At 64.5% G+C, this 230,686-nt stretch carries 183 protein-coding genes, 1 tRNA gene, 1 pseudogene and 1 riboswitch (2 of these 186 cut by a window edge); of the genes and pseudogenes, 105 read left to right on the top strand and 80 right to left on the bottom strand.

Annotation, left to right across the window (positions count from 1 at the left end):
* Together VT84_RS16075 and VT84_RS16070 are read left to right on the top strand one after the other, a co-directional pair.
* Window positions 1–1,645, top strand: partial view of a DUF1592 domain-containing protein gene (locus VT84_RS16075; protein WP_082840250.1) — the 3' portion only. It extends 758 nt beyond the left edge of the window; 1,645 of the gene's 2,403 nt are visible here — the last part of the coding sequence; the start codon falls outside the window, past its left edge; it ends in the stop codon at window positions 1,643–1,645.
* A 170-nt stretch (window positions 1,646–1,815) separates the two neighbouring features.
* Complete coding sequence (locus VT84_RS16070) at window positions 1,816–3,162, top strand: DUF1552 domain-containing protein (RefSeq protein ID WP_082840249.1); 1,347 nt, start codon at window positions 1,816–1,818, stop codon at window positions 3,160–3,162.
* 927 nt (window positions 3,163–4,089) lie between these two features.
* Here the strand turns inward: VT84_RS16070 and VT84_RS16065 are convergent.
* Complete coding sequence (locus VT84_RS16065; protein WP_157469537.1) at window positions 4,090–4,503, bottom strand: hypothetical protein; 414 nt, start codon at window positions 4,501–4,503, stop codon at window positions 4,090–4,092.
* A 190-nt stretch (window positions 4,504–4,693) separates the two neighbouring features.
* Here VT84_RS16065 and VT84_RS16060 point away from each other — a divergent pair, with 190 nt between their 5' ends.
* Complete coding sequence (locus VT84_RS16060; protein ID WP_082840248.1) at window positions 4,694–5,164, top strand: DinB family protein; 471 nt, start codon at window positions 4,694–4,696, stop codon at window positions 5,162–5,164.
* A 49-nt stretch (window positions 5,165–5,213) separates the two neighbouring features.
* On the opposite strand, the gene VT84_RS16055 is transcribed toward VT84_RS16060, so the two are convergent.
* From VT84_RS16055 to VT84_RS16035, 6 genes are all read right to left on the bottom strand, one after another.
* The gene (locus VT84_RS16055) at window positions 5,214–5,522 is read right to left on the bottom strand and encodes a hypothetical protein (RefSeq protein WP_052555277.1); all 309 of its coding nucleotides are present in this window, start codon (window positions 5,520–5,522) and stop codon (window positions 5,214–5,216) included.
* A gap of 104 nt (window positions 5,523–5,626) precedes the next feature.
* Entirely contained in the window at window positions 5,627–8,314 is a 2,688-nt protein-coding gene (locus VT84_RS16050) for a DUF1549 and DUF1553 domain-containing protein (protein WP_239465864.1), read from the bottom strand.
* A 279-nt stretch (window positions 8,315–8,593) separates the two neighbouring features.
* Entirely contained in the window at window positions 8,594–8,755 is a 162-nt protein-coding gene (locus VT84_RS38570) for an IS3 family transposase (RefSeq protein ID WP_157469536.1), read from the bottom strand.
* Entirely contained in the window at window positions 8,742–9,242 is a 501-nt protein-coding gene (locus tag VT84_RS40125; protein WP_052555275.1) for a hypothetical protein, read from the bottom strand. The genes VT84_RS38570 and VT84_RS40125 overlap by 14 nt, the downstream gene beginning before the upstream one ends.
* 47 nt (window positions 9,243–9,289) lie before the next feature.
* Window positions 9,290–9,805 (bottom strand): transposase, encoded by a 516-nt coding sequence (locus VT84_RS16040; RefSeq protein ID WP_082840246.1) that lies wholly within the window; start codon window positions 9,803–9,805, stop codon window positions 9,290–9,292.
* Window positions 9,806–9,942: 137 nt separating this feature from the next.
* Entirely contained in the window at window positions 9,943–10,524 is a 582-nt protein-coding gene (locus VT84_RS16035) for a GNAT family N-acetyltransferase (protein ID WP_204249766.1), read from the bottom strand.
* A gap of 367 nt (window positions 10,525–10,891) precedes the next feature.
* Here VT84_RS16035 and VT84_RS16030 point away from each other — a divergent pair, with 367 nt between their 5' ends.
* On the top strand, window positions 10,892–12,856 hold the full coding sequence (locus VT84_RS16030) for an FG-GAP-like repeat-containing protein (RefSeq protein WP_082840245.1): 1,965 nt from the start codon (window positions 10,892–10,894) through the stop codon (window positions 12,854–12,856).
* A 102-nt stretch (window positions 12,857–12,958) separates the two neighbouring features.
* Here VT84_RS16030 and VT84_RS16025 read toward each other — a convergent pair whose 3' ends face one another.
* Window positions 12,959–13,366: a DUF1398 domain-containing protein gene (locus tag VT84_RS16025; protein WP_052562168.1), complete on the bottom strand. Its 408-nt coding sequence runs from the start codon at window positions 13,364–13,366 to the stop codon at window positions 12,959–12,961.
* A 22-nt stretch (window positions 13,367–13,388) separates the two neighbouring features.
* Entirely contained in the window at window positions 13,389–13,844 is a 456-nt protein-coding gene (locus VT84_RS16020) for a MarR family winged helix-turn-helix transcriptional regulator (RefSeq protein ID WP_082840244.1), read from the bottom strand.
* Window positions 13,845–14,601: 757 nt separating this feature from the next.
* On the opposite strand from VT84_RS16020, the gene VT84_RS16015 reads away from it, so the two are divergent.
* The 7 genes from VT84_RS16015 to VT84_RS15985 all read left to right on the top strand — a co-directional run bounded on the left by VT84_RS16015 (window position 14,602) and on the right by VT84_RS15985 (window position 19,503).
* Window positions 14,602–14,808, top strand: a complete 207-nt coding sequence (locus tag VT84_RS16015) for a hypothetical protein (RefSeq protein ID WP_239465862.1) — start codon at window positions 14,602–14,604, stop codon at window positions 14,806–14,808.
* A gap of 3 nt (window positions 14,809–14,811) precedes the next feature.
* Window positions 14,812–15,453, top strand: coding sequence for a hypothetical protein (locus tag VT84_RS40865; protein WP_052562163.1), 642 nt, complete (start codon window positions 14,812–14,814; stop codon window positions 15,451–15,453).
* A gap of 72 nt (window positions 15,454–15,525) precedes the next feature.
* Entirely contained in the window at window positions 15,526–16,104 is a 579-nt protein-coding gene (locus tag VT84_RS40860; protein ID WP_052562161.1) for a hypothetical protein, read from the top strand.
* 503 nt (window positions 16,105–16,607) lie between these two features.
* Complete coding sequence (locus VT84_RS16000) at window positions 16,608–17,084, top strand: hypothetical protein (protein WP_082840243.1); 477 nt, start codon at window positions 16,608–16,610, stop codon at window positions 17,082–17,084.
* Window positions 17,085–17,086: 2 nt separating this feature from the next.
* Window positions 17,087–18,058, top strand: coding sequence for an RluA family pseudouridine synthase (locus VT84_RS15995; protein WP_082840242.1), 972 nt, complete (start codon window positions 17,087–17,089; stop codon window positions 18,056–18,058).
* A gap of 28 nt (window positions 18,059–18,086) precedes the next feature.
* A complete protein-coding gene (locus tag VT84_RS15990; protein ID WP_082840241.1) occupies window positions 18,087–18,602 on the top strand; it encodes a TIGR02996 domain-containing protein in 516 nt (171 codons plus the stop codon).
* Window positions 18,603–18,789: 187 nt separating this feature from the next.
* On the top strand, window positions 18,790–19,503 hold the full coding sequence (locus tag VT84_RS15985; RefSeq protein ID WP_082840240.1) for a hypothetical protein: 714 nt from the start codon (window positions 18,790–18,792) through the stop codon (window positions 19,501–19,503).
* Window positions 19,504–19,664: 161 nt separating this feature from the next.
* Here VT84_RS15985 and VT84_RS15980 read toward each other — a convergent pair whose 3' ends face one another.
* The 4 genes from VT84_RS15980 to VT84_RS15965 form a co-directional block, all read right to left on the bottom strand.
* Entirely contained in the window at window positions 19,665–20,342 is a 678-nt protein-coding gene (locus VT84_RS15980) for a DUF2306 domain-containing protein (RefSeq protein ID WP_410000382.1), read from the bottom strand.
* 124 nt (window positions 20,343–20,466) lie between these two features.
* Entirely contained in the window at window positions 20,467–21,285 is an 819-nt protein-coding gene (locus VT84_RS15975) for a DUF1559 domain-containing protein (RefSeq protein ID WP_082840238.1), read from the bottom strand.
* A 111-nt stretch (window positions 21,286–21,396) separates the two neighbouring features.
* Window positions 21,397–23,730 carry a beta strand repeat-containing protein gene (locus VT84_RS15970; protein WP_082840237.1) on the bottom strand — a complete coding sequence of 778 codons (2,334 nt, stop codon included), beginning with the start codon at window positions 23,728–23,730 and terminating at the stop codon, window positions 21,397–21,399.
* A gap of 139 nt (window positions 23,731–23,869) precedes the next feature.
* Entirely contained in the window at window positions 23,870–24,934 is a 1,065-nt protein-coding gene (locus VT84_RS15965; protein WP_082840236.1) for a TIGR03032 family protein, read from the bottom strand.
* Between the two features lie 844 nt (window positions 24,935–25,778).
* On the opposite strand from VT84_RS15965, the gene VT84_RS15960 reads away from it, so the two are divergent.
* The 6 genes from VT84_RS15960 (at window position 25,779) to VT84_RS15935 (ending at window position 29,755) form a co-directional block, all read left to right on the top strand.
* Window positions 25,779–26,243 (top strand): hypothetical protein, encoded by a 465-nt coding sequence (locus VT84_RS15960; protein ID WP_052562145.1) that lies wholly within the window; start codon window positions 25,779–25,781, stop codon window positions 26,241–26,243.
* A gap of 235 nt (window positions 26,244–26,478) precedes the next feature.
* Window positions 26,479–26,745: a hypothetical protein gene (locus VT84_RS15955; RefSeq protein WP_157469535.1), complete on the top strand. Its 267-nt coding sequence runs from the start codon at window positions 26,479–26,481 to the stop codon at window positions 26,743–26,745.
* A 166-nt stretch (window positions 26,746–26,911) separates the two neighbouring features.
* Entirely contained in the window at window positions 26,912–27,097 is a 186-nt protein-coding gene (locus VT84_RS15950; protein ID WP_082840234.1) for a hypothetical protein, read from the top strand.
* A gap of 134 nt (window positions 27,098–27,231) precedes the next feature.
* The gene (locus tag VT84_RS15945) at window positions 27,232–28,062 is read left to right on the top strand and encodes a DUF692 family multinuclear iron-containing protein (protein ID WP_082840233.1); all 831 of its coding nucleotides are present in this window, start codon (window positions 27,232–27,234) and stop codon (window positions 28,060–28,062) included.
* The gene (locus tag VT84_RS15940) at window positions 28,059–28,811 is read left to right on the top strand and encodes a hypothetical protein (protein WP_082840232.1); all 753 of its coding nucleotides are present in this window, start codon (window positions 28,059–28,061) and stop codon (window positions 28,809–28,811) included. Before VT84_RS15945 ends, VT84_RS15940 begins: the two co-directional genes overlap by 4 nt.
* Window positions 28,812–28,864: 53 nt before the next feature.
* A complete protein-coding gene (locus VT84_RS15935; RefSeq protein ID WP_082840231.1) occupies window positions 28,865–29,755 on the top strand; it encodes an ABC transporter six-transmembrane domain-containing protein in 891 nt (296 codons plus the stop codon).
* Window positions 29,756–29,775: 20 nt separating this feature from the next.
* Here VT84_RS15935 and VT84_RS15930 read toward each other — a convergent pair whose 3' ends face one another.
* Window positions 29,776–30,807, bottom strand: a complete 1,032-nt coding sequence (locus tag VT84_RS15930; protein ID WP_157469534.1) for a hypothetical protein — start codon at window positions 30,805–30,807, stop codon at window positions 29,776–29,778.
* A gap of 235 nt (window positions 30,808–31,042) precedes the next feature.
* Between VT84_RS15930 and VT84_RS15925 the strand changes: the two genes are divergently transcribed.
* Window positions 31,043–31,516 (top strand): hypothetical protein, encoded by a 474-nt coding sequence (locus VT84_RS15925; RefSeq protein ID WP_082840230.1) that lies wholly within the window; start codon window positions 31,043–31,045, stop codon window positions 31,514–31,516.
* Window positions 31,517–31,580: 64 nt separating this feature from the next.
* Here the strand turns inward: VT84_RS15925 and VT84_RS15920 are convergent, their stop codons facing one another.
* Window positions 31,581–32,063, bottom strand: coding sequence for an SRPBCC family protein (locus VT84_RS15920; protein ID WP_052562128.1), 483 nt, complete (start codon window positions 32,061–32,063; stop codon window positions 31,581–31,583).
* Complete coding sequence (locus tag VT84_RS15915) at window positions 32,060–32,398, bottom strand: ArsR/SmtB family transcription factor (protein WP_052562124.1); 339 nt, start codon at window positions 32,396–32,398, stop codon at window positions 32,060–32,062. The genes VT84_RS15920 and VT84_RS15915 overlap by 4 nt, the downstream gene beginning before the upstream one ends.
* A 144-nt stretch (window positions 32,399–32,542) precedes the next feature.
* Here VT84_RS15915 and VT84_RS15910 point away from each other — a divergent pair, with 144 nt between their 5' ends.
* A complete protein-coding gene (locus VT84_RS15910) occupies window positions 32,543–34,645 on the top strand; it encodes a sigma-70 family RNA polymerase sigma factor (RefSeq protein WP_082840229.1) in 2,103 nt (700 codons plus the stop codon).
* Between the two features lie 21 nt (window positions 34,646–34,666).
* Here VT84_RS15910 and mug read toward each other — a convergent pair whose 3' ends face one another.
* Window positions 34,667–35,215, bottom strand: a complete 549-nt coding sequence (mug, locus tag VT84_RS15905; RefSeq protein WP_052562121.1) for a G/U mismatch-specific DNA glycosylase — start codon at window positions 35,213–35,215, stop codon at window positions 34,667–34,669.
* A 143-nt stretch (window positions 35,216–35,358) separates the two neighbouring features.
* The gene (locus VT84_RS15900) at window positions 35,359–35,874 is read right to left on the bottom strand and encodes a DUF5658 family protein (RefSeq protein ID WP_082840228.1); all 516 of its coding nucleotides are present in this window, start codon (window positions 35,872–35,874) and stop codon (window positions 35,359–35,361) included.
* Between the two features lie 306 nt (window positions 35,875–36,180).
* Between VT84_RS15900 and VT84_RS15895 the strand changes: the two genes are divergently transcribed.
* The 3 genes from VT84_RS15895 to VT84_RS15885 all read left to right on the top strand — a co-directional run bounded on the left by VT84_RS15895 (window position 36,181) and on the right by VT84_RS15885 (window position 43,191).
* A complete protein-coding gene (locus tag VT84_RS15895; protein ID WP_082840227.1) occupies window positions 36,181–39,009 on the top strand; it encodes a M16 family metallopeptidase in 2,829 nt (942 codons plus the stop codon).
* A 540-nt stretch (window positions 39,010–39,549) separates the two neighbouring features.
* Window positions 39,550–41,121 (top strand): hypothetical protein, encoded by a 1,572-nt coding sequence (locus VT84_RS15890; RefSeq protein ID WP_082840226.1) that lies wholly within the window; start codon window positions 39,550–39,552, stop codon window positions 41,119–41,121.
* 189 nt (window positions 41,122–41,310) lie between these two features.
* On the top strand, window positions 41,311–43,191 hold the full coding sequence (locus VT84_RS15885; RefSeq protein WP_082840225.1) for a cytochrome c family protein: 1,881 nt from the start codon (window positions 41,311–41,313) through the stop codon (window positions 43,189–43,191).
* A 466-nt stretch (window positions 43,192–43,657) separates the two neighbouring features.
* On the opposite strand, the gene aspS is transcribed toward VT84_RS15885, so the two are convergent.
* Window positions 43,658–45,574 (bottom strand): aspartate--tRNA ligase, encoded by a 1,917-nt coding sequence (gene aspS, locus VT84_RS15880; protein WP_082840224.1) that lies wholly within the window; start codon window positions 45,572–45,574, stop codon window positions 43,658–43,660.
* Window positions 45,575–45,729: 155 nt separating this feature from the next.
* Between aspS and VT84_RS15875 the strand changes: the two genes are divergently transcribed.
* The 3 genes from VT84_RS15875 (at window position 45,730) to VT84_RS15865 (ending at window position 49,288) form a co-directional block, all read left to right on the top strand.
* Complete coding sequence (locus VT84_RS15875; protein WP_239465858.1) at window positions 45,730–47,763, top strand: endonuclease MutS2; 2,034 nt, start codon at window positions 45,730–45,732, stop codon at window positions 47,761–47,763.
* A 262-nt stretch (window positions 47,764–48,025) separates the two neighbouring features.
* A complete protein-coding gene (locus VT84_RS15870) occupies window positions 48,026–48,304 on the top strand; it encodes an efflux RND transporter permease subunit (protein WP_052562108.1) in 279 nt (92 codons plus the stop codon).
* Window positions 48,305–48,757: 453 nt separating this feature from the next.
* A complete protein-coding gene (locus VT84_RS15865) occupies window positions 48,758–49,288 on the top strand; it encodes a hypothetical protein (protein WP_157469532.1) in 531 nt (176 codons plus the stop codon).
* Between the two features lie 18 nt (window positions 49,289–49,306).
* Here VT84_RS15865 and VT84_RS15860 read toward each other — a convergent pair whose 3' ends face one another.
* Complete coding sequence (locus tag VT84_RS15860; RefSeq protein WP_082840222.1) at window positions 49,307–50,851, bottom strand: deoxyribodipyrimidine photolyase; 1,545 nt, start codon at window positions 50,849–50,851, stop codon at window positions 49,307–49,309.
* Between the two features lie 478 nt (window positions 50,852–51,329).
* Here VT84_RS15860 and VT84_RS15855 point away from each other — a divergent pair, with 478 nt between their 5' ends.
* The 3 genes from VT84_RS15855 to VT84_RS15845 all read left to right on the top strand — a co-directional run bounded on the left by VT84_RS15855 (window position 51,330) and on the right by VT84_RS15845 (window position 55,916).
* Window positions 51,330–52,454, top strand: a complete 1,125-nt coding sequence (locus tag VT84_RS15855) for an ABC transporter ATP-binding protein (RefSeq protein ID WP_082840221.1) — start codon at window positions 51,330–51,332, stop codon at window positions 52,452–52,454.
* A 3-nt stretch (window positions 52,455–52,457) separates the two neighbouring features.
* A complete protein-coding gene (locus VT84_RS15850) occupies window positions 52,458–54,077 on the top strand; it encodes an ABC transporter permease (protein WP_082840220.1) in 1,620 nt (539 codons plus the stop codon).
* Between the two features lie 579 nt (window positions 54,078–54,656).
* The gene (locus VT84_RS15845) at window positions 54,657–55,916 is read left to right on the top strand and encodes a glucuronate isomerase (protein ID WP_052562097.1); all 1,260 of its coding nucleotides are present in this window, start codon (window positions 54,657–54,659) and stop codon (window positions 55,914–55,916) included.
* Window positions 55,917–56,026: 110 nt separating this feature from the next.
* Here the strand turns inward: VT84_RS15845 and VT84_RS15840 are convergent, their stop codons facing one another.
* Window positions 56,027–57,007, bottom strand: a complete 981-nt coding sequence (locus VT84_RS15840) for a peptidylprolyl isomerase (protein ID WP_082840219.1) — start codon at window positions 57,005–57,007, stop codon at window positions 56,027–56,029.
* Window positions 57,008–57,119: 112 nt separating this feature from the next.
* Here VT84_RS15840 and VT84_RS15835 point away from each other — a divergent pair, with 112 nt between their 5' ends.
* The 3 genes from VT84_RS15835 (at window position 57,120) to VT84_RS15825 (ending at window position 58,993) form a co-directional block, all read left to right on the top strand.
* Window positions 57,120–57,836 carry a 7-carboxy-7-deazaguanine synthase QueE gene (locus VT84_RS15835; protein WP_239465857.1) on the top strand — a complete coding sequence of 239 codons (717 nt, stop codon included), beginning with the start codon at window positions 57,120–57,122 and terminating at the stop codon, window positions 57,834–57,836.
* 95 nt (window positions 57,837–57,931) lie between these two features.
* Window positions 57,932–58,432, top strand: coding sequence for a hypothetical protein (locus VT84_RS15830; protein WP_052562095.1), 501 nt, complete (start codon window positions 57,932–57,934; stop codon window positions 58,430–58,432).
* A gap of 30 nt (window positions 58,433–58,462) precedes the next feature.
* A complete protein-coding gene (locus VT84_RS15825; RefSeq protein WP_052562094.1) occupies window positions 58,463–58,993 on the top strand; it encodes a hypothetical protein in 531 nt (176 codons plus the stop codon).
* Window positions 58,994–59,057: 64 nt separating this feature from the next.
* Here VT84_RS15825 and VT84_RS15820 read toward each other — a convergent pair whose 3' ends face one another.
* Window positions 59,058–61,481 carry a sigma-70 family RNA polymerase sigma factor gene (locus VT84_RS15820; protein ID WP_082840217.1) on the bottom strand — a complete coding sequence of 808 codons (2,424 nt, stop codon included), beginning with the start codon at window positions 61,479–61,481 and terminating at the stop codon, window positions 59,058–59,060.
* 198 nt (window positions 61,482–61,679) lie between these two features.
* On the opposite strand from VT84_RS15820, the pseudogene VT84_RS15815 reads away from it, so the two are divergent.
* Window positions 61,680–61,901, top strand: a pseudogene (locus VT84_RS15815) (DUF1559 domain-containing protein); the annotation flags it as partial.
* Window positions 61,902–62,293: 392 nt separating this feature from the next.
* On the opposite strand, the gene VT84_RS42275 reads toward VT84_RS15815, so the two are convergent.
* Entirely contained in the window at window positions 62,294–62,509 is a 216-nt protein-coding gene (locus VT84_RS42275; protein ID WP_082840216.1) for a hypothetical protein, read from the bottom strand.
* The gene (locus VT84_RS42270; RefSeq protein ID WP_082840215.1) at window positions 62,496–62,732 is read right to left on the bottom strand and encodes a hypothetical protein; all 237 of its coding nucleotides are present in this window, start codon (window positions 62,730–62,732) and stop codon (window positions 62,496–62,498) included. The genes VT84_RS42275 and VT84_RS42270 overlap by 14 nt, the downstream gene beginning before the upstream one ends.
* A gap of 266 nt (window positions 62,733–62,998) precedes the next feature.
* Here VT84_RS42270 and VT84_RS15800 point away from each other — a divergent pair, with 266 nt between their 5' ends.
* The 3 genes from VT84_RS15800 (at window position 62,999) to VT84_RS15790 (ending at window position 66,258) form a co-directional block, all read left to right on the top strand.
* Complete coding sequence (locus tag VT84_RS15800; protein WP_162271722.1) at window positions 62,999–64,315, top strand: RNA polymerase sigma factor; 1,317 nt, start codon at window positions 62,999–63,001, stop codon at window positions 64,313–64,315.
* A 130-nt stretch (window positions 64,316–64,445) separates the two neighbouring features.
* Window positions 64,446–65,234, top strand: a complete 789-nt coding sequence (locus VT84_RS15795) for a pseudouridine synthase (RefSeq protein WP_052562086.1) — start codon at window positions 64,446–64,448, stop codon at window positions 65,232–65,234.
* 202 nt (window positions 65,235–65,436) lie between these two features.
* Entirely contained in the window at window positions 65,437–66,258 is an 822-nt protein-coding gene (locus tag VT84_RS15790) for a dihydroorotate dehydrogenase electron transfer subunit (protein WP_082840213.1), read from the top strand.
* Window positions 66,259–66,397: 139 nt separating this feature from the next.
* Here VT84_RS15790 and VT84_RS15785 read toward each other — a convergent pair whose 3' ends face one another.
* Complete coding sequence (locus VT84_RS15785; RefSeq protein WP_082840212.1) at window positions 66,398–67,204, bottom strand: hypothetical protein; 807 nt, start codon at window positions 67,202–67,204, stop codon at window positions 66,398–66,400.
* A 260-nt stretch (window positions 67,205–67,464) separates the two neighbouring features.
* On the opposite strand from VT84_RS15785, the gene VT84_RS15780 reads away from it, so the two are divergent.
* Together VT84_RS15780 and VT84_RS15775 are read left to right on the top strand one after the other, a co-directional pair.
* A complete protein-coding gene (locus tag VT84_RS15780) occupies window positions 67,465–68,427 on the top strand; it encodes an ExeA family protein (protein ID WP_162271721.1) in 963 nt (320 codons plus the stop codon).
* A 93-nt stretch (window positions 68,428–68,520) separates the two neighbouring features.
* Window positions 68,521–69,501: a CpsD/CapB family tyrosine-protein kinase gene (locus VT84_RS15775; protein ID WP_157469529.1), complete on the top strand. Its 981-nt coding sequence runs from the start codon at window positions 68,521–68,523 to the stop codon at window positions 69,499–69,501.
* A 50-nt stretch (window positions 69,502–69,551) separates the two neighbouring features.
* Here VT84_RS15775 and VT84_RS15770 read toward each other — a convergent pair whose 3' ends face one another.
* Window positions 69,552–72,083: a sigma-70 family RNA polymerase sigma factor gene (locus VT84_RS15770; protein ID WP_082840209.1), complete on the bottom strand. Its 2,532-nt coding sequence runs from the start codon at window positions 72,081–72,083 to the stop codon at window positions 69,552–69,554.
* 172 nt (window positions 72,084–72,255) lie between these two features.
* On the opposite strand from VT84_RS15770, the gene VT84_RS15765 reads away from it, so the two are divergent.
* Window positions 72,256–73,458, top strand: coding sequence for a TlpA family protein disulfide reductase (locus VT84_RS15765; protein ID WP_082840208.1), 1,203 nt, complete (start codon window positions 72,256–72,258; stop codon window positions 73,456–73,458).
* Window positions 73,459–73,588: 130 nt separating this feature from the next.
* Here the strand turns inward: VT84_RS15765 and VT84_RS15760 are convergent, their stop codons facing one another.
* The gene (locus VT84_RS15760) at window positions 73,589–75,103 is read right to left on the bottom strand and encodes a sigma-54-dependent transcriptional regulator (protein WP_052562071.1); all 1,515 of its coding nucleotides are present in this window, start codon (window positions 75,101–75,103) and stop codon (window positions 73,589–73,591) included.
* Window positions 75,104–75,187: 84 nt separating this feature from the next.
* Window positions 75,188–76,801, bottom strand: a complete 1,614-nt coding sequence (locus tag VT84_RS15755) for a sensor histidine kinase (protein WP_082840207.1) — start codon at window positions 76,799–76,801, stop codon at window positions 75,188–75,190.
* Between the two features lie 440 nt (window positions 76,802–77,241).
* Between VT84_RS15755 and kdsA the strand changes: the two genes are divergently transcribed.
* The gene (gene kdsA, locus VT84_RS15750; protein WP_052562068.1) at window positions 77,242–78,114 is read left to right on the top strand and encodes a 3-deoxy-8-phosphooctulonate synthase; all 873 of its coding nucleotides are present in this window, start codon (window positions 77,242–77,244) and stop codon (window positions 78,112–78,114) included.
* A gap of 106 nt (window positions 78,115–78,220) precedes the next feature.
* Window positions 78,221–80,107, top strand: a complete 1,887-nt coding sequence (locus tag VT84_RS15745; protein ID WP_082840205.1) for a hypothetical protein — start codon at window positions 78,221–78,223, stop codon at window positions 80,105–80,107.
* 20 nt (window positions 80,108–80,127) lie between these two features.
* On the opposite strand, the gene VT84_RS15740 is transcribed toward VT84_RS15745, so the two are convergent.
* The gene (locus tag VT84_RS15740; RefSeq protein ID WP_052562064.1) at window positions 80,128–81,099 is read right to left on the bottom strand and encodes an ATP-grasp domain-containing protein; all 972 of its coding nucleotides are present in this window, start codon (window positions 81,097–81,099) and stop codon (window positions 80,128–80,130) included.
* 303 nt (window positions 81,100–81,402) lie between these two features.
* Between VT84_RS15740 and VT84_RS15735 the strand changes: the two genes are divergently transcribed.
* Entirely contained in the window at window positions 81,403–82,665 is a 1,263-nt protein-coding gene (locus VT84_RS15735) for an ISNCY family transposase (protein ID WP_082840204.1), read from the top strand.
* Between the two features lie 165 nt (window positions 82,666–82,830).
* The gene (locus VT84_RS40850) at window positions 82,831–83,580 is read left to right on the top strand and encodes a hypothetical protein (RefSeq protein WP_239465856.1); all 750 of its coding nucleotides are present in this window, start codon (window positions 82,831–82,833) and stop codon (window positions 83,578–83,580) included.
* 4 nt (window positions 83,581–83,584) lie between these two features.
* Here the strand turns inward: VT84_RS40850 and VT84_RS15725 are convergent, their stop codons facing one another.
* Window positions 83,585–85,084 (bottom strand): ATP-binding cassette domain-containing protein, encoded by a 1,500-nt coding sequence (locus tag VT84_RS15725; protein WP_239465855.1) that lies wholly within the window; start codon window positions 85,082–85,084, stop codon window positions 83,585–83,587.
* Between the two features lie 179 nt (window positions 85,085–85,263).
* Here VT84_RS15725 and VT84_RS15720 point away from each other — a divergent pair, with 179 nt between their 5' ends.
* From VT84_RS15720 to VT84_RS15695, 5 genes are all read left to right on the top strand, one after another.
* On the top strand, window positions 85,264–87,306 hold the full coding sequence (locus tag VT84_RS15720; RefSeq protein WP_082840203.1) for an FG-GAP-like repeat-containing protein: 2,043 nt from the start codon (window positions 85,264–85,266) through the stop codon (window positions 87,304–87,306).
* A gap of 76 nt (window positions 87,307–87,382) precedes the next feature.
* Entirely contained in the window at window positions 87,383–88,075 is a 693-nt protein-coding gene (locus VT84_RS15715; RefSeq protein ID WP_052562056.1) for a choice-of-anchor E domain-containing protein, read from the top strand.
* Window positions 88,076–88,229: 154 nt separating this feature from the next.
* Window positions 88,230–88,481: a DUF2934 domain-containing protein gene (locus VT84_RS15710; protein ID WP_082840202.1), complete on the top strand. Its 252-nt coding sequence runs from the start codon at window positions 88,230–88,232 to the stop codon at window positions 88,479–88,481.
* A gap of 128 nt (window positions 88,482–88,609) precedes the next feature.
* Window positions 88,610–91,843 carry a HEAT repeat domain-containing protein gene (locus VT84_RS15705; protein WP_082840201.1) on the top strand — a complete coding sequence of 1,078 codons (3,234 nt, stop codon included), beginning with the start codon at window positions 88,610–88,612 and terminating at the stop codon, window positions 91,841–91,843.
* Between the two features lie 593 nt (window positions 91,844–92,436).
* Window positions 92,437–93,282, top strand: coding sequence for a transposase family protein (locus VT84_RS15695; RefSeq protein WP_239465854.1), 846 nt, complete (start codon window positions 92,437–92,439; stop codon window positions 93,280–93,282).
* A 258-nt stretch (window positions 93,283–93,540) separates the two neighbouring features.
* Here the strand turns inward: VT84_RS15695 and arfB are convergent, their stop codons facing one another.
* A complete protein-coding gene (gene arfB / locus VT84_RS15690) occupies window positions 93,541–93,966 on the bottom strand; it encodes an alternative ribosome rescue aminoacyl-tRNA hydrolase ArfB (RefSeq protein WP_082840200.1) in 426 nt (141 codons plus the stop codon).
* A 253-nt stretch (window positions 93,967–94,219) separates the two neighbouring features.
* Here arfB and VT84_RS15685 point away from each other — a divergent pair, with 253 nt between their 5' ends.
* Window positions 94,220–95,446, top strand: coding sequence for a patatin-like phospholipase family protein (locus VT84_RS15685; RefSeq protein WP_162271720.1), 1,227 nt, complete (start codon window positions 94,220–94,222; stop codon window positions 95,444–95,446).
* A 286-nt stretch (window positions 95,447–95,732) separates the two neighbouring features.
* On the top strand, window positions 95,733–96,848 hold the full coding sequence (locus tag VT84_RS15680; protein ID WP_082840198.1) for an ISAs1 family transposase: 1,116 nt from the start codon (window positions 95,733–95,735) through the stop codon (window positions 96,846–96,848).
* Here VT84_RS15680 and VT84_RS40845 read toward each other — a convergent pair.
* Window positions 96,835–97,485: a hypothetical protein gene (locus VT84_RS40845; protein ID WP_239465853.1), complete on the bottom strand. Its 651-nt coding sequence runs from the start codon at window positions 97,483–97,485 to the stop codon at window positions 96,835–96,837. The two genes, VT84_RS15680 and VT84_RS40845, sit on opposite strands and share 14 nt — an antisense overlap.
* 205 nt (window positions 97,486–97,690) lie before the next feature.
* Here VT84_RS40845 and VT84_RS40840 point away from each other — a divergent pair, with 205 nt between their 5' ends.
* Window positions 97,691–98,860, top strand: coding sequence for a transposase (locus VT84_RS40840; protein WP_239465852.1), 1,170 nt, complete (start codon window positions 97,691–97,693; stop codon window positions 98,858–98,860).
* Between the two features lie 2 nt (window positions 98,861–98,862).
* On the opposite strand, the gene VT84_RS15660 is transcribed toward VT84_RS40840, so the two are convergent.
* The gene (locus VT84_RS15660; RefSeq protein ID WP_082840197.1) at window positions 98,863–99,174 is read right to left on the bottom strand and encodes a hypothetical protein; all 312 of its coding nucleotides are present in this window, start codon (window positions 99,172–99,174) and stop codon (window positions 98,863–98,865) included.
* A gap of 146 nt (window positions 99,175–99,320) precedes the next feature.
* On the opposite strand from VT84_RS15660, the gene VT84_RS15655 reads away from it, so the two are divergent.
* From VT84_RS15655 to VT84_RS15635, 5 genes are all read left to right on the top strand, one after another.
* On the top strand, window positions 99,321–99,851 hold the full coding sequence (locus VT84_RS15655; RefSeq protein ID WP_157469528.1) for a hypothetical protein: 531 nt from the start codon (window positions 99,321–99,323) through the stop codon (window positions 99,849–99,851).
* A 98-nt stretch (window positions 99,852–99,949) separates the two neighbouring features.
* Window positions 99,950–100,807, top strand: coding sequence for a DUF6159 family protein (locus VT84_RS15650; RefSeq protein WP_082840196.1), 858 nt, complete (start codon window positions 99,950–99,952; stop codon window positions 100,805–100,807).
* Window positions 100,808–101,156: 349 nt separating this feature from the next.
* Window positions 101,157–103,067 (top strand): sigma-70 family RNA polymerase sigma factor, encoded by a 1,911-nt coding sequence (locus VT84_RS15645; protein ID WP_052557541.1) that lies wholly within the window; start codon window positions 101,157–101,159, stop codon window positions 103,065–103,067.
* 95 nt (window positions 103,068–103,162) lie between these two features.
* Entirely contained in the window at window positions 103,163–104,185 is a 1,023-nt protein-coding gene (locus VT84_RS15640) for a DUF1559 domain-containing protein (protein ID WP_157469527.1), read from the top strand.
* Window positions 104,182–104,664 (top strand): hypothetical protein, encoded by a 483-nt coding sequence (locus VT84_RS15635; protein WP_052557537.1) that lies wholly within the window; start codon window positions 104,182–104,184, stop codon window positions 104,662–104,664. The genes VT84_RS15640 and VT84_RS15635 overlap by 4 nt, the downstream gene beginning before the upstream one ends.
* Before the next feature lie 202 nt (window positions 104,665–104,866).
* Here VT84_RS15635 and VT84_RS15630 read toward each other — a convergent pair whose 3' ends face one another.
* A complete protein-coding gene (locus VT84_RS15630; protein ID WP_082840195.1) occupies window positions 104,867–106,642 on the bottom strand; it encodes a hypothetical protein in 1,776 nt (591 codons plus the stop codon).
* Window positions 106,643–107,090: 448 nt separating this feature from the next.
* Between VT84_RS15630 and VT84_RS15625 the strand changes: the two genes are divergently transcribed.
* The 3 genes from VT84_RS15625 to treZ all read left to right on the top strand — a co-directional run bounded on the left by VT84_RS15625 (window position 107,091) and on the right by treZ (window position 113,744).
* Entirely contained in the window at window positions 107,091–108,536 is a 1,446-nt protein-coding gene (locus tag VT84_RS15625; RefSeq protein ID WP_082840194.1) for a HEAT repeat domain-containing protein, read from the top strand.
* A gap of 399 nt (window positions 108,537–108,935) precedes the next feature.
* Entirely contained in the window at window positions 108,936–111,854 is a 2,919-nt protein-coding gene (gene treY, locus VT84_RS15620; RefSeq protein WP_082840193.1) for a malto-oligosyltrehalose synthase, read from the top strand.
* 12 nt (window positions 111,855–111,866) lie between these two features.
* Window positions 111,867–113,744 (top strand): malto-oligosyltrehalose trehalohydrolase, encoded by a 1,878-nt coding sequence (gene treZ, locus VT84_RS15615; RefSeq protein WP_082840192.1) that lies wholly within the window; start codon window positions 111,867–111,869, stop codon window positions 113,742–113,744.
* Window positions 113,745–113,751: 7 nt separating this feature from the next.
* On the opposite strand, the gene upp is transcribed toward treZ, so the two are convergent.
* From upp to VT84_RS15595, 4 genes are all read right to left on the bottom strand, one after another.
* Window positions 113,752–114,381, bottom strand: a complete 630-nt coding sequence (gene upp, locus VT84_RS15610; RefSeq protein ID WP_082840191.1) for a uracil phosphoribosyltransferase — start codon at window positions 114,379–114,381, stop codon at window positions 113,752–113,754.
* Window positions 114,382–114,390: 9 nt separating this feature from the next.
* Window positions 114,391–114,792, bottom strand: a complete 402-nt coding sequence (locus tag VT84_RS15605) for a cytidine deaminase (RefSeq protein WP_052557525.1) — start codon at window positions 114,790–114,792, stop codon at window positions 114,391–114,393.
* Entirely contained in the window at window positions 114,789–116,102 is a 1,314-nt protein-coding gene (locus VT84_RS15600; RefSeq protein ID WP_052557523.1) for a thymidine phosphorylase, read from the bottom strand. Before VT84_RS15600 ends, VT84_RS15605 begins: the two co-directional genes overlap by 4 nt.
* Before the next feature lie 151 nt (window positions 116,103–116,253).
* On the bottom strand, window positions 116,254–117,519 hold the full coding sequence (locus VT84_RS15595) for a hypothetical protein (protein ID WP_082840190.1): 1,266 nt from the start codon (window positions 117,517–117,519) through the stop codon (window positions 116,254–116,256).
* A 374-nt stretch (window positions 117,520–117,893) separates the two neighbouring features.
* Here VT84_RS15595 and VT84_RS15590 point away from each other — a divergent pair, with 374 nt between their 5' ends.
* The 3 genes from VT84_RS15590 (at window position 117,894) to VT84_RS15580 (ending at window position 122,969) form a co-directional block, all read left to right on the top strand.
* Window positions 117,894–118,445, top strand: coding sequence for a hypothetical protein (locus VT84_RS15590; RefSeq protein WP_052557520.1), 552 nt, complete (start codon window positions 117,894–117,896; stop codon window positions 118,443–118,445).
* A 166-nt stretch (window positions 118,446–118,611) separates the two neighbouring features.
* A complete protein-coding gene (locus tag VT84_RS15585) occupies window positions 118,612–121,797 on the top strand; it encodes a hypothetical protein (RefSeq protein WP_082840189.1) in 3,186 nt (1,061 codons plus the stop codon).
* Window positions 121,798–122,030: 233 nt separating this feature from the next.
* Window positions 122,031–122,969, top strand: coding sequence for an SMP-30/gluconolactonase/LRE family protein (locus VT84_RS15580; RefSeq protein ID WP_052557517.1), 939 nt, complete (start codon window positions 122,031–122,033; stop codon window positions 122,967–122,969).
* 143 nt (window positions 122,970–123,112) lie between these two features.
* Here the strand turns inward: VT84_RS15580 and VT84_RS15575 are convergent, their stop codons facing one another.
* From VT84_RS15575 to VT84_RS15565, 3 genes are all read right to left on the bottom strand, one after another.
* The gene (locus VT84_RS15575) at window positions 123,113–126,475 is read right to left on the bottom strand and encodes a S41 family peptidase (RefSeq protein ID WP_082840188.1); all 3,363 of its coding nucleotides are present in this window, start codon (window positions 126,473–126,475) and stop codon (window positions 123,113–123,115) included.
* A 223-nt stretch (window positions 126,476–126,698) separates the two neighbouring features.
* Entirely contained in the window at window positions 126,699–128,087 is a 1,389-nt protein-coding gene (locus VT84_RS15570) for a trypsin-like peptidase domain-containing protein (RefSeq protein ID WP_052557513.1), read from the bottom strand.
* Between the two features lie 69 nt (window positions 128,088–128,156).
* Entirely contained in the window at window positions 128,157–128,645 is a 489-nt protein-coding gene (locus tag VT84_RS15565) for a metallophosphoesterase family protein (RefSeq protein ID WP_052557510.1), read from the bottom strand.
* A 124-nt stretch (window positions 128,646–128,769) separates the two neighbouring features.
* On the opposite strand from VT84_RS15565, the gene VT84_RS15560 reads away from it, so the two are divergent.
* Entirely contained in the window at window positions 128,770–129,810 is a 1,041-nt protein-coding gene (locus tag VT84_RS15560) for a thiamine-phosphate kinase (protein WP_082843308.1), read from the top strand.
* Between the two features lie 105 nt (window positions 129,811–129,915).
* Here the strand turns inward: VT84_RS15560 and VT84_RS15555 are convergent, their stop codons facing one another.
* Window positions 129,916–130,938 carry a hypothetical protein gene (locus VT84_RS15555; protein ID WP_052557508.1) on the bottom strand — a complete coding sequence of 341 codons (1,023 nt, stop codon included), beginning with the start codon at window positions 130,936–130,938 and terminating at the stop codon, window positions 129,916–129,918.
* A gap of 346 nt (window positions 130,939–131,284) precedes the next feature.
* On the opposite strand from VT84_RS15555, the gene VT84_RS15550 reads away from it, so the two are divergent.
* On the top strand, window positions 131,285–131,590 hold the full coding sequence (locus VT84_RS15550; protein ID WP_052557507.1) for a hypothetical protein: 306 nt from the start codon (window positions 131,285–131,287) through the stop codon (window positions 131,588–131,590).
* A gap of 240 nt (window positions 131,591–131,830) precedes the next feature.
* Here VT84_RS15550 and VT84_RS15545 read toward each other — a convergent pair whose 3' ends face one another.
* Window positions 131,831–133,531 carry a sigma-70 family RNA polymerase sigma factor gene (locus tag VT84_RS15545; RefSeq protein WP_052557506.1) on the bottom strand — a complete coding sequence of 567 codons (1,701 nt, stop codon included), beginning with the start codon at window positions 133,529–133,531 and terminating at the stop codon, window positions 131,831–131,833.
* 737 nt (window positions 133,532–134,268) lie between these two features.
* Here VT84_RS15545 and VT84_RS15540 point away from each other — a divergent pair.
* The 4 genes from VT84_RS15540 (at window position 134,269) to VT84_RS15525 (ending at window position 138,749) form a co-directional block, all read left to right on the top strand.
* Window positions 134,269–135,618: a hypothetical protein gene (locus VT84_RS15540; RefSeq protein WP_157469525.1), complete on the top strand. Its 1,350-nt coding sequence runs from the start codon at window positions 134,269–134,271 to the stop codon at window positions 135,616–135,618.
* 606 nt (window positions 135,619–136,224) lie between these two features.
* A complete protein-coding gene (glgA, locus tag VT84_RS15535) occupies window positions 136,225–137,730 on the top strand; it encodes a glycogen synthase GlgA (RefSeq protein ID WP_052557503.1) in 1,506 nt (501 codons plus the stop codon).
* Between the two features lie 24 nt (window positions 137,731–137,754).
* Window positions 137,755–138,135: a hypothetical protein gene (locus VT84_RS15530; RefSeq protein ID WP_157469524.1), complete on the top strand. Its 381-nt coding sequence runs from the start codon at window positions 137,755–137,757 to the stop codon at window positions 138,133–138,135.
* A gap of 305 nt (window positions 138,136–138,440) precedes the next feature.
* Window positions 138,441–138,749, top strand: a complete 309-nt coding sequence (locus VT84_RS15525) for an RNA recognition motif domain-containing protein (RefSeq protein ID WP_052557500.1) — start codon at window positions 138,441–138,443, stop codon at window positions 138,747–138,749.
* Between the two features lie 73 nt (window positions 138,750–138,822).
* On the opposite strand, the gene VT84_RS15520 is transcribed toward VT84_RS15525, so the two are convergent.
* Window positions 138,823–138,895 (bottom strand) — tRNA-Ile (locus VT84_RS15520).
* 361 nt (window positions 138,896–139,256) lie between these two features.
* On the opposite strand from VT84_RS15520, the gene VT84_RS15515 reads away from it, so the two are divergent.
* Entirely contained in the window at window positions 139,257–141,209 is a 1,953-nt protein-coding gene (locus tag VT84_RS15515; RefSeq protein WP_082840186.1) for a PQQ-dependent sugar dehydrogenase, read from the top strand.
* A gap of 121 nt (window positions 141,210–141,330) precedes the next feature.
* Complete coding sequence (locus VT84_RS15510; protein ID WP_082840185.1) at window positions 141,331–142,101, top strand: SDR family oxidoreductase; 771 nt, start codon at window positions 141,331–141,333, stop codon at window positions 142,099–142,101.
* Between the two features lie 35 nt (window positions 142,102–142,136).
* On the opposite strand, the gene VT84_RS15505 is transcribed toward VT84_RS15510, so the two are convergent.
* The gene (locus tag VT84_RS15505; protein ID WP_082840184.1) at window positions 142,137–143,300 is read right to left on the bottom strand and encodes a hypothetical protein; all 1,164 of its coding nucleotides are present in this window, start codon (window positions 143,298–143,300) and stop codon (window positions 142,137–142,139) included.
* Between the two features lie 301 nt (window positions 143,301–143,601).
* Here VT84_RS15505 and VT84_RS15500 point away from each other — a divergent pair, with 301 nt between their 5' ends.
* From VT84_RS15500 to VT84_RS40120, 7 genes are all read left to right on the top strand, one after another.
* Window positions 143,602–144,009, top strand: a complete 408-nt coding sequence (locus VT84_RS15500) for a zinc ribbon domain-containing protein (RefSeq protein WP_082840183.1) — start codon at window positions 143,602–143,604, stop codon at window positions 144,007–144,009.
* Between the two features lie 41 nt (window positions 144,010–144,050).
* Window positions 144,051–144,665: a hypothetical protein gene (locus VT84_RS40835; RefSeq protein WP_239465851.1), complete on the top strand. Its 615-nt coding sequence runs from the start codon at window positions 144,051–144,053 to the stop codon at window positions 144,663–144,665.
* A 64-nt stretch (window positions 144,666–144,729) separates the two neighbouring features.
* A complete protein-coding gene (locus tag VT84_RS15490) occupies window positions 144,730–145,050 on the top strand; it encodes a hypothetical protein (RefSeq protein WP_157469523.1) in 321 nt (106 codons plus the stop codon).
* A gap of 225 nt (window positions 145,051–145,275) precedes the next feature.
* Window positions 145,276–146,310 (top strand): WD40 repeat domain-containing protein, encoded by a 1,035-nt coding sequence (locus tag VT84_RS15485; RefSeq protein WP_162271719.1) that lies wholly within the window; start codon window positions 145,276–145,278, stop codon window positions 146,308–146,310.
* Window positions 146,311–146,543: 233 nt separating this feature from the next.
* Window positions 146,544–147,455 (top strand): sulfate adenylyltransferase subunit CysD, encoded by a 912-nt coding sequence (gene cysD / locus VT84_RS15480; RefSeq protein WP_082843306.1) that lies wholly within the window; start codon window positions 146,544–146,546, stop codon window positions 147,453–147,455.
* A gap of 270 nt (window positions 147,456–147,725) precedes the next feature.
* Window positions 147,726–149,660, top strand: a complete 1,935-nt coding sequence (cysN, locus tag VT84_RS15475; RefSeq protein WP_052557477.1) for a sulfate adenylyltransferase subunit CysN — start codon at window positions 147,726–147,728, stop codon at window positions 149,658–149,660.
* A gap of 654 nt (window positions 149,661–150,314) precedes the next feature.
* Window positions 150,315–150,980: a hypothetical protein gene (locus VT84_RS40120; RefSeq protein WP_204249763.1), complete on the top strand. Its 666-nt coding sequence runs from the start codon at window positions 150,315–150,317 to the stop codon at window positions 150,978–150,980.
* Between the two features lie 25 nt (window positions 150,981–151,005).
* On the opposite strand, the gene VT84_RS15465 is transcribed toward VT84_RS40120, so the two are convergent.
* From VT84_RS15465 to VT84_RS15435, 7 genes are all read right to left on the bottom strand, one after another.
* Complete coding sequence (locus VT84_RS15465) at window positions 151,006–152,184, bottom strand: pyridoxal-phosphate-dependent aminotransferase family protein (protein ID WP_052557545.1); 1,179 nt, start codon at window positions 152,182–152,184, stop codon at window positions 151,006–151,008.
* Between the two features lie 114 nt (window positions 152,185–152,298).
* On the bottom strand, window positions 152,299–152,865 hold the full coding sequence (locus VT84_RS15460; protein ID WP_052557549.1) for a hydrolase: 567 nt from the start codon (window positions 152,863–152,865) through the stop codon (window positions 152,299–152,301).
* A 3-nt stretch (window positions 152,866–152,868) separates the two neighbouring features.
* On the bottom strand, window positions 152,869–153,819 hold the full coding sequence (locus VT84_RS15455; protein WP_082840180.1) for a DUF4129 domain-containing transglutaminase family protein: 951 nt from the start codon (window positions 153,817–153,819) through the stop codon (window positions 152,869–152,871).
* Window positions 153,752–155,164: a DUF3488 domain-containing protein gene (locus VT84_RS15450; RefSeq protein ID WP_082840179.1), complete on the bottom strand. Its 1,413-nt coding sequence runs from the start codon at window positions 155,162–155,164 to the stop codon at window positions 153,752–153,754. Before VT84_RS15450 ends, VT84_RS15455 begins: the two co-directional genes overlap by 68 nt.
* Window positions 155,165–155,204: 40 nt before the next feature.
* Entirely contained in the window at window positions 155,205–156,341 is a 1,137-nt protein-coding gene (locus VT84_RS15445) for a DUF58 domain-containing protein (RefSeq protein WP_082840178.1), read from the bottom strand.
* Window positions 156,338–157,306: an AAA family ATPase gene (locus tag VT84_RS15440; protein ID WP_052557554.1), complete on the bottom strand. Its 969-nt coding sequence runs from the start codon at window positions 157,304–157,306 to the stop codon at window positions 156,338–156,340. Before VT84_RS15440 ends, VT84_RS15445 begins: the two co-directional genes overlap by 4 nt.
* Before the next feature lie 203 nt (window positions 157,307–157,509).
* The gene (locus tag VT84_RS15435; protein ID WP_052557556.1) at window positions 157,510–159,063 is read right to left on the bottom strand and encodes a 30S ribosomal protein S1; all 1,554 of its coding nucleotides are present in this window, start codon (window positions 159,061–159,063) and stop codon (window positions 157,510–157,512) included.
* Between the two features lie 103 nt (window positions 159,064–159,166).
* Here VT84_RS15435 and VT84_RS15430 point away from each other — a divergent pair, with 103 nt between their 5' ends.
* The 5 genes from VT84_RS15430 (at window position 159,167) to VT84_RS15410 (ending at window position 166,153) form a co-directional block, all read left to right on the top strand.
* Window positions 159,167–160,189 (top strand): YbhN family protein, encoded by a 1,023-nt coding sequence (locus tag VT84_RS15430; RefSeq protein ID WP_082840176.1) that lies wholly within the window; start codon window positions 159,167–159,169, stop codon window positions 160,187–160,189.
* A gap of 186 nt (window positions 160,190–160,375) precedes the next feature.
* Complete coding sequence (locus VT84_RS15425; RefSeq protein WP_239465849.1) at window positions 160,376–161,329, top strand: glycosyltransferase family 2 protein; 954 nt, start codon at window positions 160,376–160,378, stop codon at window positions 161,327–161,329.
* A complete protein-coding gene (locus VT84_RS15420) occupies window positions 161,329–162,834 on the top strand; it encodes a hypothetical protein (RefSeq protein WP_052557559.1) in 1,506 nt (501 codons plus the stop codon). The genes VT84_RS15425 and VT84_RS15420 overlap by 1 nt, the downstream gene beginning before the upstream one ends.
* Window positions 162,835–162,988: 154 nt before the next feature.
* A complete protein-coding gene (locus VT84_RS15415; RefSeq protein WP_082840175.1) occupies window positions 162,989–164,107 on the top strand; it encodes a CPBP family intramembrane glutamic endopeptidase in 1,119 nt (372 codons plus the stop codon).
* A 108-nt stretch (window positions 164,108–164,215) separates the two neighbouring features.
* The gene (locus tag VT84_RS15410) at window positions 164,216–166,153 is read left to right on the top strand and encodes a sigma 54-interacting transcriptional regulator (protein WP_082840174.1); all 1,938 of its coding nucleotides are present in this window, start codon (window positions 164,216–164,218) and stop codon (window positions 166,151–166,153) included.
* A 261-nt stretch (window positions 166,154–166,414) separates the two neighbouring features.
* Here the strand turns inward: VT84_RS15410 and VT84_RS15405 are convergent, their stop codons facing one another.
* The 6 genes from VT84_RS15405 to VT84_RS38560 form a co-directional block, all read right to left on the bottom strand.
* The gene (locus VT84_RS15405; RefSeq protein WP_082840173.1) at window positions 166,415–167,086 is read right to left on the bottom strand and encodes a hypothetical protein; all 672 of its coding nucleotides are present in this window, start codon (window positions 167,084–167,086) and stop codon (window positions 166,415–166,417) included.
* A gap of 86 nt (window positions 167,087–167,172) precedes the next feature.
* A complete protein-coding gene (locus tag VT84_RS15400) occupies window positions 167,173–169,425 on the bottom strand; it encodes a choice-of-anchor Q domain-containing protein (protein WP_157469521.1) in 2,253 nt (750 codons plus the stop codon).
* 454 nt (window positions 169,426–169,879) lie between these two features.
* Window positions 169,880–171,070: a hypothetical protein gene (locus tag VT84_RS15395; protein ID WP_082840171.1), complete on the bottom strand. Its 1,191-nt coding sequence runs from the start codon at window positions 171,068–171,070 to the stop codon at window positions 169,880–169,882.
* Window positions 171,071–171,481: 411 nt separating this feature from the next.
* Window positions 171,482–172,843: a phosphomethylpyrimidine synthase ThiC gene (gene thiC / locus VT84_RS15390; RefSeq protein WP_082840170.1), complete on the bottom strand. Its 1,362-nt coding sequence runs from the start codon at window positions 172,841–172,843 to the stop codon at window positions 171,482–171,484.
* A 39-nt stretch (window positions 172,844–172,882) separates the two neighbouring features.
* Window positions 172,883–172,981: riboswitch (TPP riboswitch) on the bottom strand.
* Window positions 172,982–173,087: 106 nt separating this feature from the next.
* Window positions 173,088–174,101: a hypothetical protein gene (locus VT84_RS15385; protein WP_052557570.1), complete on the bottom strand. Its 1,014-nt coding sequence runs from the start codon at window positions 174,099–174,101 to the stop codon at window positions 173,088–173,090.
* A 192-nt stretch (window positions 174,102–174,293) separates the two neighbouring features.
* Window positions 174,294–174,443 carry a hypothetical protein gene (locus VT84_RS38560; protein ID WP_157469519.1) on the bottom strand — a complete coding sequence of 50 codons (150 nt, stop codon included), beginning with the start codon at window positions 174,441–174,443 and terminating at the stop codon, window positions 174,294–174,296.
* A 108-nt stretch (window positions 174,444–174,551) separates the two neighbouring features.
* Here VT84_RS38560 and VT84_RS15380 point away from each other — a divergent pair, with 108 nt between their 5' ends.
* The 9 genes from VT84_RS15380 (at window position 174,552) to VT84_RS15345 (ending at window position 185,128) form a co-directional block, all read left to right on the top strand.
* Window positions 174,552–176,045: a hypothetical protein gene (locus VT84_RS15380; RefSeq protein ID WP_052557572.1), complete on the top strand. Its 1,494-nt coding sequence runs from the start codon at window positions 174,552–174,554 to the stop codon at window positions 176,043–176,045.
* 170 nt (window positions 176,046–176,215) lie between these two features.
* Window positions 176,216–177,508 (top strand): ABC transporter permease, encoded by a 1,293-nt coding sequence (locus VT84_RS15375; protein ID WP_052557574.1) that lies wholly within the window; start codon window positions 176,216–176,218, stop codon window positions 177,506–177,508.
* Between the two features lie 165 nt (window positions 177,509–177,673).
* Window positions 177,674–179,899 carry an ABC transporter ATP-binding protein gene (locus tag VT84_RS15370; RefSeq protein WP_052557576.1) on the top strand — a complete coding sequence of 742 codons (2,226 nt, stop codon included), beginning with the start codon at window positions 177,674–177,676 and terminating at the stop codon, window positions 179,897–179,899.
* Window positions 179,900–180,148: 249 nt separating this feature from the next.
* The gene (locus tag VT84_RS15365) at window positions 180,149–180,952 is read left to right on the top strand and encodes a 3'(2'),5'-bisphosphate nucleotidase CysQ (RefSeq protein WP_052558871.1); all 804 of its coding nucleotides are present in this window, start codon (window positions 180,149–180,151) and stop codon (window positions 180,950–180,952) included.
* Between the two features lie 149 nt (window positions 180,953–181,101).
* A complete protein-coding gene (locus VT84_RS15360; protein WP_082840169.1) occupies window positions 181,102–181,860 on the top strand; it encodes an SIR2 family NAD-dependent protein deacylase in 759 nt (252 codons plus the stop codon).
* A gap of 7 nt (window positions 181,861–181,867) precedes the next feature.
* A complete protein-coding gene (locus VT84_RS15355; protein ID WP_082840168.1) occupies window positions 181,868–182,743 on the top strand; it encodes a bifunctional 5,10-methylenetetrahydrofolate dehydrogenase/5,10-methenyltetrahydrofolate cyclohydrolase in 876 nt (291 codons plus the stop codon).
* Between the two features lie 53 nt (window positions 182,744–182,796).
* Window positions 182,797–184,089 (top strand): AI-2E family transporter, encoded by a 1,293-nt coding sequence (locus VT84_RS15350; RefSeq protein WP_082840167.1) that lies wholly within the window; start codon window positions 182,797–182,799, stop codon window positions 184,087–184,089.
* The gene (locus tag VT84_RS38555) at window positions 184,043–184,243 is read left to right on the top strand and encodes a hypothetical protein (protein WP_157469518.1); all 201 of its coding nucleotides are present in this window, start codon (window positions 184,043–184,045) and stop codon (window positions 184,241–184,243) included. The genes VT84_RS15350 and VT84_RS38555 overlap by 47 nt, the downstream gene beginning before the upstream one ends.
* Window positions 184,244–184,294: 51 nt before the next feature.
* Complete coding sequence (locus VT84_RS15345; protein WP_157469517.1) at window positions 184,295–185,128, top strand: hypothetical protein; 834 nt, start codon at window positions 184,295–184,297, stop codon at window positions 185,126–185,128.
* An 11-nt stretch (window positions 185,129–185,139) separates the two neighbouring features.
* Here VT84_RS15345 and VT84_RS15340 read toward each other — a convergent pair whose 3' ends face one another.
* The 3 genes from VT84_RS15340 to VT84_RS15330 all read right to left on the bottom strand — a co-directional run bounded on the left by VT84_RS15340 (window position 185,140) and on the right by VT84_RS15330 (window position 188,332).
* On the bottom strand, window positions 185,140–186,669 hold the full coding sequence (locus tag VT84_RS15340) for an OFA family MFS transporter (protein WP_082843304.1): 1,530 nt from the start codon (window positions 186,667–186,669) through the stop codon (window positions 185,140–185,142).
* A 301-nt stretch (window positions 186,670–186,970) separates the two neighbouring features.
* A complete protein-coding gene (locus VT84_RS40830) occupies window positions 186,971–187,621 on the bottom strand; it encodes a hypothetical protein (RefSeq protein WP_239465847.1) in 651 nt (216 codons plus the stop codon).
* Between the two features lie 87 nt (window positions 187,622–187,708).
* Entirely contained in the window at window positions 187,709–188,332 is a 624-nt protein-coding gene (locus VT84_RS15330; RefSeq protein WP_082840165.1) for a DedA family protein, read from the bottom strand.
* 453 nt (window positions 188,333–188,785) lie between these two features.
* On the opposite strand from VT84_RS15330, the gene VT84_RS15325 reads away from it, so the two are divergent.
* Complete coding sequence (locus tag VT84_RS15325; protein WP_082840164.1) at window positions 188,786–192,151, top strand: sigma-70 family RNA polymerase sigma factor; 3,366 nt, start codon at window positions 188,786–188,788, stop codon at window positions 192,149–192,151.
* Window positions 192,152–192,293: 142 nt separating this feature from the next.
* Here VT84_RS15325 and hemC read toward each other — a convergent pair whose 3' ends face one another.
* The 4 genes from hemC to VT84_RS15305 all read right to left on the bottom strand — a co-directional run bounded on the left by hemC (window position 192,294) and on the right by VT84_RS15305 (window position 195,502).
* Window positions 192,294–193,205, bottom strand: a complete 912-nt coding sequence (gene hemC / locus VT84_RS15320; protein WP_082840163.1) for a hydroxymethylbilane synthase — start codon at window positions 193,203–193,205, stop codon at window positions 192,294–192,296.
* On the bottom strand, window positions 193,202–193,681 hold the full coding sequence (locus VT84_RS15315) for an HIT family protein (protein WP_082840162.1): 480 nt from the start codon (window positions 193,679–193,681) through the stop codon (window positions 193,202–193,204). The genes hemC and VT84_RS15315 overlap by 4 nt, the downstream gene beginning before the upstream one ends.
* An 87-nt stretch (window positions 193,682–193,768) precedes the next feature.
* The gene (locus VT84_RS38550; RefSeq protein WP_157469516.1) at window positions 193,769–194,854 is read right to left on the bottom strand and encodes a hypothetical protein; all 1,086 of its coding nucleotides are present in this window, start codon (window positions 194,852–194,854) and stop codon (window positions 193,769–193,771) included.
* Between the two features lie 69 nt (window positions 194,855–194,923).
* A complete protein-coding gene (locus VT84_RS15305; RefSeq protein ID WP_082840161.1) occupies window positions 194,924–195,502 on the bottom strand; it encodes a hypothetical protein in 579 nt (192 codons plus the stop codon).
* Between the two features lie 205 nt (window positions 195,503–195,707).
* Here VT84_RS15305 and hslV point away from each other — a divergent pair, with 205 nt between their 5' ends.
* Together hslV and hslU are read left to right on the top strand one after the other, a co-directional pair.
* Window positions 195,708–196,244: an ATP-dependent protease subunit HslV gene (hslV, locus tag VT84_RS15300; RefSeq protein WP_082840160.1), complete on the top strand. Its 537-nt coding sequence runs from the start codon at window positions 195,708–195,710 to the stop codon at window positions 196,242–196,244.
* A 148-nt stretch (window positions 196,245–196,392) separates the two neighbouring features.
* Entirely contained in the window at window positions 196,393–197,739 is a 1,347-nt protein-coding gene (gene hslU, locus VT84_RS15295) for an ATP-dependent protease ATPase subunit HslU (RefSeq protein ID WP_082840159.1), read from the top strand.
* Between the two features lie 106 nt (window positions 197,740–197,845).
* On the opposite strand, the gene VT84_RS15290 is transcribed toward hslU, so the two are convergent.
* From VT84_RS15290 to VT84_RS15280, 3 genes are all read right to left on the bottom strand, one after another.
* Window positions 197,846–198,397: a hypothetical protein gene (locus tag VT84_RS15290; RefSeq protein WP_082840158.1), complete on the bottom strand. Its 552-nt coding sequence runs from the start codon at window positions 198,395–198,397 to the stop codon at window positions 197,846–197,848.
* A 79-nt stretch (window positions 198,398–198,476) separates the two neighbouring features.
* Window positions 198,477–198,938 (bottom strand): hypothetical protein, encoded by a 462-nt coding sequence (locus tag VT84_RS15285; RefSeq protein ID WP_082840157.1) that lies wholly within the window; start codon window positions 198,936–198,938, stop codon window positions 198,477–198,479.
* A 3-nt stretch (window positions 198,939–198,941) separates the two neighbouring features.
* Complete coding sequence (locus tag VT84_RS15280) at window positions 198,942–202,145, bottom strand: PVC-type heme-binding CxxCH protein (RefSeq protein WP_162271718.1); 3,204 nt, start codon at window positions 202,143–202,145, stop codon at window positions 198,942–198,944.
* Between the two features lie 302 nt (window positions 202,146–202,447).
* On the opposite strand from VT84_RS15280, the gene VT84_RS15275 reads away from it, so the two are divergent.
* The 8 genes from VT84_RS15275 to VT84_RS42265 all read left to right on the top strand — a co-directional run bounded on the left by VT84_RS15275 (window position 202,448) and on the right by VT84_RS42265 (window position 209,470).
* The gene (locus tag VT84_RS15275) at window positions 202,448–203,872 is read left to right on the top strand and encodes a serine/threonine protein kinase (protein WP_082840155.1); all 1,425 of its coding nucleotides are present in this window, start codon (window positions 202,448–202,450) and stop codon (window positions 203,870–203,872) included.
* Between the two features lie 216 nt (window positions 203,873–204,088).
* Window positions 204,089–204,526, top strand: a complete 438-nt coding sequence (locus tag VT84_RS15270; RefSeq protein ID WP_052557614.1) for a DUF2784 family protein — start codon at window positions 204,089–204,091, stop codon at window positions 204,524–204,526.
* 310 nt (window positions 204,527–204,836) lie between these two features.
* Window positions 204,837–205,757 (top strand): transposase family protein, encoded by a 921-nt coding sequence (locus VT84_RS15265; protein ID WP_082839812.1) that lies wholly within the window; start codon window positions 204,837–204,839, stop codon window positions 205,755–205,757.
* 43 nt (window positions 205,758–205,800) lie between these two features.
* Entirely contained in the window at window positions 205,801–206,160 is a 360-nt protein-coding gene (locus tag VT84_RS15260; RefSeq protein WP_082840154.1) for a hypothetical protein, read from the top strand.
* Window positions 206,161–206,453: 293 nt separating this feature from the next.
* Window positions 206,454–206,762 carry a DUF1501 domain-containing protein gene (locus VT84_RS15255; RefSeq protein WP_052557618.1) on the top strand — a complete coding sequence of 103 codons (309 nt, stop codon included), beginning with the start codon at window positions 206,454–206,456 and terminating at the stop codon, window positions 206,760–206,762.
* A gap of 323 nt (window positions 206,763–207,085) precedes the next feature.
* A complete protein-coding gene (locus tag VT84_RS15250) occupies window positions 207,086–207,616 on the top strand; it encodes a hypothetical protein (RefSeq protein WP_052557619.1) in 531 nt (176 codons plus the stop codon).
* Window positions 207,617–207,924: 308 nt separating this feature from the next.
* A complete protein-coding gene (locus tag VT84_RS15240) occupies window positions 207,925–209,043 on the top strand; it encodes an ISAs1 family transposase (RefSeq protein WP_082840152.1) in 1,119 nt (372 codons plus the stop codon).
* Entirely contained in the window at window positions 208,949–209,470 is a 522-nt protein-coding gene (locus VT84_RS42265) for a GNAT family N-acetyltransferase (RefSeq protein WP_082840151.1), read from the top strand. Before VT84_RS15240 ends, VT84_RS42265 begins: the two co-directional genes overlap by 95 nt.
* A gap of 37 nt (window positions 209,471–209,507) precedes the next feature.
* Here VT84_RS42265 and VT84_RS38545 read toward each other — a convergent pair whose 3' ends face one another.
* The 3 genes from VT84_RS38545 to VT84_RS15225 all read right to left on the bottom strand — a co-directional run bounded on the left by VT84_RS38545 (window position 209,508) and on the right by VT84_RS15225 (window position 214,058).
* On the bottom strand, window positions 209,508–209,666 hold the full coding sequence (locus VT84_RS38545; protein ID WP_157469515.1) for a hypothetical protein: 159 nt from the start codon (window positions 209,664–209,666) through the stop codon (window positions 209,508–209,510).
* Between the two features lie 52 nt (window positions 209,667–209,718).
* Window positions 209,719–211,800 (bottom strand): serine protease, encoded by a 2,082-nt coding sequence (locus VT84_RS15230; RefSeq protein WP_052557623.1) that lies wholly within the window; start codon window positions 211,798–211,800, stop codon window positions 209,719–209,721.
* Window positions 211,801–211,973: 173 nt separating this feature from the next.
* Entirely contained in the window at window positions 211,974–214,058 is a 2,085-nt protein-coding gene (locus tag VT84_RS15225; RefSeq protein ID WP_082840150.1) for a HEAT repeat domain-containing protein, read from the bottom strand.
* 70 nt (window positions 214,059–214,128) lie between these two features.
* Between VT84_RS15225 and VT84_RS15220 the strand changes: the two genes are divergently transcribed.
* Together VT84_RS15220 and VT84_RS15215 are read left to right on the top strand one after the other, a co-directional pair.
* Window positions 214,129–215,676 carry a reverse transcriptase domain-containing protein gene (locus VT84_RS15220; RefSeq protein ID WP_162271716.1) on the top strand — a complete coding sequence of 516 codons (1,548 nt, stop codon included), beginning with the start codon at window positions 214,129–214,131 and terminating at the stop codon, window positions 215,674–215,676.
* Window positions 215,673–216,650: a formylglycine-generating enzyme family protein gene (locus VT84_RS15215; RefSeq protein WP_082840148.1), complete on the top strand. Its 978-nt coding sequence runs from the start codon at window positions 215,673–215,675 to the stop codon at window positions 216,648–216,650. Before VT84_RS15220 ends, VT84_RS15215 begins: the two co-directional genes overlap by 4 nt.
* A 124-nt stretch (window positions 216,651–216,774) precedes the next feature.
* Here VT84_RS15215 and VT84_RS15210 read toward each other — a convergent pair whose 3' ends face one another.
* The 3 genes from VT84_RS15210 to VT84_RS15200 form a co-directional block, all read right to left on the bottom strand.
* Entirely contained in the window at window positions 216,775–218,103 is a 1,329-nt protein-coding gene (locus VT84_RS15210) for a PQQ-binding-like beta-propeller repeat protein (RefSeq protein ID WP_082840147.1), read from the bottom strand.
* A gap of 52 nt (window positions 218,104–218,155) precedes the next feature.
* The gene (locus VT84_RS15205; protein ID WP_082840146.1) at window positions 218,156–218,680 is read right to left on the bottom strand and encodes an AAA family ATPase; all 525 of its coding nucleotides are present in this window, start codon (window positions 218,678–218,680) and stop codon (window positions 218,156–218,158) included.
* Window positions 218,681–218,831: 151 nt separating this feature from the next.
* The gene (locus VT84_RS15200) at window positions 218,832–219,383 is read right to left on the bottom strand and encodes a thioredoxin family protein (RefSeq protein WP_162271715.1); all 552 of its coding nucleotides are present in this window, start codon (window positions 219,381–219,383) and stop codon (window positions 218,832–218,834) included.
* Between the two features lie 148 nt (window positions 219,384–219,531).
* Here VT84_RS15200 and VT84_RS15195 point away from each other — a divergent pair, with 148 nt between their 5' ends.
* The gene (locus VT84_RS15195; protein WP_082840144.1) at window positions 219,532–221,865 is read left to right on the top strand and encodes an FdhF/YdeP family oxidoreductase; all 2,334 of its coding nucleotides are present in this window, start codon (window positions 219,532–219,534) and stop codon (window positions 221,863–221,865) included.
* Window positions 221,866–221,920: 55 nt separating this feature from the next.
* Window positions 221,921–222,745: a formate dehydrogenase accessory sulfurtransferase FdhD gene (gene fdhD, locus VT84_RS15190; RefSeq protein ID WP_082843301.1), complete on the top strand. Its 825-nt coding sequence runs from the start codon at window positions 221,921–221,923 to the stop codon at window positions 222,743–222,745.
* 411 nt (window positions 222,746–223,156) lie between these two features.
* Here fdhD and VT84_RS15185 read toward each other — a convergent pair whose 3' ends face one another.
* From VT84_RS15185 to nuoL, 6 genes are all read right to left on the bottom strand, one after another.
* Window positions 223,157–223,498 carry a hypothetical protein gene (locus VT84_RS15185; protein ID WP_052557637.1) on the bottom strand — a complete coding sequence of 114 codons (342 nt, stop codon included), beginning with the start codon at window positions 223,496–223,498 and terminating at the stop codon, window positions 223,157–223,159.
* Between the two features lie 118 nt (window positions 223,499–223,616).
* A complete protein-coding gene (locus tag VT84_RS15180) occupies window positions 223,617–224,720 on the bottom strand; it encodes a DUF2252 family protein (protein WP_157469513.1) in 1,104 nt (367 codons plus the stop codon).
* 27 nt (window positions 224,721–224,747) lie between these two features.
* A complete protein-coding gene (locus VT84_RS15175; protein ID WP_082840143.1) occupies window positions 224,748–226,073 on the bottom strand; it encodes a DUF1501 domain-containing protein in 1,326 nt (441 codons plus the stop codon).
* 236 nt (window positions 226,074–226,309) lie between these two features.
* A complete protein-coding gene (locus VT84_RS15170) occupies window positions 226,310–227,893 on the bottom strand; it encodes an NADH-quinone oxidoreductase subunit N (RefSeq protein WP_082840142.1) in 1,584 nt (527 codons plus the stop codon).
* Between the two features lie 118 nt (window positions 227,894–228,011).
* The gene (locus tag VT84_RS15165; RefSeq protein WP_082840141.1) at window positions 228,012–229,919 is read right to left on the bottom strand and encodes a NuoM family protein; all 1,908 of its coding nucleotides are present in this window, start codon (window positions 229,917–229,919) and stop codon (window positions 228,012–228,014) included.
* A gap of 109 nt (window positions 229,920–230,028) precedes the next feature.
* Window positions 230,029–230,686, bottom strand: the 3' portion of a protein-coding gene (gene nuoL, locus VT84_RS15160; RefSeq protein ID WP_082840140.1) for an NADH-quinone oxidoreductase subunit L. It continues 1,304 nt past the right edge of the window; only the last 658 of its 1,962 coding nucleotides appear in the window; its start codon lies beyond the right edge, outside the window; it ends in the stop codon at window positions 230,029–230,031.

The following is a 230,686-nucleotide window of genomic DNA, read 5'->3' as shown; positions in this document are numbered from 1 at the left end:
TAACAAGATCGTGTTCACCTCGGAAGGGTCCGGGTTCCTGGAAAAATTTAACTTCCCGGCCGAGGGCGAGTACGTCGTCCGCTTCAAAGCGTGGGGCACGAAGATCGGCGACGCTTACCCACAAGCCACCGTTCGTGTGGACGGCAAGGACATCAAAACGCTCACCGTGGACGCGGAGCAGGGCAAATCCCAGGTGTACGAAGTTCGCGCCAAACTCCCGGCCGGTGAGAAGCGCGTCGCGGTCGCGTTCACCAACGCTTTCGAGGACAAGGCGAACAAGAAGTTCCGCGAGATGGGGCTGGAGCGCATCGAGATCGAAGGACCGTTCAACCCGGTTCCGCCGCCGGAGCCGGCCTCGGTGAAGCTGCTCCTCGTCGCCCGCCCCGTGTCTAGCACGGGCGCCCGCGCCGCGGCCGAGAAGGTGGTTGCCAACTTCGCTCGTCGCGCCTACCGTCGGCCCGTCGCGCCGAACGAAATTGTGCGGCTCATGCAACTCTTCGACGTCGCCACCAAGCAGGGCGAAGCGTTCGATAAGGCGCTCCGGCTCCCGATGAAAGCGGTGCTCGTGTCGCCGCACTTCCTCTACCGGATCGAGGACGATCCGAAGAACCCCAACGACGTCCGCACTATCAACGACTTCGAGTTCGCGACGCGGCTCTCCTACTTCCTGTGGTCGAGTATGCCGGACGAGGAACTGTTCGCGCTCGCAGCGAAGGGCGAGCTGCGCAAACCCGGTACCCTTGAAGCGCAAGTGAAGCGCATGCTCAAAGACCCGAAGGTGCGGGCGCTGTCCGAGAACTTCGCGGGGCAGTGGCTCCAGTTGCGCAACCTCAAGACACTCAGTCCCGATAAGGGATACTACCCGAACTGGGACGAAGCGCTCCGCAATGCGATGATTCAGGAGGCGGAGACGTTCTTCGAGTTCGTGGTCCAGAACGACCGCCCGATCCTCGACTTCCTCGACGCCGATTACACCTTCGTCAACGACAAACTGGCGAAGCACTACGGACTTACCGATGTGAAGGGGAGCGAGTTCCGCAAAGTGAAGTTGCCCGATACCCGGCGCGGCGGCATCATCACGATGGCCAGCACGCTCACCGTAACCTCAAATCCGACCCGAACCAGTCCGGTGAAGCGCGGGAAGTGGATTCTCGAGAACGTACTCAACACCCCGCCTCCCCCTCCTGCGCCCGATGTGCCCGAACTACCCCCGACCGGCCAACTTAAGGGAACGCTCCGGCAGCAGATGGAGCAACACCGGGCCGACCCGAAGTGTGCCGTGTGTCACAACAAGCTCGACCCGCTCGGCTTCGGGCTAGAGAACTTCGACGGGATCGGGGGGTGGCGCACGCAGGACAACAAGCAGAACATTGATTCCACGGGTGAACTTCCCGGCGGGGTGAAGTTCAACGGACCCGCGGGCCTGCGAAAAGTGCTGCTCGGTAAGGCCGACCAGTTCCGCAACTGTTTCGCGGAAAAATTGCTTACCTTTGGTCTGGGCCGGGGATTAGAGTATTACGATAAGTGCGCGATCGACGACATCGTGAAGGCTTCAAAAACCGAGGGCGATAAGTTCTCGGCCCTGGTATTGGCGGTCGTGAAGTCCGACCCGTTCCAGAAGCGCAAGGGTAAACGAACCGAGTAACTTGTGCGCTCGCGTTCTTGGTGAACTCCGCGCGCAAGTGCGGAGTGACTGCCGATCAGCTAGTTAACGTTCCCGCGACCCGCCTGAATGATCCCGCCGTTTGCATGCTACCTGCCCGTGTGCCGCCCCGTCCGTGAGGTCGAGGGCCAACAATCCGGAGCACGCTGCCAATGAAGAAGTCGATTTCCCGCCGGACCGCGCTGAAGGGACTCGGCACTGCCATTGCCTTGCCCTTTCTTGAATCGTTCGCGGTCGCGGCGCCTGCTGCCCCTGCCGTGGCAGGGGCGCCCAAGCGCCTCGCCTTCGTTTATGTCCCGAACGGCGTGAACATGGCCGCGTGGACGCCGGCGGCGGAAGGAAAGCTCAAAGAGCTGACGGGTATCCTCGAACCGCTGAACTCGTTCAGAGATCACATCAACGTGATCTCCGGTCTCACGTTGGACAAGGCCCGTGCCAACGGTGACGGTCCCGGGGACCACGCCCGCGCCATGTCCGCGTTCCTCACGGGTCGGCAAGCGCGCAAAACGCACGGGGCCGACATCCGGGCGGGCATTTCGGCCGACCAGCACGTCGCCACCGTGATCGGCGATAAAACTCGGTTCCCCTCGCTAGAACTCGGTATCGAACGCGGGCAACAGGCCGGTAACTGCGACAGCGGGTACTCGTGTGCGTACTCCTCCAACTTGTCGTGGCGCGGGGAATCGACGCCAAACGCCAAGGAGTGCGACCCGAAAGCCGTCTTCGAGCGACTTTTCGGCGGCGTTGATCCGAAGGAACTCGCCGAAGCGCGGGCCAAGCGCGAACTGTACAACAAGAGCGTCCTCGACTTCGTAATGGAAGACGCGAAGGGTCTGAACGCGACGCTCGGCTCGGGCGACCGGAAGAAACTCGACGAGTACCTGTCGAGCGTGCGCGAGGTCGAGCAGCGGATTCAGAAGGCGCGCGAAGTGAGTCGGGCGCCGGTACCGAAGCCGAACATGGCCGCCCCGACCGGTGTCCCGAAAGACCTGCAAGAGCACATGCGGTTGATGGCCGACCTAATGGTGCTCTCGTTCCAAACGGACCTCACGCGCGTGGCCACCTTGCCCTTCGCCAACGAGGGGAGCAACAAGCCGTACAAGATGATCGACGTCCCCGAGGGGCACCACGACCTCTCGCACCACGGCAGCGACGCGACCAAGCTCGCGAAGATCAAGAAGATTAACACGTTCCACATGGAGCAGTTCGCCTACATGCTCGGCAAGATGAAGGCCGTGAAGGAGGCGAACGGGAGCTGCCTGCTCGACAACGTGATGATCGTGTACGGCAGCGGCAACGGCGACGGGGACCGGCACAACCACGACGACCTGCCGATCCTGCTCGCGGGTCGAGGTGGTAGTACGATCGAGTCGGGGCGCCACATCGTGTTCCCGAAGCGCGCGAACACGCCGATCACGAACCTGTACCTCGCGCTCTTCGAGCGGATGGGCGCTCCGGCCAGTTCCTTCGGCGATAGCACCGGTGTACTGAAGCTTTGAGACAGCGAATGAGAGCAAAACGACGAACGGCCGGTGCCGCATCCCCAGATGCGATCAAGTTAGCGTGTAGTGGTTGAACGAGTTAGGTTTGGAACGCGCGCGGTTTGCGTTTCGAGGCACGTTGCTTCGGGACGCGCGCCAGTTCGTTCCAGGCGCACCACCCGCTCGCCGCGCGTCCCTATTCCCACACCACGCGCGTCAATTTCCACAGGCTCGCGCCGCCCATCAAGACCGCCCGGTGCATCACCACGCCCCAGTAACTTGGTCCACAATTCCACCTGTACGCGCAACGCCCGGTGACGCGGATCGACGCGCCAACCGCCCAATGATTTCGCGCTTGAAGAACAACTCGATCTGCCACCGACAGCGGTACCGTTTACGTTCGAGGTGTTCGGAACACGGGGCGGGACATTCGTGGCCCACACCTGCCAGTCGCACGGTGCCAGTTGTAGCGCCGCCGCGTGATCCAAAAGGTTCCCGACGCGAAGGCGCGCCGGTGCTCCGAACGAATGAAACTGAGGTCGACCAGATACCGGCTGCCGTCGGGCAGGGCTTGGGGTTCAACAGTCAAGTGGCGATCGGCTGTGCCAGGCGTGCGCGGTCAGGGCGCGGTCAGGGCGCGGATCTCGCCGGTTCCGGCGCAGGAAGGTATCGAGTGCGGCGGCTCCCTCCGAGCCGTCGACCCACCACAACCGGGGAACTCGGTCGCCCGCGTCACGGGCAAAGCAATCGAGGTGGTGTCCTCGGCGATCACGGCCGCGAACCGATCGAGGAACCCTTGGGGCTGTCGGCGCGTGCCGAGCGGCTTGGCGCGCGTTCTGCGCGCCCATCACCCACGCGCTGAATCGTCAGGATGCGTCCGCGGTTCCAACTTCCCCGGGACGTTTCAAGGTACTCGACGGGACCGACTACTGGCAGCAAAGTGCGTTATTTGGCGCCGTTCGCGAACTCGGTCCGCTCCTCTTTCCGCGCGGTCGGCGCTGGGGGCGGAGTTCCCACTCCGATCTGCACCGTTGGGGTACTCACCGCCGTGATCGGTACGCCCCGCGCTTCCCAGGTGACCTCGCGCGAGAAGGGATTGGGGTTCTTGATGCGGAAGTGATCGGGTTTCTGTTCGAGCACGGAGCAGTCGTCAAAGGTGCTCTGCGTGGTGAGGTTCGGGGGCGACACGAACGGTACCGGGTAGTAGACCTCCAACACATCGCCCGGCGGAACGACCGCTTTCCCGCGCTGGTGCGTCGTGCCCTCGGCCGGCGCGTGAGTGGTGGACGTGATTTGACACCCCGCCCCTGCGAGCAGGGTAAAGCCCCCGAGCCACAGACTGTACAACGCTCCTCGCATGGCTCACCCGTGAGCTTGGATCCGGCGCGGTTCTTTAGTCAATTCGGTGGGTCGGGAATAGCGACGCCCGGGTGAAAATGCAAGTTCGCAATGACCTGCGCAAACTCGCTGGGTTGTGCAGTGGTTTGAACCGGGTATCATCACGTGACAAACGCACTGAAGCGAGCCGAAGCACCGAACGGGGACCACAATGGATCGTGCCCTCATTGATGCGTATGAATCCGCGCCCGCGAAGCTCCGCGCCGCGGCCGCCGGCTTGACCCGCGAGGAACTGACCGCGCGCCCCGGACCGGGCGCGTGGTCGATTTTGGAAGTGGTCAGTCACATCGCGGACAGCGACGCGATCAGCATCGACCGGATGAAGCGGATCGTCACCGAGGACAACCCGCCCCTGCTCTACGCCAACGAGACGGCCTACGTCGCGCGCCTCTTCACGCACGATCAGGACCTGGAAGACGCGCTCACGCTGCTCGAAGTGGGGCGCCGGCAGTGGGCGCGGGTGCTCCGGCGCCTGCCCGACGACGCATTCACGCGGACGGGCACGCACAACCGGCGCGGGACCGTTACCCTCGGCATGCTCGTGGGGGACTACATCGCCCACATCGACGAGCACCTCACGTTCATCCACGGCAAGCGGGCCAACCTCGGCAAGCCCGTGTAACGAACCGACCAACAGCGGGTCGCTCCGACCGGAGCGAAGGGGCTCACCCTCAGCGCCGCACCCCGTCGCGGTAGACCCGACAGGGCGCGGGTTCGGGGAGGTTCTGCCGATAGTGGTACTCGGCCCGTTTCAGGAGCGTTTCGTCGGTCTGGTTCGGACCGTGCCGGATCTCGTTTCGCACCGCGGGCAGCGCGTCCGCGAGCGCGCACCGCACGCGCGCTGCGAGTCGGCGCGTGAGTTGTTCTTCGCGTGCGTCCGCGAACTCGATCGCGCTTCCGCGCGCTACCGCGAGCCGAACCGTTACTAGCACCGCGACCGCACCCAGCATGACAGCCACGGCGACCCATTCGTCTGGCATTTTGGTACCCTCCGCCGCTTGTGGGGGAAACAGCGCCTTGGTCCCCGGTCCCTATTCTCACCTTCTTTTCGCGCCTTCGTGGCCATTTTCGTCGGCCACGCACATCAATCCGCGAAGAGGAATTCGTTGGTGTTGAAAAGCACGCGGCAGAAATTCGCGAGCCCGTGCTTGTCCGCGTAGGCGGTGAAGAGCTTCCCCTCCTCGGCCGACGGCGGGCGCCCCCACACGAGCCGACACGCGAACTCGACCTGCTTCGCGCGGTCCGCGGAGTGCATTGCCAGTCGCCCGGCCATCGCCCGCGCGTGAACGAGTACGAACTCGTTGTTCAGCAGCGCGAGGGCTTGCGGCGCGGTGACGGACTCGCTCCGTTTCGGCGTGAGTGCGGACGCATCGGCACCGTCCAAACACTCGACGAGCGGGTCGGGGAGTGTGCGGAACACGAACCGGTACACGCTGCGCCGGTGCCCCTCTTTCTTCTCCCAAGCGAACTTGTTGTAATCCACCACCGGCGTCACGTGGATGCCGGGCTTCATGTCGAACTGCTGGTCCGACGGCCCGCCGGCCGTGCGATCGAGCCGGTCGCTGACGGCGAGCACCGCGTCGCGGACCTGCTCCGCGTCCAGTCGCGTGCGGTTCTGCCGCCAGAGGAGCTTGTTGTCCTCGTCCGCCTTCAGCCCCTCGGCACGCGACAGCGACACCTGTTTGTAAGTCGCACTCGTGACGATGAGCCGGTGCAGGTGCTTGAGTGAACCGCCCCCGACCTTACTGTCGGGGTTCGCCAGTTCGGACGCGAGGAAGTCGAGCAGTTCAGGGTGTGTGGGCTTCTGCCCCATTCGCCCGAAGTCGTTCGGCGTTCCGGCCAGCCCCGCACCGAAGTGCCACTGCCACACGCGGTTCGCCATCACGCGCCACGTGAGCGGGTTATTCGTGTCGGTCAGCCACATCGCGAGTGCGGCGCGGCGGGCGCCTTCGGTGTGATTGGGGCGCAAATCGAATTCGCCCGGCAACTTCGCCAGAAGTGACAGTGCGGCCGGTTCGACTTCCTCGCCCGGTTTGCGAATGTCGCCGCGTTTGAGCATTCGCACTGCGCGCGGAGCGGGTGTGGGCCGGTGGCTGCCGTCGGCCGTGAAGTTCGGTGCTGCGGCATAGACCACCGCGGGCGCGGGCAGAGCGGCGAGTTCCGCGCCTGTTTGTTCCTTGAGGACGTGCAGCGCGAGTTCCCGCGCCTGAACGTCCGTGCGTTTGGCCGGTGCGGTCGCGAGTATGGTTTGGAGCGTGGCCGGCAGTGCGGTCGCTTTCACGGGCGGAGGGGCGTCGGTAATCGAGAGCCGGAACCGACCGATCAGGTGCCCGCCGCCGTGCAACTGTTCGAGCGCGAACGTCAGTTCGGTTTCACCCCCAGCAGCAACGGGTTCGGCCAACTCGAATACGGCCTCGTGCGGTTTGCCGACTTGCGGGTAAATGCCCCACGCGGTGCCCGGATTACCGTCGATGGCGTGCGCTGCGGTCCAGCCGGATTGGTCGAAGTCCGCGGTCGCGTTGCGAACCTTCAGCGCCCTCGGCTTCCCCCCGTCGGACGCGGTAACCTTGAACTCACTGAGGTGCAAGTTGCCGTTGTCGCACCGACCCGGGCCGTGCATGGGCAGCGTCTCGTCCGTGAGTAATTCCAGCCGCACGGCCGTGACGCGCCGGGCTTTCACGCGCGTGGTGAGTGTGTACGTATCGCGCTCCGGGCGCGTGCCCTCGGCGCGAATCGAATCGTCACCGCGCATCACGAGCTTCGATCCCGCGTCTGAGGTGATCGCGGTGAAAGCGGGGACGGTCCACACCACCCCTGCCCCGGCGTGCTTTAGCTCCCACTCCGCTACAGTCTTTTTCACATGGGCGGACGTAAGGTCCAGTTCGGGAGCGTTTTTCGCAATGGCCGCGAGCCGGTCCCGGAGTTCGGTTCGCTTCTTGGCCGTCGCTGGGTTCGGCTCGAACGCGACGTCCCCGCGCCCCACGCCCGCGAACACGGCCTGGAGCCGGTAGTACTCTTCCTGCGTGATCGGATCGAACTTGTGGTCGTGGCACCGGGCGCACTGCACCGTTAGCCCCGAGAATGTGTTGAATACCGTGGTAACGATGTCGTCGCGGTCGAGGTACCGGCCGGCCTCGCGGTCGATGCTGTCCTCGCGGATGTCGCGCAGAGAGCTTTCGTCCCACGGCCCGGCGGCGAGGAACCCGAGCGCCGGGATCAGCTTTGATTCGTTGGGGAACAAGACATCCGCCGCGACCTGTTCCTTCACGAATCGCGCGTAGGGCGTGTCCGCGTTGAGCGCCTGAATGAGGTAGTCGCGGTAGCGCCAGGCGTTCGGGCGCACGCGGTCCTGGTCGTGGCCGTGGGTTTCGGCGAAGTGAACCGCGTCCATCCACAGCCGCGCGAAGCGCTCGCCATAAGCGGGTGACGCGAGCAGCCGGTCGACGAGCTTTTCGTAGGCGCTCGCGTCCCGATCGTTGACGAACGCTTCGACCTCCTCGGGTGTGGGCGGGAGTCCGGTCAGCCCGAACGTGACGCGCCGGATCAGCGTGCGCCGGTCCGCTTCGGGCGCCAGTGAGAGTCCCTTATCTTTGAGCTTTGTGCGAATGAACTGGTCGACGGGGTTCGCGGGCGCAGTTTTGGTGGCGGATACGTCCGGAACAGTGGGGCGGCTCAGTGGTCGGAACGCCCACCACACGTTTCCTGGCTCCGCGCCGAACGCGACGGCGGAAAGGGCAAGCAACACGGCAAGGGAAAGGAGCCGGGTCCGCATCGCGATGCTCCGGGAAAATATCCGCTCCCCTTTTCGGAGAAGGGGTCCAAGAACGGAATGAGTGACCTTGTCGCGCACGTTATCCGAATTTCGTGCCCCACTATAATACCACTCCGTTACTCTTTGAGTGTGTGCTGGGTTCGGCAGTAGGTGCAGTCGGGCTTGGCCAAGGGCATCGGGCTCGTCCTGAATCTTGTGTCAGGGAGACAGGGTGGTTATTACTGGACTTCCCCACGAAAAGTAGACAGTGTTTAGCGGCGGGTTGTTTTATACGTTCGTTCATACTCCTCTGGGGCGACATACCCCCAGAGATGAGTGCCGTCGGACGCGGTTGTAGAACGCCTCGATGTACTCGAAGCTGCTCGCCTTCGCCTGCTCGCGGGTGGCGTGGTCCTCGTGGTGCAACAGCTCCTTCTTGAACGAGCCATCAGTTCCCTCCACTCTGTGACCGCGTTGTCGGGCGGTCGAAGCCCTTCCGTCTCGCGGGTGTGGGCCGCACCGAGGTCGGTGTTCGTCGCCCGTGGTGCTTGATCTCGAACGCCCGGAGCCGGCGAAGTCGAGCGACCTCCGCCGCGTTCGCCCACACCACCCACCGACCGTTCTCGCCCCGCAACTGCCGCGCGTGCAACCAGCCCGACCACCGCCACCGATGCACGATGATGGGCTTCACGCCCAGACGCTTCGCCAGTTCCGGAAGCCAGCACTCGTCGGTCCCCGGCAAGTCACTCGCGTCGCGCGCGCCCGGCGGGACGCCGGTCTGACCGAACTTCGCCAGCAACTGGTGCACGCGAGCGCCGGTGAACGCGGTCCCGCGAGCCACATGATACGTCGCAATGGTCAGGATGTCGGTCAGCTTGTGGAGCTTGTTCTCGGTGTCACGGCGCGGGTCCGGTACGTCGGCGAACACCACGGCGGGCGGCAAGGGCATCGGGAATCCTCCGGATGCCCTCGGTGTAGTCGTAAGCCCTCACCCCGTCACGGGTTCATAGTGCGCGCACCCTGCAGGCCCCGTCCCGATCCTGCTGATCGGCGGTCGTCACCCACAAGGCCCAGATGAGCCCGAGCGAGTCCACCAGAATGAACCGCTTGCGCCCCTTGACCTTTTTTCCCATCGTACCCGCGGTCGCCCGGGGTCCGTGTGGTCTTCACCGTCGGGTTGTCGATGCGCTCCGTCTGGGGTTCCGGCGGGTGCCCGGCCCCGACCCGCACGTCCGCCCGGAGCCGCGCGTGCATGTGCTCCCGGAGACCGGACTTGCGCCACGCGGTGAGGTGGTGGAACACGGTCTTGAAGTGCGGGAAATCGTGCGGCAGCAGTTCCCACGAGAGCCCACCACGCAGGTGGTAGAAGATAGCGCTCACCAACTCCCGACGGTCCACCGCCCGGCGACCGCCCTTCTTCGTGCCCGACTTGGGTTTGGGAATCAGCGGTTCGAGCCGCTCCCACCGCGCATCTGTCAGGTCGGTTGGGTATGGCTTCCGTGTCGTGCCCACACCGGTAACCTACAAGGCGGCTACCGATCCAGACCGTTTTCAGATGCCCTGATAGCGTGCGTTTTGAAACCTGCGGATTGGGGTGAAGCCTTCGGAGCGTGCAGTGGATCATGGCGGTTTGGATTGTCGGAACTCCGTCATCCGCCCCCCTCGCTCAATACGAGTTGCATCAACACGTCGGACTGATCGTCGCTCCCGAGGCGGAACGTTTCGGCCCCCACCGGCACGAACCCCCACCGCGTGTAGAACGCTTTGGCGCGGTGGTTGTGCTCCCACACGCCCAACCACAGGGTCTCGTGGCCCGCGCCCTTAGCCCACTCGATGCCGGCCCGCATCAGCGCCGCCCCGACGCCCGAACCAATGGTGTCGGTGGAAACGTACAACTTAGCCAGCCGTACCGGGGCCGGCCCCGTGATACACGCGGGCGGAGCAGCCGGGGCGATTCGAGCGAAGCCGATCACCTTCAGGGATGCCTCGGCCACGAGGTAGACGGCCCCCGGCTCCCGGATCTCCGCGCTGATCCGCTCGGCGCTGAACGCCTCGTTCATGTAGGCGTCCATATCTTCCGGACGGTTGTAGGCAGCAAACGTGTCGTGAAACGTCCGCCGGCCCAACTCCGCCAACGCGCCCGCGTCACCCGCGTCGGCGATCCGAATGGCTACCATGATCTTCTCTACCCCGGTGTTGCCCTTGGCTCGGGTCGTGTGCGCCTGAACCATTCGCTCTTGCAACTGTAGCGAAATACCGTCTCCGACAAGGTGCCTAACGCGGTAGCACCCGCCGAAGAACTCTTCGGCACGGGGTACTCACGTACCGCGCGATGTCTACCGCCGGGCCACGAATTCGGCGCCGCGAGCGCGGTCTAATGTTTTGCTCCCGTGCGGAAACTTGGCCCTCTCGCGTGTAACGGGGCGGTCCCACTTCTCGGGCGGCCCGTTTCTGGCCCGCGGGCCGTTTGATTTCCGGCCCGGTGCGGTTTATGAAGATGACTCGTACCCCCGGCCCGCACCGTATCGACAAGAAAAACGAATTCAGATTTAACTGCCAATTACCAGATTACACACGAGCCGACTGGAGCTGCTGGTTATGTTCAAGCGCTGGATCAAGTCCCTGATCGTACCCCCGGCCCGCTCCCGCGCGCCGCACGCCGCCCGGCGCTACCGGCTCCGGAGCGAGGCCCTCGAGGACCGGACCGTTCCGGCCGGGAACTTCGCCACCGGCGCCGCGTTCGGCGAGGCCCCGATCGTGCGCGTGTTCGACGGCAACACGCGCCAGCAGGTCGCGGCCATCCAGGTGTTCGACACGGGGTTCAGGGGCGGGGTGAACGTGGCGATGGGGGACGTGACCGGGGACGGCGTGGCCGACGTCGTGGCCGGGTCCGCGCTCGGGTTCTCGCACGTCAAGGTGTTCGATGGCGTGACGTTCCAGCAGGTGAGCAGCTTCATGGTGTTCGACCGGTTCGCCGGCGGGATCAACGTCGCGGCCGGCGACATCGACGGGGACGGCAAGGCCGACCTCGCCGTCGCCGTGGCGAACGGGGGCGGGACGCACGTCAAGGCGTTCAGCGGGGCGGACGGCTCGGAACTGGCCAGCTTCTTCGCCTACGGCCAGGGGTTCGTCGGCGGCGTCAACGTGACGCTCGGGGACGTGGACGGGGACGGCAAGGCCGACATCGTGACCGGGGCCGGGCCGGGTTCCGGCGGGCACGTGAAGGTGTTCGACGGCGCGACCGGGAGCGAGTTCCGCAGCTTCCTCGTGTTCGCCGGGTTCTCCGGGTCCATCGACCTGTCCGTGGGGGACACCAACGGGGACGGTAAGGCCGAGGTTCTGGTCGGGGCCGGGCCGGGCGCCGGGCCGCACGTGAAGGCCTACGACGGCGCGACCGGCGCCCTGGACGCCAGCTTCTTCGCGTTCGCTGAAGCGTTCCTCGGCGGCGTCTCGGTCGGAGTCGACGCCGACGGCCACATCGTGGTGGCCGGCACCGGGCGCTCGCACGTGAAAACGTTCGACGGCGTCACCGGGGCCGAACTGAGCAGCGCGCTGATCCAGGGGTCGGCCAGCGGCCGGATCGGGACCGCGCCGGAACCCACAGCCCTGACGATCACCTCGAGCGCCACGGCCAGCGCCGCGGAGAACCAGACCGCGGTCCTCACGGTCACCACCTCCCGCACCGCGACGTACCGCATCGCCGGCGGCGCCGACGCGGCCCTGTTCGCCATCGACCCGACCACCGGAGTACTCACCTTCGTCACGGCCCCGGACTTCGAGGAGCCGGCCGACGCGGGCACCAACAACGTCTACGACGTGACCGTGGAAGCGACCAACGGCACGGCCACCACGACCCAGGCCATCGCCGTCACCGTCACCGACGTCAACGAGAGCACCGCCCTGGCCATCACCTCGGGCGCGGCCGTCAGCGTCACGGAGAACCAGACCGCGGTCCGCACGGTCACCACCTCGGGCGGGTCCGGGGCACCCGTAACGTACAGCATCGTGGCGGTCGGCAGCGGGGGCGGCGCGGACGCCACCCTGTTCGCCATCAACCCGACCACCGGCGTACTCACCTTCGTCGCGGCCCCGAACTTCGAGATCCCGACCGACGGCGGCACGAACAACGTTTACAACGTGACCGTACAGGCGACCGACGGCACCTTCACCACCTCCCAGGACATCGCCGTCACCGTCACCGACATCAACGACGCACCGAGCGGCGCGGACGGTTCCGTGGACGTGAACGACATAATGCCGTACACTTTTGCGGCGTCGGATTTCGGATTCTCCGATACCGACGGCGGCACGCTGCTGGCGGTGAAGATCACAACCCTACCCGCACTGGGCTCGCTGCAACTCAACGGTGTGGCGGTCACCACGGGGCAGGTTATCAGCGCCGGGGACATTGGCACCTTGACGTTCACGGCACCGATGGGGGCATACGGTATCGGGTACACCACCTTCACCTTCCAGGTGCAGGACAACGGCGGCACGACGAACGGGGGCATCGATCTGGACCCGACCCCCAAGACGATCACCGTCAACGTTTACGCGGTGTAATTGGATCTTGTGAATCGAACCGCGCGCCCGCTGCTGTCGACTACGGCCGACAGCGGCGGGCGCGGCGCCGTTCTCGAAGTACACATCCGCCCCCGATCCGTGTCAGGTCTTCGCGGGTAGAAACGGCTCGACGTGCAGGTCGCCGGTCCGACCGACGTACTGCACCCGGCTGCCGGTGATCTGGGTAAAATACCCAACGCATCCGGCCGCCATGATCCGGCGGAGGAACTCGGGGAAGATGATCTCCCCGCGCTGACTCGCGCGCACCGCCCCCTCCACCGCCGCGACATCGAACGACTCGGCGATGGGATCACGCAGCACACCGGTGGCGAGCACGTGTGACTCCCCGCACGACAGGTAGTAGGTCGTTTCGTCGCGCGTGAGGTCGACGTGGTACCGCTCGACGCCGGCCGCGTGCAGCCTGCGCACCACTTCCGGGAACGGGATCGTACCCGCGATCGACCGTTCCTTGCAGTCCTTTATCACCGCGAGCCGCTCCTGACTGGTCATGGCTCCGCCTTTCGGGTTCGGGTTACGAGACCGGCACGTCCTTCAGCTCGTGCCGCCGCACGACGTCCTCCATTAGCTCCACCAGCACCGCCCGCTGCTCGGCGTCGAGGTGCCCGAAAAACTCGGCGTCGTTCGCGTCCGCCAGGGCCGCGAGAACCGGTACGAGTTTCCGCCCGGCCGCGGTGAGCGCGACCGTCTGGAACCGCTTGTCGCCCCGTGCGGCGGTGCGCGAGACCAGCTTCTTGGTTAGCAACCGGTCGACGAGCTTGGAAACGGCCCCGCGGGTCGTCCCCAGCGCTTCGGCGACGGCGCTCGGGGCAACGGCCCCGGAAGCGAGCAGTTGGCGCAGCACCACCCACTCGGCGACCGTCACACCGTGGGCTTCAACCTTCTGGCTGAAGGCGTGGGAGACGTGATTGGAGACGAAGCGCAACCAGAACCCGACGTGGGCATCGAGCGGGCTGGGTTCGGTCGGCATGGATCGACCTCGGACAATTAGTTTCCTAGGAAACAATGTCGCCCATTCGGTCTGCCCACAAGAGCGATCCGGCGGGATTCTCGCCCAAAGCGAAGTGAGTACGGTCCGATCCGCGTTATCCGCGGCTCTTCTTTCTTCTTCTAGCTGTAACCACAGCTACAAATCCTGAAGTACGTTCGTGGTCGAGATCTCGCTCCGCGCGCCCACTCTGGAATCGACGAAGCTGGTCGCGGCATAAATCTCTCGAACCACACTCAGCGAGAATCGTCCGATGACCGAAACGCAGTGGCTCGCAACAACCGACCTGTACTTACTGGCGCAGTTCCTTCGCACAGGCCATCGCGTGAACCGGATCAAATCCGGACGACGGCGAATGCGGTTATTCGGATGTGCCTGTTGCCGGCTCGTTTGGCCCTTGTTCGCACCCGACCCCAAGTGCGCGGAGTTGATATCTGAAGCAGAACGGTTTGCGGACGCAAGCAGTTCCCGGCAATCGCTCGCGCGTCTCGAAGCAGCCCTACCCTCCACGGGAGGCCCCGAACTCGGGTTCCGCTTTTTCGAGTTCCACGCCGCCCGGATGGTCGCTAACTCGAACGTTTTTGTGGCAGCGGTTGCGGCCGCTCAGACGCTCGCCCAAGGGATTCGGTACAGAGCGAATCGGTCTGGCGCACCAACACTTCTCAGCGCTTCAATACCCATCGACGGGCAACAAATCGCAATTCTGCGCGACATCTTCGGGAACCCGTTCGACCCCGTCATGTTCTCCCCAAACTGGCACACCGATACCGCTGTCACACTTGCATCCCAGATGTACGAGTCGCGTGACTTTAGTGCGATGCCGATCCTAGCCGATGCACTTCAGGACGCTGGGTGCAACGACGACCGAATTTTGGACCACTGTCGCGGACCGGGGCCGCACGTTCGGGGGTGCTGGGTTGTTGACCTGTTGCTCGGCAAGGAGTGATTCATGACCGAGGCGGACTGGAACAAATCGAACGACGTCGAGAAGTTGGTGGCGTTCCTGCGACGCCGGTTCGGGCCGAGGAAACTCCGTTTGTTCGGCTGCGCGTGCTGCCGGTCGGTCTGGGACTATTTCGACGACGAAACCGTCCGACGGGGAGTCGAGTGCGCCGAGCGGTGTGCGGACGGCGACGTCCCCGCGGACGAGCGCGAAGCGGTCACGGCCGCTGTCAAAGTCGTCGCTGAAGCGACACCCCAGAAGCTACCCCTCTATCGAGCCGTTGCCGAACTATTAGAGTGGAAAGCCAATCACACAACGGCGCTGAACGTGGCCCGCGAGGTTGGGATCGCCGCGCACCGAGCAACCGGTAACCTGGAAACCCGGCGCGACCAACCGGGGTTCCTCCGCGACCTCTTCGGGCCGCTTCCATTTCGCCCCGTCCCATTCGACTCAGCATGGGGAACCTCGACCGTGACTGCGCTGGCCCGCGGTATTTATGCGGAGCGCGCGTTCGACCGGATGCCCATTCTGGCCGATGCCCTTCAGGACGCCGGCTGCGACAGCGACGACATCCTGAACCACTGCCGCGCGCCGGCCACACATGTGCATGGGTGCTGGGTCGTCGATTTGGTGCTCAGCAAGGAATAGTGGTGAACGGACGGTTCCAGGGGGCAACCAATGACCGAAGCAGAATGGCTTACGTGCCGAGAAACACATCCAATGCTCGCACACGTCGAAGCACATGTCGAACAGCGCAAACCAGGCCTTCTGGTTCTCGCTTGTTTCAATCTTATTTGGGACGAGTTGCCCGATGTCTGTCGAGATTGGGTTATTGCGTTCGGCAACGAGATCGAAGGCCGCGTGGCAGATCAGATAGATGATAAGTGGTTGGATGTCTTGGACTATTTTCGTGACCAGAACACCCCGGATGGCGAACGGCGGTATGCACTTCTCAATCTCTCAACCGGATGTGAGATGGGATGTTGGTCGGATGATTACTACCCCGATCGGGGTGATACTGTTTGGGCACAGGCTGAGGCAGAACACGCAGACGTGCTTCGCGACATTTTCGGGAATCCGTTCCGCCCCGTCACACTTTCCCCTTCGTCGATCACCTCAATCGCCGTTGCGCTTGCAGCCCAAATGTACGAGTCGCGCGACTTCAGCGCGATGCCCATTCTGGCGGACGCTTTGCAGGACGCCGGGTGCGACAACGACGACATCCTGAATCACTGTCGCGGTCCCGGGCCGCACGTGCGCGGGTGCTGGGTCGTGGACCTTGTCCTCGGCAAGCAGTAGCGAAGGGAATCGCTGCTCAGATCTGCATAGATGATGATCTTATTTTCACAAATAAACTTTGTTCCACAAATCAACTTGGCGTAAAATACCAAGCATAGGGAAATGTCCTGTTGGATGCTGTGTTCGTGTACGACCCCTCTGCGACCGGGATGGCGTGGCGAAAATGTTAGCCGGCGCGAACGAGATATGTCATTTTTCGCGAGGGAAAGTGCGATTCTGGCGGCCCGTTTCCCGAGATGTTAGCAATTGTTAGCCGCGCAAAGAGGCGTCGGCGCGGAAGCTGGAGTTGGGAAGTGGGGCCGCGTTGTGTTCGGTTCGCGAACGTCGTTGACCAAATTGGAAGTCGCTTCTCACCGGGGAGGTATAGTAACTCTTGGTTCGGTCGCGTGAGCAGAGAACGCGGGAGTCGCGGTGGAAACGTCGGTGCTTCACCAAACCCGGTTCCCGTTCGCGAGTTGAACCAGAAAACGAGCTGCAACCGCCGCAATCGCTGGAGACGCACGATGGCTGATCCCGCTCCCGATGAACCCGAATCACGGAAGGTGTTCGTTGCCCCGAACTCGCAGGTGGCGGAAGCAGTAATCCGGGTGCTCGCGTCCAAGGACATCGCGGCCGAGATCGAGTTGCCACCCCCGGCCCCGGTTTCTGCGCTCACCGGGATGAGCGACGAGGCGCCGATCGAAGAGTTCCCGGTCGTGGTGACCGATCCCTCCAAGATCAAGGACGCACTGGAGTTACTCGGCGCGGCACAGTCGGTGGCCGCGTTCAAGGCCATCCAGGACAAACGCGCGAGTCGCACCGGAACGGTCACCGCGGTGTGCGAGGATTGCGGCAAGTCGTCCGACTGGCCCGCGCAGAAAATGGGAACGACCGAAAACTGCCCGCACTGCGGCGGATTCATGGACATCCCCGACCCGGACGAGGACTGGTCCGATATGGATGTCGGCACCCCCGAAGAAGACGAGGAGCCCGAGGAATAGCGATGTCGTTCGCACTCCCCCCATTCACCGTTGCCCCGCAAGAAGCCGGGTTCACGCTCGCGAAAGTGCTGCGATCGCGGCTCGGCGGGCCGTCGTGGACCGACGTGCGCAAACTCATCGCCGCGCGCCGCGTGAAGGTCGGCGACGCGATCTGCTCGGACGAGGCGCGCCGCGTGAAGGAAGACGAGGTCGTGGTGCTCTTGGAGCACCCCAAGCCGCTCCCGCGCGCCGCACACCCGGAGCGACTCGTCGTCCGGCACCTCGACGAACACGTGGTCGTGGTCGAGAAGCCCGCGGGCGTGAACACCGTCCGGCACCCCGCGGAACTGGAGTGGTCCGAACAGCGCCGCGAACTCGACCCCACGCTCCAGGATCTCGCGCAGTGGGCCATCGCCCACCAACTCAACCGCGCGCCGCGCGACTTGAACGGGCTGCGGATCGTCCACCGACTCGACAAGGAAACGAGCGGGCTGGTAGTGTTCGCGCGCTCGGTACTCGCCGAGCGCGAACTCGGACTCCAGTTCCGCAAGCACACCGTCGTCCGGCGCTACCTCACCGTGGTGCCCGGCATTCTGAGCGCGCAAACGATCCGCTCGCGCTTGGTCGAAGACCGCGGCGACGGCCGGCGCGGGAGCACGAAACTTACCGGCGTGGGCAAAGAAGCCGTCACACACATCGCGCTGGAAGAACGGCTCCCGGGCTACACACTGCTCTCGTGCCGGCTCGAAACGGGCCGCACGCACCAGATCCGCATCCACCTCTCGGAAGCCGGGCACCCGGTGTGCGGCGACAAGGTGTACGTGAAGAGGGCCAACGGCGAGGTGTTCGACGACAAGAGCGAAGCCCCGCGCCTCGCGCTCCATGCCACGGAACTGGGCTTCGAGCACCCCGCCACCAACGCACACCTGCACTGGTCGATGCCGCTCCCCGGCGACCTGCAAAAGTTCGTTGAGAAGTTGAGGGGCAAATCGTAATTACGTCGGTCGTACTGTGGGGCACGAAATGGCCAAAAGAAAGGCAAAAGCGCGTGCCGCAACCCCGATGTCCCCGGATGAAGCCGGACTCATCGCGTTCGTTCAGGCGAACCCCGACGATACGACCGCCCGCGCCGCCCTTGCGGACTGGCTCGACGAACATGACCGACGACTGGACGCCGCCAAACAACGCGACGCCGCGGGTATCTCCGAAGTCTACTACAAACTGCGCCGGAAGTCGGACGGGCTGTTCTCGGAGGGGCGCGAGCAGAGTCGCGGGACGGGGATCGATATCGTCTACCGCTGGTCCACGAAGGGAAAGAGCTGGCGGCGCCTCGAAGACCTGCGTGCGCACCTCGCGGCCCTCCGTCCGTGGAACCGGGCCTACGGCGGAAGAGGCAAAGCGGGCACGCCCTGGACCGACTTGGAGGTGGTCGTAGTTGAAGTGCGGGCGGTGGCGCTGGCTCATCTCTCGATCACGTTCGGGAAGCCCGGACAGGATCGCGGGGCCAAGTCGATCGTCATCGGGGAACCTAAGGGCTGAGCCGCGCTCGTTTTGATTGTTTTCTGTAGCCGGCCTCTGCGAGGCCGGTAGGCCCTAAGTTTGTGGCTCTTCGGCTTCACACAACGAATTTCAATCCTTGGAGCTCGAATCCGGGCAACGAGTTGCGCAGAATGGAGTTCGCGTTCCGTGACACCTTGCAGTTGGGGGTCGGATTGCGAGGTGTGTCATGGAACGCGAACTCTGGAAGGCAGTTTACCCGGGGTTACAGAAGGTCGCGCGTCGATTCGAGCAGCGGTACGTACAGATCCACTCGTGGCGCGTGGCCGCGGTGCTGCTCTGGGGTGCCCTCCACGACCGCCCCGTGTGTTGGGCGTGTGACGCGCGCAACTGGACCACCACGCGCCTCAAACCGGACCGGCTCCCGTCCCCGGCCACAGTGAGCCGGCGCGCCCAGAAGACCTCGTTCGCCCTGTTCTTCAGCGCCTTGGCGAACGAACTCAAGGGCACCGGACCGCCGGCCTGGGAACTGATTGTGGACGGCAAGCCATTGCCCGTGGGCAAGTGCTTCAAGGATCCGGATGCCAAACCGAGCCCATGCGGGCTCGGGTACAAGTTGCGCGCCCTATGGGGCACCAAATCCATGCCCGACGTGTGGGAAGTAACAGCGGCCCGGGAGAACGAGAGCGCGGTGGCGGTGCGGTTGCTAACCCCGGTCCGAGGCACCGGGTTCCTATATGTGGACGGGAGCTACGAGGACAACCGGGTGTACGACGCGGCCGGGGCGAGCGGGTACCTGCTGTTGGCGAACCCGGGCACCCAGGCCACCGGTGGGACACGGGTACCAGAGCCCGTACCGGTTGCGCGCCCTGCGCCCGTTCGCCGACGGGTTCGGATGGAAGCTATACCGGCACCGCACGCACATCGAGCGCGCGTTCGGTAACATGGGCGCGTTCGGGGGCGGGGTTGGCGCCGCTACCCAACTGGGTCCGGCGCCTCGGGCGCGTGACCCGTTGGGTGTGCTGCGAGCGCATCATCAACGCCGCGCGCATCATCCGCAAACAACACAACCTGTGACGATTGAAATTCGTTGACAGAGGCCGGCTACAAAAAACAATCGGACCGAGGCCGAATCACCTCGGAACCGGCGCGCGTCCGGCGCGGTACGCGCTCCACGAGTTCGTAGACTGTCAGCGGGACGAGCCAACTGCACCACACCGCGACGATGTACGCCCCTTCGGGACTCGGCACGCCGATCATTCCCGCGGTCCCCGAGGTCAGGCGCAGAACCACGGCCGAACAAATCAGCACGAAACAGCGCATCATCCACTGCCGGTGCCGGTCGAAGTGGCGCCGGCGCGCGTGAACGACACCGAGGACCGCGCAAGTCGCGGTCGCCCCGGCTAGCGCGGCGAAACTCAGACCCGCGCGCCAGCCCCCGAATGCGTGCCGGGACAATATCACGCTGCTCGGCAGCACGAGCGCCAGCAACACGACGACCTGGACCCGGCCCAGCACGCGGTGCAACCGGTCGCGGCGCCGGCGCGGGGGCGCGACCACCAAGAACAGGCCGTTGAGTAGCACGATCGGGCTGGACAGGATGTGGACGTAGAACGCGGGCCGGTAGCTCCCGACGAACGTGGACTCGCGCCCCTGGAGGAACAGCGAGTCGAAATCGGGCGGGAAGTAATCGGGGTAGTTCGACAGGATCGTGACCAGCACCCGCAGGACCAGCACGGCCGCGAGCCAGCGGAGAACGGTCGTGAGAAGGCGGTATCGCACAACGTGCATTGTTGAACTGGCGCGTGCCGCTTTTGATTTGGTGGCACAGGCCTCTGGCCTGTGGAGACACTTACACAGGCCAGAGGCCTGTGCCACGCACAAGCTTTCAACACCGTTATGGTGCTCAATCCAGGTCGAACGGTTCCCCGCCGGCGATGGTGATCGCGGCGGCCAGATTGTGCGGCGCCACTTTGCCGCTGACGAATCGCACGCTCCCGTCGGCCATCGCCACGTTCGCGCCGCCGCCGTGTTCCCCGAACGGTCGGCCGTCACCGACCGGCGGGGCGTCGGCCGGGTCGAACCCGCGCACGGTCGATGGCCCGCCGCGCGCCCACGGTCCGAGACCGGCGCGCGTTTCTATCAGGGCGATCGTGTTACTCGTCCCGTCTTTAATCATCGTGAACGAGGTCCGGCGGTCGTACCCCATGAAACCGTTACCGGCGGTGCCGGCCGGTTGCTCGGCGGCCCCGAGGCCGATGCCGGACAGCGCGACGTAATTGGTCAGAGTGGGGTTTGTCGAAGATTCTTGCGACCCCGCGCACAGGAACGTTTTGACGGGCGCCTGTATTGCCGTGAGGTTCGCCGCGTAGCCCTTTTCGACATCGAGCTTCTTAAACAGATCGTCCTGTTCGAGGTGCGGCAGTAGCGCGGCCGCCCAACTGAGCCGCTCATCGGGGGACTTGCCCGGTCCAAAGCACCCCGTGGGGAGAAGTGAGTCCGTGGCGGTCGGGCGCTCGGCCGACTGGGACGTCGTCGAATGGTTGTCAGCGTAGCTGTGCGCGCCCAGCATCAGTTGTTTCAGATTATTCGAGCACTTCATGCGCGCGGCCGCTCCGTGGACTCGCCGGGTCGCGGGGAGCGCGAGAGCAAACAGTATCGCGATGATGGCAAAGATGACCAGAACTTCGATCAGGCTGAATCCGTTGCGATTGGACCGGGACACGGCAGATCCTCGGCGCGGGAGGTGGCTCCGTGCGCCCTCAATTTACTCGAATCGCCGGCTCGGGCCGGCGAACGTGCGGGGCACTGTGTGTAGAACGTCTCCCGACCCCCGTCATCCCACGAAAATGCCTCCGGTCGTTGTGATTCCGATGGCGAAGAACGAGTCGACCGGTTCGAGCGTGAACAGGTCGTACCGGCGCACCGTCGGGGCGGTCCCCGCGCCCGCGCCGACCACCAGCGTCGACGCTCCAGCGCTCACTTTGACTCCGCCCGCGAACCCCGGAGCGAATGCCAGGAAGCTCGCCTGCTCGCTTCCGGCTTGGGTGAACACTTTGACGTGTGAGCCGATCCCGGCACCGACCACGATCCGGCCCTGATCGGCCCCCACGCTCACCCCACTGCGGAACCCGGGATCGAACGCCAGGAAACTCGATTCGAGCGCGAGCGAGGTGGCGTTAAACACCTTCACGTTGGAGAAGCCGCCCGTGCCGGCTCCGACGACGATTTTGCCCGTGTCGCCGGCAACGGTGACACCGCCCCGGAACCCGATGTCGAATGCGAGGAAGCTCGCGATTCGAGCCAGGTCTGAGAACCGGAACGCGGTGACGTGGGGATTACCCCCGGCCCCGGCGCCGACAAGGATCTCGGCGCGCTCGTCCCCGTCCAGGTCTGCTGCGCCCACGTTGACCCCGCCGTGGAAGTTGGGATCGAACGCGAAGAAGCTGGCGATCTCGGCCCCGGTCGCGCCGTCGAACACCTTGATGTGCGGTCCGGCCCCAGGCCCCGCGCCGGTCACAATATCTGGAGTGCCGTCGTTGTTCACATCGCCGACCGCAACCCGTGCCCCGCCCGCGAACCCGGCGTAGGGCGCCAGGGTGAATCGCAGAGAGCCGTCCGCGTTGTACACGTTCACCCGGGCCGCGGCGCCGGCCCCCGAACCCACTGCGAACAGGCGCCGGGTCGTTGACAGTGTGGTCGTCGGGGTCGTCGTGAGTGTGGCTGTTTGGTCGGCCGGGGTCGGGTCCGAGATGCTGGCGGGCGAGGTAGCCGTGGCCGTGAGCGTGAGCGCCGAAGACCCGAGGACGACCTGGATGCTGTACGTGACGGTCGTCCCGGGCGGGAGCGTGAGGGTATCACTCGCCGCCCCGGTGCCGGTGCCCGTGTTACCGGTGGCGCCGGTGCCGGCGGTACTGGTGAACGTGAAACCGCTCGCGCCCGCGGGGACAGGGACCGTGAACCCGGTGCCGGTCGCAATTTGAGGGCCGGCGTTGGTTACCGTGACCGTGTAGGTGACGGTGGCCCCGGGCGCGGCCGACGCCGGGCCGGTGACGGTGACCCGGAGGTCCGCCGTGAACACGGTCGTGTTCTGGAGCACCGTGAGGCTGCTACTGCCCGAGTTGGTGGTAACGATGTCGAGGCGCCCGTCGCCGTTCAGGTCCGCTGTCGTAACGGCGTAGGGATTGTTTCCCGTTGTGACCGGCGCGTCGGCGGTGAACGAACCGGACCCGTTGTTGAGCAAAATGCTCAGCGTGCCGGCGGAAAAGTTGTCGACGATGAGATCCGTGTCTCCGTCGCCGTCCAGGTCCGCCGACGTGATCCCGCGCGGGCCGGTGCCGGTCGCCACGGTGGACGCGGTGAAGGAACCGGTCCCGTTGTTCAACAAAATGCTGACGTTGTTGTTGCTGTTATTGGTAACCGCGAGGTCGGTGTCCCCGTCGCCGTCCAGGTCCGCCGCCGTGACCGCGACCGGGTGCGTACCTACCGCGAGCGGGGAGCCGGTGGCGTTCGTAAAGGCCGCGGACCCGTTGTTGAGCAGGACGCTCACGGTGTTGGTGGCGTAGTTGGCGACGGCGAGATCGATGTCCCCGTCGCCGTCCAGGTCCGCCGCTGTGATCCCGCGCGGGACGGTGCCGACCGGAACCGCGGCGGCCGGGGTGAAGGAACCGGTCCCGTTGTTCAGCAAGATGCTGACGTTATTGCCACTGTAGTTAGTGACGGCGAGGTCGGTGTCGCCGTCGCCGTCCAGGTCCGCCGCCGTGATCTCACGCGGGCCGTTGGTAACCGGAACCGGGGTGCCGGCAACAAAGGTACCCGACCCGTTGTTGAGCAGGATGCTGACGTTGTCGCTGATGTAATTGGTGGTTGCGAGGTCGGTGTCTCCGTCGCCGTCCAGGTCCGCGGCCTTGAGCGAGACCGGGCTGTTACCGACCGCGAACGGCGAACCGGTCGAGTTGGTGAACGAGCCGGACCCGTTGTTAAGCAGCACACTCGCGGTGTTGCTGCCGAAGTTGGCCGAGGCCAGGTCAAGATCGCCGTCGCCGTCCACGTCCGCGGCCACGACCCCGCCCGGGCTCACCCCGACCGTGATCGGGGAGCCGGGGAACGGGGTGAAGGTTGCGGGGACGTCGCGCGTTTCGAGGCGCTCGATTCGGAGGCGAGTTGACATCGGTACGCACCCTACCAAAGAGGCGACACGAACGGATTGATGAGTATCCTAGCCGAGAAGATGGTGCGGGTGGGCGAAATGCGGAAAATGGGACGATCGTGGCACCGTTACAATCGGAACGTCTGTTCCTTTAACGAACCTAAAGCGCGCCGGGCTCCCCGATGGTGAGGAGGCGCTCGATCTCGTCGCTTTTAAGCCCCAGCGCCCAGGGGCGCGCGACCCCGGGCAGCGCGACCACGTCGTACAGTTCGGTCACAGGTCCGTCGAGCCGCACCCAGTGCGCGGTAACGCCGGTGCGCAGGTCGATCACGTTCAGCCCGCACCGCGGTTCGGCCCCGCGCGCGGCCAGCGCGCCGTCGAGCGCGAGCCCGCCGAAGCTGTTGTCCCGGCGCGGCTTCGACAGCCCCACAACGGCGAAATCGCCCACGAACGTGAGCCCGCGCAGGTACCCCGGGCAGAACGCGACCGGCTCGAACCGCCCGGCCGCGAGGTCCGCGCGCCCCAGGAACCCGGTGCCCGAGTTGTGGAGCCACAGCGCCCCGTTGTGGACGCGCGGGGAGTGCGGCATCGACAGCCCGGACAGCACCACCTCGTTGGACCGCACGTCCACCACCACGCCCCCGTCCGCGCGCCGGTCGCGCCAGCCGTCGGCCACGTCGGAGGTGGCCACCGCGGTGACGTACCGGGCGCGCCCCGCGTCCAGCGCCAGCCCGTTCAGGTGGCACCGGTCCTCGGGTACCAGCGCGCTGATGAACGGGGGCTTCCACAGCGGGCGGAAGCTGGCGCGCTCGTCGACGGTGGCGAGGCAATTGAACTTGGTGTTCACGAACACGAGCCGGCCCGAGTCCTCGGGCGCGAGATCGTGAACGTCGAGGTCGCCGGTCGTGTGGGCCGTGCGCGGGACGAACAGTCGGTCGCGCCCGTCGTGGAACTGACCCGGCGCGAGGGCGTTGGCGAAGCGCCAGATCTGGTATCGCGTGGCGAGCCAGAGGGTCTGCCCGTCGCCCCACAGTCCCATGCTGTTGCGGAACGTGCGCTCGCACACGGCCGGGCGCCCGTCGGGTCCGGCCCCGAGCAGCAGCAACTTGTGCGACTGGTAGGTGGTGAACGCGAGCCCGACCCGTTCGCGGAGCAACCAGCCCACGAAGTCCGGGGAGCAGGTGATTTGCAGCCAGGGTTCGCCGGGCACCTTCTCGTCCGCCATCAGTTCCCCTCCGCGTTCGGGCACGGTTGGGGGTACTGTACCCGCGCGTCCGCGTGCAGCCACCGGAACTAACGCCCGAAGCGCCTCGAACCGACCCGGATTGTCGGTAAATTGCTCCCACCAGTCACGGATCGATCGCGGTGTGGTCACCGTGGTCATAGGCGCAAAGATGCGCTGTGACCAACGGTGACCACCCGCCTGCGATCGCACTACCGCACGTTTCGGTTCGGAATTATACCCGCGTCCCGTGGCGGTTCGGATAAATTATTTGAAATTTTTGTTCACTTGTATTCAATTGATTTGATTAGTGACGTGGTTGTGTGGCTTCGCAGCGAGGGAGCGCACAGCGATGTGGGCACTGTTCGGTGCTCTGAACTTCTGAAAGGTCGGGTCGCACGGTACACGGAGTCAAAATGTTAGTGATTGTCATTCGGGGGCAGGATCGCCCCGGCGGTGCAGAGGATTTCACCGCAGAGGGCGCGGAGAGCGCAGAGAAAAACAGGATCGGCTCTGGCCTTGTGCGGTGCAGTTCGCGTTCTTCTTTGTGCTCTCCGCGCCCTCTGCGGTGAGATCCTCCGCGACTGCCGAAATGCATTCGTACCGAATTTATGAGTGCGCATTTGATTTTGACCCGGCCATCGCTTATTTTGCTCGAATCGCCTGTTACGGTCGCTTCGTACTCGCGCCTCTCCACGGTTTCTGTCGAAACTTTGTCATTTCACACAGCGCCCGGTTCGGTCAGATGCCCCTCTGACTTCGCGGGGCGGCGCGAACGGGAGACCCGTTCGTTCGTGTGGGTGCGCGGTGTACGAGTGGGCGACCGATCCTGAGAGCCGGGGGTGCCATGAGTTGGGCGCCGAGGGACGGGGGCGAACAGGATTCGGACTCGAGCGCGGGGCCGGTGGGTAACACCGGCACCCCCGCGGACGGGTCGGGCGGTCGGGCACGCGCCGTGAGCGTAGCGGGGACGTGGTACTCGTTCCCCGCGACCGGCACCGCGGTCGACTGGGTGCGCGTCGGGTCGGCGCCGGGCGCGTTCACGTTCCGCCCGGACCGCGTGTACGGGTTCCACGCGCACGCGGCCGTAACGGACGCGGACCTGGAAGAGGTCCGTGCCCTGGCCGGCGCCACGACGCTCGTGATTCTGGTGCTCGGGGATTGCGGTGCGGTTACAGACGCCGGTTTGCTGTGCCTGAAGGGGCTGACTTCTTTGCACGCACTCGATTTGACCAACTGTCGGCACATCACGGACGCCGGGATCGCCGCGCTCGCCGCCGCGCTGCCCGGGTGCGAAATCACCACCGAATAGCGGCGCGGGCTTCCGGCACAAAAACCGGAAAGAACCGCGCGCCCGCGCTCACGAAATGACGCGCTGGCCGTTAATAGGGTGATACGTACTGTCGAGAACACGAGCGACCGCCTCTGTAACGGGTGTGCCCGATGAAACCGTGAGCGGTAGGATGGGTAGTATAAATTGTGAATTCGCACCCGACGGTTCGGGGCGAGCGCCGTCCGCAAGGGAGGTGCGATGACGAGGGCGCGACGTGGATAAGTACCCCTCAATGGCGGAACGCAGGATCGACCTGGTTCAGTTGTTCACCCGCCGGGACGCGCTCACGATCCCGGAAATCGAGGTCGAACTGAACACCCACCGGTTCGCGGTCGTTGCCGCGCTGTCCCACGGCTGGTTCGAGCGCCGCAGCACCGGGCGCAATGCCCGTTACGGGCTGTCCGCGCGCGGGCGCGAGAAGGCCGCAGAACTCACTTCCGAACGCCCCCTCGACGAAGATGCCCCGGGGCCGAGTGCCTGAGCCACCGGCCCGGGGCCGTTCCCCCCGCGCCGGAATTTGTTGTCACATCGATCGAGAATAACCGCTCCTGAAGGTGTCGCCACCTCTGACGGGTTGCGACAACGGGCGAGACGCACGCAGGGTGGGCCTCGCACGACCTAACTGAACCTCTTCAGGAGATCTCTCAATGAACGCTATTACCATCGAAGTTCCGGCCCAGATCGTCGTGAAGGAGTTGACGGGCCTGCGGGCCGGGGCCGCTGCCCAAACCGCCAACAACAACTCTTGCCGCCGCGGGTGTAGCCGCGGGTGCAACCGGGGCTGCCGTCGCAACTGCCGCCGCGGGTGCCACCGCAACTGCCGCCGCTCCTAAGTAACGCCCGGCCCGCTCGTCGCCCTCGTGCGGCGGGCGGGCCTTTTGTGCAACACGTCACCCGATCGCGTTCCGATCGAAATCAACCCGCGAGCGGCGCCAACCGCTCCGGCAACAATACAGGGAGTTCCGTTATGGTCCCGGCGACGGGGTACGGTCTGCGCGAGCCGGTTCGCGGCATTTACGACGAACCGGCGCTGACCGGGATCGAGATCACCTTCGAGCAGGCTGATGATCCATTGAGCCTTCAACGGTACATCGGGGACGAGCGCGAGTTCGACTACGTCAGCGTTCACGCGCTGAAGCTGTCCGTCGCCAGCGCCGACCCGCCGCGCCGCGACTACATGGACGCGCTACTGGCGATCGCACGGGAGAACGGGGCCGTCTCGGTGAGCGACCACCTGGGCTTCACTCGGGCCGGCGAGCGCGGGGCGGAAATGGGGCACTTTGCCCCGCCGCCCTACACGCACGCCGCGCTGGACGCCACGTGCCGTAACATCGACACCGTCATGCGGCACTTCGGCTACCTGAACTTCTTCCTGGAGAACATCGCCTACACCTTCCGGTTCAAAGCCGAGATGGAGGAGCGCGAGTTCCTGATCCGCACCCTCCAGCGGACCGGGTGCGGCTGGCTCCTAGACGTGACGAACGTTTACGCCAACAGCGTCAACCACAAGTACGACCCCTACGAGTTCATCCGCGAAGTCATGCCGTTCGCCCCTCGGGTCGAAATGCACCTGGCCGGCGGCCTGTTCAACGCGCGCCTCTCCACCTACGTGGACAGCCACTCCGAACCGATCCCCCAAGAAGTCTGGGATCTGTACCGCTACAGCCTCGAACAGGGGCGCGGAAAAGTCGAAGCCGTTTTCATCGAACGCGACGCAAACTTCCCCGACGAGACCGGTTGGCGGAGCGAGGTGCGCACCGCGCGCGAAATTGCTCTGGAAGTGGAGGCCCGGACGTGAACGCCGCACCCGAACAAACCGCACTCGATGCGTACCGCGCCGAGCTGCTGCTCCTGACCGAAGCGATGTCGGTTACCACCGAAGAGGCCCCCCAAGCGGACGTAGACTCACAGTTGCAGCTCGACGTGTTCGCCCGGGAGAACTTCGACAAGCGCATCGACAAGGTAAAAGCCCAGATCGAATTCATTCAGGAAGCGTTCGACGATCTACCCGAACTGCTCCGGGTGTTCTCGCTCGAACACCCGATGGCGCTCTACGACCGGCAGAACAGCGACGGCGCGGCGTTCCTCGACTGGCTCACCGACCGGCACCAGCTTACTGGGGCGCAAAAAGACTCCGTGACAGTTGCCCGGAGCCGCATCCGGATCGAGGAGATCGCCGCCGTCGAACGGGCGGAGCACGTCCGCTTCCAGGAACTCCTCGGCGCCGCGGAGGAACTCCTGCCGGAACTGGAAACGAACATCGATCTTCAACTGCATCTGAATCCGATTCGGGTGCGCGCCCGGCTGTTGACAGACACGTTTCTGGAAGGCGAGAAGCCGCCCGTGGATGTGGTGTTTTTCGCTCGCGACGAAGACGTTCGCACTGCCGTGCTCGGTGCCACCGGCCTGGAGTTGCTCGAAGAACTGGCCCGGTTCGCGCCGTGTACGTTCGGCGTCTGGGTGCTCCTCAGCGACATCGCGGAACGCGAAGAACTGATCCGGTTCGCGCAGCAGTTGGTCGAATTGGGACTGTTGGCGCTGGAGTAGTGCGAGCTCAAATTCAAACCGAGAACGTTGGGTCCATTCTCAGGAAGTTTGTCATGTGCGCCCCGACCGTCGAGTTCGCTGCTGCTCCTCCCTGGACGCTCCGCCGGGTGCTCGCGCGGTACTGGCGGCGCGTGCTGTTGACATACGGCCTGTTCAACCTGGAAAACCTGCTGCGTTTGGCCCAACCGCTCGTGTTGGCCTGGGCGATCAACGACCTCCTGGACGGCGCCCAAATGGGGCTCTGGGTGTTCCTGGCCCAACACATCACGTATACCGCCGTCGGCATGTGCCGGCGCGCCTACGACACCCGCGTGTTCACGAGCATCTACGCGGACCTGGCCACGAGTGTGGTCGCCGGTCAGCGCGCAGCCGGAGTTGAGACGTCGCGTGTCGCGGCGCGGTCGGGACTGTCCCGTGCTTTCGTCGACTTCTTCGAGCACGATGTGCCGATGGTCGTCCGCGCCGCCTATTCGATCGTGGGGGCACTCGTTCTGCTGGCGCTGTTCGACCCGATCGTCGCGCTATTCTGTTTGGGGCTCGCGGGTCCGGTGTGGCTGGTGAATCGGGCCTACGGCCGGAAAATGCTCGCGCTCAATCGCGGACTACACGACGAACTGGAGCGCGAGATCGATGTGATCGAGGGGCGCCGAACGGACGAGATCGGCGGGCACTACACCGCGGTCGGGCGCTGGCGCGTGCGGCTCTCGGACGGGGAGGCGGTGAATTTCGGGATCGCGGAACTGTTCATCCTGGGGCTGATGGCCGCGACCCTCGTGCGCACGTGTGCCCTGGGCCTATCGACCGGCGACACGCTGGCGGTCTTCCAGTACCTCCTGATGTTCCTGACGGGCGTGGACAGCGTGCCGCTCCTCGTGCAACAACTGGCGCGCCTGCGCGACGTCGGCGGGCGCCTGGGCACGGTGGGCGACGACGCTCGCTCGTGAACCGCGCGAGCCCCCTTCCCCTACTCGATTTTGCGAAAGGTCGCGGTGGGCGCGACCGCGCCGACGACGATATCGGGCCGAGACCCGGGCGGGGTCGTATACTCGACGGCCGCTGCCCCACTTATAGTCGCGACCTTCAGCCACCCGTTGCGCGACAGCGCGACCGACACTTTCGTGCCCTCGCCGGTGATCTCGCTTTTGAAATCAACCAGGCGCGCGGCCACCGTGACCATCGCGCCGCTATCAATTTTCGCGCCCTCTTTTGCACCGCCCGAGACGAACGTGAAGTTCACCTCGCCCCCGGGCGCGCGGATGTCGACGACCGCGCCGCTTTCGATTCGGCCGGTCACCTGAACGGTTCCGTTGGGCGCACTCAGCTTGAGAGTGGCGCCCCCTTCGATCTTCCCGGCGATGGTAATTCCGGTGGCTTCCAGGCCCGAGGCGTCGAGAACGATTCCTCCGTTCAGTGCGGGGGCGCGGAACGTTTTCACCTTCCCGCGGACCACAATGTGATCGCCGCTCTTCATCGCGAATGGGACGGCGAACGTGTCCGACGGATTGGGGCCCAAATCGATGGTAAAGACGCGCCCGGTCTGGGCGACGACGGAACCCGATTTGGGTTCCGGGTTGGCCATTTTGGGGGGCGGCTCGCGCGGTGCCGGGGCGACGGGTGGTGCCGGGGCCGGAGCGGGGCGCTCCTCGGTCCGCGTTGTGACCTCGGGTTCGGTACGACTCGGCTCGGCCTTTGGTCCCGCGAGTGCTTGAAGCGCGAGCAGCGCTCCGGCCCCGAGGAGCGCGCCGGAACAGAACAGCGCTGCGCCGGGAAGGAACCGTTTGGGTCGTGGGAGCGACTCCGGTGGGCGAAGTGGGAGCGGCGCGCTCGGTGGTACGGGCGCGAGATCGATGGGGGCGACCGGTTCGGGCGCGCCGACTTCTTCGGCGCGGTTCTGTGTGGGCGCGCCCGAGTGTGTTTCGCAGATCGGGCACGGCTTCGTTGCGAGTTCGGACTCGTTCCGCGGTAACCCGCACCCCGGGCACGCAACCACTCCCATCACGTCCCCCAATCGCACGATTCCAACAGAAACGGGCGCCGTAGCGCCCACCGTCGACTATACGGCGCCGCGCGCGCCGTTTGTCGCGCACTCCGATCGAATGTGCAGCAAATTATAAACAGCGAATCGTGTTATTTAATCAAATGTAAACAATTATCGTTTTGCTACTCGGGAGGGGTATTGTTCATCGAACGGCGGGTGTGGTCCCGCCGGATACCTCCGAGGAGGGCTTGCGATGACCCGGTTCTTGGTAGCAATGGCGGCGGTCGTAATCGGGGCGGGGACGGCGCTCGCGGGCGGCCCGCCGCCCGTGTACGTGGTGGTCGATAAAGTGACGGTGGAGGCGAACAAGGTCACGATCCACGGCAGCTTCATCCGGCTGAAAGAGGGCAAGGGGTCGGACTACGAGGCGCCGGTCGAGGGCGTTGTGTGTCTGGGGCTCGACGAGCGCAAAGCTGCGGAGTGCCGGACCGAGTGGGGCCAGTGGGCGAAGGCGGCCGGGACCGGGCGCGCGATCTCGGTCGGGATGTGCGGTGACGCAGGCACCATGCTGACGGTGAAGATCCACAAGCCCGTTGCCCAGATCAAGGGCGCGGACGCCGAATACACTACCGGCCACATCGGGATGGTGACCGCGAAACAGGAGTGGGCCGATCAACCCCCAGTCAAGACGCTGTTGGCGTTCGTGAAAACGAAAAAGACGGGGTGAGATTTCGACAGGAACAACAGATAACAGGCGAGCGGCCGGTGCTAACACCAGCCGCTCGGCCATTTCACATTGTCTTTGCCAGCGCCACGAGCTGGTCGAGCGCTGCCCCCCAACCGTGGTGGAAGCCCATTTCTTCGTGTTTCACGCGGCCCTCTTCGGTCGCGTGGATCGCGGTCGCGGTGTACTTCGTTCCGACCATCCCGTGCGGTTCGATCGTCACGATCGCCGTGAGGAAGAACGGTACGTCGGCGCCGAGCTTGCGTGCCGACGGTCGGTAGCCCGGTTCCAGGGCGTCGGTCCACACCAACTTCCGGTTCGTCGCGACTTCCAGGAAGCACCCGGTGTTCGGGAACTTCTGCCCCTCGGGGGACTCCATGACCGTGAAGAACCGCCCGCCGGGGCGCAGGTCGATCTCGCACTCGACGGTCTTCCACGGGGCCGGGGTGAACCACTTCTTCACGTAGTCCGGTGTGGTCCACGCGCGCCAGACGAGTTCCGGCTTCACGTCGATGGTTCGTTCGAGCACGAGGTCCAGTTTCGGGTTCATTCCGGCTGCTCCTTCAGTTCGTTCAGGAAAGTGTCCAACTGGTCCAGGCGGCGCTCCCAGAGCGTGCGCTGCGTCGCCATCCAGTCTTCGGCGACCTTGAGCGGTTTCGTGGAGAGTTCGTAAGTGCGGACGCGGCCCTTCTTGGACGATCGGACCAGCCCGCACTTTTGCAGCACCCCGAGGTGCTGGAGGAACGATGGCAGCGCCATCTCGAACTTCGCGGCCAGTTCCTTAGTCGCGACGGGACCAACCCGCAAGCGCTCCACGACCGCCCTTCGGGTCGGATCGGCCAGGGCCTGAAACACCAGGGTGAGTTGGGCCGATTGCTTAGGCATCGACCTAAGTATACGCCGAGAAATGGTTAGGTCAATGGCTAAGTTTTTGTGGTGGCTCGCCGCGGGGAAACCTCCGGTTATTATTTCTTTCGATTTCGCGCGACGCGCCCGGCGCGGGCGGAGACAATACGGGCGGAGGGGCGGATGAATCCGGCGCGATCGGCTGAGATTTTGAGGCAATTGGAGCGCACCGACGCGCCCGACGCGGACCTGCTCGCGCGGTTCGTGGCGGGCCGGGATACGGGTGCGTTCGAGGAATTGGTCCACCGGCACGGGGCGCTGGTTTTGGGCGTGTGCCGGCGCGTCACCGGGCACCCGCAGGACGCCGAAGATGCGTTCCAGGCCACGTTCCTGGTGCTCGCGCGCCGGGCCGCGACGGTGCGCAAACGGGACCGGCTCTGGAGCTGGTTGTACGGAACCGCGTTCCGCGTCGCGTGGCGCGCCCGGCGCGCGGCCCGCAGGAGACGGGTGCGGGAGGTCACGGTGTCGCAGTTACCCGAGCCGCACGCGCCCGAACCCGCCCCGACGCGACCCGAGCTGGCGCTCGTTTTGGACGAAGAACTCGCCGCGCTCCCGACGCACTACCGCGAGGCGATTGTGCTTTGCGACCTGCGAGGGACGTCGCGTCAGGAAGCGGCCGTGCTTCTGGGCGTGCCCGAAGGGACGCTGTCGAGCCGGCTCGCGAACGGTCGGAAGAAGCTCGCCGCGCGCCTCACGCGGCGCGGAGTTTCGCTCGCGGTTGTCGCGCTCCCGGGGGCGCTCACGGACGCCCAAGCCGGGATCACGGTATCAACAGAACTCGTCACACAAACGTGCGGACTGGTGGCGGATTTTGCGGCCAACGGAGCCGTGCCCGGTCCACTCGTCCGTCTGACCGGAAGGGGAACTCTCGTGCGAAAAACGCTCGTGTTCGGTGGGCTGATGGTCGCAGTCGTCGCGGGCGCGGTGTTCGCCGCTGTTCCACCTGATAACGCGCCACTGAGCGACCCGCCGAAGCCGCCGGTTGTGGTGCAGAAACCCGATGCCGCGCCTCAACCGCTAGCGGACCCGAAACCCGGTGACCAGCCGACGTTCGCGAGCGAACCGAAGCTCCAGCGCGTGATTGATTTGGTTGGTGCTGGTTTCCAGTCACCAGTGTGGAACGCGACCGGCACACACCTCGCGGTCGTGGGGGAGCGAGCGCCCACGCCAATCGAACGCGATCGCGATACGAGTGGAAAGCTAAAAACACAACGTACCATTCGCGTGTTTAATTTCTCGAATCGAGCGGATTATTATCAAAATTTAGATTTGAATGACCGGGAAGAGCTTGCTGCTTTAACTGCCGATGGAGGCATTATGACCGCTCTAAACGAGAGCGGACTCATTAGTGGACAGCATGAGTTGAGATTCTGGGAAAAGGAGAAAGATACTGCCAACATTAAACGCACGAAGACGGTTGAACTCGCACCTATCGATTTCCGGGTATATGGATATGCGTTTGCTCCTGACTGGAAAACGTACCGTACACACACTTTGCATCTCGACGGTAATCGCCCAGTGAACTTCGAGGTGGTGGAAATTGACGCGATGACCAAGAAACCGGAAAAATCATTGCTTAAGGTCGATTTTGGCTCTGCTTATTATGTTCGCCTCTCGGCAAATGGGAAGCGTTTTGCTGTCGTGGACCAGGAGGCAACTAAGGCCACGATTTTCGACACGGATCGTGGAGCGAAAGTGTCCGAATACACATTCCGGGGAGGAAGACGCAAAGAGCTGCCCAGAGTCTTTCTCTCGAATTACGATGGTTTTGATGCACCTATAACGTCCCTAACGCTGGCCTTTTCGTCTGATGGAAAGAAGCTTGTTGTAGCCCGGGCGATCGGGGAGACGGTCGTTCTGGATGCAGATACTGGGGACGTTTTACCGCTTCTTGAGGGTGCCAAAGAGACGCACCTGTCACCGGAGTCTTATGCCTTCAGCAGCGATAACCGGTTATTCGTGGCAACCGGAACGAACTACAAACTCGTAGCCAGAAAAGAGCCCGGTGGCATGGCACGGGAGCAGACCGGTTGGGAACGGGGCGGGGCATTTTTGACCGTGTGGGACACGCGGACCGGCAAAGTGTTGAAGACGTGGAAGGGGGGTAACGGTGCGCGCGTGGCGTTTAACCCGGTGCGCCCGGTGCTGGCAATCTTGGAATACAACGGTGAGAGTAAATCGCGACTCGGGTTCTGGGACTTCGCGGCCGAAGTCGAGAAGAAGTGACGCGGCGGTAGGCGGTAGGTGTTACGCCGTGTCGCGGAGCTGTCGGAAGACCTTCACCAGATCTTTGCCCTGGTAGTGAGCGTTCAATCCACTCGGGTTCGGGAGCACCCAGACGCGCGTTTCGCCGATCGCGTCGGGTTGCAGACCGACAACGGCCTTGGGTTTCGCGAACGCGGTGCGGTACGCACCGATCCCTAGCACCGCGAGGTAGCGCGGGGCGAACTCCCGGACCTTCGCGGCCAGGATCGCGCCGCCCGCAATGATTTCCTTGTTTGTCAATTCGTCCGCACCGACGGTGGCACGCGCGACCACGTTCGTGATGCCGTACCCGAGCGGGAGCAGCTCGAGTTCTTCACTGGGATCGAGTAAGCGCGGCGTGAACCCGGCCGCATGCAGAGTGGGCCAGAAACGGTTGCCGGGGCGCCCGAAGTGGTGCCCGATCGCGGCCGTGTAGAGGCCGGGGTTGATGCCGCAGAACAGCACGCTCAGCCCCGGTGCGATGACGTCCGGTACGGTCTTGTTTTGTGCGGCCCGCAGTTGGGCGGGCGTGGGTCGAGGTGCTGGGGGCACGTCCGGTCCAGTTGGGTGACGGCCGGGTTGCTCGGGCGCGGGCGTCCGGATGAGACCGTTGTACTCCTCGCTCGCGCTCTCGGCGTCCCGGTCGTGCAGACGCACTCGCTAACTCGCGGGCCAGAATCTGTTCTGGCGTGCCGTCATCGAACAGCCGGCAGCCTTGCTTCACGCTGGCGGTGACTCGTTTGGACGGTTGTGATCGTCGGGCGAGATTTCTTCTCGGGCGGCAACTCGTCCGCGAACCAGCAGCGGTCCGGGATCGGTGATTCTTCGACCGCGGCCGTTTCGCTCGGGGCGGGCGATGGCCATTCCGCTTCGCGGAGCGTGCGCGCTTCGCGATTCAGCGTGCAAAGCATCTGGTGGCTGTATGTCGTGACTGAGAGCAGTGTCACGCAACCGAGTGTCACCACCCCGGCCGCGACCGACGGCCGCCGGCGAAGCAGCAGGGTCACCGACAGTCCGAACGCCAGGACTCCGAAACCTTTATAAACGGCGAGGCCATTCCAGCCATATTGTTCCAAGCACGCGGCCGCGAGCGGGTTGGATTCGATTGCGTGGGGGTGAGTGCGCAGGAGCGTGAAAGTAAACACCCAATCGGCCGCGCTGAGCAGCACAAACGCACCTAAACCGAGCAGCACAAAGATCTTCCAGTACATGGCGACTCCGTCCCGGTTTGCGGCACGCAAGCGTGCGCAATGGTGCTAAGCAATTGGTGTGCCTGAGAGTTGCCGGTTCGACGCCGTTTTAGAGGGGATAAACGGTTAGCGAGTGTTTTTGAAGCGGCAAGGGCAAGCTGAACGAATTTAGCGGTAATTTCATCTTAAAGCAAGCGCATTAGGTCGAATTCTTCACATCCGTGAATTTAAGCGGTTGTAGGGGCCTGAATCGTTACGTACTCGCTGAGGTGTTCCAGAACCGCTACACTGGCGGGGAACCCGTTACCCGGTCATGAAGGACTAATCATGTCGCGGTTCGCGCTCGGTTTGTTTCCACTCGCAGCACTCGCGTTACTTGTTCCACTAACACCCACACGTGGTGAAAATTTAAACGCGGCAACCGCCCCGGGCGGGACCGCAGATCCCAAGCCCGACTCGAACAACGACGCCGAACTGGTGAAGACCGCGCAGGGGATGTTCAAAGACCTCAAGACGACCACGCTCGATAACGGGCTCCGCGTGTACCTCCTCCCGGTGAAGGGGGCACCGGTCGTGACCACGATGGTCGCGTACCGCGTCGGTGCGGCGGACGAGGAAAAGGACCAGACCGGGCTGTCGCACTATCTGGAACACCTCATGTTCAAGGGCACGGCGAAGCTGATGCCCGGCGACGTCGACCGCGCCACCCAGCGCAACGGCGGGCGCAACAACGCCTACACGTCCGAAGACATGACCGTGTACCACTTCGACTTCGCCGCGGACCGCTGGGAGGCCGCGCTGGAGATCGAGGCCGACCGGATGCGGAACATCCGCATCGACGAGAAGCACGAGTTCGAGCAAGAGAAGGGGGCCGTGATCTCCGAACTGGCGGGGAACGAGGACAGCCCGTGGGATCTGGAATACAAGGCGATGCTACCGCTGCTGTGGCCGAAGGAGTCGCCGTACTCGCACCCGGTCATCGGGCTGACCGAGCACGTGCGCGGGGCCACCGCCGAAATCATCAAGCGGCACTACGACAAATGGTACCACCCGAACAACGCCTCGATCATCGTGGTCGGCGGGTTCGACGCGGACGCGGCACTCGCGAAGATCAAGACGCTGTTCGGCCCGATCCCGAAGGGCGAACTCCCGCCGCGCAAGAAGCCCACGTTCTACCCCGAGCGCAAAGAAGCGTCCCGGAAGGAGTTCGAGTCCAAGTTCGACGTCCCGCGCATGATGGTCGGGTTCAACACGGTCGCGGTCGGCACGCCCGAAGACCCGGTGCTCGACGTGGTTCAGGACGTTCTCGCGGGCGGTAAAACCTCCCGACTGTATCGCAAACTGGTGGAGGACGAGCGGATCGCGTCGGAAGTGAGCGCGGGCAATTACGCGGGGCGCTACCCCGGCTGGTTCTCGGTGAACGTTGAGCTGCTCCAGGGGAAGGACCGTAAAAACGCCGAAGAGCTGGCTTTCGCGGAACTGGAGAAACTCGCGACGGAGCCGATTTCTGATGCCGAACTCGCCCGCGCCCGCCGGAAAATCTTGGCGTCATTCCTGTTCTCGCGCGAGAGCGTCCACAGCCTCTGCGACGCGATCGCTCGCACCAGCACCTACCCGGGTGGCGAGGACGTGAGCAAGTTCTTCCAGAACTACCTCGACCGCGTGCTGAAGGTGTCGAAGGACGATATCCAGCGCGTCGCCAAACAATACTTCGTTCGCAAACAGTCGGCGATCGTGTGGAGCGTGCCGAAAGAAGCAAAGAAGGTCGGAGCGCGGAGCACGGAGCGCGGAACGGCAGAAGCGAAAACCCAGTCCGGTTCTCACTCCGCATTCCGCGCTCCGCATTCCGCGTTTAAAGCGGATGCCCCCGGTGCAGGCACCTTCTCGCTGACGGCCGCGAAGCGCGTCGTGCTGCCGAACGGTCTCACGGTGATCCTGCTCGAAGACCACCGGCTGCCGATCGTGGTCGCGTCGCTCGAAGTGGCCGATGTGCGGTTACGCGAGCCGCTCGACAAGCTGGGCGTCGCGACGCTGACGGGCAACCTGCTCGAAGAAGGTAGCGCGAAACACAAGGGTAAGGAGATTTCGGCCCTGATCGAAGACACGGGCGGGAGCCTCTCGCTCTCGTCGAGTGGCGGGTCGTTCCGCGTGCTGACGCCCGATACGGACCTCGGGCTGGGGCTCCTGTTCGAGTGCGTCCAGACGCCGAGCTTCCCCGAAGACGCGCTCGAACGGATGCGCGAACAGCAGTTGTCCGCGATCGCGGACGCGGAGACGCAACCGCGGACGAAGGCGGGCCGACTCTTCTACTCCACCGTTTACGGCGCGCACCCCAGCGGGCGCCCGGCGCTGGGCAAGAAGGAGATCGTCGAGAAACTCACCGCGGCCGATTGCAAAGCGTTCCACAAGATGGCGTTCGCGCCGAACTTCGCCACGATCGCAGTGGTCGGCGACTTCAAGGCCGACGAGATGACCAAGAAGATCGAGGCGCTCACGAAGGACTGGAAGAAGTCCGATCTCGGTGCGCCCGCGGTCGCCGAACCGCCGAAGCCGACGGGCGGGGAGCAGATCGTCAGCGACCCGAACGCGGCGCAGGTTCACGTGTACGTCGGGCGCCTCGGGATCACGCGCACCGATCCCGACTACTACAAACTGCTCGTGATGGACAACGTGCTCGGCACCGGTCCCGGGTTCACCGATCGGCTCTCGTCCAACCTGCGAGATCGGCTGGGCCTGGCCTACACCGTGAACGCGACCATTACGTCGTCCGCGGGGAAACAGCCCGGAACATTCATCGGGTTCGTGGGGACGTTCCCGGACAAGTTCCTGGACGTGAAGTTCGGGTTCTTCAAGGAAGTGAACAAGCTCCGCGACGAGGAGCCGAGTAAGCAGGAAGTGGACGACGCGAAGAAGTACCTCCTGGGGAGCCTGCCGTTCCGATTCACCACGCTCTCCGGCGTGGCCGGCGAACTGCTCGCGGCCGAGCGGTACGGGTTGGGGTTCGACTTCCTGGAGAAGTATCGCAAGGAAGTCGAGGCCGTCACGCCGGCCGATGTGCAAGCGATGGCGAAGAAGCACCTCGATCCGAAGACGTTCCAACTCATCGCGGTCGGCGCGATCAGCAAGGACGGCAAGGCGCTGGAAAAGAAGAAGTGACGTTTCGGGCGAACGGCCGGTGCGTTCGGGCAAGCGCCCGTTTGGGCGAACGGCCGGTGTAAGCCGGCCGGTGAGGGGAGGGCATCGAACTCGTTGTTGTCGGTGCGCTCCCAATCGCGTTGTTGTTCTCAACGGCCGGCTCACACCGGCCGTTCGCCCAAACGGGCGCTCGACCTGGATTATTTATCTGTTATTGCGTATACTATATCTGGGGCATCCTCGGTGTCTGATTCCCGGCGCGGGCGATTTTGAGAACGGGAATCGACCGGGTCGCGGGAAAATGTGCGCGGTGTTAGCACGCACGACCCAGATATGGAAGAAACGACGTGTCAACACGCTGAAAGTATCAGGGGTTGGTGCTTTTTGACCCGGATCAGCCGAGCGCCGGCCGGAAATGTTAGCAAAAGTTAGCCCCGAGTTCGGAACGGGTACGGGTACGGCGCTTCTTGAATGACGCCCGCTCCTCAACACAACAAACCTTTGCCCGTCGCGGGACGTAGAAACCTCTGACGCCTTTGATGTGTCACCGGAGCCGTGGGTATGAGCCAGGATGTGAACAGAAGTGCGACGAACGGGGCGGGCGGGGGGCTTAAGTCCACGCTCCGGGTTGCCGTCCCGATCGTGGCGCTGATGCTGGTGATCTTCGGCGTCACACTTTTTTCACAGTACACTCAAAAACCGCAGGAGAAAGAAGACGATGCCGGGTCCGGCCCGGCGAGCGTCTCGAACACTCCCCCGCTCGTGTTCTTCACCCGAACCCGGATGTGGGATCCGCCGAATATCACGTGGCCGGGGTACGCGAACCTCCCGCTGCTCGCGCCGTCTTACGACCCGTCCAAGGAAAACAAGTTCGAGTTCAGCCCGCAGGACCGGGTGTTCGCGGGGTTCTTCGAGCCGAATAAGGAGAAAGTGCGCGGGGCCGCGTTCTGGTTCGAGAACCGCAACGCGAAGCCGGTCACGATGCAGCTCAAGGGCATCAATTGCTCGGCGTGTAGCGGGGGGCGCCTGGCCGCGATTCCCCCGGACGTGACGCGGGCCTACTTGCAGCGGACCGCTCTCGCGGCGCTGCCGATCGGCACGTTCAACGCCTTCGGGGTCGGCCTCGTGGACCCGGCCGCGGACTTCAGCAAACTCGAATGGACGAAGTACAAGTTCAGCGAGCACCCCGACGCGACTTACAAGGTGCCCGCGGCCCCTGCGACCCCCGATAAGTGGACGCCGCAGTGGGGCATTCTGGAACTCCAGTTCGCGGTCGGTGAGAACCCGAAAATCCCGCTACAAGCCAATTTCGCGACCGTCGTCGACGGCACCCAACAGGTGGGCGCCCACGAGTTTTCCATCTACTTCGCCCCGGCCGAGGCCTTCGCAGTGTCGCGCTCGGCGATCGAAGTTGGCGAAGTGAATCAACTTACTGGCGACCGCGAGTACCAGTTCCTCGTTTACTCCGCGACCCGCGGACCGGGGTCGGAGTTCGACGACCTGACGCCACCCTTGTGCGACATCCAGGCCCCGACCGGGATCGCGCCGGGCAAGTTCGTGGAAGTCACCAAGATCGAGCGGCTCCCCGATTCGGACCTCCAGTCGGTCGCGGCCGAGGTCGCGCGGGGCGGGAAATTCAGTCGGGTACAGTCCGCGTACCGGGTTACGGTCGCGGTGCGGCCGAAGATCGGCGACAGCCAGCTCGATATCGGGCTGATGGAGCGCACGATCCACGTCACGGCCGGGGGCGCGAAACCGCAATCGATTAGGGTCACGGCGACCGTTCGCGGGGCCGTGTGGCTGGCGACTGGAAATACCGAAGTCACGGTGCCCACATTCAATAGCCGGGCCGGGACCGTTCACACCGAAACTCTGGTGACGGAAACGGCCGGCATGGAACTCGTGTTGATCGAAGACCAGTGTACGCCGCGGTTTATTAAGTACGCACTAACCAAGAAAGAAGACCGGGGCGGACGCGGGTACTACGAGCTTAAACTCGATGTCCCGCCCGGGCGCCAGACCGGAGCGATCAGAGACGACATCAAAAACACCGATGCGGTTGTGGTGATCGAAGTGAAGGGACCGAAGCCGCAGCGCATGCGCGTTCCGATCAAGGGCCGTGGCCAAAACTAAAGTGCGATGGTGCCGGTTGTGTCGGATACGCGCCCGGCGCACCCGGCGCCTTCTTGCCCAGCCCGCGCAACCCGGTTCGGTCGGTGCGCTACACGCGGTGCAGTTCTCCCCACCGCTCGATCCGCCGGCCGGTCGCTGCCGAATGTTCGGAGGGAATGACTCCACCGCCGCTCAGGAGGACGATCCGCGATGACCGATCCGACCCCGTTACCCGTCCGCGCGTCCTCGGTGCGTTGGTCCACGTTCTTCTGCGTTTCCGCCGCGTTCCTGGCCGGGTGCGTGGTGTCGGCCCCGACGACACACGCCGAACGTTCGGCACCCGCTGAAGTGGTCACTCCCGACGCGGCGGATTCGCTGCCGTCGGTGACGTTCCTGCCGAATCTGCCCGCGGACCAACACGTTGCGGCGAAGGTCGCGCCCCCGGGCACGGTGCCGCAGCAGCAGTTGTTCGTCGGGTGGCCGAAGGATCAGAAGCCGGACGCGGTCATCGTCTTCACTGGGCAAACGTTCGGGTTACTTCAACCGTGCGGGTGCAGCCGGCCGCAAACCGGTGGACTGGAGCGCCGGGCGGTCTTCATCCAATCACTGAAAGAGAAGGGGTGGCCGGTTGCGGGCATCGATCTCGGCGACCTGTACCCGGAAAAGCCCGCCGTTCGCGAACAGGGGCGGCTCAAGTACATCGCCACGATGAACGCGCTGCGCGAAATGGGTTACGTCGCGGTGGGCGTGGGCCAAACGGACATCGCGGGGCAACTGGACACGCTGCTCGGCGCGTATGTCGCGCAGAAGGAACAGCCCCCGTTCACGCTCGCCGGAAACGCGGTCGGTCTCGACGGCGCCGGGCAGATCGTTCCGCGCCTCAATCGGTTCCCGGTGATCCCCGGCGACACGCGCCCGCTGATCGGTTCGACCGAGGTTGCGGAGGTGGGCAAGCTGCCGATCGGGATCGCGGGAATTGTGGGCAAGACTCTTGCTGTGGACGCGCGGAACAAGAAGCTCGACACGTCCGTCGATTTCGGCGAGGTTCCGGACGCCCTGAAAGCTGTCCGGGACGAACTCAAGAACCATAAGAAGAAGCCGCAGCTCAACGTGCTCATCTACCAGGGTAGTGCCGCGGATGCGGCCGGCGTCGCCAAGGACTTCCCACAGTTCAACATCATCCTGTGCCAAGCGAGCGACCCCCTCCCGCCGCTCCTCCCGCAACAGCCGCAGGGGACCAAGTCGCTGATTATCGAGGTCGGGCACAAGGGACAGCACGTCGGCGTGCTGGGCGTGTTCAAGAAGCCCGACGGCGGTTTCGACCTGAAGTACCAACTCGTCCAAATGACCGAGGAGTTCCTGACCCCCGGCACCGAGGAGCAGGCACACAAGTCGAACAAGGTTCTGAACGTCCTCGAAGATTACGCGAAGTCGGTTAAGTCCCAGATTGTTCTGGGTAAGGACTACCCCCGCGTTCCGCACGCGGCCCAGATCCACGCTCAGGGACTAAATCCCAAAGTGAACCTGACTTACGTCGGTGCCGATGCGTGCAAGGCGTGTCACGCGAAGGAACACGAGCAGTGGTCGAAGTCGAAACACGGGCACGCGATGGAGGCGCTGGAGAAGCTCGCCAAGCGCCCGAGCCTGCGCCAGTACGACGGCGAGTGCGTGCGGTGCCACACGGTCGGGTTCGATTACCAGACCGGGTACGAGGACGAGAAGAAGACGGCGCACCTCAAGCACGTCGGCTGCGAGAGCTGCCACGGTCCGGGCAGCGGGCACGCGGCGGACCCGAAGAACAAGCAGTTGACCGAGTTCCTCGCGCTCTGGAAGCAAGGCGTTCCGGGGAAGGCCAAGATGCCGGACAAGGCGTTTATCGAGAAGATGGCCAAACTCGGTCCCGAAGAGCGCGGAAAGGAAGCGATCGCCCCGGCCGACCAACTGCTGCTCAACCGCGTTGGGGGCATGTGCATGAAGTGCCATGACCAGGACAACGACCCGCACTTCGACATCTACAAATACTGGGCGCAGATCAACCACAGCGGGCTGGCCCCCGCGGGCGGTTGGCCCGTTGTGCCGCCGAAGAAGTGAGCACGGTGTAAACCGTCACGGGTGAAACAGATAGAGCAGATTAGAAGATGATGAGATTTCAATCTGCGCTATCTGCGTAATTCGTGGCGAATTATCGGACATTTGCTGCCCGGTCCGGTCTGTGGTTTGCGTACCTATGTGTAGCCCAATTGCTCGCACAGCATGGCTGCACCCGGGGTACGCATCATGGAATTCACAACAGTCGCACAAGTTGGGCTGCCCGCGGCCGGCGTAATTGTCTACCTCTTCCGTCACTGGTGGTGGCCACCGGGTCCGGAAGGAACGCCCCCGCTTCTGGCGTTGTGAAACACATTGCGCAACAGCGCGCACGAAAAAAGACCCGTCGGGACCGTCCCAGCGGGTCTTCAACTCGGGGAAGAGTTGTGCTTGTGAGCGGGGTAGCGAGTGGGCGACCCGCATCCCGTTCTGGTTCTCGAATGCACCTTTTCCGACCGCTTGCGCGAAATTAACTCAACTTCACACCCAGTTCTTTCAACTGCCGATCATCGACCGGTGCCGGCGCGCCTGTCATCAGGTCGCGGGCGCGCTGGTTCTTCGGGAACGCGATCACGTCGCGAATGTTGGTCGTCCCGCCGATAATCATGGCCCAGCGGTCCAAACCGAGGGCGATGCCGCCGTGGGGTGGCGCGCCGCTCTGGAGCGCGTCCAACAGGAAGCCGAACCGTGCTTTGGCTTCCTCGGGGTTCATGCCGAGGATCTCGAACACGCGGCTCTGCACGTCCTGACGGTGGATACGGATGCTCCCGCCGCCGACCTCGTAGCCGTTCAGCACCATGTCGTAGGCTTTTGCCCGCACCTTGCCCAACGACTCGTTCTGCCAGAAGTGCGGCAGGTCTTCATCCATCGGCGCGGTGAACGGGTGGTGCATCGCCGCCCACTTCTTCTCCTCGTCGTCCCACCCGAACATCGGGAAGTCGAGCACCCAGGCGAAGTTAAAGTGCTCGGCGCGGGGTTGGAACGGCACCGGGGCGTAGTTCTCTTTTTTCTTCTTGGCCGAGTCCGCCTTTTTCTTTTCGGACTCGTCGTGCTCGGCCTTCTCCTCCCACCAGTTCCGGTAGAGCTTGAGCCGCGACGCGAGGTGAAGGCGCAGCGCGCCGAGGGCATCGCACACGACCGCTTCCGGCCCCGCGACGATCAGGAGCAAGTCACCGTCGACCGCGCCGAGGCGCTCGACGAGTTTGGCCTTCAGTTCGTCCGAGAAGAACTTTTCGATGGAGCCGGTGAATTTGCCTCCCTCCACCTTGAGCCACGCCAGTCCCTTGGCCCTGTACGTCTCCGTTACTTTGGCCAGTTCGCCACCGGGCTTCAGCGCGGTGTTGCTGAACAGCGGGGCCTTCTTCGCGTCCTGCGCCGCGGCCGCGCCCTTCGCGTTGATCGCGCGGACCACGCCGCCGGCCGCGACCGCGTCCTTGAAGAACTGGGCCTCGCTCGCCCCGGCGATGTCGGTGATGTCCACGATTTCCAGCCCGAACCGCAGGTCCGGCTTGTCTGAGCCGTACTTGGACATGGCCTCCGCATAGCTCAGCCGCGGGAACGGCAGGTTCAGCTTCACGCCGAGGCACTTGTCGAAGATGTCGACCGCGAGGCGCTCCATGATGCCGGTCACGTCCTCGCGCTCGACGAACGACATTTCGACGTCGAGCTGCGTGAACTCGGGCTGGCGGTCGGCCCGCAAGTCCTCGTCGCGGAGGCAGCGCGCGATCTGGAAGTACCGGTCGTAGCCCGAAATCATCAGCAGTTGCTTGTACAACTGCGGCGATTGCGGCAGCGCGAAGAACTCGCCGTTGAACACGCGGCTGGGCACGAGGTAGTCGCGCGCGCCCTCGGGCGTGCTCTTACCGAGCAGCGGCGTCTCGACTTCGAGGAAGTTATGGGCGTCCATGTAGTCGCGGATCACCTTGCACAACCGGTGGCGCAGGATGAGCACCTTCTGGAGCGAACGCCGGCGCAAGTCGAGGTAGCGGTACTGGAGGCGGAGGTCTTCGTTCGCGAGTTCGCTGCCGAACTCGCTGATTTCAAAGGGGAGCGGCGGGCACTGGTTCAAAACTCGTAGTGTCTTCGCTTCGATCTCGATTTCGCCGGTGGAAATGTCGGCGCGGGCCGCCCCTTCCAGGCGCTTGCGGACAAGACCGGTCACGGACACCACCCACTCGCTCTTCAGTTCCTTGGCCTGGGCGAAGAGGTCCGCGTCGTCGGCCTTGTTGAACACCACTTGCGTCAGACCGTAGCGGTCGCGGAGGTCGGTAAAGATCTGGTGCCCGTTGTCTCGGACGGTCAGCACCCACCCGTTGAGCGTGATCGTCTGCCCGACGTGTTCCTCGCGAAGCTGTTCGCAGGTGTGTGTTCGTTGCCACTCGGCCATTGCCATCTCCCGACAAAAAATGTCTCGGTCCGCGGAAGCTCAGTATACGGACCGGGTTCGCCGTGCGCGGTTCGCGACTCGGAACGTCCCGGCTAGCCGCGTGCGTACAATTCCCTGACCCCGAACCCGGCTCCGCGCCGGAGTGTCTTGTGGGCATGATTCTTATTGAAGCTATACAGGCTGATTCGGCCCTCATGGACGCTCACACGCTCGATCTGCTCGGATTCGACAAGGTCCGCGCTTTGCTTGCCGGTTACGCGGCTTCGTCACTCGGGCGCGACCTCGCCCGGCAGGTCGAACCCTCGACCGATGCGACTACGATTCGCAAAGAAATCGCCCTCACCTCCGAAATGTTCGAGGCGCTGGGGCTGAACCAGGCGCCGCCGTTTAGCGGCCTCCACGACGTTCGGCTGATCGCCCGGCGCGCCAAGATAGGCACCATGCTCACGGCCGAGCAACTTATCGAAGTGGCCGAAGCGCTCAACTGTACCGGCGCGATGTACCGCTACCGGATGCGCCTCGCGGAACACCTCTCGGGCATCATCGACCACCTCTCGGGGATCGAAGACCTCGGCACGGTCGGAAAGTCGATTGGCGGGTGCATCGACGGGCGCGGGCACGTTCTCGATATGGCGAGTCGCGACCTCGCGGCGGTCCGCCAAAAGCTCTTTGACCTCGACGAGAAGGTGAAGGCCGAGATCCGGCGCCTCCTGCGCGACCCGGAACTCCGGAAGATTCTGAGCTACCCGAACGCGACTGTCCACGGCGATCACTACGTCCTGCCCGTCTCCGTGAACCACCGGCACAAGGTTAACGGTGTCGTTCACCGAGTGAGTGGTACCGGCGAAACGGTGTTCATCGAGCCCGCGAGCATCTCGAACCTCAGTGCCGAGCGCGTGCAACTGAAGGCCGACGAGGACCGCGAAGTGAAGCGCGTGCTCCGGCGCCTCAGTAGTGAAGTCGGTCGCGTCGCGAATCCACTGGTATACGCCCTGGATGTGATCGCGAAGCTTGATCTCATCACCGCGAAGGCCCGATACTCGCGCGACTTCAACATGTACCCGCCGGACGTGAATACCGAGGGCCGACTTTGGCTCCGGCAGGCGCGCCACCCGCTCCTCGAATCGCTGTTCCGCAACGAACCCTCTTCGAGCGCGGAACGTGGAACGCAGAGCGCGGAACAGAAAGCGAACGAAGCACAGAAGGCAACCGACCCGCCTGATGCTTCCACTCCGCGTTCTGCGGCCCGCGGCCCGCGCTCGGTGGTTCCGATCGATATCCGGCTCGGGATCGGGTTCAATCTGCTGGTGATTACGGGACCGAATACGGGCGGGAAAACGGTCACACTGAAGACGACGGGGTTATTGTGCTTAATGGCCCAGTGCGGGATGCACATACCCGCGGGCGAGGGCAGTCTGGTTCCGGTGTTCAGGCACATCCTGGCCGACATCGGCGACGAGCAGAGTCTCGAACAGTCACTCAGCACCTTCAGCTCGCACGTCTCGCGCATCGCGTCGATCTTCCGCACCGCGGACGACCAAAGCCTGATCCTGCTCGACGAACTCGGGGCCGGCACCGATCCCACCGAAGGGGCCGCACTCGGGCGCGCGATCCTCGACCAACTCGACGCGGTCCGGTGCCGCGCGATCGTAACCACGCACCTCGGCGACCTGAAGACCTACGCCTTCAACAACGACCGGGCCGAGAACGGGGCGGTGGAGTTCGACATCGAAACGATGCGCCCCACCTATCGCCTGCACATCGGCCAGTTCGGGATGAGTAACGCGCTCAAGATCGCCCGGCGCCTGAAACTGCCGAAGGAACTGCTTCGCAAGGCCCACAAGTACCTGAAGCGGCGCAAGGGCAAGACCGGCGAACTTGCCCGCCTCCAGGAACTGCGCCTCGAAGCGGAGCAGGCGAAGGTAGACGCACTCGCCGCGAAGCACGAAGCAGATCGCGCGAAGGAGTCGTTCGAGCGCGAGCGCCGCGCCCTCGATAAAGAAGCCGCGGACCGGGCCGCGCTCAACGAGCTACGTGCAACACTGAAGGCCGGCACGGTGGTGACGGTGCAGCGGTTCGGTTCGACCGGCAAGGTCGTGAAGGTGGACGCGAAGAAACAGACCGTGACCGTCAGCGTCGGCATCGGGCAGTGGGAAGTCCCTTTTGAAGAGATATTCCCGGTGACGTGAGCGAGTGCGTCGGGACGTTACCGCGGATTACCTGGTGATTCGACCTCATTCACGGTAAGGCGTATTGGTTCCATTTCCTACCCATCTGGTTTCAGGAGTTCGTTCGGTTCGGGTCCGCGCCGCGGACCCGAACCGAACGAGCTAATGGCACAGCAGTGGCAAGTGGTGGCGTCGACGAACATGGCCACGGGCACTTGCTGGGCACGGGCGCGTCCATGCCCGTCTTACCTGCGTGCGAAGGGAATGCCGGCCGGGTATACATTTGATTTTCAGCGGTCGGGCGCAGATTCTAAAGGAGTCGAACGGTCAGTTCGGGACAGCCTTCCTGTTGGCGTTCGTGTTCGTGTACATGGTTCTGGCCGCCCAGTTCGAGAGTTTTGTCCGCTCGGTTAGCGTCACGGCGGCACTGGCGCTCGTGATCCCGTTCGCCCTGCTGTCGCTAGCCCTCTTGAGGACGAACCCGGACCTGTACTCGATGATCGGCCCCCGCAATGCTGGTCGGGATCGTGAAGAAGAGCGGCATCCTCTGGGTCGAACTTAGCAGAAAGCCACCGAGAATAGACTACAACTCAAAGGCGCATCGAATGGAAGGTAAACGCGATTCCGGTCAATCGGGTTGTTTCATCAACTTGGTAGGCGGGCTGAGCTTTCTGGGCCTTTTCGCGACCGGCGTCACTGGACTGTTCGGAGGACTTATTCGGAGCAACGAACCGATTTTGGCCGGGGCTGCGTACTTACTGGTCGGTGGACTGGCGTTTGGAGCACTTCTGGTTCTGGTTATTCGCCGGAGCCAGAACTGACCGGCACGGCCCTCAGCACCAGAATCAATTGAGCCTATGAATTCGAGCATCTGCTCGAGAGGTTCCTTGTGGCCCAACCGCCCCACACACGATTGCTGACTGCGGCAGCGCGGCAAATTCTCCGCCCCTTCGGGCTTTTCCAGCGCGGGCGCAGTCGGTTGTGGTTGGACGACCACGGGTGGTGGGCCGTCGTCGTGGAGTTCACGCCCGCCAGTTCGGGCCGAGGTAGCTTCCTGAATGTCGCGGCGATGTGGCTGTGGTGCGAGAAAGATTACCTTTCGTTCGATTATAAATCCTCGCCCGGCTACGACTCCCAGCCCAATGACTTCATCGCGTTCGAGAACGAAGAGCAGTTTACTCCACTCGCCGAGAAGCTGGCACTGCGCGCGGCGGACGAAGTTAGGCACTACCGATCACTCTTCCCTTCGGTACATTCTGCTGCCCAACATTTAGCGGCGAAATCGCCGATGGGGTTCTGGGACGCCTTCCACGCGGGCGTGGCATGCGGACTCGCCGGAGACGCGGTTCAAGCGAACCACTTTTTCGCGAAAGTCGCAGAAACCAAAGAGCAACGAGATTGGATTCAGGTGGCAGTTGCTCTCGCTCAAGAGCATTGCCGCGCACTGGAAGATTTGGCCGGTTTCCGGCACCGGATCGAAGCGAGCATCCGCCGAGCACGAAGCCAGTTGCAATTTCCAGAGATCGATGACATCGCGCTGAAGTGAGTTCCACCAAACACGAGTTCACGAGCGCGGCGCGACCCGCTCAACGTACTCGTAATAGCCATCGAGATCGAACTTCTTGGCAGTGTTGCCCGACGACATGTAGCGCACCGAGCCGAACACCGGGCGCTCGGGCGGCCACGGGCGGTCGAACAGCCCGAAGCACCAAAGCACACCCGTGTACGAGTTCGGATCGCGACCATCCAGCGCGTACTTGTTATTGAGGTGCTCCAGCACGCAGTACGCAACGGCCGGCGATTCGCTCCACTCCAACACCTTCTTCCCCCACAACATCCGCAGGTAGTTGTGAATGCGCCCGGTCGCGATCAGTTCGCGCTGGGCCGCGTTCCAGAGATTGTCGTGAGTCGCGGCGGCTTCCAGTTCCTCCAAGTCGTAGAGGTACTCGCGCCGGTCGCGCTCGTGCTTACCGAGTGTAGTTCGCGCCCAAGTCGGCAACACGACATCGAGCGTGCGCTCGCCGCCCGGGGAAAAATCCATCGTCTCGAAGTTGAAGAGAGGCATGTCGGTTGTTGGGTGGGCGCACCAACTGACGTTGAGGGAAGATTCTCTGTTCGTATCACGCGCTGAATTTCGTGCAAAATGCCAATGATAACCGACATCACGCCAGGTAATCGCTTCGTCCAAAAAACTGTTCACGTTCGCGTCACGACAGAAGAAATCGTCCTTGTTTCGGGTCTTCGGATTGATCTCTTTGACGCTCCATTCCTCGCCCAACGCGGCCTCTGCGACTTCCTGAATACTGAGGTGGCCGTAGTGCAGGTACGGACTGAGTCCACTCGCGGCGTTGTGTGCGGGGTCGTTGGGTTCGTTGCGCCCCTCGGCGTAGTTCGAGAGTTTTTCATTCACGAACGTTTCGAGCACCGCGCGGCCTGCCACCGAACCGCCTTCGGCACCGGGCACGGAAGCAATGCTCTGGTCGATAGGCAAAGACGCCACGAACTTCGCGATGTCCTGCTTTGGGTTCCAGGCCCGGAACGGCGGATCGAGTTTGCTCTTGGCGACTTTCGGCACGTCGGGAATGTGAGCTGCCCGATGCAGCCATTCTTCTGCGAAAAGCTTGTGAATGCGCGGACGCAGGTGCGCGGCGGCTGCAACCGGAGCGCCGAGTCGCGCGAGGGGCACGACAGAGTTGCCGTCCACGAGAATCACCGGCACCGCGCTTTTCGCCGCGAGCGCTCGATTGTGAGCGGGGACGATGTACGCGGGGTAGTCGTCCGTCACGACACAGACCGCGTGCGCTGCCAGCCGGTTCACCAGTCCGTGGCCGTTATCGCCCGGGGTTTCCACGAACGGCCAGTACGCGACCCCGAGTTTCTTCGCGGCGCCCGCGTTGTCGCGCATTCCTTGCAGAATGAACGTGTGGTGCCGGGCGTTCGCCCACGGATAATTCAGCTTCAATCCTTCATACACCACGAGCGGTTTCTTGTACTCCGCCGCGAGCCGAAGGGCGCAATCAAGTGCGTGGTTCGCGTGCAGCCGCCGGAACATCTGGGGCCAATAAAGAACGTACTCCCCTCTTGTGTTCACGGGCCGGTCGTTTGCCATGCGAACCCGAGCGTTGGTTAAGAGTTCCTGGTTCACGATCCCTGGCCCTTCGCGAGTTCAATGGGCGCAACAAGAGGTAACCGCAAGACGCCACGGGACACAACCGAGCCCAGCGCCGAGGTAACGACTTCGCAAAATGCCGGCGCAATCACGCTTTATTATTTGTGAATTTTAGTCCACTAGTGTATAATTTATCTAGCGAAGCACCAAATACGAGAGTGCGGCGAGCAGTGAAGTTCGTGGTGGATAACATTTGAGGCGAAAATGTTAGCGTTTGTTAGCGATCTGCGTGGGTCTTCAAAGGGCATTCGGCGTTCAGAAATGCGGAAAATATCAGCATTTGGGGCATCACTACTGAAGTATCTCGGCCGTGTGACCGGCCGGGGCCAATAATGTTAGGGATTGTTAGCAGACCGTGACGCGGTGGGCCGTCTCGTGGGTTCCGAGAACCGAAATCATCGTTTCCACAAAGTACTCCATGTCAGAAGCGGTACTCGAAGTCACGGACCTCCGCAAACAGTACGGCGAAACCGTTGCACTGAACGGCGTTTCGCTCACGGTTCAGCGGGGCGAAGTGTTCGGGCTTCTTGGTCCTAACGGAGCCGGCAAGACGACTCTGCTTTCGATCGCGGCCGGTCTCACGCGCGCCGACAGCGGAAGTGTCAAACTGTTCGGCGAGCCGTTCACGCGCGACACGCGATCCCTACGGCACCTCGTAGGAATCGGTACACAAGATCTCTCGATCTACCCCGATCTGACCGCACGTGAGAACCTTCGCTTCTTCGGCAAGCTTTACGGGATGGGTGGGAAGGCTCTGGAATCGCGGGTCGATGAGATGCTTGGGGCCGTTGGACTAACCGATCGCGCCAACGACCGCGCCGGTACGTTCTCCGGCGGCATGAAGCGCCGACTCAACCTCGCGGTCGCGGTAGTTCACGCACCGAAGCTGCTCATTCTGGACGAACCGACAACGGGCGTGGACCCGCAGAGCCGCAACCACATCTTTGAGCGAGTGAAAGCGCTCAACGCGGCCGGGCTGACCGTGATTTACACGAGTCACTACATGGAGGAAGTGCAGGCGCTGTGCAAGCGCATCGCCGTCATCGACAACGGCACACTCCGGGCCTGTGACACGCTCCCGAACCTGCTCAAGCGCCTCGATACGACCGTTCGCGTCACGGTGTCGGGGGCAGGCCCCGATTTCTCCCAACGACTGCAAGCGATACCGGGGGTGAAACGAGCGGCGCGGGGAGAACCTAACCCCCTAACCCCCTTCCCTAAGAAGGAAGGGGGAACAGAACCAAAAACAAAAGCCGGCGCACCGCAGGCACCGGTTTTAAGCCCCTCTCCCCTTGGGGGAGGGGTTGGGGAGGGGTTCGAGGCACAACCTCCCACCCCCACCCCCTTCCCTTCAGGGAGGGGGGATGGGGGGGTAGGTTCTTCCGCTATCTTCGAGATCGTGGTCGAAGACATCGGGCCGGTGTTAGCGCGGGTCGCGTCCGAGTGTGCCGCGAGCGGCGCGGACCTCACCGCGGTCACCACGACGGAACCGACGCTGGAGCGCGTGTTCCTGAACCTCACTGGCCGCGGGCTAAGGGATTAGCACATGCCGATACTCACGCTCGCCGCGAAAGACCTCCGCCTGTTACTCCGCGACCCGCGGAGCGCGGTCATTCTACTCCTCACGCCGCTGCTGCTCATCCTCGTACTGGGGCTAGCACTGGGTGAGGGCTTCGGTGAAAAGCCGGACGACCGGCTCCACATCTCCGTCGTGAATCTCGATCGCGGATTACCCGGGAAAGTCCCCTTCCCCGAAAAGCCGTGGTCGGAAGTCGTAATCGACGACCTCAGTGCGACGCAGGACATCCGGCTGGAGATCATTCGTGATCGCGGCGAAGCAGAGCGCCTTGTCGCGAAGAACCGGCGCCCCGCGATCATCGTGTTTGAGGAAGATTTCAGCGAGCGGATGCACCGCTGTTCGTTCCTCACGGGCGCGGAAGCCGTCAACCCGTTCGGGCGCGATGGGGTGCGCCTCAGCCAACTCGGGGCCACGCTCCTCACCGACCGCACGCAGCCGGTGTCCGCATCCATCATCGAGCAGGTCACGCAGGTCACGCTCCTGCGCGTGGTGATCCCCTGGATGATCGGGAAAGCGTTCGCCCGCGTCGGTGACGAGAAGTTCATGGAACTGGTCGCGGATCGGTTGAGCAAGAATACGGTGCCGCCGAAGGTGATCGAGGAACTCGACCCGGTGGTGCTTGATCTGCTCGACGCACTGGTTGCGGACGAAAAATTCCAGAAACGCATGACGGACAAGTTCGGGCGCCTCGCGGCCCAAGCGATCAAAGCCCAAATGCCCGGGTTCCGCGCGGTCGTCGATGATGCACTCAAAGACCCCGACATTACCGCCCGAGTTGGGAAGAAGGTGTTATTCGGCAAGGTGCTCACACCAACCGTGCGAACGGAGATCGGGCCGACTGTCAAGCGCGGGGTCGGCGATCTGTTTTCGAGCTACAACTTCGAGGCGACGCGCTGGAGCGATCTGGTCAAGAGCGAGACCCGCGAGGGGATCGCGGCGAACCGCGTGGAGTACAAGGACTCGTCCGGTAGTGGAGTGCTCAATCGCGGCGCCCTGCGGTACCAGATCCTGGTGCCATCGTACACCGTGATGTTCGCGTTCTTCCTGGTGCTGAGCGTGGGCTGGCTGTTCGTCGCCGAGCGCAAGCACGGCACGCTGGTGCGGCTCCGCGCCGCGCCGCTCACGCGCGGGCAGATCCTCCTGGGCAAGTTGCTCCCGTGCCTCGCGGTGTCGCTGCTTCAGGGCGTGTTCCTGCTCGCAGCAGGTCGACTCATCTTCGGGATGACGTGGGGCTCGCGCCCGGAGCTGCTACTCCCGCTCGTGGCCAGCACGTCCTTCGCGGCGGTGGGACTGGCGATTCTGGTCGCGAGCGTGGCCCGCACTGAAACTCAGGTCGCGGTGTACGGCACGCTGCTGGTATTGGTTCTTGGTGGCGTGAGCGGGTCGCTAATGCCACGCGACCTGATGCCCGAGCAGATGAAAACGGTCAGCCTCGTCACCCCGCACGCCTGGGCGCTCGACGCTTACAACCAACTACTCGCGACTTCCGCCCCCGATGTGTCGGCCGTGCTGACGGCGTGCGCGGCACTGTGTGCGTTCGGCGCCGCGTTCACCGCGCTCGCGTGGTGGCGCATGGATTTGGAATAGTGGTATCCGTTGGCGAACGGCCGGCGTGAGCCGGCTGGTGTAAGCTCCCCAGCTCTTGAAGTCATCGCGTGTATCAAAAAGACGAGCCGCCGCCTGGGGAGGCGGCGGCAGGGGGGATGTTGCCGTAGACGGGGGAACGGACGTGTTGTCTGAAAGGTTCAGGAGAGGGGGGAAATCTCTCCCGCGGCCGTGACCTTGGGGGAAGGTCGTATTGGCCTCCGTATTCCGCGGTGCCGGGTCGCCATTTTGGGGGAGGCGAACCTTGGGGGAAGGTTCACCGTTGAGCGATCCGGCACCGATCCGCGATTCACTTGGGGGTTGTTCGTCGCGGACGATATAACGGAAAGCAGCGACCGTGCCAATTGCCGCGTTCGCGCGTGCCGTCAATCTCGCGATTCGGCGCAACTCCTGTCGAGCCATAAGCCAAAGAAAATTGGCGGTCCGGTTTCCACCGTCGGGAATTCGTGCCACAGTTCGGAAACGTCGCCCAGTTTGTAAATCTTGCCGGGCGTTGTAAGACGTGTCATTGGTAAAACTGACACAACCGCCCATTTTCTACCTGCTCCCGGAGAGGGCGTCATGCCGGCCGATCAACTGGTGCAGAACCTGGAATCCGCGCTGTCCCGGATTCCGCTCATTGACCCGCACTCGCACATTGATCCGCTCAGCCCGGTATCGAAGTCGCTCGACGACATCCTCGGCTACCACTACTACACCGAACTCGCCCACTCCGCCGGGATGGGCCAGGCGCTTCTGAGCAAGGACGCGGACCCGCGCGAGCGCGTGCGGGAGATCGTCCGGTTCATGGACCGGTACGACAACACCGCGCAGTACGGGTGGTTCGTGGACATCGCCCGCACGTTCCTGGGTCTCGACGACAAGGAAACGCGCGTCACCGCGGCGGACGCGGACCGGCTCTACGACACCGCGCTAAAAACGTTCGCACAACCGGACTGGGAAGCGCAAGTCTTCGAGAAGACGCGGCTCGAAAAGATCTTCCTGACGAACGAGTTCGACGACCCGCTCCAGGGCTTCGACACCACGAAGTACGTCCCCTGCCTGCGGACCGATACGCTGGTGTTCCACCTCGACAAGCCCGACACGCGGCGCCGGCTGGAAGCGATCAGCGGCGTTCACGTTCACGACGGGGCCACGCTGCGGATGGCACTGGCGAAGGTGTTCATGCACTTCACGCGGAACGGGGCGAAGGCGTGCGCGATCTCGCTCCCGCCCAACTTCCACCCGGCGAAGTTCGACGACGAGCACTTCTACGAGCAGATGCAGTTCCACGGGTTCCACGACCTCGCGCCCGGCGTGTTCTGGCTAGTCGCCGAGTTCTGCCGCGACTTCCGGCTGCCGTTCGATCTGATGATCGGTGTGAACCGCCGCGTGTACGAGAAGGGTGTTTACCAAGGGCAAGATCTGTTCGACCAGCGCACCAGCCTGTTGCAGTATAAGGAGTTGTTCAACGCCTTCCCGGACGTGACGTTCCCGGTCTCGGTGCTGACGAGCGCGCAGAACCAGGAGTTGGTGGCGTACTCGTGGATCTTCCCAAACGTGCTACCGAACGGTCACTGGTGGTACTCGAACACGCCGCCGTTCATCCGCAAGGACTTGATGGAGCGCATCACCGCGGTGCCGAAGACGAAGCTAATCGGGTACTACTCGGACGCCTACAAACTGGAGTTCGTGAAGCCGAAGTACGGCATGTACCGGCGCATCCTCGCGAGCGTGCTGGCGGATGAGTTCGTGCGCCCCGGCGTGCTCAGCGAAACGGACGCCGTCGCGCTGGGCACGCGGCTCCTGCGAGACAACGTGAAGGACGTGTTCAAGGTGTAGCGCCAACAAGAAAGCGGTTCTGAGATTGCCAGCGCCCAATATCGCTGGCAATCTCAGAACCGCTTCGCGTCGGTCGTTGAGAGCACCTCAACGACCGCATTCTCGCCCCGTTAAGGCACCGTAATCTGAATCTGCCCCTGTTTCCGAAGTTTCGCGATGAGTTCTGTGCGAAAGTCGTCGCTGTAGGCGTCGAGTACCTCGGTCACGGACTTTTCGTAGGTGTTGGGAGTGCCGGGTTTTCGGTCCGTTACTTGGAGAATATGCAGGCCGAAGTCCGTCTCGACTACCCCGCTGAGTTCGTTAGGTTTCATCACGAACGCGGCCTTGGCAAACGCTTCGTCTACAAGCCCGCCCTTGCGAGCGATGTAGCCGATGTCGCCCCCATTCGGCGCGCTGGGGCAGTGCGAGTTCTTTTTCGCCGCGGTCGCGAAGTCGAGTTTCCCGGCCGCGATCTCGGCGCGAATGGCTTCGAGCTTCTCTTTAGCCGCAGCGCGCTCGACCGCGGTCGCATTCTTGCTCACGCGAAGGACGACGTGCTGTACCTTCACTTCCACGTGATCGAAGTAATCCTTGTTCGCGTTGAAGTACGCTTTGAGTTGCTCTTCGGTGGTGTTGAGCTTCACGTAGCCGGTGAGTTGCATCGCGGTCGTCCACGACTCCCGCACCTGGGCTTCTGTTTGGCCGGTTTCCTTGAAAAAGTCCGCGAGCGATTTGCCGTCCTTCTTGAGCTTGTCACCGAACGCTTTGAGCTGCGCGTCGATCTCGGCCGGATCGACCTTCGGCCCGTTCTTGCGGAGGAACTGCCGCAGGAGCAGGTCATCGATAATGTCAGAAAGTACTTCGATTCGCATTTGGCGCTTCTGCGCCACAGTAAGGGGCGTAAGCGGGAGCGTATTCTTCAGCAGGGTATCGACTTCCGTGAGCGTGATGGACTCACCGTTCACGGTCGCGGCGACCGCGTTCTCTTGTGCGGCGGGCGCTCCCGTTTGAGCCGGAGGCGCCGGCGGTGTGGTCGGTGCGGCCGGCGGTTGCGCGAGCGCGAGCGTCGCGAACGCGGGCGCGGCGAGAGTGAGCACGAACGAGCGGCGCATCCTTGCGGCTCCTTTCGAGAGGCATGGGCTGGCGAAACGTGGCCTATAACCCGCCCTCGTGCGGGTCGCAAGCAATTTCCCGGCTGCTAAGATGGGAATAATGAGTCAATTGATGCGAACGCCGTTACTCGATGTACCCGCCGAGGCTGCACACCGGGTCGTGCTCTTGCGCGACGTTCCCGCGGGCGAGTTGTTGGTCCACGAAATCTACATAAGCGTGCAAGGCGAATCGACTTTCGCCGGCTTGCCCTGTGTGTTCGTGCGTGCGTCGGTGTGCGACAGCCGGTGCCGCTGGTGCGACACCCCGCACGCCTTCAATCAGGGCACGCGGATGACCCGCGCGGACGTGCTGGCGAAGGCGCTCAGTTACAATTGCCCCCTGGTGGAGATCACCGGCGGCGAACCGCTGTTGCAGTCCGAGATGTTCACGCTGATGACCGAACTGTGCGACGCGGGAAAGACCGTGCTGCTAGAGACGAGCGGCGCGCACTCCGTCGCTGAGGTCGATCCGCGCGTTCACGTCATCATGGACCTCAAGTGCCCCGATAGCGGTGAGAGCCACCGGAACCGGTGGGCAAACCTGGACGTGCTGAAGCCCACGGACCAGATCAAGTTCGTGATCGCGTCGCGCGCGGACTGGGATTGGGCCGCGAACGCGATCCGCACGAACAAACTGGACGAGCGCTTCACGTGCCTCGTGAGTTGCGTCTTCACGAGCGTGAAACCGGTGGAACTGGTCGGCTGGTTGCTCGAATCCGGGCTCCATCGCGTGCGGATGCAGTTGCAGATGCACAAGTACATCTGGGAGCCGAGCACACGCGGAGTGTGAGCCCCGAAAATTCGCATTCACCGCCAACGACAGCGGTCGTGTCCTCGTTCCACCGGTGGATTACGGAATGATCCCATCACCACCGGGGAACGCCTATGTCGTCTGTTCCCGTTCCCGCGCGGGCTCCGCGCGCGGGAGTTCTCAGCGTTATTGACTGGCGCACGGTCGCCGCGATCGGCCTCCCCCTCTGGGCGTTCCTTGCTGGCGCCATCGTGATGCGCCCGTCCACGCCGGCGGGGGCGGTATTCACGGGAATCGAACTCATTCCCCACGAGTTCCCTCCACCCTCACCTGGTCCCAGCACGGACGAACCGATCCCGATGCCGCGCGAGATCGTCGTTCGCACGGAAGTGGTCACCGTTCCCGTGGTCGTGCCCGTTGTGACCCCGGGCGAACCAGTCGTAGTGGCACAAGCGCCACCCGAGTTCCGGCTCCCGGTAAGTGAACTGATGCCCGCCGAGAGGTGCCAGTCGTTCAACACGAAGGTGCGTTTCCACCCCGGAATGACCGAAGCGGCAGAAGAGGCAAAAGCCTCGAAGAAGATGATGCTCGTTCTGCACATCTCAGGGCACTTCGACGATCCCGGGTTCACCTGAAACAACGCTCAAGCTCTCCGTGAGGGAGCCTTGTCGGACGACGCGGTAGGTAAGTTCCTCGGTGACAACTTTGAGTCGACGTATCAGAAAGTGGGCACATTTCAGGTGATTGACGGTGCAAAGGTAGGCGGGAACGTGGCGGCGTACTTCTGTCTCAGCGACGGGACCGTGGTCCACGCAGTCGCCGGACCACTGGGCGCGAAAGACTTCCTCCGAGAAGCGCGATGGGCGGTTGATCTGCGCAAACTCGCGGCCAGTGAAGCGGGTGGGGATGTTGCCCGGTACCGTGTCGCGCTCCGCAGGGGCCACTTGGAGCGGCTCACGGCGGAATCGGGGTTACGGCTCCCGCCGAACACGCTGCCGCGCATTGTTCCCGGGCCACCGTCGGCACCGACCAACGCACAGATCCAAACCAAAGCAGGCCGCGGGCTCGGCGCTCAGGGACAGGTTCACGTGCTGCTGGCGTACTACCCACTCCCGAAGCTCGCGGACCTCTACACGATTGTGTTCGAGGACGTTCTGAAGGAAAAAGTGTCCACGCTGCCGGTGAATACGAAGTAATTGGTACTCGGCGCTTCTTTGTGCGCACCGGCCGGTGCGCACAAAGAAGCGTGGTCTGTCACATTCAAGGGAGTGACCCCGTTACGGCCAAATCGTTTGCGAACCAAATTTTCTCCCAGTACGCCCTACTGTGCTCACCTACGCTCTCGGGGAACGCGCCAGGTTTGTCCTTGAGCTTCTCGAACGCAGTTTTCATCCGGTCGCGCGTTTTCTGTGCCTGGGTCGCGTCCCCCTTTTTTGAGTGCGCGTGGTACGTCACCCTCAGGATGACGAGTTCTTCGACCGTACCCTTGTATCGCTCCAGCATCGGTCCGGCCGCGGTGATGACTTCGTCCGACTTTCCAGCCTGTTGGTACACTCCGAGGAAGCGAAGTTCGGCCTGCGTGCGAACAAACACGGCCCGTTTGTCGGTTCCGCTGTCCTTCTGGTACGTCTCTACCTCGGTGATCGCCTCGCGGAAGCGGTCAGCGGCCTCGGTCCGGAGCGTAATGGCCACCGAAGCATCGCTTTGCGCCGCCCGCTGGGTGAGGCAGATGCCAAGTTGGAGGCTGCGCGCAGCTAGTTCCAATCCCTTGTAGTCCGCCAGATGCTTGCGGATGAAGATCTCGGCTCCAGAGAAATTACACGTGTTCATCAATGCCTGGATGTGTTCGTCCTCTTCGAGAACGCGCGACTTTGCATGCGGCACCGGTGCGGTGATGACCTTCTCGGGCGTACCCGTTTGCGCTGCAGGCGGTCCCTTGGCCGCCTTCACATTGAAGTACATCACGTCTGATCCGGCATCGAGTTCCAGTGGGCGAAGCGCCCGCTTGCCGGTCGCACCGAGTGCTAGTTTCAGTCCCCTGTCGGTGACCTCGTAGCTGCCGTAGAGTTTCGTCACTTTCCCGTCCTCGATGGCCGTCGTCAGTTCAACGTCCACCCACTTCGGGTTCTTCGTTGCGTCGTAACGGTACCGGCCACCAACCCAGTGGCCGGTCTTGGGATTCGTGACGAATAGGTAACTATCAAGAATCTCGACCCGCGGGCGCACGGTTGAAGAATCGCCGGCGGGCGGTTCACCGACCCACGAACCGACTAGCGATTTCTCACCAACCGCCGGAGGTAGTTTTCCGCGGCGGAAGGTCATGACCATGAGAGATGTGCCCGGATCGGCCTCGAACTCGGCCGGACGAGTCGAAGTGTGATCCCCAGCGCACATACAGATGCGTAATACGTCCCCGTCTAGTTCGTAAATGCACCGCCAATGGGAACCGTGGGAAGTGACCGGCCACACACGAAGATCGAGCCACTTCGGGTTCTTTGTTTCGTCGATCACAGCCAATTGAGCCACCGCGGTGCCGAGTACCCCGTTCGGCCCGGTTCCCATTGTCCACCACTTATCACCGGAGACCAGAATTTGCATCCGGCCCGTCATCTCGTTCGCTTCCTTCAACTCCCCCTCGGTCAACTGCTTGCCAATGACATTGAGCTTTTCGTTCACCCACAACCCCTGCACCGCATCTCGATCTGAGAGTTTCGGCCCACCCACAGATAATTTCTTCGCGTCCGGTTGCGGGAGAGCCTCGGCTGCTCGCGCCGGAGGTGCCGCACCGATACTTTTGTCTTCCGCAGCCGCGCGCGGCTCTTCACCGGACCACGCCGTGGCAAACCCCGTTGCCACCAGAGTTAGGGCGAGAACCACGACTCCGGCGCCGCGCAATTTCGTGAGGAGCATGCCCTTCAATACCTCGTCCGTGAGTTGAGCCGCACCGACCGGGACCGCCCCGGTCGCCGCACTCGTTGCCGCCACTGCAAGTTCGGAAGTCCGCGCGAGCAGCGCTGCGGGCACCACCGCCCGCCCGACACCATTTGTCGTGAGCAACGCCGCCAACCCACCCGTTGGGAGCAGCGTGCCGTGCTTGAGCAACCGTCTCCGCAGGAGTTCGCGCCCGCGTGCCAGACGGCTGGAGAGCGTGCCCTCTGGAACGCCGAGCGCCTTCGCCGTGTCCGCGCGGGACGCGCCCTCCAGTTCGCACATCACGAGCGCGTCGCGGTACTTCGCCGGGAGCGCGGCCAGTTCGGTGTCGAGAACGGGGAGCCAGTCCGGTACCGCGGCCGGCACGTTGGGATCGGAAAACATCTCGTGTACCTCGGTCCGGTACTCGGCGAGCCGCGCGGCTCGTGCCCGCGCCTTCATCGCCACGCGACACGCCACCCCGTACAGCCACGGACCGAGTCGGTCCGCGCGCCGGAGCGACCGCGCCTTGCGAATGAACACAAGGAACGTCGCCTGAAATGCGTCCTCTGCATCGGAGACGTTGATAAGCGTTCGGCGGCAAACACCGAATACCATTGGCCCGTGCCGCCGGAGCAGTACCTCGAACGCGGGGTGGTCCGCGTACCGGACGAACCGGTCGAGGAGTTCCGCGTCGGGTAGGGCATCGAGATCCGAGCGGAGCGCGTCCCGCAGTTGGACAACGGGAAGAGGGCCAGTACGAAGCCGGTTCATGGTGCCTCCGTGCAGTGTTCGGGTTAATACTGCCGCGAGTGCGGTCGGCGCGTCCGCGATTTTCGGATCGCGTGATTTGCGTGGCTTCTCGGTCGATTTCCAGAGTTTACGCACTTTTCATAGTCGCAGGTCAGCGCGCCCAGTAATACATTTCTCGCGTTCGTAACACCAACTCTCCAACGCCAGGGGACGCCAACCGTGTTCCGTCGCTCACGCTCCGGCTTCACACTGATCGAGCTTTTGGTGGTGATCGCGATCATTGCGATCCTGATTGGGCCACTCTTGCCCGCCATTCAGAAAGTCCGCGCGGCGGCCTCGCGGATGGCTTCGCAGAACAACCTCAAGCAGATCGGCCTCGCGGTCCACAACTACCACAGCGCGCAGGAACGGCTCCCCGCAAACAGCTACGCGCCGCACCGCCGCGGTCCCGGCATCCGTTCGCCCCTCGACCTTGCGCGCGATCGCGCGGACCCCGCGAGCCTTCTTCTTGAGTTCCACCTTGGCGTGCCGATCGGCCGCGTAAATGGGCCGGGCGCCCTCGCGCAGGTCGTGGAACGGGCACAACTGGTGCGGCACACCGGGGAACGCCTTCGCGACCGCCTTACGGATCGAGTGCTGGCCGTCGGAGATGATTCCCGCAACCGGCACCGGGCAACGCGCCTCACCGCGTTCAGCCGGTCGGCGAGGTTCCGGTTGCGGGCCGACAACAGGCTCTGGGCCAACAGGATCTCGACGCTGAGGGTGCCGCGGATGACCCACAGCACCTCGTGCCCGACGCCGGATTGAAGCCCGTCGAGGGCCAGGATCGCTCTTTACTGTGCCGTAAGCGCCTTCTTCAGGCGGTCGTCGGCCGGCGCCGCGGCGCGCAACTCGTCGTACCGACCGAGCAAGTTGGTGACGGTCCGCTCGGGTACCGACGCCTTACGTCCGACGAGGTGGGTGCGGATCTCGGGAACGAGTTGGTGCTCGGCGTACCGAAGCCGTCCGATGAGAGCGATGACGTCGAGCCCGAACTCATGGCGTGGCAACGTGAATGAACCCTCGGCCTCGGACCGGCTTCTTGTACCCGGCGCAGTCGGCGGTGCGGCACCGGCGCACCGTCAGGTTCAGGCGGGTGACGCCCGCCAGCGCGTGGATCGTGCGGCGGTTGACATAGTCGGCCCACATGGGCCACCCGCAGTGCGGGTATGCGGTCCGTTCCGGTGTCAGGTCGCGGGTGATCGTCGGCTCGGCCGACTTCCGAGTCTTCATCGGCACGCCCTCCGGGGACGACCGAAAGCCTATCCCAAACGCAACTTATAGCCCAGTCGCGTTTGCCGGACTAGAAAAATCGCACCGAGCCGACGCTAACCCTACCCGGTGTTCGGCGCGCCTTGCAACATCTGCTGCGCCCGTGGGCCATGCCGGACTGTGTCCACTGTCAGGCACAGCACGTACGTCCCATGCAGCTCAGTAGTACTAAGATTTTCGCGCGACGCGCCCGGGGCGGGCGGGGACTATACGAGCGGAGGGAGCGAATGAGCGCGGCGCGGTCGGCGGAGATCCTGCGACAGTTGGAGCACACCGGCACGACCGATGCCGAATTGCTCGCGCGCTTCGTCGCGACCAAGGACACCGCCGCGTTCGAGGAACTGGTGCGCCGGCACGGGGCGCTAGTGCTGGGCGTGTGCAAGCGCGTGGTGCGCAACCCGCAGGACGCTGAGGACGTGTTCCAGGCCACGTTCCTGGTGCTCGCGCAACAGGCCGCGTCGGTACGCGACGGCGCGCGTCTGTGGAGCTGGTTGTACGGGGTCGCGTTTCGGATCGCGTGGCGCGCCCGGCGTGCGATCCGTCGGCGGCGCGGGCGGGAGGTCACGGTGGCTCAGTTACCCGAACCACCTGCACACGACCACGCACCACCGCAAACGGACCTTGCACCGATTCTAGACGAGGAACTCGCCGCGCTCCCGACGCATTACCGCGAGGCGATTGTTCTGTGCGACCTGCGCGGGACGTCGCGCGAGGACGCGGCAGTCGCGCTGAGCGTGCCCGAGGGGACGCTGTCGAGTCGGCTCGCTAACGGGCGGAAGAAACTCGCGGCCCGGCTCACCAAGCGCGGGATCGCGCTGACGGTCGCCGTACTGCCGGGAGTCCTCGCGGACGCTCGGGCCGGCGCTGTGCCGGGCGAATTGCTCGCCCGAACGTGCGAGCGGGTAACGCAATGCACAACGAGCGGCACCATTCCCGGTTCGCTCGCCCAACTCATCAAAGGGAGACTGACGGTGCGTAAGGCATTCGTGTTCGGATTGGTTACACTCGCTGCGATCACGGGGACGGTGCTCGCCGCGCGCCCCAACAGCGCGCCACCGCGCGAGACGTCGAAGACACCTGCCGTTGAGGAAAAGCAGGTTGTTACCGCTCCGCCCGACGCGAAGCACGCGACCGAGCCGGACAAGCCGAAGAAGCTCAAGACCGATGATGTGGTCAAACAGTGGCGGCCCCAGCTAAAGGGAGCAACCGACTTCCACCAGATGGGCGGAGAGCCAACAGATTCGGGCGTTGCGGCGTATGCGTTTCGAGTTGAAGGGCCGACGTTCGAGGAAGTGTGGACGCACTACGCCAAAATGTGTGGGGCAAAACAGGAGTACGAAGCGAAAACGATGCTAATCACCGCCGACAGTGGCCCCAAAGGTAGTTTCGTGATATCGGACCGGGTGTACGCGGATAACGGTGTTATTAAACGCGCACTGTCCGTGTTCATGCTCAAAACCGACACCTACGTCGTGACCGTAACGTTCCAGCCGGACCCTGACGGTAAGGCGATCATCGGCAGCCTCAGCGCGGTTCTCCGCTAGATCCGCTCTCCATTTCAAGCTGTTTCCATAATTCACTTCGCTGTGCCTTCCCAATTGTCCTCGCGGGCACCTTCGGGCGAACGCGCACCGTTTTCGTGTCAATTCGGAGCGGTGTGGTACAATTGGGAATATGCAACGCCTCAACAAGTATCTGGCGCACGCGGGGGTCGGTTCGCGGCGCCACTGTGACAAACTCATCGCCGCCGGGCGCGTGAAGGTGGACGGCGTCCGGGTCAAGGAACTCGGGCTGAAGATCGACCCCGCGCACCACCAGGTCGCGGTCGACGACCAGCCGGTGAAGGCCGAGAAACTCGTCTACTGGGCGGTGAACAAGCCCGTCGGTCACCTCTGCACGAACCACGACCCCGCCGGGCGCCCCCGCGCGGTCGATCTGCTCCCGCACGTCGAACAGCGCGTCTACACCGTCGGGCGGCTCGACGAGGGCAGCGACGGGCTGTTGCTGATGACCAACGACGGCGACCTCGCGATGGGGCTGACGCACCCGCGGTACGGCGTGCCGAAAACGTACTTCGTGCTCGTCGCCGGGCGCCCCACCGACGAAGATCTCCAAAAACTGCTCGATGGCGTTTGGCTGAGCGACGGTAAGGTGCGTGCGAAGAGTGTCAAGCGGGTAAAGGCGCAGGGGAACGGCACTTGGCTCCGCGTGATCTTGACTGAGGGGAAGAATCGCGAAATCCGCCGGATGCTCGCGAAGCTCGACCACAAGGTGATGCGCCTGAAGCGCGTTGCGATCGGTCCCGTGAAACTGGACAAGCTGCCGAAGGGCAAGGCGCGCCGGATCAGCGAAGACGAGTTGAAAGAACTCAAGTTATTTGTGACGAAGTCGCAGGAAAAGATCACCGCCGCGCGCCTGCGGGCCAGCGAGAAGAAAGCCGATCCGGGCGATCGCCCTGCGTAATGTCGGTGAACGGTCTGCGCGAGCCAGCCGGTGCGATTTTGGCGAACGGCTGGCGTGAGCCGGCCGGTGCTGCCAGACCCACTAAACTCACACCAGCGCAGAAGACGAAACCGATTCGGTGTCGGTACGCTAAACTCACCCGGTCTCACTACCTCGTTCGCCTCAAACACCGGCCGGTTCACACCGGCCGTTCGCCAAAACAATGTTCCACCGCACCGCGCGCGTTCTCGAACACGTCAAACTCGCCGAGCGCACGTTCCGCGTTCGGCTCCACTGTCCCGAACTGGCCGCCACTATCAGGCCCGGTCAGTTCGTGATGCTCCGGCTGCCGAACACCACCGACCCACTGCTCGGGCGCCCGTTCGCGCTGTACGACACCGTGCTCGATGGCTCCGGCGCACCGGTCGCTGTGGACGTGGTCTATCTCGTCGTGGGGAAGATGACGGGCCGGCTCGTGGAAGTGCGCGCAGGCGAAGATCTTCAGGTATGGGGGCCGCTCGGGAAGCCGTTCCTGGATGTGGGCGCGCCGGACCGCGTGACCCTCGTGGCGGGCGGGATCGGGCAGACGCCGTTTCTTGCCTACGCGCGCGAGCTACTCGGCACTCGCGGGTTCGGGGGCGATGCCCCGCGCGCACGCACGAAAAAGGTTTCGCTCTACTACGGTGTGCGGTGCGCGGACCTCGCGGCCGGTGTGGATGACTTCCGCGCCGCGGGTGTCGACGTGAACCTCGCGAGCGACGACGGGAGCATCGGCACAAAGGGGTTCGTGACGCAGTTGCTCGAATCACACGGGGTAACGGGGCCGCTCGTGGGGTGCGGGCCGGAGCCGATGTTGCACGCGCTCGCGAAACTGGCGGCGAAGTGGAACGTGCCGTGTCAGGTGTCGCTCGAAACGCCAATGGCCTGCGGCGTGGGCATCTGCTTCAGTTGCGTCGCGAAGGTGAAGACGCCGGAAGGCGACGACTACAAGCGCGTCTGTGTGGACGGCCCGTGTTTCGACGCGGCGAAGTTGGTGTGGGAGTAGTTCCCTTCGGTGGTACTTCGCGTTTTGCCAAGAACCATCGACTTGAAGTGGACATCAATGACCACGCCCGAGCGCATCCTGCGTCGGGCGTGGTCGCGGCCGTGGCTTCCTGCCAGCCGCTTAGCTCGTGGTGTAATCTTTAGCGGTCCAGTTTGCTGATCCGAAGCCGGTCGAAGTGCGGGCGCGGGAATGACACCGTGTCCACACGCACCGAGGTTCCGCTCGCGGTGCTCGTGCCGTCCGCGATGCGGATGAACGGCAGGAGCACACGGTCGCCTTCCCTGGCGAATTGCGCGTCCTGCGCGTACCGTGTGTTTTCGCGTGTCTTGAACGTCCGGCGCTGGTTGCGCCGCGCGGCCTCGAACTTGGTCCGCTCCCAGGCGGTCGCGAGTTCGGAGTGCCCCGGGCGGAGGAACATCGCCTTCGCCAACACGCTGCGAGCTTTACCCAGTTTTCCCAGTTCCAGCAATCCGTTCACAGCGATGCGCACAACAGCCACATCGTCGACAGCTTGGTCGGCTGCGGCTGTCATTTCGCAAACGCCGCGCCGAACTTGCCCGCACCGCGCTGCGGCCCGGCCGAACGCGGCGCGGTAGAGCGGGTTGGTACCGTCGAGCAGCGTCGCCTTGCGGAACGCAATCGCGGCCTTGCGGTCGCACCCTTCCGGATCTTCTTCCCACGCGCGCCCGGTCAAATACCGCGTGTTCGCGTCCGTCACATCGAACCCCGACGCGGCCTTCAGGTGCCGACGAGCAGTGGTAAATCGCCCCAGGTCGAGGGCGATGGTGCCGGCCAGTTGGTGGCCTTCGGCGGCGATGTCCGTGGGCACGTCGGTGCGCACGAGGAGCAACTCCAGTTGGGCCAGGGCGTCCGCTTTGCGACCGCTCGCGGCGATCGATCGGATCGAGTCCCAACCGGTTCGGATCAGGGTGAGCGTCCTGCTCATGCCTCTGCACTCCTTGCAGTGTGTTCGCAGTGCGGTGACCTGTAGGTTGGGAAGATATACCGGTCGAGACCGTGTGTGCAAGTACGAAATCTTGTGCCGTTTAATTCAAAAAAAACGAGGAGAAAACCGAGCGCCGACACTTGACGCGACGCTTCGCGCGGATGGGGTTAAGTCGCACCTTTACAATCGCCGATTACGCACGAACAGGGAACCAATTTTGCCCCCTGCCGAGCGCGAAACACCAAGATGGAGAAGCGATCGTGGACTGGTCGCACTTCGGCATGGACCGCCCCCCGTTCCGCCCGGCCGTAGACGCCGCCGCGTACTTCCCCGCGCCCGCGCACTCCGCGGCGCTGGCCGCGCTGGTGGCCGCGTTCAGTCGGCGCGACCCGCTCGTACTCATTGATGGCGCCCCCGGGATCGGCAAATCACTCGTCGCTCGCAAGTGGCTCGACGACTTGCTTCCCGACGTGCCCCGGGTGTTGCTCCCGAACGCCCGCGCTCAGACCCCAGCGGACCTCCTCCAAGCGATCCTGTTCGACCTTAACAAGCCGTACCAGGGCCTGAGCGAACAGGAACTCCGGCTCGCCGTAACGGGGCACCTGCTCGATGCCGCGGCCGGCGGGTTCCCCACGGTCATCGTGATCGACGAGGCCCAGCACCTGAGCGCGTCTGCTCTTGAAGAACTGCGGCTGCTCGGCAATCTGGAGTCGCGTTCCGGCGCGGTCGTGTTCGCGGTGCTGGTCGCGCTGCCGGTCTTGCGCGACGCGCTGCGCAAGCCGGCCAACGTCCCGATCGCGGGACGCATCTCCGTGCGGTGCTCGATCGACGCTCTTTCGGTGGAAGAGTCGGTGGCGTACTTGCGGCACCAGGTGCGCGCCGCCAGCGGTGACCCGGCCAAGGTCTTCGACGAAGGCACAGTGGAGCTGCTCGCTGCCGCGTGCCGCGGGGTGCCCCGCGTGCTGAACCGCGCCGCGGCGCTGGCGTTCGAGCTGGCTGCTGAAGGCGAGGCTGAGCTGGTGGACGTGGAGGCCGCGATCGAAGCACTGGAGCGCATCGGGATCACGCCCCCGGATGAAGATGGCACCAGCGACGCCGTGCTGCTCCCGCACCCGGGGCGCGAATCGGAGCCAGAAGTCCACGCGAAACGCAAACCGACGGTCGGTGAACGCAGCGCCGGTCGCGGTGCGAAGGACAAGGCCGTTCGCAAGCGCCCGGCTTAGCAGAGATTAAAGCGTCTGAACGATTCGCGCACACGGGCCGCTGTTCGTGTCGCAGGGAACATTACCACTCGGGTTGGCTAACAGGGGCACGGAATGAGCCGGGTGTTTAGCGCGCTGACCGGATCGAATGTGGCCCGCTCGATCGCGAGCGAGGAACCGCGCGGGGACGACGATTTATTCGAGATCGGCGCCGAGGACGCGCCGTTTGTGGAGATCGGTGGCCCGAGCGGTCCCGTGTTTTCGCCCGCGCCGCGTGCGGAAGTGAAGAAGCCGGAACCCGCGCGCTCGTTCCCGCGCATCGCCACGCCCGTGGTCCCACCGCCCGCTCCCGTCCCGGCGCCCGCACCGGCTCCTGTTCCCATCGCTACCCCGGTTGCCGAAGTATCGGCCGCGTCCTTTCTGTCGGTACGGTTCCACGACACCGCGCCGCGCATTACCGGGCGGACGGGCGGTCCCGATGCGGGGTTGGTCGCACTCCATTTCCCGGACCACGCGGTGAGCGCCGAGTACCGCACACTGCGGGATGAGGTTACGAAGCAGTTGCCAGGCGCAACTTCGCGGGCGCTGATGTTCACGGCCGCCACCCCGCAAGCGGGCACCACCACGGTGCTGCTCAATCTCGCGCTGACGCTCGCGCGGGACGGTCAGCGCGTACTGGTGGCCGATGCGAACTTCACGCGCCCGGGGATCGCCAACAGTCTCGCGCTGCGCCCCGCTCCTGGACTCGCCGAGGTGCTCGGCCAGCACCTGCCGCTCCCGTGGGCGCTTCAGCCGACCCCGCTCCCGAGCCTTCAGGCGCTCACCGCGGGCGAGGCCCACGACAGCACAGCCGGCGCTATGGGGCACGATCTGCCGAAACTGATGGTGCAGTTGCGTCAGTGGTTCGACTGGGTGCTCATCGACGCGGGCGTGTGGGGCGTGGTGCCGGAGCGCGACGCGACCTGCTCGTCCGCGGACGCGGTGTACCTGGTGACCCGCGAACCGGACGTCGAGCGCCCCGAGTTCGCCGGACTGAAGGCGTGGGTGAAGCACCTCGGCGGCTCGCTCCGCGGGTACGTCACCACGCGGGCATGAGCTACCCCGGATGGTCCCCGGGTTGATCGCGTTGCGGTCGACCCGGGGATTCATTTTTGCCGTTTAAAGACAAGGACCGCGGTGTGTTCCCCGCCATCGAAGTCTTTCGGGCGCTCGTCTTTGTCTGATAACCCGTGACTCACGCGGAGCGTATCGCCCTTCACTTCGTAAATCCCTTTGTGAGTTACGCCGTCGATTACCAAGTTGATCTGCTTTAGTTCTTGAGACGCATCGAGCGTATACCACGCCCCTCGGTAGACGGTGTTGTCGAGCTTGTGCATCCGGATCGTATTCGCCCCAAATTCCCAGTGCTCGCGGACGGTCGGTTTGCTTATCAGAGACAACAGACCCCACTCGCCCCACAGCTCCGAAGCCCAGCTCCCGATTTCCACTTTGTCCGGGTTCACTGTCCAGATGTCCGGACGGGCAGCGCTGTTCCGCGTCCCCATCGGGTCGTAACGATACTCGTTCCCCCACGGGTCGCGTAGGCTCGTATCCGGCGCAACGAACCCGCCGTCTTTCAGCGCGGCCAGCTTCTCTGGGTAGGCACCCGTTTTGGCCTTAAACGCTTCGATCGCGTTGGCCAGATTCAGGACGTCTGTGCGCGCCCGGCCGAGCTTCGGATCTTCGGGTGGTGGGGGCGCTTCGATGAGCTTCAGTAGCTCTTGGTGGTACTGTACTCGGACGGCCTTTTCTTTCGCCGATACCATGCCCGCCTTCACTGCGTCCGCGATGCTCTTATTGAACGGTAGAGGTACGCTCTTCCAATTGTCGATGTAGGCCCGGATCAGGTGCTCGTAGCCCATGTCGTTGGGGTCGCCGCCGTCGCGGATCACTTCGGCGATCGTCGGGACCGCGATCACACCGAGTTTGATGAGTTCCCACGGCGCTTCGGACGTGCTCCGGAGCATCTTCCGCAGCACCGGTACGGCCTTCTCTCCGCCCAGGCGCGCGACCGCCAGTGCCACGGCCGAGCGGACGCTCGAATCACGGTCCATTGCCAGGTCGTTCACGTGCTCGCGCTCGGATTCCAGTTTCAACAGCCCGGTGAGGCGCACCGCGACGCGAACCTCATCGACCTGCTTGTTGAACGAGCTGCGAACGGTCCGTTTGGCCCACGGGGTGAATCGCGCCAAGTCGATTGCGTACTGGGACCGACCGATCGACTCCCCCAGCTCTCCGCCGATGATGTTGTCCAAGTCGCGGCGCGCCTCGGCCATCGTCTCGGGTACCCATTCCAGTCGGTAAAGCAAGTGCTCCTGGTGCGCGATCGAGTCGAAGAAGTGCAACACCTTCGGGTACACCTCGGATACGCCTGTGATTTTCAGCGTCCTTTTGACGTGATTCTTTTGCCCGATGTTCTGTTCTAGCGTGATCGCGTACTCGGCCGAGTGCAAACGCATCACGTCCTTCGCGTCCTTCTTGAGCCAGTCGGTGTCCTTCAGCAATTCGTTCAGAGTGCGGAGTCGGTCGAGTGGGAGCTTGTGAACGAGGCGCGCCCCGAGGAGAGGCTCTCGGCCCCCGGGGGGAATGCGCCCGGGAACCTCGCACAAGCACGAGCCGTCCGAGGAGATCCGGATCGTTCCGCCCGGTTGGTTGCTCAATCCGGGCGGCTTGATGACGACGGTGATGCTCTCGAACCCGATACGCGGCGCGGGGGCCGGAGGTGGGGCGACGGGTAAGTCCGCGCGCACGACTTCGGGCGGGGCCGCGTCGGGCGGATCGACCGTTGATACTTCCCCGGGTACCTCAACGGCGGGCGCTTCGACGTCCCGAATCCCGGCTACCACGAGTCCCATCGCGCCGAAGGTGATCGCGAACAGCAGTGCGAGTTTGAAACGAGCGGAGATCATGGCGGGCATCGCTCCGTTGGCGAGTTCGGCGGCGCGCGACCGGTCGTCGATTCCGGAAGCGAATCGGATCACGGATCTCGCTGTTCCCAGAACCGTTAACGGCGGTACGGCGTTGGAGATGGCCGTCGGAAAAGCGATTGCAGCCACGGCTAACCCGCGTCGCGCGAGGCGCTTGCGCAATACCGCGCGCCCGCGGTCCAGGCGGTCGCGTAGCGTCCCGCGTGGGAGAGCGAGCCGTGCGGCCGCTTCGTCGAGCGTGAGTCCCTCGAGATGACACAGGAGCACTGGCGCGCGGAGTGTATCGGGGAGCCGCGCGAGTTCGTCGTGAATCAGAGCGCGAACTTCACCCCACGTCAGTTCATCCCCGGGTACCGGCGCTGCCACACGCGGGACTGCCTCGTGACGTGACCGGCGCACACGCGCACGCAGCGCTTTCCGTGCGAGCCGGTGCGCGACCCCGTGTAACCAGCACCCGACTGAGGTGCGCGTGCGGATCGTGCCGGCGTTCCGGGCGAGCACCAGGAACGATGCCTGGAACACGTCCTCGGCGTCCTGGGCATGACACAGAACGGCTCGGGCCACATCGAGCACGACCGGTCCGTGACGCTCCACCAGGGCCGCGAACGCGCACTCGTCGCGGTCGGCCGCGAACCGGTCCAGGAGTGTGTGGTCGGGTAAGCCGGTGTGTGCGCGAGTCGCGAGTCGCGCGAGTGCGTGTGCATCGGGCATGGGGTTGCGCCTCCTTTATCCCATAGTTCCCGATCGGGTTCCCAGGTGCTGGACAATTCGCGGATTTCCTTGTGGAGTTGGGGGGGGAAGGCACTCGTTCGGAAAGGCTCTTTGATTGGTAAGTAGGTTAGTGTACATTGTTGGCGCCACTTCCCCGTGTGAGGTTTCCCCCATGCGAACTCTGCTCCTGACCTTAATGTTCGTTGCCCTCGGCGGCATGCAACTGTCTGCCGCGGACGAGCCGAAACCCGCGAAGGATCAGCCGACACTCAAGGTCGGCGATGCTCCCCCGCCACTGAAGGTGACCAAATGGCTCGCGGGCTCCGAAGTGAAGGCGTTCGAGTCGGGTAAGGTGTACGTGGTAGAGTTCTGGGCCACGTGGTGCGGGCCGTGCGTGGTCATGATGCCGCACCTGGGCGACATTCAGGAGGAACTCGCGGGCAAGGTGACGGTGATCGGGTTCACCGCCAAGGACGCGAGCAACACGCCCGAGCGCGTGGACGAGTTCGTCAAGAAGCGCGGGGCCAAACTCGGCTACACGATCGCTTACGCCGACGACCGGGAAACTTACGATTCCTACATGAAGGCTTCGGGGCATGGTGGCATCCCGTGTTCCTTCGTGATCGGTAAGGACGGGAAGATCGCGTACATCGGGCACCCGCTGTTCCTGGACGAGGTACTGCCGAAGGTGCTGGCCGGAACCTGGGACGCGGCCAAGGGCACCGCCGAACTGGAAGCCGCAGACAAACTGTGGGACAAGACCTTTGAGGTGATGAGCAAGCCGAACGGCGACCCGGCCGAGCAACTGGCCGAGTGGGAACAGTTCTCCGCCAAGTGGCCGCGCCTGGCCGCGGACCCGTACATGACCAGCGCCCGGCTCAAGTTGCTCGTCGCCGCCAAGCGGTTCGGTGAAGCCCAGAAACTGGCCGAGGAGATGTCGGCCAAGGCTTCCAAACGGAACGACATCGCCGCGCTGGGTGTGGTGGCCGACGCGGTGACGGTGGACGCGGCCGCCGGGCAAGCGGCCCTCGTCGCGGTCGGGGTGAAAGCGGCCGAATCCGCGCTGGTCATCGACGGAGAAACGGCCACGGCGCTAATCCGGGTTATCAAAACGCACGCGGCTGCGGGCAATACGGCCAAAGTGAAGGAGTTTGGGGCAAAGGCCGTGACCGCGGCCGAAAAGGAAGTGAAGGACGACAAGGACGCGATCGGCACGCTGCGCGTGGCGGCGGCTTATCTCGCCGCCGGCGACAAGGCCAAGGCGCGAGCCGCTGCGGAAAAGGCTATCAACATGGTGGACGCACAGAACGCCGGCATGAAGAAGTACGTTGAAGATCAGGCGAAGAAGTACACGGGTGAGCCGAAGAGCAAGTAGTTAACGGCCACGAACACCGCTGCCCGGGCACCCGCGATTGCGCTCGGGCCGGGCGGTCGGAGGCTCGAAGTGCAAGATCCTGTGGCCGGCCGGTGTGCGGAGTCGAGGGTTTCGCACACCGGTCGCGTTATCACCCCGCCCGGCGCTGGCGCTCTTCTTCGTATTTGTGCAGCTTGTTGTAGAGCGTCTTCAGGCTGATCCCCAGTTCGTCGGACGTCTTCTGCTTGTTCATCCCGTTCTTCGAGTACACCTGAAGAATGTACTCCATTTCGACGTCCGCCAGCGATTTCGTCGGTCCCGTGCTCACTCCAGTGTCGCCCTGATTCGCAGGGAAGGGCAGGGTGGGCATCGGCGCGGGCGAGCCGAGGAACGCGGCTGAGTAACCACTCGGTGCGGGCGCGCTGGGCGCGGCCGGAAACGCCACCGGGATCGTCGCGGACGGCTTCGGGTACACCATGTCGCGCGGGAGCGCTTCGGGCGTGATGGTCCCGCCCCCGGAGACGATCCAGGCGTACTCCATCGCGTTCGTCAGTTCCCGCACGTTGCCCTTGTAATCGTGGTTGAGCATGATCCGGAGCGCTTCGGGGGTCAGCAGGTGGGCCACGTTTTCCACCGGGCGCTTGGCGTGCCGGGCGAGCAGGTGCCGGGCCAGTTCGGGGATGTCCTCGCGCCGGTCGCGGAGCGGCGGCAGGTGAACGTGGAACATGTTCAGCCGGAACAGTAGGTCCTCGCGGAACGTCCCCTCTTCGATCATCTTCCGCAGGTCTTTGTTCGTCGCGCTGATGACCCGCACGTCCACGGTGATGGGCTGGCTCTCGCCGAGCCGCTGGATCTCGCCCGCTTCGAGAACCCGGAGCAGTTTCACCTGGAGGTTCTTGTCCAGTTCCCCGAGTTCGTCGAGGAACAGGGTACCGCCGTTCGCGACCTCGAAGAACCCCTTGTGGTCCTTGTCCGCGCCGGTGAAGGCGCCCTTCTTGTGGCCGAACAGCTGGCTCTCGGCGAGGGTTTGCGTGAGCGCCCCGCAGTTCACCGGGACGAACGGCATGTCGGCGCGCTTGCTCTTCGTGTACAGCGCCCGCGCGACGACCTCTTTGCCGGTGCCGGTTTCGCCGGTGATGAGCACCCGGCCGTCGGTCGGCCCGACGCGGTCGATGAACTGCTGCACCGGCGTCATGGCGGCGCTGGCCCCGATCAGCCCGGACGGGCCTTCGGCCGCCTCGACGCGGCTCTCGAGGGCCGCGGTCTTGTGCTTGAGTTTCCGCTTCTCCTGGATGCGGAGCAGCAGCGCCTCGATGTCGGTGAGCTTGCACGGCTTGGTGAGGTAGTCGAACGCGCCGAGCCGGAGCGCCTCGACCGCGGTCTCGGTGCTGCCGTACCCGGTCATGATGACGGCTTCGGTGTCCGGCGCGACCTGCTTGAGCGCGGCGAGCACCTGGAGCCCCGCCTTGTCGTGCTCCATCCGCATGTCGAGGATGGCCGCGTCGAACGTCTGCTTCTTGACCGTCTCGATGCCGCTCTTGCTGTCCGCGCAGGTCGTGACCTCGTGCCCGAGCCGGGGCAGTTCGGACTTCATGAACTCCCGGAGGTGGGTTTCATCGTCGACGAACAGGATTCGCAGGCGGTTGTGTGCGGGTGTGGTAGCCACTCGCGGTCTCCGTGTCTCGATCCGAACTTGGGGCGGCGGAGCTTAGACGGGTTTGCAGGATTTACAAGCCCGTTTCTGCCGCCATCATGCCGCGGTGCGGCTGCCGGGGAATGTCAGCACGGTGGGCGCCGGTTCCGGTTCGCCCTCGGTGCCCGGCGCATCCGTTACGCCCGGCGCGATCTGTAGCGGGATGCGCACCGTGAACGTGCTCCCGGTCCCGGGACCGGCGCTGGCGGCGGTGATCGTCCCGCCGTGCTGGTCCACGATCTGGTGGCTGATGAACAGCCCCAGCCCGGTGCCCTTTCCGGTGCGGCTCTTGGTGAAGAACGGCTCGAAGATGTTCTGTAACACGTCCGGTGCCATGCCGCACCCGGTGTCCACGAAGACCAGTTCCGCGTACCCGCCGGCGGTACCGAGCGTGATCGCCAACTGGCCGTTATCTTCCATGCTGTCGAGCGCGTTCACCACGAGGTTCAGGACCACGCTCTTGAGATCCTGTGCGTTGACCGGCGCGACGATGTACCCCGTCGGCTCGAAAACGACTTGCTTGCTGCGACTCGACGGCAGGTGCCGCACGACTTCGAGCACCCCGCGGATCAGTCCGGTCAGGTCGGCCGGCTCCTTCGTGCGCTCACCGGTGCGGCTGAAATCGAGCAGTTTTTGTGTGATGTCCTTACACCGCAGTGCTTCCTGTTGAACCATCTTCAGGTACCGCGTGAGCACCTCGGTTTCGGCCGGCGGCGCGGTGCTGGTCGCGAGCACGTCCTGTAGTCGGCGCTCGAGCGCTTCGGAACAGAACAGGATGCTCGCGAGGGGATTGTTGATCTCGTGCGCGACGCCCGCGGCGAGGAACCCGACGGACACCATGCGCTCGGAGCGCACGAGCTGCCGGCTGCGTTCGTTCACCTGGCGCGCGAGGTCCGCGTAGACCGCGTGGAGGCGTGCGACCATCGCGTTGAACTCGTCCGCGAGTTCTTGAAGCTCGTCACCGGAATTGAGAACGAGGGGTTGGTCGAACGTCCCGTGGTGAACTCGTTGGACCCCGGCCTGGAGTTCGCGAATCGGAGCGAACATCCACACGCGGAAGTAGTACAGCATCGTCGCGACGAGTGCGAGCGCCCAAACCATCGCGAACCCGACGATCCAAGATGTACGCCGAATCGCGGCACTGGATTCCCGCCCGCTCTGTTGGATGTCGTCGATCACCGCGTATCGCAACTTTTCCGCCATCCGACGAGCTTTCTCGTGGGCGTCATGCACCTCGGTAGTTTTTCGGAACGGTTTGGGGGAGTCCTGCCCGAACGCGGGAAGTTGCTTACGGCTCACTTCTTTTTCGAGTGAGGTAAGCGCGTCTTCCAAACGAGGCATCAGATCGCGTTCCATCACCCCGCGATCGGGGTCCAATCCCGCGGCGTTATTCCGTTCGGTCTCCGCACTGAATGAGGCCAGGATTTGCTTCGCCAGTACGACCTGTGAAAGGTACCCAAAAGTGTCGCTGTCTTCTCCCTGGTCCAACACGTCTAGCGCCGCCGATATTTCTGTCGCGATCCTCAACTCGTTGAGCTTGCGCTCGGTGGTCTTTACGCTCGTGTAGTACGTATAGATGCCGTAAGCGGTTCCGCTCGCCAATAGCCCGATACTCCCGGCCACGAGGACCAGTCCCAGCATCAGTTTGTGGCGCAAACGGCGGCGAGCCACGCAACGACCTCCTGCCAAATCACACTCGTCCGTGAGTGCGGCTCCACGAGCCGGAGGAATCCCGGTACCGTGAAGGCGGCGGAATCTACCAAGTGCGTTCTTACAAAACGAGAGCAATTTTTTCCGATGGTACCAGAACCCCGTTAACGAGGGCGGTCCATTCAAGTTTGCCCCGTTTCCCAGGCGATTGGATGTAGCAGAGCCGAAAGGTGCAGTCCTTCATCGGGCGACGGAACGCAAGAGTTGCAAAATTTCCGGTCCGAATTATCGCGGCAGCGAGATTTTGCCCCCGCACTTCGCTCCGCCTAAATTGGGCGCTCCCCTTAGCTCACCCGATTTAACTAGTTGGGGTTGCCCCGCTCCAAGCGGACCCGCTACACCTCAATTTCCGCCCCGTGCGGCCATATGTCTAAGGAGAAGCGATGGAGCCGCAACCCCCAATGAGCGTCGTGACTGTGGGGTCGTACCAGATCGGTGCCGGGCACCCGTTACTGTGGATCTGCGGGCCGTGCGTGATCGAATCGCACACGCTCACCCTGCGCATCGCGGAAACGCTCCGCGGGTTCGCGGACCGGTTCGCACTGCCGCTCGTGTTCAAGGCGTCCTTCGACAAAGCGAACCGGAGCTCCGGGAAGTCGTTCCGCGGGCCGGGGCTTTACGAGGGCCTAAAAACACTGGAAGCCGTTAAAAAGGCGACCGGGTTTCCGGTGACCACCGACATCCACGAGTGCGCGCAAGCGGCCCCGGCCGCCGAAGTGTGCGACATCTTGCAGGTGCCGGCGTTCTTGGCGCGCCAGACCGACCTGCTCGAAGCGTGCGGCCGAACCGGGCGCGTGGTGAACGTGAAAAAGGGGCAATTTATGTCCCCGTGGGATATGAAAAACGTGGTCGCGAAGCTCTCCGAGTTCGGGAGCCGCAACGTGCTCCTGACCGAGCGCGGCACGACCTTCGGGTACGGGCTGCTGGTCAACGACATGCGGTCCGTGCCCTGGATGCAGGAAACCGGCGCACCGGTGATCTTTGATGCCACCCACAGCGTACAGAGACCAGGGGCGCTCGGGGACCGCACGGGGGGCGACCGCGACATGGTGCCGGTCCTGACCCGCGCCGCGGTCGCCGCGGGGTGCGACGGGGTGTTCCTCGAAACGCACCCGAACCCCGACGAGGCGAAGAGCGACGGGCCGAACATGCTCCCGCTCGACGCACTGCCCGAGTTGTTCACCCGGTGCCTGCGAATCCGAGGCGCTCTGAGTAACGCCGTTTCCCAGGGATCGGGTTCCAAGTTCCAGGCTGAAGACAAGAAGGCGTCGTGACGGTGAGCTTCGGTAGGACGCGGAACGCACCGGCCCGTCGTGGGTATCGAACTCGAACTTGCAACTTTGAACGTCTGCCAAGCCACTGCCACACGAGCCAACCCGCATGACCACCGACCACCGGCCCGATTCCCGCTCCCGGCGCCCACTTACCACATTCGCTCTCACCGCCGGACTGTTCGCGATCGGCGCTGCCGTGCTCGTGGGGGCGAGCGGGTGTACCAAACCGCCAACCGGTGTAAAAAACACCGAGGAACAGCCTACCACCAAGGGCGATCCCTGGAAGGTTGCCGGGCAGCGGTTGCGGAAGGAAACCGACTGGGCCGCGTGCCGAACCGCCCTCGGCGGGCTCGCGACCGATCTGAACACTCAGACCAAAGAAACGCTCCCGGTTCTTTCGGACCCGGAATTCGCGAGCCTTTCGCAACTCGTTCCGCTCTCGGCGGATGATCGCGAGGAAGTGCGAGCGACCACCTTCACCGCTCACGACAGCGCGTACCTCGCGGACTGCCTGTACCTGCGCGACGCGGCCGATTCGCTCGCGCTGGGCCGGTTCCCGCCCGACCAGCGCGCGGAGCGCGCGTTCGCCTGGGTGTGCCGCCAGGTATACCTGCGCCCGTGGATGCTGATCGCGGGTCGGGCGGACGGTGCCAGCGCGCTCCCGCCAACCGCGGTGTTGCGCCGCGGGTTCGGCTCCGGACTCGAACGGATGTACGTCTTCCTCGCCCTCCTCCAGCAACTCGAACTCGACGGGTGCCTGATTGGGGGGCCGGACGCGGGCAAACAACCGGCCGGGCTGCCGCTCGTGACACCCGATAATAAGGCGTTCGTGACCGGCGCCCCGCGGGGACCGTTCTGGGCGGTCGGCGTGCGCATCGGAGCCGACGTGAAACTCTTCGACCCGTGGCGCGGACAGGCGTTCCCGGTTACGCTCGCGCAACTCAAAGCGAACCCGGACGCCGCGAAAGAGTGGTTCGCGGACCAGGCCAATGTCAGCGGCGCGACGCTCGACGACGCGAAGAAGGCGACCGCGTTCCTTGCCGTCCCGGTCAACGCCCTCGCCCCGCGGATGGGTCTGGTCGAAACCAAGCTCAAAAGCGACCTGGGCGTAAAACTGGCTTACGACGCGAAAGCGCTCCAGAGCGCGTTCCGCGATCCGAAGCCCGCGTTCTGGAACCCGTCGAACGAACCGAACCAACCGAACCAACGGGCCGCGTTCGCCTACGGGCACGCGAGCCGCGCCCTGCTGCCGCTCGACATGGGCGGCACCGACCGCAACCCGCCCGGGGTCCGGTTGTTCGACGTCTACCGGCGCGAGCAGCTCCCGAACAGCGTATTCCGGATACCGGCCGGGATTCAACCGGACGGTCAGATCGCGCAGCGGTTGCGGGCGGGCGCGGCCGGGGCACTCGGGCTGTCGTTCATCGAACCGCCGAACCCGCGCGAGCGCATCCAGCGCGGCCAGTTCCAGGACGCCGCGAAAGACCTCGTGACGAAGCAGGAAACGTTCGCCAACGGCCGGGAGCGCCTCCGACTGAACAAGGACGCGGGGTTCCAGATCAAGGAATGGGTCGAACTCGTCACCGGGCTGTACCAGGAACTCGGGCGCGTGCAGTTAGACGCGAACAGAGACAAGTCTGTGGAAGCGGCGGTGCTCGGACAAATCGACAGCGCATGGAAACAGCCCGGTGTCCAACTCATCGTGGACCAGGCTTCGTCTGAGGTCGGGCTGGCGGAATCGACGCTGCTCCTCGCGCTGTGCAAGCACGAACTCGCGGAGCGGAGCCAGGCGCGCCTGGAAGCCGCGACGGGGGCCGAGGCCGATCGCCTGCGCCCCGACGCCATTGATGCGTGGAAAACGGCCCTTTCTGCGTGGCGCACCTACGAGCAGAACGCGGTCGCGCACGCCGGCTTCCCCGGGCGCTCGGAGCACGCGCGGGTGCTCGCGGCCCGTGCCGCCCTGCTCGCGAACCCGGCGCCGCCCAAGAAGTAGGGTGCCCGCCCGTTGTGCGGTTAGAGAGAGGGAACGGACCCGTCCGGACCGAACCGCACGCGCCCCGGCTTCCACCGGGGCGCGCGGACCGCTTCGCCCCGCGCTACGCGGAGCACCATTTCGGCAATGTTGAAGTCCGCTAGTTCTCGTAGCCCGATGTAAGAAGTCGTGAGCCGCGGGTTGATCTCGATCGCGTAATCGCGCGAGCCGTCGGGCGCGTCCCCCAGTACCAGGTCGGCGCCCACGTACCCCAGCAATCCGGGCACGCACTCCACGGCCGCGCGCCCGAGCGTCACCGCGCGCCCCGCGAGGGCACCGGGGACCGGCAGCTCCCCGCCCTCGTATTTGAACCGCCCGTCGGCGCTCAACGTCTGGAACGCGGGGGTGAGGGGCACGTACCCGCCCGGGCCGCACAGAAACGCGACACTCGCCGCGCGGCCCGGCACGAACTCTTGAAGGATCATCGCGTGCTCCGCAGGGGCCGCCGCAAGTGCGGCTGCTAACTCGAACCGGTCGCGGATCAAAAACGTGTCGGTTGAACCGGCCCCGTCCCGCGGTTTCCAGACCACTGGGAACGCTTCACACGGGGTCGGGGCGCGGGCCGTTGTTGCCGGCGTGCGCACGCCGTGCGTGCGCCAGTGCCCCGCGAGCGCGAGTTTATCGGTTGTGAGTGCGAGGGCCGCGCCCGAAGGCCCCAACAAGGCGCTCGCCGATTGCCGGACCGCTCCGCAATCGCGGTCGAGTTGTCCGGCCGTTTCGGGGGCGATCACGAGCGACCACTCGCACCGCTCCGCGACGCGCCGGACCTCGTACCCGTGATCGGCGCCCTCGAACCGGTCGAGCGTTTCGACCGTCACCCCCGGCACGCGCGCGAAGTCCTCGGCGACCGCGTCCCGCATCGCGCGGCCCTCACGGTACATTCCGTGGTCGGGCGAACCGGGGGCGCACCCGACACCGGTCGCGGTCATGTACTCGTAAACGAACACGCGCATCGGGAGCTTCCGCCTCACCTTTAGGGGGCCTTGCGGTATACTCTATTCACGACCCGCGTGCCACACTCACAACCCCTCCCGCCGCGCGTTTTTGATGCTCTCACTTTGAACTCGCCCGCTCTCGGTTACGAACGCCGGAGTGCGGGTAAAGCGGAACGAGCCTCACGACGTCTGAAGAGTGAGCAAGGTGCCCGCCGCCCCAGGCGAACCACCCCAAAAATGATTCGTGTTGAACCCTATTAGAAATGTCCGGTGTTAACTCGATAGAAGTGTCTCCTTCGCTCAGGCCGGAGGGGGCGCTCGATGATCGGGGTACAAGACCGGAATCGTGTTGCGATGAGTCAGCGGGAGCGAGATGTCCTCAAGGTGATGCAACCCGTCCTCGACGGGAAACGAACGCAGTCCGAAGCCGCTCGGCTGCTCAAGTTGAGCGCCCGCCAGGTGCGACGAGTCCAACTCAAGCTCAAGGCCGGCGGCGATGCCGCTCTGGTCCACGGGCTGCGGGGCAAGCCCTCCAACCGCCGCCACAAGCCCGACCTGCGCCGGAAGGTGCTCAAGGTCTACCGGGCACGCTACCCCGACTTCGGTCCCACATTCGCCTGCGAGAAACTGGCGGCCGAAGGTCTCCGCGTCGGTGTTGAAACCCTCCGCCGCTGGCTACTGGCCGAGGGGCTGTGGGAGCAACGGCGGCACCGCGACCCGCACCGCAGCCGGCGCCCCCGGCGCAGTTGCTTCGGCGAGTTGGTGCAGATGGACGCCTCGATCCACGATTGGCTCGAAGGTCGTGGCGAGGAGGTGGTGCTGATCACGATGATCGACGATGCCACGAGCCGGGTGATGGCCCAGTTCTACCCCGCCGGGACGGTCCCGGCCCACATGGACCTTCTGGGGCGGTGGCTGCGGAAGTACGGGCGCCCGCTGGCCCTGTACACGGATCGGCACAGCATCTTCGAGCCACACGAGAAGGGCCAACCACTCGCCGACCCCGAGGCCCGGACGCAGTTCGGGCGCGCCCTGGGGGAGTTGGACATCGAGCTGATCCGGGCGCACTCGCCGCAGGCCAAGGGGCGGGTGGAGCGCTCGTTCGGGACGGCTCAGGATCGGTGGGTGAAGGAACTGCGACTGGCGCAGGCGAAGACGTGCGCGCAAGCCAACCGCGTGCTGGAGCGGTTGGTGCCGGATCACAACCGTCGGTTCGCGAAGGCCGCCCCGAAGGCGACCGATGCGCACCGGCGGTTGGGTACGAGTCATCGGTTGGAGTCGATCCTGTCGATCCAGTCGGAGCGCGTGGTGAGCAACGACTACGTAGTGCGGTTCGAGAATCGGTTCTACCAGTTGCTACCGCCGGTGTATCCGGGCGAGCGTGGCGGTCGTGTGGTTCTCGAGCACCGCTTGGATGGATCGATGGCGATCCGGTTCGGGACCCGATTCCTGGAGTATCGGGAGATCCAAGCCACCCGTGGCCGGCAGGAAGCCGCCAAGCCGTTGGTGGAGTCGAAGAAGAAGCCCTCGAAGGTGCGGAAACCACCGGCCGAGCACCCGTGGCGCAAGCGTGTGGTAAAGTGATCAAAGACACCCCCGAGAGAAGGACATTTCTATCGGGGGCAAATTGCGGACATTTCTATTGGGGCCTGACACCCCAAAAATGATTCGTTGACTCAGCGCGCCCGTGCGGTAATCTGAGGGAGCACGCTATCCCAACCCCCGCTGCTTCCGTTGAAGCGGCTCGCAATGACGCTCGAAGACTGGCTGGCTTGCTTAGGCGACACCGACACCCTTTCACTCGAACTCGGCATCTTCCCGGACCGCAAACTGCACCTGCTCACCGCGGCCCTTTTGCGCCGCGTGTGGGACCGGTTACCCTCGCGCCATTCGCAACTCGCGGTCGAAGCCACCGAGCAGTTCGCGGACGGAGCAATATCCGTCGACGCGCTCGCGTGGGTACGATCGCAAGCCGCCCGCGAGTCCGGCGAAACCGTTTGGTTCGGCGAGGAACCGTTCAACGACTACGAGTTGATTAACCCGTGCCCGTGTTGCTCACCGTGTGACGCGCAAGCGTTCCGTTATGAGTGCCGCGTCGCGAAACAGGGCGGCGTTCTCGACGGCGTGCGGCGCGGAACCAATGACCCCGCTCTGGTCGCGGCGAGCGCGGCATTCGATACCGTCCGCATGGAGAACCCGGACACCGCATGGACCGACGTCGTGGTCCGGCAGTGGAACTGGCAGAGCTTGTTCGCGACCGTCCGCGAGGTACTCGGCGAGAACGAACCGGACCCCAACTGGTCTTGTTGGCGCACGTCCGACGTACTGGCGCTGGCACGCGGAATATACGAAGATCGCGCGTTCGACCGTTTGCCGATCCTCGCCGACGCGCTCCAGGACGCGGGGTGCGACGATGAAAACGTGTTGTGGCACTGCCGGCGCCCGGGCGGTCACGCGCGCGGGTGCTGGGTCGTGGACCTGGCGCTGGGAGTCGCGTGAGGCGCTACACCACGCGCCCCTTCTCTAAGCGCAGCGTCTGATTAACCGTGCGCGGCAACTCGCTCAGTTCGTGGGTGACGAACAGGAGCGTTTGGTCGGGGCCGATTTCGGTTTCGAGCCACGCGCGGCAGCGCACGGTCGCGTCCGCGTCCAACCCCTGGAACGGTTCGTCCAGGATCACGAGCGGCGGGCGCTTCACCAGTGCGCGTGCGAGAAGCACGAGCCGCTGTTCGCCGGTCGAGAGCGCCTTGAACGCGCGCCCCGCAAGGTGCGTGATCCCGAATGCCGCGAACAGCTCCCCCACGCGGGCGTTTTGTTCGGGCGTGGTGTCGTGGTCGGCGACAGCGTCGAAGAAACCTGTCGCCGCCGCCCGGTCCGCGGTGAGCGGTTCGGTGAAGTACAGGTGGAACTCCGGCGACAGCAGCCCGACGTTCCGCTTCACGTCCCAGATGGTTTCGCCGGTCCCGCGGCGCCGCCCGAACAACTGAATGTCGTTCGAGTACGCCTGCGGGTGGTCGCCGCACAGCAGGCTGAGCAGCGTCGTCTTCCCGCTCCCGTTCGGCCCCAGCAAGGCCCACCGCTCTCCCGCGCGCACGGTCCACGACACGCGGTCCAGGATCGTGTGCCCCGCGTGCGCGACGGTCACGTTGCGGAGTTCGATGACGGGGGTGGCCGTCTGTAACCCCTCCCCAACCCCTCCCCTAAGCGGAGAGGGGCTTAAAACAGTCGAAGATTGCTTTGTGTCTGCCGCATTTGGATCTGTTCCCCCTTCCTTCCTAGGGAAGGGGGTCAGGGGGTTAGGTTCCCCCCTCAACCGCAATACGTTCGTGATCCAGCCCGGCACCATGTCCTCGCGGCAAATCAGCACCAGGCGCTTCCCGTCGTTGACCAACTCGTGCAGCAGCGCGGCAAGGTCGGAGCGCGCGGCGGCATCGAGTCCGATAAACGGGTCGTCGAGCACCAGCACTTCGGGCTTTGAGAGCATCGCGCGGGCGAGCCGGGACCGGCGCGTCTGGCCGTTCGAGAGCGTCATGAACGGCTGCGGGAGCAGGTCCGCGATCCCGAACCGCGCACAAACGGCCGCGAGTTCGGTCCCGCTCGCGCTGGTCCCCGTGCGCAAGAACTGTTCCAGCGATAGCGGCGTCTCGCTGTCGGAAAATTCAAACCGCTGTTGGTAATACCGACCCGCGTAGGAGAACAACCGCGAGTCCTCCCGAAACGTAACGTGGGCCACGACTTGCGAGGGGTAATCGATCTTCCGCCCGCCCGCGCGGAGTCGTTCAAACAGTGGCCAGTGCAAATCGCCGCCGTTGAGCGGGTGGCGCCCGAGGAGCGCTTCAGCGAGCGTCGTTTTCCCGCTCCCCGTCGGGCCGGTCACGGCCCACGCTTCGCCCTCGCGCACGGTCCAGTCGAACTCGCAGAAGACCTTCGCGCCCCCGCGGACCACGGTCGCGCGGGTCAGTTCAAACACGTTCTGTGAATCGCTCATGCGGGTGGTATACATCCCGCTCCTTCCCCGTACCACCAATTCCCCCAAGTCGCTTCAATCGATACAACCGAATCCACGTGTTCCGTCGGCACAATCATTTCATAGACCCGTATCGACACGGCCGGAACAAATTACATAAGCTTGAGAACCGGTAAACCCACTGAGCCGCGCACCTTGATTATCCGGGATTATCCATGCGGAATGAACCCCGCCTTCGCGCGCACCGTCCCCGCACCGGCACGGCACTCGCGGCCCCCGCTCTGCACCTCGAAACGCTGGAATCGCGCGACGTCCCCGCGATCACCATTCAGTTCGACTACACCTACGACACCAGCGGGTTCTTCGCGAGCCACGCGGACGCCCGCGCGACCCTGGAGCGCGCCGCCGCCGACCTGGGCAACACCCTGACCGCGAACCTGGCCGCGATCACCCCGTCCGGCTCGAACACCTGGACCGCGACGTTCTTCAACCCGTCCGGCTCCGGCGAGATCTCGGTCGCGAACCTGAACGTGGCGGCGAACACGCTGAAAGTGTACGTCGGCACGCGCACGACCGCGGGGTCCGAGGCCGGGGTCGGGGGGCCGGGCGGGTACCGGATCTCCGGATCGACGGCGTGGTCGAGCTCGATCCTCTCGCGCGGCCACACCGGGTACGCGCCGTGGGGCGGGAGCCTCTCGTTCGATGCGTCGATGAGCTGGTACTTCGGCCAGTCCGCGTCCGGGCTGACCTCGAACAAGGCCGATTTCTACACCGTCGCCGTTCACGAACTCGGGCACCTGCTCGGGATCGGCACCGCGTCGCAGTGGACGACCCTGGTGAGCGGGTCGACGTTCCGGGGCGCGCAGTCGATGGCCGCGTATGGCGGAGCGGTCCCGCTCTACACCGACGGCGCACACTGGGCGGACGGCATCACGGTCGGCGGGAAAGCGACCGTGATGGACCCGATTCTCTCGCAAGGCGTGCGCGTCGCGTGGTCCGCCCTCGACGCGGCCGCGCTGCGCGACCTGGGCTGGAACACGGTCAGCGAGCCGACGCCCCCGCCTACCGTGAAGGTACCGGTCGCGGGGACACAGCCGATCGCGTTCACGGGGAACCTGGACGGCACGGTGTCGCTGTTCACCGTGTCCAACGGCACGCTGACCGACACCGGCACGCGGTTCACGCCGTTCGTGGGCTACCGCGGCGCGATCCGTGTGGCGAGCGGCGACTTCAACGGGGACGGCGTCACCGATTACGCCTTCACCACGGGCGCTGGCCCTCAAACAGTGGTCGAAATCATCAACGGTGCGGACGGCACCCTGTTGATGGACCAGACGATCGTCTTTCGCGGGTTCACGGGCGGGCTGTTCCTCGCGGCCGGCGACATCGACCGCGACGGGATCGATGACCTCGTGATCTCTGCCGACGCGGGGGCCGGCCCACACATTCAGACGTTCCGCATCGTGGGCGGCGCGCTCCAACTTCAATCGAGTTTCTTCGCGTTCGATAACCCGGCGTTCCGCGGCGGGGCGCGAGTCGCGGTCGGGGACATCAACCGCGACGGCTACGATGACGTGGTGGTGACTACCGGGGGCCAAGCGATCGGCCGCGTGGCCGTGTACAGCGGGGCCGGGTTACGAAACGGGACCGCGACGCGGCTGGTCCCGGACTTTAACCCGTTCGCGGGTCTGTGGACCGGCTTGAACGTGGCCGTGGGCGACATGGACGGCGACGGCCACGCGGAACTGGCCATCACGCCCGATCGCGGCGGCCCGGCGCACGTGAAGATCTGGTCTGGCGCGACCCTGACGGCGAATTCCGCGGTGCAAGCGAGCGGATTGCCACTCACGGCGAGCTTCTACGCATTCCCACCGACGGACTGGAACGGCGCGCGTCTCGCGATGAGTGATACAGACGGCGACGGTCGCGACGAACTGTTCGCCGCGAGCGGGAACCGGCTCACTTCGGCGGCCCGCGTGTTCACTTATGCCCAGGCCGTTGCGGGCGGAGCCGGGGCGTCGGAAGTGCAGCCGTTCAACACCACGGTCACCTACGACGGCGTGTACGTCGGGCTGCACATAGCCCCGGCGACCACGTCCGACGCGACGACCACCGATACGACCGACACCGAATCCCACACGGTCACGGTCCCGCCGGTCACGCACAAGTGCATGTGCGGGGCGTGCTCGGCACTGGCCGCGCTGACGGGCACCGAAACCGGGGCAGCCGCGATGTTCTCGTCCATTCCCGTGAAGTGAGAGTGAATCTAGACTGGCGGACCGGGGTGATCCTGATAAACTCCCGACGCCGCCACAACCTCTCATAGGGAAAGATATGCGATTGTCATTTCTTGCTGCGATTCTGGTCCTGTTTGCGGGTTCTACCGCTCAGGCCGGATTCAAGAGCGTCTCGTACACAACAAATTTCGGGACCAGCAACGCGGGATTCCCAACACCGGACGGCTCCGTACCGCAATTCGATCCGGTCGCGCTCGGTGGCAACTTGTACTCGGTCACGTTCGAGTTCGAGGTATCCACCGTGGGTGGCTTCCTGGACGCGGTCAATAAAACCGACCACCAAGTCCATTTACACATCGACTTCACGGACTTCGCCACGCTCGGAGTGTCCGTGAACTTCACCAGCCCCACCAACATCTTCGCGGGATCCGTCTCGGCCAACCCTTTTGACAGCGATCTCGATCCGTTCGATGGCTTCTTCTCTGTTATTGGGACCGACTCGCACTTCAAAGGGGCGTACCAAACCAAAGACGCGGTCGAAAAAGCCACTTACACCGGATCAGGTGAACTCGAGTTTCTGAGCCTGCACGACTTCCAGATCAACGCGGTGTCCCCCGGTTCGGATGTCTCCATCGGATTCTCCCCCGATTTCGCCGCGCGTGGTCAAGTCAAGGTCACCTACGTGTACGAGGTTCTCGAGGCACCGGCACCGCCCGGCGTAGTGCTGTGCCTTTCTGCCCTACCTGGGGTGCTAATTCTGCGACGGTTCCGCGGTCGGCTTGCCTCCTGAGTCGCGATTGACACTTTCAGTCCCCGTTCGCCCCTGGGGGCACAAACCGCAACAAACTCACCCATGCCAATGCAACCACGTCTCAGCCTGTAATGTGCGGTACGGCAATTGCTGTGTGCATCGGTCATCCGACCGAGATCACAGGAAACTTGCAATGCCTCGCCTCAGCAACACCCCTCAAACGCAGCCGACTCAAGCGGCCCGCACGTTCCGACTCGTCGGCGGGCGCGTGACGCCTCAAGGCACGACGCTCCCCACGCTGGTCCGAGCATCAACGCCAAAACCGGCACCGAATACCGACCAGATCCGGCAGCTCGCGTACCACAAGTGGGAAGCCGCCGGGTCACCGCCGGGGGATGGTGTCGCGTTCTGGCTCGCGGCCGAACGCGAACTCACCGAGCGATAGCTCCCCTTCCCCGTCGCGCGCCAACGCGGGCGCCACTTACGCGCCCGATCGCAATACGTCACAATGAGTCCCGGTCCCGTTACAGCGCCCGTTCGTGCGGCGCGCTGGGTTCTATTTCGAGAGCGCGTATGGACGCTTGGGCGCCCGTCTCCGCCACCTTCGCGGCATCGAACTGGCTGGTCGATCCCGATCAGGTGCGCTCGTCGACGCTCCTGTTCCTGACCCTCATCGGGATCGGTCTGCTGGCCGGCGCGCTGTACTTTGTCGGCATAATTGACTGGCTACTGTGGCTCGTGGGGGCACTGATCCGCGGGGGCACGCGGACCGGGTTCCGGGTGTGGGAACAGTGCCTCTCGTGGGCCTCGTGGCCGCTGTTCCTCGCCGTGCAACTCGTGCTGCTCACCGCCGGCGCGCTCGTCGCAGAGGCGCTCCCGGGACTGACCATCGTGTGCGCCCTCGCGCCTCTAGCGATGGGGCTGGCGGCGTGCCTCGCGTACATGTTCATTGATGTCGAACGGTACGAAGTGGCGCGCGGGTACAAGGCGCTTCACAACCCGCTCAAGGGGCAGAAACTCGCGGCCGAACTCGCGCGCTACGGCCACCAGGTCGAAGTGCCGCTCCTCGGGTCCGCGGCCGTCGGGATGATCGGCGGGTTCGCGCTGCTGAACTTCGGCCTGTTCGAGATGTTCGGAACCAAGTGGTACAGCTCGCCCGCGCCCGAGCCGATTTATTCGGACTTCATCGCATCAGCACTGGTTCACCTGCTGAGCGTGGTCGATTTGCTGAATCTGGCCGACACGCACCACCTCGCCCGAGTCGTAGTCGCCCGGCCCGCCGCGGCCCCGGCCAGCACGCTACTGACGCTGTTCAAATCGTTCTTCACGCTCGTTCTGCTCCAGCAGATTTTCGCCTCGGTGCGGAACGGCCGACTGCTGACCGAAACGGTGTCCGACTTCTGGAGCCCGCACGAACCGATCCACGAGCGCGCCCGATCCGCGCTCCCGCAATACGGGGCTGTTGCGCTCGGTCCGCTGCTGCTGTCGCTCCGGGCCACCGACACGCTGACGCGCGAGCAGCGCGACCAACTCCCGCATGTGCTCGCGACCATCGGCCCGGTCGCGGCGCCGAGCCTCGTTGCGCACCTCGACGACCCGAACGAACACGTCCGCGCGGTCGCGATCTCTACACTCGGCCGGTTGCGAGCAAGCGCGGGGCTGCCGCAAATGATCGCCCGCGCTCAGGATTCGAGTGACTTGGTGCGATTGAGTCTCGCACAGGCGCTGGGCGAAATCGTGAGCACCACGACCCCCACCCTGCCCCGCGCACGCCGGCGCCGCGGGGAATGGCGCGTATGGCGCGTGCTCGCGACCCGGCGCTGGAACACGCCGCCCCACGGTGATCCGGTCGCACTGGTCGTGCCCGCGCTCCGAGACGCGGTCCGGGATTCCGCGGCCTCGGTCCGAGCAGCGGCGGCCGCGTCGCTCGGACAGTTGGGGCCGGCCCATGCCACAGAAGTGACGCCGGACCTTTTGGGGCTCCTCGCAGACGCCGACGAAACCGTGCGCGAGCGCGCGACGGAGGCGCTCGGTCGGCTGGGTGCAAGCGATTCCGCTTCGGTTGCGGCGCTGACAGGGTTGCTCCAAGATCCCAGCCCCGCGATCCGCATCGCCGCTGCCCGCGCACTCGGGTCGCTGCGTGCAGCAGCCTGCGATGCCGTTTCGCACCTCGTTCCACTGCTCCAAGATCGCGACGAAGCGGTTCGCACAGTGGCCGCTGAAGCCGTGAGCAAGATCGGCACACTGTGTGAAGCCGCGACGAACACGCTTACGGAGGGGCTGAGCAGCACCGATAATGTGGTACGTGCGCGAACGGCCGAAGCCCTCGGAACTATCGGTGGCGCGGCCGCGGAAGTTGCACCGGTGTTGGTCGAAGCGGTGGCCGACGAAAACGACCGCGTGCGCGCGAAGGCCGTGCAAGCACTCGGGAAGATCGGCGAGGCGGCGGCCGAAGTCGCGGTCCCGCGGTTAGTACACGCGCTCCGCGATCCGGACAACTGGGTGAGCGCGCTCGCGGCCGAAGCACTTGGCGAGATGGGCGCAGCGGCCGACGAAGCGATCCCGGCCCTTATACGGTCACTCAAACATCCGAACGCCCAGGTTCGCACGAACGCGGCCGAGGCACTGGGCAAGCTGGGGGTGGTCGCGCGGCCCGCGGTTTCCGCTCTCGAACGAGCGGCCACCGACGAAGACGGTGGGGTTCGCGCCCGGGCCGTTCGCGCGCTGGGCGAAGTCGGCACACCGACACCAATCACCACGAATACGGTGCGAACTGCGCTCGCCGATCCCGACCCGCACACCCGCGCGGCCGCGGTCGATGCGTTCGGCGCCTGGGGGCAAGCGAGCGACGAGGTTCAGAACGATCTGCTCGCGCTTCTCGACGACGCGAACGACGAGGTGAAAGTGCGAGTCGTGCGCGTGCTGCCGCGTCTGGTTCAGGGCACCCCGGCCGTTATCGAGGCGCTCGATCACCGGCTTACGGCCGACGACAGCGATTGGGTTCGAGCCGAAGCCGCTCGCGCGCTGGGGCAGTTCGGTGCGGCCGCGACTCCGGCAGGGCCGGCGCTCCTTCGTGCCGCTCAAACGGGCGAAGCCGGGCTGCGCGAAGAGGCAATGCGGGCGCTGGCGGTAGCCCAACCGCCCGAAGCCGCGACCGCGTTCACGACCGGGCTGCGCGACGCCGAACCGAGCGTGCGCAAACTGGCTTCAGCCGGCTGGCGAAAGGCGGCGGAGATTCCAGAAGAGGCCGTTCCGGTTCTGATCGAAGCGCTTCACGATCCCGAGGTCCAGGTGCGAGCGAACGCGGCGCACGCGATCAGTCGACTGGACCCGGTGCCGGTCGAAGCGGTCCCGCTGCTCGCCGAGTGCGCGCTCGCGCCCGACGCCGGTCTGCGACTCAACGCGGCCCTCGCACTTCAAGCTGCTCCGGGCCAGGCTGCGGCCGACGCGCTCCACCCGCTCCTCGACGACCCCAACCCGCGGTTGCGGCTGATCGCCGCGCGCCGGCTGTTCACCGATGATCCGACCGACGCGACCACTGCCACCGCCGTGGCCGAAGCACTCGTAGCCCCGGCTTCCAGTGTCCGTCAGGCGGCCTTCGACCTGATCGAATCCATTCACCCGGCCGCCCCCGCGACGCTCAAAGCGCTCCGTGACCGCGCCGCGACTGAAACCGATCCCGATACCACGCAACGGCTCAACGAAGCGATCGCGCGACTGGAACCGCTCGTCGCCAGCGAACCTCAACCAACCGAAGGAACCGCCAGAGCCGAAGTCGAAGTACCCGTAATCCCCGCCGTGGGGTGAATTGCGCAACTCGTTCATTTCCGACCAGTCAGCAGGTCCACGACCCAACACCCGCGCACGTGCGGCCCTGGGCCGCGACAATGAGTGAGGATGTCGTCGTTGTCGCACCCGGCATCCTGAAGTGCGTCCGCCAAAATCGGCATCCGATCGAAGGCGCGATCTTGGTAGATGCCTTCGGCAAGCGTGAGAACTGTGGACGTTAACCACGTAGAGGCAACGGAGACAGGGCGAAAAGGGTGAAACAAATCTCGGATGAGATCGCAGTGCGCACGATCTTCCTCTGGGTTTGACCTCGGCCGGTTGGGATCAGACAAATCACCCGTAGCCGTTGAACAATGATACGCAGCTTCACCTGCCAATCGGTACGAATATTGAGAAACACATACGAAGGCAGCAGCACTGCTCCAACGCTGATTAGCGGGTAGGTTTTGCGATGAGGTTTCACCGGATTCAAATTCACTTGCAGCGGCCTCAAGATCTCTCTCGACAATGAGCCCGTCGGCGAATTTTTCTGCCAAGTCACTAGAGTCGCTGCACAATAGTGGCCGGGTGCGTAGGTTTGGTGTATGAGCCACACGAGTCGGTTGAGGCGAATGCCGGACACGTTCCGTCAACTGACCGGGATTACCCCCGATGCGTTCGACCAACTGTTGGCCGAACTCGAACCGCGTTACCCGCAGGCCGACGCCAAGCGGAAGAAGCGGCCCTCTCGTCAGCGGAAGCCGGGTGCGGGGCGCAAGTTCGCGCGCCCGTTGAGCGACCGATTGCTGATGCCGTTGATGTACTACCGGACCTACACCACCCACGCCTTCCTCGGGTTCTTGTTCGGCATCGACGACCGTTCCGTGTGCCGCAACATCAACCCGCTCCAACCGCTGTTGGCCGGGATCTTCCGGATCCCGGAACGCCGCATCGAACGGGAGCCCGACGAGATCCGCGAGCTTTTCTTCGACGCCACCGAGCGGGCCATTCCCCGGCCCACTCGGCGGCAGAAGCGGTTCGACTCGGGGAAGAACAAGCGGCACACGCTCAAGCACCAAGTGGTGGTCGTGCGCAAGCGCAAGAGCTCCGGGCGGGGCGGCCAACGGCGCCGGGTGCGGATCGCCGCCGTGTCGAAGGCGTTCCCGGGCAAGACGCATGACAAGAAGGTGTACGACGCGACCGCCGTGGTGTGCCCGGACGGGGTGCGGCGCACGGGCGACACGGCGTACCTGGGAACCGGGCTGTGTACCCCGCGCCGGCGACCGCCGAAGGGTCCGCTGACGGCCCGGCAGAAGGCCGGGAACCGGCGCGTGTCGCGCCGTCGGATCGTGGTCGAGCACGGGATCGGGAAGATGAAGGTGTGGCGCATCGCGGCCGAGCGGTACCGGAACCCGCGCCGCCGGCACACCCTCATCATCAAGAACGTCGCCGGACTCCACAACCTCATGTACGCATGAGGTCGAACACCCGGGGCAGCGCATCGACTTGAACCGATCAGCCGCTATTGTGCAGCGACTCTAATTGCCCGACGTGAAACGTCATCGGGCATCATCCTCCAAATGCGACGGCAACAACCTACCGCAAACAGTCGGTATTTCCGTTCGGTTACATGCCCCATCTTCCATAAATGCTCTGACTCGAAGAGGGTTGCTATATCCGTTTCAGTCAGCCATTCCGCTTCCGTCATCGATCGTCCTCGGAGGTTACGGCCGCATTCAATCGTCGCCCCCGCTCACGCGGCGCGACTGTTTCTTGTCCGAGTTCCGGCGCTTGTCGGCCACCCGGCGCTTCTTCGCGCCCTTCGAGACCTTCGTCTTCTTGCGCACGACCGGTTCCACCAGCGCGGCGCGCACCATTTCTGTTAGTTTCAGCAGGCAGTCTTCCTTGTTCCGCTCCTGGTCACGGTACTTCTGCGACTGAAGGACCACGTCGCCCTCGGTCGTGAACCGGCTCGGAAACATCGCCTTCATGCGCGCGAGCGCCGGCGGCGGAACCGCGACCGTCGTGGCCGCGGCCAGCCACCGCAGCACCGCCTTGGATGCCACCTTGTTCACGTTCTGCCCGCCCGGTCCGCCGGCGCGCGCGAAGCTCCACTCCAAGTCGTCGTCCGCGATCGCAATAGTTTCGGTGATCTGAAGCATGGGAGCGCCTGGTAAAGGAACCCGCTCCCTCGCGGTCGCGGCTCGTAAACAGATTAGAACATGCGGCCGGAACAATGAAGTCCAACACGTCGCGATCTACCCGTCGAAACAAGTGGAAAAATCGGTGTAAAGAGAAAACACGAACGAGCCGATAGGTAGATCTACGGGCCGGTCGATCGCTCCCATCGAACTGCCGCGTCGACCACAGCCCCGTGAAGTGAGTGCAATGTCGCCTTCAGTTCGAGCCACGGTTGTGGCGCTTCCACTCGTTTTTGCCCTGATCGGTTGCCAGTCCCCGTCCGGTGGTCCCACACCCACGAGCGTCGGAATCCCGCCGGCCGAACTGATCGACCCCAACGGGTACGGTGACAGCCCTTCCCTGCCCGTGGACCGCGACATGTTCCGCGTGGGCGAGCGCATCCGTGTGGCCCAGCGTCCGGCCACGTTACCAACTCGCAAGACCTGCCTGGCCCTGTCCGGTGGCGGGGCGTTCGGAGCGTATCAAGCGGGATTACTGGTCGGATGGAGCGAGGCCGGCACGCGCCCCGCGTTCGATGCGGTGACGGGCGTGAGCACCGGCGCGCTGGTCGCGGTCCTGGCGTTCCTGGGTCCGGACTACGACACCGAAATGCGGCGCGTGTACACGAGCCTCCGTACCGAGGACATCTACACCCGCCGCCGCGGAGTACGAACGCTCTGGTCCGACGCCCTCGCCGATAACGCGCCGCTGGCCCGGCAAATCGACCGCGTGTTCACTCCGGAAACTGTGGCGCGACTGGCGAGCGAGCACCAAAAGGGGCGCCGGCTCTACATCGGCACGACCGATCTTGAGGGGCGCAGGCCCGTGGTTTGGGATCTGGGGGCCATCGCCGCGCGAGGAGAACCGGGGAGCCGGGAACTGATCGCCAAACTCCTACTCGCGTCGGCCGCGATTCCCGCGTTCTTTCCGCCGGTCGAAGTTCCGGTAGATGTGGACGGCCAGCGCCTGACCGAGCGCCACGTAGACGGCGGGGTAACACAGAACGTGTTCTTCCGCCCGCCGCAAGTGCCGCGAGACCTGCGACTTCGCCCCCCGGCCGAGTTCCTCTACGGGTCTGATATGTACGTGATCGTGGCCGGGAAACTGTTCGCCGACGCGGAAGTGGTTCAACCGCGTGTGCTAAAGGTCGCGGCCGGGAGCGTGTCCACCCTGATCTACGCCGAAACGCGGGCCGAACTGACCAAACTGTACATGACGGCAATGATATCCGGGATGAACTACCACCTGGCAGCCATCCCCGCCGAGTTCCCCGCGTCCTCGTCGAGCACCGAGTTCAACCCGTCCGAGATGACGCGGATGTTCGAGGAGGGGCGCCGGCAGATCCTCGCGGGCACCGCGTGGCGCGCGAGTCCGCCCGGAACGGCCGACAGCGAGACAATGGTCCAGCGCGCCGGTACGCAATTAACCCGCACCCCGAGCGCGCCCAGCGCGGAACGGTGAGCACAATTTGAATCACGGGGGTGGGAGCCCCCGCGCTACGGAAGTCGTCCCCTCCGGGGCGAAAACGTGCGGACGCGCTGCGTTTGGTCTTTTGTTTGGTGGCATAGGCCTCTGGCCTGTGTAAGTGCCTCCACAGGCCAGAGCAGTAGTTGCCATGCTTACGCAGTCGTCGGTGGTCGTGTCGGTGGTTGAGTTTGTGTCTCGGGTTGGTGCAGGGCGTGCGCACTATGAACTGCTGACGATATAGGCGTTTACGTCTACACCGAGGGTATCAGGAGGATGCCCGATGCCCCTTGCACTGACCACGGTGTTCGCGGACGTACCCGACCCTCGGATCGAAACCGCCAACAAGCTCCACAAGCTCACCGACATCTTGGTGATCGCCACGTGCGCGGTGATCGCCGGGGCCGACGGGTGGGAGGAGATCGCCGAGTACGGCCAGAGTAAGGAGGACTTCTTTCGGCGGTTCCAGGCGCTACCCCACGGGGTTCCGAGCCACGACACGTTCGAGCGCGTGTTCGCCAAACTCGATCCCGATGCGTTCGCGGACCGGTTCGGGCGCTGGATGTCGGAGCTGTGCGACTCGACCGGGCTGACCCACATCGCGGTCGATGGCAAGAGCGCGCGGGCGTCGGCCCAGGACACGTTCACCGGGTGCCTGCACTTGGTTAGCGCATGGGCGACCGAGAGCCGCCTGATCCTGGGCCAGCGGTCGGTGCCCGAGGGCGGACATGAGATCACCACGGTGCCCGACCTGCTGGGGGCCCTGGATCTCAACGGCGCGGTGGTGACACTGGACGCGGCCGGGTGCCAGAAGGCGACAATCGAGCAAATCCGCAAGCAGGGCGGTGAGTACGTGGTGTGCGTGAAGGGGAACCAGAAGGGGTTGCGCGACGCCGTGGCCGACGTGTTCGACCGCGCCGGGGATGACGAGTTCGCCGGGTGCGACATGGCGGGCGAGGTCGGTGCGGGACACGGGCGCGCGGAGGAGCGGTATGTGACCGTGGTTCACGACCCCGAGGGCTTACCGGACGGTTGGTCGGGTGTGAGTGCGGTGGCGCTGGTGTGCCGGGAGCGCCGGGTGAAGGGTCAGAAGAACGAAGGCACCGGGCATTATTACATTACCAGTCTGAAGGTGGGTGCGGGGCAGTTGGCGGGTTACATCCGCAACCACTGGGGCATCGAGAACGGGTTGCATTGGGTATTGGATGTGGCGTTCCGAGAGGATGATAGCCGCGCCCGAACGGGACACGCGGCCGCGAACTTGGGGATGTTGAGGCGCGTGGCCGTGTCGCTCCTGAAGCGTGCCAAGACCAAGGGCAGCATCAAGACCCGGCGCATGAAAGCCGGGTGGGACGACAACTACCTATTGCAAGTTATCCAAGGAATCACGGCACAATAAAGTGCGCACGCCCTGCGGGTTGGTGTGTGTCGATGGGAACGGGTGTGAGGATCAGGATTAGGTTCCAGCGGATCTCCCCCAGGGTGACACCGCGGGCCGCGATCCACCAGGCCCGGATCAACAGGCTCACCCCGACCAGGAGCAATCGGTACACGGGGTCGGCGCACGTGGTCCGAGCCAGGCACTCGCCCAACTGACGGTAGCTGGTCTCGATCCCGAACCGGGTCCGGTAGTCCAGGATCACTTGGGGCAGGCGCTCGAACCCGGGGGAGCACGCGAACACCAGGGGCCGGTGCCAGGAGCGACCCGGGACCACGGCCACGCGCACTGGGGCCGAGCCGTCCCGGGACCGGCGGCACCGGATCGTGTGCTCGAACCACCCGCGCGTGCCCCGGGCGAAGAAGCGCTCGACTGCGTGCCCCCGGCGCACCATCGGGATCACGAACCGCACGTTCCGCTGGGTCAGGGCGCGGACCACGGACGCCGAGTAGAACGCGCGGTCCAACAGCACGTACCGGATGCGCACCCGGGCCCAGCCGATCTGGGCCAACAGGCGCGCGACGATCGCGTCCGGGGTATCCTTGGGGCGCACCGCGGTCCGGACCCGGGTGTGGCGCCGCCCGGGGACCAGGGACACGGGCGTGGCGTAGGTCCAGAACCACGCGGTCCCGTTCTTGAACTGGCCCCCGACGACTCCGGGTGTGGCGCCCCGGTCCCCGTAGAACGGCCTCTGATGGGTGTCGATGGCGATCGGGATCGGGTCAGTAGTTTCAAGAGATTTGGCAGTGCCGCATGGGAGTTCCTAAGTTCAAGGTTCTCAGGCACTTGAACGGGAACCTCCCATGCGACGTGGTTACTCTACGATCACCCCGGCGGTGGTCCACGCCCTGACGCGCCGGGCCTTGGAACGGACCCTCGGTTGGACCGACTACAAGCGGTCCGTCACCGGCGCCCAGTTGCTCGACCTGGTACTGCGGGTCGCGAGCACCACACGAACCCTGTTCGCCGTGGCGACCCGGTACTTCCAGTTCTCGCACGAGGCCGCACGACAAGCGGTTCGTGCCAACTTGGGCTCCGGGGACCAACTCACGGCCCGGTTGGTCAACGCCCTTCACGACGTGGCCCGGTTCACGCGCCGGGACCGGAGGCGCCGGTGGACGTGCGCCATCGACGTGCACTACGTCCCGTTCTACGGGGACCGCGCTACTCCGGGCATCATCGGCGGACCCAAGAAGGCCGGCACCTCATTCTTCCACGCCTACGCCACCGCAGTCCTGATCCACAAGCACCGGCGGTACACGGTCGGATTGCTGGCGGTCCACAAGGGGACCAAGCCGCACCAGCAGGTGCACACCCTTCTGGACCACGTGGCCGCGCGCGGGCTGACCGTTGGTGGGGTGGTTCTGGACGCCGGGTTCGATAGTGGGGAGACGCTGCTACTGTTGCAGGAACGGAACCTCAGCTACGCGGTCCCGATGCGCAAGAAGGGTTCCGGCACGAACCGGCGCAACGCGTGCGACGCGCAACCGTCGGGTACGATCGCCACGATGGAATGGGTGACCGAGAAGACGCGCCGGTCCGTGTCCACCCGGGTACTCGTGTGGCGCCGCCCGGGTGAATCGCACGCGCGGGTGTACGCGTTCTCGGGTTGGGGCGATGCGGGGGCGGTGTCCGAGGCCACGCGCGCGTGGCTGGGACGGCGCCGGTACCGGGAGCGGTTCGGGATCGAGACCAGTTACCGGCAGAAGAACCAGGCCCGCGGGTGGACCACCAGTACCAGCCCCGAATACCGGTTGCTCTTGGAAGGGGTGGCGCTGGTGTTGCGACAAGTGTGGGTGTGCTTGACCCTCCGGATCGCTCGCGCCCGGAACCGGAACCCGAAGGCGTGGGTGCACGAACTCCCGTTGGTCGAGATGCTCGACTGGCTCACACAACGCATCCGCTCACGGTACCCACGCACGCGATGTATCACCCTGACCCACAAAATACTTACAGCCGCTCCAATGCATTGAAACTACTGGGGTGCTTGCGGAACGCCCGGGGGATGTGCCCGCGCAGCCCCGCGGACCAACCACCCCTCGAGGGGTGGTTGGTCCGCGGGGCGGTCCGCGCCGAGTGCCGCGCGCACGGTTTCGCGCCCGACCCGCGCGACGCGCCGGGCGACCGCGGACACGGCCACACCCAGCGCGGACGCGGCCAACAGGCACCGGGCCAGGGCCACACGGGTCACCCCGGTCCCGTCGCGCAGGTGCAGGATCTGGGCCAGAACCTCGGCCCAAGCGTGTTGGCTCAGAACCGTTTGCGGGTTACATTGACAGCGGCGCATGGGGGCTCCGAACCGTGGATTGGTGGTACAACCCATTGTCACGGAACCCCATGCGCCACTCAATCGCCTTGGCAACTACTGCAATGGACTGTGCACCCGAACTACGGCTCGCTTCACTGGAAGTAATGTTCCAAGCCGTGGAGCGGGTGCGCGAGCGACTGATGCGATCCACTTCGGCACTCGAAGGCGCGCATCTCAATCACGCCGTGATCGGGGCAAATGCGGTTGCATATTGGGTCGGCCTAAAAGACGAAGGATCGATACGGAACACGCCGAACGTTGATATCCTGCTCGATCGTGAAGATTGGAATGTAGCACGGCCCGCTCTGGAGCGGGTCGGATTCGTTTTCGCGACACCAATCTTCCGACCGGCCGTGTTCTTGGACGGAGCTGACGGCAAGGTACGTCAAGCGGTTCGGCTGTGGTTCGCGGGGGATACTCTGTCCCTAACTTCCGAGCCGCTACCACCCGTAACCGACGCACTATTGGTGCGGCCTTATCGGATCGTCACGTTATCCCGCTTGATCCGAATGAAATTGAGCGCCTGGCGAACGATCGATCGGGTTCACCTCCAAGACATGACACGTGTCGGCGTACTCGACAGCACGTGGCCGGAACGGTTCCCGGAACCGCTGGCCGAAAGATTGCGAGAAATTCTGGCCGATCCCGACGGCTGAGCAACGAATAGCTCCGAAAGGCGCACCTCCGCGGTGGCGGCCCCGTGCTCTTGTGGTAAACTCGGATCGCTGTTCACGTGTCAATAACGGAGTCGTCCATGTTCGATCGCATCTCGAACGGTTTTTCCCTCGCCGGGAGCACCTGGCGCGTCCTCGTGCGGGACAAGCACCTGCTGCTGTTCCCGCTCGTGAGCGGGTTCCTGTTCCTGCTCGTGATGCTCAGCTTCGCGGTGCCGCTGGCCACGCTGGTCGATTGGAATCAATTCCAGGCGCAGCTCCAGAAGAACAACAACCGGCCGCCGGTCTGGGTGTACGCGGTCTCGTTCGCGTTTTACTTCTGCACGTACTTCGTCATCATCTTCTGCAACTCGGCCCTCATCAGTTGCGCGATGCTCCGGTTCAACGGCGAAACCCCGAGCCTCAGCGACGGGTTCCGCATGGCGTTCGCCCGGCTCCCGCAAATTTTCGCATGGGCGGTGGTGTCGGCCACCGTTGGCGTGCTGCTGAAGGTGATCGAGAACGCGTACGAGAAGGCCGGCGAGATCGTCGCGTGGCTGCTGGGCAGCGCGTGGTCGATCATGACATTCTTCGTCGTGCCGGTACTGGTAGTGGAAAAGACCGGGCCGGTCGCCGCGGTGGGCCGCTCGATGTCGCTCCTGCGCAAAACGTGGGGCGAGGCGATCGTCGGCAACATGGGTCTGAACTTCATCCTGTTCCTGCTCTTCCTGCCGGTGATCCTGCTGTTCGTGGCCGGGATTTTGCTCTTGATTCAAGGCTCGACCGTACCGGGGGCCGCGATGCTGGTGGCCGCCGGGATCGCGTTCCTGCTGCACATGGCGGTCAGCTCGGCGCTGCACACAATCTTCCTCGCCGCGCTGTATCAGTACGCGGCCGATAACCGCATCCCCGAAGGGTTCGACCGCCACGCGATCGAATCTGCGTTCGCGCACAGGTAACATCAATCGCCCGCTGGTTGCCCTCTAATTCATTGTTGAGGGGCAACCAGTGGGTGGCTTTTCGGAACGCAGTTCAGTTAAGGTCCGGTTGCAGAGGTGGTATCCAACGTTACGGGTATCACTTCTGTCCTCTCGAAACCGGAATCGCGACTTCGCTTAAACCTCTATCTCTCAAAGACTTATCCCCAAAAGCTGTAATTCTCACGAGTAAATCGCGAGAATTTTGACCCAATTTCCCGCCGCCGACCATTCATTAGGTGGTCGACTGTTTTGGGCGACCACATTGCGGCTCCGCGTGTCGGGATCGGTGTTCATTCAGGTGTCTCTCCCGCCACAAACGAGACTGCTGATGTCGGTCAATCGACTCAACGAACCCGAGGTGCCGACGGCCGACAGCAAACTGTCCGACCGCGAACTGCTCCTGCGGTTCCAGGCCCGCAACGACGAGGCCGCGTTCGCCGCGGTGCTCCAGCGCCACGGCCCGATGGTTCTGCGCGCGTGCCGCCGCGTGCTCGATCGCACAGAAGACGCCGAGGACGTGTTCCAGGCGACGTTCCTCGTGCTCGCGCGCAAAGCCGGAACCGTGACCTGGCGCGAATCGGTCGGCACTTGGCTCCACGAAGCAGCCAACCGACTCGCCCGGGACGTGCGCCGGAGGCACGCGCGGCGCCAGGTGCGTGAGGCGCGCCGACCGGCACGCGAGAGCAGCGACGCCCTCACCGAAGTGAGCAGCCGCGAACTACTGACCATCCTCGACGACGAAATGGCCGGGCTGCCCGAGGAGTGCCGCGCACCGCTATTACTGTGCTGCCTGGAAGGAATGAGTGGCGACGAAGCCGCCGACCACCTCGGGTGCTCGCCCAGCACACTGAAACGGCGGCTCCGCCAGGGGCGCGAACTGCTCCAGGCTCGGCTCGCGCGGCGCGGAATCGCGCTCTCGGTTGCGGGGCTGACCACGCTCCTGACGGGCGGAATCGCCGCGGCGAGCGTCCCCGCGGAACTCGCCACCATGACGACACGGGCCGCCGTGTTATACAACGCGGGCGCGCCTCTTACTCCGGGGCTCGTTTCGCCCGCGGCCGTCTCGTTGATGCGCCGATTGGTCGCGACCGTTTCGGCCAAAGTGAAAATTGCGATCGGGCTGTTCGTCTTGGGTGGCTTGTGCGCGATCGCGGTTGTCTCGGAGAAGTGGAACGCGATCGGCGGAAAACCGGCCAACGAAGACGTTCGCGCACCGGGCGAAGCAGCCGCAACCGCCGCCTCTAAACCGGCCAAGCCCTCGATCCCGGTAACTGTCGAGACGAGCCTCCGAACGAACGCCGGGCAGATCCGCCAGTTCGTGTTCGACGGCGACCCCACAACGGCGTTCGCGTCGGCCACGAATCCCGGCCCGGCGGACCACTTCACGCTCGTGTTCGACCGCGCGGTCGCGGTACGGAGCGTTGACGTGCGCACCGGCGGCGGGAACGGCGGGTGGGCGCTGGCGGGTGGGCGATTGGAAGCGTCCGCGGACGGCGCGGTTTTCGAGCCGCTCGCCCAATTTGCCGGCGGAACGGCGCGCGGGGACGCGGGTGGGCGAAAGGTGATCGCGGTCCGGGTGCGCCCGGTCGCCCAGCAGCACCCGCTCATGATTAGCGAAATCGCGATCGATTCCGAACCGGCACTGGGCCGGTTCCGGTACCCGATCGAGTTCGCGGTGGACACGAGCGCGGCCCCGGAAATGGCGCAGTGGGCCGAGCGCACGACGCGGGTGTGCGAGCGGTTCTACCCGGCGATCGTCGACGAACTCGCGGCCGACGGGTTCCGCCCGCCGACGCTGATCCCGTTCATCGTGCGCCGCGACCCGGCGGCGCTGGTGGCCGCGTCGCGCGGTCGGTTGATCGTCTCCGCGGGGTACTTTGATGCGAACCCGCACGACGTCGGGGCCGTGGTCCACGCGGCCTCGTACATCGTCCAGGCGTACCACGGGCGCGCGACCCCGGACTGGCTCGTGCAGGGCGTCGCGGATTACATTCGGTTCTTCAAATTTGAACCGGGTGCGATCGGACCGCCCGATCCGGGTACCGCCCGATACGACGGCGACTCGAAAGAGACCGCCGCGTTCCTGGCCTACCTCGTTGATTCCTACGACCCCACTTTTGTCCGCCGACTGAACGCGGCCCTCCGCGAGGGGCGCTACACGGACGACCTGTGGGTGTCACTGACCGGGAAATCTCTCCGCGAGCTCGGTGAAGAGTGGCACCGCTCGCTCCGCCGCTGACGGCCCGGCCGTGGCCGCTTACTTATCCCCCGCTCGTGCCCGCGAACCGGAGCGCGACCCGGGTCCACTCGTACTGCCTTGTGGAGAACCGAGTTATGCCCATTGTCCCCCGTTCGATCGGCCGCCGAACCGCGTTCACGCTCATTGAATTATTGGTGGTGATCGCCATTATCGCGATCCTGATCGGGTTGCTCCTGCCCGCGGTGCAAAAGGTGCGCGAGGCCGCGGCGCGCCTCAAGTGCCAGAACAACCTCAAGCAAATCGGTCTGGCGCTTCACAACTACCACGACGCGAACCAGCGGTTCCCCACGGGCCGCCCGGTCTTCCCCGCGAGCCTGAGCGCGAGCCTGGGCGGGGCGCAGATGCCCGCGTTCCTGGCGTACCAACCCGGGAGCTCGGCCGCGATCTCGCCGGAAGAAATCGGCGGCTGGATGATGCGCGTGCTGCCCTACGTCGAGCAGGACGCCGTGCAGCGCCTGACTGCCGGCAAGTCGGCGGGGGACGTCGCGACCGGGTTCTCCGCGATGAGCGCCGTATCGGTCTCGGTCTACGTGTGCCCGTCGGCCGTTGCACCGACCGCCGGGGCCAACCCGACACCGCTCCCCGCGTGGGCCAGTTACGCGGGCGTCACCGGGAGCAACGAGAACACCGACCCGGCGACGGGGCCGCTCGGGATGAACGCGAGCAACGGCATGTTCCCGGTAAAGACCCCGTTCGGCCCGGACACGAGCGTGCGCCCGCGCGTGCAAATGACGAGCATCACGGACGGGCTGAGTAACACGGTCGCGGTCGGCGAGCGCCACGTGACGCTGCGCGGAACCACCTGGGCCGGGGCCGACTACCACACCCTGCTCGCGTTCCCCAACCAGAACTCGTTCGGCGGCGTCGGCCCGAACGGGGCGATCACCCTGACGGCGTGCCCGGGGGCGCTGCCCGGGCGCTACGCGCCGTTCGTGGCGTCCGATTCGTGCAGCCAGGACCGGTACAACAGCCCGCACACGGCCGGCGGGAACTGGCTCCTGGCCGACGGCAGCGTGCGTCTGTTCGCGTACACCGCGGGCACCGGCGTGCTCCCCGCGATGGTCACCATCGCCGGCAGCGAGGTGGTCCCCGAATGAACACACTTGCACACCAACCTGGAAGAGCGCGCCGGTTCGCCGCCGCGCGTGCGGGCTGGGTCGTACTCGTCGCGGTGTTCGCGGTCACGGGGTGCGGGAAGTCGCACGCGGACGTGAGCGGGTCGGTTTCGTACCACGGGCGCCCGGTCGTGTACGGCACCGTGAGCGTCATCGGGGCGGACCAGATGACGTATTACGGCCACATCCAACCGGACGGGACGTTCACCGTTCCGCGCGTTCCGGTGGGACCGGCGCGGGTCGGCGTCTACAGTCCGGACCCGTACTACGAGCTACCGGTCCCGCAATCGGTCAAGCTCCAGATGGAGCAGGCGCGGAAAGAATCGGGAGTCGAGGCCCCGCCGAAGCCCCCGAAGGGCCAGTGGTTCAAGATCCCCCAGAAGTACGCGGACCCGCTGACGTCCGGGGTCACGGCCGAGGTGGTCTCACCAACGACACCGCTCGAACTGAAATTGGACTGACCGCGAAATGTGAGCCATTTCAGTAAACGTCGACGCCCGCGACCCTTTCTGGGACCGCGGGCGTTTGCGTTGGTGGGTTCGGTTTCGGATCGTCGTAGCGTAGAAGCAGAAAAAAGAACCGCGGATAACGCCGATAGCGCGGATCAGACAATGAGGTACTTTGTAGCCGCGTACTACGACCGCACGAAGCGGCAGACGCAACTCACTTGTATGCCCTCATCTCTTTGAGGCGCTTGCGGATGTCAGTGAGCACGACAAGGAATCGTGCGTCGCTGGAGTCGCCATACAGCTCCCCAAATTTCTCCACCGAAAGACAATCGCGCAGCCCCTTCATGGGCGGCAGGTAGTCGGTTGCCGTGAATTTGCGGTGTGTGTCGTGAAGTAGTTCCACGTCCTGCTGCATGGTCCGACCAAACGTGATTCCGGCGAACTCGGCCGCAAGCACGGGCACACACAAATTCGCCGGCTTGTGAAGATCGAGCAGAGCCCGACCGATCGCGGCGTCTTCGGCTGCGTCTTGGAGCAGTTCACCAATCGCGCAACCGATAAAGAACCGGCGGCACAGGTCGCGGCGCCCACCGAGTGTGGGATTCCCCAGTACCGCGAGCCGCTCCACACGTTCTTCGGGCGTTTCGATGTCCTTGACGGCACCCGCGGTTGTCGCATCGTCAGCAAGAGCACCGGTTTCGTCCAGCGCGATACCGAGCGCGATCAGGAACGCGGACACCATCTCCGGCCCGCGCAAACGAACCGCAGTTTCCGCTGCCGCGCGGATGTAAGCGGCCGTGAGTTCGTCACCCGTGAGCGCACGCGCTCCGGCCTCGGAGTTGAGCTTCGCGCGGGCGGTCACGGCTTTGACCACCTTCCGCACGATCTCATCGCGTTTGGTCGATTTCGCCGGCGGATCGGGCTTTTTCAAAGGTGGGTCCGGGTTCTTCGCAACATCGCGGTCGAGTTCGTTGAGGTACGCGATTGCGAGTGGATCTCCCGGCGCGGCCTTCAGGAGCGCCTTGTAAATCCGCGTCATCCGCGCGCGATTCGAGACGGTCAGCGAGTCGAACGTGACCCCGGGTTCGCGCCGGCGCTCGTCGGCCCACAAGTTGAGCAAGAGCGCGTTGAGCGGATCGAGCCGGACCACGGCCCCGGGCCGGTGTGCGTACCGATCGCCGAGTTTCTCCCGGAGCGCCGAACCCGGATCGGGCGAGCTCACGCCACCAAGTGTTTGTGCGAGGAAGCGGACCAACACCTCTCCGCGCTCGAGTTCACTCCGCGGGCGCCATTCGCGAATGAGGACGTGCCGCCCGTTCAACCCGCGACCCGCACCGAACGCGGGATCGGCCTTTTCATCGATCTTGCGGCTCGAATACCCAATAACGAGCGCTCCTTCTTTCGCCTTCACCGCTTTCTCGAGTCCGTCGAGCAAGTCGCTCGTGTTCTTCGCGTCCGGGTCGGACTTCCAGGTGTCGAACCCCGCCAGCGTGAACCGAACTCCCGCGGCCTTCTCGATCACATCCGCGGCTTCGTCGAAGCGCTTCCGCAGCTCCTTCTGCCAGAGTTCGTCCGCACGCGGGTCCACGTCGTCCACGAGCATCGTCACGGGAACCTTCACGGGCGGGTCGCGCGGGACCGGGTTCACTTCCGCGCGCGAATCACGGTCCAGGGCGTCACCGGGCAGTTCCAGCCCCTCCAGGCGGAAGTCTGCTGTCGGATCGGGCAGAAAAAGATAAGCGTTGTACATGTCGAGGCGCAATTTCATCTCGCGCCCCTTCGCAGTAAACACGATGTCGGCCGGACCGGTGACGTACACGGGAACAACCGTGTTGGAAAGTACCTTGTGGGACCGGGCTTTTTCGTCCGGTTCGGCGATAGTGAACGCGATGTCCGCGTCCGTGTAGTTTCCGATCACGACCACCGCGGCACGGACCGGGTGCGACACCAACAGCAAAACGACGAGCGGGGCGAAGAGTCGAAAGCGCATCTCAACTCCAATGTGGCGCGGCCCTCAATGATAACAGCGCTCACCGACCGGACGGAACCCCGGCGCCCGTTTCATTCCAAACGTATCGAAGTCTCTTGTTCGTCACATCTTACTTGAAATCCTTCAGACGCCTTGTGGACACACCTCAATTTGAGGTAGCATCGTATCCGCTTCGCCCCGATCGGGGAGCGGAGCCGGTTATCTACCACTCCAGGAGGGGCACGTTATGACCGGCTGTCGGAAGTCGATTCAGTGTGTGGTCGGAATATTCGTAGTCGCGCTTTTAAGCGCGGCTCAACCACCGGGCTCCTCACCAGCGCCCCCAAGCGCCGAGCCGGGAACGCCGCTACCAGCACCTACGCCCCCTGTGCCCGCGAATCAACCACCCGCGCTCACCCCCAGTCCCACACCGACACCGCCGTCGATTCCCCCGCTCGGCGTACCCAGCATGCCGTCTGCCCAACGGTTCGTGTTCCAGATCGACCCGAAGACGCCGGTCAAGGATCTGCTCCCGGTGGCGCCGAAGGTCGCCCCGATTAGCGGCCCGGTCCTCACCGACGATCTGAAGAAAGTAGTCGAGGTCGAGTTCCAGGCGAAGCCGGAAAAGGTGGGTCCGGAGGTGAATCTCGTTGAACGGACCGCGCACCAGATGGCCAAGATCAACCACATGAACGCGAAGAAAACCGATGCGTTCATGTCCGTGCTGTTGGAGAGCCGGCCGGACCTGGCCGGGATGCCGTTCGCGATGGGTGATGATTGCCGTGTTGATGGTGAGCGCGCCAAATACTTCACGCAAGCTGTGAACACCGTGCGCCAGGCGCTCGGTTCCGGTCAGTTCCCAGTCACAACCGTGCGGTCCTTTGGTGGCCAGGCGGGGGCACAAGGCTTCATCGACACGAGCATCATGCCCGCGCAAGCACTTCAAGTGGCGAATTCATCCGGGCTATCGCAGCAAGCGTTTCGGGCACCACAATCGTTCTGGCAGCAGTACAACACGCTCTGCGACCAAGAGGACGCCGCACGTGGGCGCGCCGATAAAGAAGCGACCGAGCACATCACGCTCGCACGCATGGCCGCGCTCACGCAGATGCTCGCGCCCGAAACGGCCGAGATCCGTTTGGGGTTAGTGAAGTACCTCGCGGGTGTGTCCCACATCGAGTCGTCCAAGGCGCTGGCCCGCATGGTTCTGTTCTCGGCCGAAGACGACGTGCGCGCGGCCGCAATTACGGCTCTCAAGGTGCGGCGCGAGAAGGACTACACCGACGTACTGGTGAAGGGTCTGCGGTACCCGTGGCCCGCGGTAGCCAAGCGCGCGGCGGAAGCGATCACGAAACTCGAACGCACGGATCTCATTCCCAACTTGCTCGCGGTCCTCGACGCGGCCGACCCGCGGATGCCGGTGACGAAAGAGATGGGCGGGAAGACGAGTACAGTGGCGCTCGAAATGGTGAAGGTGAACCACCACCGCAACTGTCTCATGTGCCACGCACCGACCGGTTCAGGCGCTCCGAACGCTAACGCGATCTCGGCCGAGGTCGCGATTCAGGGGCAACCGCTCCCGACGCCGGCCGAGGGCTACCGGCAGTCCGTACCGGAACTGCTGATCCGTCTCGACGTGACCTACTTGCGCCAGGATTTCTCCGCGTTGCTACCGGTCAAGGATGCGCACCCGTGGCCGGAGATGCAGCGATTCGATTTCTTCGTCCGCGCGCGCAAGCTGACCGACGATGAAGCCGAAACCTATCGCGCCCAACTCACGCCGAAGGAAGCCGGTGTACTGTCGCCCTATCACAAGGCCGCACTGACCGCGCTCCGCGACCTCACCGGAAAGGACACGGCCCCGACCGCGGACGCATGGCGAAAACTGCTCGGGCACACCGCCAAGTCCGAATAACGTAACCGCAGCGCCTCACCGCGGAGATTGCAAGCGGTGAGGCGTTCTGTTCAGTCTGCGCACTTCTGTTCGCAAATATCCAACCAGAAGAGAACCGGAGCCGCGGATCACGCCGATAAACGCAGATCGAAAAAAGCTCCGGCACCCAGGTTTTCGCACATTTCAGTGCTCTCAAATCTTGTTTCCAAATCCGCGTTCATCAGCGTTAATCCGCGCAAATCCTTCACCTCTTCGATCCGCGCTGATTCGACCAGTAACGCTCAACGGCCTGCCACAACAACCCAAGCCCAGAATAGGCGCGAAACTTGCTTCTTCCTACTCGCCACGGTTTGAATGCAGACGTGTGCCGGCGAGGTCGGGTCCGGAACCGCGACCGCTGATTTAAAACGAAACGGCTCAATGAGTTCCTCTTACACCCCGCCGAGTGCGACTCACGTTCCCGGGGCGACGTACCGGCTCCAGTTTCACGCCGGTTTCACACTTCGCGATGCCCGCGCGATCGTGCCCTATTTGCACGCGCTCGGTGTTACGCACCTCTATGCCTCACCCATCCTAAAAGCGCGTCCGGGGAGCACGCACGGTTACGACGTAATCGACCATTCCGCACTGAACCCCGAGGTGGGAACGGAAGACGATCTCGCCGCGCTTGGCGCGGACCTGCGCGAGCGCGGCATGGGGTTACTTCTGGACGCGGTACCGAACCACATGTGTGTGGGAACCGGGAACTCGTGGTGGGCGGACCTGCTTGAACACGGTCAGGGGTCGCGGTTCGCTGGGCACTTCGATATCGCATGGAACGATTCACCGCGCCCGCAGATGCACGGTCGGTTACTACTCCCGGTGCTGGGCGACCAGTACGGCGTCATCCTCGAATCGGGACAGTTCGTGCCCGCGTTCGAGAACGGTGGGTTCGGCGTCCGTGTCCACGACAACCAACTACCACTCGACCCGCGGACCTACGACCGCATACTCGCGCCGGCTGCAGCCCTCGCGCGCGAGAAGCTCGGTTCCGAGCACCCGTCAGCAATCGAGTTGGCGAGCGTTCTCCACGCGGTCAAAAATCTTCCGCCGCGAACAGAGACAGACGCAGCGCGCGTTGCGGAAATGCGCGTGGAAGTAATAGCAGTTCGTCGTCGGCTCTCGGAACTCGCCGAGCGGTTCTCCGAAGCGGCCGACGCGATAAGCGCAGCCCTAGTCACGCTCGCGGGGAAAGCGGGCGATCCGGCGAGCTTCACCGGGCTCGACGAACTCCTCGAAGCGCAAGCGTACCGCCCGTGTTTCTGGCGTGTCGCATCGGACGAGATCAACTACCGCCGGTTCTTCGACGTGAACGACCTCGCTGCGCTCAGCACCGAGCGCGGCGAGGTGTTCGACGCGGTCCACGCCACTTGGTTCCGCTGGGTGCGCGCGGGGATCGCCGACGGGCTGCGCATCGACCACCCGGACGGCCTATTCGATCCCAAAGAGTACCTCGACCGGCTCCAGTCCGCGTGCGGAGGCGAGAAACCGCTCTACGTCGTGGTGGAGAAGATCCTCGGCGACGGCGAAACACTGCCCCCCGATTGGGCGTGTGCCGGGACAACGGGTTACGAGTTCATTCACGCGGTCAACGGTCTGTTCGTCGACCGCTCGGGCGAAGGTCCGCTCACCGCGTTCTACCAGCAATTCACCGGATTGGACGATACGTGGCCCGAAGTGGTGTACCGCGGGAAGCGCCAGGTGTCGCAGTCGTCGCTCGCGAGCGAACTGAACGCGCTCGCGCACCAACTCGACCGCATCGCGCGCCTCGATCGGCGCAGCCGCGACTTCACGCTCAACGGCATCCGGAAGGCGCTGCGCGAGGTCGTCGCGTGCTTCCCGGTGTACCGGTCTTACGTCACCGACACCGTAACCGACACCGATAAGGCCGTTGTTGGGAAGGCGACGCGCTGGGCGTACCGGCGGAACCCGCTTCTGGGAAAAGCGGTGTTCGATTTCATCCGCGATACTGTGCTCCTGAAAGATTCGCCGAGTGGCCCGGCTTCGTCCGAGTACCGCGCCCTCCAGAGGGCGTTCGCTGGTAAGTTCCAGCAGGTCACGTCGCCGGTGGCGGCCAAGGGCGTGGAAGACACTGCGTTCTACGTGTACAACCGGCTCACCTCGCTCAACGAAGTGGGCGGGGAACCGGGGAAATTCGGGTGGAAGCCGGACGCAGTCCACGCCTTCCTCGCCGCCCGTACCACAATGCCCGGCGGGTTATCGCCGCTCTCGACACACGACACCAAGCGCGGTGAAGATGTGCGGGCGCGAATCAGCGTGCTGTCGGAGATCCCCGAAGAGTGGGCCGAGCGCGTCACGCACTGGTCCGAGCTGAACCACGCGCACAGGACCGAGGTCGACGGTACGCTCGCTCCGGGCGCGAACGAAGAGTACCTTCTGTACCAAACGCTCGTCGGCGCATGGCCCTTCCTTGGTGAGGGGGTGAAGGGGGGAGCGGGTGAAGGGGTGAAAAAGATAGAGAGCGCGGAGGGTTTTATCTCCCCTTCACCCGCTCCCCCCTTCACCCCCTCAGATTTCGCCCCGCGCATCCGCGAGTACATGCGAAAGGCACTGGCTGAAGCGAAAGTTCACACGAGTTGGATCAATCCGAACCCGGAGTACGAAGCCGCAATCGCGACGTTCATCGATCGCGTGCTGGACACAAACGTCTCCGGTGCGTTCCTCAGCGATCTGGGGGCGTTCGCCGAGCGCGTCGCAGGGTTCGGGCGCATCAACTCGCTGTCACAAACGCTGCTCCGCTGTGCGGCCCCCGGAGTTCCGGATACGTACCAGGGCACAGAATCGTGGGATTTCTCGCTCGTGGACCCGGACAACCGCCGGCCGGTCGATTACGATTCGCGTGCGGAGTGGTTGCGCGATATTGATGCCCGAAGTGCCACGAGAGACGGCCGGAATCACCTCGCACGCGAACTCGCCGCGAACCTCACCGACCCGCGGACGAAGCTGTACGTGACCGCCCTCGCACTACGTGCCCGGCGCGAGTGGCCGGATGTGTTCGCCCGCGGCAAATACGTGCCGCTCGCGGCAACCGGTGACCAGACGGACCGCGTGTTCGCGTTCCTCCGCACGGACGAGTCACGGGCCGCCGCGGTCATCGTTCCGCGCCTGCCTGCTCGTCACAGCGCGTGGGGCGACACCGCGTTACCACTCCCCGAAGAGTTCGCGGGTGCGCGTTGGGAGAACGTGTTTACGGGAGCAGTGGTGGAACCGAGCGGCGGTTCCCTACCGGTGGGCGCGGTTCTGGGAGCGTTCCCGGTAGCACTGCTCCGAACTGTGTGAGTGAGGGAAATAATGTCGTCATCCGACTACGCTCGGCGGTACCCGATTGGTGCAGAAGTTACGCGCGGGGGGACGCATTTTCGCGTCTGGGCGCCGATCCGCTCGCGCGTAGAAGTGGTTCTCGAAGGCGGGCCGAACCTGGAACTCGTGGCCGAGGGCGGCGGGTACTTCTCCGGGTTCGCGTCCGGGATGGGTGACGGCGCACGGTACCGGTTCCGGCTCGACGGCGGACAGTCGCTCTACCCGGACCCGGCCTCACGCTTCCAGCCGCACGGCCCTCACGGGCCGTCACAGGTGGTCGATCCGGCGCGGTTCGGATGGGACGACGTTCACTGGTCCGGCCTTAAAGCCGAGGGCCAAGTACTCTACGAGATGCACATCGGCACGTACACGCCCGAAGGTACATTCGCGGCGGCCGCAGCGCACTTGCCCGAACTCGCACAACTCGGCATCACGGCCATCGAAGTAATGCCGGTCGCCGACTTCCCCGGTCGGTTCGGCTGGGGGTACGATGGTACGTGCCTTTTCTCCCCCACGCGACTCTACGGAACCCCAGACGACTTCCGCCGGTTCGTGAACGCGGCGCACGCGAACGGCATCGGGGTCATTCTCGATGTTGTCTACAACCACTTCGGCCCGGACGGGAACTACATCCGTGAGTTCGCCCCGTCGTTCCTCAGTACGGTCCACAAAACGGAGTGGGGAGAGCCGTTCAACTTCGACGGCCCGGATTCCGGCCCCGTGCGCGAGTTCTTCATCGCGAACGCCGCGTACTGGATCGAAGAGTTTCACATCGACGGGCTGCGCCTGGACGCGACACAAGCGATCTTCGACGACTCGCCGACGCACATCCTCACCGAGATCGCGCGCCGGGTGCGGGAAGCGGCACGCGGGCGAGCGACGTTCCTGATGGGCGAGAACGAACCGCAAGACGCGAACCTCGTCCGCGGGTGCGAGAACGGCGGGTGCGGATTGGACGCGATCTGGAACGACGACCTGCACCACTCCGCGCGCGTGGCGCTCAGCGGCAAGAACGAGGGGTACTTCATGGACTACCGCGGTACGCCGCAGGAGTTCGTGAGCGCGGCGAAGTGGGGGTTCTTGTACCAGGGGCAACAGTACCGGTGGCACAACCGGCGCCGCGGGCGCCCGGCGTTCGACATCCCGCGCCACCGGTTCGTCGCGTTCCTGGAGAACCACGATCAGGTGGCGAATTCCGGCCGCGGCTTCCGCGTGAACCAGATGACCAGCCCGGCCCGGTTCCGCGCGATGACCGCGTACCTGCTACTCATCCCGGCCACACCACTGTTGTTCCAGGGGCAGGAGTACGCGAGCACCAAACCGTTCCTGTTCTTTGCTGACCATCATCCGGAACTCGCCGCCGCCGTCTTCAACGGGCGCCGCGACAGCATGCGCCGGTTCCGGAGCCAGTCCGGTGTGGAGGGCATGAGTTTGGTCCCGGACCCGGCCGACATGAAAACGTTCGAGCGCTCGAAACTGGACCGCGCGGAGCGCGATTCGCGCCCGGAATGGCTCGCGCTTCACCACGACCTGCTCGCGTTGCGCAAGATCGATCCCGCGTTCCGCTCGAAGGTCATGGACGGTGCGATTCTCGGCCCGGAAGCGTTCGTGCTGCGGTTCTTCGTACCGGGCGACCAGGACCGGCTCTTGGTCGTGAACCTCGGGCGCGATTTGCACTTGGACCCGGCCCCGGAACCGCTACTTGCGCCGCCGGAAGCGCACTCGCACTGGTACCCGATCTGGTCGAGCGAAGACCCAAAGTACGGCGGCCACGGCACGGCTCCGCTCGACACCGACGACAACTGGTGGGTTCCGGGCGAGGCCGCGGTCGTGCTCGCGGCCCGACCGCGCGAAATGGATATCAAGTGACGACAGTTCAAGACGTCCCGAACTGTCGATCGCCCGCGTCACCGAGGCCGGGCACAATGTAGCCCACGTCATTCAGTTTGGCGTCGAGCGTGGCGAGGAAAATAGGCACTTCGGGGTGTGCGGTCTGTAGCGCCGCCACGCCCTCAGGCGCGGCAATCAGCCCCACGAACATCAGGCACGGGGTGCCGGTCTTCTTCAGAATGTCGAGGGCCGCGATCGCGCTCCCGCCGGTCGCGAGCATCGGATCGAGAACGATCCCCACGTCCATGTCCGGCTTCGGCGGCAGCTTGTTGTAGTACGTCACCGGCTTGAGAGTCGCGTGATCGCGGTACAATCCGAGGTGCCACACGGCCGCTTCCGGGAGCGCGTCGAGCAGCGCGTCCGCCATTCCCAGACCGGCGCGAAGCACCGGCACGAGGCCCACGCGGTCCGCGATCCGGTGGCACGTCGTTTCTGTGAGTGGCGTTTGTACGCGAACCGGTTCGAGGCGCAACTCCCGGGCCGCCTCAAAGAACAGAGCGCGAGAGATCCCCGCGACCAGTTCGCGGAACTCCGGCGGGCGCGTCTCCGTGGCCCGCAGGCGCGCGAGTTTGTGCTGAACCAACGGGTGCGTCGAAACAGTAACGGGTGCGGGCATCAGATCGCCTCAAGCTCCGGGTTCGCCGAGTTGGTTCGCATCAAACGCGCCGGGGATCAGGTCGCGCACGGTCCATTTCAACACATCGCCCTTGAGATTAGCGAGCAACACCTCGGCCTCGGGCGCGAACTCCCAGAGCAGTTGGCGGCACGCCCCGCACGGGGGCGTCGGTGTCGCGGTATCGGTGACGACGGCCACGCGAGTGAAGCGCTGAAAGCCGTCAGCCACCCCGCGGAAGATCGCGACGCGCTCCGCGCACATCGTGAGACCGTAGCTCGCGCTCTCGACATTACACCCGGGAACGATCGCGCCGTCGGGTGTTTCGAGTGCAGCCCCCACCCGGAACTTCGAGAACGGCGCGAACGCCCGCTCTCGTGCCGAAGTCGCGGCCGCGATCAGCGGATCTGTCACGCGAGTTCCTCCAGGATGAGGGGGGCTTCTGCCGGTGGCGCCTCGGTCACTTGGAACGCTCCGGCCAGAATCGGCAGTGCGGAAGTGAGTTTCGCGTCGTCGCGGTAATGCACCTCGAACACGGCATCTCCGGGGACGACATGCTCGCCCGGCTTCGCCCGCACAATGATCCCAACGGCCGGGTCGATGGCATCCTCGGCACGACTGCGTCCGCCGCCGAGTATGCGGGCTGCGATTCCGACCTTCTCTGCATCGATGGTCGCAACAAAACCGGTCCGGTCCGCGTTCACGCGCGTAGTTGTGGGAGTGGTCGGAAGTCGCGAATAATCATCGACTACCCGCGGATCACCGCCCTGCTGCTCGATGCACTTGCGGAACACTTCAAGTCCCGCGCCATTCGCGAGTGCTTCGCGCACCAGGGCTTCGGGCTTCGTATCGTCGGGCGCGCCGAACGCGATGCGCACCATGCGCGCGGCGAGTTTCACCGAGAGTTCAGTCACGTCTTTCGGGCCGTTGCCCTTCAGCGTTTCGATGGATTCGACCACTTCGAGTGCGTTGCCCACGAACCGGCCCAACGGAGCGTCCATTGCTGTGATGAAGGCGCTCACGTTCAGTCCGTTCGCGGTGCCGACCTTCACGATCGATTGCGCCAGCGCCCGTGAGCGGTCGCGCGTCTTCATAAACGCCCCGCGACCACTTTTCACATCCATCACCAGGCCCGAAATTCCCTCAGACAGCTTCTTACTCAAAATGGACGCGGTGATGAGCGGAATGCTCTCGACGGTCGCGGTCACGTCGCGCAGCGCGTACAGCGTTTTGTCGGCCGGGGCGATGTCCGCGGTCTGTCCGATCATGCCCAGCCCCACGTTCCTGAGAGCGGCGCGGAACTCGGTTTCACTCAGGTGAACGTTGAACCCGGGGATCGCTTCGAGTTTGTCGAGCGTGCCGCCGGAGTGCCCCAACCCGCGCCCGGACATCATCGGCACGACCACCCCGCACGCCGCCGCGAGCGGGCCGAGGATCAGAGACGTTTTGTCCCCGACTCCGCCCGTACTGTGCTTATCGACCTTCGGCCCTTCAATATCGGACAGGTCGAGCCGCGTACCCGAATCGGCCATCGCGCGCGTGAGGTGGGCCGCTTCGTCGGGTGCCATGCCGTTCAGGTAAATCGCCATCAGGAGCGCGGTGAGGTGGTACTTCTCCCACCCGCTCCCGTCAAGACGCGCGGCCGCCCCGACAAATGCGTCGATCTGCTCCGGTGACAGTGCCCCACCGTCGCGCTTCGTTTGAATCACATCACCGGGTCGCATTGGCGGCTCCTCTCAGCGGTTCCCACGGCGAGGTCAAGCATACCCCTTTCGTATGAGTGGGCCAACGCATCGCGTTCAGGTGCGCAGAAAAACAAAAAACGAAACGAGCCGGGAATCGCTCCCGGCCCGCGTCGATGCGTTTCATCACCCGTTACTTTTGAACCGCAGTCGATTTTGCGTCGATGCGCTTCGCGGCGCTTTGTTCGGCTTCGATTCGGAACCGCCCGAGTTTGGACAGTTCGCGCTGGGCCGCGTTCAATTCGGCTTCGGCTGCCCGGGCGCGTTTTACTTGTTGCTCCGCGGTCGCTTCCTGCTCCGGAGTGAGGAAGTCGTGCCGACCGACGAGCACGCGGACCAGTTCCGTCGGCTTCGGGTCCATCGTGAGCGGGAGCAATTCGTCCGTCTTCGCACGGGGAACGAGGTACAGCAACCGCGAGCCCTCTTCGCCGAACCACGCGCTGTCCCACGTCTTCACCATCGCCTTCGCTTCCTTCTCGTACAGCCCCGTCCCGGTCAGCTCTTTAACGAGGAGCTCCGCAAGGCCGTCGCGATCGGAGTTCACTTCGGGCAGGTTCGCAACGGTTTCCGCGCCGGAATCGAGCGCCCCCACCGGGCGGAACCCGAGCTTGCCCCCGCGAACAGTGACCAGCACCAGCCCATCCGCGCGCCCGCCGGAGTGGTTCCTTACACGAACTTTGTCCCCACCGAGCGCTCGAACGGTAACCGGCGGCGGGAACGTGCCCACCCCGCGGTAGAACAGGAACTTCTCGTGCTGCATGACGGTGCCGCCACGCAACCGGTAGTCGTCTTGTTCGTCCTCGCGCGTCCCGCGCTTCGCAACGGCCGCTTGGAGCGGCACGGCATCGGTCGCCCGCGCGTGGAAATAGTGGTTCCCGTCCGTGGCGCGGCTCGGGTGATCGCGCGGGAGCGTGACCGCTTCGTTCGGCAGCAGCTTCACGTCCCACCGGATGCTCTGGCCCCCGCTCTTATCGTTCTGTGCAGTGCAGACCGGCGTGCCGCTCGCGAACGGGTACCACTCGGTGATCCACCCCTTCGGGAAGTCCACTTTCACAGACACCCGCGTTTCCTTGTCCGTGTAGAAGTAGACGACCGGCGTCTCCATGCTCACGAGGCCGTTGCGAAACAGGCGCCCGGCCTTCGAGTTTTCGTCCCCCTGGTAGTAGACGAAGTGCGGGAGGTCGGTGTTGTTCGGCCGGAAGCCCATCGGCTCGCCATCCGACCCGGAGAAGCTGGTGAACGTGCCCCACTCGTGCGCCACGAGTCGCGCCGGTGGAACGGGTGGCGGAACCGGCGCGCCGGCACGCGGCTCGACCGGGCTGGCAGCAGTATCGGGAACCGCAAGGTACCCGGCCGCGACCGCACCACACGCGACCGCCGCAACAAGGAGAGTTCGCATAGCAATCCCCACTCAAGGAGAGAAGCAGGTCGCCCACAAACGACCACGAATGCACCTTACACGCGCCGGCCGACAACAGAATGTTGGTACCCCGAAAAACTAAACAGCAAAGTGTTGGGAATAAGGCAAGTGAGCGATCAATTGGTGCCGAGATGTGGCCAAAAAAGGCGCAGGGGCAACATTTTTTGGAGGCATCGAATAATCGCCAACCCGGGAGCGTCTCCACGTTCGGTCCCGTGATTCGGCCCGTCGAACTCGCCCCAACGGAATCTGAAATAGGGCCTTGTCTTCTCGCGGGACGCGATTACGATCTCTTCGGCCTTTCCGCCGAACCCGGTACGGTTCCGGGCACGGCTTAACAGTAGGAGTGCATCATGCGCGCGATCCGTTTCCTCGGCCTGGCGCTCGTTCTGGTCCTCGGGTTCGGCGTCTCCGTCGCCGTCGGCGAAGACGTGAAGTCGGGCTCGACCAAGAAAGTCGGCGGTCCGTTCGACGTGAAGGCGATCACCGGCGAAAAGGCCGGCAAATCCCTGTGCTACTACTGCCAGTACAGCGCCCAAAAGCGCCCGGCCGTGGTGATGATCTTCACCCAGAAGGCCGACGACAACCTCGTCACGGTCGTCAAGGCGGTCGACGAGGTCCAAAAGGCCAACGAAAAGCTCGGCACCGTGGTCGTGGGCGTCAGCGGCGTCGAAGCCGCCGACTTCGAGAAGATCCAAACCACCCACAAGCTGACCACGCCGCTGACCATCGCCGAAGACAAGGACGGCCCGGCCAAGTACGAGCTGAACAAGGCCGCCGCCGTGACCGTGCTCGTCTACAAGCAGGGTGGCGAAGTCACCAAGAACTTCGCGTTCAAGACGACGAAGGAAGCCGCAGAAAAGGCCAAGGAAATCGCCGCCGCCGCGACCGAAGCCGTGAAGTAAGCATTTCATCCGCCATGAAGAAGCCAGGGGTTGAAACCCCTGGCTATTACCGGTAGCCCCGTTGGGGCCGCAAACACACATCGGTGTGTCTGCCTTCTGGACCCCGAAGGGGTCACCGGTAATAGCCAGGGGTTTCAACCCCTGGTGCCGTTATCCGAGCACTTTAGTGGCGTTGGCACCGTTAAACGACCCGCTCTCGACCACTCGCGTGCGGCGCGGTACCATGTTCGGACCGCACACGAGCCCCTTCGCACAGGTTCCCCTCATGTCGTTTCGTGTTCCCTTTCTAGTCGCGTTATCGTTGGTCGTCGTGTCACTCGCCGGGGCGCAACCGCAACCGACGGACGTGAGTGGGCCGATCAACGTCGAACCCAAACCGGTCGCGTCCGACAAGACGGTGAAGCTCGATTACGACATCGTCTACGTTCGCGCGCGGCGGAACGGCGACAAGGTGGGCACCAACTGGCCCGAGATCTCCAACCCGGTGTTCATGGACCCCGGCGCGGACCTCATGCTGCTCCGCCCGGACGGGACCGAAGAAGTTTTGGTGAAAGGTGGCACGGGGTCCGTCACCGATCCCGTCGTGTCGTTCGATGGTGAGTGGGTCTTCTACTCGCACTTCCACGACATGAAGGGCGCAAGCATTTCGCAGGGGCCGTCCGGTGGTGCGGACATCTACAAGATCCATGTGAAATCAAAGAAGGTCGTGCAGCTCACGCGCCAGGGGTTCACCCCCAACATCGGCGCCGCGAATTGGAGCAAGGACTACCGCACGCCCGAAGCGGGCAAGAACTACTTCGAGTATGGTGTCTTCAACACGGGGCCGTGCCCCCTCCCAGGCGGGAAGATCGCGTTCACAAGCAACCGCAACGGGTTCAAACCGCCCAAGCGCGTGCCGCACGTCATGCAACTGTTCGTGATGGACGAGGACGGGAGCAACGTCGAGTGCATCGGGCACCTGAACCTCGGCATGGCACTGCACCCGACCGTGATGCGCGACGGGCGCATCATGTTCAGCTCGCTCGAATCGCAGGGGTTGCGAGCCTCCACGCTCTGGGGGCTGTGGAACATCAACCCGGACGGTACCGGCTGGGGACCGGTGGCCAGCGCGTTCATGCCCGGCGCCAGCCCGAGCGCGTGGCACTTCCAGACACAGATGAGCGACGGATCGATCGTCGCGGAAGAATACTACAACCAGACGTCGAGCGGGTTTGGAAGCCTGGTGAAGTTCCCCGTCACGCCCCCCAGCGGAGAAGCCGCGTTCGGTCCCGGGTACACCCTCGATCCGCGGAACCCCGTCCTGCGACACGGGCGCCTCGATTCGGGCGCTGCGCGCACCCGCAGGCTGCCCTTTAGCCCGTATGGGGTCGAGTCGATCACGCAGTTCGCGCGGGCCGACGAGGGGCCGGCCGATTTCGCCGTCCGCGGCCAGCGCGTTGGAACACGAGTCGGCAAAGTCACGCACCCGTCGGCCGCGCCAGACAACCACCTCCTGACGGTCTGGTCAAACGGTCCCGTCAACGGCGGGTACACGGTCCACGTCCCCGCGGTCGACGGCGGGCTGTACCTCATCAAAGAGGGCAAAGCCGTCAACGAACCAGGCGAGATGCTGCTCATCAAAAACGACCCGAAGTACAACGAGCAATGGCCCCGCGCATTAGTGCCTTACAAGCGCATTCATGGTGTCGATGAGCCGAAAAAGCTCGCCTCACTTGCGAATGACGGCACACTCTCGAAACATCTCCCGGCGGGTACGCCGTTCGGCCTCGTGGGGACGTCGAGCTTCTACAAGCGCGAGAGCTACCCCAACGGCGTCGTGAAGCCAGGCACGGTCACTGCGGCGTTCGCGGGCGGACCGGATGCGACCGGCACGCAAGACCTCGACCCGTTCAACACCACGGTCGACGCCACCTCGCTGAACTGGTTCAACCAGGGCGCGGACGCGGGCCGGTACACGAACGACGACATCCACGCGGTGCGCATCCTCGCGATGGAACCCGCCACGGACCGCAATAGGGGGCCGCACTCCGGACGCACGTTCCGCAGTCACGCGACCGAGCGCCTGCGGATTCTCGGCGAGATCCCGCTGCGCAAGTTCGCGAACGGCAAGCAACCAACCGATCCCGATGGGAACCCGGACACGAGTTTCCTCGCGAAAATCCCCGCGGACACGGGGTTCACGTTCCAGACGCTCGACAAGAATGGCATGGTACTGAACATGGCCCAGACGTGGCACCAGGTGCGCCCGGGTGAAATCCGCAACGATTGCGGCGGGTGCCACGCCCACAGCCAGAAGCCGACCGAGTTCAAGCTGACCGCCGCGGCGAAAGCCGACTACGAGGTCTTCGACCTCACGCAGAAGACGCCGCTGCTGACTACGAAGGCGCAAGACGAATCGAAGAAGCAGTGGGACGCGCGCGGGGAAACTGGCGTGAAGTTCGCCGACGGCGTAAAGAACGTCGAATACTTCCGCGACGTGAAACCGATCCTCGATCGCAGTTGCGCGGCGTGCCACACGCTGAAGGGTGACGCGCCCGCGAAACTGGTGCTCGACGACCACAAGACGGTAAACGTGGCCGACTGCGACGACGTGCCCGGCACGTACTACCGGCTCGCGATGGACGGGGCCGGTCGGTTCGGGCACAAGCCACTCATCACGGGCTGGCGCGGGGCGAACGCTTCCCGTTACGTGCGCATGTTCCAGTCGCGCCGCAGTCTGCTCGTCTGGAAGGTCTACGGTGCCCGGCTTGACGGCTGGAGCAACGACGACTTCCCCACGGAAACCACGCCCGGCGACGCGCGAACGCTGAAACTGAAGGGCGAACCGGTTACGAACACACTCGCGAACCGGAACCGCGCGGACCTCGATTTCACCGGTAGCGTGATGCCGCCCCCCGAAGCGGTGAAGGCCAGTAAAGTGGCACCGCTGACGGACGAGGACAAGCTGACGCTGGTGCGCTGGATCGACCTGGGCTGTCCCATCGACCTCGATTACGACCCGGCCGCGCCACAAAAGACCGGCTTCGGCTGGGCACTCGACGACCAGCGCCCCACGCTCGCTCTCACTTCGCCGAAGGCCGGCACGAACCCGCCGCTCGATCGTATTCTGGTCGGGATGCACGACTACGGTACCGGTCTCGACGCGACGAGCTTCACCGTAACCGCGACCTTCGCCGCGAACGGCACCGCGGCGGGAACGAACCTCGCGGGGAAATTCACCCCGCTCGGCGGCGGTGTGTACGAACTGAAACTCACCACACCGCTCACCGGCGTCAACGAGAAACTCATCGTGAGCGTGAAGGACAAACAGGGGAACGTCACGCACATCGATCGCACGTTCTCGGCAAAGTAAACGCAGTAGCACAGGGATCCCGCCCTGTGCTACGGAAGTCGGCCCCTCCGGGGTGAAGACGAAGAATCGAGGATTCCTCGTCTTCACCCCGGAGGGGCCGATTCGTTTTGGAGTCGGTGCATTTCACTCCGGAAGAACCGGTCTCGCCCTATCGCGGGCGAGGTTAACGTTTGACCCGCGTTCGCGTTGCGGGAACAATGTCCGGCGGTTTCCTTTCCCACGCAGGACGTCTCATGTTCCGCACACGTTTCCTGATCGCGCTCGCGCTGCCAGCGCTCCCACTCGTCGCTCATTCGGCCGACCCACTACCTGTTCCCAACACGGTCCGCGCGGAGAGCGAATCGCCCGTGGCCCCGGGCGCGAAGGTCGAGAAGCTCGCGAGCGGGTTCAAGTTCACCGAAGGCCCAGCGCCCGACGCGGACGGCAACGTGTACTTCACCGACCAGCCGAACGACAAGATCCTGAAGTGGAGCACGGACGGCAAACTCACCACGTTCATGGAACCGTGCGGGCGCTCCAACGGGCTGTCCTTCGACAAGAACGGCACCCTGTGGGCGTGCGCCGACGAGAAGAACGAGTTGTGGAAGATCGACGTGAAGACGAAGGAGAAGACCGTCGTCGTGAAGGACTACAACGGCAAACTGCTCAACGGCCCGAACGACATCTGGGTGCGCGACGACGGCAGCGCGTTCTTCTCCGACCCGTTCTACAAGCGCCCCTACTGGAAGCGCGGGCCGATCGAGCAGGACAAGCAGGCTGTGTACTTCGTCTCGGTTGATGGCAAGCTGAGCCGCGCGGACGCCGGCGACATCAAGCAGCCGAACGGCATCATCGGCACGCCTGACGGCAAAACGCTCTACGTCGCCGACATCGGCGCGGGCAAGACGTACCAGTACGACGTCGATAAAGACGGGGCGCTCAAGAACCGCAAACTGTTCTGCTCACAAGGCTCCGACGGGATGACCATCGACGACGCGGGGAACGTGTACTTCACGCTGGGCAAGGCCGTGACGATCTACGACAAGAGCGGGAAGAAGGTGACCGCAATCGACGTCCCGGAGGGCACCACGAACGTGTGCTTCGGCGGCAAGGACATGAAGACGCTGTTTATCACTGCGGGCACGGGGTTCTATTCGATCCCGATGAAGGTGAAGGGGGTGGCACGGCAGTAGGAGAGAATAGATCAGATCCAAGAGAAGAACCGCAGATAACGCGGATCACGCAGATTAAGACAAAAAGACGAATTTAATTGCAATTCGTTTTTGTCTTAATCTGCGTGATCCGCGTTATCTGCGGTTCTTCTCTTTCATTTTCCTTACGGTTGCGGCAGTGCCCGCTTCGGGTACTCGGGCCGCGCGTCCTTCTTCGGCGGGTTCTTCTTCAGCGCCTCCAGCGCCAGTTCGATCGCCTTTTCCAACTGCGGGTCTTTGCCGGCGATCAGATCCTTCGGCCACATGGTCACGTCGAAGTCGGGCGCCACGCCCTCGTTCTCTACGATGAACCCGCCGTCCGGCGACCAGATCGCGAAGCTGGGTGAGGTCACCGTTCCGCCGTCCATCAGCACCGGGTAGCCCGAGATCCCGACCAGCCCGCCCCACGTGCGCTTGCCGACCAGCGGGCCGACGCCGAACTTGCGGAACATGTACGGCAGCATGTCGCCACCGGACCCCGCGCCTTCGTCGATAATCATGACCTTCGGCCCGAACACGGCCGCGCTCGGTGAGCGGTTGTCGGCCCCGTGGCGCGGCGCCCAGTAGCTCGCGAACGGCCGGCGCAGGATGTCGATGTAGTAGTCGGCGATCTGCCCGCCGCTGTTGAAGCGCTCGTCGATAATGAGTGCGTCCTTATCGACTTGCGGGAAGAAGTACCGCTTGAAGTCGGCCATGCCGCCGGCCGCGGTGTCGCGCACGTGAACGTACCCGACCTTCCCGCCGGTCGCCTTCTCGACCTTCTTCAGGTTCCCCTCCACCCAGTCCATGTTGCGGAGGTTGTACTCGCTCGCGATCGGCTCGACGGTCACGGTGCGCGAGCCCGTACCGTCCGCGTTCGGTCCGACCGTGAGTTCCGTCAACTTGCCCGAAGTGTTCTCGAATAGCGCGAAGACCTCCGTCGGGGCCTTCAGCTCCTTGCCGTTCACGGCGAGCAGGAACTCGCCCTCCTTCACGTTCACGCCCGGCGCGGTGAGCGGCGAGCGCATGGTCGCGCTCCAGTTCAGCCCGCCGTAGATCTTCTTGAACTTGTACCGGTCGTTCGCGATCTCGTAGTCCGCGCCGAGCAACCCGCCCGGAACGGTCTTACGCTCGAAGGTGCGCTCGCCGAAGCTCGTGATGTAGCTGTGCCCGACCGCGAGTTCCGACAGCATCCACCGGACCACGCGGTACAGGTCCGCGCTGCTCGTCAGGTGCGGGAGGAACACTTCGTACTTCTTCTTCACCGCGGGCCAGTCGGCACCGTGCATGTTGGGGTCGTAGAAGAAGTCGCGGTTGATGCGCCACGCCTCTTCGAGGATCTGCTTCCACTCGGCACGCGGATCGACGCGGACCTCGATGCCCTCGAAGTTCACCTTGCCGTCGCCGCTATCGCCACCCGCCGCACTCGGGGCCGGGGCGGTCGGCCGACCACCCGGGCGCGCGGCGCCGCTGGTCGGGCCGGCCGGAGCCGCACCGCCGCCCGCCGACGACGTGATGAACCAGTTGCCATTGCCGGTGGAGTAGAGCATTTTCCGGCCGTCCGGCGTGAGTTCGTACCCCTGCACCCCGGCTTGCACAACGGACGCGCGCCGGCGCTCGAGGTCGTAACGGCTGAGCGTCGCACCTCCACCGCCGCCCGGTCCACCGCCCCCGCCGCCCTCGGAGCGCGTGAGGTAGTAGATTTGGCCCGCGCTACCGGTTTGCAGCCCGGCGTAGTTACCGGTCGGGAGCGGGAAGGCCAGAATGCGCTGATCGATGTTGGTGAAATCGATCGCGAACGCCGCGTCCTTGTCCTTCTTGTCCGTCTTCGGGGCGGGCTTTTCGCCCTCCCCCTTCTCCTCGTCGCTCTCGCGCAGGAACGGGCTCGGCAGATCCTTGTTCAGCACCACGAGGTTGATCGACCACCGCGGCTGGCGGCTGTCCGCGGCCGACTGGCTGAACCCGTGCTTGCTCATACCGGTGTCGTTGGAACCGAGGAAGTACAGGTACTTCCCGCCCGCGTCGAAGGCCGGCTCGGTCGCCTCGGTCAAGCCATCGGTGATCGGGGTCGATTTGTTCTGTTCGAGCGAGTAAGCGTACACGCGGGAGATCTGCGCGGGCGTGTTGAGCGCGTAGGTCACCCACTTCGAGTCCGGCGACCAGCTCGACGCCGTCAGGCCGCGCCCGAGACCGTGCTTCGGCTCCACGACCTTCGTGATCTTGCCCGACTCGACTTCGAGCACGAACACAGTTTGCGCGTTGTCGGTGAAGAGGATCTTCTTCGAGTCCCGGGACCAGATCGGGTTGAAGTAGAAGCCGCTCCCGGTGAGCTTGACCTTCTTGGCCTCGCCCTTCCCGCTTTGGGGCGCGAGGACGAGTTGGTACTCGCCGCCGGCGTCCGAGAAGTACGCGATCGTCTTCCCGTCCGGCGACCACGACGGGTTGCGCTCGTGAATATCGGGCGTGTTCGTCAGGATGCGGGCGTCGCCCTTTTCGGCGGGCACCGTCACGATCTCACCGCGGAACTCCACCGCGACGCGGGAGCCGCTCGGCGAGACGCTCACGTCGCGCACGTACTTGGAGCCCTTCGCGAACCGCGGACGGGCCTCGTTGTTGTCGATCGTGATCCCGACCTTCAGCCGCGTCGAAACGGACTCGGGCAGCGTCACCAGGTGCAGGTACCCGGCTTGCTCGAAAATGAGCTTCTTGCCGTCGGTGTTGATGTCGAGCACCGGGAAGTCGGTGAACTTGGTGAATTGCTTGACGTCCTTGTTGTCGGTGTCGTAGGCGAACACGTTGTACTCGCCCGCCCGGTCCGAGCGGAAGTACAGCGTGTGGCCCACCCAGTTCGGGTCGAGGTCGTTGCACCGGTCCTTGGGCTGCGGGATCTCGGTCACGTCGTGCGTTTTGACGTTGTAGATCCAGACGCGCGAGTGCGTGCCGCCGCGGTAGTGCTTCCACTGCGCCGTCGCGTCGCGCACCGGGGTGTACGCGATGTACTCACCGTCCGGCGAGTACGCGGCCTCGAAGCCCCACGGGATCGGGAGCTGCGTCGGCATCCCCCCCGTGAGGGGCACCGTAAACAACTGCTGGTAGCGGTTGCTGTAAACGTTCCGCGGCGACGAGAACAGCACGCTCTTGCCGTCCGGGGTGAACCCGCGGACGACGTCGGGCGTGGGGTGCGCGGTGAGCCGCGTGGGGGCGCCGCCGCCGAGGGGAATCGTGTAAACGTCGGTGTTGCCATCGAACTGGGCACTGAACGCGATGGTCTGCCCGTCGGGGCTGAACACCGGGTAGGCTTCCAGCCCGAGGTCGGTGGTGAGCCGGCGCGGGTTTTTACCGTCAATATCGGCGACCCACAGATCTTCGGCGTAAACGAACGCGATGTTCTTCGCGCTCACCGCCGGCATCGTGAGTAACCGCGTATCGTTCGGATCGGGCTGGGCGCTCGCGCTGGCAGGGGCAAGTATCCCCGCCGCGAGCAAAATGAGTCGGAACGAGCGTTTCATATGAACGCCTCGATGGGGCTAGGAGAGGATACAAAGGATAGGCCAGCGACATCTTACGCGACGGGAGACCGACCACAAGGGGACACAAAGAGTCACAGGGCTTCTGCCCACGCACTCAATGACGACCTTCCGGTGCGAAGACAAGGTGGCCCCTATTCTTCGCCCCAGAAAGAAGCATCTTTGCAGCACCGAGCGAAAAAAACGACGACTCATTGCTCGTGTGCTACTTCAACCGCAACACCACGAAGTCCACGTCGCCGTTCGCGCGCAGAACGTGCAACAGGGCGCCCTTTTCGACGTTCGCCTGTTGCAGTGCGTCGTCAAAGGACGCGGCCGAGGTGACGGCGGTTTTGTCCACCTTCAGCACGATCAGTCCGCGCGTCAGTCCGGCCTTCTCCGCGAGACTGTTCCGCGCGACTGTGGCAATCACAGCGCCCTTGAGATCTTGAGGTAAGCTGTTCTTCTTTACGTACTCGGCCGTGAGATCGGTCAGCGCGAGGCCCACGTTGTCCGCGGTAACGCCGCCGGGCGCTGCATCGGGTTTAAGCCCCTGGTGCTCGCTCTCCACCTTCACCTTCCCGACGTAGAACTTGCCGTCGCGCCAGAGCAGGACGTCGACGACCTGGTTGGCGGGCAGCGCCGCGGTGATCTTCTGCACGTCGCGCGAACCTTTAACCACTTCGCCGTTGATCTTGGTAATCACGTCTCCGTTCGTAATGCCGGCCTTGGCCGCGGGCGAATCATCGACGACCTTCGTCACCACGGCGCCGTTCGTACTTCGCGCCCCGGCCCGCTTCGCGCTCTCTTCGTCCAGGTCGCGAACAGCGATCCCGAACATCGGTGCCGTCGGCCGGCGCACAGGACCGTTCTTGAGCAACTCGTCGCCCATCTTCTTCGCGAGGTTACTGGAGACGGCCAAACCGACGCCCTGAAAGCCCCCACTGCGAGTTTTGATCGCGGCCGTGAGGCCGATCACCTTGCCGTCCAGGTTCACGAGCGCCCCGCCGCTGTTCCCCGGGTTCATTGCGGCGTCGGTCTGAATGAAGTCCTCGAACTGGTTCAACTTCAGATTGTTGCGCCCCTTCGCGCTCACGATGCCGCTCGTGACCGAACCCGTCAGACCGAACGGCGCCCCGACCGCGAGCACGCGGTCCCCGATCTCCATCGCGTCGCTGTCGCCGAATTCGAGGAACGGGAGCGGCTCCTTCGATTCGATCTTCACGAGGGCGATGTCGGACCGCGGATCGCGTCGGATATCCGTGGTGACGAACTTGCGGCCGTCGTTGAGTGTGATTTCGACCGAATCGAGATCGGTCACGACGTGGTTGCTTGTAAGGATGACGCCGGTCGGATCGGTAAGCACCCCCGAACCGAAACCGGGGTCGGTGTCTTCGCCCGCGGGGCGCTTGGCCCGCCCCTTCCCCTCGATGCACACCACGCCGGGGAGGACGCGCTTCGCTACGGGCGCGAGCGATTGCCACTCGCGCCCCGGGAGCGGTTGGTTCTGCTGTGGCACCGCGGGTTGACTCGAAATCTGCTGGGTGACGAACGACCCGCCGGCCAGTCCCAGTGCGAGAAACCCGGCCGCGAGCGCCCAGCGTTCGGCTTTCATCGTGTGTTCTCCGCGGTGCGTTTGCCTTCGGAACTGATTGTACCAGACACTAACCCGCACGCGGCACCACTACTTCGGCACACGCAGGAACTGTAACTCCCCGTTCCCCGTGTCCAACAGCGCGACAGTGAACGCATCCGCGCGGTGAAGGGCGCCGGGGTTAATTCGACGCACCCCACCGTCCACGACATCGGACGCGATGTGCGAGTGACCGGACAGGAAGTAATCGGGTTGCGTGGCCAGTACCCGGCGGACGTCCCCGCGCATGTGGCCGTGAGCTACACCAATGTGCACGTCGACTACCTCGACCACGCCGCCCCAACCCAAGCAATCAACACCGAACTCGGTAGCGGCTCGTTCGAGGTGCGGGACCATGTCCGAATCGTGATTGCCGAACACGAACCAGCTCGGGAGTACACGCATAGCGGCCACGATCGCCGGCGACGCCAAATCGCCACAATGAATCAGCGCCTCGGCGCCCGCTTCGCGCAACAGCCCAACGGCGATCTGCGTGCGTTCCCGTTCGTCGTGTGTATCGGACAAAATGCCCAGACGCATGGCTGCGCCAAAATGGAATAAGGAAGGTGTCACTACTGCCGTACTATACACCGGGACTAACTGCCCTCGCACCACTTCCGCACATGAGAATCAGCGAAGTGGGCCGTTGTTGAAGCACGAACTCATGCCAAACGAATTCGAGTATATTGCGTGGTTGCGGGCACAAACACCGACCGATGCGCGCGTGAGGATCGGCCCCGGTGACGACTGTGCCGCACTCGCGCCGCCCGCGCGAGAACTGCTCGTCACGACCGACATGCTGATGGACGGCACGGACTTCATTCTCTCAGAAGTCGATCCGCGCCGGGTCGGGCGCAAGGCAATGGCAGTGAACCTGAGTGACATCGCGGCGATGGCCGGCGTACCCTTCGCGGCAGTCGTGAGCGTGGCGCTCCCTCGACCTACCCCCCCCGCCCCCCGCCCTGAAGGGAAGGGGGAGAAAGAACCTGCAGATGCGGACGCAGCCTCCAGCACAGAGGTATCGCGTGTCAGCTCCCCCTTCCCTTCAGGGAGGGGGGACGGGGGGGTAGGTTTTGCCAACCGCTTCCCGGAACAGCTCTACCTCGGTCTGCGCGATGTAGCCGATGCCTTCGGTGTCCCGATCGTGGGCGGCGATACCAACACTTGGGCCAATAAGCTCGTGATCTCGGTCACGGCGCTCGGTGAAACCACCGCACGCGGCCCAGTGCGGCGCAGCGGCGCGAAGCCGGGCGACTGGCTGTTTGTGACCGGTCCGCTCGGAGGTAGCATTTTGGGCCATCACTTGGATTTCACCCCGCGCGTGCGCGAGGCACTCCTTCTGCACGAAGCGGTCGAACTACGGGCGATGCTTGACATCAGCGACGGCCTCGCCGCGGACCTGAACCACATCTGTGAAGAGAGCAACTGCGGCGCGGTTTTAGTGGCGGAAGCCATCCCCATTTCTGGCGCCGCGCGGGAACTGAGCCACACGTCGGGTAAGACGCCGCTTCAGCACGCACTGGGCGACGGCGAAGACTTCGAGTTGGTGTTCGCAGTGTCGCCGACAGACGGCGCGAAGTTACTGAGTCAGCCACCGGTACCGGGGCTAACCAAGATCGGTGAGTGCGTCGAAGCGGGTTTATGGATCGAAGAGAACGGAACGCGGAAGCCGCTCGCGCCAACGGGATGGGTACACGCGCTGTGAAGGTCGGGAAATCACAAGTCAGAAGAGCAAAGACCCAAATGATTGAGGTCTTTGCTCTTCTGACTTGTGATTTCCCGACCTTCTGACCTGCGACACCTTACTTAACTATTTTGGCAGAACCGCGATCGAACCGGTTTCGCTGACGAAGATCAGGTTCCCGGTGCGGTTGTCCTCGAACACTTCGATCCCGAACCGCCGGGCCTTGTCGAAGCCGCTCTCCCCGGCTTTACGGGCGCCGAGGGCCATCGCGCTCTTCCACGTCACACCCTTCGCGTCCGGCACCTTTGCGGCGTTCGGGGCGGTTGCAACGAACCCGGCTTCGGTGATGTAGAGCAACACGTTCGCGTTCGGGTCTTCAAACACTTCCACGCCCAACTGCTTAGTCTTGGACGTGAATTCCGGCTCGTTCGCCCCGCGCACGCGGAGCACGAGTCCGTGCGCCGCCTTGGGCGGCTGGATTTTCTTCGGGTCCGGGGCGGCACCGGGCGCCGCGGCCGGGGTAATGGCACCGATTTCGGTAACGTAAATCAGCCCGCCCGTATTTTCATCCTTGAACACTTCCAGGCCGAACTTCTTGGCTGTGTCGAATTTTTCTTGCTCTGGAGTGCGAACCTTGGGTTCCAGTGCGTGGTGCCACTTCGGTCCCTTATCGGTGACCAGGCCGCCGGGGACCGGGGCCAGCGCGACGCTGCCCGTTTCGCTCACGTAGAGCAGACTGTTCGACGCCCGGTCCTGGAACAGTTCGACACCAAACTTTTTGGTCTTCTGCGTGAATTCCGCTTCACCGGCCTTGCGGCACGAGAGGTCGTGGGCGGTCAACCACTTGCACGTCTTGTCCATCCCCAGCGCGCCAATCGGGGCCTTCGTGACGGCGAGCGAGCCGGAGTCGCTGATGGCGATGATGGCCCGCGTCGCCTCGTCGCGGAAGAACTCGACGCCGATGCGCGGCGTGTTCGGCCCGAAGTTCGGGTCACCGCCCGTTCGCACCCGCAAATCGTGCCCGTACAGGTGGACCGGCGGTACGATCTTGGCTTTGTCCTGGGCGCTGACGGGGCTCAACGAGCCACCCGCCAGAACAACCATCACCGCCGAAAGTACGGCGACGCCGGCAGCGATCCGCGTCCGCATGATTGAGCCTCGAAAAAGGTTAGAACGGGGCGGTGTCGGAGCCGCCGTCAGGGTTTTATGTGACGAACCCCGGCGACTCGGCTAACAGCATAGTGCAGATTTCGCTACTCGTTGGAAAGGCAGAGCGCCCCTGCAATTCAGACGAATCGAAAACGTCGGGAGTTTGAGAAATGTCCCCGCACCTGATTTCGATCTCGACAAGTTGGGGAAAACTGATAAATTGCCGGCCCGAAACTTTGACTCCAGGCGCGGGTGACGTAGTTTACTCTCACTCGTAACCTCTCCGTCCACTTACTTTTGCCCGCCGAGGCTCCCGCCTCCGTATCCGCACGCGGTGAGGATTGCCGTGACCGAACTGTGCCGCTGTTGGTCCTGCAAGGGTCAGCTCGAACCCGCTCAACAGCTCCGATTCCTCGTCGAGACCGATAACCTCGATAACCCCGCGTACCTGTCGCACATTCGCGCCCTTCCGTCCGTGAAGGGGCGCCCGATCCCGGTCTGCAAGGCGTGCCAAGCCCAGATCGAAGCCGCGCCGCGGCGCCCAGTCGTGAAACTGCAACCGAAGCCGGTCGCCGTTTCCGGGTTGCTCGGTGCGCTCGGCGCGCTGTCCGTCGGGCTGCTCATCAGCGGGCTTTTCGCCCCGCGCGGGTGAGCCACAATCTTGCTCCCTCCATCTACAGGGCATTGGCGAACGGCGCGGCGTAAGCCCGCCGGTGCTTTATAGGCTCAACCGGCCGGCTTACGCTGCGCTGCTCGCACGATTTCAACACGGCACCGACCGGCCACAGAAAATGCGCACTCCGCGTGCGACAGTCGAATCACTCGTAGCAAAATAACGCGACCCACCCCGCTTCCAGGGTGGGCCGCGCTGTTACTCGTGATCGGGCACCGGTTACGGTACTTCGACGTTTTCCTTCGCGGCCCATTCGCGGAGCATCTTCATCCCGCGAACGTTGATCTGGCGCACTCGCTCTTTCGTGATCCCAAAGTGCTGGCCGATCTGCTCCAGCGTCATCTCTTCTGACCCGTCCAGACCGGTCCGCATCCGGATCACTTCCCGCGTGCGTGCGTCCAGGTGTTCAAGGAGTCGGTTCACGCGGGATCGGGCCTGGTCCGCGAGCGCCAGAACCTCTTGCTCGTCGGTCCGCACGTCGGCTTTGGCTTCAAACAGGTCATCGTGGCCGGTCATGTACCGCTGCTTATGGGTCTTCGCGTCCGGGATCGACCGGGCGAAGTTCTTCATGATGGCCCACGTCGCGTAGGTGCTGAACTTGTTGCCGCGACCGTAGTCGAACTTCTCGACCGCCCGCATCAGCGACAGGTTACCGTCGCTCACGAGGTCGTCGATGTTCTCCCCGAGCGCGAGCTTCTGCTTCGCCTGGGCGTACACGAGCCGCTGGTTGCAGTTGATGAGCACGTCGCGGCAGTCGCGGATGCCGTCCTTCAGTTCGTCGATGCGAACGAGATCCTGAACCCGGGCTTTCGCGGGGTCCATCGCGTCCTGAAGCTTGTGGAGCTGGTGCTTCAGGAAGTTCATCTTCCGGAACACGTGCTGCTCCTGCTCCTTCGTGAGCAGCGGCCACTCGTACAGGTGCGCCATGTGCGGCGGCACGTCCTTCGGCGGGGTCTTCCCGGCGCGCTTGGCATCGAACTCGGCCAGTCCGGGCATGTCGGCGAGCATCTCGGACTCGCGGGTCGGGTCGTCGAAGTCGGCGTTGTATATGTAATCGACCGGCTGGCGAACCAGTTCCTTGGCCCGCACCTCGTTCACCACCCGGTACATGCTGGACCGGGCGCGGCCGAATCGTTTGGCAATGAGGTTCACGGTATCCCCCGTGGGTTTGGCGTTCTTCATATCGATTTCGTGCTGTCGCTTGGCCAAGTAGATCTCCTGCTTCGCGGCATCACTCAGCGGGCCGGCCACATTCGGGTACAGAGCCCCCTCGGGGTGCCCGCGATCGAAGTTCTTGATCGTGTAGCGCACGGCCTCCGGGCTGCGGCTCAACTGGGTCGCGATCTTCTTGCTCACCTCCGTGAGCGTCCCCCCGGCGTCACGCAGTTCGCGTGCCAGCCGCAGGATGCCTTCCTTTTCGTCGTCGGTCAGGTGGCTGAACCGCGCCCCCTTCTCGACGAGCACTTTGTGTTCCGCGACGAACCGTTCCACGGCGACGGTCGGGAACCCCAGTTGGCTGCGCCCATTAACTTTCACCCGGCGGGCGGCGAGACCTTTCACGCGCCACCGAGAAATGGTCTTCGTAGAAACGTTAAATCGCTTGCTCACCTCATCGAGCGTGAGCATCGGCTCAACGGTCTGCTCGATCGGCTGCGGCGGGACGGACCGCTCGACGCGCCGGATGAACTGCGCGAGGTCGTGCTTGAGGTCGTCGCCCGACAGCAGAAGGTCCGGGTAAGCCTCGGACCGGTAATCGGTAACGCGGTAACAAACGTATTGGTACGGGTACGCCCGGCCCGATTCGATTTCGCTCAGGAGCTTCTGGGCGTTGGCGATCTGGAGCTGCCGGCGCGCGGCAGTGGCGAACCGGGTCTGCTGCTCGGTCAGTTCCTTCAGGGCTGAGTTCTTAAAAGTAATCACCGGCTCCTCCCGGCCACGGGCAAACGGCCCGTTCGTGTGGCTCAACTATATCTGATCGCCGGATCACTAGTCCCCGGCGGTAAGATGGGGTCAGGACTCTAATCTGGTATTCGTTGCAACCCGTCTCGGGTTTCGAGAGTTTGTTGTCTCCGCGGTCGCACCAAGGGATACTCTTCTAAGTCTGCCGTTCTTACCCAGTCTGACATACAAACGGTGACCGGAAGTCGGACTTGCACCAATCTGTTAAATTGGATACAGGAACCGTGTTAGGGGTTCACCGGTCTCACCAATTCGCTAGTTATCAAGGACTGGACGCGAAAACGGCGTGATCTCGGGGTGTCCATCTCGGCGGCTGTCCGCGAAGTCATTTCTCTAAGTAGCACGTCGCTTGCCAAAGACCTGAGTGTCAGCCGAATCGCGCCTAGCCTCGCTCACTAACCGTTAATCCATCGTAACTTGCGATCACGAGCCGCGCCACAATATTTTCCACTTCTAGTTTCAGTAACTCCTCACACGTGTCGGAAGGACACTTTCTTTTCTTCCACTGTGTGCATTTTTGCAAAGCGCTATCCCCGACTTGGGGTAGTTCGCGCCATCTCTCACATTTATCCCAATTGAATTAACCCGCACATCTTACGCATCTCACAAGAAGAACCCGATTCCGCCTCAAGTTTGCGCCGGCTCAGAAACAAAACCGCGCTAGAATGGCGCGCGAACCGGGCGATTTTGAGGTCACCATGCGCACCGTTTTCCGGCCCCACAGTGTTGCTCTAACCGTGCTCCTTGTCGCGGCACTTACAAGCCGCGCGAGCGCGCAAGACGCCGTCACGCTCGCCGAGCCGTTCAAGCCCGGGCACACCACGAAGGTCGAAGTTCAGGTGAAACTCACCGGTAAGCTCGCACTACCTTCAACCGAGAAGGGGAAGGCGCCGCAACTGGTGCCCGTGTCCGGAACCAGCAAGCTCGTTTACGAAGAGCGCCTGCTGAAGCCCGAGGACACCGAGTTGCTCAAAACCGTCCGCGCGTACCGCGACGTTTCGTTCGAGCGCACGGTCGGCGAAGCGAAGCAGGACGCCGGACTTCGGCCGTCCGTGCGGCGCATGGTCATCATCAAGGCCGGCGCGAAAAAGGCGCCGTTCTCGCCGGACGGCCCCCTTACATGGGGCGAAATCGACGTCGTCCGAACGGACGTCTTCAACCCGGCTCTGGTGCCCGGTCTGTTGCCCCCGGACCCGGTGAAACCCGGACAAAGCTGGAAAGCGACCGCAGCAGCCGTCTCCGAACTGACCGATATGGAGAAGATCGAAGAGGGCACGATCGCGGTCGAACTCGTGGGCTTCACGAAGCTCAACAACCGCCGGCTCGCGCGCCTCAAGATCAGTGGCACCGTTCGCGGGGTGAACGAGGACGGCCCGAACCGTCAGAAACTCGAAGGCACCGCGTACTTCGATCTCGACAGTAACCTGTTGACGTACCTCTCGGTGCGAGGCACGCACGAACTGCTCGACGGGAAATCGCAAACGGTCGGTGTGATCGAGGGGCAGTTCACGATGACTCGCACCCCAGTCGCGCAAATGCCGTCCGACCTCTCGGACCCCTCGCTCCGCGACCTCGAACTCAAGCCGAACGCGGAGAACACGCTCCTCCTGTACGACAACGCGGACCTCGGGGTTCGCTTCCTCTACCCGCGCGGCTGGCGCATCGGCGCCGTTCAGGGCAAGCAAGTCACGCTCGACCACGCCCACGGTGGCGGTATTCTCATCACACTGGAACCGCCGACGAAAGTCCCTGCACCGGACGATTATCTCAAGGAAGTAACCGGCTTTCTGACGAAGGAGAAAGCTCAGATTACCGCGACCGAAAAACCGGTGCAAATTCGCGCCGAGCCGGTGCAATTGGACCGGTTTTCGCTAGATGCAACCTTCGGCACGGAGAAGGTCCGGCTCGAATACGCGGTCCTTAAGCAAACTGATGGCGGAGTTACCGTTGCCGCACGTCTACCGGCCGCGGATACGGACATCCGGTCCGAAGTGACGCGCATCGTGCGGAGCCTCTCCGTTACCAAGAAGATCGAAGAGAAAAAGTAGTTCGGGTGCCCAAATAGCCGATTGTTGGGGAGGGTTCGATTCGATTCGGTTAGGTGGGGTCACCACTACAAACCCGGAGACCGAACCTCCGAAGACACCGAAATCGGCCTCGATTACCCGGAGCACCACGCGGCTAACATTTGCTAACCTTTTCGGGGACCGCAATCGCTAGCAAATCGCCGCAATCACAGACTCGACAAGCACTTGTAGAGAGACGCCGCGTTAGCCGAAGGTGCGATCCACTCGCGGACATGCGCCTTCGGGTCCGATCGTATGCGCGACGCGCCTCTTCAAGTGGGTGCGAATTACATCACTAGGATGGTAACGCACTACCACTATAAACACAAGGATAGTAGTCTCGCGGCTCCAATTTTTGATTACGAATTTGGTCTTTGGTTTGGTGGCACAGGCCTCCGGCCTGTGGGAATGACTCCACAGGCCGGAGGCCTGTGCCACGAACAAACTCGTTCGAGCGCAGGCAACGGAACCAGAATTGCGGACGCATCGACACTGCCTCAACCGCGCGCGGGGTGATAAGACACTCCGGGGTTGAGTGAGCGGAACGGTCGAACGCGAACAATCATACCGAACACGTGGGGATACACTGTGGCGGGTTTGCGGGTACTGGTGGCGGCGAGCGAGGTGGTCGGGTTCGCCAAAACGGGGGGGCTGGCGGACGTCGCCGGGGCACTACCCGCGGCCCTGGCCCGGCGCGGGAACTCCGTCTCCGTTGTGATGCCGTTGTACAACTCGGTGCGCCGGTCCGGGGTGCCGATCGAGCGCACCGGGATCGTGCTCCCGGTCCCGATGGGCGACCGTGTGCTCGCGTGCCGCGTGCATCGATCGTACCTGCCGGGCACGTCCGTGCCGGTGTTCCTGATCGAGCACGGCCCCTACTTCGAGCGCGACGACCCGGCCACCGGGCGCGGGCTGTACCAGGAACAGGGGTGGGGCGGGAAGCAGGACTACGGCGACAACGGCGCGCGGTTCGTCTTTTTCTGCCGCGCCGTAATGGAGCTAGTCCCGCACATCGGGTTCGCCCCGGACATTATCCACGCGAACGACTGGCAAACGGGCCTCATCCCAACCTACCTCGCCGAAACGCACCGCCACAGCCCCGGGTACCAGCGCATCCGGTCGGTGTTCACCATTCACAACATCGCGTACCAGGGTTCGTACCCGCGCGAATTGATGAACTACACCGGGCTCCCCGGGTGGCTGTACAACCCCGGCCAACTCGAACACTACGGGCTGAACTTCCTCAAAGCCGGCATCGTGTTCGCGGACGCGGTAAATACCGTTAGCCCGACCTACGCGCGAGAGATCCAAACCTCCGAGTTCGGCTACGGGCTGGAAGGGCTGCTCGGGCACCTGCACTGGAAGCTGTCCGGCATCGTGAACGGGTGCGACTACGAGCACTGGAACCCGGCCCGCGACCTGCGCATCGCCGCACAGTACACGCCGGAAACCGTGTTCGAGAAGAAGCCGCGCTGCAAGGCGGACCTCCAGCACCGGTTCCACCTGCCCGGCAAGCCCACCGCGCCCGTTCTGGGCGTGATCGCCCGCCTCGTGGCCCAGAAGGGCATCGACATCATCCTCAGCGCGGCACAGGGGTTCCTCGACCTCGGGTGCCAGCTCGTGGTGCTCGGCGACGGCGACCGGGAATACCACGACCAGCTCCAGGCGCTCCGCGACCGGTACCCGGACCAGGTCGGCATCTACCTCGGGTTCAACGAAACGCTCGCGCACGTGATCGAAGCGGGGAGCGACCTGTTCCTCATGCCGAGCCGCTACGAACCGTGCGGCCTCAACCAGATGTACAGCCTGAAGTACGGTACGCCGCCGGTGGTGCGCTCCACCGGCGGGCTGGCGGACACCGTGGTGAACGCGACCGAGGAGAACCTCGCGGACCGGCGCGCGACCGGGTTCAGTTTCAACGACTACACCGCGAGCGCGCTCTATGAAACGGTGCGCTGGGCGCTGACGCTGTACCGCGACCGGCCCAAGGACTTCAGGCAGATCGTAACCACCGCGATGGTCCAGGACTGGAGCTGGGACCGCAGCGCCGAGGCCTACGAGCGCCTGTACCGCCGGGTCGCCGGGATCAGTTGATTCTCGGCGCGGAGGAGATCGCCCGTGTTGGAAATCTTAGTTCTCTCCGTACTCAGCCCGAATATTGCGGCACGGGCGCGTCATAAGGGTCGAGCGGTACTACCATTCGTGTTCTTGCTGCTCGGGTACTGGGCCTGGGGCCAGTTACTCGGTGGTTTCGCAGGAGCAGCATTCGCGATCATGTTGGGCTACGAACCGGATCTGTTGCTGGCCTACGTCACCTCGTGGGTCGGAGCGATCGCCGGCACGGTGGTTGCGTTCAAGAAAGTGAACGCGGTGCCAGTACCAACCTCGCACATGAGTGCGGCGGCTGCGACCACAACGATTACGCCCGTAACCGACCGCGATAACTACGAACACGACGATCATCACGACCGGGACCGCGGCTGGGGCCCTATTGAGTGAAGCAACGAACAGGTGGGGCAACGCAACTACCGAAACTCAACGGCCCTGAACAAAATTCGGATCGGTATTCGCGCGACACCCGCCCTCGGGTATAATGCTTTCACGCGGACCGACCGGTCCGCCCGTCAGGAGATGATGGACATCCCACCGCCCACGCACTTGGCCCTTCTTGGTTCAGCCACTCTGAGCAATCGCCTCACAGTTTCCAAGACCGTCAAACCGCCGAGCGGCTCCTGACCCGGCCACGATCACTCCGACCGTGCGCCGTCCGTTTCCCGGGCCGAAAGCCCAGAAGAGAGTGCATTTTGAAGAAGCTCTATGTTGGCAACCTGCCGTTCAACGCCACCTCCGACGAACTGCGTGAGATGTTCTCCGCTTACGGCCGGGTGTTGAGCGCGACCATCTGCACGGACCGCGAAACCGGCAACAGCCGCGGGTTCGCGTTCGTCGAGCTGGCCGAGGGTGCCGAGGAAGCGATCCAGGGCTTGCACCAGGCCCAGTTCGGTGGTCGCAGCCTGACTGTAAACGAGGCCAAGCCCCGTGAGGGCGGCTCGTCCGGCGGGTCACGGGGCGGCTCCGGTGCGAGCCGCGGCGGGTACTCCCGTAGCTACTAATCAATCGTCTGACATAACAGCCCCGGCACGCTCACGAAGAGTGCCGGGGCTGTTATCGTTTGTGGACAAGAAGTGCGGAGGGTGGGCTTCGCACCCACGGCTTCGGGGGATTAGCCCGACGAGTTAACTAACTACTCCACCCCCGCCGATCTCGTACCAAGCGACCGTATCTATTCTACGCACACACCAATTGCCATCCGGTACCGAATTTCGCTGATGGCAACTCCTCTCCAATCCAGTGAGGAGTTGCCACGAACCGATCACCTGTCGCCGCGCACCTATCGCCGACCGAGATCGCCCAGCGCTACCGCACCTGCCCGAACGGGGCCGAGAAGCCTCGGCGGACATCGGCGGGGGCGGTTTGGAGCGGGATTGACGCGGGTAACTTCGCGCCTCGCGCGAACCATTGCGATGTGAATCCGCGCTCCAAAGGGTCGCGTATAATGCGGGGCGCGGGTTCGCCACTTCGTCCGCCCGTGCCCAACGGTCGCCCGCTGAGGGGTTCGCATGGGGGTACGTTTGGGGCGGGGCGCACGGTTGTTTTGCGAGCGACTCGAGGCGCGCGAAACTCCCGCGGTCGTCGCGGGATTCACGGAGTCGGTGTTCGCGGCCGGGCTGACGCAGCCGACCGCGATGGCGGTCGCGCCCGACGGGCGCGTCTTCGTCGCCGAAAAGACGGGCGCGCTCCGGGTGGTGCAAAACGGGGTCGTACTCGCGCCCCCGTTCCTCACGGTGGGCGTGGACACGGCCAGCGAGCGCGGCCTGATCGGTGTGGCCCTCGACCCCAACTTCCCGTCCAACAACTTCGTCTACGTCTACTACACCACCAGCGGCACGCCGGTGAACCGGGTGAGCCGGTTCACCGCGAACGGGAACACCGCTACGGGTTCGGAAACCGTTCTGTTGGACAATATCCCGTCCACGAACGGCAATCACAACGGCGGGGCGCTGGTCTTCGGTGCGGACGGGAAACTCTACGTCGGTGTCGGGGACGCGGGGGTGAGCAGCAATTCGCAGGCGCTCACCAACCTGTCGGGCAAAGTGCTTCGCATCAACTCGGACGGAACCGTTCCGACCGACAACCCGTTCTTCGGCACCGCGACCGGCGACAATCGCGCGATCTACGCCCTGGGGCTGCGGAACCCGTTCACGATGGCCGTTCAGCCCGGCACCGGGCGGCTATTCATTAACGACGTCGGCGGAGCCCAGTTCGAGGAGGTGAACCAGGGGGCCGCGGGGGCGAACTACGGGTGGCCCGCCACCGAGGGTGACTTCGACCCGGCAGCCTTCCCGGGGTTCACCCGCCCGGTGTACGCTTACGCGCACGGGAGCGGCCCCCTGCAAGGGCGGTCGATCGCGGGCGGGGCGTTCTACAACCCCGCGACCGCATCGTTCCCGGGCGCGTTCGTGGGCGACTACTTCTTTGCGGATTTCGTGAACAACCGCATTTTCCTCCGGGACGAAAGTTCGGGCGCTGTCACCGCGTTCGCCGACTCGACCGCCGGTTCCGGCGTGGTCGACTTAGACGTGCTGCCGGACGGCCGGTTGCTGTACCTGAGCCTGAGCACCGGGCGCATCTACCAGATCGCCGCGACCGGGGCGCCGGCCCCGGCGCAACTGATCGCGGTCGGGACCGGGCCGGGCGCCGCCTCCCGGGTCGCCGCCCTGAACGCGGACGGCACTACGCGATTTAGCGCGACTGCCTACGCGGGGTACAGCGGCGGGGTGCGCGTCGCGAGCGGTGACGTGACCGGCGACGGGGTCGAAGACGTCGTCACCGGCACGGCCCCGGGGGTGGCAGCGCACGTAAAAGTGTTCGACGGCGCGACCGGCGGGCTGGTGCGGAGCTTTCTCGCATTCGATCCGGCGTTCCTGGGCGGGCTGTTCGTCGCGAGCGGCGACGTGACCGGCGACGGCCGCGCCGACATCATCGTGGGCACCGCAACGGGCGCTTCGCACGTGAAGGTGTTCGACGGCGCGACCGGGGCGGAGATCCGTAGTTTCCTCGCCTACGACGGGTTCACGGGCGGGGTGACGGTCGCCGCGGGCGACTCGACCGGCGACGGGCGCGCGGATATCGTCACCGGTACCGCCACGAACGGGGCACACGTAAAGGTGTTCGACGGCGCGTCCGGGGCTCTGCGGAACAGCTTCTTCGCGTTCAGCGGGTTCACGGGTGGGGTGTCGGTCGGGTTCGCGAGCGGGAGCATCGTGGCGGGCGCGGCGGTCGGTCCGCCGCACGTGAAAACGTTCGTGGGCTGGGCGGAACGGCGCAGCTTTCTCGCATTCGATCCGGCGTTCCAGGGGGGCGTGCGCGTCGCAGGGAACGGGGGCTTGCTCCTCGCGGGGGCGGGCACCGGGGCGGGGCCGCACCTGAAAGGGTTTTCGTCCGCGCTCGTCGAAGCGCTCAGTTTGCTCGTGTTCGACCCGACCGGTAAGGGCGGTATCTTCGTGGGTTGAGGGGCCATGCCTGTACTCGTGCCCGTGACCTACGGGCGCACGTCCCACCCGTTGTGCCCTACCAGAGCGCGTGCGGGACGAGCGTAACGGATTGAGGTTTCCGTTCATACAAGATGAACAGATGAGAACGCGAGGAGGGGCGCGCGTGGACCGGATCGTGATCGTGACCGGCGGGGGTCGGGGCATCGGGGCCAGCACCTGTCGCCTGGCGGCCGAGCGCGGGTTTGACGTGTGCGTGAACTACCGCGCGAACCAGGGCGCCGCCGACGCGGTTGCTGATGAATGCCAGCGCGCAGGGGCCAGGGCCATTACGGTTCAAGCGGACGTCGCCGTTGAAGTGGACGTGGTCCGCCTGTTCGAGACGGTGGACCGTGAGTTGGGGCGGGTGACGGCGCTGGTGAACAACGCCGGCATCCTCGAACAGCAGACGCGGGTCGAGCACATGGACGCGGCACGCATCGCGCGGGTGTTCGGGGCCAACGTTACTGGGTCGTTCCTGTGTTGTCGCGAGGCCGTGCGCCGCATGTCCACGGCACGCGGGGGAGCGGGCGGCGCGATCGTGAACGTGTCGTCGGTGGCAGCACGGGTGGGTTCTCCGGGTGAGTACGTGGACTACGCCGCCGCGAAGGGCGCGATCGACACGCTCACCCTCGGGCTGGCGAAGGAAGTGGCGGAAGAGGGCATCCGGGTCAACGCGGTGCGGCCCGGGTTCATCTACACCGATATCCACGCGAGCGGAGGGGAGCCGGGCCGCGTGGACCGGGTAAAGCAGTTCGTCCCGATGAAGCGCGGCGGGCAACCAGAAGAGGTCGCCACCGCGATCTTGTGGCTCCTGTCCGACGAAGCGTCCTACGCCACTGGCACGTTCATCGATCTGGCGGGCGGACGCTGACTGCACCGTTCGCCCGCATAGTATCGCACAACACCTTACGCCGCGCGCTGGTCCGCCGGAACGAGCCAGCGCCGGATGCGCTCCAGTTCGCCGGCCCAGTCGGGCGACAGGCGCACGGTCAGAAAACGGGCGTAAAGCAGGTCCAGGGTTTCGACCAGTTCCCGCACCTGGGTCGCCCGTTCTTCCAGTTTCGCGCGGGCGCCGCTCACGTCCTCGGGCGGGTCCGGCATTTTGCACGAGCCCACGCCCAGCGTCTCGGCCTGGAGCGTGAGTTCGTACTGCTGGTCGTGCCGGACCATTGTGAGTCCCATCTTCCGGGGCAGCTTCCCGGCCTGCACCGCGCGCCGGGCTTCGGGTAGCCGGGTCGGGCCTTCGCTCGCAATCGTCTCGCTCCCGGTCACCCCGCGCGGGCACTCCAGGGACAGCGTTCGAGCCGGCATCAGGACAACATCGCTCCCGTCGCTCAAGGTGAGCGTGTCCGATTCGCGATCGGTCAGGAACCAGAGCCAGAGCAGGTACTCGTTACCCAAAAAGTCTGCCGGTCCGCCCCCCGGAACCCAGGCCACCTCGTCCCCCGCCCCGGGGACGAACCCGGACGGCGCGTCGGCCGCGCCGGTCAGCTCCAGCGCGCCCGCGGTCCGTTCCGCCTGGCGCCCGGCCGTGAGTAATTCCAGCGGGTGCCCGAAGGTGCGCTGGAACAGGTCCGCGAAGCGCTCGACCTGAGACGTGGAACTCGCCCCGAACAGCACCTCGTTGGAGGCCCGGTCCCAGAGCACCGGGGTACACTTGCGGCGCTTGAATCGCCCGTCCTTGGCTTCGGCTTCCAGCCGATCCCGGGCGCTCTCCTTGGCCTCGCGCTTCTGTTTGGCGGACGCGAACCCGCTCGGGTTGTCCTTGGCGAGCGCGGCCAGATCGGACTCGTAGTACGCCTTGAGCAGGTCGCCCGGGAGCCGGTCCGTGTCCACCCGCATATCGAAGTGCAGGGCGTCGTTGATGACGTTCTTGCCCAGGTCGAACGCGAGGTCGAGAACGGACTTGCCCGCCGACCACCCGACCTCGATCCCGTCCGCCGCGGCCACGGCCTGGCGCCCGGCCGCGTGCGCGCTCAGGCACGCGAGCTGATCGTCGTCGAACAGGTGCGGGGCCGGCCCCCCAACCGCGAATCGGAGGAACGTAACGCGCCCCGTGAAGAACCCCATACCCGCACTCCAGTCCAAATACGTCCAGGTCGACTTACCGCTTCAGCAATTCGACCATCGGGCGCGCGGACTTGAGCCGAAATGCGGCACTCACGTTACTGTGTGGAAGGGATGGCGTAATATTCGTTGCACTCGGTGCAATTGGGCGCGATCGGCTCCGCGGCGCGTCACGGAATCAGAGCCAGTGCCGGCGAACCCCGCCCGCAAGGGCGGCGGGTGGTCGTACAAAATAGGTGCGCGTCCGGTCCGAACACCAGCAAGGGTGCGTTCCCGCAAGTGGCATTCGGTAAGGGAGCCGGTGATGAAGAAGTGCCCGTACTGCATCGCGGACATCCCTACCGAAGCCAGGAAGTGCAAGTTCTGCGGAGAGTGGGTCGAACGGCCCGAACCCGCGGCGCCCGGGCCCACCGAGATGAAGCTGACGGTTCAGCCCCCGACGCGGCCGGGGCCAACCAAGGCGTGCCCGTACTGCTCCGCAGAGATACCGGGAGACGCATGGACCTGCATGTACTGCAAGCAAGGCGTGATCGGCGGGAAGCCGGCGGCGGTGGGAGGAATGGTGATCTTCGCGTTCATCGCGGCGATCTTCTTCTTCGGGTTCTGGCTCCCCGGCTGTATCGAGATGCAGAAGAAGCACGAAAGTAATGAGGAACAGTGGCAACGGATACATCGGATGCGACAGGATCAGGATAAGTTTCTCATGCGCTAAGCGCCGGGCGGGTATTCTGAGATCGGTTCGAGGGGCGACCGATGACCGAAGCAGAGTGGCTCGCGTGCGACGATCCGATACCGATGATTCGTTTCCTTCGCAATCGGGCGAGCGACCGAAAGTTCAGACTCTTTGGCTGCGCGTGCTATCTGAACCTGTGGATTCGGTTCCCGGTCGCGGAACTGTATCGGGACGTGCTCCGTGCCAGTGAGGATTACGCCGACCAGCGCATCTCGAAGAGTCAGTTCAAGCTCGCACGCAAGAAAGGTGATTGGCAGAAAGCACCACACGTGACCGGAGAAGCCTCAATGGTGGCCTGGGCCTCGGCTTCGGCTTGTTGCGGTGAGCCCTACGTTGCTGCGTGCAAGACGACTCGTACACGTCCGGAAGAAACCGTGGTTCAGGTCGGTCTCACCCGCTGTATCTTCGGCAATCCGTTCCGCCCGGTTGCCTTCTCACTCGCCTGGCGCACCTCTACTGTTCTCGCGCTCGCCTCACAGATGTACGAATCGCGTGAGTTCGGCGCGATGCCGATTCTGGGTGACGCGCTCCAGGACGCGGGCTGTGACTGCGCCGATGTGCTGAATCACTGCCGCGGTGAGGGGCCGCACGTGCGCGGGTGCTGGGTCGTGGATCTGGTGCCCGGCAAGGAGTAGCACGGGCGGGCACGCGGTGGTACGCTGGGAGCGGTTCGGAACAGCGCACCTCGCGGAGACAGTCATGGCTACACGATCTCAGTGGCTGGTAGCTCTAACGGGCATCGTAATCGGCGCCCTCGGAACGCTGCTCATGACGGACGATCGGACCAACCGGGTCCACGCCCAGCCCGAGGCCAATCCGGGCTTCGTGCTCCGGCCGGTCGCGAGCGCCGCCCCGCTCCCCGCCGGCCCGGTCGGGCGCTACCAAGTCTCGGCGTGGGGCGCACAGGGGCGCAATACACCCGCCCACGGCGCGTACATCATCGACACCCAGACCGGCGAGCTCTTCTACGCCGATCAATCGACCAAGCCGTACTCGTTGGGAACGGTCGAGAAGAAATAAGACGTTCGGAACGCTGCCGGTAGGAGTGCTTCACCGCCGAGGGCACCACGCGCGGAGAGTGGCCGGATCGGAAACGATCGTTCGCGCCTTTGCCTTTTCTCCGCGCCCTCTCGCGCTCTCTGCGGTGAAATCTGCCTGCGAAAACTGTTCCGACCCTCTGCGATGAAGCACTCCTCCAAACCGACGCCCGCCCTCTTCCCCTCGCCCGCGAAAGTGAGGCTCCCCGTGCCATGCTGCCCACGCCTGATGCCCGTGCTCGCGCTGCCGGCCGTCGCCCTGGTCGCGTTCGCTGCACCGGTCCCGAAAGTGGCCGTTGTTCCCATTTCCGCCATGAACGCGGCTCAGGTCCGTGTCCTCGACGAGGTCGACCGACGCGCGGACCGGATCACCCGCGGACCCGGTAAAGGTGAGTTGACCGTACTCGACCGGACTGCGGGCGTCGAGGTGCTCGACGAGAACACCCTGCGGCCACTGCGGAAGCCGGTCAAGGACGCGCACCCGATCACTCTGGCAACCAGCCCGGACGGAAAACTCGTGGCCTGGACCGAGCGCAACAAGACGACCTATACCGTCCTCCGGACCGACACCGACAAGTCGTTCGACATCGAACTCAAGGACGACCCGGACCACGCCGCGTTCAGCCCGGACAGCAAGTTGCTGGCCATCGGGTCCACGTTCTGGGATCCCCGGGCCGAGGGCGCCGGCCACACCGAGGTGCGCCTGTTCGACGCGACGGGCAAACTGCTCCGCACGCTCGCGCGGTCCGGGGCCGGCAGCGCGAAGCCCGTGTTCAGCCCGGACGGGAAGACGCTCGCGGTCAGTAACCGCAACTACGAGCCGCGCCTGTTCGACGTCGCCACCGGCAAGTTGCTTCACGTGCTGGACAAGAAGATGACCCAGGAGGTCGCGTTCAGCCCGGACGGGAAGGTGCTGGCTACCGCCCACGTGGACGGCACACTCGCGCTGTGGGACACAGCCACGGGCAAGGAACTGCGGTCGGCGGCGAGCGGGTGCAAGGAGCTATACTCGGTGGACTGGAGTCCGAAGGGAGACGTCCTGGTTACTTCCGGGCGCCAGGGACCGATCGTCGTGTGGGAACCGGGCCGGCTGGCCAAACTGAAGGAACTCGACGCACCGGCGTGGGTGATCCAGGTGCGGTTCGTCTCGGACAGCACCCGGTTCATCACCTCCAGCGCCCTGGACCTGAGCGCCAAGTCCGGCCGCAAGTTCACCATTTGGGGCCTCCCGAATAACAAGTAGCGGCCCCGGCGGTTGTGAAGAGCGCTTCACCGCAGAGGGCGGAGAGAACGCAGAGGGAAGGCCGGATCGGATGCGCTCACTTGCGCCTTTGTCTTTCTCCGCGCCCTCTCGCGCTCTCCGCGGTGAAATACCCTTACCGGTGTGCCGGTGAAATGTGGTTCGCGCCGGCGGACACGCCATTTGGCGGCCCGACCTCATAGAATTAAGGGGTGAAGACTCCAGGAGGGCGGGCCATCAGCAGCAGTTACAACCTCTCCCACTTGAAAGTGCTGGAGGCAGAGAGCATCCACATCATCCGCGAGGTCGCCGCCGAGTTCGAGCGGCCCGTGATGCTCTACTCGATCGGTAAGGATTCCGCCGTCATGCTCCGGCTGGCGCAGAAGGCGTTCCACCCCGGGCGCCTGCCGTTCCCGCTGCTGCACGTCGACACGACCTGGAAGTTCCGGGCGATGATCGAGTTCCGCGACCGGTTCTGCCGCGAGCAGAACCTCGACCTGAAGGTCTGGATCAACCCCGAGGGGCAGGCCCAGAACATCAACCCGTTCGACCACGGCTCGAAGAAGCACACCGACGTCATGAAGACGGCGGGGCTGAAGCAGGCGCTGAACCACTACCAGTTCGACGCCGCGTTCGGCGGCGCCCGGCGCGACGAGGAGAAGAGCCGGGCCAAGGAGCGCGTGTACAGCTTCCGCGACCGATTGCACCAGTGGGATCCGAAGAACCAGCGGCCCGAGCTGTGGAACTTGTACAACTGCAAAGTGAACAAGGGTGAGAGCATCCGCGCGTTCCCGCTGAGCAACTGGACCGAACTGGACGTCTGGCAGTACATCCACCTGGAAAACATCCCGATCGTGCCGCTCTACTTCGCCGACGTGCGCCCGGTCGTCGAGCGCGACGGCACGCTCATCATGGTGGACGACGACCGCATGCGGCTGCGCCCCGGCGAGGTGCCGATGATGAAGCGCGTGCGGTTCCGCACCCTGGGGTGCTACCCGCTCACCGGGGCCATCGAGAGCGCCGCGACGACCCTCCCGGAGATCATCGAGGAGATGCTCCTGGCCCGGAACTCCGAGCGCCAGGGCCGCATGATCGACCACGACGAGTCGGGCTCGATGGAGCAGAAGAAGCGCGAGGGGTATTTCTAGGCAACGGAGTAACTGGGGACGCTCACGGGTTAAATGCCCGGGGTTGAAACCCCGGGCTATTCCCGGTGACCCTTTCAGGGTCCAAAAACACAATGCGGGACGGGCAATAGCCTTTCGTACCCGGGGTTGAAACCCCGGGCTATTCCCGGTGACGCCGGTGGCGTCTGAAACATAATGCCTTTTGGACCCCGAAGGGGTCACCGGGAATAGCCCGGGGTTTCAACCCCGGGTACAAGAGACCCGGGCACTAATCTTTTGGGTGTTCCTGAGATGCAAGCTGTTGACCTGAGTCAGGAAGACATTCACGCCTACCTCGCCCGCCACCAGAAGAAAGAGCTGCTGCGGTTCCTCACCTGCGGCAGCGTCGACGACGGCAAGAGCACGCTCATCGGCCGGCTCCTGCACGACACCAAGATGATCTACGAGGACCAGCTCGCCGCCGTGAAGCGCGACAGCGAGAAGGTGGGCACCACCGGGGCCGGCGAGATCGACCTCGCGCTGCTCACCGACGGCCTGAAGGCCGAGCGCGAGCAGGGCATCACCATCGACGTCGCGTACCGGTACTTCTCGACCGACCGGCGCAAGTTCATCATCGCCGACACGCCCGGCCACGAGCAGTACACGCGCAACATGGCCACCGGCGCCTCGACGTGTCAGCTCGCCATCATCCTCATCGACGCGCGCCACGGCGTGCAGACCCAGACGCGCCGGCACTCATTCATCGTGTCGCTCCTGGGCATCCGGCACGTCGTCGTCGCGGTCAACAAGATGGACCTCGTCGAACACTCGCAGGAGGTCTTCGAGCGCATCAAGGACGACTACACCGGGTTCGTCGCCAAGCTCGGGCTGCCGGACATCACGTTCATCCCGATGTCCGCGCTGAAGGGCGACAACGTCGCGTCCAAGAGCGAGGCGATGCCGTGGTACCACGGCCCGGCGCTGCTCGACCACCTGGAAACGGTCCACATCGCCAGCGACCGCAACCTGACCGACCTGCGGTTCCCGGTGCAGTACGTCGTGCGCCCGAACCTCGACTTCCGCGGGTTCGCCGGAACGGTGGCGTCCGGGATCTTGCGCAAGGGCGACGAGGTGATGGCGCTGCCGTCGGGCAAGCGCAGCCGGGTGAAGTCGATCGTGACCTACGACGGCGAACTGGACGAGGCGTTCGCGCCGCAGGCCGTGACCGTCACGCTGACCGACGAGGTGGACGTCAGCCGCGGCGACATGCTGGTGCGGCCCGACGGCCCGCCGCACGTCAGCGCCCAGATCGAGGCGATGGTGGTGTGGATGTCCGAGCAACCGTTCGTGCCCGGCCGGACGTACACACTCAAGCACACCACGCGGCAGGTGTCGGCGGAGGTCGCGGCGTTCCGCTACGGCGTCGACGTGAACACCCTGGAGCACCGGGCCATCGCGCGGCTCGGGCTGAACGAGGTCGCGCACGTCCAACTCAGCCTGACGCAGCCGCTCGCGTGCGACCCGTACCGCACCAACGCCGCGACCGGGGCGTTCATCCTGATCGACCGGCTGACGAACAACACGGTCGGCGCCGGCATGATCCTGGAAACCGGCAGCGGCCGGGCGCCGGGCGACGTGTGGGGCGCGGAGCCGATGGCCCGCCTCAAACTGCGCGAGAGCCTCGTCGCGCCGGCCGAGCGCGAGCAGCGCTACAACCAAGTGCCGGTGACGGTGCTGCTGGTCGGGCTGACCGGGAGCGGGAAGAGCCGGATCGCCTACGGCCTGGAGCGCCGGCTGTGGGACGAGGGCCGGGCGGTGACCGTGCTGTACGGCCAGAACATGCGCCAGGGGCTGAACCGCGACCTCGGGTTCACGGCGGATGACCGCTCGGAGAACCTGCGGCGCTCGGCCGAGGTCGCGAAGCTGATGAACGACGCGGGGGTGATTACGATCGCGGCGTTCGTGGCCCCGCACGACGCGGTGCGCGAGAAGGCGAAGCAGTTGATCGGCCGGGACCGCGTGCTGGAGGTGTACTGCACGGCCCCGATGGAGGTGCTGCGTGCGCGCGACCAGAGCGGCGCGTACCGGCTCGCCGACGAGGGCAAGATCGCGCAGATGCCGGGCGTGACGGCGGCCTTCGAGGAACCGAAGGCGCCCGACCTCGTGCTGCAAACCGACCAGACCAATGTCGAGGAAAGCGTCGAACGCATCGCCGCGCTGATGAAGTCGAAGGGGTATCTGCGCTAACACGCTACGGGGGCACAGGGCTTCGGCCCTGTGCTACGAACGCCGGCCCTCCGGGGCGGAAAGGCATTGAAGACGCCCGTCTTCGTTCGCTTAGTGCGTTCCGTTGTGTTTCGCGCGTGCGATTTGTTTGGTGGCGCAGTCCATTGCAGTAGTTGCCAAGGCGATTGAGTGGCGCATGGGGTTCCGTGACAATGGGTTGTACCACCAATCCACGGTTCGGAGCCCCCATGCGCCGCTGTCAATGTAACCCGCAAACGGTTCTGAGCCAACACGCTTGGGCCGAGGTCCTGGCCCAGATCCTGCACCTGCGCGACGGGACCGGGGTGACCCGTGTGGCCCTGGCCCGGTGCCTGTTGGCCGCGTCCGCACTGGACGTGACCGTGTCCGCGGTCGCCCGGCGCGTCGCGCGGGTCGGGCGCGAAACCGTGCGCGCGGCACTCGGCGCGGACCGCCCCGCGGACCAACCACCCCTCGAGGGGTGGTTGGTCCGCGGGGCTGCGCGGGCACATCCCCCGGGCGTTCCGCAAGCACCCGATCCCGATCGCCATCGACACCCATCAGAGGCCGTTCTACGGGGACCGGGGCGCCACACCCGGAGTCGTCGGGGGCCAGTTCAAGAACGGGACCGCGTGGTTCTGGACCTACGCCACGCCCGTGTCCCTGGTCCCCGGGCGGCGCCACACCCGGGCCCGGACCGCGGTGCGCCCCAAGGATACCCCGGACGCGATCGTCGCGCGCCTGTTGGCCCAGATCGGCTGGGCCCGGGTGCGCATCCGGTACGTGCTGTTGGACCGCGCGTTCTACTCGGCGTCCGTGGTCCGCGCCCTGACCCAGCGGAACGTGCGGTTCGTGATCCCGATGGTGCGCCGGGGGCACGCAGTCGAGCGCTTCTTCGCCCGGGGCACGCGCGGGTGGTTCGAGCACACGATCCGGTGCCGCCGGTCCCGGGACGGTTCGGCCCCAGTGCGCGTGGCCGTGGTCCCGGGTCGCTCCTGGCACCGGCCCCTGGTGTTCGCGTGCTCCCCCGGGTTCGAGCGCCTGCCCCAAGTGATCCTGGACTACCGGACCCGGTTCGGGATCGAGACCAGCTACCGTCAGTTGGGCGAGTGCCTGGCTCGGACCACGTGCGCCGACCCCGTGTACCGATTGCTCCTGGTCGGGGTGAGCCTGTTGATCCGGGCCTGGTGGATCGCGGCCCGCGGTGTCACCCTGGGGGAGATCCGCTGGAACCTAATCCTGATCCTCACACCCGTTCCCATCGACACACACCAACCCGAGACACAAACTCAACCACCGACACGACCACCGACGACTGCGTAAGCATGGCAACTACTGCATTGCTCTGTTACGCAGAGTAGGCGAGTTCGGCGGCGGCGACGCCGCTCCCCGGTGTTACTTTCACGCCTGCTCCGCGGAGCACGTGCTCCAACGCGGCGAGGACCGACAGCACGCAGATCGAGCGGCTGTTGTAGCCCATGATCCCGATGCGCCACGCCTTGCCCTTGAAGTCGCCCAGCCCGCCGCCGATCTCGATGCCGAACTCGTTAAGCAGTTGCTTGCGGCCCGCGACGTCGTCGACGCCCGCGGGGATCTTGACCGCGTTCACCTGCGGGAGCCGGCACGATTCCGCCGCGATGTACTCCAATCCGAGCGCTTCCAGACCGGCCTTGAGTGCCCCGTGGTTGCGCAGGTGCCGCGCGTACCGGGCTTCCAGACCTTCTTCGAGTACCAACCGTAGCCCTTCGCGCAGCGCGTACACCATCGTGATAGGGGCCGTGTGGTGGTACGCCCGGTCGCCGCTCCAGTAGCTCTGGATCGAGGTGAGATCGAGGTACCAGCTCTGGACCTTCGTCTTGCGGTTCTTGAGCGCGTCCACCGCCCGCGGGCTGAAGCTGATGGGCGACATCCCGGGCGGGCAGCTCAACCCCTTCTGCGAGCAACTGAACGCCGCGTCCACTTCCCACTCGTCGAGCTTCACCGGCGTGCAGCCGAGAGTGGTCACGCAGTCGGTGATGAGCAGCGTGCCGAACTCGTGGCACAGCTTGCCGACCTGCGAGATGTCCTGCAGCGCGCCGGTAGACGTTTCGGCGTGAACCAGCCCGAGCACCTTCGGGCGCGTTTCCTTTAGGATGTCGCGCAGCTCGTTGAGGTCGAAGACCTGGCCCCACGGCTTCTCTTTGACCGTGAGTTTCGCGCCCGTGCGCCCGGCCACGTCGATCATGCGCGTGCCGAAGTACCCGATGCTGCACACCACGACCGGGTCGCCCGGTTCGATCAGGTTCACGAAGCACGTTTCCATGCCGGCCATGCCGGTCGCGGACACCGGGAACGTGAGCTGGTTCTTCGTCTGGTACACCTCGCGCAGCATGGTCTGCGTTTCGGTCATGATCTCCAGGAACTGTGGGTCCAGGTGCCCGAGCAGCGGCGTGGACATGACCGAGAGGACGCGCGGGTGGGCGTCACTCGGACCGGGGCCGAGGAGCAGGCGCGGGGTGGGGTTGAGCTGACCGGGGAGGGTTGTCATGGGATGGCTCGCGTTGGGACCGATTGAACTCGTTCTGTTCTCATGAAAGGGTGAAGGGGCGCGCGGGTGAAGGGGGGAAATGACAAAAGTGTAAGGCTTTTGCCTTTTTTACCCTTACCCTTCGGCCCTTCGCTTCACCAACTCGCTGACGGCCTTGAACTGCGGGTGGGTCGCGTCGGTCAGCCACTCGAACGCGACCGCCTCGACGGTGGTCGGGACCGCACCGGCCTGTTCGAGCCGGCGGAGTGCCGTGGAGTGGTCGAGGTCGTGGCGCGTCCCGAGCGCGTCCACCGGGAGGAACACGTGTAGCCCGGCGCGGAGCAAGTCCAGTGCGGTTTGGGCGACGCACACGTGCGTTTCCATGCCGACGAGCACCACGTTCGGGCGCCGGAGCATTTCGAGTTCTTCCAGGAACGTCCCGGCCCCGCAGCAACTGAACGCGGTCTTCGCGGGCAGGTTGGCCGGGAGCCGGAGCGCGATTTCCGGGGCGGTGGGGCCGAGCCCCTTGGGGTACTGCTCGGTGGCGCGCGCGGGCACTTCGAGCAGGGCCGCGACGTCGAGCACGAAGCCCGTGTTCCGCAGGAGCCCCGGGGCGCCCGGGATCTTCGCCAACAACTTGTCCTGGATGTCGATCACGACGACGACCGACGTCTCCGCGCGCAGGCGCTTCACGGTACTCATTCGTTACACTCGCGGTTCGAGGGCGCGCCGGAGCTGTTCCAGATCCTGGTCCAGCTCCGCGAGCCGGGCGTCCGACGGGGGAACCCCGCCGAACCGGTCTTGATAATACGCTCCCGCCCAGGTGATTGGAACCTCTGCGACGTCGGCGCACCCGGGGCGGGTGCGGAGCGCGTCGGCCGCGGCGAGTGCGAACTCCATCGGCGTGTCCCCGGCTACTGGTTCGATCCCGTGCGCGGCGAGCACCGCGACCAGTTCCCCGAACCAGCGGGCCGGGGGCGGGGGAGCGGGCGGCGCCGACGCCCGCGCGCGGCGCCACCGGAGCACGGCCCGCACGCTGAACACGAGCACGATCACGTTGACGAGCGCGAGGAGCGTGTTGACTCGCGTGAGCCAACTCGCGAACCCGGCGAGCTCCTTGCGGCGCTGCTCCGGGGTGTAATCGGTCACGTAGTGCTGGAACTGCGTCTCGACCCAGGTGTTCGCCTTGTTCCACCAACTGTTGTCCGCGTCGTTGTTCGCGTCGCCGCCGGGCGTGGGGTCGAGGCTCCGCCAGTGGAAGAGGTGGGTCGGCCCGTCGGGGTGCCGGTCGGCTTCCGGAACGGGAACCGACACGAACGCCTCGGCCCAGGCGTGCGCGTGCTCCTGTTTCACGAGGTACTTCCCGTCGCCCGCGTGCTCGTGCCCCTTGAAGCCGAGAACGAACACCGCGGGGATGCCCTGGGACCGGAGCATGAGGACCAGCGCCGTAGCGAACCGCTCGCAGTGCCCGGCTTTGGAGTGGAAGAGGAAGTCCTCGATGGGGTCGATCTTGGCGTTCCGCGCTTCAGATCGGTGGTGTACCGCAGGGTCGGGGTGGTCGCGAGGTGCGCGGAGAACGCGCGGGCGATCAGGTCGTGGTGCTCGGCGCGCGGGAGGCGCCGTTTGGGGTCGCGGAGCTTGGCCGGGTCGCGCCACTCGGCCGGGAGTTTGCCCCCTCGATCAGCTCGACGAGGAGCTTGTCCGCGTACTCCTTCACGCGCTCCACGGGGTTGATGCGGAGCTGGTCGAGTGAGTCGTCGAGCCGGGAGTCGGCGATCTGGAACCCCGGTCCGAGGTCCGTGTCGGTTCGGGGCGCGTACTCCTGACGGTACTTGAGCGGGCGGTTGCGCTGGCGCGGACCCGGATCCCAGTAGAAGGTACCGTCGGGGGTGGGCATCCACCCCTGGTCGCCGTCCTCGGTCACGCCGACGAACGGGGCCGGTTGGTTCGGCAGCCAGAGGATCGGGTCGGCGGCGAAGTGGGCTTTCGACTTTGGGGGCAGTTCAAACGCGAGCGTGAACTGCCCCGGCCCGAGGTTCGGGGCGGCCCACGGGTTCGATTGGCGCGCGGTCCGGACGAGGTTCGGTAGGCGCTTCGGCTCCATGTTCCACGCGCCGCCGGTGTACTGCTGGTGCGTGCGCCCGCGCCACCGCTGGTCGGGGCTGACGTCCGTCTTCGGCGCCCCGTCGGGGTAGGTCGCGGTCACCTCGAACGCGGTCTCGGAGTTCGTTTTGAGCGCCCCGGTGCGGTTGAGGTCCACCATCTGGTCCGCGGCGTACCCGATCTCGACGCGGGGCTTCCCGAAGTCCGCTTTGGGGGCAGACGAGCGCGGGGTCAGGAGGTAGACGGGGACCGCGACGACCCCCGCGCAAGCGGCCCACACGAGCGCCGACGGGAACCCCGTTCGCGTGCCGCGCGGCTCGCCGGACGCGGCGGCCGCGTCCGGGACCACTTTGTTCGGGTCGGGGACCGGCGGAACGGCCCCGCTCGCACACCCGAGGTAGAACAGCGAGAGGCTCCACACGGCCGCGACGAGGTACAGCCCGACGAGCACGAAACACAGCGGCTCTTCGGCGAACGCCGCGGCCAGCCCGACGCCCGCGAGCGCGAGTCCGTGGAGCGACCAATAGTCGCCCGCGTGCTTCTCGCCGCGGGCGACTTTCGCGGCCAGGAGCATCATCACTAGCGGGCCGAACATCGCGACCATGAGCACGTGCCAGCCCATGTGCGCGAACTCGCCCGTGTCGATCTCCCGTTTGACGCGGTACGCGACCCACAGGCAGAAGCACGCACCGACCGCGCCCCCGAGCCGGTTCGCGGCCGGGATCGAGAGCAGTGTGAATCGAGTTTCGATGAAGTACAGTGCGCCGAGCGCGAGCACGGCCAGCACCGCGAACCCCGCGACCTCCGGGAGCATGGGGGCTTGCGCGTACCCCAGGGTTACGCACGCCAGCGCGAGCGTCAGATATGTGCTGAACCGGAAGGTCGCTTCGGTCGGCATCGGGTGCCCCGTGGTGGCTCTCGTGGGTGTCGGTCGCGGGCTATGCGGTCTTGGGTGGTTGGTACCACGGGAGCCGGTCGGTGGGGCAAACGGTCGCGAACGGCTTGCCCGTGGACCGCGCCAGTGTGCCGGCGAACGGCGAGTTCGGTCGGCTGCTCACAACCACTCGTGCTCCGCGCGCGAGGTGCCCGGCGAATACGGCCGTGCTCGGTGCTTCGACTTCCGGTCCGCCGGTCACGTCCGCGAGCGGGGCGAGTGCTGCGCGCATGTGCTCCTCGGAATGGGCGGTCCCGGCGCCGTGCCCGGGCACCACAACGGTGATCGGACTATCGAACGCGCGCCGCCACGTTACCGCGATCGTCGCCGCGAGACTCAGCGCGGCTTCAAGCCGGTCGCGGTCCGCGGGTGTCGGGGTCGGAGGGAGCCAGGGTTCAACCACCAGCACCAGTTCCGGCGACGGGGCCGTGTCGTACTCGCGCACCATCGGCTCGCCGCGGCGAGCGGTCGTGCGCCAGTGGATGTCGCGGATCGGGTCGCCGGTCCGGTACCCGCGCACGCCGCGCACTTCGGCCCGGTCCGTGGTCACACGGCGGAGCACCTTGCGCGAGCGCCCGTCGCCCCCCGCCTGCCGAATCACCCAGCGGCGCAGACCGTCCGGTTCAGCGACTCCCGGGGTCGGGAGCACGATGACCTCGTCCGTCGCGTCGCCGGGGAGCTGACACGTCACGAACCCGAACGGGAAGCTCGACACGAGTGCGACCGGCCCGCCGAATCGCCCGCGCGTCGGGAACGCGCGCGACGCGGTGCAGTCCAGTGTCTTGGCCCCACGGACGCGGTACGCCAGAAAGTTCGTCGTGCCCGCCCGCGACCGGTCTTCGACCGCAACAGTTACCGCCCGGCGCCCGAGGTTCGTGACGCGCACGCCGTACTCGGACCGCTCGCCCGCGAACAGTGGTCCCACCGCGAGGCGCCTGGCGCTCGCGCGGCGCACGTTGATCCGCGCCAGGATGCCGTTCAGCACGACCAGGGCGATCATCACGTACACGATGAGGAGCACCAGGTTGATGCTCTTGTACCACGCGATCGCGCCGACCACCAGGGCCACGCCGAGCCACGCGACACCGGCTGGCGTGAACTGCATCTGGGGGCCGTCGATCACGCCCTCGGAGCGCTTCATGCTGGCACCTTGAGTTTCGCGAGGATCTCGCGCACCACGGGGCCGGCGTCCGGGTGCCCGCCCGCGGCCCAGCTCCGTGTCACGAGGCGGTGCGCCAGGACCGGTTCGGCGAGCGCCTTCACGTCGTCGGGGACCGCGAAGTCGCGCCCGGCGGTGACCGCGAACGCCTGGACCGCCCGGTACATCGCGAGCGCGGCGCGGGTGCTCGCGCCCAGCGCGAGCTCCGGGTGCGTGCGGGTTCCGCCGATCAGGTCGAGAATGTACTCGGCAATGGACGGATCGACTCGCACCGTGCGCACGTAGGTCTGCAGCGCAATTACGTCAGCGGGCTGGAGGACCGGTTCAAGGGTTTCGACCGGTTCGCCGGCCCGGTGCTGCGTGAGGATCGCGCGCTCGGCCTCGCGGTCCGGGTACCCGACCTTCACGCGCAGCATGAATCGGTCGAGTTGGCTCTCGGGCAACGGGTACGTGCCCTCGAACTCGTGCGGGTTCTGGGTCGCGACGACGAGGAACGGCGGACCGAGCGGCCGCGTGTTGCCGTCCACGGTTACCTGTCGCTCTTGCATCGCTTCGAGCAGCGCGGACTGCGTGCGCGGGGTCGCGCGATTGATTTCATCGGCCAGAACCACTTCGGCGAACACGGGGCCGGGCTGGAAGATGAATTCGCTGGTCTGTGCCCGATAGATCGTGACCCCGAGCAAGTCGCCGGGGAGCAGGTCGGGCGTGAATTGGATGCGGTTGAATTTACACGCGAGGCTGCGTGCGAGTGCCTTCGCGAGGAGCGTTTTGCCGACCCCCGGCACGTCGTCGAGTAGCAGGTGCCCGTCGGCGAGCAGCGCGACGGCGGCGAACCGCACGATATCGGGTTTACCCAGGAACACGCGCCCGACGTTCTTTTGCAGCGCGTCGAGGAGCGCGGCGAGTTCACGCGGGGAACGTGCGTTTGATGGTCCGTCGACTGGCATACGCGCGGTCTCTCACAGGAGGAACGACCGCGGTAATATACGGTTGCACGGATGAAATGGTTCTGTGAACCCCGCGCGCAAGAGCGGCAAGCGAGTGAACCCCGCCCGCAAGGGCGGCGGGTTGCATTGTGTAGTGCGTTACCAGTTACGGTGAGTCACTACACCGGCACCCGCCGCCCTTGCGGGCGGGGTTCACCTGTGAATTACGGCTTGTCGAACTTGATCACGCTGCCGATGCCGCCGCGCAGGTTCGGGTTCACCGGGCGGTTGGCCATCGCCTCTTCCGCGGCCTTGAGATCCGCTTCGTGCTCGGCTTGTTCCGCCGCTTCCGCCGCGGCCTCTTCCTCGCTCGCGATCTTCTTGAGGCTCAGAGCGATGCGCCGGGTGGTCGCGTCCATGCTCAGGATCTCGACGATGACCGTTTGGCCCTCTTCGATCACGTCGCGCACGCGGCGCACGCGCTGCGTGGACAGTTCCGAGACGTGGATCAGCCCCTCGACGCCCGGGGTCAGTTCCACGAACGCGCCGAAGTCCGCGATGCGGGTGACCTTACCCGTGACCCGGGCGCCGGCCTGTACCTGCTTCGCGTACTCCTCGAACGGGCTGACGGTGAGCTGCTTCATGCTCAGCCCGATCTTCCGCGCGTCGAAATCGATGCGGTTGATCTTCACTTCGACCTGCTGACCGATTTTCACGAACTCGGACAGGTCGTTGACCCGCTGCCAGGAGAACTCCGACGCGGGGATCAGTCCGTCCGCGCCGCCGAGGTCGACGAACGCGCCGAACGGCTTGATGCTGCGCACGATGCCCTTGAGCACCTGGCCTTCCGAGACGTTCTTCCAGAACTCTTCGGCCTTCGCTTGCTTTTCCTTCTCCTGAACCGCACGGCGGCTCACGATTAGGTTGCGCTCTTCCGGGTTGACCTCGGCAACCATCACTTTGAGGCGCTGGTTCACGAACTGGTCGATGTTCTCGACGCGGTACAGATCGAGTTGGCTCGCGGGGAGGAACCCCTTGATGCCCGCGACTTCGACCGTGAGGCCGGTCTTGTTCTTGTTCGTACCGGTGACGCGGGCTTCCACGATCATGCCGTAGGCGACCTGCGACCAGTCGTGAACGATCTGCGTGGACCCCTCGCGCGTGAGGATCAGCAGGCCGTCGGCGGAGTCGTAGTGGTCGATGTCGAACTCGACCGCTTCGCCGACCACGGGCTTGCGGCCCTCGAACTGTTGGAGCGGGAGCACGCCCTGGCTGCGCCCGCCGGGTACTTCGACGAACACGTCGTTGCCGTGAACGCCGACGATCACGCCGGTCTTCTTTCCGCCACCCACGGTCCCGGCCGCGCGGGGTTTCTGCACCGTCTCGACGGCTGCGACGGTCTTGGACACGTCGAAATCGCCCATCGCTTGCGCGAGTTCGTCCTCGATCAGTTTGTCGAGTTCGCGGGCGTTGGGTTTCGTGCTGCCGACGTAGAGCTGCTGCGGCGCACCGCCCGGGTTGTACGGCTTGTCGCTGCGGTTCGGCCGATCGCCCCCGCGATTCGGTCCGCCGCGGTTCGGGCCACCGGGACCACTCGGGCGCGGGGCACCCGGTCGGGGCGGGCCTTTGCCCGCGTAGGGCGCTGGGCCACCCGGCTTCGGCGCGTTCGCGCCCGAGGCCGGCGGTGTCGCGGCGCTGGCGGGCGTTACGGGCGCGGCGGGTGTCACGGCCGGCGGGGTCGGTTGATCGGGCGTCGGGGAGGTATTTTCGGTGCTCATCTGCATTTCCTCACTTCTAACGGTTGAACCTATCAGACCGGTTCCAGCGCGACAATGTGAAGGTGAGTGACCGGACCCGGTTGCGCCTCGTAGAATCCGGTTCATGTCCAACGGCAAGCACAGGAAGATTCGGCTCGCGATCGAGACCGTGGTCGCGATCGTGATCGTGATCGCGGTGGGGTGGAGCTTCCACAATACCCTGAAGGGGATCGAACCCGGGACGCTCCCGATCCGCGTGCGCGTGGAGCTGCTAATCCCGGCCGGCGTGCTGTACCTGCTCGCGCACCTGTGCTGGTCCACGTTCTGGGTGCGATTGCTGCACAGTCAGGGCGTTCGGGTGTCGTGGTGGGTCGGGTTGCGAGCGTATTACATCAGTCAGTTCGGAAAGTACATTCCGGGCAAAGTGGCGGTGCTGGTGATGCGCGTGGCGATGCTACGGCACCAGGGGGCGCACCCGATTCCCGTTGCTGTGACCGCGACCTACGAAACGCTCACGAGTATGGCCGCGGGCGCGCTTCTGGGGGTACTGTTCCTGCCCACGTTGGGGGTGCTGCCGCCCGAAGTTTCGGGTCGCACGACTCTTTTGTTCGCAGTCGCCGCGCTCCCGTTGGGGCTGGCAGCTCTAAACAAACTTGCGGTCCGGATCGCGAAGAAGCGGCGCGGGCCGGGCGCACCGCCGTTGCCGTCACCGTCCGTTTTGCTTTTGGCTCAAGGACTTGTTCACGGTGCGTGTGGGTATTGCTTACTGGCACTTAGTCTGGGGCTAACCGTTCACGGACTGCTGCCGGACGCGCCGGGATGGGGCGCCAGGGCGTTTACGATAGACCTGGCCGCGGTCGCGCTGTGCTACGTCGCGGGGTTCGTGATTGTGGTCGCACCCGGCGGACTCGGTGCCCGTGAGTTTGTGTTGCGGTGGGCGCTGGCCCCGCAGTTCGTGTCCGCACTGGGTACGGAGCACGCGGGGCAGGTGGCCATTGTGGTGGCCCTCGCGCTCCGTTTGACGTGGACCATTGCGGAAGTCGTGGTCGGTCTTTTACTCTACGCGAAGAAGCCTGCTCTCCCCCCACCGGTTCGTCACGACGAAACGATTCCGATTCACCACGAGAAGTCGCATGCCAAGCCGTGACGGACACGATGACCAACCTCCCCCCCGTCCCCCCTCTCTGAAGGGAAGGGGGAAAGCCAAAGTCAACCTAACCCCCTAACCCCCTTCCCTAAAAAGGAAGGGGGAACAGAACCAAAAACAGAAGTCGGTGTGCCGGTTTTAAGCCCCTCTCCCTTTGGGATAGGTTCTGCCTCCCTTCTCTCACTGGTGATTCCCGTTTTCAACGAGCGGGAGAGCCTCGTCGCGCTGCACGCGGAGATCACCGAAGTCGCGCAGAAGCTTACCGAGCGCGTCGAGATGATCTTCGTCGACGACGGAAGCAAGGACGGCTCCTGGGACATCGTGTGTGCGCTGGCCGAAAAGGACGACCGCGTGCGCGGGATCAAGTTCCGGCGCAACTTCGGGAAGGCTGCCGCGCTCGCCGCGGGGTTCTCCGCCGCGCGCGGGAGCGTCATCATCACAATGGACGCGGACCTGCAAGACGATCCGCACGAGATCCCGCACTTTCTGGACGCGCTGCGGGGCGGGTTGGACGTCGTGAGCGGCTGGAAAAAGGTTCGACACGACCCCTGGCACAAGGTGTTCCCGAGTCGCGTGTTCAACAAGTTCCTGAGCGTGCTGACCGGCGTTCATCTCCACGACCACAACTGTGGGATGAAGGCGTACCGCGCGGAATCGCTCCGGGAGGTTTATCTGTACGGAGAGCTTCACCGGTTCGTGCCGGTCCTCGCGACCGCACGCGGGTTCAAGGTGGGCGAACTCGTCATCCAGCACCGCGCGCGGAAGTTCGGCAGTTCCAAGTACGGTTGGAAACGCTTCATCAAGGGCGCGCTCGACGTGACCACCGTGCGGCTACTCACCGGCTTCGGGCGCCGGCCGAACCACTTCCTCGGTGCGTGGGGACTGACGTTCGGGAGCGGTGCGGTGTTCGGCCTGCTCCTGCTACTGGCGAACCTGTTCCTGCGGCTGATCGACGGCACGCTCGGCGCCGGCCCGTTCACGCAAATGGTCGTGTTGATTCTGTCGGTGGGTTGTGGTCTGCTCGGTGCCCAGTGCTTGCTGGCGGGTTTGGTGACGGAAATGACCGTCGCGCGGAAGTGGCTCGACAACGACCCGTACAGCGTCGCGGAGCACACACCAACCAAGCAGGAAGCCCGCTGATGGCCGCTGAACCGTCCGACATGCGCCGTTCGGCGTTCCTGCTCCTGGCGGCCGCGGCCGTGGCGATCGCCGCGGCGAAAACCGTTGGCGCGGAGAACGTGATCGAGCCGAGCCGGTACAAGGCCGCGGAGAAGGGCGGGTACGGCGCCGAACCGGACCGCAAGTGGCCGGACACGCGGCCGGACCCGATACCCACGTTCAGCTCCAACGACAAGTCGCGCTGGGCCACTGTTCGCGCGCTGGTTCACAACCGCACGTTCGTGATCGGCAAACGCACCTACCCCGACCCGAAAGACTCCACGAAGTACAAGGACGAGGGCATCGTCGCGGAACCGGCCTACAAGAGCCTGGACATCGTGATGAACCCCGAAACGAAGGAGTTCTATTCGAGCAAGCCGCCGCTCATGTCGGTGCTGGTCGCGTGCGAATACTGGCTGCTCAACCAGGGGTTCGGGTGGGACATCGGGAAGGACCGCTGGCTCGTGATCCCCGTGATCGTGCTCACGTGGAACGTGCTCCCCTTACTGGTGTACCTGTTGCTGATCGGGAAACTGCTCGACGCGACGGGTAAGACCGACTTCGGGAAACTGCTCGCGTTCGCGGTCGCGTCCGTGGGGACGTTCCTACTCACGTTCACGGGCACGCTGAACAACCACCTGCCGGCGGCGTACTGCGTATTGTTCGCGAGCTACCCGCTGTTGCGAGCGGTCGCCGAGAACCGCGACATGACGCCCGCGGGGTACTGCGGGTGCGGGTTCTTCTCCGCAGCCGCGGCCACGTTCGAGTTACCGGCGCTCGCGTTCTTCGCGGCGCTCTTCCTGACGCTGTTCATCGCCCGGCCGCGAAGCACCATCCTGTTCTTCATCCCCTGTGCGGCGCTGCCGTTCGCGGCGCTGTTTGCGGCCAACTACGCGGCGCTGGGGAAGCTCCTACCGGCCTACAGCGAGTTCGGCGGCCCCTGGTATAATTTCGAGGGCAGCCACTGGGCGAAACGCGGAACGCCGGCCGCAAAGGGCATCGATTTTAACGACGAGCCGACAACGGTTTATGCGTTCCACCTCACACTCGGACATCACGGGTGGTTCAGCCTGACGCCGGTGTGGTTGATCGCGTTCGTCGGGCTACTGGTTATGGGCATCAAGAGCGCCCCCGCGGTGCAGAAGCTCTTTACCAACAAAAAGGGCACGGGCTGGACGCCGGAACTGTTCGCGGCGATGACGCTGGTGGTGTCAGTTGCGGTGTTCGCGTTCTATTTGACGCGGGTTCAGAGCTACAACTACGGCGGAAACACGAGCGGCCCGCGGTGGCTGTTCTGGCTGATTCCCCTGTGGGTACTCGCGATTCCCTCCGCCGCTGATCGACTCGGGCGCAGCGAGGCTGGGCGCCTGTTGTGCGCAGCGCTCCTGGGTTTCGGTGTGCTGAGCGTGTTCTACCCCGCGTGGAACCCGTGGCGCAGCCCGTGGATACTGCAACTGATGGAGTACAACGGTTGGGTGCGGTACTAGAGTTTGTTGTTGGGGAACTAAAATCGGGCCAACACTTCAGCGAATTCCGACCGGTTGAAGTGGCCGGTCCGGAATTATTAGCGGATGTTAGTAGCAGACTGTGATCCATTCGCGGGCGCGGTTCGCGCTCGTGCCGGGGTGAAGAACCGCGCCCATGAGTGAACTAGGCAACGATCCGCCGCTGGTTACGCGACCCGAACCGGAAGTCGCCCCTCTCGTCGTGCGCCGGCTCCCGAAACCGGGGTTCATCGAAGCGGTTCTGTGGTGCGTGATCTTCATCGCGACACAACTGCTCGGCGCGATCGTGGCCGTTACGGTCGCGTTCACAGCTTACGCGCTTGCGGCGCCGGACGCGAAGGCGTTTGTGGACGAGCAGTTCACCGCGTTCGGGAAGTCGGTCGACCTGAAGGTCGAAGGGGAGCGCCCGCCGATTCCCTTCGAGTTCGGACAAGCGCTCGCGTGGGGAATGCTCGCCGCGCAGGTCGTTTCGCTGGGGTTAATTCTGCTCGTGGTTCCGCGCCGGATCGGGCCGGGGTGGAAGCAGCAAATCGGTGTGCGCCGACCGTACTGGCTCCACATCGTACTTGTGCTGCTGCTCGTGCCGGGCTTCATCGTTATGTCGGACTTGATTCAGACCGTGTTCCTCACGCTTACCGGGATGAAACCGCCCGCGGCGATGAAGGCGCTCAACGGCGTGTTCGGTCAGTTCCCGTGGCCGCTCACGGTTCTGGCGGTCGCGATTGGGCCGGGCCTGGTCGAAGAACTTTGGTGCCGCGGGTTCCTGGGGCGCGGGTTGTGTGCCCGTAATGGTGTGGTTGTGGGGGTGCTACTCACGTCCGCGCTGTTCTCGGCCATGCACCTCGACCCGTCCCAACTGGTCGTGATCGCGGCAATGGGCGCGTACCTCCACTTCGTGTACCTCGTTACGCGCTCCATTTGGGCGCCGATCCTGCTTCACGCGATGAACAACGGTCTCGCGATCTTCCTTGCCCTCGCCATGAAACCGGGGAACGAGCAGGGGGAAATCGTGGTACCTGCAATCGTTCACATCGCGGCTTTCGGGCTATTGGTGTTCGGGAGCGTGGCGCTATGGACGAGTCGCGCGGTCCCCGAAACGGTTTGGCACACCAAAGAGAGTGGGTCGGATGCGTTTGCGCCGCCGGCCGATGTGACTACGCGGTACGGATACGCGGAGGTCAGTCCGGCCGCGCTGATGTTCTCGATCGTGTCGTTTAGCACGCTGATGTACCTCGGGTATCACTTTTCGCGCTAAAATCGCCCCGATTGGGGGTGCTCGGACGGTAACGGACCGGTTCTGGCTTGCACCTTCTTGTCTTTGTCTTCTATGGTGAAGGAAGTCGCCTCCCCCCAACCCATGCCAATGGCTCAACCTCCCAGTGCGTTCCTCGTCGCGCGCCGCGACGACGGTTTCGGTGACGTGTTTCCTTTGCACGAGGGGACGCGATACAAGCTCGGCCGCGCGCCGACGAACCGCGTCGTTCTGCGCGACGACCTGTGTAGCCGCGAGCACGCCGAGGTCTTCGCGGCCGAGGGCGGGTGGTTCGTGCGCGACTTGGGGAGCCTCAACGGGACGCACCTGAACGGCGAAACGCTCCGCACGGACCGCGCGCTGCGGCCCCTGGACGAGGTGCGGGTCGGCCGCACGCGGCTCCTCTTTATCGAAGAGATGAGCCAGTTGCCCGACTTGCCCAAGTCCGCGATCAAGCCCGTGGAGAAGGTGGACGGCCTCGAGATCCGCAAGCGCCTCAGTCAGACGCGGTACCAGCAGACCGGCGCGACCAACGTGCCCGAACCCGAGACGGTGCGGGTGGACGCGCGCGTGGCCCCGCCGCAAGCGATCGGCGTGCTGTACCGTCTCGCGCTCGACATGGCGGCGGCCGCAGACACGGGTGAACTGTGCGCGCTCGCGGTGGACTCGGTGTTCCGCGCGACCCCGGCCGAGGTCGTGGCCGTGCTCGCGCTGAAAGAACCGAAGGAGTTGGAACTGCTGACCCACCGCGTGCGCGGGGGCGGGCCGGCCACGTACCACAAGGTGTCGCAGTTCGTCAGCAGCGAGGTGCTGTCCGGCAAGCAGGCCGTGCTCGCCGAAAACGTGGCCGCGAACCGGATGCTCGCGGACCGCGACAGCATCGCGGAACTGAAGGTCGCGAGCCTGATCTGCGCGCCGATCGTCTTCGACGACAAGGTGCTCGGGCTATTGCACTTGTACCGCACGCTGGGGCACTCGCCGCTCAACACGGACGACCTCGAATTCACGCTCGCGGTGGCCCGACAACTCGGTACCGCGTGGCACAAACTCACGCGGCAAGTGAACCTCTCGGCCGAGAACCGCAGCCTGCGGACCCAGCTCCGGATCGAGAGCGAAATCGTCGGCGGGAGCGAGCCGCTGCGGAAGATCGAGGGGCAGATCGCTCGCGTGGGCGAAACCCGGGCCACCGTGTTGATCCGCGGGGAGAGCGGGTCTGGCAAGGAACTCGTCGCCCGCGCGATTCACCAGAACAGTCCGCGGCACGAGGGCGCTTTCATCTGCTTGAACTGCGCCGCGCTCACCGAAACATTGCTCGAGAGCGAGCTGTTCGGCCACGAAAAGGGCGCGTTCACGGGCGCGACCGAGCGCATGGTCGGGAAGTTCGAGGCCGCCGACAACGGCACCATCTTCCTCGACGAAATCGGCGAGATGGCGCTCACCACGCAGGCCAAGTTCCTGCGCGTACTGGAGGGGCACCCGTTCGAGCGCGTCGGCGGGAACGTGGCCATCAAAGTGGACGTGCGCGTGGTCGCTGCCACCAACCGACCGCTCGAAGAGGCCGTGCGCGCGGGCACGTTCCGGCGCGACCTGTTCTACCGGCTCCAGGTGGTGCAGCTCGACGTACCGCCGCTGCGCGAGCGCCTGGACGACGTGCCGCTCTTGGCCGAGCACTTCCTCAAGAAGTTCGTCCGCGAAACTGGGCGGAAGATCAAGAGCTTCACCCCCGCGGCGCTGGACAAGCTCCGGACGTACCGCTGGCCCGGAAATGTCCGCGAACTGCGCAACGTGATCGAACGCGCGGTGGCACTCGGGATCGGTCCGCAACTCGACACCGCGGACATCTGGCTGTCGGAACTCGACGTCGGGGCGCCGGTCGTGGGCGTGGTCACTGCCGCGTACCGGCCGGAGCCGCTCGACGACGTGGAGAAGCGCCACATCCTGGAAACGCTCAAGCACACCGACTGGAACAAATCAAAGGCCGCGACCATTCTCGGGATCGAGCGCTCTACCCTGGACCGGAAGATCGAGAAATTCGGGCTGGTAAAGTAACTCGCTTTGGTCATCAATTGCTTCTGTAGCCGGCCTCTGTCAACGAATTTCAATCCTTGGGAAGCGAAGTTGCGAATGTTCATGGAATTCGTGAGGTTTAGATCACTCGGGCGTGCGTGAGATAGAGGCGGCGTTCGAGCCGTCCCGACCTCTGCGGCACCCTTATATTCCCTAAGTCGTTGCCCGGATTCGAGCTCCAAGGATTGAAATTCGTTGACAGAGGCCGGCTACAGAAGGCCAATAATCAGCACGACTTAAGTATCAAACAGCACCCGGAACTGCACGCGAGCGGAGCCGCCGGACCGCGCCCCAGAAAACGGCGCCAGTAAGTGCGAGAGCGGCACTTGGGGGCGCCGGTGTGGGCGTCACTCCACTCGTGCGGACGTCCAGCGTCCCCGTTCCGGCGGACGAATCGACGGGGTTCAGTGCGGGGTCGTAGAAGGACGTGAACGCGCTCCCGATGACAGAGATCTGGTACTTGTCGCCCGCGACGGTGGAACTCGTGTCGAGATCGAGAACCACGAGGAGCCGCGGGTCCGAGCCGACGGTCGCACCGGACCCGCTCATCGTCCCGTCGCCCCCGAGGTACGTGTCGTGGGTGGTCGTGTTCGTGGTGATCTGCACATCGGCGCCGGGGGTTACGGCGTTAACGCTGTCCGCTCCGAACACGTATTTGGAACTCAACAGTTCCGCGGACGATTGGGGATCGACGAACCGAAGTTCGCCCGTCCCGCTCACCCGCGTGATCCGGAGTTCGAGCCCGAATATGTCCAACAGCTCGCCCCCGGGAGCGTCGCTGGTGATGGTCACATTGAGCTGTGCGGGTGTACCGACCGCGACCGTATCACTGGAGATCGAAACGGTGAATGCGGCTCGGGCTTGAGTCGCCGGGAACAAGCAAATCAACAGAGCAAAAATATGTGCGATGCGCACGGGAGTTCCTCTTGTGATTGTGTCTAAAGGTGTATTTGCGTGATTCGTGGCGCGCCGAACCAAGGGCTGCGCCACGAGAAGTGACATCAGTCGTCGATCCAGAGCCCCGCACCGAGGGCCGCGCCGGTGACGCGCAGAGCGGACGTGCGGTCCAGGGCGTTGACCACGCCGTCCCCGTTCACGTCCCCTTCCAGGCTCGGCCCGAGTTGCCCGTAGGCGCCCAAAATGAACGCGCCGTCGGCCGCGTCCACCTTCCGGTCCCCGTTCGCGTCGCCGAACAGTCGGTAGAACGCGCGTGTGGTCTCGAACGACCCGTTCCCGTCCAGGTCCATGCTCAGCACGTAGTACCCGTCGCCGGCACTGGTGTTGCGGTTCCCGCCGATCCCCTGCGCGCCGAAATCGATCGACAGGCGCGCCCCGGTGACGCTGACCGGCCCCAGCCCGACCGCGGACCCGCCGGTGCCGTCCAGGTTGTAACGAGTGAGTTGGATTCGACCCGTGGAGACCACATCAATAGTGCTGGCAAAATCCAGGTCCAGGTACCGCACAAACGAGCGCTCGATCAGCCCCTTCTGCACATCGAACCCGGTCACCTCGGCCACGTTCGTGACCGTGATCGTGAACGCGCGCTCGGTCCACCACCCGGCCGCGTTGGTCGTGCGCACCCGGACCGAGTAGCTCGACCGGGTCTCAAAGTCGAACACCGCGCCCGTAAGGAGTTGGTCGTCGGAGATCGTGAACAGCGCGTTATCAGCGCTCCCGGTTCCGCCCACGAGCGTGTACGTGAAGCTGATCCCCGGGGTCGGAGCGGTGCTGCTCAGGTACCCGACCAGCGTCCCTACAGGCTGGTTCTCGGGCACCGAGTTGTTCGACAGCGCCACGTCCGTTGGTGCGTCGCTCACCTCGAACGCGCCGATGTCGACGGCCGGACCGCCGATGCGGAGGTACCCGCGCTGGTCGGTGGTCAGGCCGGCACCGGTGGCGAGGGAGCTGTCGCCCGCGTCGAGGGCGCGACTGCCGGGCAGGAGGGACATGGTCTGCGTGGGGCCGCCGTAGTTACCTAGCGGGGCCAGATTGGGGTCGCCGGTGATCGTACCGATCAGTCCGCCGCTACCGTCCTGAATCAGGTTGTGGCTGCCAGTAGCGACAGAGGCCAGGACCGAAACGTCCACACCGGTGCTGTGGGCCACGATCGTGTTGTTGATTATCAGCGCGCTCTGGTAGACGCTGATACCGCCGCCCAGGGCACTGGCCGAGTTCCCGGAGATGGTGCTGTTCGTGATTGTCGCTGTGCTCTGTTCAATGTCGACACCACCACCGATACTTCCGGTGTTCCCGGCAACGGTACTGTTCGCGACCGTCAGAACGCCGGAAAAGCTCCCGATGCCGCCGCCGATCCGCCCCGTGTTCCCGGAGATGGTGCTCCCCGTAACGGTCAACGGCCCCTGATAGCTCCGGATGCCCCCGCCCTGCTCGTTGGCCGTGTTACCGGAAACGGTGCTGTTCGTGACCGTCAGCGTGCCAATGAAGTTGTTGATGCCGCCCGCCCAGTTCGCGGCCGTATTGTTGGAGACGGTGCTGTTCGTGACCGTCAGCGTACCCTGGAAATTGCTGAAGCCCGCGCCCTGGTCGCTGGCCGTGTTCCCGGTGATCGTGCTGTTCGTAACCGTCGCCGTACCCCACTCGGTATCAATGCCCCCACCGATCCAGGACTCGTTGTTGGACACGGTGCTGCCCGTGACCGTTAAGGTGGTGCTGTAGAGGCTCGCGATCCCCCCGCCCACACTGGTGCTACCGTTCGCCTTGTTCCCAGTGATGGTGCTGTTCGTGACCGTCAGTGTGCCGCCGGAGAGATTCGCGATCCCCCCGCCGTAGACGCTGGCGACGTTGCCCGAAACGGTGCTGTTCGCGACCGCGAGCGTTCCGAAGTTAACGACCGCGCCGCCGGTATCGGCGTATCCGTTAACGAGTTTCAAACTGTCCAGTGTGGCACGGGCGCTGGAAAAGATCTCGAACACCCGGCTCAAACCGCCCCCACTGATCTGCGTGCCCGTGGACGCCCCCACGATCGTGGTCTCGGCCGAATCGGTGAGCAGGAGTTCGCCCCGCGTCAGCGTGATTGAGGACACGGAGGCGTCGAAATTAATCGTGTCGGCCCCGGGGGTGGCGTTCGCCCGGTTGACCGCCCAGCGCAGGGAGCCGGTGCTGTTGTCGTCCGCCGATCTGGTGACGGTGAACGTGGACGGAACGGTGCGGTCCTCGAAGACCTCTGCGGCGAGGCGCGCCCGGTTCGTCACGGGGTGCGCCCGATGGATCAGGGCCGGGCGGGGGCGGAACAATCTCGAAATCCAGGACTTGAACACGATAGCGATCTCCTGAGCGACGGCAGCGCGAGCCGGCTCTCAGCCAACCGGGAGAGCGTGCGGACTCTTGAGGGGGACGTCGGTTACGTCGCGCTGCGCACCCAATGCGAGATCTCGCCCCGAAACTGGCCAAAAATGTGCGATCTTTTTTCGCGAGAGGTGTGACTTTAGCTGACGCGCGAAAAGCCGGAGAAGCCACCGCACATGAAATCAAGCACAAATCCGCCGCAGATAAACGCAGATCACGCGGATCAAGACAAGAAACAGAAAAGTATTTGACAGGATCAACGGGATCGACCGGATTCCGAATTCTAATCCTGTCTAAATCTTCCGCGGTTCTGATCTGTGTGATCTGCGTTCATCCGTGGCGGCTTTGTGCTTGATTTCATCCGCGGTGACTTTTCAACCCGAGCGGGTCCGCAATTCGCGGTCATTCGCTCCCTAAAGTCGGGTCGAAGGCTCGGGCGACGCGAACGAACACGCCCGCGAGCACTCCCAGACCGGACATCGTGATAAGCGCCGAGATCGTTCCGGGCTGGAGCAGGAACGCGAGAAGTTCCCACGACCAGACCACCTTCGGCGGCTTCGGCGCGTCTCGACGGTCCAGCAGCGCCATTTCGTCGGCGCGCGGTTTCACGACCTCTTGCGGGATGCGCTCCTCGTCCTTCACTTCTGAGGGGTTCATGGTGTAGGGCGTGCTATCGTCGTCCTCATCGCCCCACACGCGGGCACGTTCGAGCGGGCGATCGGTGGTGCGTTTCACGTGCGCCGGGAGCGGTGGCGGTTCGGGCGCCAGCCTCAGCACCGGCTCCGGTTCCAGCACTTCCGGTTCGTCTTCCACGACCACCGCCTTCACGCGCTTCTTCGGCGCGGGCGGGTCGTCTTCCATCAGCACGTTGTACCCGGCCAATTCGCCGTCCGGTGTATTGATCGGTGCCATCTCGCTGGGTTGGAGTGGCGGTGGAGCCTCCTCATCGGGCTCCGCGTCGAACTCCTCGACCTCCCGTTTCGGCTTCTTCTTTTTCTTCCGCTTGAACAGGTTCTTGGTGAACATCAGCGCGAACGCGAGCCGGCCGAGCAGCCGGGCGTAAAGGAGTACGGCGAAGCACAGAAGCGGCACGCCCATGAACAGGAGCGGGAACTCGCCCCGCGTCATGTACGCCCACTTGAACGCGATCCCGATCAGCGCGAACACCGGTAGCGTGAGGGCGAAGAACCCGACCGTCACGAGGGGCTTTTGCGCGAGTCGAGCGAACACGTCCAGGTTCATGGGCACCCACACGCTCGACGCGCTGAGCGAGGCCAACTGGCTCAAGGGATATAGCACCCAGATCACGAGCAGCGGCGCCGCGAGCTTGATCCACGCGGCGTCGCTCCCGCTCGCGATCGCGCGCCCCACGAAGTACGCGGGACCGGCCCATAACCCCATCAGCCACGCGAGGTAGAACACCTTTATGAAGTTGTTGGTGATCGCGTCCCCCTCCCAGGGGATCTCCTTCGCGCCGGCCGCGGTCCCTTCTAGAACGCTGAGGTAGTAGTGCGCGGCGAACATGAGGAACGCGAACCCGACGATCACGCTCCCGGTCAGCGCGGGAACGAAAATGACGGCGTCGAGATTCATGAAAGTACCCGAGGGTGTGATTCCCCAACAGGATACAGACGCGGCGCACGGGGAGCGATTTCAGGGAATCGATGAGTGCGATTCGCGCCGCAGAAGAGATCAATCAAAAATCCGCCGCGGATAAACGCGGATCACACGGATCAAGACAAGAAGCAGAAGGTGGAGGTGTTTTAAGCCCCGTGAGGGGCGGCCGCGCGTAGCCCGGGTTGCGCTTCGCTTTACCCCGAGCACGTTGGTTGCCACGAGATGAGAGTACGCCCCAAAATGTTGGGATTCGGGAAGTCCGCCCGGGGTTGCGCTTCGCTACACCCGGGCTACGCGCGGCCGCCCCTCACGGGGCTTAAAACACCTTCTCTGTCTTTTGTCTGATCCGCGTGATCCGCTCATCCGCAGCGGATTTTTGACCTCGGATCACACCACGGCCAGTTCCAGGCTCAGTTTCTTCGCGTCGGCGGCGAGCTTGCGCACGTCCTGGGTGATCCGCATCGAGCAGAACTTCGGCCCGCACATCGAGCAGAACTTCGCGCTCTTGAACACGTCCTGCGGGAGCGTCTCGTCGTGCATCCGGCGCGCGGTTTCCGGGTCCAGCGAGAGCTCGAACTGGCGGTTCCAGTCGAACTCGAACCGGGCCTTCGAGAGCGCGTCGTCGCGGTCCCGCACGTTCTTGCGCCCGCGGGCGATGTCGCCGGCGTGGGCCGCGATCTTGTACGCGATCACGCCCTGGCGCACGTCGTCCTTGTTCGGCAGGCCCAGGTGCTCCTTCGGGGTCACGTAGCACAGCATGCTCGCGCCGGCCTCGGCCGCGAGCGCCGCGCCGATCGCGCTCGTGATGTGGTCGTAGCCCGGCGCGATGTCCGTCACGAGCGGCCCGAGCACGTAGAACGGCGCGTCGTGGCACAGTTCGCGCTCTTTTTCGATGTTCATCTTCACGAGGTGCATCGGGATGTGCCCCGGTCCCTCGATCATCACCTGGCACCCCATCTCCCACGCCTTCAGCGTCAGGTCGCCGAGCGTCTTCAGTTCGGAGAACTGCGCCTTGTCGTTCGCGTCCGCGAGGCACCCGGGGCGCATCCCGTCGCCGAGCGAGAACGTCACGTCGTACTTGCGCATGATCTCGCACAATTCGCCGAAGTGCGTGAACCAGGGGTTCTGCTGGTGGTGCGCGACCATCCACCCGGCCATCAGCGACCCGCCGCGGCTCACGATACCGGTCACGCGCTCGCTCGTGAGCGCGACGTATTCGAGGAGCACGCCCGCGTGGATCGTCATGTAATCCACGCCCTGCTTCGCCTGGTGCTCCACCATATCGAGGAGTTGGCGCGGGGTGATGTCGCGCGGGTCTTTGACGTTTTGAATGATCTGGTACACCGGGACGGTACCGATCGGCACGGGCGAGGCGTCGATGATCGCCTGACGGATACCGTCGATGTTCCCGCCGGTGGACAGGTCCATCACCGTGTCGGACCCGAGTTCGACCGCGGTGCGGAGTTTTTCCAGTTCGTCGTCGGCCTTGCCGGTCACGGCCGAGTTGCCGATGTTCGCGTTGATCTTGCACCTCGCCGCGACGCCGATGCACATCGGCTGGAGGCCCTTCGCGAGGTGGACCGTGTTCGCGGGGATGACCATGCGCCCGCGCGCGACCTCGGCGCGGACCAGTTCCGGGTGCAGGTCTTCGCGCTTCGCGACGAACTCCATCTCCGGCGTGACGATGCCCTTGCGAGCGGATTCGAGCTGGGTCATTGGGGTCTCAGATGTGCCGAGTGCGGGTTTCAGAAGGCCGGGTTGCGGTCGCGCCCGCGCTCCGTTGCCCGCGTCTTAAGTGTGTCGCCTTCTTGGGCGGCATGACCCGCCCAAGTTCCGAGGGTGTGTTCTCAGCCCGCGCAGCCGGCGCGAGCACCCCTGGCGATTTCCTATTTGTACGCGGACACCGCGCGCCCTTCAATGAGAACGACCCCGCGATGCGTGGCATCGCGGGGTCGCGCCGGAGCGTCCCCCAAACACTCCGACTTTGGTCTCATCAGAACCGGAACCCGGTCGTGAACTGGAGGTTCAGGTTGTGCAGGTTCCCCTGCACCGGCGGTACCAGGTTCGTCCAGTCGTACCCGTACTCGAACCGGATGCCGTTCGTCCAGATCCACGAGCCCATCGGGATGTCGAAGGTCGTGTGCGCCCCGATGAAGACGCCCTGGTACACGTTCTGGCGCCGGGAGTACCCGTTCGTCTCGTCGAGCGGGACCATGTCCACGTGAGCGGTACCGTACCGCCCGCCGACCCACCCGCCGATGCGCCAGTTCGTGCCGCTCTGCCCGGCCGTGCTCCCGTCACCCAAGAGCCACACGTCGCGGCCGAAGGCGTAGTTGAAGCTCGACCGGCTGATCCCGCGCACCGCGGTCAGCACGAACCGGTCCGGTTGCACCTGGAACCCGCCGTTCGTCTGGTTCTGCACCGCCGCGGTCCGCAGGAACAGGAACGTCGGTTCGTTCTCGCCCTGCCCGCGGTTGTACGTGTAGCTCCCGCCGAGGTCGACGGTCCACGCGGCCGTGTGCGTCGGGTTGAAGAACAGCGTCCGGACGCCGCCCCCGACGGTCCACCCGGTGGTCTTCAACAGGTCCGGTAGGCCGTTACCGATCGTGAAGTTCAGACCGGCGTAGCTGTACCCCTCGTACCCGATGCGCCCGGCCCGTTCGAGCGGCGAACAGCACCCGGGGCCGTCCGTGTAATAGGGGCTCGGGTAGCTCCCCGGTGGCAGCGCCCCCGGGGCCGGTTGCCCGGTGAGCGTGCCCATCGGGTCGGCCGCACCGGAACCCGTTGCCCCGCCCATTTGTTCCAGGCTCATGACCGCGGCCGGCGGGCGGCCCGGGGGCATTGATGAACCGGTAAACGCCGGTTCTTCGGCCCCGACCGGCCGCACCGACGGCACGAGACCGGGGTAGTCCGACCAGGCTCCGCCGCGAGATTGAGGTTGAGCCAATGCCGGCCCGACGCTCAACGCCACCACGAACCCGGGAAGAAGGAATCGCGTGATCCTCATGCGCCCCTCGCCCAGCCACCGCGAACACCGCCACGCGACAGCCGTAAACAGTTCGATCCCAATCCACGTCGCTAACTTGATCGGCGCGGGGCGCGGAAAACTTTAACGACCTGCGCGATTGCTCCGATTGAAACAAATACACGACTATTGCCGCTACCCGCCCGCGAACCCGCGGCGCCCGGTCGGGGTCGTTTAGTTCCACCCGCGCAGGTGGTTGTTGGTGAAGGGCGGTGGGTCGTTCGACCCCACACCGTCTTTGATGACCGCGCCGTGCGATTCACCCACCGCCCGCGCGCTCCACCCGCCGCCCTTGCGGGCAGGGTTCACCGAACCCAATTGCACGGGTGGCGTCGAGTCACTCAACGAGCGTTCGCCAAGATAACGGGGTTTGGTACAACGCGGTCTACGCGATATAAGTGAGGGGGAGAAATTGCGAACCCTGGAAAGCTAATGGACCCGATCGAACTGCGCGACCTCGACGCGGCCCGCCGGTACATCCTCGACGGGCTGCTGCTCCAGCGCGCCCTCAAACCCACCGCGAAGACCGTCCGCCCGGCGCTCGAATGGGCAATGGAAATCGCGTCCAGCGGGCACCCGCTCCCGCCCATCGGGTTCGTCGCGGACGTGGGCAACGTTGCGTTGGGGGTAGACGCCGAGCAGCGCGTGAGGGACGCGCACCCGGTTCCCGGCTGGCCCCCCGCGCTCGGCCGCAGTTACGAGGACCACGTTCTCGGTAAACTCTACGCCGACTGGACCTTCGAGCGCGCCGGAGACGCGCTGCGTAAGTACAAGGAAAAGGACCGCGTGCGCGGGCTCGCGTACATCGTGAACCAGATCTGCGAGCACGCGGGGATTACCGGCGTCCTGCTGCCACCCGCGGTGATCCGCGCGCTCCAATCGACCAACCCCGACGAAGTTGTTCAGACCGCCTACGACGGGCTGGTGCGCGACGGCCCCTCACCGCTGCTCGTGCAAATGTACGAGGCGCTCGTGTCCGCCGGCCGCCGGCTCGCGGAGGTGCTCGCGCCCGAAGACGTGATCGCGCTCGAACAGGGCACCGCGCTCGCTGATATGGGCCAGTACGTCGCGCACCGCCAGATCCTGCAAACCACCGCGCGGATCGAAGCCCGGCTCCCCGCGCGCCCGGTCAAGCCGCTCGTCGGGCGCAAGGAAGTCCCCACGCGCGTGCTCGACGAGGACCAGTACCCGGTCGGCGGGTACACTTCGATCTCCACAAAAGGCTCGATCGAGAGCCTGTTGCACTCGCAACTCGCGTACATGGAGGACGAGAGCCCGGACCTCTTCGACATGAAGTTCGTGCGCGACGAGCTGTTCTACTACTCGCGCGACGAGAACCAGTTCCTGCGGCGCCGGCGGGCGTTCGTGTTCGTTGTCTTCCCGGACCTGATCGCGGCCCGGTTCAAAGACAGCGAACTGCCCTACCAGCGCATCGTGATGCTGCAGTCCACGATCCTGGCGCTCGTTCGCAAACTCACCGACTGGCTGAGCACGGACGCGATCCGCTTTGAAGTGCTGTTCGTGCAGGACGGCGGAAAGGCCCCGCTCGCGGAAGAGGCCGCGCTGTTGCGGTTACTGCTCCGCGAGCCGATCGAGCGCGGGGACGGCCTCGTCGCAACCGGCGACCGGACCGCATCGGGCAAGAACACGCCGGAACAGGAGGCCGCGGAGCGGGGCACCGAGAGCCGGGAAGCCGTGATGACTTACTTGAACCGACTGTCACGAAATTCCCAGGTCCACTGCCTCGCGATCGCGACCGAGCCGTTCGACATGGAAATGGAGAACGTGGTGGTCACGGAATTGGTCGTGGCCGGCCCGCGCCCGGAAATCGGTGCCGGCGACGGGGCGGTCGCGGCCCTCGACGGCGAGGAACCCTTCGACGTGTGGCAGGAATCCGTGATGCGCGTGCTGCAATTATGGGTGTGAGGCGCCTGCGGGTTCCGAAGAAGCGGTTGTTGGGCGCGTCGGTTGGTTCGTGTTCGGCGTGAAACCCTGGAACTTCTCGCCGGGAACTCCTAAACAGAGTGCGAACCGCCGGGCCGGGCGCGGCGTATGGCGGGTAACGTCTCGATTCGCACCGACCCCGGATCCCGCGCATGTTTTCGATGCTGTTCAACGACCCGACGGTACTGTTGGCCGGCGTGGTACTCGCCACCGTACAGTTCGTCGCGGCCCTGCCGTGGCTCTGGGCCATCGACCCAAAGGGCTTCAAGTCCGCCGCGTCCAGCCCCGCGTCGCTCGGGTACGCGATCCTGGGGCTGCTCGTGGCCGGCGGGGGCGCGGGCGCGTTCCTCGTTTACAAAGGCGACCCCGCCAACCTCGCGGTCAACGGGCGCTACATTTACGGCGGGCTGCTCCACTTGCAACTCATTGTGGACCTGTTCCTGCTCCTGCCGCAAATCGTAATGATCCTATGGCCGAAGGGCGGGGTGGTGGCGTTCGCCGCGTACCGCGAGAGCTGCCGGCAGCCGATGTTCTGGCTCGTCACCCTCGGGGCCACGGTCGCGATCTGGATCTCGGTCACGATCCCGTACTTCACGTTCGGCGACGACTACAAGTTCATGAAGCAGATCGGGTTCGACCTCGTGATGCTGGCCGCGACCCTGTTCGGGGTGCTGGCCGCGAGCATGTCGATCAGCGAGGAAATCGAGGGGCGCACGGCGGTCACGCTGATGAGCAAGCCGGTGAACCGGCGCCAGTTCCTGATCGGCAAGTTCCTCGGGATCGTGATGGCGTGCCTCATCATGTCGATGCTCCTGAACTGGTCGCTGACTTACGCGCTGCGGGCGAACCGCGAGTACGACACGATCAACAACGCCGCGGACCCCACCGACCCGCTCGCCGCGCCCACGGACAAGGTCGTGGACCCGATGACCTACCAGGCCCAAAAGACCGTGGTCCCGCCGTTCAAGCGAGTCGTGCCGAGTGTGCCGGGCAAGGCCGTGGCCACCGGCGCCGGGCTGTGGTTCTCCGACGCCGTCGCGCACACGTTCGGCGTGATGCTCGGGTTCGGGCAGGTCATGATCCTGGTCGCGGTCGCGTCGGCCCTGGCCACGCGGCTGACGTTCATCGTGAACCTCGTCTTGTGCCTCCTGGTGTTCTTCCTGGGGCACCTCGCGCCGGTTATTGTGCAGGTGACCCAGCAGGCCCAGGCTCAAGGCGGGGCCGGAGTGGGCGTGGGCCTCGTCGGGTTCCTCGGGCGCCTGTTCGACGCGCTCCTCCCGTCGCTCGAATCGTTCAACATGAGCCGCGCCATCATCCGCGAAACCGAACTTAATTTGTGGCAGTTCGGCGTGTACGTGCTGACCGTAACCGGGTACTCGCTGATTTACACCGTAATCGCGCTCCTCGGCGGACTGCTCCTGTTTGAAGACCGCGACCTCGCGTGACGCTGGGGGTGGGGTGGGAACGGGGCCGGGGTGCAGTTTTCTCCGGCTTCGTTCGGACTCACGCTCACACGCGCGCAGGTTCTTTGCTAGTCTGAACTTCGTGGCCCTCACGACCGGCGCGGGGGCCGCGGCTCCGATCCGCCCGTCCCTGCACCGAGGGCACACGTGGGCAGCACGGCACTCGCGCAAATCCACAGCAGTTTTGTGAAGTCCCCCAGCGCCCGCTGGGGATCGCTGCTCTGTTCCGTCGGAGCCGCTATCACTTACGTGCTCCTGCTCCTGCTCCTCTACCTCTTCGTCGACCTGCTCGTTTGGCGGGGCGAGATCCCCACCTACGCACAGCTCTCGGCCGCCCGAAAACGCGAGTTCGCGGACGAATGGGCCACCCGATCGGACGCGGACCGCGCCGAAGCGGTCGCGCGATTGGGGTGGCCGGTCCACCGGGCGAAGCGGCTCGAAACCCGCACGGACGACGACCTGAAGCCGATCGCGAAAGCACCGGCTGAAGAGCACCTGTTCGCCGACGAGTGGGACGCGCGGTGGCACGCGGGCGTGTACCTCGCGCTGCGGGACCGCGTGAACCAGAGCGCGGCCGATAACTACCTGCCGCCCCCGGGCTGGGAGCGCGCGGACAAGGCCGACAGCGCGGACCCGGAAGCGCGCCCTCAATTCGGCGTATTGAGTCTCGTTGTGCGCGAGCGCAACCGGTGGACCGGCCCGGTTCTCGGCTGGGTCGCGTCGTGGAACCCGTGGACCTGGGCGCCGGGACCGAAAGGTTCCGCCAACGTGCCCTATCTGACCGGGCTGTTCATCCTGGCGTTCGGCATTGCGGCGGTGCGCGGGATTCTTGTCAACGCGCTGACATACGTCTCGGCCGCGGTCACTCTCGACGCAATCATCCGCCTCCGGCGGGCGGTCTACTTCCACTCGTATCGGCTCGGGCCGATTACGATGCAAACCCTGGGTACGGAAGAAGTTGCGAACCTGATGACGCGCCGCGTCGAGGAAATCGGCGCCGCGATCCAGGCCCAATTCGCGTCCACGGTCCGGTACCGACTGCTCGTGGTTCTCCTGATCGGCTTGATTGTGCTGGTGAACTTCTGGCTGGCGCTCAGTTTCCTCGCTCTGGCCGCGCTCGTGTGGCTGGTCGGAGGGCAAGTAGCCGCTCACTTCCGGCGCGAGGGGCGCATCGGCGAACGTCAGGCCGCGACCACACTCGCGCTCCTGAAAGAGAGCATGTCGCTGTTCCGATTGGTGAAGTGTTTCCAGATGGAACGCTTCAACCAAAACCGAGTGGAGCGCCAACTCGCGGAATCGGCGCGGGCGAACTGGCGCCGGCTCCGCGGCGGTGAAATGGCCGGTCCGCTGCTGAACTCAGTGGTGGTTCTGACGGGCGTCGCATTACTATACCTCGCCGCACGCGGGGTTCTGGCCGGCGGGTTCTCGGTCGCGGGGCTCGCGGTTCTGACGGTCGCACTGGTTTCGCTCGCGATCCCGATCGCGGGGCTGTTCGATCGTGCCCTGAAGGTCCGGCGCGGGCGTGAAGCCGCGGACGCGGTCTTCGAGTTCCTCGAACGACGTGGCGAAGCGGCCGAAGCAGCCGACGCAGAGTTCCTCCCGGGGCTGACGACCCGCATGGAGTTCCGACACGTCACGCTCAACGACCCGGCGACCGGGGAAACGATCCTGAAGGACGTGACGTTCGCGGTCCCCGCCGGTGCGAGCGTCGCCATCGTGGGCCAGAACGCGGCCGAGAAGCACGCGCTCGTGTCCATGATCCCGCGGTTCCTCGACCCGACCTCCGGCGAGATCCGGATCGAGGACAAGAACATCCGCTGGGTCACGCACGAGTCGCTCCGCACGCAGGTCGCGCTCGTGATGCAGGACGACCTCACGTTCACCGACACCGCGGCGAACAACATCGGCGTCGGCGACCCGTCGCACAACCTGCCGCAAATCATCGAAGCCGCGAAACTCGCGCACGCCCACCAGTTCATTGAGAAACTGCCGTTCGGCTACGAAACACTCATCGGCAACGGCGGGCACTCGCTCACCCCGGGCGAGCGGTTCCGGATCGCACTGGCGCGCGCCCTGCTCCGCGACCCGTCGATCCTCATCATCGAGGAACCGACCGGCCCCGTGGACGAAGACACGCTCGCACTGCTCGACGACACCCTCGTGCGCGTGTCCGCGGGCCGCACCGTACTCTTCCTCGCGCAGCGGCTCTCGACGCTCCGCAACGTGGACCGCGTGTTCCTCCTGAAAGACGGATTGCTCGAGGCCGACGGCGCGCACGACGATCTCTGGAAGTCCAACGACAGTTACCGCCGGCTGCAAATTCTCGCCGACGCGACCGCCACCGAGCACCCCGTGCTGAAGACCGATTCGTAAAACAGCAGCGCCCACTCGTTCGCCCGGAGTTGTCTTGGCGAACGGCCGGTTGCGCGGTTGTTGGCGAACCCCGCCCGCAAGGGCGGTGGGTCGTTCGGTGCCACCATGTTTGATGACCGTGCCGTGTACTTCACCCGCTGCCCTTGTGCTCCACCCGCCGCCCTTGTGGGCGGGGTTCACCGGCCGTTCGCCCGGAGTCTTGGCGTACCGCGAGTGCTAACGAGCGGGTGGCACAACTTCGGAGTGACGATGACGTTTCAGGACGAACTGGCAGCGGCGCGCGAGGCGGCGGCACGGGCGAGCGACCTGCTCCGGCGCGAGTACGAGCACTTCACCGCGATCCCCGACGCCCCCGTGACGATCAGCACGCACGCGGACAAGGCGTCACAAGAACTGATTCTGGGGTTCCTCCACGACCGCTTCCCGGCGGATGCACTGTGCGCGGAAGAATCCACCCCCGCGTTCGATTCGCTCCCGAAAGCCGGGCGCCGGGCGTGGGTGGTCGACCCGATCGACGGCACCCGTGGGTTCGCGAAGAAGGTCGGGCAGTTCTCGGTGATGATCGGATTCCTCGTCGACGGCAAACCGGTCGTTGGCGTAGTCGCGGAACCCGCCCAAAACCGGACGACGTTCGCGTCCGTTGGTAGCGGGTGTTGGACTCACACGGGCACAGCGGAACCGACCCAGTGCCGCGTGTCCGCGCGCGGGTTCAGCGAACTGGTGCTGGTACAGAGTTGGGCAAAGACAGGCATGTCGCCGAAGCCGGTTCAGGCGCTCGCTCCGGCCCGCGTGGTCGAGACGTATTCCGGCGGGGTGAAGCTCGCGCACGTCGCGCGCGGGGAAGCCGACGTGTACGCGAACACCTACGAAGCGTTCGCCGATTGGGACATTTGCGCCGGGCACGTGCTCGTGACCGAGGCCGGCGGAACGGTCACCGACCTGAGCGGGAACCCGATCGTTTACCAGGGCGAGAACTTCAAACAAACGCGCGGGCTGATCGCGACCAACGGCCCCATCCACGCCGAAGCTATCACGCGGCTCGCCGCGGTGTGATTCCCCGGAGTCGGCGCCCCACCACGACAAGACGAAAAAGCCTCGCGCATCGGGAATTTTCGCAGCCGGGCCGGTTCATACCACGTTGCCCAGGGCGCGCAAATCCGTTAATCTCATGTGGTCCCGGTCGGCCGCCGGAGAATTGCCCGATGACTGACGCCGAACTCGACGCCGCGCTCGATCGCGCGGCCCACTGGCTCCGTACCGCCGAGCGCGTGTGCGTGCTGACTGGTGCCGGTGTGTCCGCAGAGAGTGGGGTGCCCACCTTTCGCGCAAGCGACGGCTTGTGGGAGGGGCACCGAATTGAAGACGTGGCGAGTCCCGACGGCTGGGACCGCAACCCCTTACTGGTGTGGCAGTTCTACAACGCCCGCCGCGCGAACGTCGCGACCGTGAAGCCGAACGCCGGTCACTTCGCCCTCGTCGCGATGGAAGACCGGTGGAGCGACCGGTTCACGCTGGTAACTCAGAACGTGGACGGGCTGCACCTGGAAGCCGGAAGCCGGCGCGTTCTGGAAATTCACGGGAGCCTTCGACAAACTCGGTGCCTCACGTGTGGCTCGGTCACCAACCGCGGCTCAGAGCCGCTCGGCGACGCGCCCGAGTGCCCGCAGTGCCGCGGCCGGTTGCGCCCGCACATCGTGTGGTTCGGTGAGGGCCTGCCCGACGACGTCTGGAGCGCGGCGATGGTCGCCGCTCACGAGTGCGACGTGCTCCTGGTGATTGGGACGTCCGCGGTCGTTCACCCGGCCGCGTCGCTGATCCCGATCTCCAAGCGACACAAGGCGGTCCCCGCGAAGGTGATCGAAGTGAACCTGACGCCCACCGAGGCCAGCGCCTACGCGGACGTCGGGTTGTACGGACCGTCCGGCGAAATGCTTCCGAAGTTGCTGCAGCGGTTGGGGTGAGGACGATATGGCGGCTCAACGACTCGATGGGAAAGCTCTGGCCACAACGATGCGGTCGGAGATCGCCGCGCGCGTAACCGAGCGCGCGCGGGCCGGTAAGCGCGCGCCCGGGCTGGCGGCCGTGCTCGTCGGCGAAGACCCGGCCAGTCAACAGTACGTGAAGAACAAGCACAAGGCGTGTCAGGACGCCGGGCTTGCGTCCACAGTTCACCGGCTCCCCGCCTCCACGACGCAAGCGGAGTTGCTCGAACTCGTCGGGCGCCTGAACGCGGACCCGGCCGTTCACGGCATCCTGGTGCAGCTCCCGCTGCCGAAACAGATCGACGACGGCGCGATCATCCGCGCGGTGTCCCCGAACAAGGACGTGGACTGCTTCCACCCGGAGAACGTCGGCCTGCTGATGACCGGGTACCCGCGGTTCTACCCGTGTACGCCACACGGCGTGTTGCAGTTGCTGACGCGCAACGGCATCGCGCTTTCGGGGAAAGAAATCGTCGTGCTCGGGCGAAGTAACATCGTGGGCAAACCGGTCGCGGTCATGCTGATGCAAAAAGCGACCGCGACGAACCCAGCGGCCGGCGACGCGACCGTAACCGTGGCCCACACTCGGACGAAGAACCTCGCGGACGTATGCCGTCGCGCGGACGTCCTCATCGCGGCGGCCGGTGTGCCGGGTGTCATCACGCCGGATATGGTGAAGCCGGGCGCCGCGGTCGTGGACGTGGGCACGAATAATGTGGACGGGCGCTGGCTCGGCGACGTTCATAAGGACGTGGAATCTGTGGCCGGGTGGCTCTCCCCGGTACCGGGCGGCGTCGGGCCGATGACGATCACGATGCTGCTCTACAACACGCTGGACGCGGCCAAGCAGATCGACGGGTAACGTGACCTCGGCCCGGTGCTCGCGCCGGGAGCCCCAGCGGGTACGAACTCACGATGAATCTGAACCTCACGCTCGCGACCCGCATCGGGCTGAATCTGTGTGCCATCTTCGGCATCACCGCCGCGTTGTACCTGGGCAGCAGCATCTTCATCCCGATCGTGTTCTCGGTGCTGCTTGCGTCGGTGCTGTTCCCGCTCGCGAAGTTCATTCACGAGCAGTTGCGCGTGCCGTGGTTCTTCTCGTGCCTCACCGCCCTACTGGGATTGGTCGCGCTACACCTGGTGGTGATCGGCGCGTTCACGTGGGCGATCCCGAAGACCATCGTCGGGCTGCCGCAAACCGAGCAAGCCTGGATCGCCCAGTACAACACGATCCAGTCGAACCTGAGCCAGCTCTTCCCGGTTAAGGACGACGACGAGTTCTTCGGCCGGTACGACCCGAACCGGTACCCGGACCGCCCGCCCCCGAAAGCCATCTCGCTGGTCCGCAAACAGTTGACCGAAGAACAACTGTCGAGCGGGCTGGTCAAACTGTCCGTGCTCGGTCTGGACCACTTGTGGCAAGCGATACTGGTTCTGTTCATCACGCTGTTCCTGCTCCTCGAAGGGCAGATGCTGGCCGACAAGGTGAAGGCCATCTTCGGCCCGTCGATCGAGATCCGCGGGCGCGTGACGTTCGCGCTGGCGGAGATGACCGAGGCGATCCGCACGTACCTCGTGTGGCGCACGATCGTGAACCTGGGTCTGGCACTCGTACTCGGGAGCGCGTACTGGTACCTGGGGTTGAAGCACTGGTACCTGTGGGCGCTCCTGGTCGCGGTGCTCAGTTACGTGCCGTACATCGGGACGATCGCGGCCGGCATCCCGCCGCTCGTGGACGCGCTGCTGTTCGTGGACCCGTCCACCGCGCCACTCGGCAGCGCGCTACTCACCGCGTTCTTCATCTCGATCTTCTACACGTGCGTGGTCACGTTCGAGGGCTACATCATCGTGCCGTGGGTGATGGGCCGGAGCATGGACCTGAACGCCACCACGGTCCTGCTCGCGTGCCTGTACTGGCACCAAGTTTGGGGCATCGCGGGACTGTTCCTGGCGATGCCACTCATGGCAGCGCTCAAAGCGATCTGCATGCAGGTCGAGGGGTGGCAGGGGTGGGGCCACCTGATGGGGTCCGGCCCCGCGGTGGAATTGAAGCTCGACGATGCCGCAACGGAAAAGGCGCGCCTCGAAGCCATCGAGATCGCGGTCGGGGACAACGGCGAGCAAACGGTCGTGATAGACCCGAACGAGGACAGGAAAGGTGCAACCCAGTCGGGCGACACCAAAAGCGACGGGTACCCCTCCTGAGATCGTCCTCATCGCCCGTGCGGTCGGGCGCGCGGTGCATTGGGCGTCCGACCGAATCGCGCTCCTGCTCGGCGACGCGCTCGCTTCCGATCGCAAGGACCGGCAGAGCCGCCGAGAGAACGGCCCCGAAGACCGAACCGATCGCGACAATTGAACCGAGTCATGCGGTTTCGCGCTGTTCCTACCTTGTGCAGCAAGGTGTGCCGTGAGTGATCCGTTTTCGACCGCGATCCGTCGATACATGCCGTGGTCGGAGTACCGGGCGCTCAAGGCGAACCTGTCTCACGGGAGCCTGATCGGGCGCGCTGACATTTCCCGTGCCGAAACCGACGCGCGTCTAGCGACGTTACGGAACGCGGAGGAGCAATGGGGGTTCGTGTACCTCGGCGAGCGGCAGTGGCTCGAGCGCCGATTGGAACAGAACAGCGCGATCACGTATGGCGAGTGGGTCAGAGACGTGTTGGAAGACACTGTATTTTATGGATATTCATACGAAGTAAATTTTTATCTAGGCGGGCACTGGAAAGGATACACCGAAAACCTGTCGCTCTTTTGGCTACCTCCCGAATTACCATTTGATAACACCGAATTTGTGTGGGTGTGTGTGACCATTTCTGGAGACGAAGCAGGGATTTGCAACCTCAATCTATGTCACCTATTCGACATTCTTCATGATTTATCGTATTATCTAAACAAATTTTATAATGGCCACAGAGAACGCATGTCGTTCGGCGAAATATGGGTTCTTAACGGCTATCAGTGGGGGATGTGTACCGCGACTGACTATGGGCACCTCCCCTATGATTTTTGTGGCCAAACTCGGATACCGTTTTCTGAAAGCACGGCGTGGCTAACTCCTAATGTCACCGCCATTGCCGAAAGTATCGACGCGAACGGCGCGTTCGACCAGATGCCGATTCTGGCCGATGCCCTCGAAGAAGCCGGGTGCGATGACGGCGATGTCCTCGATCACTTCCGGCACGAGCGTCGGCACACGCAGCGCTGTTTGATCCTGGACAGGCTATTGGGCAAGAAGTAAGGCCCCGTCTTCTACGACCCCGTTCGGGTGAACAGCGCGAGCGAGCTGATGACCGTCTGGGACACGCCCCACGCGAGCGGTATCCCGACCCACGCCCACCGGAACCCGAGCGTGAGCCAGTTGAACGCGACCGGCGTACTCGCTTCCAACGGCGCGGCCACCGCTTCTGCCGTGGTACCCACCGCGGACGGCTGAACGGGCGCCACACTGCGGACGAACAGGTTGCACGCGAACCCGACGATGAGTAGCCCGGCCATCAGGTACATCGTCAGCGTGTACGCATCCGCCTTCGGCACGCCGCTGTTGATCTGGTGCTCGCGGATGTAGTTCACCAGCACCGGACCGGCCACGCCCGCCAGCGACCACGCGGTCAGCAGCCGGCCGTGGATCGCGCCCACCTGCGCCGTGCCGAACTGGTCCCGGAGGTACGCAGGGATCGTCGCGAACCCGCCGCCGTACATGCTGATGACGACCCCGTAACACAGCACGAACAGCGCCACGTTCCCCAAGTGCCCGGTTGTGGGGGTGAGCGCGTACAGCACTGCCCCAAGCGCGAAGAAGATCGCGTAAGTAGGCTTGCGGCCGATCGCGTCGGACGTGGACGACCACGCGAAACGCCCGGCCATGTTGAAGAGGCTCAGCAGCCCCACGAACCCGGTCGCCGCCTTCTCCCACGCCTCGGGGGAGAACAGTTGCGGGAACATCTCCTGAATCATCGGCGACGCCTGTTCCAGCACGCCGATCCCGGCCGTGACGTTCAGCAGCAGCACGGCCCACAGGAGCCAAAACGCCCGCGTGCGGATCGCGTCGTTCGGGGTGGCGCTCGCAACGTTCGATATGGCCTTCTTCACCGCACCGGGCGGCCTCCAGCCGGGCGCCGGGATGCGCACCGTCAGCACGCCGAACATCATGAAGGCGAAGTACGCGGCACCCATCACCAGGAACGTTTCCGTCACGCCCGCGGATTCCGGCGTGCGGAAGTGGGCCATCAGCACGCGCGAGAGCGGCGCGCCGATCATGGACCCGCCGCCGAACCCCATGATCGCCAACCCGGTCGCCATCCCGGGCCGGTCCGGGAACCACTTGATGAGCGTGGATACCGGAGAGATGTACCCCAACCCCAAACCGATCCCACCGAGCACACCATACCCCAAATACAGCAGCCAGAGCTGGTGCGACCACACCCCGACCGCGGACACCAGAAACCCGCTCCCGAAACAGACCGACGACGCGAACATCGCCTTGCGCGGCCCGACCCGATCGAGCCACGAGCCGAACAGCGCGGCGGAAAGCCCGAGGAACACGATGGCGATGCTGAACACCCACGCCACGTCCGGCTGGCTCCAGTCGCCTTGCGCGGGGGCCTTGATGCCAATGAGCTGCGTGAGCGGGATCTTGAACACGCTGAACGCATAGGCTTCGCCGATGGCGAGGTGGATCGCTAGTGCCGCGGGCGGCACGAGCCACCGGTTGAAGCCCGGCGGGGCGATTGTGCGCTGGCGGTCAAAGAAACCTGGTGCAGAAGTGACCAAAGTGGACATGAAGTTGTCTCGTTCGCTCGTTCGCCCGGCGCGGGGCGCACCCATCAGCGCCCTTCCAAACACAGGCGCCAACAGGTATTTGTTGCATTACGTGTGATCCCTCACCAGGAGATAGCGAACCCCGTGCCCCTCTATTACAAGTACGGGTATTTCTGAATCACCCGTGCATGAGACGGGACTTCACCGCAGAGGACACGAGAGGGCGCGGAGGAAAACCGGATCGGAAACAATCGCGGCCACCCTTACTTTTTCTCTGCGCTCTCCGCGCCCTCTGCGGTGAAGTCCCGTCTCATGCACGCACCTACTGTTTCCCCAACAACAGATCAATGACCCAGCACCCGCGCGCGTGCTCGCCGCGTTCGCGACAGTGGGTCAGAATCACCTCGTCGTCGCAACCCGCGTCCTGGAGCGCGTCCGCCAGAATAGGCATTCGATCGAACGCGCGGTCCGAGTAGATGCCGCGTGCCAGCGAGAGCACTGTTTCTGTGAGCCATTCGAGTTGAATTTCGAGCGAGTTGAACGGGTTGCCGAACACGTCGCGCACGAGATCGGCCTGCGCCGCCAGTTCGCTTATGTATTCGGGCAGGTGCTCGTCCCCGGGTTCCGGACCCGTTATCGGCAGATCGGCCGCGGCATTGGCTGCGGCTTGCTGCGCGTATCCTGCAACGGTAATGAACTTGGAAGTGACGTTGGCGGCGCCGAGTGCAACGTGGGCGAGATAGCCCAACGTATCGGAAGATTCGGTCCGCACCTCGTGCCAAGCCGCTCGTGCTGTGGAGTGAAGGCGGGCCAGCTCCTCGTCACTGATTTCGCCGTCTGCGAAGGCTTCCGCGGCGGAAACGATTCGGATGATGTGTGGGGGTACGAAAGCGTTCCAGACTCGTCGGCAACACGCGCACCCGAACAGTCGTTGTTTCCGCTTGCTCGCAGTGCCCTGAAGAAATTTCAACATCTCCCGCGGATCGGTACCGGTCAACCATTGGTGTTCGTCCATCTCTCCACAATATCGCGCGCGTGAGTCGGTTCGCTACGGCACTCGCTACGTGGGCGGGGTCGGTTCGGGCACGCTTCCCTTACGGCAGTACACGCTCACGCGCCACGCCACGAACCCCACGGCGACCACGGCCAGCACGACCCACGCCGCGTGCCCGAGCCGGTTCTGCATCGCTTCCCAGGCGTGCCCCGCGAAGTGCCCGACGAGTGCCATCGCCACCGCCCATACGAGCGCCCCGGCCGCGTTCGCAGGAAGGAACCGCCCCCAGCGCATCCCGGACGCGCCCGCGGCCGGCCCCGCGATCACCCGCAGCCCCGTAATGAACCGCGCAATGAACACCGTGAGCGTGCCGTACTTCGCGAAGTACCGCTCCGCGATCTTCATGCGATCGGGGGTGAGGAACAGGAACCGGCGCCCCGCGTCGAGGCGCCGGCGCGCGACCCGGCGCCCCAACCAGAAGCCCAGGTTGTCGCCCGCGACCGCCGCAATGAACGCGACCGCCACTACCGCCCAAAGGCAGAAGTGCGAGCCTCCATCCGGGCTGGTGAGGTACCCTGCGGCCAGAAGCGCGGTCTCGCCGGGCACCGGTATGCCGGCGTTCTCCAGCAGCACAACAAGTCCGAGCACCCAATACCCGTGACCGCGGACCAGTGCAACGATGTCTGGCATGACTTCCTCCACGCACCCGAGCACGCGGAGAACAGAATGGAAACCGCGTGCCAACCACAATGGTCGGCACGTTACCAAGACTTGCGAGGTAAAGGTTACAACTTACACGCCCAGCGCCTCAAAAGTTCAAACCGCGAAAACGCTGAAAATCGCAGTTGTTCGTGCTGCTAACACAGAAAGTGAGCTTTGGCACACCGCGTGCTTTTCTCTTTGTCGACGAACACGAGTCGGGCCGAACTTCCCCCCGGCCCACCCCACATACCTGATTGCATTTCAATCAACCTATCCACGAGAGCCGGCGACTTCGGTCGTCGGCTTCATCTTTTTTGTGCCTCCGAATCCGCCCATAACGAGCGGGCGGAACATCCCATCGGGGCGAATCAGAATCCCGAAAATAAACGAGCACGCGCGAACGCGACCGGGAACTATGGGGTTGAGGAGGCAGACGCACACATGGCCGATGCGCACGCACTCGCGCGACTCGCGACTCTCGCCCACACCGGGCTACCTGATCACGCGCTCCTGGACCGATTTGCAGCGGACCGCGACGAATGCGCGTTCGCGGCCCTAGTGGAACGTCACGGGCCGGTCGTGCTCGATGTGGCCCGCGCCGTCCTGCGTCACGCCCAGGATGCAGAAGACGTGTTCCAGGCCTCGTTCCTGGTGCTCGCCCGAAACGCCGGCACGATCCGCACGCGCACCTCGGTCGGATGCTGGTTGCACGGGGTCGCGCGCCGACTCGCACTGAAAGCGCTGCGTGCGCGTGTGCGCCGGTCGCGTCACGAAGCAGTCCCGCGTGTGGCGGCGTCGGTGCCCGGGGACGATCTGACGTGGGGTGAAGTCCGCGTGCTGATCCACGACGAACTCGCGCGGCTCCCCGACGCGCTCCGCGCGCCCGTGCTATTGTGCCACCTCGAAGGGCTCACACTCGACGAAGCCGCGGCGCGCCTGGATCTCTCGCGCAGTACCCTGCGGCGGCACCTGGACCGGGCGCGTGCGGTTCTGCGTCAGCGGCTCGCGCGGCGCGGACTGGCCGCGGCCGCGATCACTTTCCCGACATCGATTTCCAACGCGGTCCCGCCGCGGACCGTTCTCGAAACGGCCCGGTCCGCTGTTCGGTTCGCCGCCGGGTTCGCGGAACCCACGCGCGCCGTCGAACTCGCTAACGGAGCAATGTCCACTATGACCGCCATGCGAATGAAGCTCGGGCTGCTACTCGTTGCCACGTTCAGCACTGTGGGGCTCGTACTGGCCAATACCCAGATGGGAACCGGCCCTCAGAAAGCTGACCTCCCGACCGCGCCAGCGCCCACAACTAAGCCCGAGGAGAAACCACCCGCCAAGCCCATGACCGACGACGAGAAACTGCAAGGCGCCTGGACAGTCTCTAACGACGACAGCCCATTGCAGGGGGATAAATGGACCTTCAAGACCGAGCCGCTCGGGGCCAAGAGCCTTGTCCCACGCGACGGGCGACTTGAGATGCCCGGGGAGAGCAATGCGGCCGAATCGGGCACGACAATTAAGACGTACTACCGGCTCGATCCCAAGCAAAATCCCAAGACGATCGACCTTCGGATGCTCGCGGACGATGGCCCTCTCATCCGAAACGTGGTCGAGGGCATCTACACGATTGAGGGAAACGAACTGAGGGTTTGTCTGGCACTCCGCGGCGAAGAACGGCCGAAGTCGTTCTCGAAGGCGTTGGGGCGCACGCTGGTACTCAAGCGCGAGCCTCCCGCCAAAGCAACCTTCCTGGAACAGCGCGAGGGCAAGCCGCCGATGCGCACCATATATGTGTCCCTGGAGCTGACCAACCCCCGGAACGAACCCGTCTGGCTGCTCACCCGGTATTCAGGGGACAAGCCGCTCCCGGAATCGGGGAAGTTCTACGCGACCGAAGGCACCCCGCAGGCGTTCCTCGGGGACAGTTACAGCGGCACCAAAGATGGCGGGATTGGCGAGGCCGTCCGCGTGAGCCTCATCGGGGGGTTCCACGCCTTCTATCTCGCACCCGAAGCGACCGTTCGCTTCGACCGGTACCCGATCGAGTGTTGGAAAGACGTCGACCAGCTCGAAGTCTGGGAAGTGCCCACGCTGCGTGTCAACGGGCGCACGGCACTTGATGAATGGCTGCCCTACCGAACGAAGAGCGACGTCAACGTCCGTGTCCCGGCGGGCGCGCCCGCGACCAACCTCGACTGGGACGCGCGCACGGCCAAGTCGCGCACCGACTACCCGAAGGAGCGCGTCGAGTTCGTGCGCGCCGAACCGGTCCGGAAATGGCTCTTGCCGATCAAAAAGCCCGCCGCAAAAGCACCGCTCGAAGAACTTCAGGGCACGTGGTACCCGGTTTCCCGCGAAGTCAGCGGCAAGTTAGTGCCCCGGGAAAAGTGGGGCGACCATCTTGAGCGTCTGGTGATTGAGAGGGACAATTTCACTCAATCATTCGAGGATCACGTGATGGTGTCGAAGATCAAAATCGACACCCCACAGACCCCTCGGGCGTTCACCCTACTCACTCGCACGATCGAAACCACTGGTCGCGCGCCGAAAAGAATCAAAGACACCGACGAGGAGTTTGTGGAATTGGGGGCATACGAACTTGTCGGCGATACGCTCACAATCGCGCGGGGGACCAAAGACGGCACGCGCCCCTCGGGGCTTAAGACCGAGATCAACTCGAAGTTCACCGTTTACACCTACAAGCGCGGCGAACCGCTCGCGAAGCCCGAAAAGGCGCCACCGGAGTTCGTCTCCGCGGAAGCGACGCTCTATCTGGGGCGAGACGGTTTAGGCGGCGCGCCGAAAGACACGGTGACGAAGCAAATCCCAGACAAAGCCGCGCTCGCCAAATTCCTGGCCTGCTTCCCGGATTTGGGGCGCGAGAAGGAGGGAGCACCTACCCTTGGTGGCTGGAAGGCGAACGTCGCATTCCGTCTTACCGATAGAGAAGGCAAATCGGTCACGGTTCACAGTACGTGGACGGAATGGAACGAGGGACTGGGCGTTCGGCCGGTGAAGTCGAATCTCATCAAGCTCACCGGTGAACTGTTCGAGCGGCCGATCCTCATCGACCGGGGAACCATCACGGGCCTGTGGGAGTTCGTGAAAGCCGAAAGGGGCGGTCAGAACGAAAATCTGCCACTCATCGTACTGCGTGCAATCGGCGACAAACTGACACTCGGTGGTAACGACAAGCTTGTTTGGGATAACAAGTGGGGGATTAATTACACGATCGACCCGAGCAAATCGCCGAAAGAGATCGATTTAGTCTTCCTGGGTGGGGCGGAAAGACGGCTCAGGCACGGTATCTACACGGTGAAGGACAACGCCCTAATGATTTGCTTCGACACTAACGGCAAAAATCGGCCCACCAAGTTCAACACCACCAAAAGTCGCGACCATTCCTTGTGGGTCTTCAAACGCTGGAGCACCGAAACAACACCGGCATCCGCCACCGGCGACCTCGACACGCTGAGGAAGAAACTCCGGAGCGGCACGCCCGAAGAGAAGCAACGCGCGCTGACCACGATTCACGATCTGCAAGCTATCAAGCTGATTCCGGACGTGATCGAGGCCATCGTCGATCCGACCGCGCTCCCGCGCGAGGGAGACACGGGGTGGGGGTTCGTCGGGCACCAGGCGGCGACCGTGATGTGCGAGCTGGCACGAGTGCTGGACGGTACCGACCGGCACGGGCGCCGGGACTACACGTTCCACGACGATCAATACAAGGGTGGCGAGAAGCTCAAGGAACTCGGGCGCCTGGAAGAGGTCCGCAAGAACTGGTCGCGCTGGCACATCGACCGGAAGTGAGCACTGGGTGAACCCCGCCCGCAAGGGCGGTGGGTGTAAGCACGCAACCGAACCCGCCCTACTGCGCTCCACCCCCACCCTTGCGGGCGGGGTTCACGGGCGCCCTGACCGATGCAAGCCGGCCGTTCGCCCGAGCAATTCCCTACAGAACCTCGTTCGCGCCCTCGGCCAGTAGCATCGCGGCGAGTTCCTGACCGAGCGCGAGCGGGGCGCTCGCCAGTCCGGAGTGCGTCGCCACGATCCGGCGCTTCCCGTCGGTCGAGAGCACGGACCCGCGGACCGTTAGCACGCCGTCGAGCACCTTCGACGTGGTCCCGATGGGCACGAGGCACCCGCCCCCGAGCGCGTAGAGCATCGCGCGCTCGGCCTGCACCCGGGCGAACGTGTCCGGGCAGCGCAACTGCGTGACAAGAGACTTCGTTTCGGCGTCGTCGGAGCGGCACTCCAGCCCGATGGCCCCCTGCCCCACCGCCGGCAGCATCCAGCCCGCGTCGAGGATCTCGGTGATCCGGTCCGCCAGCCCGAGCCGCACGAGCCCCGCTTCGGCGAGGATGATCGCGTCGAGGTTCTGCTCGTCGAGTTTCCGCAACCGCGTGTCGACATTCCCGCGCAGGTCGAGCAGGTTCAGGTCCGGGCGCCGGTTCAGCACCTGAGCCCGGCGCCGCAAACTGCTCGTGCCCACGGTCGCGCCGCGCGGCAGGTCGTCGAACCGCTTGTGCTTCCGCGAAACGAAGGCGTCCCCGGTCGGTCCGCGTGCCGGCACCGCGACTAGTTCGAGCTGCGGTTCGGGGATCGTGGGGAGGTCTTTGAGGCTGTGAACCGCCACGTCCGCGCGCCCGTCGAGCAGCGCGTTCTGAATGGCCTTCGTGAACACCCCGAACCCGCCCATCGCGGAGAGCGCGGACGCCTGATCGCGGTCGCCGTGCGTCTCGATCAGCACCAACTCGACCGCACGCGGCGCCGCAACGGGTCGCAGTTTGTCGGCAATGTAGTTGGCCTGCCAGAGCGCGAGCGGGCTGCCGCGCGTGCCGAGTCGAAGGGGGGCGGTACTCATGCGCGCGGCGCTCCGTTGGTCGTGAGCCAGGCGCGGAGCCGGGCGACCGCCTCGGCGCGCGGCACGGTGCCCGTTTCCAGGCGCTGTTTTTCGTCCGCGCTGGTGTCGGCCCCGGCGAGCGCGAACCACACCGGCCGCAGGCGCTCGGGGTCGTTGGTGTCGCGCGGGAAGATGTGCCAGTGTAAGTGCGGCACCTGGTTTCCGAGCAGTTCGTAATTCAGCTTATGCGGGCGAAAGCAGGCTTCGATCGCCTCGGCGAGCCGGGCCATTTCGTCGAGAAACGCGGTTCGCTTCGGACCGAGCTGACTGAGTTCGCTCGCGTGCTCGCGCGCGACAAGGACGCAGTAGCCGGTGTAGTGCTGCCACGGCCCGAGGAGCGCAACAGAATTGGGAAACTGCCAGACGATTTCGCCTTCCGGCCAGCCCTTCGGGTCGGCGAGCTTCTGGCAAAAGGGGCAGGTCGGATCGTGTGCCATGCGGTTATCGTAATGGGGGCACACAAAGAAGAAAGCCCCGGTCAGGTGACCGGGGCTTTCGCAGTTAGTCGTTACCAGCGGGCGGGGTTAGAAGTCACCACCACCAAAGTCGCCGCCACCGCCACCGAAATCTCCACCGCCGCCGTAGTCACCGCCCCCACCGTAATCGCCACCACCGCCGCCGTAATCGCCACCGCCACCACTGTAATCCCCGCCACCATCGTAGTCGCCACCGGCACCCGCGTCGCCACTGAAGTCGCCGTCGCCGGCCGCGGTGTCGTTACCGCTGGTGTCGTTGTTCGAGTAACCGTCGTTCGCGTAGGCGTCGCTGCCGTGGCTGTAGTGCGTACCGAACATGCTGTCGTAGAGGTACATCCCGGCCATCGCGCCGAACAACCCACCGAACAGCGCGGTCCCAAACCCGCCGCCCCCACCGCCGTAACCGCCACCGTACCCCCCGCCGTATCCGCCGCCACCACCGGTGAGCGCGCGAATCAGGCCCACGACCAGCCAGATACAGAGCAGAACGCACAGACCCAAGCAGATCCAGCCCCCGATGCTCATACCGGCCTTCTTTGTAGTTTGATGATTTGTGGTCGTGGTCCCGGTCGCCCCGGCCACGACGGTATCCTTCAGGTCGCTGATGACGTAATCGACCGCCGACAGCAGCGCCTCATCGCGGAGCTTGAACTGCTCCGTCTCGGGCTTGTCCTTGGCCCCGCGGAACGAGTTCAGGAAGAGGTCGCGGAGCTTCTGCTCATTGTCGTTGGAGAACCCGCGGTCGCGGGTCGTCTTGTCCGCGATCACCTCGACGTGACCGGGGCTACGGCACACGAGGACGTAAATTCCCTTGGCCTTGTCGCCCGTTGCTAGTTCTTCGGCCCATTTCCGATAGAATTTAGCCTTTTCGCCCTTTTCCTCCGGCAGTGTTTTGCCCGCGGGAAGGGTCGAGTGCGTGTCAATGGTGACCATCAGCCCGTGATCGAATTGGGTGTTACCCATTCGGGATTTTGCTTTGTCGATCCCGCTGCTCGTGAACAACGAGCCGCCGTCGTACACGTGCAGCGTGCCCGCTTTCGGCGCCGTCTTCGAGGCGAGCGCTGGGGTCGGGGTCGTGAGCAGCCCGCCGACCAGCGCGGCCGCTGTCGCCAAACTCGTCGTCAACCTGTTCATTGCGTCTCCTTGTGGTAGCGGGGCGGTGCATGGCAAGCGACCAGCCACAAGCTCCGTATCACATTCTACTTACTTGACCGTTCCCTTCAGGACGCTCGACACGTAATCGGCCGCGCCCGAAAGGGCCTTGTCTCGGATCTTGAACTGCTCCTCGTCGGACTTCCCGTCCTTCTTCGCTTGGCCCGCTTCTTTGAACGACGCAAGCAGGATGTCGCGGAGCTTCTGTTCGTTCTCGTTGCTGAACCCGCGGTCGCGCGTGGCCTTGTCCACGAGAACCGTCACGTACCCCGGGCTGCGGCACACGAGAACATAGACGCCCTTCGCCTTATCCAGTGCCGCTTCGGACTTCGCCCAGTTCGTGAAGAATTTGGCCTCTTCGCCCTTTTCTGGGTGCGTTTTGTCTTTCGGGATCGTCGCGAACGTTTCAACCGTCAGGGCCGTTTCGCGCTCGAAGACCGTTTTACCCATCGCGGCCTTCGCCCTGTCGATGGCGCCGTTGGTAAACAGCGATCCGCCGTCGTACACGTGCAGCGCGCCGGGCTTCTTGACCGGCTCCTTCTTCTTGGGCTGCTCCGATACGGGAAGCGTCAGCAACCCGCCTACCAGCACGGCAAAAACGGGTCCGAGACCGCCGAAAAGCTGAATCATCGGAGCCCCTCAAGTTCGCGACGGTCGAACGACTCCTCAAGAGCCTGTCGCATTCTATCTCATCGCGGGCCGCGTGCGGTGGCAAATCGCCCCGGGTTTCGCGGCCCGTATCATATCCTGAACGCCCCGCGAGGATGAGGCCCGTTGCCGTCCCCTCGTTTGTGTGGGTCTGAGTTGTATTCGCCGCCCCCGGAGCAATCTTAACGTGTCCCGAATTCGCGCTACAACTATTTTGGCGGTCAGAACTTCCAACGGGGCCGCGATCGGCGGCGACGGGCAAGTTACGCTCGGCAACATCGTCATGAAGGCCGACGCCCGCAAGGTCCGCAAATTGCACGACGGCCAGGTGCTCGCCGGGTTCGCGGGCGCCGCCGCGGACGCTTTCAGTCTGCTCGACCGGTTCGAGCAAAAACTCCGCGATTTCCAGGGCTCGGTGCCCAAGGCCGCGACCGAACTGGCGAAGGAATGGCGCACGGACCGCGTGCTACGCCGGTTGGAGGCGATGCTCGTGGTCCTCGACCGCGAGCACCTGTTACTCGTGAGCGGCACCGGCGACGTGATCGCCCCGACCGACAACGTCCTGGCGATCGGGTCCGGCGGCCCCTACGCACTGGCCGCGGCCCGGGCGCTGATGGCGCACACGCAGCTCAAGCCCGCCGAAGTGGTGCGGGCCGGACTGGAGATCGCCGGTGACTTGTGCATCTACACGAACCGGAACATCGACGTACAGGAACTCAATTAAGAGCTAAGCAGCGACGACAGCCGCGGATGAACGCGGATCAGCGCAGATCAGAAAAGAAGAGTGAATTCAACGTGATCTGCGTCTTGAATCCGCGTTTATCTGCGTTCATCCGCGGCGCGTTTTGCTTCTTGCTTTCGGAAGGAACGGCATGGCTGATTCAATGACCCCGAAGCAGATCGTGGCCGAGCTGGACAAGTATATCGTCGGGCAGGCGGCCGCGAAGAAGGCGGTCGCGGTGGCGATCCGCAACCGTTGGCGCCGGCAGCAACTCCCGGCCGAGTTGCGGGCCGACGTGACGCCCAAAAACATCATCCTCATCGGGCCGACCGGTGTGGGCAAAACCGAGATCGCCCGGCGCCTCGCGTCGCTCGTGGGCGCGCCTTTCATCAAGGTCGAGGCGACCAAGTTCACCGAGGTCGGCTATGTTGGGCGCGACGTGGAGAGCATCATCCGCGACCTGACCGAGGCCGCGATCGGGCTCGTGCGCCAGGAAATGCGAGTCACCGTGCGCGAGAAGGCGCAGGAGAAGGTCACCGAGCGCCTGCTCGACCTGCTCGTGCCGATGCCGAAGAACACCCCGTGGGAACCGGAGCAGGAGAAAGAGGAACTGGAGCGCCGGCAGCGCACCCGCGACAAGATGAAGGCGAAACTCGAAGCGGGCGAACTCGAAGACCGCGTGGTGGAACTGACCGTCGAGCAGAAGGCCACGCCGGTGCAGATCTTCTCCAACCTCGGCATGGAGAACATGGACGTCGACCTGCAGGGCATGTTCGACAAGATGATGCCGAAGAACACGCAGCCGCGCCAGCTCCCGGTGAAGGACGCCCGCAAGGTGCTGCTCGAACAGGAAACCGAGTCGCTCATCGACCGCGCCGCGGTGGTCGAACAAGCAGTGGACCGCGTCGAGAACCACGGCATCGTGTTCCTCGACGAAATCGACAAGGTGTGCGCCCCGGGAGCGGGCCACGGGCCGGACGTGTCGCGCCAGGGCGTGCAGCGCGACCTGCTCCCCGTAGTCGAGGGCACTACCGTGAACACGAAGCACGGCCCGGTGCGCACGGACCACATTCTGTTCATCGCGGCCGGGGCGTTTCACGTGTCGAAGCCCGCGGACCTGATGCCTGAACTCCAGGGTCGGTTCCCGATCCGCGTGGAACTCACCGACCTCACGAAACCGGACTTCCTCCGCGTGCTCACAGAACCGAAACACGCACTCCCGAAGCAGTACGCAGAATTGCTCAAGACCGAGGGCGTGGACCTGGAATTCACACGCGACGGACTGGAAGCACTGGCGGACATCGCGTTTGATGTGAACCGCTCGAACCAGAACATCGGCGCACGCCGGCTCCACACGGTCATCGAGAAGGTGGTGGAGGAAGTGAGTTTCAACGGCCCGGACTTGGCCGACAAGCGCGTGGTGATCGACGGCAAGTTCGTCCGCGACAAGCTCGGCCCGGTGGTCCAGCGCGAAGACCTGAGCAAGTTCATCCTGTGACGCGGTTTTAGTGTAGTCCGCGAGCGGTTCCCGTTCTGCGACAAGACATGTCGCTCTAACTCCGGAAGCCAACCGCTCGCGGACTACATTCAACAAATCGCTCCGCCTAGCGCAGCGACTTCACCCACTTCTCCAGCGCCTTCGCGTGTTCGGCCACGGTCACCGACGGCCCGCTGAGGCGGATGTGGTGCGCGAGCGTAGTACCGTCCGTATCCTTCTCCTCCACGATCACCCAGATCACGCGCCAGTCTTCGAGTAGCGTCTCCTTCTTGTCCAGCGGGCGCTCCTTGTACTTCCACGTCCCGGTCACGTCGAGCACGTTCACGGTCGCGCCGGGCACCTCCCACTTCGCGGTCTTGCTGATGTCGTCGACCGTCTTGCCCTCGGGCGGCACGAACGTCGCCTTCCACTTGGGGAAGTTCTTGTCCGTCCCCGGCAGGCTCTCGTTCATGATGCTCAGTTCGGCCTCCGGGTGGTCCTTCGCGCCCGGCAGCTTGAACTGGTACGTGCGGAGCCGATTCGACGGCTTTTCACTCTTCCAGTCGGCCGGTGCCGGTGCGGAGAACTTGATGAGCTTTACCACGACGGGCTTGTCCTCAGCACGGGTGCCTCCGGCGAGCACAACAATGGCAGCGAGACTGTATGCGGCGCAGCGCATGATGAACCTCAGAGGTGATTGAGCACATGGAACCGTACCACGGACCCACCGGTCCGTGGTACGAAACCCAAAATTGGCGTCACGGTTTCGGCGCGACCTTCGTTTCGTCCGCCGAGGTGAGGCTGAAATAGAACCCGTGCGGGTTGTTGCCATTCGCGATCTTGAGCAGCACGGTGTTCTTGCCCTTGATGAGCTTCACGGGCACCTTTTGCGCTTCCGGCGCCGCGGCCTTTGATTCGCGCGAAACGAATACGTCCTTGCCGTTCACCCAAACTCGCGCGCCGTCGTCCGGCCCGAGCAGGATCTCCGCCGACTGGTCGCTCGGCGATTCGATCTCCACGTGCATATACGAGGCCGAATTGGTTGAGCCGTTGCCGTGGTATGCCGCGAGATCGAAGTACCCCTTCCCGTCCGGGCGAATGGTCTTCCACTCGCCGATGACGGACTCGCCGATCGTCTTCGGGAGTTGCAGCCGGAACGTGGCCTTCGGGTCGAACGCGCCCTTCTCCGGACCGTACTCCGTATCGAGTGCCTCGTCCATGCCCTACGCCGGGAACGGCCCGACGATCCGGAAGCTGTCCGGCGTGAGCGCCGCGGTCTTCAGCGTTTCGAGGTACGCGACGAGGTCAACCAGTTCCTCTTCGTTCAGTGCCGCGATGATGTCCTCGGGCATGATGGAGGTCTTCAGCTTGCGGACTTGGCCCTCAATGTCCTTTTTAAGAACGGTCGTATCCTTGCCGTTCGCGTCGCGCAGGGTGATCGCGGTGGGCGTGTCCGAAACGAGCAGTCCGCTCACGGTGACATCCGCGGTGGTGGTCACGGAGTGCTGAATGTACTGGTCCGCGATCGCCTTCGACGGTGTGAGCAGCGACTCGTACAGGTTCTCGCGACTGATCTTCTTGCCGATCATCGACAGGTCCGGGCCAACCTGCCCGCCGGTTCCGCGCACCATGTGACACTTCGCGCACTGGGCCGCCCCGGTGAGACTCGCGGTCCACACGGCCTTCCCGCGCGCCACATCACCGCCGCGCCGGGCCAGTTCCGCGACCGCGGGGAGGTTCTTGGGGTTCAACTTGCCCGGCGCCGGGAACGCGAGTTTTGCGCGGTTCGCGAGGTCCGCGTAGGGCGAGTTTCGCAGCAGGCGCCCGGCTTCGGTGAGCAGTTCCTTCGGGAGATCGCCCTTCGCGTGTGCGTCGAGCAGCCACGTCGTGCCGGCGCGGTTGCCGGCTAGCGTCGTCAGGCACGCAGACTTGAGTTCGGGCGTGCCGCGGTCACCGGCGTTGATGCCGCGCACGAGCGAATCGAGAGCAACCGTCGCGTACTTCGGCGACTTCTGGCCCTTCGGGAGCAAGTCACCAAGCGCCTGAATGCACGCGACCGAGAGCGGGTTCTCTGGGCTGCCGACCTCGACGAGCGCGGACACGCTCTTGTCGTCGGGTAGTTTGCCGAGCGTGCGAACCGCTTCTTTGCGTAGGTCGAGTGCGGCGTCCTTGTTCTTCGCGATCACGGCTACTGCGTCGACGCGACTCACTGCGTTCGCAGCGGCAACGAGCTGAAGCCCCGTGGCGACCGTCTTCTCGTTGGCGAACAGCGTGTCGAGTGCCGAAGCGAGTTCCTTGCCGCTTTGCAGCGTCTTCCACTTTGTCGGCAGGAAGAGTTTCAGACTCTCAATGGCACGGGCCTTCATTTCCGGGGCCGCGTCGCCCTTCAGCACGTCCAGCATCGTGACGCCGGCCGCGAGTTCGTCGCTCGTGGCGAGAATGTCGACCACGCGGGCCTTCTGCGCCGCGGTCAGTTTGGGGTCAGTGAGCAGCTTGCCGAGCCGCGGGAGCACGGACTTCGGCCGCAGTTCCCACACGAGGTCCGCGACCTTATCGTTCCACTCCGGGAAATGCTTGTCAAAGTCCACGAGGATCGCGTCGCGCCGCTTCGGATCGGTCCCGCACGCGATGTTGAGGGCGGCGCGGTAGAAGTGATCCTGGCCGTCGTAGGATTTAGCGAGAGCGTAAAACAGGATGTTCAAATCCGGGCCAGCGTTTGCTTTCCGCGCGAGTAACAACAGTTCGCGCTCGTAGGGCACGTTCCGCGAAGATTTCGGATCGAGCCCGAGCACGAGGCGGATCAATTCCTCTGTCAGACCGGTCGTTTGCCACTTTTCCGGTTCGCCCGCCTTACCAATGCGAACCGCTGCCAGGGAGAATGGCCCACCGCCTACTGCGCCATCGAACGCCCGCGCCATCAACGCCTGTGTATCAGGGCCACCGACCAACACGCGGCTGAACGCTCCCAATCGTTCCGGGGTAACTTCCATCTGGCGTTGGAACAGAACCCACTGAACGCGGGCGAGTAAAAGCCGCTGAGTGGGGTCGGGTTTCCGAGCGACAAGTGGCAGGAGTACGTCAAACGCATAGCCTTGATCCCAGCGTTTGAGAGTACCAACCGCTCCCGCACGTGCCGCGAGGTTCGGTGAGCCGAGCGCCACGAGCACGCCCTCCGCATCGTGATTCCACTCCGGCACCTTGTACCCCTTGTGACCCTTCGGGGTGATGCGGTAGATGCGGCCGTCGGTGGGATCGCCCATGCCGTGCCCGCCGACACCGCGGTCGTACCAGTCGGCCACGAAGATGCTACCGTCCGGGGCGACGCACACGTCTGACGGCCGGAACCACGGATCGCTGCTCGTTAAGAGCAGTTCCTTGTCGAGTTCGTACCCCGCGCCCTTCGGCTTCGGGAAGAACCAGCGGACCTCCGCCGGCGCGCAGTCGCAATGCAGCAGTGCGCCCTGGTACTTCTTGGGAAACAGCGCGCCTTCGTAGAACGTGATCCCGGTCGGACTGCCCTGCCCCGTTCGCAGCGTCTTGTGAACGATCCCGGGTTGCTCCTCGTGCCAGTGCGACTGACCGGGACCGCGCGGGCCGTAGCCGTAGTTACCTCCGGGCATCACGAAGCAGATGCGAGTTTGCTGATTGCCGTCGTCGTCATTGTCCGAGAGCCACACTTCACCGAAGCTGTTGACGCAGCACTCGTAGTTGTTGCGGAAGTTGTGCGCGATCAGTTCCAGGTTGGTGCCGTCCGCATCGCAGCGCCACACGGTCCCCTTCTGGCAATCGGTGGTGTTGGTCACCCATTTCTTGCCCTTCCCGTCGCTCGACTGAAGCCCGGTCAGGCCGCCGTCGCCGACGGTGAAGTACAACTTGCCGTCCGGCCCGATGTTCAGCCCGTGAACGCCGTGGTCGTGGTCAAACCCGCCGAAGCCAGTAAGGAACTTCTTCGGCGGACCGTCGGCCTTCAGGTCACCGTCCTTGTCCTCGAACACAAGGATGTCGGGCGACTGGCACACGAACACGCGCTGCCCCTTACCGTCGCCGTAAGGCGCCGCGCACACACCGAGCGGGCCGTACAGCTCCTCGCCCTGGTAGAACGTCTTCGCCTCGGTCGCCTTCCCCTCCCCCTTCGCATCAACCAGCACGACGATCCGGTCGCCCTCCTTACGGATGATCGGGCGGCCGAAGTTCTTCCGCCGGTAGTTGACCGCCTCCGCGACCCACACACGCCCCTTGTGGTCGACGTCGATGCTCGTGGGGTTAATCAGCATCGGTTCCGCGGCGAACAGTTCCACCTGGAACCCGTCCGCGACCTTGAGCGCGGCGAGTGCCTTTTCGGGCGGGAGCGGCCCACCGCCCTTCGGCTGGGCGAACACCGGCCCGGCGAACGCGATCAGTGCGGCCAGGGAAATGAGTCGAGGCATGCTGGGAAGGCTCCGAGAGCGAGGGAGAGTCGAGGCAGGTGCGGTCAGTGTACCGCGAACCAGCGCCGAGCGAAACAACCTGGGACGAACCCCGCGCATTCGGTGATCCTCCGCGAATCGTGGGGTGTGCGTGCCAGAATTCACATCGCGCCCTCAATTTTTCTCGCAGCCCCTTAACTTCCGTTCACGCCTGAATCGACTGCCGACGCAGATGTGACAACTGCGTTGGCCTGGGGCGAGTTCGCGACCTAGAGTTGGACGCCACACCCCGTCCCGGTTGGGACGTCGAGCGAGCGTAATCAATGATCGGCCGCGTATTCATGGGTCGTTACGAGACCAGGAGGCAGCTCGGCGAGGGCGGCATGGGGAAGGTGTACCTCGCGCGCCAGATCGATCTGGGCCGCGAGGTCGTCGTTAAGGTAATGCACGAGCAGATCGCGGCGGACCCGAAGTTCCGCGACCGGTTCCAGCGCGAAACACTTCTCATGGCCCGGTTCCAGCACCCCGGTGCGGTCACGCTCTACGACGCGACCCTCGACGACCCGCTCGGGCCGTGCATCGTGATGGAATACGTGAAGGGCGTGAACCTCGAATCGCTGCTCGCGAAGAACAAGCGCATGAGCGCGCCGCGCGTGGGCCGCATCATCGGCGAACTGTGCGAGGTGCTCCAGGCCGCGCACGAAGAGGGCATCATCCACCGCGACCTGAAGCCCGCGAACCTCATGATCCTCGACGCGGACACCCCGCGCGAGCGCATCAAGGTGATGGACTTCGGCCTCGCGAAGCTGGTCGAGGGCGAACCGACCTCGCACAAGGTGACCGACACGAACGTGGACTTCGCCGTCGGCACGCCCGGGTACATCTGCCCGGAGCAGGTGCGCGGCGAGGAAATGGACCACCGCGGCGACCTGTACAGCGTCGGCGTGATGATGTACGAGCTGCTCACCGGCCGGCTCCCGTTCAACGGGCCGACCAGCATGGACATCCTGCTCGCGCACGCGACCGAGTACGCCCCCACGTTCGCGGAACTGGGACTGAGCGGGTGGGTTCCGAGCGAGATCGAGGAACTGGTCTTCGACACGCTCGCCAAAGATCCGGACGACCGACCGCAAACCGCCCGCGCCCTCGCGGAGCGGTTCGACACGGCCCTGAACCGGGCACAGGTGAAAGCGGAAGCACGCGGGTCGCGCCTCGTATCGATCCCGGCCCCCGGTTCGGGCGTCAAAACTCCTGGTTCGGGTATCAAGGCCCCGGGGCCGAAGTCCTCGTACCCCGGGTTGCCGATCTCCGCGGTCAACACCCCGCCGCCCGCGACGTCCGCGACGCCGACGCACATCAGCGGTTCGCGCGAACAGGCCGCGCTCCCGTTCCACATGGAAGCGTGGATGCCGGAGCAGATCGCTATTGTGAAGCTCCGCGGGTTCGTTCACGACGCCGGCGGTGAAGTGGTAGAAAGCGTCCCGGGGCTGATTAAGGTTCGGCTCGGCGGGCAGAAGGCCCCGGCCGGCGGGGCACTGTCGTGGCTCGGGCTGCGCCGCGCGTCCAACCCGATCGACGTGGAACTGCACCTGCACCACCTCGACCCGGCGAAAGAGAACCACCTCACGGTCCACGTCCTGTTCCGCCCGTCGCACCCGGCGCTGCTCACCGACCGCAACTGGCGCCAGCGCTGCACGCAGGTGTTCGTAGAACTCCGGTCGTACCTGATGGGCCGCTCTCCCGAGTGAGCAGAAACAGCAACAGAAAGAACCGTAGATTACGCAGATCACGCGGATCAGAACTGGGGAGAGTGACCATCGCTCTTCGGTTCTATCCGCGTGATCCGCGATTCGTGCTCGTTGCTTCGCAAGCACATTCACGGGAATAAATCCTTTCGGCCCGGGATCATATCCAACAGACAGCACGTCTGCTCACGCAACACCCAACGATACAAGAGGTGCCCTATGTGGTACGGCCTTGCCGCCGACGCCGTTGTCGCCGTTCACGTCGCTTACGTCGCGTATGTGGTTCTCGGCCAAGCCGCCGTCATCGTGGCCGCGCCGTTCCGGTGGCAGTGGGCTCGGAACCCGTGGTTCCGGTTCTCGCACCTTACCGCGATAGCCATCGTCGGATACGAGGAAATTCGCGGCCTCCGGTGCCCACTGACCGTGTGGGAAGAGCAGTTCCGCGGGCTCGCGGGCCAAACCTACAACGTCAGCGAAACGTTCATGGGCCGGCTGATGCACGACCTGCTGTTCATCGATGGCAAGCCGGACATCTTCTTCACGACGGTCCACCTCGCCATGCTGGTATTGGTCGTTCAGGCGCTCGTCATGTACCCGCCGCGATGGTTCCGGTTCGGGCGCGCCCCGAAAGTGGCTCTCGCACCTGCCGTCGCGTAACCCCAACTCAGCCGTCGGTAGTCGAACGTGCGAGCGAAGCAACCGCGTCCGTTGTCGCTGTAAATGCGGCGACAGTAGGCACGGCCGAAACAGTCGTGTGGGGAAAGTTGGCGCGGGCGGGCTGCTACCCATCGGTGCAAACGACGGCACGATCTCCACATCCGTGAGGCGCGGCCATGAGAGCCATGCGAATCTTCATCGGCGTGCTACTCATGCTGGGTACCGCGTGTCTGCTGTTCAATAGACCGCATTCACGATAGGTGTGAATTCGTAGTGTAGGTGTACGAACCTGGCCCTCGTGGATACTCCGATGATCGCGCGTCTGGATCACTTGCGGAAGCACCCGATCGTGTTTGAGCACCTGACGGGATTGCCCGTAGCGGTGTTCGACGCGCTGGCCGCGGACCTGGTTCCGGCGGTCGAAGCGGGGCACCGCAAGGGGCTCGAGCGACCCAACCGTCAACGCGCGGTCGGGGGCGGCGACAACTTCGATCTGAGCACCGCGGACCAACTGCTGCGGACGGTCATCTGGTTGCGCCAGTACCCGACCAACGAGGTGCTCGGGTTCCGGTTCGGGGTGTCCGACTCGACCGCCAGTCGGGTGCGGACCCGGTGCGTGCCGGTGTTGGAGCGGGCCGGTCGGGACACGATGCGGATGCCGGACCCGGGTGCCCCGCGCCGCAAGCGGTTGCCGGCCCTGTTGAATGACACCCCGGGGCTCGCGGTGGTGATCGACAGCTTCGAGCAGCGGACCCAGCGCCCCAAGAGGCGTCAGCGGGCGTACTACTCGGGCAAGAAGAAGGCCCACACGCTCAAGAGCCAGGTGGCCGTGGACGAGAGCTCGGGACGGATCGTAGACGTGTCCGACTCGGTGCCGGGGCCGTGGGCGGATATCAAGCGGCTCAAGAAGTCACGGCTGCTGAAGCGGCTCCCGAAGGGGGTCGGTGGGATCGGTGATCTGGGTTACGTCGGGATGGGTGCGTTGCACCCGACGGGGTTGGGAGCGGCGCCGCGCCGCAAGCCGCGCGGGCAGGAGCGCCCACCCGAGGATCGGAAGTACAACCGGGCATTCAGCCGCCGTCGGATCGTAGTCGAGCACGCGATCGGGCGGTTGCGCCGGTTCCGCGCGGTGGCGCACGTGAACCGCCACGCCCGAGCCGGTCACGCGGCACGGGTTCGAGCCATCGCCGGGTTGGTCAACCGCATGCACGACCACCGAAACGCTTCCTGAGCACTCACGGGGAGGGGGACCAAACACCCCACCCTTATCGTGAATGCGGTCTATTGGCTTCGCCTTCGCCACGCTCTCGGCGGGCGGTCTGGAAAAAGGTAGCCCGGAGTGGTGGCCGACGGTCCTCGGAGTAATGTTCGAGGAACCAGAAACCTTCATACTCATAGCGGGGATGATGGGCGGCATTGGCCTCTGCCTCTACCGCCCGGAGATGACGCGGACTGAGGGGAGACTGATGGCCGTGACCGGAGTCATTCTCCTGGGACTATTCCTGCAAGCAGCCAGCCGGGAGCGACAGTGGATGGAAAGCCGCACCCCAAATCCCGATGGGACGAGGCACATCGTGAAGAAGTACCGCAACTGGTTCGGCCAGGGTCGGACGGTCGAGATCGACGAGCCGTAGGGGGCAGCGGTGGGCCGCGGGAGGTAGCTTCTGGAACTCGGCGGCGCTCGGCGGTGCCTTTGCATCGTGATCGTGAGGCGTCGCCGTCGAACTTGTAGGCACCCGAAGGAACCCGGTCCCGTTACGCCGAGCGATCTCGGGAAGCGCCCCGGGGCGAAGTAACCGTGGCGCCCGGGCGCCACGATGACGGAACCAAGGCGGTCGTTCGCTACGCTACTTCACGAACTTCTTGGCCTGGTTCGGTTCGGCGGTCAGCTCGAACGGTTCCAGTTCCGTCGGCTTCGACCACCGTCATGTGGACGGGCGAGTTCGGGCGCCTGCCGATCTCGCAAGGCTCGGACGGCCGCGACCACAACCGACACGCCTTCTCGCTGTGGCTGGCGGGCGGCGGGTTCAAGTCGGGCTACGTCCACGGCGCGACCGACGACTTCGGGTACAAGTCGGTAGACAAGGTCGTCCGCGTGTCCGCGTTGCACGCCACCCTGCTCCACGCGCTCGGCCTGGACCACACGAAGCTGACCTTCCCGCACGAGGGCCGCGACGACACGCTGACCGATGCCGCGGTCACGCGCGCCGAGGTCGTCGAAGACCTGCTGGCCTGAGTACCGCCCGGAGCAACGGTTAGTAACGCGGGCGATTTCGCCCTGCGTTTGCAGTAGTTGTTTTTGGCGCCCCAACAGCAAAACCTCGAAATTCTCCTCAAAAAGTAATGTGGTTGGGTGTTTTTGAACATTCGATTCAGGCATCAAGGGTAACTTCCCTTTTGCCGGTGTGCAGATCGAACCAAAACGTCGTTATTTGTGTCCGGCTATTCTTGCACACCGGCCAATTGGACTGTAAGATTACGTCCCATTTTGGTATTCTTTCAGTGTAGACCACAGCAACCCTACAAACACTCACTTGGTAGGTGAGAAAGGAGGCGAAGATGCTGACGACTTACGATATCGATGCCGTGCGCCGCTTCGCCGACGAAGTACGAAGTCAGCGACTTGAGTGCAGCGACGAAGGGACATTCTGCAGCGATTTCGACCAATACATTCACTGCCTTGCCACTGTTTGCGAACAGTGGCTTGATGCGTTGGAGAATTGGGTGTACGCCGTGTTCCGAGGCCGTGTGGAATTCGACCCCGCTGTAGAACACTGTTTCAAAGCTAACTTAAAGAGCGCAGCTGGTGATGCTCGGCCGCACGTCGAACACGGGCGAGAGGTAGAGTCCGAGTGTCACAGTTTGGCGCGTTTAAACGACCTGGATAGGAGTGTGCGCCGAATCGACTCCCTATTGAAGTACTGGATCAGTCCGCAACGGTCTGTTACTCCAGCAGCCCGTGTCCCAATAAACGATGCGGCTGAAAAGGAAATTGTTGAGCAGTTACAGAAGCTTGTGCCGCTGCCTACAGAGTGGGAACCATCGGATAAACGACAGTTGCGACTTTTCCGCAATCCCCCTACGACGTGAATTTTCTGGGGAGGGATCTTGCCTCCCCAGAGGTAACGAGCATTTCATGAATCCCGCCCTTCCAACACGCCCCCTTCTTGCCGTGACATTGGCTCTGAACAGCGACGAATTTCGTAGCATTCAGAATTGGAATTATCCTGCCGAACCATTCTACGTTGACCAAGTCAAGCGTGCTCTTCAAAACGATATTCCACAGTTGGTAATACACCGCGATTGCTCCATCTGGGGGTATTCCAGGGTCAACGCATCTTGAAGTACTGACGGTATAGGTCTTTAGCTATAGATCGGTGGGAACCCGGAGGCCCGCCATGCCGGATCAGGAACTTGGTTTCATTCGCTACTTCGCGGCGTTGCCAGACCCGCGCGTGAACCGGACCAAGAAGCACGCACTCTCGGACATCCTCGGCGTGACCCTGTGCGCGGTCATCTGCGGGGCCGACAGTTTCGAGGAGATCGAGCGGTTCGGCGAGGCGCGGGAACCGTGGCTCAAGCAGTACTTCGCGCTCCGGAACGGGATCCCGAGCCACGACACCTTCAACCGGGTGCTCGCGGCGCTCGACCGCAAGGTGTTCGCCGCGTGCTTCGGGCACTGGATGGCGGACCTGAATACGGCCACCGGGCTCAAGGCCATCGCCATCGACGGCAAGGCGTGTCGGGCGGCACCCGGTGACACGTTCAGCGGGTGCCTGCACCTGGTCAGCGCGTGGGCCACCGAGAACGGGTTGATCCTGGGTCAGGAGGCGGTGCCCGATAACGGCCACGAGATCACCACGATCCCGGTGCTGTTGAAGGCGTTGGACCTCACGGGCGCGGTGGTGACGATCGACGCGGCCGGGTGCCAGAAGGCGATCGTCGAGCAGATCCGTGAGCAGGGCGGGGACTACGTGGTAACGGTCAAAGGGAACCAACAGACGTTGCACCGGGCCGTTGCGGCGGCGTTCGAGAAGTCGGGCGAGACCGAGTGGGCCGGGTGCGACATGCGTGCGTCGGTCGAGGACGGGCACGGTCGGCACGAGGAGCGCTACGTGACGGTGATCAAGAGCCCCGAGGGGTTGCCCGCGGGTTGGACGGACGTGGGCGCGGTCGTGGCGGTCGGGCGCGAGCGGGCCGCGAACGGGAAGAACGCGAGCACGTGCCACTTCTACCTCACGAGCCTGCGCGGGACGGCCGAGGAGTTGGGTGGCTACGTTCGAGGCCACTGGGGCGTGGAGAACGGTCTGCACTGGTGCCTCGACATCGCGTTCCGAGAGGACGAGAATCGGACCCGCGACACCAACGCTGGTGCCAACTTGGGTGTGGTCCGACGAGTAGCCGCTTCGCTCCTGAAGCAAGATGCCAAGCGTGGCAGCATCAAGGCCAAGAGGCTCAACGCCGCGTGGGATCAAGATTACCTCAAACAGATTCTACAAGGATTCAGAGACAATTAGATGCGTTGGCCCTGGGGGGTATTCTGATCCGCCGTTGGGCAAAGAGTTTGTTGGTTTTGGTATCCTCCAAATAGAGGAGCATTACTCAAATTACACGGGCGGGCTTCCGCATTGTTACATCCCCCTACTTTCCGTCAAACCAGGGATAAAAAGCATGGGGTATGGGAAATCGATTGTGGACCATCTCATCGCAGAAGCAGCCTTAAATGTTCGCGACTTTGAGGGTTACGTTTCGAGTTACCTATTTCTCGATGTGTACGTAGCCAACGAGCCCGCCATTCGACTTTATCGAGATAAATGCCAATTCGTCGTGTTGAATCCAAACAATCCAATTTCTGACCCCGATGAGCACAACGAACCTTATTTCGTCATGGCACGAAACGTTGCCCTATCTGAAAAGGTAGTCCCCGCTCCAATGCCTTCATGAATTCACGTTGTGTTTTTTCGGAGTACCGAATGAGGTTCTACTTCCAGTTCTCCAGAAATTCGAGCAGGCCCGCGGCCTCTTGGGACGACAGGCCGCTCATCTGACCTTCGTCAGCGACACGCGCGGTGGTTCGTCGCGCGAACGGGTTCAGCAGGCTGCCGAGCAGTTCGGGCCGCGTGCGCGCCTTGCCGATCACCGAGAGGTCCGAGCCGTGGGCCGTTCCGCGGCCGCCGGACCAGGTGCCCGATTCACTTCGGAATCGGTTCTACTCCGCCAATCGCCTCAAGTTCGGCGATTCCCGCTCGCAAGAGTTTCAACCGTTCTCGATCGTTCTGCGCAGAAGTCGCGGACTTGAGCAGATCAGCGATCATGCGCCGCGTCTTCAGGTCGCGTGCCCCCTTCTCGATTGTGTTGAGTGCCTTCGTGAGCCATTCCGACGCAGTACCCGGCGAGTTGGGGAACTTTTGCTCCAGTACGTCCGCGTGGTTGGCCACCAGTTTCGCGACCGACTTGATCCGGCCGGAATCTGTTCGCACCGAGTCGCTGAACGCGGTTGCGGCCTTGGTGTCATCACCCAACCCCAAAAACGCGCGGGCCAATCCTTCGCGTGCGTCGGTGTCCGCGGGGTACACATCCAGAACTCGCTCCAGATCCCCGCGTGCCTTACGAAAATCCTTCGTGCCAATCGCGAGTACAGCCCGGCGGACCAGAACGTCGCGGTGAAACGGTCCCTTCTCAACGGCCGTATCGAGTTCCGCTAATGCCGCTTCTGGCTCGAACATGCGCGCCCGACAGAGACGCGCTTCCACACAACTGGCGTCGAGCATCACCGCGTGATCGCAGTCGCGTTTCGCTTCTGCGAACCGCCCCGCAGACCGGTGGTGTTCCGCCCGCAGACCGAATCCGCGGGCAAGTAATCGCGCTTGGTGAGCGGGGATGGATTCAATGCAGGCGAGCAAGCCGGTTAGCGTGCGCGCGGGACGATCACGCAACGCGACATCCAGAAACGCTCGAATCTCGTCCGTTGTTGCAGCATACCCGACTTGCTGCGCCCCTTCGCGCGATGCCAGCGCCCCGACCAGTTCCCCGCGAACATTCACCAGCGGCCCGCCCGGAGAGCCCGCCTGAGCAGGCAACTGCCCCACGAGCACGTTCACCGCAGGGGCCTTCTCGCCGACATCCAGCGTCACGCGCCCGCGCTGCCGAACGGAGCCGTTAGCGTACACCCACGCGAACTCCAACCCGCCGGGGTGACTCATCGCGTGGAGCGCATCGCCCGGCTTCGGCACGCGGGCCGCAAGCGAGAGCGGTTTCATGTGGTCCGAACCGGAATCGAGTCGAATGAGGGCCAGATCGCGTGTCGCGTCGCGTGCGAGAACGACACCGCTGCGATACGCGGCGCGAAGGTGCAGCGCGAGTGGGTCGCGATACGCACCGCGCTCGCTCACCCAACGATCACCATCGCGCAGCGGAAGGGCCACGCCGACACGATCCATCACGGTCAGTCCGCGCGCGCACGTGAGGACAAGGTCTTTCTCGATCAGCGCGCCAGCCATGTGAACGTCAGTCGCCGTGGGCCGAATCCACACGGTCGCCCGCGTGAGCGCCTCGGCAATCACGACTGGTTCAGCGTCCCGGACCTGCTTCGGGGGTGCATTCAGGAAGGTCCGGATGTCACTCGCCGAGATCACGATAGCCGCGAGCGGACATGCTCGGCGCAATGCGCAATCCATGCCAACGACTTCACCGCGCGCGTTGAACACCGGTCCGCCGGAATCGCCCTCGTCCGTGGAGAATTGAGCCACAAGCGCGCTCGCCCCCAGCGCGAGTTTCTTCCCGCGCCAGAAGTATCCGTCCGAGAGTTTGCCGCTCGTGCGCAGTGGGCCGACGGTCGTGTTCCAGATCGTATCGATGTCGATCCGGTGCCCGATCACGCGAAGCCAATCGCCCGTTTGCGGTACTCGTGCCGAAAATACAACGGCTTTCGCACCTTTGGGAAGTGATTCAAGCTCCACGAGTGCGAGGTCGAATTCGTCCGAAGTTTTCAGCACCATGCCCGAAACGAATAACCCGCTTTCGCGAAGCTTCGGTCGGTTACGAAGGTACTCGCGCCGGTCCGTAACGAGTTCCCCGTCACGGTACCAGGGGAGGAACACATCGACCTTCTTGCGGTCCGCGACGACGTGCCGACAGGTGACGAGCAGGCGCTTCTGGACGTCAACGACGAACCCGCTCCCCGCACCGTCGTTCTCCGCACGCACCCACGCGCACGACGCCAACGGATCATTTACCGACGCCGTACCGAGAACGAATGTAAGTGCGAGTAGCATGCGTTCCAGAGTAACCGATGGAGTGTCTGTGGCACACGTGTTCTCGAACCACTCTGCTCTCGGTCTTCTGCCCTCTGCTCTCGGTCTTCTGCCCTCTGCTCTCGGTCTTCTGCCCTCTGCTCTCGGTCTTCTTTTGTGCTCTTTGTGCCTTTTTGTGGCCAATCCGTCTTTCTTCACACTTCTGCGCGGACCGTCTTGCGGAAGATCGTGTCTTCGCGGTACATCCACTCACCGCGTTTGAGCAGTCGTTCGCGCACGTCGTCGGGCAGTTCCGGATTGCGAAGTGCGTCGAGGTTCTCTTCCAGGTATTCCATCGTTGACGGTGCTGTGAAGCACGCCGACACGCCGGGCGTGTTCAGTGTGTACCGGAAGCAATCACTCGGACGGAACGACGGATCGAGCAACCGGCCGTAGCACGTGTTGTTGAACGTGAAGATCGACGTGCCGCGTTCTTGCGCGAACGGGAACACTTCGGTTTCTGCTTTCCGGTGCGCGGCGCTGTGGCGCACCATAACCGGGTTCCAGCCTTCAATGATTGCGTCGCGTGCGATCCCGCGGTTGTGCGTCGAGAGCCCGAACACTTGCACTAAGCCATCCCGTTTAAGCGCTTCGAGTTCCTCGCGCACGTCCGATGTGATCCTGCGCCACGACTGCGTCCAGAAGATCAGGAAGATACTGAGGCGTTCCAGCTTCATGTTGCGGAGGGCACGCTCCACGTCTTTGCGGATCTTCGCCGGGTCCGCCTCGAAGGTGCCCACTAGCATGTGGACCCCGCGCCGATCGCTCGGCGAGAGCCGCGTCATGAACCGCGTGAGCGTGGCGTAGTTCGGCTCCCAGAAGAACAGGTTCACCCCCTGCTCCGCCGCCCGCACGTACCCCTCTACGGGCAAGCCGTAGTGCCCGGACACGCCGAGGGGCGATACGATCGGCCCGCCGGGTCCGATTTGTCGCGGGCGCACGAGCGTGATTGGTGGCAATGCCAGCGGTTCCGCAGCCACACGCGGAGTTACGGGTGGTTTCCAGGATGTTTCGGGGGCGAGTTTCCACACCGGAACGCGACACATCTTCGCGGCCCGTGATAGCACGAACCAGGACGTTTCGAGCGAGGGAGTTTCAACCAGTTCTTTGGCACGATCGGGCGTCAGCGCCGCGGCGCGTGCGTGCGGGTGATCGGGTACAAATGGCGGCGCGACATAGGGGTTTGGCGGAGGGGTATCGGACTTCAGTCGCTCCAATTCCGCGCGGACATCTTCTGCGGGAAACGCTTCACCCGCCTGCGCCGCGGCCCATGCTTGCGCAGTTATCTGAGAATACCCCGGGAGCGTTTCGAGTACAGGCGGAAGCACGGATGGACGGCACAGAATAAACTTCGCAACTTCTTCAATGCGATCGAGTTCGACGCCCCGCGTAAGTGCATCGAGTACGGGCGCGGTGTCTTCACGCGGGTCGCCGAGCGAGCCGATTGCCCCCTCCCATTGCTCCGGGGTACCGTCTTCACGCAGCGCGAGAATCACCCATGCTCGAACGCGCTCGTCGGGGTGGTTCACGAGGCGAACGAGCGTGTTGAGCACGGCGCGTCGACCGATCTGGCCGAGCAGTTCCAGGTTCCGCGCGAGTACCGCGGGATCCCAGTCCCAGAACGGGCACCACGATTGCGGATCGTTCGTGGTTCGCTCGGCGGGTACATCGCCCGTCCAGCTATAGAGCAGGTAGTCGCAGAGTCGGGTCGCGTGTGGTGCGGGGGTGAGTAGAAGACCGAGCACACGTTCCCGGTTACCCAGATCGCGCCCCCATTCTTCGAGCCACTGTCCGAGTGCGTAACGCACCCGCCAGTGCGGATCGTTCGATGCGGGTACCAACAGTTCGCGTTGCTCACCTTCAGCCAGTGCGTTCACAGCCGCCCGGCGCACCTGCCAAAACGGGTCCGTGGTAAGCAGCCGAACCAGTTCCCGACTCGTGCCGGGGACCATCTTTCGCCGAACCACCTCGCCCGCGGCCAGAATCCGAATACTCGGGTGCGGGCTACTTAGTGCGCGCACAATCGCATCGCGCACGATCGATGAATCATCATTTTCGAGGCTCCGAACCGCCGCGCTCGCTGCAGTCGCGCTCGTTTCGCGGTTCAGCAGCAGTTCGACCAACCCCTCCCGTTCGGTCACTTCTGTTGTGCCCCGAAACGACTCGGCCGCGGCCGTGTTCAGGTCCGGGTCGAGCAGGGTGTAGGTGCGGGCCAGTGGGTGATCGTTTGGAACGCGCATCGGTGCTTGAGATATTGCGAGGAGTGGGCTACCTTCTATGCACTTATCGAGGGTACGAAGAGGATTCGCAATGTCCGCTCCACGATCCGCCCCGGCGTGGCTGCTCCTGCCACTACCCGCGAACGCGGACGCCGACGCCGGCCTGATCGCGACCATCGAACAGCACTGCGCTAAGTTACCCGGAACGTTCAAGGCGCTCCACACCGCACTCGATCGGGTTCGTGCCCTCGCGAGTTACGAACCGGCCGTGAACCGGGCGAACGAGCTGATTTGGACGCAATTCGACGCGCTCCTCGAAGCCCCCGACAAAAAGGCCCGACTCGAATTCGTTCGCTACGCCCGCGAGCACCTGCCGGAGCGCGCCTGCGCCCGCGTGCTCCGGCGCCTGGCGAAAGACGCGGACATGGAAGTGCGCCGGACCGTGATCCGGGCCGTGCGCAAAGCGAAAATCGAAGAAGTCGCCGTCCCCACCCAGAAGGACGGCGACTGGAACCCGACGGGGTGGCTCCTCCCGAGCGAGGAGTTGAAGATCACCCGGCACAAGCCCGGCACGCGCACCCAGGAACGTAGCGGAGTGCCGATCCTCGGCAAACTCAAGGACGTGCGGAAGCTACTGAACATCAAATCACCGAACCAGCTCGGGTTCTTCCTGCTCGCGAGCGATCATAATAACGGCCCGTACAGCACGCACACGATTCCCAAACACGACGGCACCGACCGGATGATTTGCGCCCCCAAGAAACAGTTGAAGTGGGTGCAGAAGCAGATTCTGAAGCACATTTTGAGCAAGATTCCGCCGCACCCGGCCGCGCACGGGTTCGTCAACGGGCGCTCCACCGTGAGCAACGCGACGCCCCACGTCGGCGCGGAACTGATCGTAAAATTTGACCTCAAGGACTTCTTCCCCACGATCCACTACTTCCGCGTGATGGGGCTGTTCGCGAGCCTCGGGTACCCGGTCGATAATTGCATGTTTGGTACGAAGGACGAAGCCAAACAGGTCGCCCCTGTACTCGCGCGCCTGTGCTGTTACACGCCCGACCCCACGCAATGGGGCACCGCGACGCTCCCGCAAGGCGCGCCCACCTCCCCCGCGATCTCGAACCTCGTGTGCCGGCGGCTCGACGCGCGCCTCACCGGGTTGGCCAAAGCCAACAAGGGCACGTTCACGCGCTACGCGGACGATCTCACCTTTTCGTTCCCGAAGGCGGAGGGACTGAAACTCGGGCGGTTCCGCTGGTGGGTGGATCAACTGTGTCAGCACGAAGGGTTCGTGGTGAACCAGGAGAAGTTCCGCGTTATTCGCGATTCCCAGCGCCAAGTGGTGACCGGGATCGTGGTGAACGACGCCCTCCGGGTGCCGCGCGAACTGCGGCGCGAGCTGCGTGCGATCCTCCACAACTGCGCCACGCAGGACATCGAATCGCAAGCGAAGCGGCACCCGAAGTTCAACGGCAACGTCGCGGCGTTCACGCAATACCTGCGCGGGATCGCGGCCTATCTCAACATGGTGCAGCCCGAGCAAGGCGGTGCCCTGCTCCGCCGCGTCAACGAGCTACTCGGCGGACCGATCGGTGACAGCGACGAAACACCGGACGCGAAAGCGGGTGACGAATGAAACCCGACGACGAAGACGAAACTCCGAGCGCGGACGACGGTGCGCAGTTCCCGTCCGCAAAGGCCATCGGCGAACTGGAAGCTCTCACCAAGAAGAAAGCGAGCGCGGCCCGTGCGCTCGCGGCATGGAAGATCGTTACCGCGGCGTCCACCAATTCCGACGCGCACGCGGTCATGGATTTCGCACGCGACCACGAACTGGTCCAGCCGTGTGAGCACACCGACCCCACGACGCGCGCGAACCTGAGCTGGGTGAACCCGATCGACGGCTCGCAGATGATCTGGATACCCGCGGGCAAATTCACTTACGGGACGGGGGGCGAATCCGCCTACTGCGCCGGGTTCTCACTCGCGCGGTGGCCGGTCACCAACGAACAGTACGCTCAATTCATCGCCGAAACCGGCTACGAGCCGGATCAGGCGCACCCGGACTACGACGCCTACCTCTCGAACTGGACCAGCACCGGCCCGCCCAAAGGTAAGGAGAAGCACCCGGTCACGTTCGTGTCGCTGTTCGATGCGTTCGCGTACTGCAAGTGGGCCGGGTTGGTGATCCCGACAGAATGGATGTGGGAGAAGGCCGCACGCGGAACCGACGGGCGACCGTATCCGTGGGGTACGGGAGCGTTCGGGAACAAGAAACTCGCGCACGTAGAAGCCGCCTCTACGTGCGAGGTCGGCAAGTTCTCACACGTCCGCTCGCCTTACGGCTGCGAGGAGCTAACCGGGAATGTCTCGGAGTGGTGCCAACCCGCAGCGCCGAAAGCCGCGATCGGCGATTTCCCTCCCCTGAACCCGGTCGTTTCGGTCCCCGGCCCCAGCGAAACAGTTGAGACGGGCGTTCGTGGGGCGTGCTACCTGCGCACATCGGCAGAATCGATGAAGAGCAACCACCGCCGGAACCTCTCGGTCGCCCGGCGCAACCAGTGGGTCGGCTTCCGCCCCGCGTGCGTGCTCCCCGTTCGTCCGGCTTAAAAGTTCCCCATTCCAGAGTTCCAGAGTTCCAGAGTTCCAGAGTTCCAAGTTCCAGCAGTTCCAAACCTGAAGCGCCGTACTTCGTTTTTTGGAACTCTGGAACTTGGAACTCTGGAACTTCCATTCACTTCTCTTCGATGCAGTACAGGTACTTTTCGCCGCGCAAGAACAACTGTTTGCCCACTGCGACGGGCGAAGCGTCAATCAGGTCGTTGAGCTTGTTCACCGACAGGACGTCCACACTGTCGCCCGCCTTGAGCACCACCGTTGCCCCGTTACGGTCGACGAAATACACGCGGCCCGCGGCCGTGATCGGCGAAGCGTAGAAGCTCCTCACGGTTGGGAGTTGCTCCTTCTCGACAATGGCCTTGCCCGTTTTCGCATCGAGTACGGTGAGTAGTGCGTCGTTCGCTTGAGTGAAGTAGAGGGAATCGCCGACGAGAACCGGCGATGGCACGTAGGGCGTCCCGGCCGCGTAGCGCCAGTTCACTTTGCCCTTTGTGCCGAGGTCGCCGGTAGACGCGAGCGGCACGGAGAGAGCCATGTACCCACGATACCCGCTCACACAGATGACCGAATCGCCGAACTTTACCGGGGACGGGATCGGGTTCACGGTCATGCCGGCACATTCCCAGATGACCGCACCCGTCGCCAAATCGTAGCTGCGAACGCGCGTCGTGCCGTTCGTAATTACTTGTGTCTTCCCGCCGTGTTCGACGACATAGGGCGTCGACCAGGTGGTCTTCTCTTCGCGCTTCACCACCCACTTCGTTTTGCCGGTGGCCGTATCGAGGCAATGCAGTTTGGAATCCGCCTCCTGGTCAAAGTTCAGGAGCAGCGCGTCCCCGTACACGACCGGCGTGACGGCCTCGCCCCACCCGAGCCGCGTGTGCATGCGCCCCAAATCCGTGCGTTCCCACTTCACGTTGCCGTCGAAGTCCAGGCAGTACGTTCCGAACGACCCGAACGACACGTACAAGAACTTGCCGTCGGTGGTAGGCGAACCAGCCGCGTAGGAGTGCGTCGCGTGGTGCCCCTCGTGCGGAACCATTTCGGCAACGAGTTTCTCCCACTGTTTCTTGCCGTTGGCCCGGTCGAAACACACCACGAAAAACTTGTGGAAGTTCGTCGGCGGATCGGTCTTCACATCGAACCGCGTGTCCGGCTTGGGCATCTCTTCGGGCTTCGCCTTGCGGTCGGTCTTCACCGCGGTCAGAACGAACACACGGTCGCCCCAGACGATCGGCGTGGCCGACCCGCGCCCGGTCAGCTCCGCCTTCCACGAAATGTTGGTCTTCGCGTCCCACTTCACGGGCGGATTCGCGCGCGGAGCGGAGCCGTCGGCGTTCGGCCCGCGCCAGTGGTGCCAGTTCTGTTCCTTCTCTTTCTCGAAGTCCGCGGCGCGAACGGTCGGGACCGACAGAATCAGGGCGATTGCAGCGAAACGGTACACGTGAACCTCCGGTTAGGAGCCGGTGCGACTTAGTGGGAGTGTACGCGGGTGCTCAGTGGCGAGAAAGGTACGCGAGCGCCCGGCTCACGCAATCTTCAAGTGAAAGCGCGCCGGTATCGAGCGTGAGTCGCGGAACGGTGAGCGGTACGGCCGCGGCCCTCACGCCCGCGTACATCTCCGGCGTGCGGTTCCCCGCGGGGTGCGTACCCGCGCGGTGGTCCGCTTCGAGTCGAGCACAAGCCAAAGTATCCGAACACGCGCACTCGATAACCTGAAGCGGCTGGTTGAGCGACGCAGCCAGGGCGATTGGCGCGTCGAGTTGTCCCGGTTTGCTGAACGTGCGCCCGTCGAGAAAGACGGCGCGCCCCGGATCGGCCCTGAGAATGTAGTCGGCCGCACGGTACACCGCGGACATCGCGATTTCGTCCTGCGCGGCCGAATAATCGAGCACACTTGGTGCAAAGAGTGCGGCCCGAACCACATCCTTGCTCAGCACCACACCACCGAGAGCCTCTGCAAGACGTGAGGCGAGCGTACTTTTCCCACTACCGGGCAAGCCGGCCATTGCAATCAGCACCCCGCGTCCTCGCGTGAATCCACAGCTCCCGCAGGTCGAAGCCGACCGTGCCTAATCAGAGACGGTTCACTCCGCCCAGAAATTTCCTCAAAATCCGAGCAGAGTACAGATCGGGTGTCAGACTGCGAGATTGCTGTGTTTCGTGATGTGCTCAGCGGTCGAGGGCGGCTGTGATGCGCGGAAGGGCTGCTGCGAGGCCCGCGTCGATTTCCTCTTTCGCGCGCCGCTGTTTGTCGGCCTCGGTCATCGGGGCCACGGCCGCTACAGGGACCGGCGCCGGGGCCGGAACCTTATTCAGAAATGCAGTGAGTTTCGCGACGTCCGCGAACCCAACGTGCCGGCCGATCACTTTCCCCTCCGCGGTGGCCAGAACCAGCGTGGGGAAGCTATCGATCCCGAGTTTGTCGGTCAATTGCTGGTACTTTTGGGCATCGATCTTTACCGGAATGAACTGCTCGTTGAGCAGTTTCACGACCTTCGGATCGCGGAATGTGGTCGCGTCGAGCTTCTTGCACCAGAAGCACGATTCGGTCCCGAAATCGAGCAGCAGCGCGCGGCCGGTTTCAGTCGCTTCCTTCCGCGCCGCGGCGAAATCAGTGCGCCATTTCACGTCTTGGGCTGATACTGAGCCGGACAAACCCAAGAGCATCGCAAACGACACGAAGGCCCAAACGACCGGTCCCGAGAACAGCATTCGCGACATGTGCGGCATCCTTGCGCGCGTTTCCGAACGCGCGGGGAATAGCCGCCCCTCGTACCCGGGTCAACCCGAACTACCCGGTCCGCGCATTCCCTTCCGCGCGCGAACCGGGTAAAAAGAAGGTACCCTCCGTGCCCGATTAGGGACTGACATGGACCACGAACCGAACCTCTCCACAAGTGGCGGATCCGCAGACCGCCCGCCAGCGCAACCCGCTCCGGAAGCGCTGTGCCCCGAAGAGTTCACCGGGCTGAAGCTCATGGAGCCGAAGTCCGCGGCGGCCGGGGCCACTGCGGTGGCCGTGTCGCTCGGGCACGTGTTCGGCACTGCCGGGTTCCGGCGCGGGCTCCGCGCGCTCACCTTGCTGAACCAGGCACAGGGCGTGGACTGCCCGAGCTGCGCGTGGCCGGACCCGGACGGGCACCGCTCGCTCACCGAGTTCTGCGAGAACGGCGCGAAGGCCATCGCGTGGGAAGCGGACACCCGGCGCCTGACCTCGGAGTTCTTCCGCACGCACTCCATTGATGAACTCGCCAAGCAGACCGACTACTGGCACGGACTACAGGGCCGGCTCACCGAACCGCTCGTGCTGCGCCCCGGAAGCCGACACTACGAACCGATCACCTGGGACGCCGCGTTCCGGCTCGTCGCGGACGAACTCAACGCGCTCGCGTCGCCGGACGAAGCGCTCTTCTACACGTCCGGTCGCACGTCCAACGAAGCCGCGTTCCTCTACCAACTCTTCGTTCGACAGTTCGGCACGAACAACCTCCCCGACTGCTCGAACATGTGCCACGAGTCGTCGGGCAGTGCGCTCACACCGTCGGTCGGCATCGGTAAGGGTACGGTGAAACTCGAAGATTTCGAGAAGTCGCAACTCATACTGATTCTGGGTCAGAACCCGGGTACGAACCACCCGCGGATGCTCACCGCGCTCCAGGCCGCGAAGCGCGCCGGCGCGAAGATCGTAGCGATCAACCCGCTAAAAGAAGCCGGGTTGCTGGCGTTCCGCAACCCGCAGGAAGTCGGCGGGATGCTCGGGTTCGGCACGCCGCTCACAGACCTCTACCTTCAGGTCCGAATCGGCGGGGATCAGGCACTCCTCAAAGGCGTGATGAAAGTGCTCGTCGAGCGCGGAATCGCCCTCGACCGGGTGTTCATCGCCGAAAAAACGGACGGCTTCGATGCGTTCACCGCGACTCTGGCTGAAGCGTCGTGGGAGCAAATCACCGCACAGAGCGGGATCGCGCGCGAAGTGATCGAGCAACTCGCGGACCTGATCGCGGCCAACGAGCGAATCATCGCATGCTGGGCAATGGGCCTCACTCAACACAAGCACGCGGTCGCGACGATCCAGGAACTGGTAAACCTGCTCCTGTTGCGCGGGAGCATTGGCAAACCCGGCGCGGGGCTGTGCCCGGTGCGCGGGCACTCGAACGTGCAGGGCGACCGCACGATGGGCATCTTCGAGCGCCCCGCCGCGTGGTTCCTCGACGCGCTCGGCCGCGAGTTCAACTTCGCGCCGCCGCGCGAGCATGGGTTCGACGCGGTCGAAGCGATCCGCACGATGCGCGACGGGCGCGCGAAAGTGTTCTTCGCGATGGGCGGGAACTTCCTCTCGGCCACGCCGGATACCGAAGTCACCGGATCGGCGCTCAAGAACTGCCGACTGACCGTACACGTTTCCATCAAACTGAACCGCTCGCACCTCGTGACCGGACGCACTGCGCTCATCCTGCCGTGCTTGGGTCGCACCGAGCGCGACACGCAGAATGGAAAAGAACAGTTCGTCACCACCGAGAACTCGATGGGCGTGATCCAGATGTCGCGCGGGTCACTCGTGCCGGCGTCGCGCCACTTGCTCAGCGAGGTGGCGATCGTGGCGCGGCTCGCGGAAGCGACCCTCGGGGCGCGCTCGGCAGTGCCCTGGGGCGAACTCGCGAACGACTACGACCGAATCCGGGAGCGGATCGAGCGCGTGATTCCCGGGTTCCAAGATTACAACGTCCGCGCGCGACACCCGGGCGGCTTCTACCTGCCGAACCCGCCCCGCGAGGGCACGTTCCCCACCGCAACGGGCAAAGCTCGGTTCACCTCGCACCCACTGCACGCGGTCGGGGTCGAACCGGGCCAGTTGGTGATGATGACGATCCGCACACACGACCAGTTCAACACGACCGTTTACGGACTCGACGACCGGTACCGCGGGATCAAGCACGAGCGCCGCGTGGTGCTCATGAACGCGGCCGACATCCACGCCGCGGGTCTCACCGCCGGCGACGTCGTGGACCTGACCGGTCACTACCGTCGCGAGCGGCGCGTGGCCCCGCACTTCATCGTGGTGGAGTACGACATCCCGCCGGGCTGTTGTGCCACGTACTTCCCCGAAACGAACGTTCTGGTCCCGCTCGACAGCACCGCGGACATCAGCAACACCCCGACCTCCAAGTTCGTCGCAGTAACGCTCGCCCGTAGCGCCAACTGATTCTGGTTACGGGTCAGCCCGCTCCCATCTGGGAGCGAAGGACGGTTCGATGCAAATGCGGGACACCAACGACCGCGAAGCGTACCAGCCCGTGCGCGTCCGCACACTCCGGCACGAGGGCGCCGGCACCGAGCGCGCCGACGCGGTCGCGGTCGAAGCCCCACTCGAAGTGCGCATCGGCGGCAAGCCAGTAACTGTGCTGATGCGCACACCGGGCCACGACGAGGAACTGGTGACCGGGTTCCTGTTCGGCGAGGGCGTTATCGCGGACGCGGACGACATCATCTCGATCACTCGGCCCACAGACATAAGCGACGCGGAGCACGGAAACGTTCTGGAAGTGCGGCTGATGGTTTCGCGGCGCGTGTTCGACGGCGATCGCCTGTTTTACAGCAATTCCAGTTGTGGCATTTGCGGGAAAAAATCGATCGCATCGATCGAAGTTCGTGGTACGCCTTCGTGCTCAGACCTCACCGTTTCATCTGCCACACTCGCGGCACTCCCGGAGCGCCTGCGCGCGGCACAACCGACGTTCGCGCGGACCGGCGGGGTCCACGCCTCGGGTTTGTTCGCGGCAGATGGGACGCTCCTCGCAGTGCGTGAAGACGTGGGGCGGCACAACGCGCTGGACAAACTCGTCGGCTGGGCACTGGACCGCGGGGACGTTCCGCTCGCCGATCGCGTCCTGCTGGTATCGGGGCGCGTGAGTTACGAACTGGTACAAAAGGCGGTCGCAGCGGGAATCCCGATCGTCGCCGCGGTGGGGGCACCGTCTTCGTATGCGGTCGAACTGGCCGAACGCTTCGGCATCACACTTGTCGGCTTTCTTCGCGCGTCCGGCATGAACGTGTACGCGCACCCGGACCACATTACCGAGTGAGGAGCGAGATGGGCACCGCCGCTCAAAACGGACGAAGTTGAAGCTCGCGGTTACGACCGCGCTCGTCACGGACTGAAGATTCACCGACCCGGTACGAAGTAGAAGTAGCGTGAAGGGAACGAGGAGCGGTTCGATCGGGCTGCGGTGGAAGGGCTGAACTACCCGCGAGGAGAACGGTCGTGGAAAATTGGGGCTTCGCGGTACTCGTCGCCGTCGTTGTGGTCGGGATCTTCGTGGCCACCCGGTTGGTCGGCAGATCGGGGCGGAACGAGGGAGGTGCTCATGGAGGTGGTTACTCGTCTTCGTCGGTGGACGATCTACCCCCGTGAAGTGCCGCGAATCGAGGGGGCGCCGGACCGGTTCGCGCCCCGTGGCTACGAGGCGGTCCGGCACCCGGATTCAACCGCCGCGTTACTTGCTCCCGCGCCCCATGCTCTTGGCCTTCTTGAGTTTCTTCGGGCGCTCGGCCGCGACCGGCGCAATAACCTTTGGCTTCACGGGCATCTCGCACTCGCCGAATTCGGCCGCCTGCTCGCCCTGCTCCGTGAGCGAGTAGGTCGCTTCAAAGGGATCATCGACCGTTCCGGTCGCGCGAATCATTAACCCCGCCTCAACCATTTCGGTCAAAAAGCTTCCGTCCTTGGTTCTGCGGCTGGGCACCAAGCGCAGGGCGCGCCCGGTTAGTGGCTTCTTGCTCCGCTTGACCGTTCGGAGGCACTGCCAGGTGAAGTGATTGACGGGAAGTACGGGCATGAGGAGATACCGTATTAGAGGAATCGTTCGGCCCGGGGGCGCGAGCGACGAGTCGAGGAGTATTTGAACAAGCGGCACGCCGATACGCAAGCCCGTGTTAGAAATGGTTGTGTTTCTGTCAGCCTTTGGAGTTACGAGCCTGCCGCCACGCCTGCCAGTCGCGTTCCACCGCAGCGGCCGCGTCCTTCGCCGCCCGTTCGAGCCACCCGGCCGGTAACCGCACCACGTGCCGCAGCACCGCGCTCGCGGCCCCCGGGGTGCCCAGGTGAACGTTCGCCGTCTCCGCGCCCATCGCGGTCAGCACGCGCCCGGTGTCGATCTTCTTCAGGTGATCGAGTTCGATCCGGGAGCACCGGGGCGCGAGCCGGCGGAGCACCCAACCGCCCTCGACCCGGTAGAACGGGTCCGGGGCGCGAACGGCCCGCTCGACCACCTCGGCCAGTTTGGACGTCGCGGGTTCCGCGGTCCCCGCCGCCCACTCGGTCGCGGGCGGCGCGATCGCTTTCGCCTCGCGGCACATCCACCCGCCGCGCCACTCCACGAGCGCGACGAACCGCGGGCGCCCCAAGCTCCCCATACCGGCGCGAGCGCGGAACCGGAACGCGGGCGCCCGCGCGTCCGACGGAAGTTCTCGAACGAGTGCGTCACGGGCCGCGGGCGGCGGATCGATCACCGGTTCGTCGAGCAGCTTCGTGAGTTTGGCCCAAAACCGGATCGGGGCACGCTCGCTCGCCATCCCCACGGTCCGGAGGTCGGGGTGGTGTTCTTCGAGCACGAACGGCGTGCCGCCGGCCGCGAGCGCGTCGCGGTAGCCGTCAAGAATCACGCGACAGGCGTCGCTCGTTTTGATGTCGAGGGCGCCGCTCTTGCGCGCGAGGCGGGCGCTGGCCGCGAGCCGGACGAGGTCGCTCGTGTACGGAATCTCGTCGGCCTCGTCGAAATCGTTCACCCCCCAACACAGGCGCCCGTCCACGTCGCGCCACGTCCCGAAGTTCTCGACGTGGAGGTCGCCCACGCCCGCGACGCGGGGCGCCGAGACCAGTTCCGGACACGTCGCGGCCCACACCGCGGGCCAGCGATAATAGGTGCCCCGGAAGAACGGGAACGGGTCGTTGGGATCGGCCATCCGCTCGCGCTTGAACGCGAGGTCCGGGGCGTGCAGCGGAAAGAACCGGGCGAGCCAGGCTTCGTAATCCTGCGTCGCGGCGACGATGTGAATCAAAGGAACCTCGCGCTTCACTGATGTGAGTTAGCTCCCAAACACGGCGCGAACCGGGTCGCCCTCACTCAACCGGAACGGGCGCGCGGTCTGGTCGCGCACCTCGGTCGCGGGGTCGATCCCGAACCGCCAGAACACCGTCGCCGCGAGATCGGCGGGCGTAACCGGGTCGGTCGCAGGGTACGCACCGATCTTGTCACTCGAACCGAACACCGCACCACCCGTCACCCCACCTCCAGCCAGGAGCGCGGTGTAACAGTCCGGCCAGTGGTCGCGCCCGGCGCTGCCGTTGATCTTCGGCGTGCGCCCGAACTCGCCCAGCGCCAGCACCAAAGTCGAATCGAGCAGCCCGCGCGCGTCCAGGTCTTCGATCAGGGCCGACAGCGCTTGATCGGCGGGCGGGATCAATTGACGGTGGCGCGAAAACAGTTTCTCGTGGCTGTCCCAGTTCACGTCCTGGCCGTTGTACTGCCCGTCGAACGCGGTCACGAAGTTCACGCCCCCCTCGACGAGCCGGCGCGCGAGCAAAAGGCTTTGACCCAACAGGTGCCGGCCGTAGCGCTCGCGCACCCGCTCCGGCTCTTTGTGAATATCGAACAGGCGCCGGACCTCGGGGTTCGCCAGGAGCCGCACGGCGCGGTCGCGGCTGATCGCGGCCTGTGCGACCGGACCGGGTAGCGCGGAGCGGTCCAGCCCGCGCAACAGCGCGGCCCGGGCGCCGAGTTCGGTCGTGTTCTCGAAGGCGGCGATGCGGAAGTCGGGCGCGTTCGGGTCGCCGGTTACCTGGAACCGGTCGAACGCCCCGCCGAGCAACCCGGGCGTCTGCCCCGGCAGTTGCACGACGTTGTAGATCGTGTAGGGGAGCGCGACATACGGCAGGCTGTTGGCGCGCGTCCCGAGCGCGAAGCTCACGGCCGAGCCGAGGGTCGGAATGCCGCGCGGGTCGTCCGAGAGCAGTTCCTGGTCGCCGCCCGCGGGCGTGCGCCCGGTGAGCGTTTCGGCCGCCGCGGAGTTGTGGTTCCGCATCGGGTGGTGAACCCCGCGAACCAGCGCGACGCGATCGAGCACGCGCGCCATTTGTGGCAGGTGTTCCCCCACCCGAACCCCGGGAACGGCAGTGGCGATAGCCCGATACTCGCCGCGCACTTCGGCCGGTGCGTTTGGTTTCGGGTCGAACGTTTCGAGGTGGCTCGGCCCGCCGTAGAAGAACACCAGGACGCAGGAGCGAATCGCGCGCTTCGGACCGGCGATAACCGTTGGAGTTACGGCCGTCGCACGCGGCAATCCGTTCAAGCCGGTGCCGAGCGCGCTCAATTCCAGAACGCGCCGGCGAGTGAATCGGGCGTCACCATTCATCGCGTCGGTCCTCTGATCGCGTCGCAGTTCGAGGCCGTTCCGATCGTCTCGCCAATATGGTTGGCCAATTGCACTCGCGCGTCAAATAGGAATCGCCTGAAATCTCGCGCGACAAAGAGGTTCCGCCCCGCACCAGTGTTGGGCGGAACAGCAGAAAAATTGAGCGTATGAAAACACCAACGCCCGACACCAGAACGGCGCCGGGCGAAATGAGGTGTGTCGAACTAAGCGGCGAGTTACTTCGTGTCGCGTTCGGCCGTGATCCGTTGTGCCGGCGCGCCGGGAACGGGGGCCGCCTTGCGCGCGGCCCGCACGATCGGTTCGGGGTAGATCCCGAAGAAGAGCGTCGCCGCGGCGAGCGTGACAGCGGCCACGAACGTGGGGACCGCACGGGTCCGGGTCGCGGGGCGGAGCGGCGTCCGCAAGTACATCACCCCCACCACGCGGAGGTAATAGTACGCGCCAACGGCCGCGTTGATCGCTGCGATCACGGCCATGATCTGGTAAAGGTTCCGCATCTCCGCGGTGTGTGTCGGGGCGCTGAAGGCACCAACGAACAGCAGGAACTTCCCGGCGAACCCGGCCGTGAGCGGCAGCCCGATCAGGCTGAACAGGAACACCGTCATCGCGCCGGCCGCGACCGGGTGCGACTGGCTCGCGCCCGCGAGGTCGTCGATCGATTCTATCGGTTGGTCGGGGGTACCGAGGTACAGGATCACCGCGAACGAGCCGACCGTCATCATACCGTAGGCGACGATGTACACGAGGAGCGCGTCGATCCCGCCGATCCCCGGTTGCCCGATCGCGTCCGGGAGCGAACTCGCGACCACAATGCCCATCAGCATGTACCCGCCGTGCGCGACGCTCGAGTACGCGAGCATCCGGCGCACGTTGTCTTGCAGGAGCGCCAGCACGTTCCCGATGCACATCGTCATCGCTGCCAAGATCCAAAGCAGGAGCGGCAGTTGCGTTTTTGTGTCGAACGGAATGTGCCGCACGTCCGCGCCGAGGAGCCCGAGGATTCGAGCCAGCGCAACGAACCCGGCCAGCTTCGGGAAGAACGCGAGCTGCGCCACCACACCGGCCGGCGCCCCCTCGTACACGTCCGGGGCGTAGAAGTGGAACGGGACCGCGGTGATCCGGAACCCGATCGCGGCGATCACGAGCACCGCACCGACGAGCGCCATCGGGTTCAGGCTCTGAACGTCGGCGGATTGCGTCTTCGTCAGCGCGTCCGTGATAACAGCCAGGTTCGTGCTGCCGGTCAGCCCGTAGAGGTAGCTGAAGCCGAACAGCATGACGGCCGACGACATCACGCTCAACAGGAAATACTTCGCAGCGGCTTCCTGGTTCAGTTTGTTACGCGCGGGTAGGTACAGCAGGATGTACGTCGGAATGGAGAGCAGTTCGAGTGACAGGAACAGCGTGATGAGGTCGTTCGCGCGGCCCACCAACGATACCCCGGCGGCGGCAACGAGCAGGCAGCCGTAATACTCGGCCGCGTTCGTGCCATCCACCTCGGCCCACGACACGAAGAGCAGCACCGCGGCCGTTATGAGCGCGACCCAGCGGACAAACGCCGCAGCGCCGTCCGGAACGAGCGGCGCGACCGTGAGGAGCGCCGGCGGTTCTGTCTCGACTGTTGCGGCGAGAACCGCGGCGAGAGCGACACCGGCCAGAGAAACACCGAACCACAGGCACCGCCGGTTGTAAACGCAACCGAACAGGAACACCACGCACGCCGTGCCGACGAGCGCGATCTCGGGCACGGCGAGTTGGAACACGCCCTTGAGTGTCTGTTGCAGCAGCGGGTCGGTCATGAGTGGTACCGCGGTTCAGAGAACAGGAAGTAGCGGTCCGCTCCGAGCGCGTCCGCGTGCCGTCCTCTGTCTTCTCGTCCTCGGGGTAATCGGTCTTCTGATCGCGTGTGCCGAACCACTACTTCGGGGAAGCGCCCTTCCCGCCCTTTTCGCCACCCTTCGCGCCTTTGGTCCCCGGTTGCGGGACGGGGCCTTTCGGCCCCCCGAATGGCGGCACACCGGCTCCGCCTTTTTCGATGTCAATCGGAGCGATCGGGGGCGCCGCGGGTTTCGGTTCGTCGTCAACGTACACGTAGGGCACGCCCTGAACGCGGGCGCGGGCCGTGTCACCGATGATCGACAGCACGCGGACGTCCTGCTTCATCGTGTCGAGGATCGGGAGCGGGAACAGCCCCAGAACCAGGCACAGCACCGCAAGCCCCCCGAACGCGACGAACTCGCGCCGGTTCACGTCAGTCGGGGCGGTGGGGCCGACCGGCTCAGGTTCCTTGGTCGGGTTGAAGAACGCCTTCTGGAGCACCGTGAACGTGTACCACGCGCTCAGAAAGACGCCGAACGCCGCGATCACGGCAAGCCCGAGGCGGTGAATGCCCGGGTTGCGGGCGTCGAACAGCCCGCCCAGCATCAGCATTTCGCTCACGAAGTTGTTCAGCCCGGGCAGCCCGACGCTCGCGAGGCACAGCACGAACACGAGCACCGCGTAGTTCGGGTACCGGGCCATCAGCCCGCCGAACTTCCCGATCTCGGTGGTCCGGTAGCGGTCCATCAGGAACGCGAGCGTGGCGAACAGTGCCCCGGTGCTCAGCCCGTGGTTCACCATGTGCAGCACCGCGCCCGACAGCCCTTCTTTATTGAACGCGAACAGCCCCAGCACCAGGAACCCTAGGTGCGAAACGGAGCTGTAGGCGATCACCAACTTGATGTCCTTCGAGGCGTAAGCACACAGCGCCGCGTACACGATCCCGAACGCCGCGAACCCGCCGATCGCGGGCAAGCCGTAAGTGATCGCCGCGTCCGGAACGAGCGGCAACACGAGCCGCAGGATACCGAACGTGCCGAGCTTCGCCATGAGCGCCGAGAGCATCACCGTCACACCGATCGGCGACTCGCCGTAGGTCGAGGGCAACCAGGTGTGGAACGGCCAGATCGGAACCTTCACCATGAACCCGGCCATCAGCGCGATGAAGAGCCAGAACTGCACACTCTGCTTCGCAGCGAGGGCCGCACCGTCACCAGCAAGCGCCTTCTGGTGCGCATCGTGGAGGCCCTTTTGAACGTTGACCATCAGTTGCGGGATCGAGAACGTGACGGTCCCGTCCGCGCTCGGGTTCGTGAGAACGACGCCGATCACCCCAACGAGCGTGAGCAGGCTCCCGGCCAGCGTGTACAGGAAGAACTTGCGGGCCGCGTCGCGCCGCCCGGACCCCACGCCCCACTTCCCGATGAGGAAGAACGACGGGATCAGTGTCAGCTCGAAGAAGATGTAGAAGAGCACCACGTCGAACGAGAGGAACGCGCCAATGATCCCGGCCTGGAGCAGAAACACCCACCCGAAGAACGCGCCGGGTTTCTCCTTGACCGACTCCCACGACACAAGAATGACTGGGATCAGCATCAGGCTCGACAGCGCCACGAGCCACAGGTTCAACCCGTCGATGCCGATGTAGAACTGCACGTTCGGGCCGGGCTTGCCGGGCGCGAGTTGCTTGTTCGAGAGGCTGAACAGCGTCCACGTCGTGCGCGCGTCCGGGCTGTCGTCTTTCGCCCCGGGATCACCGGGGACGAATTCGGGGCGGAACTGTGCCGCATACTCATCGCCCCGCTGCGAGGTCTCGCGCTTGGCGCGCTCGTCGAGGTGCGGGATCGCGATCGCGACCACGGCCGTGGTCAAACCAAGGTGGACCAGCGCGAGTACGAGTGCGACCCGGCGCGCGATACCCCCGAACGCCGGCACGATCACCGCCGACGCGAGCGGCAGCAACACCAGGAGCAGAACCAGTACGGTAATGACGGAGTAAGTGGACATCTCGTTAGTTCCAAGCTCCGGCTTCCGGGTTTCAAGTTGGGGCGGGTCATCGGCGCCGGGATCGCGTCCCGTTCGCCGGGTTCACTTCGCCCCGAACTCCGGGAGTTCCTTATCGGGTGACGCGGAACACAACGAACGTCAGGAACACGGCGACGCCCAGTGCCATCGACAGGGCGTAGAACTGGACCAGCCCGTTCTGGATCGGGCGGACCCAGATCCCGACGAACTGCGGGACCGCGGAGATCAAGCGGGCGAGTCCGTCGAGGAACCCGTCGAACACGCGGGCCAGGAACGCCAGCACTTCCGCCGGCTTCACGAACAGCGCGCCGTAGATTTCGTCGACGAACAGTTTGTTCCGCGACAGATCGAATACGGGCCCCATCCCCAGGGGCGCCTTCTCCGCGCCGCCCTTGCGGTAAAGTGCGAAGGCGAGACCGACACCGCCCAGCGCCAGTACCGCGCTGACGCCCGCGATAACCCAGTTAAAGTGGTGCTCGACTTCTTTCGCCGGAGTCAACCCGCGAGTCTGACCGAGCGACGGCGTGCCGCTCAGGAAGTCGCTGAACCAGTGCGTGAACGGCTCCACCACCACACCCACGAACAGCGCCCCCACCGCGAGCACGATGAGCGGAATCGTCATGGCGGGCGGTGACTCGTGTGCGTGGTGCCCGGCCTCGTGCGGGATGCGCTCCGGCCCCCAGAACGTGAGGAAGTACGCGCGGAACGTGTAGAACGCAGTCAGGAACGCGGTTAAACACGCCACCAAA

Source organism: Gemmata sp. SH-PL17 (genome assembly GCF_001610855.1).
In the GTDB taxonomy this organism is placed as follows: domain Bacteria; phylum Planctomycetota; class Planctomycetia; order Gemmatales; family Gemmataceae; genus Gemmata; species Gemmata massiliana.
This window is presented reverse-complemented; position numbering and strand designations above follow the sequence as displayed.

What these genes read in the sequence shown, in the direction of transcription:
- VT84_RS15680 (WP_082840198.1), top strand. Translation starts at nt 95,733, where the DNA reads ATGCCCCTTGCACTGACCACGGTGTTCGCGGACGTACCCGACCCTCGG.
- VT84_RS15285 (WP_082840157.1), bottom strand. Translation starts at nt 198,938, where the DNA reads ATGGACGAGGCACTCGATACGGAGTACGGTCCGGAGAAGGGCGCGTTC.
- aspS (WP_082840224.1), bottom strand. Translation starts at nt 45,574, where the DNA reads ATGGCCGAGTGGCAACGAACACACACCTGCGAACAGCTTCGCGAGGAA.
- VT84_RS15695 (WP_239465854.1), top strand. Translation starts at nt 92,437, where the DNA reads ATGCCGGACACGTTCCGTCAACTGACCGGGATTACCCCCGATGCGTTC.
- VT84_RS40840 (WP_239465852.1), top strand. Translation starts at nt 97,691, where the DNA reads ATGCGACGTGGTTACTCTACGATCACCCCGGCGGTGGTCCACGCCCTG.
- VT84_RS15920 (WP_052562128.1), bottom strand. Translation starts at nt 32,063, where the DNA reads ATGAACCCGAAACTGGACCTCGTGCTCGAACGAACCATCGACGTGAAG.
- VT84_RS15885 (WP_082840225.1), top strand. Translation starts at nt 41,311, where the DNA reads ATGACCGATCCGACCCCGTTACCCGTCCGCGCGTCCTCGGTGCGTTGG.
- VT84_RS15915 (WP_052562124.1), bottom strand. Translation starts at nt 32,398, where the DNA reads ATGCCTAAGCAATCGGCCCAACTCACCCTGGTGTTTCAGGCCCTGGCC.
- VT84_RS15820 (WP_082840217.1), bottom strand. Translation starts at nt 61,481, where the DNA reads ATGAACCGGCTTCGTACTGGCCCTCTTCCCGTTGTCCAACTGCGGGAC.
- treZ (WP_082840192.1), top strand. Translation starts at nt 111,867, where the DNA reads ATGTCGTCATCCGACTACGCTCGGCGGTACCCGATTGGTGCAGAAGTT.
- VT84_RS15985 (WP_082840240.1), top strand. Translation starts at nt 18,790, where the DNA reads ATGGAACGCGAACTCTGGAAGGCAGTTTACCCGGGGTTACAGAAGGTC.
- VT84_RS15305 (WP_082840161.1), bottom strand. Translation starts at nt 195,502, where the DNA reads ATGATTCAGCTTTTCGGCGGTCTCGGACCCGTTTTTGCCGTGCTGGTA.
- VT84_RS15790 (WP_082840213.1), top strand. Translation starts at nt 65,437, where the DNA reads ATGTTCCACCGCACCGCGCGCGTTCTCGAACACGTCAAACTCGCCGAG.
- VT84_RS15580 (WP_052557517.1), top strand. Translation starts at nt 122,031, where the DNA reads ATGTTCCGCACACGTTTCCTGATCGCGCTCGCGCTGCCAGCGCTCCCA.
- VT84_RS15270 (WP_052557614.1), top strand. Translation starts at nt 204,089, where the DNA reads ATGTGGTACGGCCTTGCCGCCGACGCCGTTGTCGCCGTTCACGTCGCT.
- VT84_RS16025 (WP_052562168.1), bottom strand. Translation starts at nt 13,366, where the DNA reads ATGACCAGTCAGGAGCGGCTCGCGGTGATAAAGGACTGCAAGGAACGG.
- VT84_RS15595 (WP_082840190.1), bottom strand. Translation starts at nt 117,519, where the DNA reads ATGCGAACTCTCCTTGTTGCGGCGGTCGCGTGTGGTGCGGTCGCGGCC.
- VT84_RS15415 (WP_082840175.1), top strand. Translation starts at nt 162,989, where the DNA reads ATGAGTGAACTAGGCAACGATCCGCCGCTGGTTACGCGACCCGAACCG.
- VT84_RS15375 (WP_052557574.1), top strand. Translation starts at nt 176,216, where the DNA reads ATGTTTTCGATGCTGTTCAACGACCCGACGGTACTGTTGGCCGGCGTG.
- VT84_RS15515 (WP_082840186.1), top strand. Translation starts at nt 139,257, where the DNA reads ATGGGGGTACGTTTGGGGCGGGGCGCACGGTTGTTTTGCGAGCGACTC.
- VT84_RS15490 (WP_157469523.1), top strand. Translation starts at nt 144,730, where the DNA reads ATGGCTACACGATCTCAGTGGCTGGTAGCTCTAACGGGCATCGTAATC.
- VT84_RS15565 (WP_052557510.1), bottom strand. Translation starts at nt 128,645, where the DNA reads ATGCGTCTGGGCATTTTGTCCGATACACACGACGAACGGGAACGCACG.
- VT84_RS15555 (WP_052557508.1), bottom strand. Translation starts at nt 130,938, where the DNA reads ATGCGGACGCGGATCGCTGCCGGCGTCGCCGTACTTTCGGCGGTGATG.
- VT84_RS15910 (WP_082840229.1), top strand. Translation starts at nt 32,543, where the DNA reads ATGAATCCGGCGCGATCGGCTGAGATTTTGAGGCAATTGGAGCGCACC.
- VT84_RS15855 (WP_082840221.1), top strand. Translation starts at nt 51,330, where the DNA reads ATGTCAGAAGCGGTACTCGAAGTCACGGACCTCCGCAAACAGTACGGC.
- VT84_RS15725 (WP_239465855.1), bottom strand. Translation starts at nt 85,084, where the DNA reads ATGTATACCACCCGCATGAGCGATTCACAGAACGTGTTTGAACTGACC.
- VT84_RS15995 (WP_082840242.1), top strand. Translation starts at nt 17,087, where the DNA reads ATGTCGTTCGCACTCCCCCCATTCACCGTTGCCCCGCAAGAAGCCGGG.
- VT84_RS15440 (WP_052557554.1), bottom strand. Translation starts at nt 157,306, where the DNA reads ATGCCAGTCGACGGACCATCAAACGCACGTTCCCCGCGTGAACTCGCC.
- VT84_RS15225 (WP_082840150.1), bottom strand. Translation starts at nt 214,058, where the DNA reads ATGCGCGTTCCAAACGATCACCCACTGGCCCGCACCTACACCCTGCTC.
- VT84_RS16020 (WP_082840244.1), bottom strand. Translation starts at nt 13,844, where the DNA reads ATGCCGACCGAACCCAGCCCGCTCGATGCCCACGTCGGGTTCTGGTTG.
- VT84_RS15315 (WP_082840162.1), bottom strand. Translation starts at nt 193,681, where the DNA reads ATGGCACACGATCCGACCTGCCCCTTTTGCCAGAAGCTCGCCGACCCG.
- VT84_RS15500 (WP_082840183.1), top strand. Translation starts at nt 143,602, where the DNA reads ATGAAGAAGTGCCCGTACTGCATCGCGGACATCCCTACCGAAGCCAGG.
- treY (WP_082840193.1), top strand. Translation starts at nt 108,936, where the DNA reads ATGAGTTCCTCTTACACCCCGCCGAGTGCGACTCACGTTCCCGGGGCG.
- VT84_RS15660 (WP_082840197.1), bottom strand. Translation starts at nt 99,174, where the DNA reads ATGCGCCGCTGTCAATGTAACCCGCAAACGGTTCTGAGCCAACACGCT.
- VT84_RS15705 (WP_082840201.1), top strand. Translation starts at nt 88,610, where the DNA reads ATGGACGCTTGGGCGCCCGTCTCCGCCACCTTCGCGGCATCGAACTGG.
- VT84_RS15170 (WP_082840142.1), bottom strand. Translation starts at nt 227,893, where the DNA reads ATGACCGACCCGCTGCTGCAACAGACACTCAAGGGCGTGTTCCAACTC.
- VT84_RS40830 (WP_239465847.1), bottom strand. Translation starts at nt 187,621, where the DNA reads ATGTTGAAATTTCTTCAGGGCACTGCGAGCAAGCGGAAACAACGACTG.
- VT84_RS15875 (WP_239465858.1), top strand. Translation starts at nt 45,730, where the DNA reads ATGATTCTTATTGAAGCTATACAGGCTGATTCGGCCCTCATGGACGCT.
- VT84_RS15200 (WP_162271715.1), bottom strand. Translation starts at nt 219,383, where the DNA reads ATGTCGCGAATGCTGTTCTCGGGACCGGTCGTTTGGGCCTTCGTGTCG.
- VT84_RS15540 (WP_157469525.1), top strand. Translation starts at nt 134,269, where the DNA reads ATGCGCACCGTTTTCCGGCCCCACAGTGTTGCTCTAACCGTGCTCCTT.
- VT84_RS15715 (WP_052562056.1), top strand. Translation starts at nt 87,383, where the DNA reads ATGCGATTGTCATTTCTTGCTGCGATTCTGGTCCTGTTTGCGGGTTCT.
- VT84_RS16000 (WP_082840243.1), top strand. Translation starts at nt 16,608, where the DNA reads ATGGCTGATCCCGCTCCCGATGAACCCGAATCACGGAAGGTGTTCGTT.
- VT84_RS15465 (WP_052557545.1), bottom strand. Translation starts at nt 152,184, where the DNA reads ATGACAACCCTCCCCGGTCAGCTCAACCCCACCCCGCGCCTGCTCCTC.
- VT84_RS15960 (WP_052562145.1), top strand. Translation starts at nt 25,779, where the DNA reads ATGAGTTGGGCGCCGAGGGACGGGGGCGAACAGGATTCGGACTCGAGC.
- VT84_RS15195 (WP_082840144.1), top strand. Translation starts at nt 219,532, where the DNA reads ATGGACCACGAACCGAACCTCTCCACAAGTGGCGGATCCGCAGACCGC.
- VT84_RS15765 (WP_082840208.1), top strand. Translation starts at nt 72,256, where the DNA reads ATGCGAACTCTGCTCCTGACCTTAATGTTCGTTGCCCTCGGCGGCATG.
- VT84_RS15260 (WP_082840154.1), top strand. Translation starts at nt 205,801, where the DNA reads ATGCGGTCTATTGGCTTCGCCTTCGCCACGCTCTCGGCGGGCGGTCTG.
- VT84_RS38550 (WP_157469516.1), bottom strand. Translation starts at nt 194,854, where the DNA reads ATGAACAGGTTGACGACGAGTTTGGCGACAGCGGCCGCGCTGGTCGGC.
- VT84_RS15420 (WP_052557559.1), top strand. Translation starts at nt 161,329, where the DNA reads ATGGCCGCTGAACCGTCCGACATGCGCCGTTCGGCGTTCCTGCTCCTG.
- VT84_RS15720 (WP_082840203.1), top strand. Translation starts at nt 85,264, where the DNA reads ATGCGGAATGAACCCCGCCTTCGCGCGCACCGTCCCCGCACCGGCACG.
- VT84_RS15935 (WP_082840231.1), top strand. Translation starts at nt 28,865, where the DNA reads ATGTGCGCCCCGACCGTCGAGTTCGCTGCTGCTCCTCCCTGGACGCTC.
- VT84_RS40850 (WP_239465856.1), top strand. Translation starts at nt 82,831, where the DNA reads ATGACGCTCGAAGACTGGCTGGCTTGCTTAGGCGACACCGACACCCTT.
- VT84_RS15220 (WP_162271716.1), top strand. Translation starts at nt 214,129, where the DNA reads ATGTCCGCTCCACGATCCGCCCCGGCGTGGCTGCTCCTGCCACTACCC.
- VT84_RS15645 (WP_052557541.1), top strand. Translation starts at nt 101,157, where the DNA reads ATGTCGGTCAATCGACTCAACGAACCCGAGGTGCCGACGGCCGACAGC.
- VT84_RS15785 (WP_082840212.1), bottom strand. Translation starts at nt 67,204, where the DNA reads ATGAGCAGGACGCTCACCCTGATCCGAACCGGTTGGGACTCGATCCGA.
- VT84_RS15340 (WP_082843304.1), bottom strand. Translation starts at nt 186,669, where the DNA reads ATGTCCACTTTGGTCACTTCTGCACCAGGTTTCTTTGACCGCCAGCGC.
- VT84_RS15770 (WP_082840209.1), bottom strand. Translation starts at nt 72,083, where the DNA reads ATGCCCGATGCACACGCACTCGCGCGACTCGCGACTCGCGCACACACC.
- VT84_RS15215 (WP_082840148.1), top strand. Translation starts at nt 215,673, where the DNA reads ATGAAACCCGACGACGAAGACGAAACTCCGAGCGCGGACGACGGTGCG.
- arfB (WP_082840200.1), bottom strand. Translation starts at nt 93,966, where the DNA reads ATGCTTCAGATCACCGAAACTATTGCGATCGCGGACGACGACTTGGAG.
- VT84_RS15850 (WP_082840220.1), top strand. Translation starts at nt 52,458, where the DNA reads ATGCCGATACTCACGCTCGCCGCGAAAGACCTCCGCCTGTTACTCCGC.
- VT84_RS15945 (WP_082840233.1), top strand. Translation starts at nt 27,232, where the DNA reads ATGGTCCCGGCGACGGGGTACGGTCTGCGCGAGCCGGTTCGCGGCATT.
- VT84_RS15355 (WP_082840168.1), top strand. Translation starts at nt 181,868, where the DNA reads ATGGCGGCTCAACGACTCGATGGGAAAGCTCTGGCCACAACGATGCGG.
- VT84_RS16065 (WP_157469537.1), bottom strand. Translation starts at nt 4,503, where the DNA reads ATGCGAGGAGCGTTGTACAGTCTGTGGCTCGGGGGCTTTACCCTGCTC.
- VT84_RS15575 (WP_082840188.1), bottom strand. Translation starts at nt 126,475, where the DNA reads ATGAAACGCTCGTTCCGACTCATTTTGCTCGCGGCGGGGATACTTGCC.
- VT84_RS15265 (WP_082839812.1), top strand. Translation starts at nt 204,837, where the DNA reads ATGATCGCGCGTCTGGATCACTTGCGGAAGCACCCGATCGTGTTTGAG.
- VT84_RS15740 (WP_052562064.1), bottom strand. Translation starts at nt 81,099, where the DNA reads ATGCGCGTGTTCGTTTACGAGTACATGACCGCGACCGGTGTCGGGTGC.
- VT84_RS15430 (WP_082840176.1), top strand. Translation starts at nt 159,167, where the DNA reads ATGTCCAACGGCAAGCACAGGAAGATTCGGCTCGCGATCGAGACCGTG.
- VT84_RS15255 (WP_052557618.1), top strand. Translation starts at nt 206,454, where the DNA reads ATGTGGACGGGCGAGTTCGGGCGCCTGCCGATCTCGCAAGGCTCGGAC.
- VT84_RS16050 (WP_239465864.1), bottom strand. Translation starts at nt 8,314, where the DNA reads ATGCGGACCCGGCTCCTTTCCCTTGCCGTGTTGCTTGCCCTTTCCGCC.
- VT84_RS15330 (WP_082840165.1), bottom strand. Translation starts at nt 188,332, where the DNA reads ATGCCAGACATCGTTGCACTGGTCCGCGGTCACGGGTATTGGGTGCTC.
- VT84_RS15745 (WP_082840205.1), top strand. Translation starts at nt 78,221, where the DNA reads ATGACCACCGACCACCGGCCCGATTCCCGCTCCCGGCGCCCACTTACC.
- VT84_RS15360 (WP_082840169.1), top strand. Translation starts at nt 181,102, where the DNA reads ATGACTGACGCCGAACTCGACGCCGCGCTCGATCGCGCGGCCCACTGG.
- fdhD (WP_082843301.1), top strand. Translation starts at nt 221,921, where the DNA reads ATGCGGGACACCAACGACCGCGAAGCGTACCAGCCCGTGCGCGTCCGC.
- VT84_RS15325 (WP_082840164.1), top strand. Translation starts at nt 188,786, where the DNA reads ATGGCCGATGCGCACGCACTCGCGCGACTCGCGACTCTCGCCCACACC.
- VT84_RS15775 (WP_157469529.1), top strand. Translation starts at nt 68,521, where the DNA reads ATGAGCCGGGTGTTTAGCGCGCTGACCGGATCGAATGTGGCCCGCTCG.
- VT84_RS15830 (WP_052562095.1), top strand. Translation starts at nt 57,932, where the DNA reads ATGTCGTCTGTTCCCGTTCCCGCGCGGGCTCCGCGCGCGGGAGTTCTC.
- VT84_RS15950 (WP_082840234.1), top strand. Translation starts at nt 26,912, where the DNA reads ATGAACGCTATTACCATCGAAGTTCCGGCCCAGATCGTCGTGAAGGAG.
- VT84_RS15185 (WP_052557637.1), bottom strand. Translation starts at nt 223,498, where the DNA reads ATGCCCGTACTTCCCGTCAATCACTTCACCTGGCAGTGCCTCCGAACG.
- VT84_RS15845 (WP_052562097.1), top strand. Translation starts at nt 54,657, where the DNA reads ATGCCGGCCGATCAACTGGTGCAGAACCTGGAATCCGCGCTGTCCCGG.
- VT84_RS15965 (WP_082840236.1), bottom strand. Translation starts at nt 24,934, where the DNA reads ATGGCGGACGAGAAGGTGCCCGGCGAACCCTGGCTGCAAATCACCTGC.
- VT84_RS42265 (WP_082840151.1), top strand. Translation starts at nt 208,949, where the DNA reads ATGCCAAGCGTGGCAGCATCAAGGCCAAGAGGCTCAACGCCGCGTGGG.
- VT84_RS15800 (WP_162271722.1), top strand. Translation starts at nt 62,999, where the DNA reads ATGAGCGCGGCGCGGTCGGCGGAGATCCTGCGACAGTTGGAGCACACC.
- VT84_RS15990 (WP_082840241.1), top strand. Translation starts at nt 18,087, where the DNA reads ATGGCCAAAAGAAAGGCAAAAGCGCGTGCCGCAACCCCGATGTCCCCG.
- VT84_RS15590 (WP_052557520.1), top strand. Translation starts at nt 117,894, where the DNA reads ATGCGCGCGATCCGTTTCCTCGGCCTGGCGCTCGTTCTGGTCCTCGGG.
- hemC (WP_082840163.1), bottom strand. Translation starts at nt 193,205, where the DNA reads ATGAGTACCGCCCCCCTTCGACTCGGCACGCGCGGCAGCCCGCTCGCG.
- VT84_RS15860 (WP_082840222.1), bottom strand. Translation starts at nt 50,851, where the DNA reads ATGGCAAACGACCGGCCCGTGAACACAAGAGGGGAGTACGTTCTTTAT.
- VT84_RS15970 (WP_082840237.1), bottom strand. Translation starts at nt 23,730, where the DNA reads ATGTCAACTCGCCTCCGAATCGAGCGCCTCGAAACGCGCGACGTCCCC.
- VT84_RS15600 (WP_052557523.1), bottom strand. Translation starts at nt 116,102, where the DNA reads ATGCGACCCGGTGATGTGATTCAAACGAAGCGCGACGGTGGGGCACTG.
- VT84_RS16060 (WP_082840248.1), top strand. Translation starts at nt 4,694, where the DNA reads ATGGATCGTGCCCTCATTGATGCGTATGAATCCGCGCCCGCGAAGCTC.
- VT84_RS15625 (WP_082840194.1), top strand. Translation starts at nt 107,091, where the DNA reads ATGCCGTCTGCCCAACGGTTCGTGTTCCAGATCGACCCGAAGACGCCG.
- upp (WP_082840191.1), bottom strand. Translation starts at nt 114,381, where the DNA reads ATGCCCGCACCCGTTACTGTTTCGACGCACCCGTTGGTTCAGCACAAA.
- hslU (WP_082840159.1), top strand. Translation starts at nt 196,393, where the DNA reads ATGGCTGATTCAATGACCCCGAAGCAGATCGTGGCCGAGCTGGACAAG.
- VT84_RS15460 (WP_052557549.1), bottom strand. Translation starts at nt 152,865, where the DNA reads ATGAGTACCGTGAAGCGCCTGCGCGCGGAGACGTCGGTCGTCGTCGTG.
- VT84_RS40125 (WP_052555275.1), bottom strand. Translation starts at nt 9,242, where the DNA reads ATGCCCTTGCCGCCCGCCGTGGTGTTCGCCGACGTACCGGACCCGCGC.
- VT84_RS15450 (WP_082840179.1), bottom strand. Translation starts at nt 155,164, where the DNA reads ATGCCGACCGAAGCGACCTTCCGGTTCAGCACATATCTGACGCTCGCG.
- VT84_RS42270 (WP_082840215.1), bottom strand. Translation starts at nt 62,732, where the DNA reads ATGAAGACTCGGAAGTCGGCCGAGCCGACGATCACCCGCGACCTGACA.
- VT84_RS15165 (WP_082840141.1), bottom strand. Translation starts at nt 229,919, where the DNA reads ATGTCCACTTACTCCGTCATTACCGTACTGGTTCTGCTCCTGGTGTTG.
- VT84_RS15350 (WP_082840167.1), top strand. Translation starts at nt 182,797, where the DNA reads ATGAATCTGAACCTCACGCTCGCGACCCGCATCGGGCTGAATCTGTGT.
- kdsA (WP_052562068.1), top strand. Translation starts at nt 77,242, where the DNA reads ATGAGCGTCGTGACTGTGGGGTCGTACCAGATCGGTGCCGGGCACCCG.
- VT84_RS15435 (WP_052557556.1), bottom strand. Translation starts at nt 159,063, where the DNA reads ATGAGCACCGAAAATACCTCCCCGACGCCCGATCAACCGACCCCGCCG.
- VT84_RS16070 (WP_082840249.1), top strand. Translation starts at nt 1,816, where the DNA reads ATGAAGAAGTCGATTTCCCGCCGGACCGCGCTGAAGGGACTCGGCACT.
- VT84_RS16055 (WP_052555277.1), bottom strand. Translation starts at nt 5,522, where the DNA reads ATGCCAGACGAATGGGTCGCCGTGGCTGTCATGCTGGGTGCGGTCGCG.
- VT84_RS15560 (WP_082843308.1), top strand. Translation starts at nt 128,770, where the DNA reads ATGCCAAACGAATTCGAGTATATTGCGTGGTTGCGGGCACAAACACCG.
- VT84_RS15365 (WP_052558871.1), top strand. Translation starts at nt 180,149, where the DNA reads ATGACGTTTCAGGACGAACTGGCAGCGGCGCGCGAGGCGGCGGCACGG.
- VT84_RS40835 (WP_239465851.1), top strand. Translation starts at nt 144,051, where the DNA reads ATGACCGAAGCAGAGTGGCTCGCGTGCGACGATCCGATACCGATGATT.
- VT84_RS15630 (WP_082840195.1), bottom strand. Translation starts at nt 106,642, where the DNA reads ATGCGCTTTCGACTCTTCGCCCCGCTCGTCGTTTTGCTGTTGGTGTCG.
- VT84_RS15445 (WP_082840178.1), bottom strand. Translation starts at nt 156,341, where the DNA reads ATGAAGCGCTCCGAGGGCGTGATCGACGGCCCCCAGATGCAGTTCACG.
- VT84_RS15175 (WP_082840143.1), bottom strand. Translation starts at nt 226,073, where the DNA reads ATGAATGGTGACGCCCGATTCACTCGCCGGCGCGTTCTGGAATTGAGC.
- VT84_RS40865 (WP_052562163.1), top strand. Translation starts at nt 14,812, where the DNA reads ATGACCGAGGCGGACTGGAACAAATCGAACGACGTCGAGAAGTTGGTG.
- VT84_RS15640 (WP_157469527.1), top strand. Translation starts at nt 103,163, where the DNA reads ATGCCCATTGTCCCCCGTTCGATCGGCCGCCGAACCGCGTTCACGCTC.
- cysN (WP_052557477.1), top strand. Translation starts at nt 147,726, where the DNA reads ATGCAAGCTGTTGACCTGAGTCAGGAAGACATTCACGCCTACCTCGCC.
- VT84_RS15380 (WP_052557572.1), top strand. Translation starts at nt 174,552, where the DNA reads ATGGACCCGATCGAACTGCGCGACCTCGACGCGGCCCGCCGGTACATC.
- VT84_RS15385 (WP_052557570.1), bottom strand. Translation starts at nt 174,101, where the DNA reads ATGAGGATCACGCGATTCCTTCTTCCCGGGTTCGTGGTGGCGTTGAGC.
- VT84_RS40860 (WP_052562161.1), top strand. Translation starts at nt 15,526, where the DNA reads ATGCTCGCACACGTCGAAGCACATGTCGAACAGCGCAAACCAGGCCTT.
- VT84_RS15275 (WP_082840155.1), top strand. Translation starts at nt 202,448, where the DNA reads ATGATCGGCCGCGTATTCATGGGTCGTTACGAGACCAGGAGGCAGCTC.
- VT84_RS15900 (WP_082840228.1), bottom strand. Translation starts at nt 35,874, where the DNA reads ATGTACTGGAAGATCTTTGTGCTGCTCGGTTTAGGTGCGTTTGTGCTG.
- VT84_RS15895 (WP_082840227.1), top strand. Translation starts at nt 36,181, where the DNA reads ATGTCGCGGTTCGCGCTCGGTTTGTTTCCACTCGCAGCACTCGCGTTA.
- VT84_RS15650 (WP_082840196.1), top strand. Translation starts at nt 99,950, where the DNA reads ATGTTCGATCGCATCTCGAACGGTTTTTCCCTCGCCGGGAGCACCTGG.
- VT84_RS15835 (WP_239465857.1), top strand. Translation starts at nt 57,120, where the DNA reads ATGCGAACGCCGTTACTCGATGTACCCGCCGAGGCTGCACACCGGGTC.
- VT84_RS15230 (WP_052557623.1), bottom strand. Translation starts at nt 211,800, where the DNA reads ATGCTACTCGCACTTACATTCGTTCTCGGTACGGCGTCGGTAAATGAT.
- VT84_RS16030 (WP_082840245.1), top strand. Translation starts at nt 10,892, where the DNA reads ATGTTCAAGCGCTGGATCAAGTCCCTGATCGTACCCCCGGCCCGCTCC.
- VT84_RS15925 (WP_082840230.1), top strand. Translation starts at nt 31,043, where the DNA reads ATGACCCGGTTCTTGGTAGCAATGGCGGCGGTCGTAATCGGGGCGGGG.
- VT84_RS16015 (WP_239465862.1), top strand. Translation starts at nt 14,602, where the DNA reads ATGTTCTCCCCAAACTGGCACACCGATACCGCTGTCACACTTGCATCC.
- VT84_RS15410 (WP_082840174.1), top strand. Translation starts at nt 164,216, where the DNA reads ATGGCTCAACCTCCCAGTGCGTTCCTCGTCGCGCGCCGCGACGACGGT.
- VT84_RS15710 (WP_082840202.1), top strand. Translation starts at nt 88,230, where the DNA reads ATGCCTCGCCTCAGCAACACCCCTCAAACGCAGCCGACTCAAGCGGCC.
- VT84_RS15795 (WP_052562086.1), top strand. Translation starts at nt 64,446, where the DNA reads ATGCAACGCCTCAACAAGTATCTGGCGCACGCGGGGGTCGGTTCGCGG.
- VT84_RS15735 (WP_082840204.1), top strand. Translation starts at nt 81,403, where the DNA reads ATGATCGGGGTACAAGACCGGAATCGTGTTGCGATGAGTCAGCGGGAG.
- VT84_RS15395 (WP_082840171.1), bottom strand. Translation starts at nt 171,070, where the DNA reads ATGAATCTCGACGCCGTCATTTTCGTTCCCGCGCTGACCGGGAGCGTG.
- VT84_RS15635 (WP_052557537.1), top strand. Translation starts at nt 104,182, where the DNA reads ATGAACACACTTGCACACCAACCTGGAAGAGCGCGCCGGTTCGCCGCC.
- VT84_RS15570 (WP_052557513.1), bottom strand. Translation starts at nt 128,087, where the DNA reads ATGAAAGCCGAACGCTGGGCGCTCGCGGCCGGGTTTCTCGCACTGGGA.
- VT84_RS15505 (WP_082840184.1), bottom strand. Translation starts at nt 143,300, where the DNA reads ATGGGGTTCTTCACGGGGCGCGTTACGTTCCTCCGATTCGCGGTTGGG.
- VT84_RS15890 (WP_082840226.1), top strand. Translation starts at nt 39,550, where the DNA reads ATGAGCCAGGATGTGAACAGAAGTGCGACGAACGGGGCGGGCGGGGGG.
- VT84_RS15240 (WP_082840152.1), top strand. Translation starts at nt 207,925, where the DNA reads ATGCCGGATCAGGAACTTGGTTTCATTCGCTACTTCGCGGCGTTGCCA.
- VT84_RS15290 (WP_082840158.1), bottom strand. Translation starts at nt 198,397, where the DNA reads ATGCGCTGCGCCGCATACAGTCTCGCTGCCATTGTTGTGCTCGCCGGA.
- VT84_RS15250 (WP_052557619.1), top strand. Translation starts at nt 207,086, where the DNA reads ATGCTGACGACTTACGATATCGATGCCGTGCGCCGCTTCGCCGACGAA.
- VT84_RS15280 (WP_162271718.1), bottom strand. Translation starts at nt 202,145, where the DNA reads ATGCCTCGACTCATTTCCCTGGCCGCACTGATCGCGTTCGCCGGGCCG.
- VT84_RS16035 (WP_204249766.1), bottom strand. Translation starts at nt 10,524, where the DNA reads ATGGTTCAGGCGCACACGACCCGAGCCAAGGGCAACACCGGGGTAGAG.
- VT84_RS15510 (WP_082840185.1), top strand. Translation starts at nt 141,331, where the DNA reads ATGAGAACGCGAGGAGGGGCGCGCGTGGACCGGATCGTGATCGTGACC.
- VT84_RS15840 (WP_082840219.1), bottom strand. Translation starts at nt 57,007, where the DNA reads ATGCGCCGCTCGTTCGTGCTCACTCTCGCCGCGCCCGCGTTCGCGACG.
- VT84_RS15930 (WP_157469534.1), bottom strand. Translation starts at nt 30,807, where the DNA reads ATGGGAGTGGTTGCGTGCCCGGGGTGCGGGTTACCGCGGAACGAGTCC.